Origin of the sequence: Candidatus Villigracilis proximus (assembly GCF_016717045.1) — a bacterium.
Classification (GTDB): Bacteria; Chloroflexota; Anaerolineae; order Anaerolineales; family Villigracilaceae; genus Villigracilis; species Villigracilis proximus.
In genome coordinates this window covers 1-230,686 of the sequence record NZ_JADJUO010000004.1, presented here as the reverse complement: position 1 = coordinate 230,686, position 230,686 = coordinate 1, and the positions used below count along the sequence as shown (strand labels likewise).

Below are 230,686 nucleotides of genomic sequence, written 5' to 3'. Positions count from 1 at the left end.
CTCACCCTTTTTGAGGCTTGGGCAATTCGCTTTCTTCCACAACCCGCAGAACATCGGGGCCGCCATACTTTGTGATCACCACTTTTTTGTAATTCATAAGACATCATCCCTCCCGGGAATCCACTCTTAACTCAATGCCACCAACAACAGGGACAAAAGTACAAGAAGTGCCGCAACGTATCCCCAGGTTTTCCATCGGTTCGCAAGTTGAAAATATTCTGCCGGAAGTTCCTTGCCAGCACTCAGATCGGAGCAGAGTTTCAACTGTTTTTTCTGAGTCGGTATCAGGAAAAGACTCCACACAATGCCTGAAAGGATAAAGGAACTCATCGCAATGCTTAACATGGGCGTGGAATAGATCTGCAACCCAATACGCGGCGCAAGCAGATTACCGCTAATGGCTATCAACATGGCGGCAGGCCCGAGAAGAATATTATCTGTCGTCATGACTGTCTTGTTGGCAAACAAAAGAACGTTGCGGTCTCTTGTGCGCTCTGCACCAAGTTTCCAAAACAACATCAAAACGATGTCACCAACAAAGAGAGTGACGGCAAAGATAAACAGTACTTTTAGCAGAATTAACATGGAATCTCCTTTTATACTTTTTTCTTCAAACTATCAAAGGTAGAGTGAGGTGTTATTGCTTTCAGGTACGGCTGCTTTCTTAATTGATTATTCACTCCGTATTGTTTGGCTTGCTGTTTCCAACCAAACCCGCCAAAAAGTTTATACATCCAATTGGGGATGATGGGTCTGGAAAGAATATCGCGTGCCTCCTGCGGAATTGACATTCCAAGCGCAAGTGAAACGGCAGACAGTTCAAGACTCTTTTTGAGCGGCATGGCGCGTCCATCCATTTCGTTGAGCGGAACGCCGTGAACAAGGCCTTCACCGCCGCCGAGCGCTAAAGAACCAAGCCATGTCATACCAGTCTCGATTGCAAATTGTTCACAGATGGCAAGCGCCGTGTCGTTATGTTTGGCTTCGGAAAACCACAATTCGCGATCGCTGCAAAACTTTGTGCAACCTTCACACTTGTGCGATGGGCAGCAATTTTTCCAGCGCGGCAATGACCGGCGCGGGCAGGCTATCAACATACAAAGGAAATGCCAAAACGATGAGGTCGGCCTGGTCCAGTTTTTCCAGTGTGAGGCGAGTCCGTTCTACGGAATTGAACGAGGTGTAGATCTGAATGGTTTCGGTCTCAACACCGCGCACATTTAACTGCTCCATCAGGTAGCCGCCGAGCGAAGCAGATGTGCTTTTTTTCGCGCGCGGACTTCCTACAAGCAATGCAGCACGGCGAATGGGAGTGGCAGCAGCGGAGGAAATCTCTGCTTTGGAAAGAGCAGGCACGGGTGAGGATGAGGCGCTCTTTATTTCAGCCAGCCAGCCTCGAATCTGATCATCCAAATTTGCTTCGCTATTCACCAATCCAGTGACAGAAGTGGATGCGTACATGTTGATAGCGTTGCGCTGAACAAGTTGACGAAAGACCGCTTCAGACTGCGCGTTTGGCTGATCCATCCACCCGATCGTGAGGACATCGGGATAGTTTTGGTAGCGCGGCTGATGATGGATCTCGCCATTGATGGTGGTGAAGAAGGGTGAAATATTTTGGATCTGATGATCGACCATGCGCTTGAGCGCGGAGGAATATCCGCCGAATGTGATTGGCGTGAGATAAATGACAAAATCGCTTTGCATGATCTTTTCAGCAATGATACGCTTGTCATCGTTAGTATTGCACATGCCAGGGCTGCGTACCCAACAGAAGAAATCACCTGCACAGTTGCCAATTTTTTGTTCGCACAAAACAAGAGTTTCTACATTTGAAAGTTGGGCCTGCAATGACGTTTTGATCTTTGCAGATGTCGGGTCGTTCGGTTGAGAGCCATCGAGAATTAGTGTTTTCATTTTTCGCCTTATTTTTGGCAGCAATTGACCACCAGATGTGATGTGCCATATCACCTGGGTTGAACAAGTTGGTTAATGATTTTGAGATTACAGGTATTGAATTAAGATGTTTTCAATTTCACGGCAGAAGAGTTCGCCGGGATCGGTAATGACCGGAGGGACATGATGCCCGATTTCGAGCATGACCAATCCATGCACACGGCTCCAGATGACAGCGGTTAGATACAGCGCTTCGACATCGGCATTGCCTCCGTAATTTTTCCACGCTTCGAGCATGGACTCAAGTTCGGGTGTGAGTGGAGACAGGCGTTCTATCTTCAATTTCTTCTTTGAATACAAGGCTTGCAACGTATTTCTCAACGGGACAATAGCGCAGGCAGCGGCTGGCATAGTGATGTTTGCAGGAGCGACATAGTTTGGGATGGGCGTGCCAAAAATCAAAAGATAGCGTTGGGGATAGGTAATCGCCCATTCGCGGTAGGCCAACCCAAGCGCATGTAGACGCGCCTTATTATCGTCTGCAGGCAAAACATCAATTGCGGCTTGTTGAGATTCCCCCAGCGAGGTGTACGCGTCCACGATCAGGGCTGTGACGAGCGCGTCACGGTCAGGATGGTAGTTATAGATGGCGGGTGCTGTAATGCCCAATTCACGGGCAATGGAACGCAGGGAGAGGGTTGCGGCACCTGTCTCGGCGATCTGTTTCCATGCCGTTTCTGTGATGGCTTCCTGCAAATTGGGTATCTGTTTTTTGAGTGTTGGTCTGACCATTTTCGCTCCTGATTTACTTTACGCTGTAAATATACAGCGTGTATTTATTTTTGTCAAGGGATACAAAAAGTCGGGCTGTCAGCCCGACTTACAAGATATCTTTGATCGTCAGCCACTCCCCGTCTAGTTTGGGATGCTCGGCCCTTGTCAACTTTTCACTTTCCACTAATTTCGCAATAGTCTTCTTTGTCACATCATTGCCCCAGCCGAATAGCTTATTGACATCGCGCAGATCAGCGGCGCCGAGCATGGAGAAATATAATTCCAGTAATTTTGCACGAGCTTGCGATTCTTTGATCGTCCGTGCTTGTTCGGAAAGGTCGGGATAATGGCGGGTGACGATCTCGTAAATATGCGAATACTTCCATGCGCCGGCTTGGGCTACACCAACGGGCAGAATCTTGAAATCTCTCTGTAACTGCTCAAGGGCTTTGTTAAACTCAGAATCTTTTGCATTTGATAACTTCGCCATCTTGCGCAGATCAAGCGTATTCAATGCGCCGTTATCAAGCAATGTTTCGTAGACTTGTTTTGAGGCTTGTGTTAATCGTCCCTCGTGATAGGCGATGAGATAATCCTCTTCGGGTGAGCCATAATTTTCCGAGAGTGCGTAAAAATACGGGGCTATTTCAAGCGAGATGATGGTGGCTTTGCCGCGCAGAATTTTCCCGTAGTACCAGATTTTTTTATCAAGCGCGTCGTCCTTCCAGCCCCAGGTGATGTGACCGGGGTCGTCGTGTTTATCAGCGACAGGACGGTCACCGGTAACAGCAGTCCATAACGACGGCAGAGAAATGCCTTTGATGGGCCAGAAATATGTGAAGCCGCACGCGTTGACGAAGGTCAATGCCTGGGAGGGAGAGGAAAGCCTTTTAGCGGGAGGCAGGTGAAAGGTCCGCGTGTGATACGTTTGTAATTTCTTCAAGTTGATTTGGGGCATGGGTCCAATTGTAATCCGTCATTTGTCAGCGCGGACAGAAATCCGCGATCTGTGCAACCAAACTCAAAGTAGCTCGTAAATAAACCAGAAAACAAACCCTGATCTAAAAATTATTAAAAGGAAAATCAAGATGAAATACATTAAATTAATCACATTATCCCTTCTTGCCTTGATGATCGCGGCTTGCGGCACAGCCACAGCCACCCCTGAAGCAACTCCGATCCCGACCGTGATCGCTGATACGACCATTATTTCCGAAGGCCGGCTGGAACCTGTCCATTACACAGAACTGGCACTGAATGCCAACGGCTTGATCAGCGAAGTGTTGAAAGTGGAAGGTGACACGGTTGCCGCCGGTGACGTGATCGCGCGTTTGAAATCCAATGAAGCGCAAACCCTTGAAGCCGCGCAAGCCAAAGCCGCGCAGGAACTGACCACCGCTTATCAAGAAGTGCGCGACGCGCAATTCAAGCTCGATAATTTCGATGTCCCTACTGATTTTGCGGGCATGACTCCGCCCGAATCTGTGGCGGCCATGCTTGTAAATTTGGATAAGGCCCGCGCCGATTTTGAACCCTATAAAGATATCAACGATAGAAACCTGCAATTAACCGATGCCCAAAAACGCGGACAGGAAGTTGTGACCGGCACCGCCAAGATCTTCAAAAAAGCATTGGATGACGCCTGGACTCGTTACCGCAAAGCCATTCAATGGATGGAATTGGAATCCGCGGCTCAGAACGCAAACTCGAGGCTGGTTCTTGCTCAACGAGATTATGACGCCCTTCAAGATCCCACCTTCGCTGAAGATACAGCTGGCACACGCGCCGCGCTCGCCAATGCCGAAGTCCGCGCACCGTTTCCGGGTGTGATCACAGATCTGCAGCTTAAAGTTGGTGAGTTCGAGGCTTCCGGTCAGCCGGTGGTGACGATCGCCGATACCACGCAATGGGTTGTGAAGACCAAGGACTTAACTGAAATTGACGTGGTCAATATCAAAGAAGGCCAGTCGGTGACTGTCAAATTTGATGCGCTGCCCGGTGTGGAATTCAAAGGTAACGTGCTTTCGGTCAGCGATAATTTCTCTGAAAACCAGGGTGATGTGGTTTACGAAGTGACCATCCTGCTAACAGATGTTGATCCTGCCATGCGCTGGGGTATGACCGCTGTTGTCACATTTGAGCAGTAAATTTTACAGAAGATAAATTTTTACCAGAGATGAACAGAGATAAACAAAGATATTTTTTCAAATCTCTGTTCACTCTGTGAGATGTTGGCAAGTTAAGAGGTACTCATGGCAATTTCATTTTTCAAATCAAAGACCGAAGATGGGTCGATCGAAAACCGTCCCATCATTGATTTGCGCGAGGTCAATAAATATTACAAGACCGCCGTCGGTGATTATCACGCACTCGAAGGCGTGGATTTGCAGATCAACGCCGGCGAGTTCGTCAGCATTATCGGTAAATCGGGCAGCGGCAAAACCACCCTGCTTAATATGATCACCGGCATTGACCGTCCCACCACCGGCGAAGTATGGGTCAACGGCACGGGCGTTCACAAATTAAACGAAAACCAGATGGCACGCTGGCGTGGAAAAAATCTCGGCATCGTCTTTCAATTTTTTCAATTGCTGCCGATGATCTCTGTCATCGAAAATATTATGCTGCCAATGGATTTCTGCCGCACCTATCCAATGAACGAGCGCCGCAAACGCGCGATGGATCTATTGGAACTGGTTGAACTCGCAGACCACGCGCATAAACTCCCCACCGCGCTTTCGGGCGGTCAGCAGCAGCGTGTGGCGATTGCGCGCGCGCTGGCAAATGATCCGCCAGTAATTATTGCGGATGAACCAACCGGTAACCTTGATTCAAAAACAGCCGAGTCTGTCTTTGCCTTGTTCAACGATCTGATCTCCAAAGGCAAGACCATCATCATCGTCACCCACGACAGCGGACTTGCGAAACGCACGCATCGCACAGCCTTGATCGCAGACGGTGAAATTGTCAACGAGTATGTTGCCAAAGCCATGCCCACGTTGACCGCTACACAATTATTGCAAGCCACAAAAAATGCAAAAGTACAAACTTACGAAGCCGGTTCGATGATCCTTTCTGAAGGCACCAATGCAGATACGTTTTACGTTGTCGCAAAAGGAACGGTGGAAGTGATCCTGCCGCGTCCGAATCAATCGGATGTGATCGCGCTTCAACTCGGACCGGGAAAATGTTTCGGCGAAATGGAATTTTTCCACGAGAAGAAACATCTGGCGTCCATTCGCGCTTCGGAAGCGGGGCCGGTTGAGGTGTTGGCGATCGGGTATGACCAACTGTCAGAATTGCTGAAACAGTCAGACGTTACGCGCGAAGCGCTGCATCAGATGGCAGATAAACACGAAGGTGAGAATTTATCCAAACGTGGAGTTGCGTCATGATGAGCAGTCGTTGGAAAAAAGTCTGGGCTGATTTTTGGAGCAATCGCGGACGGACTTTCCTGACCATCATCACCATTGCAGTCGGTACATTTGCGGTTGGATTCAACAGCAACATGGGACTGTACATGAACGAAAGCATGGACGGCGATTATCTTTCTGCGAATCCATCTGAAGGCGAAGTGTATGCCTATCCGTTGAATGATGACATGGTGAAGATGGCGCGCGCTGTGCCCGGCGTGGATACAGTGGAAGGATTTTCTTCCGTCGGTGCGCGCATTGTCCACACAGATGGAACATTTGTGGATATTAGTTTCACTTCCGTGGAAGACCCGAGCCTGTTGACGTTGAACACACTCAAACCTGCAAAGGGTGAAACTGTAGTTCCAAAATATGGCGAAAAAGAAACCATCCTTGATGCCAGCGCCCTTTCGCTTGGATATAAACCCGGCGATAAGATCCTTTTGGAATTGGGCGACGGCAAAAAACGCGAACTCACACTCGCTGGCTACACTCACGCGGTGACGGGCTTTCCATATAATCTGGCGCGACAGGTTAATGCATATGTCACACCTGATACGCTGGAATGGCTGGGTGGTAATACATCCAACTATGACAGATTATCGATCAGCGTTTTGGAAAAGCAGACCGATCAGGAGCATGTGACCGAAGTGGCACAGGCTGTGGCAGACCGCATGGAACGCGCGGGTGCGACTGTGTATTTTGTCAGTGTGTATCAGCCGGGTCATCACTTTGCATATAGTATTACGCAGGGCGTCTTCTTTGTCTTGAACGTACTCGGTTATCTGACCGTTTTTCTAAGCGGATTTTTGATCGTCAACACAATCACAGCCTTGATGACTCAGCACACCAGACAGATCGGCATCATGAAAGCCATCGGCGGCGGGACGATGCAAATATTCAGCATGTATTTTGTGTTGATCTTAAGTTTTGGAATTGGTTCGCTGTTGATCGCGGTTCCGTTGGCGAATGCAGTTTCAGAAAACATCGGCGGCGGCATGGCAGAGTGGTTGAATTTTTACACCCTGCCGTATAAAGGATACACGTCCACTTTAATACAGCAGATAGTGGTGGCGATCGTCGTGCCTTTGGTGGCGGCCATCTTCCCGATCTATAACAGCGTGAAAGTCACTGTGCGTGAGGCGTTGAGTGACTACGGTCTCGGCGGCAACGCGAAACCCAAAGATGACTCAGTCAACCGTAACTCGGTTTTGATTCCGCGCCCGATCCGCATTTCACTGCGCAATACATTTAGACGCAAGACAAGACTCAGTATTACATTGTTCACTTTGGTATTGGGCGGTGCGGTATTTATCGCTGTCTATAATCTGTGGGCTTCCTTTGATAAAGTGATGGTGGATATTCAAGGATATTTTCTGGCGGATATTAACGTGGCCTTTGATCACGGCTACCGCTTTGATAAAGTAGCCGGCATCGCAGAAAGCATCCCCGGTGTCGAAAGCGCCGAAGGCTGGCTGGAATATCCCGGCACGCTCAAGATGGGAGATGACGAGACCGGCACGCAAATTTTGTTTGTCGCGCCGCCTTCCACATCCACTTTGATCGACCCGATCATTTCATCGGGACGCTGGCTGCAACCCGGTGACGAAAACGCGATCGTGATCGGCAACCATCTGCTGCAAATCTTCCCGGACCTGAAACCCGGTGACTGGTTAACGATCGAAGCGAACGGCAAGGAAACAGACTGGCAGATCGTGGGCACGTATAGCATTACCGGAAATATCAGTCCGCCGTTGTTGTATGTTAATTATGAATATTTGAGCGTACTGGTTGGCGAGCCTGAGATGGCGTATTCCCTGCGCATCATCACCTCACAACATGACTCGGCTACACAAAAAAGAATCAACGATCAGATCCAGTCCGCTTTTGAAGCGCGCGGAATTAATATCAGTTCCACACAACTCGGCGCGGACTTTATCACCGATCAGAAAGCACAGACGGATATCCTCGTTTATTTCATGCTAGTCATGGCGAGTTTGATCGCGGTTGTCGGCGGACTGGGATTGATGGGTACGATGAGCATCAACGTGTTGGAGCGCACGCGTGAGATCGGTGTGATGCGCGCCATCGGCGCCAGCAATGGCGATATTCAAGCGATCGTGATTACCGAAGGCATGGTGATCGGCATCCTCAGTTGGGCGATCAGTATCTTGGTGGCGATCCCGATTACGAACGTGCTTTGTTACGGGGTTGGTGTGGCGATCTTGACCGCTCCGATGCCTGCTGTCTACGGTGCAAGCGGAATCATCGCCTGGTTGATCTTTACACTGGTGCTTGGTACGCTGGCGAGTGCATTACCTGCACGAAGGGCCTCAAGGTTGACAGTGAAGGATACGTTGGCTTATGAGTAGGAAGGGGAAAACGGGTAAACAAGTAAATAGGTAGATTGGTAATTGGTAATTGGTGGACACGTAGACTTGGGTCTGCGTGTCTACTTTTTTGTTTGCTTTGCTTGTTTTTTTGCACACAAATTTCACACAATTTCTCCACTGCCGTGTAATTCTGTAATGAGAAACTAGAGTCAATAAAGCACACGCTTTAGGCCCTTGTTCTTACAGACAAGCGGAACTTCAAAATTCTTTACCGGAGATAAAAAAATGAAAAATAATAAATGGTTGAACTATACACTGGGCATCCTGTTGACTCTCGTTGTGCTTGTAGTTGTAGCAGGTGCGGGATTCCGTACCGGAATGATGCAAAATGCATCCTTTGCACGTCCTGCCTTCGCTCACAATTTTGACGGCGGGCCGCAGGCGATGCGTGGAAATCAGCCGGGCAATTTCCAGAATAACGATGGACCACAGTCCATGCAGGGAAATTTCCACGACAATGGCGGGCCGCAATCCATGCAAGGCAATTCCCGCAACAAAGGATTTGGGAATGATCGCGGCGGCATGAACTTCCGCTCCCCTCTTTTCGGGTTGATCCATGTCGCTTTGCTGGGACTTCTCGGCTGGTTTGGATATACGCTGGTGAAGAAGAGCGGCTGGAGAATTACCCGCGTGGCGGCTACTGCTCCAGTGGTAGAGGAAACTCCGAGTGTGGAGGTTGAGGAGAAAAAAGAATCAGAGTAGAGAAATCTAATTGAACAGAATCAGGCGTCCGCTTCGAAAGAGGCGGGCGTTTTTTAATCCGCATGATTTCCACATGATTCCATGACAGCTTCTCCATAGCCTTTTTATATACTGAGGTATCAAAAAGAATTTCACAAAGAGGTTGCAAATGGAAACACTGTCAAAATTCAATGTCCGTTTTACAAAAGGTGTGGGGAAAATTGAAGGCTCAAGGTTGTTCTCGAAATTCGGGAAAAAGACCTGGTGGATGATCGCAGTTGTTGCACTGCTGGTGATCGGCGGCAGCGTTGCGTATTATCAAATGACTGCCGTGGATACGGAAACGGCAACGACCGACACGCTGCAAACAACTGTCGCTCGAAAGAGTGATTTGATCCTGTATGCAAGCGGCACCGGAACTTTGATCGCGGTGGATGAAGTGGATCTGGGATTCACCACCAGCGGACAAGTGAACAAGATCAATGTGAAAGTTGGCGATACGGTGAAAGCCGGCGATGTGCTTGCGACGATCAATGACTCGAGTACACAAATTAAATACATTCAAGCCAAACGTACGTTGCTTGAGTTGACTTCTGTTGCATCTGTTGCCGCCGCGGAAGAAGCAGTAGCCGCCGCGCAAACGGAAGTTGTAACTGCGGTGAATCAGGTTTCGTATTTGATCAGTCCGGCTGTGTATTACTGGGAAACAGAAGTGGAATCGGCAACGCTGAAACTTGAAGAAGCGAAGGCTGCCGCAGCAAGTGCGCCCAATGATGCAGAGTTGCAAGCCGCGCAGAAAAAGCGGAAGAGTATCTGGATTATGTGGAAGATAAACTCAGCGGCGTTTGGTATTACTACGATCATCAATACATCAAAAATACTTTCACTGTCTTTGATAAGGCCAGCGGACTTAAATCTGTTTCTGCGCCGTCGGATGCAGAGATCGCAGAAGCACGCGCCGCGTTGACGCAGGCTGAGGCCACACTTCAAGAAGCGGAATATTTGTACGCGGCATTGACCGGCGGAGAAGTCCCCGAGAATGCGACGGGTTCCGGCCTGACTGAATTGGAACAGGCTCAACTTGACCTTGAAGCTGCTGAAGTAGATTTGGCAGGCACTACGCTGGTTTCACCGATCAACGGGACAGTGATGTCTCTTGATATGAGCATCGGCGACACAGTCGGCACCACTTCGGTCATGACTGTTGCAGATTTGAGCCAGCAGTATCTCGAAGTCTTTTTAGATGAGTCTGATTGGGCAAATGTCAGCGCGGGGTACCCGACAGAAGTGATCTTCGATATTTTGCCTGACTCTACATTTACAGGCATCGTGACTCAGATTGACCCCGGCCTGTATACCGAATCTGGTTCTTCAGCAGTGCGTGCCATTGTGCAATTGACCGCCGTGGACGATGACACTTTCAACCTGCCGCTCGGCACCAGCGCGGCAGTGGATGTGATCGGCGGTGAAGCAATTGACGCGATTCTCATTCCGGTGGAAGCCTTGCATGATGCGGGTGATGGTAAATACGCGGTCTTTGTTTTGGAGAACGGAGTTCCGCGCTTGCAAATGGTGGAGATCGGTATCAAAGATCTAACTTCTGTTGAGATCACATCGGGATTAAACCCCGGCGATGTTGTCACAACCGGTATCGCGGAGACACAATGAACGGGAAGCGCAAGATCATCGAAACAATGGACATTACCAAGGTCTATGGCATGGGCGACATCAGCGTGGCCGCGCTCAACGGCGTGAGCATCACCATTGAATCGGGTGAGTTCGTAGCTATCATGGGTCAATCGGGATCGGGCAAAAGCACACTGATGCATATTTTGGGTTGCCTCTCGCGTCCCACATCCGGCCAGTATTTTTTAGATGGTGAAGATGTCAGTCAATTAGATAAGGTTCAATTGGCGGGAGTCCGCAACCGTAAGATCGGATTTATTTTTCAATCCTACAATTTGCTGGCACGCACGTCCGCTTTGCGAAATGTGACCTTGCCTTTGCTGTATGACCATGCAAATCCAAAGTCACAGGAAGAAGCGGATGCAAAAGCCGAAAAATTATTAGATATGGTCGGACTATCTGGACGCATCAATCATCAGCCGCACGAACTCTCCGGCGGACAGCAGCAGCGCGTGGCCGTTGCGCGTGCGTTGATCAACGATCCGGTGCTGGTCATCGGCGATGAGCCAACCGGTAATCTCGACAGCCGCTCGGGTGAAGAGATCATGAATTTACTACACACTTTACACGCACAGGGAACCACCATCGTGATGGTGACTCATGACCCAAAGATCGCGGCGCATACCCAGCGCACGATCAGCTTATTGGATGGCGTAGTAGATACTGTGATTCATAACGGCACAACGGAGTGAAAAATAAGAAGGTGCAATATGAAACTGTCTGAAGCCGCGCATATCGCCTGGGAAGCGATCCTCAAGAATAAGATCCGCTCGTTTCTGACGATGCTGGGAATCATCATCGGCGTGGCGGCGGTCATCATCATGGTCGCCATCAGCGCAGGGACAGAAGCCACCATTCAGGAACAGATCACCTCACTCGGTTCCAATCTGATCTTTGTGCAGGGTTCCATGTCTCGCGGCGGACCCGGTCAGCCGCCCACCGGCGGACTGGTCTTCGACGATGCCGCCGCCATCGAAGATGGAGTCAGCGGTGTGACTTCGGTGGTGGTTGAACAGAGCTCAAGTGAAACTGTCAAATTCGGCGATGTATCTTTTGACGATGTTTCCATTCTCGGCACCACTTCGGGCTTTCCTTCTGTGCGTGATATGGAACTCGCCGATGGACGTTACTTCACCGACAAGGAAATAGACCGCAAACAAAAAATGGTCGTGCTGGGCTCCGCCATTGCCGAAGAATTATTCGGCGAAGACGATCCCATCGGACAGGTCATCACAGTTGGCACGACAAAATTAACTGTGATCGGTGTCATGGAAGAAAAAGGCATCGTCGGCACTACTGATTACGACTCGTACGTCTTCATGCCCATCACCGTTGTCTTTCAAAAATTCACGCCTTCCATGTTCGCCCGCATCATGGGCGACAGCATCCGCATGATCTATGTGGAAGTAGACCCCGATGAAAACATTGACGACATTATCACGCAAGTGGAACTGCTGCTTGTCAAACGCCATGAGTTAACACTCGACACCGCAGATTTCACCGTCACCACACAGCAGGATATTATTTCCACGCAAGAGTCAACCACGTCCGCGTTTCGTTCTTTGCTGGCCTGGGTCGCGGGCGTTTCGTTGATCGTCGGTGGTATCGGCATCATGAACATCATGCTGGTCAGCGTCACCGAGCGCACACGCGAGATCGGCATTCGTCAATCTGTCGGCGCCACGCCTGATGATATCCGCCTGCAATTCTTAACCGAAGCGCTGATGCTCAGTATCGTCGGCGGGCTGATCGGCATCCTGGTTGGTGTGGGCGGCGCGTATATTTTTGGCGCACTGAGCGATATGCGCACCGTGGTGCAACTTAGCTCGATCGCGCTCGCCTTTAGTTCCGCTGCCATTGTCGGCGCTTTCTTTGGCTATTATCCCGCCAATCAAGCCGCACTGCTCGATCCTATTGAAGCGTTGAGATATGAATAAGATGGTTTTTTATGGAGTGGAACAGCAAGCTGTTCCACATACACCAGCGGCAAGCCGCTGGACTCCATAGCTAAAATAAAAGGAAACTTATCATGAACAAAAAATTCTTCTGGACCTCAATCACCCTCCTCGCGTTGACATTAACCGCCTGCGCATCTTCCACAGGGACACCTGCCTCTGCTCCGAGCAGCGGACCCGACGCTGCGGAATTGCCCGTGCAAACCAAACTTGTCCTCGGCACCATCAACCTCGAAGAGACAGACTATCCGGTCCCTTCTGAGCAAGCCGCAGAACTGCTGCCCATGTTTTATGTTTTACAGGACTTAAACGACAGCGACACCGCCGCACAGGAAGAGATCGACGGACTCGTTGCGCAAATTCAAGAGACACTGACCGCAGAGCAGACTCAAGCCATAGACGGCATGAGCCTGTCCATGCGCGATGTGTTCGCCATCAGCCAAGGCAGCAGCGGAAACACAAGCTCTTCGGATGCTGAATCAGCTACCAGCGCGGGAGGTCCGCCGGATATGGGAGCGGGGGACCGCCTGACATGGGCGGAATGCCCGGCGGTGGGATGCAATCCACAGGCACGACATCCACAAGCAGTGACACCAGCGCCGCGCCCGTCATGGATACCAGCACCCCGTCTGCGTTGTTTGATGCCGTGATCGCATTATTGCAAAAGAAAATTGACGCGTAAATTTCCACACAATTTCTTCACACGCCAACCAGCCTTCCTTATGGCATAATGCAATTACAAAATTAAACATCACCCCGAAGGTTTCAAAAATAGTTTACAAAATCTTCGGGGTGTTCACCTGAAAATAAAAGAAAGAATAAACCCATGCCTCAAACCATTCTGATCGTTGACGATGAAAAACGCCTTGTCTCCCTTGTTGAGAGTTATCTTATACAGGAAGGCTATCGTGTTGCCACGGCCTATAACGGCAGGGAAGCGCTGACCGTTGCAGACAGAGAAAACCCAGACCTGATCATTCTCGATATTATGATGCCTGAGATGAACGGTTATGACTTCATGCGCATTCATCGTGCCGAACACGATACACCGATCATCATGCTGACCGCCAAAGTGGAAGATGACGATAAGGTCATCGGCCTCGAACTTGGCGCGGATGATTATGTAGTTAAGCCGTTCAAGCCGCGTGAGTTGATGGCGCGTGTGCGCAATGTCTTGCGCCGCATGGGCAAATCTGAACCGACTGGCAAAACGCTCAAAGTGGCCGATATTGTTTTAGACCGCGACAGCCGTGAAGTGCTGGTCGGCGAACGCAGCATTGATCTGACCCCTCCGAGTTTGATTTGCTCGCCGCCCTCATGGGCGCCCGGGCCGCGTCTTCTCGCGCCTCGATCTGCTCGATGTAATTCAAGGTGTGCGCTATGAAGGCTACGAACGCACCATTGATACGCACATCAAAAATCTGCGCGCCAAAGTGGAAGAAGATCCGCGCAAACCGCATCGCATTGAAACTGTCTACGGCGTGGGCTATCGCTTGAGCAAGGCTTAATCCATGCGTTCCATCACCACCAAACTCATCCTCGCATTTCTTGCAGTCAGCCTGATCAGCATCGGCGTGATCGTGGCGTCCATCCGCTTTTCCACGAACCGCGAATTTGATAAATTTATTTCCAATCAATACGAAACAGAACTGGCTGAGGAACTTGTCAAATATTACGAAACCAACAACACCTGGGATAACGTCAACACCGCGCGCCTCGGGCGCACCGCCACCCAGTTTGGTCCGCAGGGTGATAAGCCCTCCAATTTTTGCGTCACCGATATTCAAGGCGTCGTCGTTATGGAAAGTTTCGCGCACAAAATTGGCGATACCGTCAGCCTGGATGTGCTCAATCAATCGATCGTCCTCAAAGCCAACGACATCACGGTTGGGCATCTGCTGATTGAAAGGCCGCCCGATAAACGCGACCCCATGGAAGACGAATTTATCAAAAGGCTTGATCTTTCTCTTTTTCTCACCGCCATTGGCACGATCATCCTCGCATTTATTTTTGGCGCCATTCTTTCGCGCACCATCACCCGTCCCATTCGCGAGTTAACCAAAGCCACACATGAAATGGCCGGCGGAAATTTCGGCCAGCAAGTGCCTGTCCGCTCGCGTGATGAAATTGGCGAGCTCGCAGCCTCCTTCAACAAAATGAACGGCGATCTCAATCGCTCTTTCAATCTGCGCAAACAAATGACCGCCGATATCGCCCACGAACTGCGCACACCGCTCAGCCTGATCATCGGTCATGCCGAAGCCGTGCATGATGGCGTCCTGCCGCCCTCGAAGGAAAATTTCGAGATCATCCGCGAAGAAGCCGAAAGACTCGAACAACTCGTCAAAGACCTGCGCACTTTATCCCTTGCCGATGCGGGCGAACTCTCAGTGGAATTCCAACCCGTGGACATTAACAAACTACTGGGCGACATCCAATCCCATTACATGATCCAGTTCAATCAAAAGCGCATCGCCCTTAATCTGGAACCTGCTCCTGTTATTCTGCAAGTGAATCTTGATCCGATCCGCTTCTCGCAAGTGCTGACGAATATCCTCGATAACGCTCTGCGCTACACCCCCGAAGAAGGTAGCGTCGCCATCACCATAAACAAAAATGACAAACAGGCAGAGATCAGCATTCAAGACAGCGGCAACGGAGTCACCCCCGAAGACGCCGCCCATCTCTTCGACCGCTTCTACCGCGCCGACGAAGCGCGCAACCGCAATGACGGCGGATCAGGTCTCGGTCTCGCGATTGCCAAGTCCATTGTGGAAATGCACAAAGGCAGTATCTGGGCCGAAATCGAAAAAGGCAAAGGATTAAAAGTCATTATCCACTTGCCGCTTATACAACAATAGACCTCTTGCCTAACTAATGCATAATAAACCACTAAGTCACTAAGTTTTTTTCTTCGAGTCTTTGAGACTTTGTGCCTTTGTGGTAAAAAAAACAGACTTTTGTAAGAGATCAAATAAATCAAATCACAGGTAAAAAGAGGCGTTCCGCTTGGAACGCCTCTTTTGTCACTTATCACTCGCTTTTGATGGTTCTACTTCCTGAATTCTTCTTTTTCTTCTTCGCCACACTCTTCGGCCAGACAATGATCGTCACCAGCACCGCCATCACACCCACATTCTTGATCAGCCCAAACAGCCAGCGCGGACCATTCAAACCACCCTCGCCGCGTTCACGCCGGTTCTCACCGCCTTCAGGTCTGAAACCATCCCCATCGCCGTCGGGGCGGAACTGGGGAGTGCCGTCAAAATCAGGCAGATTTGCCCCGCTCGCGTTGACCGCAGTTACCATCAAACCTGAGAAAATAGCGAAGACCGCAAGAATGACAAAGTTCGTCCAAGGATTTTCATCATAATGAAACATCCTTCTTTTGTTTGGCAGAAAACAACCGCACAACAGGCTGGATCAGATATTTATTGAATGTGTTCACGATCCAGTTCCAATGCAAAGCCGTGTGAATTCCCAGCAGCAGCAAAGCGATATTGGCAGACATATCATGCAGTCTGCGCCAGGCAAATCCCAACGGAAGTTCAAAGCCCATTAATGGCATGGCCACTTCCGAGATCATAATGCCGGAAATCATGATGAGCGTTCCATCGATGAACAATAGCCAGTTCAAAATGTAGTTGATGCGATTTTGTCCGCCCAGTTTTCCCAGAAACCGGCGCGTGATCTCTGCGATCCAATCCCAGTTTAATAACAAATGGACAACCATCGCCCCGATCATGGACAGACTCAACCATTCGTGAATGGCGAGTCCGCTGGTGTGCGGGTCCATGGTGATCAAAAATCCGATAAAGATCAAAACATCCACCCACCACTTACTTTTTGTCTGGCTTACAGCGCCTTTTGATACCTCATTAGTCATATTATCTCCTTGTGTAGTTTCACTATTTTATGGGGTTTCAAATTTTCATGGTAGGGAAATTACGGATAAATTGTGAAGATGTTGTAAAAAATCCCTTCTGAATTTTCGCTTCAGAAGGGATGGAAGATGGAGGCGGTGGATATTAAGCTTGTCAGGAGGAAATTACAGGGTTTTCTGTTGAAACCGAACCAGCTTTTTTAATCCACCGGGAGATATTCACATAAAGTGTCGCGATGACTGTGATAATCAGCAGGTTTTTTACTGCGTCAGCGGGGAATTGAATTCCGCCAGATTCACCGCCTTCATGACGTTCAAAACCTCCTTCAGAGTGTGGCCGCTCAGACATGGCTGTCTGGTCTGTGCCAGAGGAACTGGCGGTCACTGCTCCGTAGAATAATCCGCCGACCAGAATTGCGACAACAAGAATTACCAGTACTTTGAAGATCATTTTCATGATTATGCATCCTTTCTGTGCATGGACAATACAGGGGCGGAGATGACAGGAGCGGCAGCGCGGGGAACAAGCATCCGCTTAAGCATGTTCGTGATCCAACTCCAATGAGTGGCAATGTGCAGGCCCATTAAGATCATGGTGATATTGGTGGAAAGTTCATGCAGTTGTTTCCAGGACATGTTCTCGGGCAGGGAAATTCCAAAGAATGGCACCACAGTCTTGGAGATCATCAGCCCTGAGAGCATGATCATGATGCCACTGGCGAACAGGCCCCAGTTAAGAATGTAGTTGAAACGTTGACCCTTCGCAACTTTCGCAAACAGACGAGCCGTGATCTGCACGATCCAGTTCCAGTTCAATAGCAGGTGGACGATGATTGCGCCGCCCAGTGCGAGTGAAAGCCACTCGTGAATGGCATCTCCGGTGAAGTGGGGTGCGCTTGCGATCAATAGGGCAACGAAGGTGCCGAGATCAAGAAAGAGTTTGGTTAAGTTTTGTTTTGACATGTTGTTCTCCTTTATTTATGTAACTAACTTTTAATATTCTATGATCCGGGGGGACGAAACAGGTGGAAGGAATGCGAAAGAAATATGAAGAACTTGTAAAAATAAATGTCACAATTTGACAACCATTTACAGGAAATGAATAAGGTAAAATCATTCAATAAAAGCAGCCAGACCAAGGAATTCCGATGCAACTTCAATTTTTTATCTATTTGATCCCACTTCTATTATCTCCGGTCATTTCCATTTTGATCGGCATTCAAGTATGGAAACATCGGCGTCAATCTGCACCGGGCGCGATGTGGCTTGGCCTGCTGATATTTTCCACGGTCTGGTGGGGAATTTGTTACCTGCTTCAAATTACCGCCGGCACGAACATGGATGCCCAGATATTCTGGAACACGGCAAGACAAATAGGATCAAATTTTGTAACGCCTTATCTGTTTCTTTTTGCCCTTGAATACACCGGCCACAAGAAATGGGTGACCCGCTCTTTGTTGTGGGGGCTCTTTGGCTTATCCATCATCATTACCCTGTTCACATTTACAAACGAATTACATCATCTATACTGGCCCACCTACGAACTTGTCCAAAGCGGACCATTTTTGGTGTTGGTCTTTACACGCAGTGTGATCAATCTGATCTATGTTTCCTTTAGCTATCTCCTGATTCTGGCAGCCACAGTTCTGCTGCTTCAGTGGACATACGCCAACTATCAAAACATGTATCGCAGGCAAATTGCAGCATTCGTTATCGCCATCTTCGCGCCGCTGATAAGTAATATTCTGTTCTTTACAGGAAGCGTGCTGATCGATCTGACTCCCTTTGCCTTTACTGTCACCACCCTTGGCTTTTCTTTTGCCCTGTTCCAATATCGTATGCTGGATATCAGTCCCGTTGCGCGCGAGTTGATCGTTGAAGAAATGAGCGACGGCGTGATCGTGCTGAACGAACAGAATCACGTTGTAGATATCAATCCGACAGCCCGGAAGCTGACCGGGATAAACGCAAAAGAAGCGATCGGCCGGGATATCAGAGAGAACTTCAAGTCCTGGCCCGATATTTTTAATCACCAGAAAACAGTTCACGACGAGGTTATATTTGGGGAAGGCAGCCAAAAAAAATGGATCGAGCTGGGGGTATCTCCGCTATACAACAAGCGAAAAAATTTCATCGGACGTCTGCTCCTGCTGCGTGATATTACAAAGACCAAGGTACAGGAACTGGCCCTGCGGGAAAGTGAAGAAAAATACCGCCGCATCTATGAAAACCTTGAAGATGTACTTTACGAGACCGATTATCACGGCACGCTTACCAGCGTAAGCCCATCCATTGAAAAACAAACCGGATATACACAAAAGGAAATCATTGGGCTTAACGTTGTTGAGTTCTATGCCTTCCCTGAGGATTATGAAGCCCTGGTAACTGCGATCGTCGAAAAAGGTTTTGTCAACGACTTCGAAGTACGCCTGAAAAAGAAGGATGGAAGCAACCTCTTTGTCTCGGTCACAGCCGGCGCATTTTTCGATGCGAGCGGACGTCCGGTCGGCACGGAAGGCAGTATGCGTAACATCACCGAACGCAAACTGGCCGAAAAGAAATTACGTGAAAGCCAGTCACGCTATCGCGACATATTCGACGGCGTGCAGGAAGCCATTTTCGTGGAAAGTGAATCAGGAGAAGTACTGGATGTTAATCAGGCTGCCTGTGAAATGTATGGCTACACCTATGATGAATTCTTAACCAAAACCGTACGAGATCTGGTCCCGGCAGATATGGCTCTCATATTACCGGGCACAGGAACACTAAGCAGTTCCATACGGGAAACCATCGAAACGCTAAATCAGCGCGCCAACGGGGAAGTCTTTCAAGTTGAGGTCAGCGGACAAACCCAGAGCATAGGTGAAAAAGTGGTGAGATTGGTCATCGTACGCGATCTCTCCAGAAGCAAACAGGCCGAAGAGCAGCTCCACATGCAACGCGTGGCGCTGGAATCCGCAGACAACGCGATCGTGATCTCGGACTTTAATGGCCGGATCGAATGGACAAACCCCGCCTTCACCCGTCTTACTGGGTACACACTACAGGAAGCAGTCGGTCAAACTACCAATCTATTAAAATCAGGAAAACACGACAAAGCCTTTTATCAAAATCTATGGCATACCGTTAATAGCGGACAAGTATGGCAGGGCGAGATCACCAACCGCCGCAAAGATGGGAGTCTGTATATCGAAGAGCAGACCATTGCCCCGGTCACAGATGAAGCGGGGAAAATACTGCGCTTTATCGCGATCAAGCAGGATGTCACTGAACAGCGCATTGCACGTGAGCAACTCGAAAAACAAAATGACTATCTTTCTGTTTTGCATCAGATCACACTCGACCTATTAAATCGCCGCAATCCTGCCGACCTGTTTCAAGCCATCGTGGACCGTGCCGCAGACCTGCTTGATGCACCCTACGCAGAGTTTGACCTGATCGAAGGCGAAGAATTGGTCGTATCCTCCACCACACAGAATCAATCCAATCTGATCGGTGAACGCTCCACCCGTGAGCAATCAAAGCTTTCATGGCAGGCACATGATACAGGTGAGCCTGTTGTCTTGGATGACTATGGAGCATGGTCAGGGCGGCGTACTGAAGTGGCTTCGTACACTGGTTTATCCGCCACAGCCGATTTCCCTGTGCTGGTAAACAACCAATGCGTTGCCATTCTGGCCGTAGGCAGAACCAAACCAGATCACACATTTACCGCCGAAGAGATCCAAACCGGAATTCTTTTCTCGCGCATGTTGGGACTGGTGCTTGATAATGTCAACCTGTACGATTCTGCTTTAACTGAAATTTCCGAACGTAAACGCACCGAGGAAAAACTTAATTTCAATCTTCAGCAGCAAAAAAGCCTTAGCTCCCTGTTGGAACTTGGATTGAAAGATATCTCACTTGATAATTTATTGCCGTCCATTCTGGATGAAATCCTATCCCTTTCCTGGATGACACTCACCCCCAAAGGCGGAATCTTCCTGGTGGAAGATCAACCCAATGTGTTGGTATTAAAAGCACATAAAAACCTTGCTTCTCCTCTGCATACCCTGTGCGCGAACGTTAAATTTGGACAGTGTCTGTGCGGGCAGGCTGCCGCCACACACCAGATCCAATTTTCAGATTGTGTCGACGAAAAACACGAGATCACATATCAAGGCATGGAAGACCACGGCCACTATAATATTCCGATCATGTCGGGCAATAAAGTGTTAGGCGTCATCGTGCTTTATCTGCCTCACGGACATCAAAAATCAGAAGATGAAGAATTATTCCTGCACACAGTGGCAGATGTGATCGCAGGAATTATCGGACGCAAACACGCCGAAACACTCCTGCTGGAAAGCGAAGTCCGCTTTAGACAGATCGTGGAAAGCGCCAGCGATCTTATCTACCGCGCCGATATGGAAGGCCGGTTCACATACTTCAACCCAACCGCCATGAAACTCTTCGGCTTCACTGAAGAGTCGCAGGTCATTGGCAGACATTTTCTCGAATTGGCCGCACCCGCTTCACATGACGAATTAATCCGTGTGTATAAAGAACAGGTTGCTGAACACAAGCAAACCACCTATCATGAGTTTATCGCCAAGACCGCCAGCGGACAGGAAATCTGGCTCGGTCAAAACGTGCAGCTCATCATAGAGAACGGTCAACCCCTCGGCGTTCAAGCCGTGGCGCGTGATATTACAAAACTAAAACAGGCATACGAAGCGCTCTTCATCGCCAGAGATCAGGCTTTGGAAGCCAGTCAATTAAAAAGCCAGCTGCTTGCAAGAGTCAGTCACGAACTTCGCACTCCATTGGGCGGTGTGATCGGCTACGCTGAATTATTACATCACGATACATTCGGCAAACTCACAGACGAACAAAAAAATGCGACCCAACAGATCATGGCCAGCACACAATATCTGACCAGCATCATTAACGACCTGCTGGATGAAGCCCAGATCGAAACCAGGTCTGTTGTATTGAAGCGCGAAAAATTTTCCCCGCAGAAATATTAAAAAAGGTTGAGACCACCATGTCCGTCCTCGCGAAGAACAAGGGACTAATATTAACTACCACTCTCTTCCCTGACATGCCCGAAACACTCACCGGAGACATGCAGCGCCTGCAACAGATCATGATCAATCTTGTCGGCAACGCCATTAAATTCACAGCCAAAGGTGAAATACATCTTAGCCTTCGCCGCCCCATCCCCGAACAATGGGTGATCCAGGTCTCAGATACCGGAGTGGGCATTCCAGCAGAAGCACAATCCTACATCTTTGACGCCTTCCGCCAGATCGATAACTCCATCACACGCGAGAATCGCGGCTCGGGGCTCGGGCTTTCCATCACCAAACAACTGGTAGAATTAATGGGCGGCGAAATCAACCTACAGAGCGAAGTGGGGAAGGGAAGCACCTTTGCCATCACTCTGCCCATCCAACACAATACGGAGAATAAAAAATGAGCAAACCCACTGCGTTGATCGTGGAAGATGATCCTCAACTTAACAACATCTTCTCTCTTTCATTAAAAAACACTTTCGAGATCACAACCTGCATGGATGGCAGCGAAGCTCTGCGTCAGCTTGAAAACCATGGTGCCCGCCATCGTCATCCTCGACCTCAACCTGCCCGGCGCATCAGGCACAGAAATTCTCAATTACATCCGCGCCAACTCACAATTTGAAAAGACCCGCGTCATCCTCGCCACCGCCGATGAACGCAGCGCCAATGAACTCGAACACAAAGCTGATCTCGTTTTACTAAAACCCATCAGCCCGATCCAACTCGGAACGCTCGCATCACGCTTTGTTTCTTAATCGAAATTCCAACGCTCAAACATTTCCCCCGCCTCAACACGCCGCACCCTTAACTGATAACGGGTGCGGCGATATTTATATTTTCTCCCCGAAAAATATCACACCGCAACTGGCACGATCATCTCTTTCGTCTCAATGATCTCCGCCTGAATCTTCCCCGCAGACAGTTCCCTTAAATCCGACTGGAACAGATCAAACACATCCACAGGGAAGCGGACGGTCAGCGTAATATCGCCGGCGAAATCTTCACCTAATATCCCGCCGTTTCTGCGTGCCGTTATCAAACGTACCCGCTCCAACAAATTATAGGGGATCGCCAACAGCGCCACATGCACAGAGACTCGCTCTCCGCGCCCCACAGCATGGACCACCAACTGCGCCGACTCTGTATAGGCTTTCACCAATCCCCCCGTTCCCAGCAATGTACCGCCAAAATAACGCGTGATGACCAGCACCGCATCGCCCAATCCGCTGCCGCGCAAAACCGCCAGCGCCGGCTTGCCCGAAGTGCCTGAAGGCTCACCATCATCAGAGAAATATTCTGTTACCGTATTTCCGCCGCCGATGATATACACCGGCACGTTGTGCGAAGCATCTGCAAATTCCTTGCGAATCCGCGCCATAAATGCGCGCGCCTCATCAATATTAAATGCCGGTGCAAGCGTGGCAATAAAACGCGAGTTCATCACCATCAACTCGCGCCGAATCTCTTCAAGGGGAACTACATAAGGTCTGGTCATAAACGAATTGTAACAAGAAGTTAATTAACTGATGTTACCCAGTAAACAATCCCGTAGGGATGGCACGATATAAATTGTGGCGCAGAATCCCCAAACCCGAAGGGCCACCCCTTCGGGTCTGAGGATAAACTGACCTTACGCAAAAAAATTTGGATTTCATCAAATCTTTATGTTACACTTTTTGAATGGAACCGAAAATACAAATTTACAAAGACCTTCCGGCGTTAAGCATCGCCGCCGCGCAATTATTTATCGACTCAGCCGCGCAAGCCATCGCCGCCCGTGGACGTTTCCTCACGGCTCTTTCAGGCGGAGGCACACCGAAGCCTTTGTATGAACTACTTGCCAGCCCGCCCTATCGCGACCAGATCGAGTGGAGCAAGGTCCATGCTTTTTGGGGAGATGAACGCTGCGTGCCAAAAGATGACCCGGGCAATAATTATTTTCAGGCCAAACAGGCACTGTTCGATCATGTGCCGCTGCCGCTGGAAAATATTCATCGTGTGGCATCAGAATTGGAACCGGAAGATGCGGCGAATGATTATGCAGGCGTATTAAATACTTTTGCTGAAGCGCCCTTCGCATGGCCGCGCTTTGACTTTGTATTACTCGGCATGGGCGATGACGGACATACCGCTTCATTATTCCCCGGCTCCCCAGTGGACGAGACAGTGCCAGTGATCGCTGTCACCGCAAATTATCAAGACCGCCCCGCGCGGCGCGTTTCGTTAACTCCGCTTGTACTCAACGCAGCGAGACGTACAGCCTTTATGTTAATCGGACAAAGTAAGTCTGAGACACTTGCCAACATCATAAATGGGGTATATCATCCCCAACGGTTGCCAGCACAACGCATTCGCCCGACAGATGGAGAAATTTTCTGGCTGGTAGATGAAGCAGCAGCAAGTAAATTGTAAATTCACGCTACACATTGAAATCAGATGTAAATAAGCGGAGGAAACTCCGCTATCAACTTAAAGGAGCAATAGAGAATGGAACTCGCAATCATCGGTTTGGGAAAAATGGGATTAAACATGGCTACACGCTTGGTGCGCGGCGGTCATCGCGTGGTTGGTTTTGCGCGCAGTGTTGAAACAGTAAAGGAAGCGGTCGCGCTCGGCGCAGAAGGCGCAAGCTCATTGGAAGATGCCGTCAGCAAGTTAAATGCGCCGCGCATCGTGTGGGTCATGGTTCCATCAGGACAGGCCACAGACGACACGATCAACAAACTGGAAGGGTTATTACAAAAAGGCGACATTGTGATTGACGGCGGCAATTCAATTACAAGGATTCTGTCCGCCATGCGGCGCAGCTTGAAGCCCAGGGAATTGACTTTGTAGATTGCGGCACCAGCGGCGGCATCTGGGGTCTCAGCGAAGGATACAGCCTGATGATCGGCGGACAGGTTGAGGCGGTGGAAAAGATGCGTCCCATTTTTGAGACGCTTGCCCCTGCGGCAGATAAAGGCTGGGGACGAGTCGGTCCGCATGGCGCAGGCCATTTCACAAAAATGATCCACAACGGAATCGAATACGGCATGATGCAGGCTTTTGCCGAAGGCTTCAGCATTTTGAAGGCCAAGGAAGAATTTGGTCTTGATCTCGCGCAGATCTCCGAGGTCTGGCAGCACGGCAGCGTGGTACGTTCATGGCTGCTTGATCTGGCGGCCAATGCGTTGAAGGAAGATGCCAAACTCGAAGACATCAAACCCTGGGTCGCGGATTCCGGCGAAGGCCGCTGGACCGTGTTTGAATCAATTGACCTGGACGTTCCCGCCCCGATCATCACACTCGCTTTGCAAATGCGCTTTGCCAGCCGCGACGAAGAGAATTTCTCGGCGCGCATGCTTTCAGCGCTGCGCAATCAATTTGGCGGGCACGCGATCAAGAAGGCGGAGTAATCAGCAGGCGACATGAATAAAGACCTCCCCGTTTCAGTTCTCATCTTCGGCGCATCAGGTGACCTTACCCAGCGTAAGCTCATTCCATCTTTGTTGAATTTATCGCGTAAGGGCCGTTTGCCCAAAGCCTTTTCAATTGTGGGCTTTGGCGCCACCGCGTTTACAGATGAACAATTCAGAAATCACTTGCAGGATGGAGCCAAACAATTCGCCGGATTCAAATTCACGCCGGAGGAATGGGCGACATTCGCGCCTCATCTTTTCTATCAGCAGGGACGTTACGACCAGACAGCGGATTTTCAAAAGCTGGCGGATCGTCTCTCTGAACTGGAAGCGGGTACGGCCAACCGGTTATATTACATGGCCATTCCGCCGACTCTCTTTCCGAACATCATCGAACAGCTTGGTGCAACAGAACAGATCCACGAGAACGGCGGATGGCGGCGCGTGGTGTTGGAGAAACCCTTCGGCACAGATCTGGCTTCGGCACAGAAATTAAATCATCAAGTTCACAAGGGACTGAACGAAGATCAGATCTATCGCATCGATCATTATCTTGGCAAAGAAACCGTGCAGAATATTTTGTTCACACGTTTTGCCAATACCATCTTTGAACCGCTCTGGAACCGCAACTACATTGACCATGTGCAGATCACCGTGGCCGAAAAAGTTGGCCTTGAGCATCGCGCCGGATATTACGACAGCGTAGGCGTACTGCGTGACATGTTCCAGAATCACCTGTTGCAATTGTTGATGCTGGTCGCCATGGAACCGCCCGCCTCTTTCAAAGCCTCTTCATTGCGCAATGAAAAAGTAAAAGTATTAAGCGCCATCCAACCGATCACCGGTTCGGCTGTGGCAGAGCACACAGTCCGCGCGCAATACAAAGGCTATCTTAACGAAGCCGAGGTCAAGCCGGATTCGATCACACCTACGTACGCGGCGCTGCGGCTGTATGTCAATAACTGGCGCTGGCAGGGTGTGCCCTTCTATTTGCGCTCCGGTAAAAATTTAGCCGAGAAACATTCGCAGATCATTATCAGTTTCAAGGAACCACCGCTGGCAATGTTCCCGATGGCGCCGGGACATAAAACCGCATCCAATATGCTGGTGCTGTATCTACAGCCCGATGAAGGATTCATCTGCGCTTCGAGGCCAAGGCGCCTGACACGGTTTCAGACACCCGCTCAGTGGACATGGAATTTAATTACGCTGAAGCCTTTGGTCAGACCGCGATTCCTGAATCCTATGAACGCCTGCTGCTTGATGCCTTACAAGGTGACGCATCACTCTTCACCCGCGCCGACGAAGTGGAAACCGCCTGGGGATTAATCGATCCGATCCTGCAAGCCTGGGAAGCCAACCTCGCTCCGCCTTTGGCCTATTACAAACCCGGCACCTGGGGACCGGCCGAAGCCAACACCATGCTGGCCCGTGATGGCCGCAAGTGGATGCACGAAGAAGCCCGTCACATGTTGGAGAGTTAAACAAACAAATCGAATTGGTGGATAATATAGCCAGTAAACATCCTTGCCGTGTCATAGGTAAAGGTGCCTACTGGCTATATTTTTTCGGCCTAATATGTTTATCAGAAGTGCATCAATCTAAATTTGCGGATAAAGAAAAATCGTGAAGTTCGCGTTAAAATTGTTCAACCCTGGAACTGCCTTATTTTTTCCACAGCGCCAGATTGACGCTTCACAACTTAATATGCTACACTGAAAGTGCTTTCACCCAAAACCATGCCTCCCAAAAAAAAATCCCCTACCATTTACGATGTAGCCCAGTTATCCGGGGTTAGTATTTCAACGATTTCGCGCGTTTTGAATGCGCCCGATAAAGTAAACTCCGAAACGCAAAAACGCGTCATGGATGCCATTGACCAACTTGGATTTATTCCAAGAGCAGAAGCCCGCGCCCGCGCCATGCAGAACACAGGCCGCATCGGTGTTCTCACCCCCTTCTTCACGGCACCTTCCTTTGTGCAAAGACTTAGAGGAGTTGCTTCTGCTTTATCAAAAGAAAATTATGAACTGCTGATCTATCCGGTCAGATCATTGGACCAATTGCAAGGGTATATTTCCTCCATCCCCTTAATGAGAAACATCGACGGATTGATCATTATGTCGTTGTCGATTGGAGATCAGGATGCGCAGCGTTTGTCCATCAACGGCATGGAAACAGTCCTGATCGAATACTCACACCCGCAGTTAAACAGCATCACAATTGACGATCAACACGGCGGCAAACTGGCCGCAGAGCATCTGATCAACAAAGGACATAAGTCCTTTGGATTTTTGGGTGACATTGAACCTCCGGAAAGACTTGCGATCCACCCTGTTCAATCACGCTTAACAGGGTTTACGCAAACACTGCAAGAAGCAGGATTATCTTTATCCAAAACGTATATCCGTTCGGCTCCTTATACCCAAAAAGAATCAAGACAAGCGGCGCTTGAATTGCTCAGTCTGCCCAAACCGCCAACTGCCATCTTTGCCGCCTCAGATACTCAGGCGTTAAGTATTATGAAAGTTGCGCGTCAATTAAATATTAAAGTCCCCGATGACCTCGCTGTTGTCGGCTTTGATGATATTGATGTGGCAGAACACGTTGACCTGACAACCATCCGCCAGCATTTGGATGAGTCTGGAAAACTTGCCACCGAGATATTGCTCGCACGCGTCGAAGACCCATCGCGTCCGCCGCAACATATCAATCTTCCGCTTAATCTGATCGAACGACAAACCACATAAAAGGAAAATCCCATGCCCATTCATTCATCACCCACTGGCTGGGTTCTTGAAACGCGCAACACCGCCTACGCCATCGGCATCAACGAAGTCGGTCTGCTCACGCATCGTTACTGGGGAGCGCGCCTGCCTTTTGTGGATGATTATCCCGCGCCGTTCAAGACCACGAATTTTGCCTCCACCGATGGGCCTCATCATTTTGTCCCCGAAGAATATCCCGGCTATGCGGGCACCAAATATATTGACCCATGTCTGAAGGTCATTTTTGCGGATGAAGTTCGGGATGTGGTTTTAGTCTACGAAGATTTCAAAGTCACCGCCTCTTCCTCACCGACGCTTGATCTGCGGTTAAAGGACAGTTTCTACCCGTTACATGTCACACTCCACTATCGCATTCACGAAGAATATGATCTGATCGAACGCTGGGTCACACTCGAAAACCTTGGCGATGATCCCATCCTCGTGGAGCGGGTCTTCTCTGCAAAATTAACTCTGCCCCCCGGCGCAGATTATTCCCTGACTCACATGTACGGCAGTTGGAGCAACGAATTCCAAATGCAGCGTGAAGCGCTCACGCCGGGCTTGAAGGTCATCGAAAGCCGAAGCATCATCTCAAGCCACCGCGCCAACCCGTGGTTTGCGGTTGACCGCAACGCCAGCGAAGAGAACGGCGAAGTCTGGTTCGGCACATTGGCATGGAGCGGCAATCACAAGATCACCGCCGAAGTGACCGAGTTCGCATCCACCCGCATCAGCATCGGACTCAACGATTGGGACTTCGCCTGGAAGTTAATGCCGAAGCAGCCTTTCGTCACGCCTGCTTCCATTTCTGGCTATACCCAAAGTGGATTCGGTGCCGCAAGCCGCATCTTCCATGATTATGTGCGTGATGAGATCATCCCGCATGGAAAAGTTCTGCACAAGATTCTCTACAACTCATGGGAAGCAACTCTCTTCAGCGTGGATGAAGCCTCGCAATCGAAGCTGGCAGAGATCGCCGCTCAAATGGGCGTGGAATTATTCGTCATGGACGATGGCTGGTTTCATGGCCGCAACTGGGATAACGCCGGTCTTGGTGATTGGTGGCCCGATGAAATTAAATTCCCCAACGGACTCACTGGACTGATTCAAAACGTCAACGCCCTCGGCATGGACTTTGGTTTGTGGGTCGAACCTGAAATGGTCAACCCTGATAGCGATCTCTATCGCGCGCATCCTGATTGGGTCATCCACTTCCCCACCCGTGTGCGCACCGAAAGCCGCAATCAACTTATCCTCAACATGGCGCGGACGGATGTACAGGAATACATCCTCAGCGTGTTGGATAAATTACTTGCCGATCACAATATCGCCTTTATCAAATGGGATATGAATCGCGGAGTCAGCGAGCCAGGTTGGGCAGATGCGCCCGGTGACCAGCGTGAACTTTGGGTGCGTTATGTGCAAGGTGTGTATCACGTGTGGGGAACATTGCGAGAGCGTCATCCCAATGTCATTTGGCAAAGCTGTGCCAGCGGCGGCGGACGCGCCGATTTTGGCATCCTCCAATTTGCAGATCAAATTTGGACGAGTGACAATACCGAAGCCACTTCACGCTTACGCATTCAGGAAGGCTATTCTCAATTTTTGCCAGCCAACACAATGGAAGCCTGGGTCACAGATTGGGGCAAGGATACTGTTCCATTGGAATTCCGTTTTCACGTCAGTATGTGCGGATCACTTGGAGTGGGAGGAAATCTCCTTGAGTGGGATCAGGCCGATCGCGAGTCTGCGGCGAATTGCATCCGCTTGTATAAAGACATTCGGCAGGTCATCCAATTTGGCGACCAGTTCCGCTTGATCTCATCCCAAAAGAATAATTTTTCAGCGGTGCAATATCTTAGCAAGGATAAGGCCGAAGGTGTGTTGTTCGTTTTCCGCACGCATATCCCTGAGCGGTTTAATATCCCAACGATCTATCTGCGCGGATTGGAACCTGATGCGCTTTACACAGTGGAAGGATTCGATCAACCGCGCTCCGGCAAGGCATGGATGGAAGCCGGGCTGACCGTGGAGTTGAAAAACCTGCAAAGCAAGGTACTGCGGATTTCGCACACATAACTTGATGATGGGACTCCGTTATAAGTTGGGGGTGGAATTTTTTAGATAGATAAAAGAGACATAATGGATTTTAAGAATCGTATTGACTCTTGGCGGAGTTATGCTATACTAATTATGAAAGTGCTTTCATAAAAATGCTTTCAATTTTCAAATCAATCAAAGCAGACTTCTTTTTTTCAGGAGGTACCTTCCAAAAATTGACAATCCCCAACCACAACATTTCCAATAACGTCTATTTAATTCTTTAATATATTCTCAAGGAGAGAAGAATGAAAAAAGTACTCTGGCAAACATTTGCCTTGTTGATTGTCGCTTCCATGATGTTGACTGCTTGCGGAACTTCCGCCCCTGTTGCTACTGAAGCACCCGCCGCCACCGAAGCTCCTGCAATGACCGAAGCACCGGCCGCAACTGACGCACCTGCCGCGACCGGCACTTTCCTCGAACGTGCTTATGCTGGTGAATTCTCCGGGACTGTTGTAACAGCTACCGGTCCGTTCGTTGATGCGGATGCCCAGAAATTCGATGCCACCATGGCCTCCTTTGAAGAAGCCACCGGTATCGACATCCAATATCAGGGCTCCAAGGAATTTGAAGCTTCCATCAAGGCATCCATTGATGCCGGCAACGCCGCTGACGTGATCGACTTCCCCCAGCCTGGTTTGCTTGGCACATTTGCCGCACAAGGCAAGATCGTTGACATCAGCCAGTATCTCGATATGGAAGCTGTTGCTGCCAACTACAACCAATCCTGGTTGGATATGGCCACCATGGAAGGCCCCGAAGGCCCGATCATGGCCGGCGTTTGGGAACGTGTGAACGGCAAGTCCCTCGTTTGGTATCCCAAGAAAGCATGGGACGAAGCTGGTTATGCGATCCCCACCACTTGGGAAGAAATGATCACTCTCATGGACCAGATGGTTGCTGATGGTTCCACCCCGTGGTGTGTCGGTATCGAATCCGGCGCCGCCACTGGCTGGGCTGCCACCGACTGGATGGAAGAGATCATGCTCCGCACCACCTCTCTCGAAAATTACGATGCCTGGGTTAAGGGTGAACTTCCCTTCAGCTCACCTGAAGTAAAGAACGCCGCTGAAGTTATGGCCACAATCTGGGACGACCAATATGTATACGGCGGACGCGCCAGCATTGTTGAAACAAGCTTCGGTGATGCCCCATTGCCCATGTTCGATGCTGACGGCCCCAAATGCTGGATGCACAAACAGGGTAACTTCATCACCTCCTTCTTCCCTGAAGGTACTGTTGGCGGTGAAGATTACAGCTTCTTCTACTTCCCTGGAAAAGACGAAGCCTATGGCAAACCTGTTCTCGTCGCTGGTGACATCTGGGCTGCAACAAATGACCGCCCCGAAGTTATGGCAGTCATGGAATACTTCACCAAGGGTGAACACCTCAAGGTGTGGATGGAACAAGGCGGCGCGATCGCTCCTCACAAGGATGCTGACTTCTCCTGGTATGGCAACGACATCGAACGTGGTGTTGCTGAGATCATTCAGAACGCCACCTCCGTCCGCTTCGATGGTTCCGACCTCATGCCGGGCGCCGTTGGCTCTGGCTCCTTCTGGTCCGAAATGACCAACTATATTTCAGGCGCTACAGACCTCGATACTGCACTCTCAAACATCGACGCCTCCTGGCCCAAATAAGACCATAAAGTAATAAACGGGTCGGCTTGCAAACGTGAGCCGACCCGTACTTAAATAACCACTCATTGATACAATAGCAATTATTCACTCCCCATACTCGCCGCACAAATTATAGTAATGAAAGGATCGGTGACAAATCCCATGGCTTCAACTACACCCAACAGTACACAGCCTGGTTCGTCAAGCAGCAGATTCACCGCAAGCATACTGGCTATCATCCCCCTGGCCATATCACTTGCTGCTTTGGTATGGGGTTTTTCTTTTTACGTGATATTCAACTGGCAAAAGATTCCAATATTCCCCAGGTTGTTACAGTGCTCCTGGCAATTGTTTGGGGCGTAGGCGGTGTCGTTCTTCTTTTTACCACAGCCAATTTTTTCATCGAACAACTTTCAGACAAATGGATCCGCCGCCTCCAACCCGTACTTTTTGTTGGTCCTGCGATCCTGATGCTGATCTGGGCCCTGGTTTTGCCTACCATCCGCACACTGATTCTGAGTTTCTATGACGAAGCCAGTGTCAATTTTGTGTGGTTTGAAAATTTTAAATATGTCTTCACCAATGACGGAATGTTGATCGTCTTCCGCAATAATCTAATGTGGATGATCTTCGGCACACTGTTTACGGTCACCACCGGTCTGTTGATCGCCGTACTTGCAGACAGAAGTAAATTCGAATCGGTTGCCAAGGCATTGATCTTCATGCCGATGGCAATTTCATTCGTAGGCGCAGGTGTGATCTGGAATTTTGTATATTCCGTCAAACCCGTGGATGCGTCACAGATCGGCCTGCTCAATTCCCTGGTTGTGTTCTTTGGCGGCCAGCCACAAGCGTGGACAGCCTTCTTCCAACCCTGGAATAACTTCTTCCTGATCATCATTGTCATCTGGCTGCAAACGGGTTACGCCATGGTGCTATTCTCTGCGGCTATCAAAGGCGTTTCATCCGAAATCCTTGAAGCCGCCCGCGTAGACGGCGCGACTGAACTCCAGGTGTTCTTCCGTATTATGATCCCGCAAATTATGGGGACGATCATCACAGTCTCCACCACCATCATTATCTTTACCTTGAAAATATTTGACGTGGTCATCGTCATGACCGGCGGCCAATACGGCACCAGCGTCATCGCGACCGAGTTCTACCGTCAGTACTTTACCTATAACAATAACGGTGTTGGTTCCGCAATCGCCATTGTGCTATTGATCGCGGTTACCCCCGTCATGGCCTACAATTTGCGTCAGTTCGCGCAAAGGGAGGTGTTCTAATGAAAACAAATAAAATGATCAACAGTTTCATCATTAATGGTGTGCTGGCAATCATCTGCCTATGTTGGACAGTCCCTACCATCGGCCTGCTCATCTCGTCCTTCCGCGACCGCATCGACATCAACCGCACAGGCTGGTGGACGGTTTTCCCGCACAAGGATTGGGTCTCCGTTGAAAAGATCAAGCCGGGTCCCGAAGTGGACCGTAATCAGCCCATGACCTTCGAAGGCATTACCGCCACATTTGAAGAACTCAGCAAAGGCATTGAAACCAACGACCTGCGTATCAAGTGGATCGGCAATCGCCGCGTTGGGTATCTGGATGTCCAGAAATATGGCTGGACAACAGCCACGAATTTCTCGTTGGAAAATTACAAACAGGTACTCGCTGGCGATGACTACACCGCCACACTCGCAGATGGCTCCACCGTCACCGAGCGCGGCGACAACATGACCAGCGCCTTCCTGAATAGTCTTGCTGTGGCAATTCCTGCCACGGTCATCCCGATCTCATTGGCAGCCTTCGCCGCCTACGGCTTCGCATGGATGAAATTCCCGGCGCGCAAAATGCTCTTTGCATTGGTAGTAGCTTTACTCGTTGTACCGTTACAGATCGCGTTGGTTCCGATTCTGCGTGATTATGTCCGCCTTGACCTGAACGGAACATTTCTCGCGGTCTGGTTGGCGCATACGGGTTTTGGTCTGCCATTGGCAACCTACCTGCTCTTCAACTACATGAGCGAATTACCACGTGATATTTTGGAAGCCGCATTTGTAGATGGCGCTTCACACTTCACGATCTTCACAAAGTTAATTCTGCCGTTATCCGTCCCTGCGCTGGCTTCCTTCGCGATCTTCCAATTCCTTTGGGTCTGGAATGATTACCTTGTGGCATTGATCTTCATCGGCGCATCGCCCACAAATCAATTGCTCACCCAAAGGCTGGCAGAGATCGTCGGTTCACGCGGACAGGACTGGCACTTGCTCACCGCAGGCGCATTCATCACCATGCTTCTGCCGCTCGCTGTATTCTTCGGTCTGCAACGCTTCTTTGTAAGAGGGTTACTAGCAGGCTCAGTCAAAGGTTAAAGGAGACAAGTGGACTGGGCAGCCAGTCCACTTTTTATTTACAACACAATGAACAATCAACTCTGGTACAAAGACGCAGTCTTCTATCAAATATCGGTGCGCGCCTTCAAAGACAGCAACGGTGATGGTCACGGCGACCTGCGCGGATTAACTGAAAAGATCGATTACATAAAAAACCTCGGCGTGGATTGTATTTGGATCATGCCCATCTACCCCTCCCCTTTACGTGACGACGGCTATGACATCGCGGATTATTACAACGTGTCGGATGAGTACGGCAAGCTGGATGATCTCAAAGGCTTGATCGCCGCCGCCCACGAGCGCGGAATCCGCATCATCATGGACCTGGTCCTGAATCACACATCTGACGCACATCCCTGGTTCCAGGCATCCCGCTCCGACAAAAACTCGCCGTATCGTGATTACTACGTATGGAGTGACACAGACAAAAAATACGAAGGGGTACGCATCATCTTTGGCGATATTGAAAAATCAAACTGGGCCTGGGACGAAAAGACACAGCAATATTACTGGCATCGTTTTTTCTCTTCGCAACCAGACCTGAATTTTGACAACCCCGCCGTGCAGGATGAAATGCTGAATGTCGTGCGCTTTTGGCTCACACTCGGCATCGACGGCTTCCGCGTTGACGCGCCCACCTATCTCTTCGAAAGAGACGGCACCAACTGCGAAAGTCTGCCTGAAACCCATGCCTACCTGAAACGTATCCGCCACTTGATCGATGGTGAATTTCCAGAAGCCATCATGCTTGCAGAAAGCAATCAGTGGCCGAAGGAGCTTAGTCAATACTTCAGCAGCGGCGATGAATTTCATATGGCGTTTCACTTTCCGCTCATGCCGCGTATCTTTCTTTCCATTGCACAAAACAACGCCACACCCATTATTGAGATATTAAAAGATACGCCCTCCATTCCCGATAATTGTCAGTGGGCCACCTTCCTGCGCAACCATGATGAACTCAGCCTCGAAATGGTAACAGACGAAGAACGCAAATTAATGTGGCGTGAATTTGCACCCGAGCCGCACATGATCCACAATCTCGGCATCCGCCGCAGACTGGCGCCCATCCTCAACAATGACCGCAGCAAGATCGAGTTAGTCAACTCATTATTGTTCACATTGCCTGGCTCCCCCATCATTTATTACGGCGACGAGATCGGTATGGGAGATAATCTCAACCTGTCAGATCGAAATGGAGTCCGCACCCCCATGCAATGGAATTCTTCACCCAGTGCAGGCTTTACAAAGGCGAACCATTTACCGAATTGATTCAGGGCCAGTACGGTTTTCAGCATGTCAACACAGAGTCACAGCTTGCAGATCCTGATTCGCTTTATCGTGCCATTCGCCGTATGATTCACATCCGCAAGGAACATCATGCTTTCGGGCGCGGTTCGATTCAATTTATTGAATCAAACGACCCGGGAGTTCTTGCCTATCTGCGCGAGCATGGTGAAGAAAAGATACTTCTGATTCATAATCTTGCTAATTCCAGCAGATCTTTTACCCTTCCAGCAGAATATCAAGGCGGGTATATTAATTTATTAACCAACGAAATGCAGCACATTCAAAGCATAACATTGAACCCATACTCGTATCACTGGATGAAAAAACATGCCCACTAACTCACACCCCTTGTTCGGCGGAATCGAAGGCGGCGGCACAAAATTTGTGTGCGCTGTCGGCACAGGCCCAAACGACATCCGCGCTGAAGTACGTTTCCCGACCACAACCCCGGAAGAGACAATGTCTCAGGCCGTGGAATTTTTCAAGCAGCAGGAAGAAAATTTTGGCAAACTCGCCTCGATCGGATTCGCCTGCTTCGGCCCACTCGACCCGCATCCTGATTCGCCCACCTATGGGTATATCCTCCCGACCCCAAAACCCGGCTGGACAAATGCAAATGTAGTCGGCATGGTGCGTTCCGCATTTGACATTCCCATCGCGTTCGATACAGATGTCAACGGCGCAGCGTTGGGTGAATGGAAATGGGGTAAAGGACAGGGGCTGAATACTTTCATTTACCTCACCATTGGCACCGGCATCGGCGGCGGCGTATTCGTGGAAGGAAAACTACTGCATGGTTTATTACACCCCGAATTGGGACACATTCCTCTGCCGCACGACAGAACAAAAGACCCATTCGATGGCGTCTGCCCGTTTCATGGTGATTGCTTCGAAGGCCTCGCCACAGGTGTATCCATTGAAAAACGCTGGGGACAACGCAGCGCAACACTTCCACCTGAACACCCCGCCTGGGATTTGGAAGTTGAATATATTTCACACGCCCTCACAGCGTATTCATACACCCTCTCCCCGCAACGCATCATCCTTGGCGGCGGCGTCGGGCAGTTACCGCACATGTTGCCGCGCATTCAACAGCGCACACAGCAGCTCATTAATGGCTACATTAAATCTCCAGCCATTCTTGAAAATATCGAAACCTACATCGTCAACCCCGGGCTCGGGAATCTCTCCGGTGTACTGGGTGCAATCGCATTAGGCAGACAAGCCCTGTCTAAAAATTAAACATTATGCCTGAACGTGAATCGCAAAAAACACTCAAACGTCTTCTTCCGCGTCTGGAGGAAAAACTAAAAGAACAAATTTCAAAAGACCCGCAAGGCTGGCAGACCTTTTCAACGCGCCTGCAAAGCAACTTCCCGCAACTCTTCAAGTTGTATTTCAATATTTATCATGAACAATATGATTTCTTTTTTCATCTTGAAGATTTGCTCATCAGCCTCGCGTCGGCCTGGTTTGCAAGAGCCAGTGACCTGCGTCAGCTTGATCTGCACCGCGAAACAAATCCGCATTGGTTTCAATCGAACCAAATGCTGGGCGGAGTCTGCTATGTGGATCTCTTTGCCGAAAATCTCGAAGGCGTGAAATCCAAAATTCCATATTTCAAGGAACTCGGCCTCACCTATCTGCATCTCATGCCGCTCTTCAAAGCGCCCGCAGGCGAGAACGATGGAGGCTACGCAGTCAGCAGCTATCGTGAAGTCCACCCGCCGCTTGGCACGATGGATCAACTCGCCTCGCTTGCGCATGAATTTCGTCAGGCAGGAATCAGCCTGGTCGTCGATCTGGTTTTCAATCACACGGCGGATGAACATCTCTGGGCCGAACAGGCGAAAGCCGGCGACGAAGATTTCATGGACTTCTACCGCATCTTCCCTAACCGACAATTGCCCGACCAATACGAGCAGAATCTCAGGGAGATATTCCCTGAAGAACACACTGGAGCATTCACCTACTTTCCAAACCTGTTCAAAGAAGGCGGCTGGGTTTGGACAACCTTTCACTCCTATCAATGGGATTTAAACTACGCCAATCCCGCTGTCTTCAACCGCATGGCTGAAGAAATGCTCTTTCTCGCCAATCAAGGCGTGGAAGTATTACGCCTCGATGCAGTTGCATTTATCTGGAAACAACTCGGCACAGACTGCGAAAACCTTCCAGAAGCGCATACTTTAATACAAGCCTTTAATGCGGTTGCCCGCATCGCAGCACCCGCATTGATATTTAAATCAGAAGCCATCGTACACCCGGATGATGTGGTGAAATATATTTCACCTGCCGAATGTCAGGTATCCTATAATCCCCTGCTGATGGCATTGCTCTGGAATTCCCTCGCCACCCGCAAAACGAATCTATTATCACAGGCACTCGCCACACGTTTCAAAATTCATCCTGACACAGCCTGGGTCAATTATGTGCGCGTTCACGATGATATTGGCTGGACCTTCTCCGATGAAGATGCCGCCCTGCTTGGCGTGAATGGCAACGATCACCGCCGCTTCCTGAATGAATTCTATCGCGGCAGATTTAATGGCAGCTTTTCACGCGGACTTCCCTTTCAGGAAAATCCATTGACTGGTGATTGCCGTATCAGCGGCACCTGTGCCTCACTGGCAGGTTTGGAAAAAGCCTTGCACGAAGAAGGCCCAAATGAAGTGGAACTTGCCATTCGCCGCATTCTATTGATTTATGGCATCGCCTTAACCGTCGGTGGGATTCCGCTGATCTACCTTGGCGATGAAGTAGGCACACTGAATGACTACACTTATCGTGACGACCCCGCACATGAAAGAGACAGCCGCTGGGTACATCGTCCACGGGCTGATTGGGAGAAGTATGCAAAACGAAATGACGCGAACACCATTGAAGGCAGAGTCTTTCAAGGGTTGAAACTGCTGATCGAATTGCGAAAACAGCATTCGGCTTTTGCGGGAAGCGAGTTGGAAATCATCCCAACTGAGAATGAACACGTCCTCGGCTTCGTGCGGATTCACGCCGGCAAACGCGCGGTGATCTTTGCTAACTTTTCAGAGCAGACTCAAACCATCCCAGCGCGAATAATGGAACAATATTCCATTCACAGCAAAAAACATCTGCACGGAAACACCAGGGTTTCACCTCGAACCAACGCAGTGATTGACGCACTTGATTTTCTCGTATTTGGATAGAAATTAAAAAGTATCGTTTCCAAAACATCGGAAACGATACTTTTATTATTTTCCATTACCTTAAAACGCACACCTTTCACAATCTAGGAATCTGCCTCGGTTTCCATTTGATCAAGGCGTGTATAGTAATCTTTTATTTCTTTAAGATGTGCCCAGGCAATCTTGCCTGTGAGCAAAGGATCATCTCCTGTAACATTGGTTTCAGGATCAATCGCGCCATGCTCAAGTTCTATTTCCAGCCCGCGCCGAAACTGCTCAAGATCAATTTGTGACCAATCCACTTTAATCTGTGTTCCGATCAAACGGGCTTCTTCAGTTGAGAATTTTCGTTTTTTATTCATTTATACCTCGCGTTTATTTAAACCAGAAAATGTTCCTGAACCTTTGCTGAAATTTGGCGGTCGGTCATCTTATCCGCAGTTTCAACGGCAAGGATGTGAATATTGAGACCTTCATGTTCCATGCGTTTTTGCAATTCACCTTTTGCCTCACCCGGCCCAAAAATATGGATCGCATCTGCATCACGCACGGCGGCGATGATTTCATCATAGTATACATTGAGATGATTCTCAAACTGACGATCCCGCACATCTTCTGTCGAACCGATCTCTGATGCATCACCGCTCGAAAAACGGACATGTTTCTCCATCCCTGATGCGATCTTTTTTATTTTTTCACCTTCATCGGTAATAAAAACGATAATAGCTTTCCGATGATCGATCCACAAGCCGATTTTTCTTTTCATAGGAATCTCCATATCCATAATTGGAAAAATTATCTTGAACTCAATATATCTTTGTTAACAAGCAGCGCAGTTTGAATCACTTCCGTGATCCGCTGCTCATTATTTGCAGGAACCACAGAGATCAACGGATTGCGGCTAGGCTGCCTTGACAATTCATCAGCCAGACGCCCCGTATGACTCAAAGCAATAACCTGGCGGTTATGCTTCAAGCTTAATTCAATATCTTTACGGGAAACTTCACCGCCATTGATCAAAATTGTCACAGACCGATGCCCTTCAGATAAAATGGTTGCCGCATCCACGATCCAGGGAGACTCATCTCCAAACTGGCTGCCAGGCACAAGGATAAAATGAGAATAATGTGACTCTAATTGCCAGCGCTGTTTGCCCCACCATAGAAATTTTGCACTTTGCGGTCCGCCGGGCCACGTAACCAAATCTTCTGGGGCCACGCCAATTAAAGGGAATGTGTAAAGATTTTGCCAGCGTATCTGACCGATCTCATCCATAACCCCCATATCTGTTCCTCCGCAAATAATAACAGCATTCAAAGCCTGTACAACCCGGGCAATGGTCTGGATCGCCCGCCGCGTCATGGCAGCCTGTTGTTTATCAATCTCACCTCCGATCAATACGAGAACGGGGCGGCCGTTTTCCAATTGCAATTCAGAGATGGCTTGCGGTAGATCTATAGGTTTTTCAGGAAAAACGCAGAATGCCTGCTGGTTTGGGAAGAGAATCTTTTGAATACGCATCATTACCTTTCTTTCCTATTTTATATTTTTCCGATCGACCATCAACCCGGCAACACTGAGCTGGCAGACAATAAACTTGGCGGGAGATTATCTTCTTTTGATTTTGAAAATTGACGCAGCTTACCATGCACAAAGACAACCGGATACACCAGCAGCGTGAGCAAATCCATCACGATAAAGATCAAATTCAGCTTCATTCGTTATTCTCCTTATTAATACTTTAAACGATAAATATCATCGGGGTATCCACATCTCAGTTCTGCTTTTTATCAAACTAGTGGAAATATGTGTGCGGTCTCTGCGTCAAAAAAATATGCCCGCTGTTCACAAACAGCTGTATCAACCCAGTGTCATCTCCAAAAACTATCCATCTGTTTTATCAAGCAGCCTTTCGACACGCTTTACCCTCTGACGGTTGGCTTCATGCTCTGCTACCCGTTTGTTGAATTCAACTTCGTCTATCACGACAACATCAGGCAGGTTTTGAGCCGAGAGCTGCAGAACCGCCTCGTCCTTAAGTTTGATATCGTCAAATACTTTCAAAAAAGCTCCCGCAACCTGACGCGCAAACGAACGATCATCAAGCACTGCAACGTCCACGGGCAGAGCTGGCACAGACTGTGGAGTATCGCCATACACAACTCTGACAGACAGTTTGCCATTATCAATATAGGGAAAATCTATATGGGTTGGCAGTTTATCAAGCTGACCACGGTCAAGAATAAAGGCATAGCGCAGACCATCACTATTACACGACACCACCTGCACCTGTAATTCATTTGCGAGATCATGCAATAAACGCGGATCGAAATAGTCACTGAAGGGAATCGAAGTATGGGCGGCAATATATTTGTTATTGAGTATGCCAAACAGCACGACCATTCCAGTACCCGGGTCTTGCGTTAATCGCCAGCGCTTAAACCTTGGCAGCAATCCCCATTTTGTCAGGATGGCAGATACTTGAGCCCTGATACGCCGGGTAATCAGATTAAAATGATTTGGGTCAACTGTCTGTATTGTCATCTTTATCCTTCTCTTCGCTGTTTCGCAGTTTATCCTTCACTTCATTCATCCAATCACCCACCTGATCATCTGGATCTGTGAGTTGATAACCATCCTCGACAATATCACTATCGAGATAAGGTAAAGAGTTGTCATGGTGATGATGCGGCACTTCATCTATTGGAGGAGGCAGTCTTCTATCTACCGGGTTTTCGAGAACGCGCTGGTTGGACTGTTGAATCTTTAGCCAGCGCCAGAATCCCCAAAGCATCAAAATAGCCAGCAATACAATAAACATTGGCAGACACCACATCCACAAAAAGGCAATGGGAATCTGCCTCTGTTCTTCACGCTGTCTTTCCTGATCGTCATACCATTGTGAAGTTGCAACTGCAACCTGGGTTTGAGTGGCGATATTGTTGGCAATGGCTGTCTGTGTGCTCGCGGCAAGATCATCCTTGTTTAGCTGGGTAATAACGGCTTGCGCGTTCTGTGTTCCAACCGCCATGGTTACTTGCAGGTTGTATTGTGACTGGGTCAGCGCCGCCATCTGTGTTGATCCGGCTGAATTAACAGTCGCCTGCGCATTGGCACGGACAATTTCGGCAGTGGCCGCGAACTGCGCTGCTATAACATTTGCATTGTTTTGCTCCTGAGTTAAAGCAGCGCCCAATGTCGCATTGGCCGAATCAACAGTTGCCTGTGCATTGGCACGGACAATTTCAGCGGTTCCTGCCGCCTGACTATCGGCACTATACATTCCCTGATTCAAAACAGCAACGAGTGTGGCTTGGGCACAGGCTTCACACGGTGTGACAATAACGAGTACCGGCGTGCCTAACAGCACAGCCGCTCCGGGTGTAGACGGGGTGACCGTCATTCCTGTACACGCAGACAGAAGCAACACACACAGCTCCATAAATCACGATAGCGCAAAAATTGCGGCCTACAACATTCATATTAATGATCCACTCCAACAAAATGAGAAGCTGCCAGGGCTGGGATTGGCTTGCTTCTTACAGATCGGCTTTTTTATTTTCCGTTCGCTTGTGAAATTTCCTTCACCATTGCAGCTGTCTTTTTCGGATAATCCACACGCGTCGCAACATCTGCCTGGGCAATAATCCCCAATATTTTGCTGTCATCATCCACAATCGGGATGCGGCGTAATTGATTCTCAGACATCACGTCCAACGCCTTCTGTAAATCATCATCGGTATGACAGGTAACCACCTTACGTGTCATGACCGTCTCCACTTTCGTGGACTTGGCATCAAGCCCTTCGGCGATAATTCTCAAAGTCAGATCACGATCGGTTACGATGCCGATCAATTTTTTTGTCTCTTTGTTTTCAACAACTGGTATCGAACCAACGTGCTCGCTTTTCATCAGTTCCGCCGCTTTTGTCACCAGATCATCCGGCAAACAACAAACAGGGTTCTTCGTCATTACTTCACTGCATCTTTTCATAGAAATTCTCCTTTAAAACAGTACGATTGACATTGAGCAATCTATCGCAAATAGCCGATCAAAAACAATACAATTAAAACGACAACAACTGTGTACAACATGGGATTCTCCTTTCTTTTAATTTCACTGACCGAGCAGGCATGCCTGCCCGGTCAGCATTCAATGGAATACGTAGTTACGCGATCCCTAACAATCTCAAAATAACGAGAATAACCACAATGACCAGCAAAACGTGAAGGACGTTACCGCTGCGCGGGATCCCGGAAAAAACACTCGGACCAAAATATCCGAGCAGCCACAGGATGAGTAAAATTACAATAATTGTGTATAGCATTGGAAATCTCCTTTTTTAGATCGGCTTGTCGTGCAATTCATCCTACAATAAAACATCCCCGGTCACATCCATCTGCCGGGGAGTGTTATTCTCCGCCACTTGGGGGAGAATATTCAAGTAGATCATTGCACAAGTCAAAAATAGAAAATCCCGCCGCACGATGAGCGGCAAAATAGTAGACGTTATCGGCAATAAGCCAGGAACACTTTTTGGATGCACACGATCAGCGCCCGATTTTAATTTTCCGATAACGTTTGGCTTGTATATCTGCCTAGATCTGCTTGCTTTCATTATGCAAGAGAGTTGTAGATAAATTAACGGAAACCTTCTTTTTCGAATTGATCCAGAGCCAGCAATGCTTCTGAACCGTATATTGTCGAAGGGCCGCCACCCATCATCACGGCAACCCCGATAGACTCAACGATCTCAGGTCTGGTAGCGCCGGCATGAAGGGCATTATGAACATGATAGGCAATACATCCATCACAGCGGACCGTAATCGCGATTGCCAGAGCAATCAACTCCTTAACCTTCGCGCTTAATACACCGTCCATCATGGATTGCTTATGAAGCTCGCCAAATCCGGCCATTGTGTTGGGGATTTCTTTTCCTACAGAGCCCATCAATCCGGTAAGTTGTTTGTAATATGCTGGGTATTGCTTGTCCATTTGTAACTCCTTTTGGGGCATTAAATTTCTGAAGCAGTAAAAAACTGCTGACGATACACATTAAGTTCTTCTTCCACTAATTACGCGCAATAAGATAATGAATACTGCGCAAAAGAATGCGATCAAAATTGATTGTAGATCAACCGCTGAAACCGGCCCGCCCATCTTAAAAAAACAGGACGCAGCACACGACTAGAAAAGCGATTCACTAAACAACCACAGGGAATGGTATATTTTTTTTCATGCCAGACTGGGCAGATTCCTGCGCCATAACGTCGTTTGTTATGATTACTTTCAATGCTTCCTTTTTCATTGCATCGCCAAAAGTATCATAGGCTTGCATCACTTGATCCAACGTAAAATGGTGGGTAATTAAATCCTTCGGTTGCAGTTTTCCTGAGACCACTGTTTTTATCAGCATTGGTGTTGTGACGGTATCAACCAAGCGCGTTGTGATCGTAATATTTTGCGACCAGAGTTTATCCAGATTTAGCTTAACTGGTTTCCCGTGTACACCCACATTGGCGATAAAACCACCTGCTGTAACAATCGCCTGGCAAATCTCAAAGCCTGCCGGAATCCCAATCGCCTCCACTGCCACATCCACGCCCCGGTTATTCGTCAACACCATGATTTTTTCGGCAGCATTCCCAAGGTCATTGCGGATGACTTGCGTCGCTCCAAATTTCTTCGCCACTTCAAGACGATTATTGTCATTATCCACCATGATGACTGCCGCTGCCGAATAGAACTGCGCCGTAAGGAGGACAGCCAGCCCGATCGGGCCTGCGCCGATAATTGCCACAACATCTCCGGGCTTTATCTGCCCATTGAGAACGCCGCACTCAAATCCCGTCGGCAGGATATCACTCAACATAACGAGCGCCTCTTCATCGGCTTCAGCAGGAATCGGATGCAGGCTGTTATCTGCAAAGGGAATGCGGACATATTCGGCCTGCGTCCCATCGATCAGATTCCCCAAAATCCAACCGCCGCCGTTCTCACAGTGTGAATACATCCCCTTTTTACAATTGGCACATCTTCCGCATGAACTGATGCATGAAATCAAAACATGCTCGCCAACGCTAAAATTCAAAACATTACCGCCGATCTCTTCGATGATGCCAACACCTTCATGACCGAGAATGCGTCCATCGGTTACAGAGGGCACATCGCCTTTCATAATATGCAGATCTGTACCACAAATGGTCGTCCTGGTCATCCTAATGATGGCATCTGTTGACTCCTTAATGACCGGCATGGGTTTTTCTTCATAGGAACGGATTCCTGGAGCATGGTATACAAGCGCTTTCATTAAATCATCTCCTTCACTTATCAGCCGGCTCATCATTCGATAAACCAGCTTTAATTATCACAGGCCAAAACTATCAGTTGCAAAAAATTGTTCCCTGATCGAGGCATCTTCAAGTATTTCCCCAAACGGGAACGGATCAGATTCGTCTGCAAGTTTAAGATCTGCATTCCGGTATTCGATCGGAATTAACACATCCTCAGGGCAATAAGGATATGGTGGAATCCAACTCAGGTTTGCGGCGAAAAAAAGAAGCGGGGTCAAAATCCACATATCGATTTCTTTCATTACTGCGAATATACAAAAACCCTGACACCCGGGTCAGATAACGAACCAGAGTCATGGATACTGTTATCAGTTGCTCTGGAACTGGCGTTTTACCATCAACCAGTGAATTGAGTTCATACTGCTGATTGGTAAATTTCCCCTGCATCGTCACAGCAATCACCCGCCGGTGATTCGGATTGATAATGACCTGTTTTACAATTCCAAACGCACCATCAAGAAAATAAATGGTCTCTCCAATGATGGGCTGTAAGAACAATTGATTATGTGATTTCAACGCAGACCCTGCCACGCGCACGTTATTGATCACCCCGCGGACATTTGGAATCCCCGCCGCGCACTTCTCTGCCAGCCATACAGTATTTTGACGATCAACAACGCCATTGATGGAAACGACTCCATGCGAAACACCTGTAAAGAACTTACAGCTATAAGTATGTTCCAACTTTCCCAACGCTGCAGCAACTTCCAGCGTGAGTCCATCATCTAACACAAGGTTATTTTTAATTTCCAAAATATCAGGAACAGATAGCACAGCATTTTCAACTCTGCTCTGGCTGGCCGTGCTCATCACATGACCACTCAAATAAACAATTCCATGTTTGACAGAAACATCAATTTCATTAAAATCCGTCATGCGCAGAACATCATCCCGTGATAAAGCCTGAGAAACAGCCTCTTCAATAGCCATATCTGCTTTTCGGATCAAATCGGAATCTTCGCCGGCGTCTTTCATTTGTTTTCGTTCTTCACACCTCGAAAATTTAGCATAATTTATCCTTGGTATTTGGTCTGGAAACATACTCACTCCTCTGTTCAATGATCCGGATTTTATATCCGGCTTCCCGTACGTCGAAATTTGCGATACAAGAAGCAGCGACAAGTCGTCAAGACATTATGTTTTTTCTGGAAATAGAGACGGCCATCGGAAGATTAAAAATGCGGATGCAAACTACGACAGAAATTTCATAATAATCAGGATAACAATAAGGACAGCCAGCATATAGATAAAACTGCCTGTGTGTGGAATACCTGGAAAAATTAATTGGCCAAAAAAACTGAACAACCATTGAGTGGTCAATGCCAGGATAATGAACTCAGACACGGGAGCCTCTTTTACAAAAGTACAGTCTCACCCAGTTGGGTTCCCCGAGTGAGACTGTACTTCTAGCGGCCGATCAAAATGAAAATGCCAGCCACGATGGCAAGCAGAGACAAAATCAATCCCGGACCGCCCATCGCAACAAACGCAGATAAGCCTGTGAGAATAAGCCAGATGGCCAATAACAGGAAACCTATATTTTTAGTAATGTTCATAAAAATTTCCTTTCACTAAGAAAGTACAAGCGTAAATCCTATGAATTTTGAATTGCTTTTTTACCGGCTTGTGCGGCATCAGAAACACGATCCAATTGCTCAACCACCAAGGCCTGGCCTTGATCCAACAATTCCTTGGCTTTCCGGCGTCCGCTGATCGTGAATTTATTTCGATCCAAACGTACCTGCGCCATCGCATCTTCCACCATGCCTGTGGTTCGATCACGCAGCTCGATTCCTTTTTCCTGAATTTGCAATCTGGTATCTTCACCAGATTGCGGCGCCAGCAACAACATTGTCACCGCTCCAGCCAGCCCACCCACCAGCAAACTGACAAAAATACTAAAAACATTGTTCTTGCGAGATACAGATTCTTGATTTTCGTTAATCATGGTATTTCTCCTTCTCTTTTAAATATCATAAATATTTATTACAACGGTTTTTAAGCGGATACTATTTACAGGGTTGGTAATCTAAATAAATACCCGCATCCTCTTGTTCATCTTCAGTCAACTGAATAAGACCAGTCAGCCAGCGCAGGATGCGATTTAAAATATGCGGGCGGATAAAAAGCCGCGGATCTGACTCTTGCTGACAATCGGGATTATTCACAACAGCCTCTTTTGTTTACCGGATATTATGATTCTCGCTGGTCGTCGTTTCTGTAACTGCCACCACCGCTCCACGCGGACGATAAAACACCAGCCAGATCACTCGTTCCATGGCCCACGCAACCAAACCATAGACCAGCATTGCAAACAGGGAGGAAATTTCAAGCACCATATTGCCGGCTGCTGGCGAACTGACCAGATCGGTGAATGGAAATAGAAACAGGTAGGTAAAGCCATAGATCAAGGCGACGATCGGGCTGTTTGGATTTGCGCCGATCAACATCAAGCCAATGCGAAGGGCGATCAGTACTTCAAGTATTCCAAATAACAACCAGATTAATTGAGAAGCCTTAAAAGTAAAAATGCGCTGCTCCCGTTCCGGTTCACTCTGTGACGTTCTAACTTCTGACACTCTATTATTATTTGACATTTTGATCTTTCTTTCCGGTATATGCTTTGACATTAATAATTTGTACGAACAGGGGTATGTACATACCCCTGTTCGTTTACTTCATAAATTTGAAAGGGATGCGGTTCCGCGTTAGCGGCGAATCGCCTTGACGATCCACAGCAAAATGACGGCGCCGATCAGTGTGACCAGCATGGTTGGAATGGTGATGGCGTCATTGATCGTCCCAACACCCAACAATGGGCTGATAAAGTAACCGGCAACAAACGCGCCTATAACGCCTACTACAATATCAAGCAGCGTGCCTTGCTGCGAATTTGTGTGCATGATCCTGCTGGCAATATAACCAACGATCGCACCGGCAATAAGATAGATGATAAGGTTCATTTTTACTCTCCTAATTAATTTTTTAAAAACGCACGGCGGTTCGGATAAAAATTATCGAACTGAGCCCATTTTCAAGCGAGAATGAGCATTCCATATTCCGGCTATTTAACAGGAGCCGGAACGGTTTTCTTTTTCATGGCAGCTTCGTAATCGGTTACACGCTTGTCAATTTCGTTTGCAGCGGCCTCACGGGTATAGCCATATTTTTCCTGAAGCATGCCGGCCAAAACATCGAACTTTCCGGCAGCGCGATCAAGGTCATCATCGGTGAGTTTGCCCCACCAGGCTTTGGCCTCGCCCCGAATTTGCTTCCATTTTCCTTCAAAAATATCCTTGTTCATGATTTGATCCTCCAGATCATTTATACAAACTTGCACGGTTGGAATGACACTACCTTCTCCTGGCTTGAGACTGAGCGATTTCTGCTTTCAGTTTTTCAGCCGGGTGAAACACTGTCCTAATTTACGCCGGTGCGCAAGACAGCGCAGTTGCACCGGATAACAAATATCCCTTTCAGCCAGATGGTGTCATTTTCTTGATGACACTTGCAGCAACAGCTCGCAAACGTTCAGATACACGTTCTGGTGTTTCACCTTTACTGATAAACGCATCAGCACCGGCAGAGAGTGCAGCTTGTTGACGAGCATCCAAATGGCTGATGAGAACAATGACCAGCGCAGCCGGGCAAACCATACGAAGTTCGCCAATCGCAGCACCAGGTTCAATCGGGAGTAAATCCCAATCAACCAGCAAAATATCTGCGCGGCTGAGTGGCACTTGAGTTAACGTGGTATACCAATCCGCCGCTTCGCCAACTACTTCCATATTCAGGTCAATCAGCAGCAGGCGCAGAGCCGAACGTTCTTCAGATTTGGCATCAGCTATATATATACGGGTCATACATTCATCCTACAAGAAACACTCCCCAGGCACATCATGCGTCTGGGGAGTGTTTTTCTCCGCCACTTGGGGGAGAGAAAAGCGAACGGGGTTTATTGCAGGAATGGCAATGCTCTGATACTGCCGCAAAACATGGAAGCTGACGACAAAGACCAACAGCTAACATAGATATAGATCAGGAATGCAATGAGCAGCATTAACAAAAATCCGGCAATATTACGAAACAGCTTTGAAATTGCCAGCAGGATAACGGCCCCGCCCAGCGACACCAACATGGCAGGAATGCTAAAGTTGCCCTCATTGATCGTACTGACATTAAACAGAGGGGTTAAAAAATAGCCGCCCACAAACGCACCGACGATGCCGACAAGAATATCACCGATCAGGCCTTGGCGATCATTCGTGCGCATGATGAGACTGGCAGCCCAGCCGATCAAGGCTCCAACAACGATCCATATCATAAAATTGATCATGTACTTCTCCTAAACAAATAGCAAATCAGACTGTGCGATGTCTGCGCAGTTATGAAGAGTGAATATGCGTTATTCGTTCCCAACCCTGCCGCCGCCAACTCTCCAAATATTTGGGGTCGGGCCAGCATTCAGATGAGATAAAATCCAAAAACTCAACCGGATAAATAAGTCCACGGCGATCCGGTTCTGACCAGCCAAATTCAACTTCCCGGTCGCAGTTTCCGCAATTGACAAAAAACTCATCGCCTTCGCGGCTGGTTTGTATATCATGCACTTCATAGTCTTCCGGTTCAGAAGTTGAATCGTCCTCCGCGAACTCACCGAAGTCACCCCGTTGAACTTCATTATCCGCATTTTCCTCAACCTTTTCCTTAAAAGCATATTGCCAATGGTGATTCTCTTTGAGCGGTCCCCATTCACGCCAACTTTCGCTGTCGTTCCCTGCCTCAACGTTCCAGGTGTGGGTAACGATCAATTCATGGCCGCCGCATGTTTTACAGGTAAATACCTGGAATTGGTTATCTTTCATGACCATACTCCTTCTGATAATTCATCAGCATCTTCCAGTAAAAAGACGCTGCTGTTTTCAAGACCAAAGCCTGTGGATCGGGAAGGTCGGCAATGATTCAACCTGAGCCTTATCTATTTTTAAAAATACAGTTTGTGTATCGGCGTGAGATTCACCCAGTGCAGAGAGAGGGATGATTACATCCTTTTGTCCCCAGAGATGCCCTTCCCGCATCACTAAATAAGTGATGTGACCATTTTTTGCATTAATCACCAACTCATCCACTTTACCGACATAGCCATCGGTTGCCTCGATGCGAGTCCCCCGCCGCACAGCCAATTCTCCTGGCGGAATCTGTAAAACTTCATTCGGCACCTGCACAGTTATTTCAGGAGACACATAAGGCATGTAGTAATAAGATCCCATACCATACATTCCGCCTGCGAGCATGAAATCTCTGTCGGGGATCGTCTCTTCAATGTATTCAGTTTTAACAAACCGCTGCATCTTCTCCAGATCAGCCTTGCTGCAACGCAGTTGAATCGTCTTGGCAATGGTTGCAGAGATAACATCAACCGGCACAATATACTCGACATCAGATGCCGTCTCTTTTATAACCAGATTTGTTACCCGATCGAGCAATGGGTCTATCAAGACATATTCAGATTGACCACAAACGCCGTCTGTACATTCAACCTGGGCCTGTAAAGGGATTTCCATTTTATACCTCCAAAAAACATAAAAAAATAAACATTCTGACACGGACTGACTGAAGCCGGAATACCGACCATAATTCATCATACAATGAACACTCCCCAGCCGCATCCATCGGTTGAGGAGTGTTCATCTCCCCCACTTGGGGGAGGTCTGCTTACGACTGACAGATATGTGTTGTGCTTCTACCCCGCGATCATCACCCTTCCACGTCCTTCACTCTTGGCACGATAAAGCGCAGTATCAGCCGCTTTCAAAATTTCGGAGCTTGTACAGCCATCCTGTGGAAATGCCGCCACACCAAAAGAAAGAGTAATCGGTTCAAGAGTCTGACCTTCAAATTCAAGACTGAAATCGCTGGCTCGACTGCCTAAAAATTCAGCGCGCTGACGTGAAACCTCTCGCGACGTATCCGGCAGAATGATCATGAATTCATCACCTCCAAAACGGGAGGGAATATCCTCACCACGGACATGCGTCAACAGCAATCTTCCCAACTCACGCAGGATCGCATCGCCTGCGGCATGTCCACGGGTATCGTTGTAACCTTTGAAACCATCCACATCCAACATAATCAAGCCCAGTGTGAGCTGTTTACGGGCAGCTCTAAGCAACTCGCGTTCCAGTGTTTCCTCTAAATAGCGCCGGTTAAATAAACCGGTTAGAAAATCCCGCACCGATTGTTCACGCAAAAGCGCCTCGCTTTTTAGCAGAGCATCCTCGGCATGTTTACGTTCTGTTATATCTCGAATATTACACTGGATCACTTTTTTATGATTCACCAAATAAACGTTGCTCACGAATTCAACCTGAATCAACCGTCCATTTTTCATTTTTAGCGGCAGATCTTCATAGCGAATATATTCATTTTCCTGCAGTGCTTCGAAGGCGCTTTGGCTGGCTTCCACATCCTTAAACGCGCCAACTTCCCACAGCTTTTTTTTCACAAACTCTTCGCGCGAGTACCCAAGCAAATTAACAAGGAAAGGGTTAACATCTGCGATCGCCCCTGTCTCTGCATCCAAAATTAAAATCCCATCCTGGGCTGCTTCAAACAGACGGCGATAACGAAGTTCTGATTCTTTCAGTTTTTTCACGATTACCAACTCCACTTTTCTGTCATACCCTTTATGGTATATCGGGCGCCATTCATATTTAACCTCTTGCAAAAGTCCGTTTTTTTACCACAACACTTGTACCGAACGCTAGCGCTGGTGAGACACAAAGTCTTAAAACTTGCACTGTGCTGCAGTAAGGAAAAAAGCTTAGTGACTTAGTGCCCTGGTGACTTTGTGTTTTACAGCGCGGTACTTACTACAAGAGGTCTATTATTGATCTATGCAATCTGTTCTGGCGTCTTGAACCGGCTGAAAATCAAACCGGCAAGAGCTGAGTTAATTCAAGCAGGGATTTGCATAAATATATCCACCACCTGCGGATCAAAATGTGTACCCGAGGAAGAAAGAATGTGATCGCGCACCTTTTCTTTCGTCCAGGCAGAACGATAGGGACGGTCTGAGGTTAGCGCATCCCATACATCTACAACTGCAAAAATACGTGCAACCAATGGAATCTGCGCGCCCTTCAGTCCATGCGGATATCCGCTGCCATCCCATTTTTCGTGGTGACTATAGGGAATGTCCAATGCCAGCCGCAGATAACGAATGGGAGAGAGCATCTCATACGCGAAAGTTGGATGCATCTTCATCGCCGGCCATTCTTCGCCGGTCAGCGGGCTGGGCTTGTGCAGGATACTATCCGGCACACCCATCTTACCGATGTCGTGCAGCAACGCGCCCCAACGAACCTGTACCAGTTCCTCTTCATTCAAACCAAAAGCCCGTGCAAGTTTCACGGCCATTTCCGTCACGCGTTGCGTGTGTCCCTCCGTTTCTTTATCACGTAAATCAAGCGCACGCGACCAGCCTTCGATGGTGGCATCATACGCCATGGCAAGCTCTGAATTAGACCGCTGTAAACTCGCAAATAAAGTGACGATCTCAATCGCAATCGCCGCCTGCCCTGCCAGAGAATTAAGAAAGTCGAACCATTCTTCATCCGGCTCAAGCGCATCACGATGAAAAACTTCCAGCACGCCTTTTACCTGTCCCTTGATAATTAATGGCACACCAAAGTAGCAGATAAAATCCTCACCCTCTAAAAGCGCGGTCAGGAATTGATTATCAGGCGCATCCCTTAGATTTGGGATGCGTATCAGTTGACGATCCAAAGCGGCACGGCCAGCGTACCCCTCGCCCAAATATACCTGTCTATTTCTAATGGTTTTCGTACGGAAGCCGCGCTCCGCGCCGTATTCCAGCATTTGCGAATTTGTATTTAAGATCAGAATATCAGCCGCATCAATGCCAAGTTCCACGGCAACATGGATCAGAATTTCTGAAAGGCTGAGCTCCAGATCAAAATTAGCCGCAATGATCCGATCAATACCGCTCAAGGCGGTCAGATGCTCAAGCTGCCGGCGTATCTGCTCCTCCGAGTGTTTGCGCGCAGTGATGTCACGAGCGATGCCTTGAAAATCGATGATGTCCTTTCCGTTGTAATGGGGCGCTGATAGAACTTCAACATAATGTATCTTTCCATCCTTTCCGCACACCGCGTATTCAGCAGCTCCCTCCAAAATTTTACCCTCCAAAATTTTCGACAGGCTCTTTCGATATTGCCCCAAATAGTCCTGCGGAATAATATCCCAAATACTCATTGATAAAAGCTCTTCTTCATTAAATGCAAGTTCTCGGCACATCGCTTTATTAACGGTTAATATCTTCCCTGATATTTCAATAATAAATACACCTTCAGGGCTTTGATTCACCAGATCGTAATATCTTTTTTCATTCTCCTGCAATGCGACGATGATGCGCTTATGCTCCGTGATATCGCGGATATTGCACTGAATGACCTTTTCATCCCCCACCAGGTAAACATTGCTGACAAATTCCACCTGGATCAACTGCCCGTCTTTTGCCCGAAGCGGCAGGTCTTCATAACGAATAAATTTATGTTCCTGTAAGGCTTCAAAGGCATCCTGACTGGCTTCAATATCCTTGAACGCGCCCACTTCCCAAAGTTTCTTTTCCACAAACTCTTCGCGCGAATAGCCCAGCATCTTTATCAGGTATGGATTAACATCCCCAATCCTGCCTGTTTTGGCGTCCAGTATTAATATGCCATCTTCGGCGGCCTCAAACAGACGGCGGTATCTCGCCTCAGACCCCTGCATGGCATCCTCTGCATGTTTGCGTGCGGTGATGTCGCGGATATTGCATTGGATTACTTTTTCATCCTCCACCAGATAGACATTGCTCACAAATTCAACTTGAATCAAATACCCATCCTTCGTTTTCAGCGGCAGGTCTTCATAGCGAATATATTCACTGATCTGTAAGGCTTCAAAAGCATTCTGGCTGGCTTCAATATCTTTAAATGCGCCCACTTCCCAAAGTTTTTTCTCCACGAATTCTTCGCGCGAATAGCCCAGCATATTGATCAGGAAAGGATTAACATCCTCGATCATCCCGGTCTCGGCGTCCAATATTAATATGCCATCCTCGGCTGCCTCAAACAGGCGTCGGTAACGAAGTTCGGAATCTTTCAATTTTTGCAAAGTAAAACCTCAACTTTCCTGGCTGTACCCTACGTCAACGCGGCAGAATGTCTTGCTTATACAACTGGTACAGGCGCTTAAACGCGCAAAAATATGCTGATACTGCTATTTTATAACGAGCGTTCACCGAGCACATCCATCTGTTGACCAGAGTTCACCTCCGCCACTTGGGGGATATGGACACTCAAACGTCAGCGAGAATCTGTAGAAACAAATCCACCACTTGCGGGTCGAAGTGTGTACCGGAAGAGGTGCGGATATGCTCACGGACTTCTTCCACTCTCCAGGCCGGGCGGTATGGACGGTCTGAGCTCAATGCATCCCACACATCAACCACCGCGAAAATACGCGCAACCAGTGGAATGTGTATCCCCGCGAGTCCATGTGGATATCCTCCGCCATCCCATTTTTCATGATGATAGTAGGGAATATCCAATGCCTGCCGTAAATAGCGAATGGGAGAAAGCATCTCATAGGCGAAGACCGGATGCTTCTTCATGGCAACCCATTCTTCGGGCGTCAAAGGACCGGATTTAAATAAAATTCCATCTGGTACGCCCATCTTGCCAATATCATGCAGCAACGCGCCCCAGCGGACCTGCACCAATTCCTCTTCGCTCAAACCAAAGGCACGCGCCAGTTTCACAGTCATTCTGGTCACACGCTGGGTATGCCCTTCGGTTTCCTTGTCGCGTAGATCAAGTGCGCGCGACCAACCTTCTATCGTGGCGTCATACGCCATGGCTAGCTCCGAATTGGATTGCTGTAAACTCTCAAACAGCAGAACATTTTCAATCGCAATCGCGGCCTGCCCTGCCAGCGCATTGAGAAAATCAAGCCACTCTGCATCGGGGGCAAGAACAGAGCGATGGAATATCTCCAACACGCCCTTCACCTGGCCTTTGGTAATTAACGGTACACCGTAGTAACAAATAAAATCATCACCGGTCAAAAAAGATTCGCGGAACAGAGTATCGGGTTCGTCCTTTAGGTTGGGAATTTGGATCATTTTTCGTCCCAATGCGGCGCGGCCGGCATAACTTTCGCCCAAACGAATTTGTGCATTTCTGATGGCTTTGTTGCGGAAACCGCGCTCGGCACCATACTCTAACACTTGTGAAATCGGATTTAAGATCAGAATATCAGCCGCATCAATTTCAAGTTCGGCGGTGACATGCATCAAAATTTCTGAAAGGCTGAGTTTCAGATCAAAATTAGCCGCAATAATCTGATCGATGGCGCTTAATGCGGTCAGGTGTTCAAATTGTCGTTGTATTCTTTCCTCGGCCTGTTTGCGTTCGGTGATATTTTCATGCGCCACCACAATCCACCTCTGACCGTTATTTTCAAATTTTGTAATTCGCGCCACATACCATTGCTGTTGACCCGGAACATAACAGGGATACTCCACCCTGATCTCCCCCGTTCCCCTATTGCGGATTTCTCGAATCGCGTTTGCAACCAAAGCCGCTTCCTCGGCATACTGACCTGTCGCCGAATCGCAAATATCGAGATAGTTCAACCCAATACAATGGTTGGGATGTTTCAATCCATTCAACCTGCCAAAATTGCGCCAGGCTGAATTAACATGCACAACATTGCCTTCATCATCCAGGATGGTGATATTTGAAGAGAGGGCATCCTGAACGCTTTGTAAAAATTCACGCGCGTTTATTAACTTCTCTTCGGCCTGTTTGCGCTCTGTAATATCGATGATCATCCCGCTCAAAATATCCTTTTCAATGATTGCGCTCAACAGAATATTCCGCGTTTCTCCGCTTTTGGTTAACACATCAAGTTCGTGATTATTGATCCGGCCTTCTTCTTTCAGAATATCCAAAACCTTTGTCCGGTCTAACGGATCAACATAGTGCAGAATCACCCCCACCTGTTTCATATCCAGCATCAGGTTATAACCAAAGATGCGCGCCAGCGCGTCATTCAAAAACAGCAGATCGCCCTTGATCGTTGTGCGAAAGACGCCGACCAGCGCATTCTCGGCCAGATTACGAAATTCCTTTTCGGAACGGGCAAGTGCCTCTTCGGCCTGTTTGCGTTCAGTAATATTAACCATAATGCCCTGCCGGAATTGGGGCGGACCTTTCACAGAAGTGACCGAAACCAGTTGATCATGCACCCAAACCAAATGTCCATCACGGGCGATCATTCGATATTCCATATCAAAAGGTTCATTGTTCTGATCGGCAGTGAAGGCGTTCTCCAGCACACGCGAACGGTCATCAGGATGCAGCGCTCCCAGCCACGATTTCGGATCATCCAGCCATTCCTGCGGGGTGTACCCCAAAAGAGCCTCGATCTGCGGGCTGACATAAATACTGGTGTTTGCATCGCCTACCGCATTCATATAAACCACTGTGGGGAGATGCTCAACCAACATGCGAAACTTCGCCTCAGATTCCTGCAAGGAATCTTCCGCTAGTTTACGATCTGTAATATTACGAATATTGCACTGGATTACCTTTTCCCCTCCAACCAGATACACATTGCTGACAAACTCCACTTCAATAAACCGGCCATCCTTCGTTTTGAGCGGCAGGTCTTCATAGCGGATATATTCATTTGCCTGCAAAGCCTCAAAGGCCTCCTTGCTGGATTCAATATCGCGGAACGCGCCCACTTCCCAGAGTTTTTTTTGGATGAACTCCTCGCGCGAATAACCCAGCATATTAACCAGATACGGATTCACATCCTCGATCATGCCTGTTTCGGCATCCAGGATCAGAATCCCATCCTGAGCTGATTCAAACAGGCGGCGGTATCTTATTTCAGATTCCTGTAAGGAATCCTCCACCAACTTGCGTTCGGTAATATCACGGATATTGCATTGGATCACTTTTTCATTTCCCGCCTGATATACATTACTGACAAACTCCACCTGAATCAAACGACCACCCTTCGTTTTGAGCGGCAAGTCTTCATAGCGGATATATTCATTCGCCTGCAATGCCTCAAAGGCTTCCTTGCTGGATTCGATATCGCGAAACGCGCCCACCTCCCACAATTTCTTTTTAATAAACTCCTCGCGCGAATAACCCAGCATATTAATCAAATACGGGTTAACATCCACGATCATGCCTGTTACGGCATCCAGAATCAAAACTCCATCCTGGGCTGATTCAAACAGGCGGCGGTAACGAAACTCAGATTCTTTCAATGACAGTTCAATTAACATTTTTTTCGATTGCAGGTTTCATATCGTATGAATGCCCTTCTCATTCAAATTTCAAATTTGGCAAATAACGCCAACGCACGAATACACTCCGGCACTTAAGTTTATAAGAAAACACTCCCCAGGCGCATCATGCGTCTGGGGAGTGTTTCTCTCCGCCACTTGGGGGAGATGTAAAAATTCAGGAAATAATGCGGCTGCGCAAGGCCAAAGTCACTGCTTCGGTGCGGCTGGCGACTCCTAATTTTGAGAGTACATTACTGACATGCGATTTGATCGTGGATGGACTGACGGTTAACCTTCCGGCGATCTGTGTATTGTTCAACCCCTCCACCATCAAAGCCAGCACCTCGCGCTCCCGCTCTGTCAAATCAAGGCCGGGCACGGGCGGTTGGCTGGCTACCTGCACCAAAGCCTGCGCCGCTTCTGGAGAAAGAGTTGAACGGCCGGCATACGCGGCGCGAATGGCCCGCGACAGATCATCGGCAGAGACATCCTTGAGTAAATAAGCGATCGCTCCGGATTCCAATGCTTTCTTGATCAGCTCTCCCTCTTTGAAACTAGTCAGCGCAATTACCTGCACCTGCGGATACATTTGACGGATGATGCGTGTTGCAGCAGCTCCATCCACATCAGGCATAACCATATCCATCAAGACCACATCCGGCAAAACTTCACCGCATAATTTGATGGCTGCCTGCCCGCCATCGGCTTCACCGGCCAATTCCAGATCATCGAAAACCTTCAGAAAGGTCGCCAATCCCTTACGCACCATTGTATGATCGTCCGCCAACATGACTCGAATCGGTTGGGATGAAATTGTCATATAGACTCCTTATTTGAGGAAATTGCACAGCGGATCGTGAGTTTAGTCCCCTGACCCGGTTGACTCACAATGGATAACTGCGCCCCTGCGCCTTCTGCGCGCTCCTGCATCATCCCCAGCCCGTAATGACCTGAGAAAGTTTGCTGCGTATCAAATCCCTGACCGTTATCCTGGATGCACATCTCAATCACATCCTCCACCTGTATCAGACACACCTCCACCTGAGTAGCTTTGGCGTGTTTGGCAATATTACTCAAAGCCTCCTGGCAGACACGATAAAAAGCGATCTGTACTTCAGCTGGCAGGGAAAACTCTCCGTCAATGGTCACCGTCAAAGGGACGTTGGTTCGGCCAGAGAACGCATTTCCCAACAGCCGCAACAGATCATTCAAACTTGAATCAGTCAACGTCGAAGGCCGCAGTTCCGCCAGCAGGGCGCGCATCTCAGCCATCGCACCGCGTGTCAGACGGCGCAAGTCTTCAAGCGAATGCCTCGCCTCCAACTGATCACGATCCCACAAACGCGGCAACACTTCCGCGATCAATCCGGCAGAAAACAATGATTGATTAACAGCATCATGCAGATTGCGGGCCAAACGCTGCCGCTCTTCCAATACTGCGAGTTCCTGTGCATGCCCGTACAGTTCAGCATTGATCATCGTGATCGCCGCCTGATTGGCAACACTCAAAGCCAGATCCGCATGGTGGACAGTGAAATAATTGCGCATCTCGTGCGCCACGCCCACACCGCCGATGATACGTCCCTTCACAGCCAACGGCACCCACATCCACGATTGCATTCCATCCAACAGCACGGCAGCTTCATCAGATAGAAGCGAACGTAAAAATTGCGCCGGTGGGACATCGCTCCATACATCCGCGATACGTATCGGTTGATGTTTATTAAATAACGCAACCAGAGTCTCAGAGTCTTTCAAATGTATATGGACCGACCCCAACTGTTCCAGGTATTGTGTTCCGCGCATTGCCAATGTCACCAGTGAAGAACCTTCCAAAGCAAAGAGACCACCGTGTGTAAACTCAATGATCTTCCGCAACTGGTCAAGGATTAACTCCGGCTGAAGTTCCAAAGTGGATGCCAGTGTATGCGAAATCTCCAGCAAGGTAGCCTGCTCATGTGTGCGGACTTCGACACGCCGCCCGAGCAATTGTTCTATTTGCATCCGTTTACTGACATCACGCACAACGTTCAGCAAACAGGGCCGGCCTTGATAGGTGTACGCAGTTCCGCGCCAGACAGCATAAAATGTTGAACCATCACGGCAGACATCCAGCGTCTGGATATCAAACACCCCATCCGGCTGAAACACCTGAATGGATTCACTAAATACAAACTGACTGTCAGAATGAATACAAGCTATCAACGCCAAACCGATAAATTCTGCATGTGTATAACCATGCATGGCACAAGCCGCAGGATTCGCCATCACCACAAGGCCGCTTTCAAGATCATTGACGATCAGCCCATCGGCAGCGACATCAAAAATATCCTTGTACAGTCCTGCTTGTTCTTCACCTTCTTTATATATTCGACTCTGTTGCATGTTAAGCTCCGATCTGATTGTACAGCAGCTATACATTGTTAGTTTAAGACAGCCGCCCGGTTATTGATGAGCGGTCAGCCGTCAAAACAACGCTACCCAGCATCACCCGCACCTCATGCGGTTGACCATCATCCGCCAGCGGAATCAGATTGCCGATCAACGGAATTCCATCCAGAGTAATATTCAAAACGCCGCGCTCCACACCATTTGGATTCTCCACGCTGATCTTGTAATGTGTATGTCTTAAAACGATAATCCACTTTATATCCCAGCCAATGAGCGGGAATACACGGATTGATCGTTAATGTATCTGCAACCCGGGCAATGCCCAAAATGGCCTCGATCCCCAGCCGATACATCCAACCGGAGGAACCTGTATACCAGGTCCAGCCGCCGTGACCGATATGCGGGGGCACGCTGTAAATATCGGCGGCAATCACATAAGGCTCCACTTGATAACGTACCGCCTTCTCAAATGTATCTGCATGACGAATCGGATTCAACAAGTGGAACAATTCAACGGCACGGCTGCCCTGCCCGAGTCTGGCAAAAGCCCAGGCGGTCCAGATCGCGGCGTGTGTATATTGTCCGCCGTTTTCGCGCACACCCGGCAGATAGCCTTTGATATATCCCGGGTCACGCTCCGATTTGTCAAAAGGCGGCGTGAACAATAGAATCATTTGATCCGCAGATTTCACCAAACGCCGATCAACAGACTCCATTGCCTGCGCCGCGCGCGATGAATCCGCTGCACCTGATAAGACCGCCCATGATTGCGCGATCGAATCGATCTGACATTCAATATTCTCATGCGAACCCAAACGCGAACCATCATCATAAAAGGCACGCAGATACCAGTCCCCATCCCAGGCGTGGGCTTCAAGTGCCTGTGCCAATTTCTCTGCTTGTTCAAGATACAGCGCAGAGTCGTCGTTCATGAACTGCATCAGCGGGGCAAACTGTTTGAGCGTGGCATACAGGAACCAGCCGAGCCAGATGCTCTCCCCGCGTCCATACATCCCGACTCGATTCATCCCATCATTCCAATCGCCGCCACCCATCAACGGCAGTCCGTGCGCACCAGATGTACTTCCCTTTTCAATTGCGCGGCGGCAATGCTCATACAAAGTATGCAGATCAGTTGACGTTTCGTATTTTGTATAGCGTTCCATTTCACCCGGCCTGAGCGCTTCGCCTTTTAGAAAAGGAATGCTTTCGGACAAAATAAATTCATCACCGGTTGCAGAAACATATTCAGCAGTGACATACGGCAGCCAGAGCAGATCATCCGAGAAGCGCGTCCGCACACCGCGCCCGGCAGGTGGATTCCACCAGTGCAACACATCGCCCGCTTCAAATTGATGCCGCGCCGCTTCCAAAATTTGCGCGCGCACAATATCAGGCCGGGTATGCAGCAAAGCCAGCACATCTTGAAGTTGATCGCGGAAGCCAAACGCGCCGCTTGATTGATACAACGCAGTGCGCCCCCATAAACGGCAGGCGATCGTTTGATATAACATCCAGCGATTAAGAATCAGATCCAGCGCGGGATCGGGCGTCTCAACCGTGATGACGTTTAGAAGTTCATCCCATTGACTTTGGACAGCCTGCCAGATCGTTTCAACCTCCGCCCGTGCCTGAATCTGTCCAATCAGCGCCAGACTCTCAGCCCGATCTTTTCCCTCCCCAATTAAGAAAAAGACTTCCTGCACAGCACCCGGCGCGAGATCAACATGAAGTTGGATGACTGCACACGGATCAAGCCCGGCATTGACCGCGCTTTCCAGTCCGATCCGCTCAAGCGCCGCCGGAGCCCGCAGACTTCCCATGCGCCCTAAAAATTCTGTGCGGTCAGTGGTCACACCGTGCGGTTTGTGACTGGATGCTAAAAACGCAACACGTTGACCGAACTCGCTATTGAAATGATTGGAAGCAAGCAGCGCATTTTTTTCAGGATCAAACTCGGGCATGATGTGCGCCTGATGAATATCGCGTGTTGTGCCAAGCACCCATTCTGCATAGTATGTGACCGTAACCCGGCGCGGACGGTCCCATAGATTTTGTAAACGCAAATGTACGATCTTAACCGGCGCATCAGGCACAGCGAACAAACGCAGTTTTTGATTTAAGCCATGACTCTGACTCTCAAAGATCGAATACCCTGCGCCATGCCGGATGATATGAGTCACATCCGCGCCGGCTGGCATAAGAGTCGGAGACCAGACCAGGCCGGTCTCTTCATCACGCAAATACAATGCTTCGCCCGGCATATCCGTCACCGGATCGTTGCGCCAGGGGGTTAATCGATTCTCGCCGCTATTCTCGGACCAGGTACAGCCGGAGCCTGATTCTGAAACTAGAAATCCAAATTGCGGATTGGCAATAATATTGACCCACGGATGCGGCGTGTGCTGTCCGGGTTGAAGATGGATGACATATTCCCTGCCATCACGAGTAAAGCCGCCGAGGCTGTTGTCCATTAGCAGGTCATCTGGCAGCGCAAGCAATGGCGTCGGTTCAGGATCAAGTTTCGGCGAGAGTGAAGCGGTGAATTGCGGTAGAAGAGTCGGTTGGGCGGTTAATCTCAAAGCGTGATCCGCCAACGTCCCGCCTTTCTCATCCAAAATAACACCTGCCACGGTTTCAAATAAAATCTGATCAGCCTGCTGCAATTGATCGGTGCGCAGTATGAAAATTCCATCGCGTTGATTTAACGAAGCGTCCACGCCCATACGATGAATGCGACGTTGAATGGCGTTATGCAGATCGAGTGCATAGCCTGTATCCTGATCGTTAAGGATGACAAGATTAACCGTCGCATGATGAGTGCGCCAATAGGTGAAAGCCAGCAAGGCCTCGCGCAGCAAAGGCGACTCGCCATCACGAACACGTACCAACAGGATCGGATAATCGCCCGAAATACCGAAGGCCCACAAGTCTGATTGTCCCTTTTCGTTTTGCGCCAGAATATGCGGCTCAGCGCGCAGCACGCCTGTGGGGTGGATCAAGGCGGAATACAGGCGTTGAATATTTTCAATGGCATACGCATTCAATCCAAGTTTGAGCAGTTCACGCTCACTATAAGCACGCGATTCGTTGAAGGCGCGATGAATGGATTGCCCGGTTTGATAAGCGGATAATTTTTCCAGCGCTTCTTCCCGTGTTGATGCGGCTACTGTTAAGAAAGTAATTCTGGTCTTTGCATGAGGTTTCAAATCAATATTCTGCGCGAGTGAAAAGATCGGGTCAAGTGTGCCGCCGGTGGAACCGGGCAGATGACGATTTCCGCTTTTTAATGCAGCGGGATTATGCATGGTACGCGACCTGCCCAAAAATTTAGCACGGTCACTTTCATGTTCTCCGGTCACTTTGCGGCCGGCTTCGATCACCATCGCGTGGATCAGCACCACAGGCTTTTCATCTGCAGAGCGCGGACGCCGTTCAAATATAAGTGCGTTCTCTCTGGGAAGATATTCGCTCTCGATAAAAAGTTTATTGAAGGCAGGGTGTCTGCGGTCGGCTGACTGCGCCGCCAGTACCACTTCACCATAACTAGCCACCTTCAAACGACGAGGACGGTCACTATCGTTCAGAATATTCACCCGCCGGATCTCAACGCCATCTGTGCTGATCGTGACTCCGGTGCGCAGGGAGATCCCATTATCAGAACGCTGGAACTCAACTTTGTGCGGATAGAACGATACATCCTGATAATCAGGCGAACATCCGATCGGCTGACAAGTGGCAGACCAAAGCGCTCCGCTCTCGCGGTCTTGCAAATAGATCCACGTGCCCCACTGGTCGAGGGTTGTGTCGGCATGCCAGCGAGTTAATGCAAACTCGCGCCACTGACTAAATCCGCCGCCGGCATTGGTGACGAGCAAACTTGTATCACCCTGTGAAAGTACATGCACCTGCGGAATGGGACTATCCACCGGCACGCGCCACGGCAAACTGTTTACAACACGAACCGCTCCCTTAACCGTATCTGCGGGTTCATCGGGATGCGGGAATTCAATCGGCGGGCTTTGCGGGATCTTTTCCTGAAGCAGCAGTTCCACGCTCTTAATATGTTCATTGGCATGGAAGCGTTTCACCATCACATCATCCAAAAGATAATTGGATGCCGCCATCAGGATCATGCCCTGATGATGCGCCATATACGATTGCACAATTGCGGAGGTCTGTCCGGCAGGCAGGCGCGACTTGGTGTAATCCAACGCTTCGTAAAAGCCAAAGCGTCCAAGCATATTCAATTGCTCCAACTGCGCCATATTCTCCAGCACTGCCTGCGGTTGAAGAGAGAGTCCCATTAATGATGCATAGGGAGTTACCACCAGATCATTGCGCAATTCACGTTTGTAACCGAGATCCGGCACGCCAAATGCCCGGTATTGATAATTTAAATTAAGATCGAACGCGTAATATCCGGATTCTGAAATTCCCCAGGGTACTTCCTCTTCCTTTCCATAACTCACCTGTGCCTCAAGCGCAGCATAACAGCTATCTGAAAGGAATGTCCCGGCATAATTTTTTAATGAAGAGAGTCGGCATGAGATATTCGAACATGGTTCCACTCCATGAGAGCAGAACCTGCTTGCCGTTGGCCTCTGTCACCGGCCGTCCCAAATGCTGCCAGTGACTCTGCGGCACATCTCCCTTTGCAATGGCGACCAAACTGGCGATGCGTGCTTCAGATGCCAGAAGATCGTAATAACTCGGATCAAGTTGTTCGGTGCTGGCGTTATATCCAATGTGAAAAACCTGCCGGCGTTCATGGAATAAAAAGCGGAAATCCATATTGGTCACGGCGGCATCTGCCTGCTCGGCCATATCGCGAAAGCCGATCAGCAGCGGCTGAACGGTCATGTGGGCTGTTGAAAGATCATCACTCAAACTTTTACACCATGCGAGTGTCGCCTCATCCGATTGATGCATCTTAAACTCGTTCAATGCTTTTTGAACATGCTCATACACGGCGGATGCCTGCTCAAGTACGGGCAGTTCAACGGGCAGACGGTTACGGAAATCCTGCCAGGCGGGAGTCAACATAAACGGCGCGGGAGATGCATCCAGGCGGCTGATCCAGGGTGCAAATAAATCCAGACTGCGCTGCATATCTTTTAAGTGGTGCTGCATTAGGTCAAGATAGAGTTGCAGATCGATCAGGGATTCAGGCTGTAGATTGGGATGACTCTCAAGCAGATCCATCAAACGATGCGAGACTCTTTCCCAGCCTTCGCCTGAGAGCCAGTCGAGAGTCATCTTCCACGCTGCGGGCTGGGTTTGCATGGCATTGATGCGTTCGTAAATACTGGTCAACTCAACTTCAAAAGATTCAATGGAAGCGTGTGGATTATTTTTTTCAAGCGCCTGTAATGCTTCTGCCAGAATATCCAGAATGGTCAATAAACCCTTCCATTGTTTTTCACCCAGGACAGGCGCTTGTGTCATGGCAAGACAACCCTGTCGCAGGGTAATTAAACAGGCGGCCAGATTACCGCTGTCTACAGTGGAAATGTAACGGGGCGGGAGTGCTATTAGTGTTTGTGAGTCGTACCAGTTAAGAAGATGTCCGCGGTAATGTTCCAGATCGTTCATGGTCTCAAGTGTTGAGCGCAAGCGGACGGCCAGTTCAATTAATCCCATATATCCCAGATCATAAGCTGAAAGTGTAGACACCAAAAATAAACCGATATTGGTCGGTGTGGTGTAATGTGCCACACTTCCGCGCGGTGACTCTTGAAAATGATCGGGCGGCAGCCAATGGTCATTCGGGCCGGCGAATTGTTCAAAAAATGCCCAGGTGCGCCGCGCCAAACGATGAACCTGTCTGCGTTGAGGCAGCGAGAGCGGAGTAACCGTATGCATAACGGGCTTGCTGATCGTATAAGCGATCTGCGGCGAAACAAGCCAGACAAGGAGCAAGAGCAGCGCAATCCATAACGCACTGGGATTAAGAATGAAAATCGTTATTCCCAATAGAGCGGTAAAGACCAAAGACGCCACCATTTCATTCAGTGTTTCGTAATGCGCGTTCAATCCAAAAGCACGCGCCACATTAGCCGCTGTTGTCCATTGCAGCAGGTTTCTGCGCGCGATCAACAGACGCGCCAATGTAGTACGAATTGCGCCCAGCATCAGCAGCGCTTCATACGGCAGAAAAACAATGGAAAGCGCCCAGCGGGTAAGCGGCAGTTGAGTTGGTTTGATAAGTTGTTTAAGAGTTAATCCGCTCTTAAAATTGTATCGAACGTGTTGAACAGTTTGCGCCATGATCGGCAGAATGGAAGGCAGCAATACCAGCAAAGTCCAGACCAGAGGCGAGCCGGGCAAATACAACCAGCCCGCAATTAGCAGCGCCAACAAAGTGGGCGGCAGAAGACTGCGGCGCATATTATCAAAGATCTTCCAAACATTGATAATGGATAATCGATTACGCGCGAGTCCGTTTTCATTTTGGACAATGGGAAATAACCACGGCAATAACTGCCAGTCGCCGCGAATCCAGCGCCGCAAACGATGAGCATAGACTACATAACGCCACGGATACTCCTCGTAGAGCACGATATCTGTAACCAATGCCGCGCGGCCATAAATCCCTTCAAACAGATCATGACTGAGCAGTGTGTTCTGACGCACCTGTCCCGCCAGACTGCGTTCAAAAGCGGCGACATCATAAATCCCCTTGCCCACGTAACTGCCTTCGCCAAATAGATCCTGATACACATCTGAAACGGCGAAGGAATACAGGTCAAAGCCGGAGTTTCCGGCAAAGATTTGCGAAAAGATGGAACGATTCGCGCTGGTCGGCTTGATCGCTACACGCGGCTGCAAAACTGTATACCCGGCAACAACTGTCCGTCCGTCTGCGGAAAATTGAGCATGGTTAAGGGGATGTGCCAGAGTCGCGATTAATTGATTGGCACTACCCTGCGGCAGGGATGTATCTGCATCAAGCGTGATCACATATTTGATGCCAGATAAAATACTTGCATCCCCCACCTGGGTCGTATAGTGTGCCTGAGGCGCCCGCCTCTCCCGCTCTCCTGATCGATGCCGAAGATTTTCATCTTCAAGTTGTGCATCTCCCAGGTTGAGCAGCAGCCGATTAAAATCGGCCAGTTTTCCGCGCTTACGTTCCCAGCCCATCCACACACCCTCTGATCGATTCCACTGACGATGTCGATGGAATAAATAAAAGGGCGCGGCTTTCGCGTACTTCTTATTTAAGTTTTCAATACCGAGGCTTGCCAGATCAAGCATTTTTTCATCCTTTGGCATATCCTCTGACGGCGCATCACTAAAGTCGGTCAGCAATGCATAGGTCAACTGCGGATCTGGATTAGACAGGTAATAAAGCTCCAACTCTTGCAGGAGATGATTAAGTTCAGTTTCACTTTCCAATAAAGTTGGGACAACCACCATGGTACGGTTTCCAGCTGGAATGCCTTCAGAAAAATCCATACGCGGCAGGCTTTGCGGCTTGATGCGATGGGTCACATTCCAATGCACAAGGTTGATGGCGGCTTCCAATGCCAAACCAAACCCAAGCACCCCCACCGTGATAAGTTGAGCAAGCGACCCGCCTGAATCCATTGCATATAAGATCAGTCCAAAAGCAAAGAGCAGGGAAAGGAAGGCAATACTTCCAAGGTAAATAAACGTGGGAACTGTGAGCAAGGCGCGGCGCAGTTGAACTCTGAATTCCAACTGATAATTGATATTTTTTTCGAGTTTGGCACGGCCTTTATCGATCAGATAAAAACCAATGTGCGCTTCCCGGCGGGATGCATTATCACTGACAGTGCGAGCAAGTTCAACCGTGGAGAGTGCGATCTCCTCTTCACTAAAATTTGAATGACGTGATAATTCCTCGATCACGCTGCGATAACTATTGCGTGTTTTAAAATCCATGCCGGCGTAGATATTCGCCGGGTCATTACGTAAAATCTTTTCCACACGGCTTGTCTGCTCAAAGAAATCCTTCCAGTCTGTGGAGGCAAGCAAGCGCAGACTAAGAAAACAATTGGCGACAATCGTTTCATTTGCCGGCGCAAAGAAAACAAACTCGTTCGCGGCCTGCCTCGGAGCCTTCGTCACCTCCATTCCAGTCAATTCAGCAGCGGCGTAGACGAGCTGTTCCAGAATTCCAATGCGCAGCATGATCGGAAACGCCCACAGTTCCCCAATCGTCAACGGCGTGACCTGCTGATAGTACTGGATAAAGGCCGCAGATTGAGTCAGATCGAGCTGACTCTGACTGTATAAAATCCATTCGTGCGCGAGGGCAAATATCCGCGTGTGGTCTTGAAGGGATGTCTCATCCAATTTGGGTAACTGGCTGAGGAAACTTTCAGGCAGGTCCTCTTTGATCTGGCGAAAGGTCTGTTTGACAATGTAGAAATTATCCAGCATCCATTCACCGGCATGGGAAACCGGCAGGTCATCTGACGGCGCAATTTTAAATAATGCGTTGGCGTTACTTAAAGCCTGCTCCCAGGTTTTCAAATGTTTCAATAAGTCAGTTTTTTTTGAGCGCGATGCTTCAATGTTATCCACGCCCACAACCGTGACTGCGGCATGTGTTTGCGCCAGTTGACGCGCGAATTCTCCCAGCCGACTATCGGTATCTGAGCTGGCTGGTTCTGATGAAATAACCTGCGGGGCAATTTGCATGGGTTAACGCTCTACGCGTTCAGTTGCAGGCAGTTCCGGCGGAATTGTCTCCAGCTTCGGAGGCAGATCCTGCACAATGAGAAGCGGCACTTTTCCATACAGGATGAAATTATTAACGAGACTTCCATAAGGCCATTGATGATTCCCCGAGTACCCATGCGCGCTTAACACAACCATATCGAATTGCTCCTGCTCCTCCAGTTGATGCAGCGCGACGGCGGCATTGTCACTGGTGATGAGATGCGTATTAACGTTAATGCCTTCCAGATATGAACGCGCCTTGATCTGTTCGAGATAGCGCTCGGCTTCTTCATGATTACGCTCAACCATGCGGTTGGAAAGATCAATGTCTTCGGGCGCAGGCGGCATTTGACGCGCCATCTCCGGCGTTTTCACAACATGCACGAGATGTACCTGGGATTTATGAAAATGTGCCAGCTGCGTGATGACCGGTAAAACATTCTCCGCCCGCTGGGATCCATCCAGTGGAACCAGAATACGCCGATAAAGCGGAGCCGCTGACAATTCATCAGAGTAGACTCCGTATTGATGCGCCCGAACGATCAATAGCGAAGTCTGTGCGCTGAGGATGATCTTTTGTGTAACGCTGCTGAGTCCCCATTGCGTCAGGCCATTCCGCCCATGCGTGCTCAATACGATCAATTTCATTCCCTGATTTTGAGCATATTCAATAATCCCTTCGGCCACCAGCCCTTCCACGACTGTCGTGCGAGACCGAACACTTAATCCCTGGAAACAGGACTTTATCTTTTCCAAATAAAGCGCTGACTTTGTCTTATTGATCTGCCAGTTAAGTAGATCAAACATTTGCGCCGATGTGCCCGCCTGATTTTTCTCCAACATACGCAACAGGGTGACTTCCGCATCAAATGAGCGGGATATGGCAACGATATGCGGCAAAACACAATCCGCCAGTTGCGAGCCGTCCAATGGGGCGAGAATAGTATCGAACATGGGGTCATCCCTTCGATTCTTGCATAATGCCAAAATCAATTGACCAAGTAGTAAGAACCTTAATCAACTGCATTGTGGCAGTATTCATAATGTGATTGGGCTTGGGATTCATCTCGCGTATGCGAGTGGTATTAAGAAGCGCCGCGGAATGTTACGATAATCAGACTTGTAACGCACCTGGCAGAAATGAGTCTCAACCGTAAGCGGTTTAACTTACTAAAATCAGTATACTCCACTTTACGCGGATTAAAAGCATGACCTTCCATGTCCTGATCAATTATTCATTTTTCCAACACATAACTTCTCTGGCAATTCCCGCTATATCATTCAGAAGTACTTCCAAACAGGGAACAAAAAAACAAGCCGGATCAAAAAGCCGCAAACTTTCAATCGGGTTTACACAAAGTGCATACAACTTTATTTTTGATTTAGATACGATTGCACTTCGCCCGGCAGAGAATCCAACCCATCAAACAAGTCCCACGTCTCCACATGGTCAACCGATTCGCCAGGATTTAACATTTTTAGCGGAGCGAGGCTTTCGAGTTCCACAAATTGATCGCCGCAATATATTTCCGAATTGCAATTATTATCAGGGTGAAGCGAGTCAACATGAGCATCAAACGTCTTGCGGAACAAAATACCATCCAGCCAATAAGCCATCCAGCCATGAGGATTGAAATAACCCATCTTGAAAGGCGGCAGAATCGCATCTGCATTGAAGAATGTAAATTCATCCCCCAATTTCAGCCGCGTATCGTTGATACGCGCGTATGGCCAGAATGAAAATTGACGATTGGCAAGCAAACCTGCCGCATCTACATTCCCAACAGGCATGGGCAAAATTGCTGCTCCGCCCAAACGAAACTGGGTAATTGTCCACGGTGCCAACTCCACCGGCCATAAGCCATCATTGACGAGTGTATGAATCAATTTCACAGATGGCTTATCAGCCGCCAGATGAATTTCGATCCGTTTACGAATCCCTGAGCCGGGTTCTGTTTGCGTTTCAAGAATCACCCCATTGGGTAATTCCGTAATTATCATTTCACCGATGTCTGGAATATAAGTCCGCGGCAAGGCTTCGGGAGAATGCCACAGACGATGCCCGCCGCGAAAATAAAAATTCCCATAGGGCGTCGGGATCGGCGGCAGATTACTCAAATCTGCCAGCATGTTGGGCTTGCCCGCAGGGATAAGCCCCGAAATACGCTGTGATTCAGTTAGATATTCAATTTGCAAAAAGTCATTTTTCAAAACACATTTGTTCATGATTGTTTCTACCAGTACTGGTGTACCAAAGTGCGGATTTTTGAATCGTAGATCGTGCAGACTTTATCCATCGTATCAGAACTTAACGCAGGCATGTCAGCCGATCTGACATTGTCCTCAGCCTGAGCAGGGTTTTTTGCTCCGGGGATGGCACATGTCACAGCGTCAAACATCAGTATCCAGCGCAGAGCGAACTGCGGCATTGTCCAGCCAGCGGGGACGAGCGCACGCAATTCCTCAACGGCCTTCAAGCCAGTTTCATAATCCACGCCTGAGAAGGTTTCACCGCGATCAAAAGATTCACCGTGACGATTAAAGGCGCGGTGATCGTCCGCTTCAAAATTAGACTTGGCAGTTAATTTGCCGGTCAACATGCCGCTGGCAAGCGGCACACGCGCCAAAATCCCCACCTTGCGGCGCATGGCTTCAACAAAAAATAACTCGGCAGGCCGCTGGCGAAAAATATTGAAAATAATCTGCACGGTCTGCACATTGGGATACTCAATGGCCTTGAGCGCCTCTTCCACTTTTTCAACGCTCACGCCGTAATGACGCAGCTTGCCCGCGTGGACAAGATCATCCAGCACGCCGAAAGTTTCAGGCATGTAATAAACTTCTGTCGGCGGGCAGTGCAATTGCAAAAGATCGATCGCTTCTGTATTTAGATTTTTGAGACTGCGCTCGACGAAAGCAGTCAGGTTTGCGCGACTATACCCACCCGCCAGATGCGGATCAAGTCTGCGCCCGGCTTTGGTTGCCACATAGATGGTCTCGCTGCGCTCTTTGCGAAGCTGCGCCACCAAACGCTCCGAGCGTCCATCGCCATAAACATCGGCGGTATCAATGAAGTTGACTCCCAGATCAATGGAACGATGTAATGCTGCCAGTGAATCTTTATCATCCACTTTGCCCCATGTGCCGCCAATTGCCCATGCCCCAAAAGAAACCGTTGAAACTTTCCAACCCGTACGTCCAAGTTCGCGATATTGCATGAGGTCATTCCTTTAGTTCAAAGAAACCCTAAAGGTCCTCTTCTTAGACCTTTAGAGACTGTTTATTATTTCTTCCTTTTTACCCCCCCCAACCCCCCCACCCCCCCAGAAAAAAGTCCTCTTTTTTTTTTTTTTTTTGGTGGGGGGGTCAAATTATTAACCACCCCCCTAGGTTTTAAGTTTACAGACCTTTGTTCAAATGATAGTACAGATCATTCCAACGTAACTTTTCACGGAATTCCTGCACACGGGTATTTTCATCAATAACCACAAATTCAATGCCAGCCATATCAGCAAAATCCTGTAAGTGTTCTACGTTGACTGAATAGCTGAAACTTGTGTGATGCGCTCCGCCAGCATAGATCCATGCAGCGGCAGCTACAGATAAGTTAGGACGTGGCAGCCACAGCGCACGCGCCACCGGCAATTTGGGAAGCGGAGCATCGTTCGGAACGACATCCACGACGTTGGCGATCATGCGGAAGCGGTCACCCATGTGGATGATGGACGCGCCGACGGCAGCTCCCAACTGTGAGTCAAATACCAATCGGACGGGATCAGCCTTCCCCCCGATCCCGAGCGGATGAACTTCCAATTTCGGTTTGCCCGCCGAAATCGATTCACAAATCTCAAGCATGTGTGCGCCGAGATTCTTGTCACCGCTGGCACTGAAATGGTAGGTATAATCTTCCATGAAACTGACGCCGCCTTCCAACCCTGCATTCATAACCTTCATCGCACGCACAAGCGCGGACGTTTTCCAATCACCTTCTGCACCGAAGCCGTAGCCATCACGCATCAAGCGCTGAACAGCGCGGCCGGGCAATTGGGTCAGACCGTGCAGATCCTGGAATGTAGTGGTGAAGGCTTTGAAGTCGCCGTCTTTCAAAAAGTTGCGCATTCCAATTTCAATGCGCGCACCATCCCGCAGAGACGAGTTTCGAGCGCCGCCAGGCTTGAGCTCGGCAGAGACTTCGTATTCATCGAGATAAGTTTTGACTAGTGAGTCAATTTCAGCATCTGTTGCATCGTTGACATATTTCACCAGATCGCCAACGCCATAGCCGTTGACGGAATATCCAAGTTTAATTTCCGCTTCAACCTTATCGCCTTCGGTCACAGCGACTTCGCGCATGTTATCGCCAAAGCGGGCCAGCTTGCCGCCCTGCCAATCAGCCCATGCGGATGCGGCGCGCGCCCATACGCCCAACTGCCTTTGCACTTCCTCGTCCTGCCAGTGACCAACGACAACCTTGCGTTCGATGCGCAAACGGGTCCCGATGAAACCAAATTCACGGTCACCATGCGCGGACTGATTAAGGTTCATAAAGTCCATATCAATTGTTGCCCATGGGATTTCGCGATTATATTGAGTGTGCAGATGCGCGAACGGCTTCTTGAGCAAGGTCAGGCCGGAGATCCACATTTTTGCAGGCGAGAAGGTATGCATCCATGTGATGAGACCGATGCATTTCTTCGACGAATTTGCCTCAAGGCACAATTCACGAATCGCATCAGGCGTGGTGAGGACAGGTTTGAAAACAACTTTTACAGGCAGATGATTTGAAGCATCAAATGCAGCCGCGATCTCGCGCGAGTGTTCTGCGACCTGTTCCAATGTCTTGGGACCATACAAATGCTGACTGCCTGTTACAAACCAAACTTCATTTTGTTTTAGATCGATCATGATTGAATCTCCTTGTTTTTTCTGATGATAGACCGTAGACGATAGACCATTGACAATCTTTCATCGTCCATGGTCTATCGTCTATTGTCCGTAGTAAGCGTTTGCGCCGTGCTTTCTCAAGTAGTGCTTATCCAACAGCTCCTGCTGCATGGGTTGAATCCCAGGGTTGAGCATCATAGTCTGGATGTTCATGAATGCAACTTCTTCCATCACTACTGCGTTGTGAACAGCATCCATCGCATCCTTGCCCCATGCAAACGGACCGTGGCTGTAGACCACCACGCCAGGGACAGCATCGGGATTTTTATCCTGGAAGGTTTCTATGATGACCGTGCCCGTTTCTTTCTCGTACTCGCCCTGAATCTCCTCAACAGTCATTTTTCTTGTGCAGGGAATCTCACCGTAGAAATAATCGCCATGCGTTGTACCGAGCGCCGCAATGCCGCGCCCCGCCTGCGCAAAACTCGTCGCCCAACGGCTGTGCGTGTGGACGATGCCGCCGATGTTGGGAAAGGCTTTGTAGAGTTCAAGATGTGTCGGCGTATCGGATGAAGGTTTAAGTTCGCCGTCTATAACTTTGCCTGATGACAATTCAACCACCACCATGTCTTTGGCTTTCATCGTTTCATACGCAACACCTGAGGGCTTGATCACAACCAATCCCTTCTCCCGATCAACACCAGAGACGTTGCCCCATGTAAATGTGACCAGTCCATGTTTGGGCAGCAACAGATTTGCCTGAAATACTTGTTCTTTAAGTTTTTTGAGCATGATTCCTCTTTTTTGAAGTGGATAAGTGAGTAAGTAAACAAGTAGATAAGTAAACAGGTTCTGTATATGTCTACTTGTTTTCCTGTTTACCTATTTCACTTCAATCCTTCCACTGCGGCTCGCTCAATACCAAGCCCAGATTTGTATCTTTCCATGAATGCAGCAAAACCATCCACATCTTTTTGGTCGGGTGCAATAGTCGAGCCTTTTTCACCTGCAAAGACTTTTTCCGAGAGATACGCTTCCAGAGGTTGACTCCCTGTCTTATGAAGCATGTAGGATGCCAGCAATGCAATACCCCATGCACCACCTTCACCTGCGGTCTCCATCACAGAAACAGGGACATTCATCGCCGCTGCCATCATCTTTTGACCGACATCCTTTGTTTTGAAAAAACCACCATGACCCAAAAGCTGATCGATCTTCACTTTTTCCTGCTCAAAGAGGATGTCCATGCCGAGCTTCAACGTACCCAATGCTGAGAACAAGTGAACGCGCATGAAATTTGCAAGTGTGAAGCGGCTTTCAGGTGTGCGGACAAATAAGGGGCGACCCTCTTCAAAGTTCGTAATGGACTCGCCTGAAAAATAATTATATGCGAGCAATCCACCGCCATCTATATCGCCTGCGAGAGCTTTTTTAAACAGCATTTCAAACAGTTTGGATTCACTTATCTCTAAACCAAGCGCATCAGTAAATTCCTTAAACAGGTCAACCCATGCATTGAGATCGGAAGTGCAATTATTAGCATGTACCATCGCTACAGGTTTGCCCGTGGGAGTCGTCACCATATCGATCTCTGGATAAAGTTTCGACAACGCCTTTTCGAGAACGATCATGGCGAAGACAGATGTCCCAGCGGATACATTACCGGTTCGCTCTGCCACACTGTTAGTTGCTACCATACCCGTACCTGCATCTCCCTCAGGCGGACAGAGTGGAACGCCCGCTTGTAGTTGTCCGCTGGGATCGAGTAGTTTTGCGCCTTCTTCAGTAAGAACACCTGCGGCATCTCCAGCGACCAGAACCTTGGGCAAAATATCTTCAAGCTTCCACGGAAGGTTTTCGGCTTTGAGTTGTTCGTTGAAGAGCGCGATCATGCGCGCATCATAATTATTGATCTTGCTGTCAATGGGAAACATTCCTGATGCTTCGCCAATGCCCAACACTTTTTGCCCCGTCAACTTCCAATGGACATAGCCAGCGAGTGTAGTCTGGTGGCTGATGTCTTTTACATGGGATTCCTTGTTCAAGAGTGCTTGATACAGGTGGGCAATGCTCCAACGTTGGGGAATATTAAATTGGAACAGGTCTGTGAGTTTTTCTGCGGCTTGCCCTGTCATGGTATTGCGCCATGTACGGAAACGGGACGAGCAGTTTCCCATCTTTGTCAAAAGCCATATAGCCGTGCATCATGGCGCTAAAGCCGATGGACCCGACAGTCTTGAGCGTGACTCCATATTTTTCAGAGACATCTCTATTAAGATTTTGATAGCTTTCCTGCAAACCTTTCCATACAGCATCAAGGCTGTATGTCCAGACGCCGTTTTCGTATTGATTCTCCCATTCATGGCTGCCTGAAGCAAGCGGCATATGATCTTCGCCAATCAGCACAGCCTTGATGCGAGTCGAACCGAGCTCGATGCCAAGAACGGTCTTTCCGCTCTCAATTGCTTTTTGGATATCTTTTGATTCATATTCATCTCCTGTATTTAGACGATGGACCATTGACCATAGACCATGTCTACCGTTCACCGTCGGTGGTCTGTTCTATCCGGGATACCAAACTTTGCGCGAGTCATTCTCTGCGCGTACATAATCAAAGGCGGCGTCAATCAATTTGTGTAAGTTGTACTCGGGGCGCCAACCGAGTAAAAATTTTGCCTTGGTGTTATCGAGCCACGTTGAGTGGAAGTCAGTTTTGATCTCCACTGTTGGAAAACCGCGAGTTGAGTTTAAACACTTACCCATCTCACCGTAATCGACGGGCTCGTCCATGCAAATGTTGAATAATTGCTGACGTGCTTTAGGGTGATCGATCGCAGCCAGGATCGCGCCGACCAAATCGTCAACGTGGACAAAGTTTCTTTTAACAGGAGCAGCTTCCAGATTAAGCATGACCGGGATGGTCTGCGTCCGCACATATTCATCCGCAGTTTTCTCATCCACAAAATCACGCCAGCGCGGACCGCCGAACACATCCTCACCGAAAGAAAGTTGATATTTGAAATCATCCTTCTCCATGATCCACGGCGCGCGCAAACAGCATCCATTCAAGTTGTACTGGATGTAATACTGCTCAAGCATGACTTCTTCGAGAACTTTGGAGAGTGCGTAACAGCCAGGATAGGCAGAATGTTTTTGAGTTTCAGTAACAGGAACCGGATGCGGATAAACAAAATGCCCCACACCCGCATCGCCGCCGACCATAATGAATTGCTTGAAGGTCTTGCTGGTACGGCAGGCTTCGAGCAGCCAGAACAAACCTTTGACAGCTACATCCATAATTTGCTCGGGCGTTTCTTTAACAGTTGCGAGATGCAGAACGTGAGTCACACCGTCCATCGCCTTTTCAACAACTTCACGATGTTCGATGGAGCCATGTATATTTTGAATTCTTTCGTGTGGTGCAAGTTCGCGCTGATGACACAACGCACGAATCGTGAACGAGTTAAATTTCGGGTCTGCCAGCAATTGCCGAACAAAGACTTGTCCCACCTTGCCTGTTGCACCAGTGACTAAAATGGTATTGGTCATGGTTGCCTGCTTTTGAATTCAGACAATGGACCGTAGACGGTGGACGATAGACCACGGACAACCGTCCACCGTCTACAGTCGGTCTTCATCAACATTTCGTCCATTGTCCGTTGGCTTTACTAGATGCGATGGCGCTAAAGACAAACTTCAAAGTCATCAAACCGTCGAATGAATTTGGGAAATAAAGCGCCAATGGATTGGGCGTCTTCCCCGACCTTCTTGCTGCAATCGCTTCTGCTGCATCTGAATAGATATTTGCAAAGCCTTCGTGAAATCCTTCGGGATGTCCGGCCACAATGCGAGATGAATGTTTTGATAGTGGAAGTGTGCCAGGTCCGTTGGGTGTTCTATTTTGTGATGGCGCGCCCAACGGCTTGAAAGTCAGTGCCTGTGGGAATTCCTGCATCCATTCGAGCGAGCCTTTTGTGCCGCTCACGCGAATGCGCAAACAATTCTCCACGCCCGCCGCAGCTTGCGTCACCCAGTAACTTCCGCGCGCACCGTTCTCAAAGCGCAGCAACGCGCCGCCATAATCATGCACGACGCGGTTAGGAACAATGTTGCCGATCTCAGCGGCAACTTCTGCAATTTCAAGACCCGTGATAAAGCGGATTAAATTATGCGCGTGCGAACCAATATCACCATCACCAGAGATGGACCGCCGCGAACCGGATCGAATCGCCACGATGAAGACGGATCAGGCTTACTTTCATCTGCTTTGCCGCCTGAACATATTCCACCTGGAATCAGTCTGACCGTGCCGGGCTGCCCATCCGCGACCATTGCTTTTGCCTGACGCACCATCGGGTAGCCGTGTAATTATGAGTGAGGCAGAAGATCAGGCCTGTCTCCTGCACTTTTTTGTACAAGGTTTCGGCTTCTTCGAGTGTATTGGTCATTGGTTTGTCGCAGATCACATCAAATCCGCGTTCCAATGCCCACATGGCGTAATCAAAATGACTGTCGTTCGGAGTCATGATGGCGATCACATCTGCGCCATCTTTGCGAGCGGCTTCACCATCCAGCATTTCTTTGACGCTTGCATAAAGACGATTGGGGTCGAGTCCTAATTCCAATGCATCTTTTTTTGATTTTTCAAGATTTGAGGAGAAAATACCTGTCACGATTTCAAAACGGTCATCAAGGCGGGCTGCCTGCCTGTGCATTGCACCGATAAATGATCCCGACCCTCCGCCGATCACAGCCAGCCGGAGTCTGCGTCCCAACATGTTTATTACCGGATTCAATCCCATGCTATTTCTCCTGAGTTATAAAATCTCTAATGGCTTGAACTACCAACTTATGGTCTTCTTCCTGCGGAAGTCCGGAGACTGTGATGGTACCTACCATACCTGTGCCTTTCACAATGACCGGAAAACAGCCACCATGCGGGGCATATTCTTTTTCAGACAGCAAATATGCATCCTCTATGTTTTTCCCTTTACTTTTAAGCAGCTGTCCCATATAAAACGAGCTATGTCCAAATCTATATACAAGGCGGACTTTTCGTTTAATCCATTCGTCATTATCGGCTGATGTGCCGGGCAGACTCGCGTGAAAAAGTTGATGGTCTCCGCGAGTGATATCAATGGTCACAGTAAGCCCGCCATTCAAAGCCTTTTCAACAAGTTGACTGCCGATCTTCCATGCTGTCGTTTCGTTGAAATTTTCAAACTGAAGTTCCTGTTCTTCCTGAAGTAATTGCCTCAACATCTCATCCATGTCAACATCCCTTAATATGATCGAATGTCCGATATTTCATAGAAACCAGAACCAGCGGACAGTCAGAACAGCGTGCGTGATGTCTGTCACCTACCAACAAAATACAGACGAAAACTTAATTCGCTTGAGAACTATCTCGACACTCTTCTGTTTCCAATTTTAAGAAAAGTTACTGAATATTTTTCGCAGTGGACTCAGGCGTAACACACTTGATATACCTGAAATAATTACACATTCTTGTTTTTGTTATATACATCAAAGAAAACCGCGAGCAATAACACAAAACCTTTGATCGCCTGTTGCCAGTCAATACCGATGCCGAGAAGTGACATTCCGTTGTTCATCACGCCGATGAGAAACGCGCCGACGACCGCTCCGATCACTTTACCAATACCGCCTGTAGCCGATGCGCCTCCAATAAAACAGGCCGCGATCACATCCAACTCAAAGCCAACACCTGCTTTTGGCGTGGCCGTATTCAAACGAGCCGTAACGATCATCCCAGCCAAAGCGGCCAGAACGCCCATGTTAACAAATGTATAAAACAACAAACGCGGCGTATTCACACCGGAGAGTCTGGCAGCCTTTTCATTACCACCCATGGCATAAATACGGCGGCCAAGGACTGTCTGACTGGTGATAAAGGCATAAAATGTAATGAGCAGAAAAAGGATAACCAATACAGTGGGAAGACCTTTATAGGAAGCCATCAAATAACACAGCCCCATGACCGCCAAAATTAATGAAAATATTTTTTACGGCAAAAAGTAAAGAGGCGTTACTTCAAATCCATATTTTGTTGATTTTTTCTTGCCCGTATATCAATAACTATTAATAAAACCGAAAGTAATACCCCGATCAGGATGGTGGTAACGTGAAAGCCTTCGTAGTTAAAAAAGTCGGGGATAAACCCGGAGCTTAATTTCTGAAACTGGGTCGGAAAAGGTCCAACTGCCTCCCCTTGAAGCATAACCAGCGTTAAGCCACGAAAGATCAACATGCCTGCCAAGGTAACAATGAAGGCGGGAATTTTTACATACGCCACCCAATATCCCTGGAATGCTCCGATCAGCGCACCGACCAACAAGGAAATTACAATGGTCACGCCCCAATTGAAATCATACTTGACCATCAAAACGGCGGCGATTGCGCCAACAAAAGCGGCGACCGAGCCAACAGAAAGGTCAATCCAGCCTGCGACAATGATCAACAACATTCCCAGTGCCATAATAATAATATAGCTATTCTGCAGGACAAGATTTGTAATGTTCACCGGCTTCATCAGAATGCCATCTGTTTGATATTGAAAAAATATCATGATCACGATAAGCGCGATCAACATGCCATATTCACGGACATTGCTTTTGAAAAGAGTTGTCAGAGTCTTCATATTTACACTACCTCTTGTTGTGTCATAATATATTTCATTACTATTTCCTGGGATGCCTCACTCGCCGGAAGTTCACCTACAATCCTGCCTTCACGCATGATGTAAATACGATCACAAACCCCCAAAATTTCCGGCAATTCTGATGAAATCGAAATGATGCCCTTCCCTTCACTGGCCAGACGATTAATAATGGTGTAAATCTCATACTTCGCACCAACGTCAATGCCGCGTGTAGGCTCATCCAATATCAAAATCTCAGGGCCTGCAAACAGCCATTTACTAAGCACAACTTTTTGTTGATTACCACCGGAAAGATTTACCGCCAGCTGTAAAATGCTGGAGCATTTAATATTTAACTTATCACGATACTCACTGGTGACGGTCATTTCCTTTGGCTCATTTACGATACCGCCATCTGAAATTTCCTTTAAATTTGTCAGGGTAATATTGTTTTTAATTTCTTCGATCAGGATCAGACCATATGCTTTACGGTCTTCAGTTGCATAGGCGATGCCATTGGCAATGGCTTTATCAATGGTGCTAATGTCAACTTCCTCTCCATGCTTATAAGCTGTTCCGCTAATACGCGTACCATAAGCGTGTCCAAAAATACTCATCGCCAGTTCAGTTCTTCCCGCACCCATTAACCCCGCGATCCCAACAACTTCACCTTTACGAACAGAGATATTTACGTTGGTACTAACCTTACGGTCTTCATGAAGAGGATGATATACGTTCCAATCACGCACCTCAAAGATAGTTTCCCCAATTTTTGTATCACGCGGAGGAAAACGGTGGGTCAAATCACGCCCTACCATGCCGCGAATGATACGGTCTTCTGTAATATTATCTTTCTGACAATCCAAAGTTTCGATTGTGGCACCATCGCGAAGTATCGTAATCGAATCTGCCACCTTGGAAACTTCACTTAATTTATGTGAATTAAGATGGATGAAATCCCATGTTCCTTAAATTGCAGCAACAATTGAAGTAGTTTCTCGCTATCACTTTCATTTAGTGAGGCTGTCGGCTCATCTAAAATAAGAAGCTTGACCTTTTTAGCCAACGCCTTGGCAATTTCAACCAACTGCTGTTTGCCGACACCCATACTCGTAATTAATGTATTCGGCGACTCATGCAACCCAACTCGATCCAACAACTCCTTGGTCTTTGAGATGGACTCATTCCAATCAATGATGCTGTTTTTGGCGCGCTCATTGCCGAGAAACAGGTTTTCAGCAATGGAAAGAAATGGGATAAGTGCAAGTTCTTGATGAATAATGACAAGCCCAACTTCTTCAGATTCGGTGATATCCCGAAACCGGCATTCCTGGCCTTGAAAATAAATATCCCCGCTGTATGAGCCATGTGGATACACCCCGCTTAAAACTTTCATCAGGGTCGATTTTCCCGCGCCGTTTTCGCCCACCAACGCATGAATCTCTCCCTGCCGCACACTAAAACTTACATTATCAAGCGCTTTCACGCCTGGAAAAGTCTTTGTTATGTTGCGCATTTCCAAAATGACATCAGACATTTTTTCTCGTCCTTATTGTATATGGGGTAATAAATGGCAAACTTAATAGTGCTATTTTAATTCAAATTCTTCAAGTTTCAAAATAAATGTTAAATGGTAAATAATCGAAAATAATAAGATGGTGTGTGAGGGCATGATTGCCCTCACACACCAGACGTAAATACTAATTACTTAAGTTGGTCGGCTGTGATATAGCCGCTGCCGATCAAGAGTTCTTCGTAGTTGGTAATGTCAACGCTGAAAGGAATTAACAAGTAGGAAGGAACAATTTTGACGCCGTTATCATAAGTCTTGGTGTCATTGATCGGAACTTCCTGGCCTTTCAAAGCCGCATCAACCATCGCAGCGGTCTGCTTGGCAAGTTCGCGGGTGTCCTTGAACACGGTGTAGGATTGTTCGCCGGCAATGATCGACTTGACAGAGGCAACTTCTGCATCCTGACCAGTAACAACAGGCATGGGCTGAGCGGCTGTGCCGTAACCAACACCTTTCAGGGAGGAGAGAATACCAATGCTAAGACCATCATAAGGAGAAAGAACTGCATCCACACGTTTATCGGTGTAATAGGCGCTCAAAAGATTGTCCATACGAGCCTGGGCAACGATACCATCCCAGCGCAATGTACCAACTTTATCCATGCCCATTTGTCCGCTCTGGACAACCAGTTTGCCGCTGTCAATATAGGGCTGCAACACAGACATGGCGCCATCATAGAAATAGAAAGCATTGGTGTCGTCTGGGGAGCCGCCGAACAGTTCGATATTGAAGGGGCCAGCAGCATTTTTCAGGTCAAGACCGGTTTCGATCTGTGTTCCCATAATAACGCCCACGCCGAAATTATCGAAGGTGGCGTAATAGTCAACATTGGCTGTTTTGGAGATAAGGCGGTCATAAGCGATCACGAGAACGCCGGCATCCTTGGCTTGTTGGAGAACGTCAGAGAGGGTTGTTCCATCAATGGCTGCGATCACGAGAACATCAGCACCCTTGGTGATCATGTTTTCGATCTGAGCGAGTTGATTGGGGATGTCATCATCAGCAAATTGCAGATCGGTTGCATAGCCCATATCTTCAAAAACTTTGACCATGCTTTCGCCGTCAGAGATCCAGCGGGTGGAGGTCTTGGTAGGCATGGAGATGCCGACCAGTTTGGCATCTCCAGCAGGAGCATCTGTGGCAGCAGGAGCGCCACAAGCCGTAAGTACAAGACTGGCCAACATCAAAACAGCCAGAAGGTTGTAAAACAATTTCTTAGACATTTCTTCTCCTTGATTAGTAAATATAGAATTTTATGTTGGCGTATCAATTAGGCAAAACAAAATAACACCAGCAACATCGTCCTGCCTGGAAGCTTGCACTTCAGACGCCAATCTACCGAAGCACGCTCCCTGTTTACCAATTTTCTCCCCTTTCGCCTCACCTCCTTCTAAGTCCATTTCCATTTTTAGAATGCGCAATAGCACAGAATGGATACATTAATTAAGCCAGCCTTGAACTTTCACGAACTACAAGAGACGGCTGTATAAATACTGCTTGTGGAACAACAGATTGACTTCCCTGTCGAGCCTGGATCATCTCCACAATGTTTTGTACTGCCTGCTCACCCAGCAACTGAAGATCCTGTGAAATTGTTGTTAAGGAGGGATGGAAATAAGCCGACTCTGGGATATTGTCAAAGCCAATGACTGCTAATTGCTCAGGCACACAGATTCCTCGACGGGAAGCTTCACGCAACACACTCAGGGACATCTGGTCATTGGCAACAAAAACCGCATCCATGTCTGGAAATAACTCTAGCAACTGAATAAACGCCTGCTCTCCACTGGCGGATGACCAATTCCCCTCAGTGCAGTGCTGCTCTGAAGCATCAAAACCTGCTGATTGAAGTGTCTCTCGCCAGCCGCGTTTACGCTCGTCTGCCTCCCACCAATTTAACGGACCTGAGATATGGCCAATTTTTTTTCGTCCGCAATCCAATAAATGTTGAATTGCCATCACTGCCCCCTTAAAATTATCTGTTGCAACACTGGGAATACCGTCACGTGGCCGCATGGCAAGAAACAATACGGGGACGGGGGTTTTTTCCATACGTTCCTCAACCCAACTGTGATTGTCGCCAATCTCCGGCGCCACCCACAATATCCCGTCTACCTGTCGGGCAAGCAACGAATCAATGACATCATCAATTCTGTTTGAATGAAATTGTCCAATTCCTTCATCAAAAGCATATACCCAAGTTCATCTGCCTTATCAGCTACACCATTCAAAGTGCGAGATGGCCCAATATACTTCAAACCAAAGGTAACTACACCTAAAGTATAACTGCGCTGCTGTATAAGACTACGCGCAAGGGCGCTTGGACGATAACCTAAATTCTCCACCACCGTCTCCACCCGCAGGCGAGTCCCCTCGGAAACGTAAGAAACTTTATTCATCACGCGTGAAACTGTTGCGTTGACCTCCCACCCAAAGCCTGCGCCACATCTTTTATAGTGATACGTTTCCTTCTGTCTGGCTGAATCAACTGATTATCCTAAATAAGAATATTATGTTATCGATAACATGTTATCGATAACACAATATCAAAAATGTTAGCTGTAGTCAAGAGGATTTTTCAAGAAAAATTAAATCGAAATTTTGGGGAGAGTTTTTATTTTGTACTGACAGAAAAGATCCAATTGAATATGCCGAGCAACAAATTATGTTTTGAGAACATCTAGTAGCCCGATAGTTTTAAAATGGGACGCAGATGAACGCTGAAAACGCTGATAAAAAACCATTTTGCTCATGTTTTTCAGACTTTATCAATTTGTATTCTTTAGATCGTTCGATCGCCTAAAGGGCCTGTTCGTTCAAAAAATATATCCAAAATAACCTGGGCCAGTTTTTGTGAGTCATGCCGCCAGGGATGTCCATCATCTACAAGGTCTGTACAGTATGAACGCGAGTCTGATAGAGTTTTTTCATCCGCGCGTACCCAGGTAGACGCCTTGTCTATAACGCCTTCGTAATTATCGTTGCACAAAATAACATCAAACAGGTCTTCACCTACGTGGCCTTCCAAAGCGCGGACATGGTCATAACAGGTAAATGCGTCTGTTTCGCCTGATTGTGTGGCAATATTACAGACATAGATCTTAATCGCACGGCTGGCGTGCATGGCGGAGAGCAGATCGTGTACCAGCAAATTAGGTAACAGACTTGTGTACAAACTTCCCGGCCCGACCACGATCACATCTGCGTTCAGAATGGCTTTTATCACAGGTGGAAACGCGGATGCATTATCCGGTTCAAGCCAAACGCGGCGGACACGACCAGCCATTTCGGGAATCTTGCTCTCCCCTTCCACGCGGACTTCATTATTTGAGTGCGGCAATTCCATGCTGGCAACCAACTTAACATCATGCAATGTGGAAGGCAGTACACGTCCGTTCACTGAAAGCACACGACCCGATTCGACGACTGCTGCTTCAAAACTTCCGGTGATGTCTGCCAAGGCAGTGATGAATAAATTTCCAAACGAATGACCGTCAAGGTCGGGAGAACCGCTAAAGCGATATTGAAAGAGTTGCGTGAGCATGGCTTCATCATTGGATAAAGCCGCAAGACAATTGCGAATATCACCCGGAGGAAGAATACCAAAACTTTCACGCAATCGCCCGGATGAGCCGCCGTCATCGGCAACAGTGACAACTGCTGTGAGATTGCCGGTGTGCGTTTTTAATCCGCGCAAAAGGGTGGAGAGTCCATGCCCGCCGCCGATGGCAACGATGCGAGGTCCACGCTCACGGCGGCGAAACTCTGCAAGCTGATCAAATACATCAGAGCCGGGGCGGATAAACGGTTTAAGCAATGAACGGTTTAGCTGCAAGATACCATAGATGATGATGCCAATACCTAATCCGCCAAAGAGGAGGGCGCGCCAGACGCGAGGGATAAACCTTAAAGATGCATACGAAAGGAGGATAAGCAAAACAGGGTTGGACGAATCTGTACGATATAAGTCAATAAGAATAACGGCAAAGCCAAGCCCCAATAATGTAACGCCGAACATCACGAAGAAAAACCAGCGCCTGATCCCCAAGCCCGGACGAAACCAGCGTGGGATATCGCGCAGGGTTTGCCAGATACGCATAAGAAAATTACTCTGCATAAAAAAGATGATAGCAGGGTTGAGAGGATGAGTCAAATAAAATTTCCACTCCATGTTTGAAAATGCTTATGTCGCTCGGTTTCAAGAGAACGGCATGGCTTTTCCAAGGTCGCTGATTCTTATTGCGGGTGCTTGAACTTTTCGAAGAGAAGTTTGCGAATTTAGATTTTTTCTGAATTTGCGTTAAGATTTTTCTGACCTTGGAAAGACATGGAGAGGACGGCCTTGGCGAGGTGAAATGGCATACGGTATAATTGTGCTCATGCGTACAATCGTTTCAATTGACATAGGCGGAACGCAACTACGGGCCGCTGCTTATATTCAGGACCAGCGTGAGGCCATTGCTCATAAACGTGTCAAAACCAAGGCAAGTGAACCGGACACGTTCGGCCGTTTGGTCAAATTAATCGAAGATATTTGGCCGAAAACAGGCAAAGTGGACGCGATCGGGGTTTCCATTCCGGGGCCGGTTGATCCACATTCGGGCATTATTATGCTCACTCCAAACATCAAAGAATGGCGTGATTTCCCGATTACTGCAAAATTAACCGGGCATTTTGGCGTTCCCGCCTTTTTGGATAACGATGCAAATCTGGCCGGGCTTGCCGAGTGGAAATTTGGCGCGGGACGCGGACATCATGATGTTTTGTATCTAACCGTCAGTACTGGTGTGGGCGGTGGCGTAATCATCAAAGACCGTCTTTTGCAGGGATATCATGGCCTGGCCGCTGAACTTGGTCACACCACTATACAGGCGGAGAATGGTCCGCTTTGCGGGTGTGGTCAATACGGGCATCTCGAGTCGTACTCCTCAGGAACTGGGATCGAGCGTTTCGTGGCTGAGCAGCTTCGGGCGGGGCGTGAATCGGTTCTTAATCCAGAAAAGAAGAATTCGGCGCACGATATATCTGAAGCAGCGAAACAAGGTGATGCGTTATCCATTGAAGCGTATCAGGTTGCGGGAAAATATTTGGGGATTGGCGTGGCAAATTTCCTGCATGTGTTCGATCCATCCATTGTTATTTTTGGCGGCGGCGTTTCGCAAAGCGGGCCGTTGTTATTTGATACTTTCAATGAAAGTTTAAAGGAACGTGTTATTCATCCGCGTTATTTGGAAGGGTTGGTAATCACGAGAGCGGAATTGGGAGATGATTCAGGATTACTTGGCGCGCGCGCGCTGGCCGAGTTGAAATTGGACTCATAAGTTAATACCTAAGTAAGGACACGAGGAACGAGGGAAGAGATCGTTGATCTTTCCTCGTTGATTCGTTAAAGATTAAATGTTTTACTACAAGGAGCAGATATGATAATACCTAATTTACCAGGACCAAAAGCCAAGGCAATGATCGAGCGGGATGGAAAGGTGATCTCGCCTTCATACCCGCGCGGCTATCCATTTGTGATGGATCATGGAAAGGCAGCGAAGTATGGGATGTGGATGGCAACCGCTTTTTGGATTTTATGGGCGGCATTGCTGTGGTCTCAACCGGATATTCACACCCGAAAGTTGTGAAAGCGATTCAGGAACAGGCTGAAAAGTTCATTCATATTTCTTCAGATTTTTATCCATGAGAACTGGATCAAGCTGGGCGAAAAACTGGATGAGATCGCGCCGTTCAAGGAAGATGCATTAACCTTCATGACCAACTCCGGGACAGAGGCGGTTGAGACGGCGATCAAACTTGCGCGCTATCACACCAAGCGCACGAACTTCATTGGCTTCACGGGAGCGTTCCACGGACGCACCATGGGTGCTGTGACCTTTACCGCCAGCAAAGCCAAATATCACGGCGGATTTTATCCGCTGATGAACGGTGTGACTCACGCACCGTTCCCGAATCCATACCGACCAGTGTTGGAACGCCGCAAAGGTGAAGATTACGGTGAAGCAGTTGTACGTTATATCGAAGATGAGATTTTGCACCAGATCCTGCCGCCTAAAGATGTGGCTGGTATTTTGGTTGAAACGATCCAGGGCGAAGGCGGATATATTGTCCCGCCGGATGGGTTTTATCCTGCACTGCGCAAGTTGTGCGACAAGCATGGCATTTTGATGATTTTGGATGAAGTGCAATGCGGTATGGGACGCACCGGTAAATGGTGGGCCATTGAACATTTCGGCGTTGAACCCGATATGATCACATCTGCGAAGGGTATTGCTTCAGGTATGCCGCTCGGTGCGTGCATTGCGCGTAAATCCGTTATGGATTGGGAGATCGGCACGCATGGTAATACTTATGGCGGGAATCCCATTTCGTGCGCTGCTTCATTGGCAACGATAGACTTAATTGAAAATGGATATATGCAGAACGCGGCGGAAGTCGGCGCGTATGCGATGGAAGCACTGGAAGAGATGAAGTCTCGCCACCCAAGCATTGGAGATGTACGCGGTAAGGGATTAATGATCGGCGTGGAATTCGTACGCGATCAGGAGACAAAAGACCCTGCGCATCATCTCACCGAACGTGTCGTGGACCTTGGATATGAGCGCGGTTTGCTGATGCTTTCCTGCGGGAAGAGTGTGATCCGCATTGCTCCTCCCCTTTCGATGAGCAAATCTGAGATGGATGAAGGCTTGAGAATTTTTGAGGAAGCCTTGACAGTGGCAGAGAAGGAAGGAAAGAAATAATAGGAATGTGTAAATAAGTAATAAGTGAAAGGCCGCTGGGATTTTTAATCCCAGCGGCCTTTTGTTTTAGTGATTGTCTACATCATTGTCGTTGCCGACTATGATGTTGGAGCCGTTCATATCACCATGGATATGGATCGTGGTGTTGGAAGCTGGTTTCTTTTTAGGCGCCGCTGGTTTCTTCGGGGCGGCGGTTTTTTGAATGGCAGGGGCAGAGCCATCCACAGAAATCGGCTGGGCATTGACCTGACCTGCGCGCAGATTAAGGCTTTGCATTAATTTTTTCATGCCGTCAGCAGTGAAGGCGTCAACCCATTGATAGGTTCGTATTCTGTAGGGCATTTCGCATTCTTCAAGGCGGACGGGGATCAGGAAAATGCGTCCCTCGGGCATCTCAAGCGCCCGGTCAAGCGCGAGACGGATTTCCTTTTGGACATATCCTCCCTTGTCCACTGATTTCTTTGAGAGACAGAGCAGGATGATATCTGAAGTATCCAGGGCTTTGTTGATCTCAAAGTTCCAATCCTGACCGGGGAGGATCTTTTCGGCATCGAGCCAGGGGTCTGCTCCGCGTTCAACAAGGAGGTTGTATATATTCTTTACTTCCGCTTTATCGCCTGAGGAGTGACAGAGAAAAATTTTGAGTGGTTTCATGGCTGGGTCTCCCAATCGGCAAATTATACAACAAAAGAAAAAGCCTCAATTCTCTAAACCGGCCATTTCTATTGAGGTGCTGCAAGGTTGGGGATTTTATCCAAGTCCCACAGCCTCAGATTGTCGATTGACGCTGCGGCAATGTGTCCTGGGTCTGCAAGTATGTGAAATGTTACAGCCCAGGGCGATGAGCGGACCGTTGCGTCGGTTCTACAATTATCCAAATAAGTAAGAGGATCATCATTGAGGTACACAGCGCATTGCTCCCCATGCATAACAATCAGAATGGTTATACGTTCGGGAGCTAAATAGTCAAATGTTCCTGTTTGAGATTGCCAATTATCACGAGATCCCCAATGCAAAGCCCAGGTTTGATTCTTGGATAGGTCAAGAGCCACACTCCGATCAATAGTCTGGTCAAATTGAACGCGCACAGTGTCTTCGGGCTGGGTTTCTTCAAATTGAAAATCAAAGTTCAAGACAAAATTTTTGCGGATCAATTTTGGGTTATACACCCAATAATCTTTATTTTCGTTTTCCGCAGGAAGCTGCATAATTAAAGTCCCCTCTTGTAGATGTGCATAAAAAGGTCCTCTGCGGCTGCCCGGAATAAAATAAAACCAACCTCGATTTAGACCTCGTGAATTCGTCATGAAAATCAGGGCGGCGCCCATCCAATGCGCTAAGGGTTGGGTCGGAAAATCCGTGACCCAGGCCGGGAAGGGCAATGCCTCGGGAGTGGAAAATAAAACAGCAGGAGTCGGAGTTGGCGTGTGTGTTGACAGCAGTGTATCATCTGGAAAATCAGTCATTTTTGCAGTTGGCGTACCGATGAAATAACCGGTAGAAAGGTCTCCCATCGCACAGGCAAAAGTCAAGGTGATTGCTATCAAAAAGTATAAAAGTTTTCCTGATTTCATTTCGTATATCGTAACATATCATAAGGTGTTAGAGAAATCATTCAGCAGGCATGTGCATAATTAATCTAAGCTGCCACCATATCAAGAAATCCCAAACCCTTGCCCACTAATTTGTCAGACTTTTTCCAATTCGGAAAATCTGTGCAATTCGCGCAAAAAGGTTTTTCAGAGCAATTGATCTCAAGGCAACTTACGTTAATTAACGCAGTGCAACCTCCAAATTTTCCAGTAGGAAAAATCCAGGACAGGCCGCCAAAAAGCCGGGACTTAATGTTCCGGCTCTTTTATGCTTAATCAACTATATCTAAAAAGACTACCCGCTATTCGTGGACGGAACATCCTTAGACTTGCGCGGGCTGCGTGACTTTGATTCAGATGGTTTGGGCTGTAGAAACAGCATATATCCATACACCAGGGAAAAAAGACCAAAGATCACAAGTAACACCCATCCATTTGCACGAAACATATTGACCGAGGTCATGCCAATAATGCTCATGACAAATCCGCCAATCGAAGAAGCCAGTAAAACAAATGCTGTATTCTTCTGGATCTTTGCGGGGTTATCCCTCAAAAACCAAAGCAGTAAACCGCCCATAAGCAAGGCTCCGCCCACAAATCGTGTCACAAAGGTGGTTGAGACATACACCTCAGACCCAAATTGATTGAGGACAAAGACGGGCATTAAGATTAGCAACGCACCAAATATCGCGAGGGCAACAGCATTGATAGTAAACATCAAACGGTAGTTCATTTTATTCTCCTGTATATTTGTTTTATCAAGATTGAATTGATAAAACAAATATACAATACCGGCGGATGAAGAGGCAAGGAATATCGTTTATTTAACCTTGCATTTACTTTGCAGGACGCGTCTATTAACATCCCACATTTGTCCTATTCAAATAACACATTCGCAATTGTTCTCTGTTGTATGCCGCACATCCAAAAAATGATTATGCGACAAATGACATCTTCTTTGTTTAAGAATTCAAAACAATTATGAAAGTGCAACTTGTATAAGGCATTCCAAACCTCTACAATATATATGAAATATTGTCATATTTTATGAGGCAAAATACCATGAACGCAAGTTTGTCCTTTAAAAGAAATACCCGTATATTGCTGACAGCCATTGTCATCACAATACTGCTAACCGCGACAAGCGCACTCGCCGCATCCGGAACACTGGATTCAACCTTCGGCACAAACGGCATTGTCACCACCCAATTCAATAATCTGCCCAGTTCTACCAATGAAGTTCTCCTGCAAACTGACGGCAAGATCATAATATTGGGGACTATTAAATTAAGTGATGGTCAATTTAAGAAGATCATTGCGCGTTATAACAGCAACGGCACATTGGATACGCTCTTTAGCGACAACGGAAAAATCCTAATTGAAATCGCATCATTTTCAGGATCAAAGATAGCGCTCCTGCCGGATGGAAAACTGATCGTCGGCGGATTAAGCGGGGGAAAATTTGCGGTTGTCCGTTACAACAGTAACGGCACACAAGATACGACATTTGGCACGAACGGAATGGGAAATGTTCGCTTTTTCAGTGAGGCACGTCAATCCCTCGCTGATATGATGATCCAATTCGACGGCAAAATCGTGATGGTTGGGGATCATACACTTGGACAATCCAATTTCACCGATCTATTTATTGCCCGATTTAATAGCAACGGCACACCAGACGAAACCTTTGTGGCAAACGGGTTTAATATCATCGACGATACCTACTTCCCCAATAATCGGTACAACTACGGTAAGGCAGGCTTCATCCAGTCTGACGGAAAAATTATCATATTGGGGAATATGATGGATAACGATGGAAAGAACCAACTTTCCATGGCACGTATTAATCAAGATGGCTCGCTCGACACATCCACTTTTGGGACAAATGGAAAAGGAACTGCCACCTTTGCCTTTACTAATTTTCAAAGCTACAACATGACAGTACAGACAGATGGCAAAATCATCGTGCTGGCAGCCAAAGATGGAAATGTGGCGCTTGTCCGCTGTAACTCAAACGGCACACTGGATACTTCCTTCGGCGGGACAGGAATCATGACCACGGATTTTGGCGGCGAGGAGCAGGCTGACGATTTGGTCATTCAATCAGATGGAAAAATTATTATCGAGGGAAAGACTTCCGGTCTATATTCAAGCGACTTCCTGCTCGTCCGTTATAACCGTGACGGCTCGCTGGACACCACATTTGGCGCGAATGGAAAAGTGATCACTGATTTTGGCAGCAGCGACGATACAGCAACGGGAATTGCACTGCAACCCGATAACAAGGTGATTATTGTGGGAACCAGCGGTGAGAATGCCATTATGGCGCGTTATGAAGCAGGCACATCCAGTGTTACACAAACCTCAGATACATTCAAATCTGCTGATGCTTACGACGGCTGGATCCTCGAATCTGGCGAGAAAACCAATAAAGGCGGCATTCTGGATAAAACAGCCAGCATCATCAATTTGGGAGATGATAGTAAAGACCGGCAGTATCGCGGAATCCTTTCCTTTAATACGATTTCTATTCCAGACGATGCACTCATCACTTCAGCGCAGGTAAAAATTAAAAGGCAGGGGTTTGTCGGAACCAGCGCCTTCAAAACACATGGCAATCTATTAATGGATATCCGCACCGGCACTTTCAGTAATAACGTTATCTTAAAAGTGGAGGATTTTTCTGCAATCGCCAACATCGGATCAAGCCAGGAAAAATTCTCTGAATCTCCGCTCAACTGGTACACAGCCAGCTTAAGCAATACGAATCTGGCATTTATCAACAAGTATGGCATCACTCAGATACGTTTGCTATTCAGCAAAGATGACAATGATGATATGGGAGCCGATTACATTAAATTCTTCTCCGGCAGTGCCGCATCATCCGACCAGCCGCAGTTGATCGTCACCTATTCCAGCAATTCCGACGGGACAAATTCCGGCAATCAGCCGCCGGTCATCATTTCCAATGGCGGGCAAGCGGCAGCCGGTATTAATATCGCAGAAAATTCAACAGCAGTTACAACTGTAATTGCAACCGACGCAGAAGCAGTCACCTATTCAATTTTAGGCGGACAAGACTCGGCATTATTTTCCATCACCACTGATACTGGATTATTAACCCTTGTTACCGCGCCTGATTACGAAGCGCTATCTTTGGGCACGATCTATCATGTGACCGTGCAGGCATCTGATGGAAGCCTTATGGCATCACAGGATATTGCCGTGACAGTAACGAACGTCAACGAGTATGCGCCTGAAATCACATCAAATGCAAATATCAGTCTGCCTGAAAAATCGACAGAAGTAACCGTTATCACCGCAAGCGATGCCGACCTGCAAACACTCACCTACTCAATCATCGGTGGAACAAATGCGGCACTGTTCAGCCAAATCCCTTAGATGGGAAACTGTCTTTCGTGACTGCGCCAAGTTACATCTTCGATGATGCGAGCGTGGATAATACGTACCATGTCACTGTTCAGGCATCCGATGGCGCGCTAAACGATCAACAGGAAATCAGCGTCAGGATCTTAAATCCCAATAATACAAGCGGAATTACATTCCTGCATGAATTTGGCGGTCAGCAGAATAATGGACGCATCCCGTACGGCACGCTCTTGCTATACAATGATTTTCTATATGGCACAACAACTTACGGCGGGCCACCCTACAATGTGCCGCCGACCAACCCAGCCAACAAAGGGAATGTATTTCGCGTAAAAAGGGACGGTACAGACTTCACAGTTTTACACGAATTCACTGGCGGCACAAATGATGGCTGGAAACCCTGGAGTGGACTTGCAATTGCCAACGATATGATCTTTGGCAGCACGGTCTATGGCGGTCCGCGCGGCGAAGGCGGCGGCGTGATCTATGAAATGAACATCAATGGAAGTGGATTCCGTGTACTGCACGCTTTTGGTGAACCAGGCGATGGATTTGGCGGATCAACCTCGCCGATACTTGTTGACGACACCCTATACGGACTCACCCGCTGGGGCGGAAACGGCACAGGTACTGTGTATAGTTACAACACCTCAACAGAAGTATACACACAACTGTATCGTTTTGCAGCGAACAGCAGCGACGGTAACGCTCCACTTGGAACATTGACGGCGGCCAATGACGGCTACCTATATGGGCTGACCTGGCTGGGCGGGAAAAATAACATGGGTACATTGTTCCGTATTAAACCCGATGGCTCGGCATTTGAAACCCTGCATCATTTTGCTGGTGGCACACAGGGAAAATATCCCTACGACACACTTGTATTCGACGGAAACCATACACTCTATGGCACAACGTTGGGAGAGTATGGAAACAATCCATCTGATCTCGGTACAGTATTTAAATATGACCTTGCAAGCAAAACACACACCGTTCTGCATAAATTCGCGGGTGGAATTAACGACAGCGGCAAACCAAATGGAGGCGTGGTGCTGTCACTGGATGGATGGACACTTTACGGCACAACTCATGGCGATGATGCCTGGGGCGGAAAAGAGTATGGAATTCTCTATCAAATGTATATTGATGGAGCAGGGTTCCAGAAATTATATGAATTCAGCGGCGGGATCGCCGGAGCAACTCCCATGCGAACACCGCTTCTACTGGACGGCGTTCTGTATGGTATGACAGCCTATGGCGGCATGGAAAATTACGGCATCATATGGACTTTTCACATACCAGACTTAAGAACAGCCAATCCTGTTGCGCCGGCAGTAAATCTTCATAGCCCGGTCATTACATCAAACAATGCGATTTCAGTCCCGGAGAATAACAGCGCAGCGGTAATAATCACCGCCACAGATGAAGATTTACCGGCTCAAACGCTAACCTACTCGATCACAGGCGGCGCAGATTCTCAGCTCTTCACGATCAATCCATTTACAGGCGATTTGATTTTTATCACTGCGCCGAATTATGAAACCCCAACAGATGCCGGTTTGGATAATACATACAATGTAACGGTACAAGCTTCCGATGGCGGCTATGCAGTAACACAAGAAGTCATGCTCACGATCACTCCCGTTAACGACAATCCTCCGATTATCACATCAAACAGCGCTGTCTCAATTTCGGAAAATTCCACTTGTCATTACCACCATCACTGCTGCCGATGCAGATATTCCAACACAACCTTTGATCTACTCAATATCGGGCGGTGCGGATTCTTCACTCTTCAATGTCAATTCTTCCACCGGTGAATTAACATTCACAACACTGCCAGACTTTGAAATTCCGACCGATGCGGGAATTGACAATATTTACAATGTCACAGTGCAGGCTTCAGATGGAGAACTGGTCAGTACGCAGGATGTTATCGTCACCGTCAACGGCGTAAATGACAACAACCCCGTGATGACATCCGTTGGGAATTTCTCAATTCCAGAAAATAATCTGGTCGTAACCACGGTTACAGCAACAGATGCAGATTTTCCAAATCAGTCTCTGACCTATTCAATTGTCGGCGGTTCAGATTCGGCGCTCTTCAACGTCAACTCACTCACAGGCGAGTTGACGTTCATCACCGCGCCTGATTACGAAATCCCCGCCGATGCCGGCATGGACAATATCTACAATCTGATCATGCAAGTATCGGATGGAACACTGACCGTAACTCAAGATATCACCGTAACGATCACGGCGGTCAATGACAATTCCCCAACCATGTTTTCCACAGGAAATTTCTCAATACCTGAAAACACATCCACCGTTACCACGGTCACTGCCCGAGACGCTGACCTGCCCGCTCAAACGCTGACATATTCCATCGTCGGCGGAACGGATCCGGCTCTCTTTACTCTCAATACATCCACAGGTGTTTTAGCTTTTATCACAGCCAAAGATTATGAAACACCAAATGACAGCGGAGCCGACAATACGTACAACATCACAATTCAGGCATCCGATGGATTGCTGCACGTCACACAAAATATTATCATTAGCATGATCCCGGTCAATGACAATAACCCTGTGATCACATCACCAAATATTTTTTCAATCCCTGAAAATATCAACGCAATCGCCGCAATCACAGCGGTCGACTCTGACCGTCCTGCCCAGCCTTTGACCTACTCAATCATCGGCGGCGCGGACTCGGCTAAGTTTTCCATTGTCAGCGCCACGGGTGCGTTTTCCTTCATAACCGCGCTAGATTTTGAAGTCCCGGCTGATTTCAATCTGGATAATACCTACGAGGTTGTAATTCAGGTCTCAGATGGAATATTCAACCAAACGCAAAACATCACCGTCAAAGTTCTCAACGCAGACTAAATCAAATAACTCTGTGCTATAATCCGCGCCACGATGTACAACCGCATCCAATTTGCCAATAGCAATAATAATAACGATAATGACGATCCCTGTATCGTTGGGCGAAGCTTTGCTGGTTGACAGATAACTCAAGTCAAAACCAATCGCCCGACGCAAACGCGAAGGGCGATTTATTTTATCTAAACACAAAGGGCACAAAGTACACGAAGAAATTCTCAAAAGATATTCTCGTTGTGCTTTGCTTAAAACCTTTGAGTCCTTGGTGTACTTTGTGTTTTAAAATTTCGGAGGCGCATTATGTATAGAACTCATACTTGTGGAGAATTACGGGCCAGCCATGCAGGGCAGACCATCACCCTTTCCGGCTGGGTACACCGACGCCGCGACCATGGCGGGGTGGCATTTTTCGATCTGCGTGATCGCACGGGATTGGTGCAGGTCACCATTAACCCAGACCTTCCAAAAGAATCACTTGACCTCGTTACCAATGTCCGCATGGAGTGGGTTTTACAGATCGAAGGCGTTGTGCAATTGCGCCCCGATGGGATGAAGAATCCAAAAATGGAAACGGGCGAGATCGAGATCATTGCACGTGAAGTGAAGATCCTCAACCCTGCAAAGACTCTGCCTTTCCTCGTCAGCACGGATACCGATCTGGCGGACGAAAATACACGCCTCAAATATCGCTATCTCGATCTGCGCCGCGAACGTATGACTCGCAACATGGTTTTGCGCCATAAGGTGATCAAGTTTATGCGTGATTATCTTGATGAGCAGGGATTCATCGAAGTGGAAACACCGATCATGTTCAAGGCCACGCCTGAAGGCGCGCGCGATTATCTTGTGCCTTCCCGTGTGTACCCTGGTCAGTTTTATGCATTGCCCCAGTCGCCTCAACAATTAAAGCAATTGCTGATGGTGGCTGGCATGGACAAGTATTTCCAGATCGCACGCTGTTTCCGCGATGAAGATCTGCGCGGTGACCGTCAACCTGAGTTTACTCAACTCGATCTCGAAATGTCATTTGTGCATCGTGATGATGTGCTCGCGTTGGTGGAAGGCTTGTTCACAAAAATGCTTCCAGCCGTTACACCGCACAAGAAATTACTTTCTTCTCCGTGGCCGAAATTCTCGTATCGTGAAGTGCTGGAAAAATATGGATCGGATAAACCCGACCTGCGCTTCGGAATGGAATTGATCGAACTGAATGACGTTTTCGCGAAGAGTGAATTCCGCGTCTTTCAATCTACACTGGAAGCTGGCGGCGTGATCAAATGCATTGTCGCCCCTAAATCAGCAGACATGTCCCGCAAGGAAGTGGATGCGCTGACAGAAGTGGCGAAAACTTTCGGAGCAAAGGGAATGCCCACGTTGGCGATCACAGCCGAAGGTGTGAAAGGAAGCGCGTCTAAATTCGTCAACCCTGAAGAAGTGGAAGCGCTCAAAGCCAAGACTGGCGCGGGTGTCGGCGATCTGATCGTCTTCGCAACCGACGAGCGCAAAGTGGTTAACAAAGTACTCGGCGGACTTCGCTTATGGTTCCGCGATAAATTAGATCTTGCTGACAAAAACATGATGGCCTTCGCCTGGGTCGTGGACTTTCCGTTCTTTGCATACAACGAAGAAACAAAAGCCTGGGAATCAGAACATCATCCGTTCACCATGCCCAAGATGGAAGACCTCGATAAATTTGACACCGACCCTGGCGCAGTCGCATCTGACGCGTATGACATGGTCTGCAACGGTTATGAGACCGCCTCCGGCTCGATCCGCATTCATCGCCGTGACATTCAAATGAAGATGTTCCAAATGCTCGGGTTGAGCGACGAAGATATTCAAGCCAAGTTTGGTCACATGCTCGAAGCCTTTGAATACGGCGCTCCCCCACACGGCGGAATGGCCCCCGGCATTGACCGTCTCGTGATGCTCCTCGCGGACGAACCAAACATCCGCGAAGTGATTGCATTCCCCAAGAATCAAGCCGGCCGCGATGTAATGGCGGATGCGCCCTCCGAAGTGGAGCCGAAGCAGTTGAAAGAGTTGCATATTAAGTTTGAGTAGTTTGTTTGAGGTTTCCGAAGTTTGTGAAGTTTGTGATGTCTGGGTTTTAGAGGTTTTAGATCCCTCAGATCATCATGCGCATCAGCACCTTAGTGCACCTCAAACAAAAGAGGTTTTATGACAAACAAAATAGATACCGAAATGGTCAAGCACGTTGCAAACCTCGTGCGGCTTGGAATCTCGGAAGAGGAAGCGCAGAAGTTCAGTCCGCAGTTCTCTTCGATCATTGATTACTTCAACATGCTCAACGAAGTGGACACGGAAAATGTCCCGCCTGCATCAGACATCACCAACAATACGAATGTCCTGCGCGAAGATGTAGCCAAGCCCTCCATGAGCCGCGAAGAATTTCTGAAGAACGCTCCAAATTCCGAACGCGGATATGTCAAAGTGCCGACTGTTTTAGGTGACGAATAAATTTTCACCACAAAGGAGACAAAGGTTCACAAAGGTTTAAAAGCTTTTCCTTCGTGAACCTTTGTGACCCTTCGTGGTTAAAGGTTTTTATGCAACTAACAAACTTCACCATTCGCGAAGCATCTGAAATGCTCGCTACAAAAAAAATCTCCAGCGTCGAATTGACTCAGTCCACGCTTCAACGCGCCCATGAAGTGGATTCAAAGATTCAATCCTATGTCACCATCACCGATGACCTTGCGCTCGAACAAGCCAAACAAGCCGATGAACGCATCGCCAAAGGCGAAAACGTCACCCCGCTGACAGGCATTCCCTTCGCGATGAAAGACTGCATCTCCACACGTGGAGTCCGCACTACATGCTCATCGAAAATTCTCGAAGATTACGTACCGCAATACGATGCCACCGTCACCAACAAACTCGCGGATTCAGGCGCAGTGTTGATCGGCAAAACCAACATGGACGAATTCGGCATGGGCTCCTCCTGCGAAAATTCCGCGCTCTTCAAAACGCACAACCCGTGGGATCTCGAACGCGTCCCCGGCGGATCAAGCGGCGGGGCAGCGGCATCGATGTCTGCGGGGCTGTGCAACTTTTCCATCGGCGAAGACACAGGCGGATCAGTGCGCATGCCTGCCGGCTTTTGTAACGTCACCGGCATCAAGCCCACCTATGGCCGCGTTTCCCGTTATGGACTCATCTCGCTTGTTTCTTCATTCGATTGCATCGGCCCGATGACTCGCGACGTTTATGATTGCGCCACCGTGCTTGAAGCCATCGCCGGTCACGACGAACGCGACAGCACGACCTTCAACGCGCCTGTTCCGCAATATCATCAAAGCATCGAAAAATCTGTCAAAGGCATGACCATTGGCATCCCAAAAGAATATTTTGTATCAGGCATGGAAGCCGGCGTGGAAAGCTCGATTCAGGAAGCCATCCGCACTTATGAAAAACTTGGCATGAAGATTCAAGAAGTCTCATTGCCCAACACCCAATACGCGCTGCCTGTTTATTATCTTTTTGCTTTTCGCCGAAGCCAGTTCAAATCTTGCGCGCATCGACGGCACACGCTTCGGCCTCTCTGTTTCAGAAAACGCAAAAGATGTGATCGACATCTACTTGCAGACTCGTCACGAGGGTTTTGGCGATGAAGTCAAGCGCAGGATCATGCTTGGGGCGTATGCGCTATCCGCAGGATATTATGACGCGTACTATCTCAAAGCCCAAAAAGTACGCACGCTTCTTCGTCGTGACTTTGAAACTGCTCTCGCCTCCGTTGACATTCTCCTCGCCCCCACCTGCCCCACCACCGCCTTCAAACTTGGCGAAAAAACAAACGATCCACTCGAAATGTATCTCTCTGATATTTATGTTGTCGCCACAAATCCAGCCGGCGTCCCTGCCCTAGCACTCCCCGCCGGTTTCTCAAATAACATGCCCGTCGGAATGCAATTGATTGGCAAGCACTTGGATGAACAAACATTATTTCAAGTCGGTCACGCCTATCAACAAGTGACAGATTGGCACAAGCAACTTCCAAACTTATGATTGTGTAAGCCGCCTCACAACTTAGTCTTACACATGAGAAGATATTTACGGGTTTTCATATACATAGAAAATATAATCTTGAGATTTCGTATCGACGCCCAGATCATATAAGACCCTGAGAAGTTGAGCGCGATGATCGGTGGCGTGATTCGCCACGTGGAGAAGTACCTGCCAGGCAAAGAGGACTTGATCTTCTTCCGGCTCCTTGATCGGCTTGGTAAACAACATATCATCCTTTAACTCGGCAAGGTACGCGCGAATATTTTGCTCCAACTTGTCCCAGTGTGCGCGAATGACATCTCGGTCATCAACTTCGGTGGTGGAAGGAAGCGGTTCTAAAGCGTTGGTACCACGCAGTTCACTGAACCACATATCTTCCGCGTCGAGAAGGTGAACGATCTGATCCCGAACGGACCCGTGGGAATAACCCACGGCTTGCAGGAACTGTTCGAAGGACAGTGAAGCAACATGTTCCCATGTCTTGCGGTTTTCGGCGAAGTGATAGTTGTAAAAATGACGAAAGGCATCAGCATTCATATTAGAGTTTGCTCCTTTGGATAAGTTTGAAATATTATAGTGCAGGCATTCTAATAAAATCAACCACGAGACTACCAAACTATGACACAAAAATACGAACCAGTAATCGGACTTGAAATCCACGCTGAGTTGCAGACTAACTCAAAAATGTTCTGCTCCTGCTCAGCGGATTATTCCAACGCGCCAGAACCAAACACATTTATTTGTCCTGTTTGCACAGGACTGCCCGGCGCCATGCCTGTCCTCAACAAAAAAGCAATTGAACAAGCCACGCTGGTGGGTCTGGCTTTAAATTGTTCGATCAATGAATTTAATACCTTTGCGCGCAAAAATTATTTTTACCCCGACCTGCCCAAGGGTTATCAAATTTCACAATATGATTTACCCATCGCATCCAAAGGTCATCTTGATATTTTAGATGACACGGATACTCCGATGCGTGTTGTTGTCCGCCGTGTACATATTGAAGAGGACACCGCCAAGTTAGCACACGAAAAAAATTACGCACTCGTAGATTTCAACCGCGCAGGCGTGCCATTATTAGAAATCGTCTCCGAGCCAGACATGCGTACCGTGGAAGCGGCGCTTTCGTACGCGACAAAGATTCGCGCCATCCTGCGCTATCTCGGCGTCAACGCTGGCGATATGGAAAAGGGTATCCTGCGCTTCGAGGCTAATATCTCCGTCAGACCGAGTGGCAGCTCTGAGTTAAGAACAAGAACCGAGATCAAAAATCTCAACAGTTTCCGCGCGCTGACTCGCGCATCCGCGTATGAGATCGAACGTCAAATTAAAGTCTATGAAGCGGGCGGCGAAGTGGTGCAGGAAACTCTGGGCTGGGACGAAGCGCGCGGCGTGACCGTTTCACAGCGCGGCAAGGAAGATGCGCACGACTATCGCTACTTCCCCGACCCCGACCTGCCCCCCCTTCAACTTGACCGCGCATGGATCGACTCGGTGCGAAATCAACTGCCCGAATTGCCTGACGATAAAAAACGCCGCTTCATTTCAGACTTCAAACTGACTCCGTCCGAAGCGCAGCTGCTTACCTCCGAGCAGACTCTCGCCAACTACTTCGAGAGCATTGTCGCAAAATCAAAGAGTCCCGCAAAGACAATTCACTCATGGATGGCAGGCGAGTTCATGCGTTACATGAATGACTCGGGGTTTGCTTTAGAAGATATCAATTTATCCGCCGAACAATTTGCACAGCTGATTGACATGGTCACAGATAAAACCATCAGCGGAAATTCCGGCAAGGTCGTGCTCAACGAAATGTTAAAGAACGGCGGCGACCCCGCGCAGATCGTCAAAGAAAAATCTCGCACAGGTTTCAGATACGGGCTTTATTCAGGAAGCCATCGAAAAAATCCTGAGCGATAACCCCAAAGAAGTGGAACAATTCCTCGCCGGCAAAGAGACCATCGTCCAATGGTTGATGGGACAAGTCGCCCGCGCCACCAAAGGCAAGGCGACCCGAATGTGGCGAAGGAGTTGTTGGTCAAGGCGAAGAGAAAAAAGAAACCGCAAAATTAACAACGCGAAAAACCCATGAGGCCCACCAAAAACGAAGAAACAATTTCTTTTATCATTTCCACCCTAACAAAACTTGAAGATTTCACATCACTGCAGCCCGCTGTTTGGTCAGGAAGAAGTACCAAAAGACCTGCTTACGCTAGACTCGCGCGCAAACCCCGAAAATAGACTTTGCCATACCACAGATTTTCAAGAGTTTTGGATGCACATTATTCGCAGCGAAGCCCAAGCGTAAAAATTTCGTGCTGATACAAACAAGTTGAGAAGGAATAAACGACGAAGCAATGTTTTGAATGACAGCGCGACTGCTCAAAGAGAGCCACCCCGCCAGGACGAAGACCGACGGCGCGACCTCCAAAAGAAAAAAGATCACCAGACAGAAAGAAACACCGCCATTAAGTGACGCTTATTTTTAAGCCCAGAACCGGCTTTGATAGAAGGCTTCAAAGCTGAACATATTTTGATGAATTGAATAATTTTACAAGGCAGTATTGGCGCCGCGTCCTAATTGAAAATGGAGTTTTCGACTTACAGCTGAAAACCGCCGTATAACTGCGGTGCGCGTTTACGAACGTTGGACAAAGAGAAGCGTGGAACCCGAAGTGCGGCGGGCGGCGTGTATGTAAAACCCCGCGGCCGCCCCGCCGGCCGCAGTTGATCAACAGATTATTTCGCCCAAAGAAAACGCGACCGCAATCATTTCTAATTGGAAGAAGCTGGTTTAATGCCAACTCAAACGACAATCTAGATACTGAAGCGGAGGAGCGGGGCGGGGGGGGACGCCGCCCGCGGGGGGGGGGGGGGGGAGAAGAAAGAAACGCGAACGCTTTGAAATCTTATTCAAAGTGACGATGGACAAGGCGGTTTGATGCCATTATGGAAACCCCCTTATATTGGATAAACGATGGGAGGGCGCGGGGAGTAGAACCAACCGGGAGGTAGGTGGGGGGCCCGTTTTGAACACTAATTTTGTTTGGCAAAACAGGCGGATTTTACTCAGGTGTACAGATTTTCGCGGCACAACCAGGCTTCAGCCTGGGCTTGGCGAGGAGGGCCCGCGAAAGAGGGAACAAGAAAAAAAAATTTCAGAAAAACTGCTGAATTCTATCGAGCAGATTTGCACTGGTAGGTAAAATTACTTTTTCCTGCGCTTAGCGAAGGAAAAATCTCTCGACCAGAGGTAATTGAGAATCTTCCCTGACTTAGCAACTTACTAAAAAAACATACCTTGAGAACCGAGAAGAGACTCAAAGTATGATATTTACCTCAAATTATGAGTGCCCAAAATTACCCTCTCCTGATTGGGGTGTAGGGAGGGCGATTTAGCCAGAACTAACGAAAATATATTTTGGATTATTGAACAGTCAAACGGACATTTGGTGGCGGGCACCTGATCACGTTTTCCCACTTGGCTCCGCGCCAGCCTTCCAATCCCATGAAACGGACTAGAAGGCTTGGTTTCCGTGGAAAACCCGTCGAAAAAGCGAAACAATATTGATAAACCTGGAGAGAGCTAGAACACATACCGTACCTAGGTCAGAAAGGGCCAACCGCCGCAAAAATATCCTACTTTGCCCGGAAACTGGCTACACCGTAATTGACCAAATCAACTAACAAAAGGAATCATCACATGGCTGAATACATCAGCGTTTCAAAAATTTCAAATTACGTCGAAAAAGAAGTGACCATCAAGGGCTGGGTCTACAACCGCACCGACAAGGGCAAGTTATCGTTTTTGCTCGTGCGCGATGGGACAGCCTTTATCCAGTGTGTCGCCTTCAAAGGTGACCTGACTCCCGAGCTCTTTGAGCAGATCTCCCATCTGCCGCAGGAATCCTCGGTCATTATTACAGGCGTGGTACGTGAAGACAAACGCGCGCCCGGCATCCCGGCGGATACGAACTGGGCATCAAGGAATTACAGGTGGTTCAGTCCGCTGACCTCGATTACCCGATGTCGCTCAAAGACCACGGCGTAGACTTCGCGCTCGATAACCGTCACCTGTGGATTCGTATGCAGAGTCAGTGGGCGGTTCTGCGCATCCGCGCCACGGTCATGGCGGCCACCCGCGAATGGCTCGATACCAACGGCTTCACCGAAATGAGCACGCCCATCCTCACGCCCGCCGCTGCCGAAGGCACCACCACCCTCTTTGAAACCGAATACTTCGACGAAGGCAAAGCCTACCTCGCGCAAACCGGTCAGCTTTATAACGAAGCCAATATTTTCGCGTTTGGAAAAGTCTACTGTTTCGGTCCCACCTTCCGCGCTGAGAAATCAAAAACGCGCCGCCACTTAACTGAATTCTGGATGCTTGAACCTGAGATCGCTTTTTGTGACCTCGATGGGCTGATGGAAATCGAAGAGCAGATGTTGACTCATATCGTGCAGCGCGTCATGCGTGACCGGATGCCTGAGTTGAAATCCCTCGGGCGTGACATCTCCAAGTTGGAGAAGATCGTCGGTCCCTTCCCACGTATCTCCTACGACGACGCGGCCAAGATGATTGTGGAATTACGCGAGAAAGAAACCGACCCCGAAAAGAAAGCCCTGCTCGATTTCGAATGGGGCATGGACTTTGGCGCTCCGCACGAAACCGCCATCACCAACCAATTTGAAACACCGGTCTTTGTCTACGGCTATCCGAGCGCGGTCAAAGCCTTTTACATGGAACCGTGGCCGGGACGCCCTGAAGTCTGCAAGTCAGTCGATCTGCTCGCGCCCGAAGGCTACGGCGAGATCTGCGGCGGCTCTGAACGCATGAGCGACCACGATGCATTGCTGGCGCGCATCCGCAAAGAGAAACTGCCCGAGGATGCCTTCAAATGGTATCTGGAACTTCGTAAGTATGGTTCAGTCCCCCACTCAGGCTTCGGCATGGGCACGGAACGTGTCACCTCCTGGATCTGCGGCATTGAGCACATCCGCGAGGCGATTGCCTTCCCACGCACGATCAAGAGAGTGTATCCATAAATCAGGTAAATAAGTAGACAGGTAAATATGTACCAGCCACCCGACAGTTTTAAAATAGGACACAGACCGCTTCACGAACGTCCCAAAAACAAAGTGTCGGGCGGCTGGTGATCGACCATGTAAAGTCACCATATTTCATAACCCAATCTTATGACCCTGAAAGGGTCAAATGATTATAGGAAATAGATAACGCGGCATTCAACCCCGAAGGGGTGTCAGAGATCGAAAAAATCCATGACACCCCTTCGGGGTTTGGTTTTCAATATGCTTTTTTGCTACAATCATTTCATCCCTTCGGGATTGATAGAGAATAGACATCCACCCATATCCTATAAAACCATACCTATAATCGACCTAGCTACCCGACAGTTTTAAAACAAGACGCAGATCGCTTCGCAAACGTCCAAAAAAACAAAGAGTCAGGTGGCTAGAATATGTAGACATATAAAAATACTCTGCGCTTCTGGCACAGAGTATTTTTTACGTTTTACGTTTTACGTTCGCACTACGGAATTACCAACACCTGCCCCACCTTGATACTATTGATATTCTTAATATCATTCGCAGAAGCGATCGCGGCAACAGTAACACTGTGTTTCACGGCGATGACTGAAAGTGTATCGCCTGCTTTCACGGTATAAGTCCGCTTGGGGGTGGAGGATGTGTCAGAATCGCCCGGCCCAGCTACCGGCGTGGAGGTTGATGCGCTTTCCTGAGGGATGGCAACTGCAACAGGCACGGTCAATTTGTCGCCGGTGACGAGTAATTGGGGATTAGCCATCACCAATTCACGCACTGTAACACCGTAGGCATTCGCAATGGATTCGAAGCTGTCACCTTTTGTAATGGTGTGGATCTTCGGCTTTTGATCGGGAATGCTTGCGCCTGCAAATTTATATAATTCTTCCAGTGTGCCGTTGAAAATATTCATATCCGCAGAGGCATTGATGCCGTTGACCTTGCCCTTATCGCTGTATTGCCAGATGATCCAATTGAACCAGCCGCGCGGCAGATAGGGTTTCATGCCATCCTGATATTGATTGGGATATTGCGCCAGCCAGAGCGGATAATCCTTGGCCCAGGCGGGAGGTCCGCCGCCAGCTACGACAAGATAATCCTGTAAAAAGTATTGACCCGAATAAATGATCGGCTTTTTTCCAAACGCAGATTCAACCCGGTCAAGCCAGATCTTAACCGCAGGCACGATCTTCTCCTTCCTCATTCCGTCATGCGTTTCAAGATCAAGCACAGGCGGAAGTTCGCCATTGTCTTTCACTGTTTTTACATAATCAATAAAATAATCGGCTTGTTTTCTGGCATCCACATTACAGCGGAAAAAATGATACGCACCGCGCAGGAGTCCGGCTGATTTCGCGCCAAACCAGTTATCGTCAAATGTGGGGTCTTTATAGGTGATGCCTTCGGTGGCTTTGGCCACCATAAAACGCTGCCCTGTTGCGCGCACCTTGGGCCAGTCTATGCCTGCATCCCAATAGGAAACATCAATACCTGGAACTGTCGCCATGTAATCCTCCGTTGAAATAAAGTTTGGTTATGAGAAATTAAGCGTAGCACAAATGATTTATAAAAGCAATCAGTTTTGTAAACCCTGTCATACGGGAGAATTAATTTTTATCTACCCTTGCACCGCTGAGTATGGTATAAGAATCACAGCCCTTCTGTGTTCGTGATATCGCCTTCACGTTTTGAGCCAATACATATTAAAAGGGTCCTTAACTTAACAGAAATAACGCGATAGGCCTGAGCCAAGGCGGCGTTTCTCGGTAGGGACCCACCTGCTTTTGCAGGTTCAAAACCTGGTGGTACACGGCATAAGCGGGGTTTTTTTGTTGATACTTATACACAACTTAAAACCTTCCTTGACGAGTTCACAGGGTACATATACAATACCTTTCGTTGTACCCAAAATAAAATACGGAGATACAAGCGGCTGGGTCTTGCAAGTTCTGATACGCAAATATCAGCAAGATCACGAGGTGGAGGTTCTCCCGTGCGAACGGGACGCTAATCGCGAAAGCGAGAAAATCGGATAGATCAGCGGATGCCTCTGAAGTTAATCACAAACTTCCTTCTCCCTTCCAAAGCAAGCGTTTTGAGCATGGAAATTAAAAATGCTCATCATTGAAAGCCATACAGTGATGCATGGGATAAAATGAACGCAGTGATACAGGCATGATCCGCCTGTTGCTTTTGGAAGGGCGTTTCTTTTTAATACCCGCGTGTATTGAAACAGGTATGCCCGTGCATATCTGTTTTTTTGTATCATCTCCAGAACAATTGCGCAAGAAACGGGTCGCCCGCAAGACGGCTGTCAAATACAATCTCCATCATCAAAAAGGAGATCAACCATGGAAAATAACCCCAGCCTCGAACTTTCACAACATTATCAATTGATCGAACAGGCCATTCAATACATTGAAGCCAATGTGCAGCGCCAGCCCGAACTCGATGAGATCGCATCTGCCGTTGGATTAAGCGAATATCATTTTCAGCGTTTATTTACCCTCTGGGCAGGCATCAGCCCGAAACGCTTCATGCAATTCCTTACAAAAGAACACGCCAAGGAATTACTTGCCCGCTCTGAAAACCTGCTCGACACCACGCATCAAGTTGGTCTTTCCAGTTTGGGGCGCTTGCATGATCTTTTCGTCAACACAGAAGCAGTGACACCCGGTGAATACAAATCACGCGGCGCAGGACTCACCATTCATTACGGCCTACATCCCACTCCATTTGGAAAATGCCTGATCGCCGCCACCGAACGCGGCATCTGTCACCTGGGATTTATCCAAACCAGCGACAGCGAAGGCGGCGCAATTGACAGCCTGGCCGCGGATTGGAAGCAGGCAAAGATGGTCGAGGATTACCACACCACCGCCCCATTGATCGCCCGCATCTTTCATAATCCGAAACCTGATTCGGCTTTCGATCAAGCGGATCAGCCCCTCAAGCTTCATCTGCGTGGCACAAATTTTCAAATTAAAGTTTGGGAGGCATTGTTAAATATTCCAGTCGGCTCATTGACCACCTATGAGCATATCGCAGCGCAGATCGGCAGCCGAAGCGCGGTTCGCGCAGTTGGCACCGCCGTGGGACATAACCCGATTGCTGTTTTGGTTCCATGTCATCGTGTGATACGCAAAAGCGGCGAATTTGGAAATTATCGTTATGGCAATGCAAGAAAAAAAGCATTGCTGGCGCATGAATTTATGCAAACTGCATAGAACAAAAAATCAAGATCATTAACTTCACCCTTTGGCTCCGCTTAGGGCGAATCTATCAAGGAAAAAAATGAGATCAAAAATCTGGCTGGCTTTACTGGCACTCTATATCGTTTGGGGTTCAACCTATCTGGGAATCAAGATCGCGATTGAAACCATCCCTCCATTTTTTCACGGAGGAATTCGGTTTCTCATCTCAGGTTTGATTCTTATCATCTGGCAGCGCGCTGCGGGACAATCCATGCCAACAGGCAAACAGTGGATATCCACCGCGATTATCGGTTCGCTTTTATTGCTGGGCGGCAACGGACTGGTAGCCTGGGCGGAACAATTCATCCCCTCTGGAATCGCCGCGTTGATCATTGCATCCGTGCCCATGTTTCTGGTAATTGGAGAAGCGATCCGCCCAAACGGCGTGAAGCCAAACTGGCAGGGTATCGTTGGCCTGTTGATCGGCTTCGTAGGCATCTTTATTCTTGTCGGCCCTGCTGAATTTTCCGGGGGAGGTACAAAGCTGAATCCTCTCGGTGTGGCAGCTTTGCTCGCTGCCTGTTTATTTTGGGCAACCGGCTCCATTTATAGTAAATCAGCAGACCTGCCCAAATCATCATTGATGAATACAGGCGCGCAAATGTTGACGGGAAGTATTAGTTTGTTTATCATTTCGTTTGTCACTGGCGAATTGAATGGATGGGAGATCAGCGCCGTTTCAGCGCGCTCGTTGTATGGATTATCGTATCTTATTTTTGTAGGTTCACTGGTCGGGTTTGTTTCCTATGGTTGGTTGTTGCAGAATGCGCCCATCTCGCTGGTCTCAACTTATGCCTATGTTAACCCGGTTGTTGCTGTCTTGCTTGGGGTTTGGTTTGGGAATGAAACGCTGGAGCCGCGTATGTGGATCGCGACTGCAATCATTATCGGGTCGGTAATTTTCATAAACAGCACCAGGCCAAAAGTTAAGTATGAAGCGAAGGAGGTTGTTGAAGGCGCATCGTAAACAGAAAATATCCGAGGGTCGTCAGTAATCATCTGAAAAATTGGAGAAAAACCAGCAGCGAGCTGCCGGACTCCAAAAAATAAAAAGGAGAAATTAAAAATGGACGGAAAAGATTTAGTCAAAAAAGTAAAGGAAGATAAGGTCAAGTTCATCTCGCTGCAATTCACAGATGTAATGGGCGCGGTGAAAAGCCTTGATATGCCGATACGTCATCTCGAAGATGTGGCAAAAGACGGCGCATGGTTCGATGGCTCCTCAGTGGAAGGTTTCGCGCGTATTCAGGAAAGTGATATGCGTTTGAAGATCGACCCGGATACCTATGCTGTTTTACCCTGGTCATCTGACGACTCAAAACGCGCGCGCGTGTTCTGCGATATTTACACACCCGATGGCGAACCGTTCGAGGGCGACCCGCGCGGTGCATTGAAGCGCATTCTTAAGAAGATCGCTGATCGCGGCTGGATGCTCAACATCGGGCCTGAGCCTGAGTTCTTCCTCTTCAAAGGCTTCTGATGGAAATGGCGTTCACCCTGTGCCGCATGATACCGGCGGTTATTTTGATTTCTCTTCCTTCGATGAAGCTGTGGTTGTACGCACCGCATTGATGGAAGCGCTCGACGCGATGGGACTCGATGTGGAAGTGGGTCATCATGAAGTTGCATTGGGCCAGCACGAAATTGACTTCCGTTTTGCCGATGCACTCAAAGCTGCCGATAATGTGCTGACTTTGAAATACACTGTGAAGGCGATCGCAGCCCAGCACGGACTGACCGCATCTTTCATGCCCAAGCCTGTGTATGGCATTAATGGCTCTGGTATGCACTGCCATCAATCCCTCTTCGATATCAAGACCGGCAACAATCTGTTCTTCGATAAGACAGACTCCGCTCACCTTTCACCTTTGGCTTATTCATTCATCGCGGGTCAATTGGAACATGCCCGCGCACTGGCGGGTGTGGTTGCTCCGACTGTGAATTCTTACAAACGTTTGGTTCCCGGTTATGAAGCCCCTGTATATATTGGCTGGGCACAGCAGAACCGTTCGGCTTTGATCCGCATTCCACGTTACACCGAAGGCCGCGACAAGGCTGTCCGCGCTGAATTGCGTTTCCCTGATCCTTCTTCGAATCCATATTTGGCGTTCACAGTGATGTTGGCCGCCGCCCTCGATGGCATTGACCGCAACCTCAAAGCCCCCAAGCCGTTGAACAACATCAATCTCTATCACCTCGACAAGGCAGAGCGCACCAAGCTGGGTGTGACCGAACTTCCCGGCTCATTGGCTGAATCGTTGACCGAGTTGGAAAAGAACGAAGTGTTGAAATCTGCACTCGGCACAACCCTGTTTGAAGCCTACATGCGCGCCAAGTGGGAAGAGTGGGACGAGTTCCGCTTGAGTGTTACCGATTACGAGATCAAGAAGTATATGGAAACAGCGTAAAGTAAGTGAGAAGTAATAAGACCCGGTGGTTTTCATGGAAATCACCGGGTCTTTTATTATCCACCTATACAACGAAAAAGATACTTTATAATAAATGAATACCATTCGAAATATTTAGGGAGAGATAATAATGAAAACCCAAATCCATATTCAATCTTTTGACACTCTTTGCCTTGTTGATTTCCCTGCTCGGCAGTGCAGCGGCTTTCAGCCCTGCTCATGCAGCACTCCCTGCCAATCTTCCCACAGGGCTTACCGCCGCCGACTGGTCACAGATCGAAGCCTTGCTTCCCCCGACTCAACAAACCTACATCAAAGCCTCCAATACAGAGGCGAATGATTCGTTCGGCATCTCTATGGCCCTCTCTGGGGATACCCTCGTGGTGGGGGCAATTTTTGAAGACAGTAATGCCACTGGCGTGAATGGAAATCAGGCGAATAATTCCGCAACAGACTCCGGCGCGGCCTATGTCTTCACCCGCAATGGAACGACCTGGAGCCAGCAGGCATACCTCAAAGCCTCCAACACCAATCCTAATGACTGGTTTGGCGCTTCAGTCGCCATCTCTGGAGATACCCTCGTGGTGGGAGCGTTTTTTGAAGACAGTAATGCTACTGGCATAAACGGAAATCAGGCAGACAATTCCGCATCCGAATCAGGCGCGGCCTATGTCTTCACCCGCAACGGAACGACTTGGAGTCAGCAGGCATACCTCAAAGCTTCCAATACCGATCCCAATGACTGGTTTGGATACTCAGCCGCCATTTCTGGAGACACCCTCGTGGTGGGAGTTTTTAAGGAAGATAGTAATGTCATTGGCGTAAACGGAAATCAATTGGATAATTCCGCAACCGACTCTGGCGCGGCCTATGTCTTCACCCGCAACGGAACGAACTGGAGTCAGCAGGCATACCTCAAAGCCTCCAATACCGAGGCAATTGATGATTTTGGCAACTCCGTTGCTATCTCTGGAGACACCCTCGTGGTAGGAGCTTTGAATGAAAGTAGTAATGCCACTGGCGTGAACGGCAATCAGGCGGATAATTCCGCATCCTACTCCGGCGCGGCCTATGTCTTCACCCGCAACGGAACAACCTGGAGCCAGCAGGCCTACCTCAAAGCTTCCAATACCGATCCTAATGACTGGTTTGGCTACTCCGTCGCCATCTCCGGAGACACCCTCGTGGTAGGATCACGTTTGAAGACAGCAATGCCACTGGCGTGAATGGGAATGAAACAGATAATTCCGCAAACGCTTCCGGCGCGGCCTATGTCTTCACCCGCAACGGGACGACCTGGAGTCAGCAGGCATACCTCAAAGCCTCCAATGCCGAGGCAGGGGATTTGCTTGGCAACTCCGTTGCCATCTCTGGGGACACCCTGATAGTGAGCGCTTATTACGAAGACAGCAATGCCACTGGCGTGAACGGAAATCAGGCAGATAATTCCGCAACCGAATCAGGCGCGGCCTATGTCTTCACCCGCAGCGGGACGACCTGGAGTCAGCAGGCATACCTAAAAGCCTCCAATACTGGGTCAAGTGATAATTTTGGCTGGTTGGTCGCCATCTCCGGAGACACCCTTGTGGTGGGAGCACATTTGGAAGACAGCAATGCCACCGGTATGAACGGGAATCAGGCGGATAATTCCGCAGCGGGTTCCGGCGCGGGGTATGTCTATCTGATGGACACCATTGCGCCCACAGCCACCTCCATCACGCGCGCCTCGGCTACCCCAACCTCTGCATCCAGTGTGGATTTCACCGTCACCTTCTCGGAATCTGTGATCGGAGTAGACCCGGGCGATTTCACTCTGACAACAACCGGCGTATCTTCCGCCGCCGTTAGCGGAATCAGCGGCTCAGGCAGTGTCTACACTGTTACAGTCAACACCGGCGTTGGCAGCGGCACCCTCCGTCTGGACGTATTGGATAACGACGGCATCACAGACCTAAGTCTTAATCCACTCGCTGTCGGCTTGACAACAGGTGAGTTCTATACGATCAGCAAGACACCGATCTTTACCGATGTTCCATATAGTTATTGGGCAAATAGTTACATTGAGCGTTTATATACAGCGAGCATCACCGGCGGTTGTGTGCTCAGTCCTGCAATACCGCCCCGATAGCACTGTCACCCGCGCGCAGATGGCGATCTTCTTATTGAAAGGGGATTCACGGTTCGAGTTATACGCCGCCTGCCGTGAATGGCAACACCGGCTTCAGCGATGTCGCTGCGGATTACTGGGCCGCCGCGTGGATCAAGCAACTGGCCGCCGAAGGCATCACCAGCGGATGCGGCGCTGGAATCTACTGTCCCGACAGCACAGTTACCCGCGCGCAAATGGCAATCTTCCTTTTGAAAGCCAAAAACGGCTCCAGTTATGCTCCGCCCGCGGTGGGTGGCAGCACCGGCTTCAACGATGTGGCAGTCAATTATTGGGCAGCTCCGTTCATCAAGCAATTGGTCACCGATGGCATCACCAGTGGCTGCGGCGCGGCAACTACTGCCCCGATGACTCCAGTCACCCGCGCGCAGATGGCGATCTTTTTGGTGAGGACATTTAATCTGCCATAATCAATAAGGTCTTAAATAAGTAGAAGCAAAAGTTCCCAGTGATTTTATAAAATCACTGGGAACTTTTTTTATCCACTCACATAACCCTATACAACAAACCTACATCAAAGCCCTCAACTCCAGCGCGACCTATGTCTTTACCTGCTGAATTGATCTGATTAAAATACATAAAGAAGCAGTGTGTTGATAAAAAACATGATAATATGGGTGAAAATCGTTAAATATCATTACGGCAGATCGTAAATGTTTGAATAGCTCACTAAACGAAATAAAATAATCGATTTGGTATTTTACTTTTTAAAAAACATACTCTGCTCAAGATTACCGCCTGTCTTTGGAGGTTTATATGTTTACATGCCGTAATTTTCTTAAAATCTAAAATCCCTATACACTCACATACTATTCGAAATCATGGTTTGGATCTTGGCGAGCTGAACGCTCCAATTTCCAATCGCGGGCTAGCTCAATCTGCAAACGCAACAATCTATGCTTCACCTGCAAATCTGGTAAATATAAATCCGGCAAAAGGTGATACGCCGCACAATAATACGATGCCATACCTAACCTTTTATTTTTGAATTACCTTACAAGGAATTTACCCGCTACGAACATATACTTTACTTAAAATCTAGCGGTCTGACAGTCTTAAAAAGGCAGGACATACGCAAACAGGTGGTTAGCTTAATTTTTATTTTTTAAACAGTGCCCAGGAAGGAGATTTCATGTCATACTTAAATTTTCTTATTCAAGAATTTACTTTAAACATTCCTGTATTTATCAAAGCACGTGTTTCGCGGGTTATCACTTTCTTTTTCGCAGTCATCTTGAGCACCTTCTTAACCATTGGAGCAGTGACGGTCGCCCGTGCAGCGGCAGATGTAATGCCCAATCTGCTGCCAACGATCACGGCTACAAAAGCTGATACATTTATCGGTGGCGACGGTGATGGAAAAGCCGACCCTGGTGAGACCATCCGATACACCACGGTCATCTCGAATAGCGGCACAGATGCCACAGGGGTCACCTTCAACGATATTATTGATGCCAATACCACACTGGTGGCCGGCACAGTAAATGTCTCTCCTTTGGCGATCAACGACAGTTACGACACGGTTGGCAATACACTGCTAGACGTCAGTAGTGTTGTCCCCGCCAGTCCGACCGTACATGTGGCTGGAAGTCTATTTACAAACGACGTTGAGTTTCTGGTTGACACATTCGACGTTACGCATACACACATCACATCTCATAGTAACCCTGCCAACGGCACACTTACGCTAGATAACAATACCGGTACCTTTACGTATCTACCGAGTGCCAATTTCACTGGTATCGACAGCTTTACCTATACCCTGACAGACTCAGCAGGGCTAACAGACACAGCCACCGTTACGATTAATGTCCTTGGTCGGGTTTGGTATGTCAAGAATGATGCAGCAGCAGGCGGTCTGGGCCGTTCCGTCTGATCCATTTGATACCTTGCTTGAAGCACAAACCGCCTCATCTGCCAGCGACACGATTTATATTTTTCAGGGCAACGGTACAAATAGCGGACAGAACACAGGCATCATCCTCAAAGATGGGCAGCGCCTATTGGGCGAAGGCGTTGCTTTAACTGTGCCCGTTAGCATTAATAGCGAATCAAATCCTACTACTTTGCGCACAGCAGGCACATTGCCGATCATCGGCAATGGCGCAGGCGATGGTGTCTCACTTAGCACAGTTTCCATCGGCGCAAGTTTTACAGGTGTTGAAATTAGAGGATTAGACATCTCAGGCACTGGCAACGCTATTGATGTCACCACGAACAGCACATTTGGCGGCAGTTTTGAACTGGCCAACAATGTAATAAATGCCACAACCGCTGAAGGTATTGATATTAACGGTGGAGGCAGCAGCGCACTGACCATAAGTCTTCACGACAATACGATTACCTCAAACGGAAATGGAATCGATATTCAACGCACGGCTGGCAGCATCACAGTCACAACTTTTGACGATAACGTGGTATCAGGCAACACGGGTGGATCCGGCATTAACATTGTCGGCACAGGCGCGAGCATCCTCTTTGATGCCATACCCGGCACGGCCGCCTTTGATGTCGTCTCAGGCGGTACAACAGCGATTGGGCAATCAGGTAATAGCGTAGGAGCAGCGGGGTTAACATTAAGCAATATTAGAGGCGATATCAGTTTTACTGACCTCGACATCTACGCAAATAGTGGAGCCGCATTGTTTGTTAACGGCACAAGCCCGAACTACACAGGAACTTCAGGAACAAGAGTCACTGTTAATACCGCTGCCCCCACGCTAGCAGCAAGCGCCGGAGCAGCGGCAGATATTACAGACGCTAACATTACCCTTGTCCTTAATACCATGTCAAGTTCAAATAGCGCCACTACCGGCGTTTCATTAACAAGAGTAGGCGGAACATTCACTGCACCTTCAGGAAGCTCAATTACCAATGCCACTGGAGCTGATTTCTCCATCAATGGCGGAAACAATGCCAACGCAAATGTTACGGTCACCTATCCAGGTACGATCACCGATGACATAGGTACTCTCATCCAAATTCAAAACGTGACAGCCACCAGTACACATGCATTCTCCGGTGCAATTACTGATGGTAATGATGGCGATGGCAGTGGCATATCCCTCACCAGTAATACCGGCGCGACGATCAACTTTACCGGAGCATTAACCCTTTCAACTGGGGCAAACACAGCCTTCAATGCTGCTGGCGGCGGCACAATAAGCGCAACGAATACAACCAGCACGGTGACAACGACAAATGCAACCGCCGTGAATGTTGTTAATACCACCATTGGCGCAAGTAACCTGACCTTCCGCTCAATTTCATCCAGCGGCGGCAGTGCAACCGGTATCATCCTGACCAACACTGGGTCCACTGGATCGCTGGTGGTTGCGGGGGATGGCACCACTACAAAGGGTGGGAACGGCTCCGGTGGAACAATTACGAACAAAACCGGCGGCGCGGATGGCAGTGGATCAATATCGTCGGGCGTCTATATTAATAATGGTTCTGCCATTTTGCGGAATATGACCCTGACACGCTTTGATAATTACGGCGTTTATGGACTTGGCATTAATAACGTAACGGTGCAATACAGCACTGTTGGTGCGATCTCTGGCACAGCCTGTGCCGATACAGATGGTGACATCGGAACAGACTCTGGTTCTGGTGATGCAGCACTGGTCTTTGGAATCACCAACCCCAGCGGCTCGAATGGTTTTTCGAGTGGCGGTTCTCTGTTGCTGGATAATCTGAGAGTCTTTTGTTCGATTGAGCATCAGGTTGAAATTTATCAGCAGAGCGGTATTTTCACAGCAACAATCTCCAATAGCGATATTAAAGACGCAAGCCCATCGTTGGGTGGTGATGGTGTTCAAGTTGAAATGCAAGGTACGGCCAACGGCACCGTGATAGTGGACACTGTCAGCTTTGACGATAACAAATCTCAGGCTGTGCAGGGCGCTGCCAACGATAGCTCAACATTAGATATGACAGTTAAGAACTCCACCCTTGTGCGTAGTTCCCAGGGCAATGAAGGTATTTTGTTTTCAAATGGCAGCAATGGTGATTTGATTGCCCATGTTACCGGAAATAATATCAGCGGTATTCCCGGCGCAAATATTTTTGTTGGCCAAACACCTGGCAATGCTTCTGCATCATCCAGCCTGACGGCATATATTGCCAATAACATCATTAACCACCCAACCTCAGCCGTAAACAGCGCCATCCTCGTATGGACGACCAGCACGATTGGCGCAGGTGCTCCGGCCAATGTGATGGTCACAAACAATGTCATTACTCAAAATTCTACAGGCGGCGCCTCACGCGGTATTTTTGTAGACACGCCGGATGCCAACACAAACCCGAATTTTTCTGTAACGGTGTCTGGAAATACTGTAAATGTGATGGACGGTAATTTAGGCATGAATGGGATTGCTGTTCAGGGTCGTCAGGTTTCCAGTGCCTGTTTTGATGTACGCAACAATACCGTAAATTTCCCCTTAGGCAACGTTGCTGGCATATTAGGTATCCGCATTCGTCAAGCTGACACCGCAGTTGTTAACCTTGAGCAGGGCAGTTCAGCAGGCGCGGCAGCAGCGGTGCTTGCAGCCAATAATATAGCCACAACCGAGTCGTTTGGTACGGTAAACGTGGTTGGCAATAGTACCTGTGCCAATCCGCCGGTTTCTTTTTCCCCAAATCGGACAGGGGCGATTGCTCAAGCACAGCTCAAAGCCAGCATAGATACTCAGACCATGATTAGCTTGGCTCCCGTTTCAATCGAAAAAACGGTTTCAAATGGCACCCCTGGCTCAGTGATGAAGTATGATTTTCCGGCACGATCAACTACAGCGAATGTCTCTGCGAATCCAGACGGAGGCAAGCCGCTCTTTGCGCTGATGCAGCCCGCTCTGGCCTTTTCTGGTGAAACGATTGGGCCTATCTCCATTGGCACATTGCCGGCCGGCAAGAGTATCACGATCACATACAATGTCACTGTTGATAGCCCGCAGCCAGATGGCAAAACTCAAATACTGAATCAGAGCACGATCTTAGGCTCGAATTTTAGCAATGTCCTTACAACTGACGCCGGCCCGGCAGACTGCGTGAACGGCACAAAGACCTGTACGCCGGTTGACCGACCCGATACAACCGCATCTTCGATCAATCGTCAATCACCTTCAACGACACCAACGAATGCAACCTCAGTTGTTTGGCGTGTGACCTTTGCCAACGCTGTTTCTGGTCTTACCGGCAGCAACTTTACTCTGACGAACACGGGCCTCACCGCTCCTTCTATTACCACTGTCTCCGCAGTCACTGCATCACCTGATACGCAATGGGACGTGACAGTCAATACCAGCACAGGCAATGGCACACTGGGCTTGAATATGACCAGCGATGTCGGGCTGTCTCACGATTTCACCAACCTGACATCCACCGGCCAGACCTACACCATCGACAAGACTGCGCCAACCGTAACCAACGTTACCAGCAGTACAGCGGACGGCGCTTACAATGCTTCTGATGCGATCAGCATCCAGATCACCTTCAGCGAAATTGTGACTATCACTGGCACGCCTCAACTCACCCTGGAAACTGGTGCGACCGATCAGGCTGTGGATTACACCAGCGGCAGTGGAACGAACACCCTGACATTTACATATACCGTTCAAACTGGAGATACCTCCTCTGACCTCGATTACTTCAGCACGACTGCTTTGACCCTCAACGCTGGGACGATTCAGGATGCATCTACAAACAACGCCAATCTAACCCTAGCCTCACCAAGTACAGCTGGTTCATTGGGCAACAATAAAGCCATCGTCATTGACACCAATGCGCCAACAACAACTTCCTTCACACGCTTCAATCCCGCCACCAGTCCAACCAGCGCCGACACCCTCATCTTCCGCGCTACCTTTAGTGAGAGCTTAAGCGGAGTAGATACAACCGACTTCTCCGTAAACGGAACCACCACAGCAACAGTAACGGGCATCTCGCCCATTAGCGCCAGCCTTTATGAAGTCACCGTCTCAGGCGGCGATCTGGCTGCCTTCAATGACACAGTTGGGCTAAACTTTAGCGGTGTTATGAACATTACAGACCTGGCAGGCAATGCGCTTGCCAATACCGAACCTTCCACTGACGAGATATACACTGTCGACAACAATGGTCCCACCATCACAAATGTTACCTCGACAGCATCGAATGGAGCTTATACCACCGGCGCAGTCATCCCGGTCACAATTACCTTCAGTGAATCTGTAACCGTCACTGGAATTCCACAGTTGACGCTCGAAACCGGCGCGGCCGATGCGGTAGTGAATTACACAAGTGGCAACGGAACAGCCACTCTGACCTTTAACTACACCGTCACTGCTGGGCATACAGCAGCCGATCTCGATTACGTTGGCACCGGCTCTCTAGCCCTCAACAGCGGCACAATTAAAGATGGAGTCAGCACCGATGCCAACCTAACTCTGCCTGCTCCAGGTACTCCTGGCTCTTTGAGCGTGAACAAGAATATTGTGATTGATACAACCGCCCCATCTGCACCAGTAGTTCAAGCCCCAGCCAATAGCAGCAACACGAACGACAGCACACCCACTGTGACCGGCACCGCTGAAGCCAATAGTACAGTCAACGTGATCGTTGACGGCTCGCCCGCTGGAACAACATCCGCGAATGGAACTGGAGACTGGTCGTTCATTCTTGGATCAATCTTAATCGAAGGGTCTCATACCGTTCGAGCCACAACCACCGATGCGGCGGGCAACACCAGCGTAGACTCCAACACCAATACGTTCACAGTGGACACGACTGCGCCCGATACAAACATCACCGCCAATCCCACCAACCCCACCCATAGCACTAGTGCAAGTTTCAGCTTCACAGGGAATGATGGCAGTGGTTCGGGCATTACCGGTTTCCAATGCAAACTTGACGGCGGGTCATTCACAGCCTGTACCACCCCGCAAAACTATACGGGGTTATCAGATGGCAGCCATACCTTCCAAGTACGTGCCAGTGACGCCACCGGAAATATGGATGCAACCCCTGCCAGCTATACCTGGATAGTGGATACGACAAGCCCAACGGTTGTTGTAAGTTCGGCGGCCACCAGTTCCACCAATGTTTCGCCCATCATCGTCACCATCACCTTTAGTGAAGCGGTCACCGGCTTCACTCCATCTGTCGCAGCTGGCGATATTGTCATTGGCGGCGTAGGCGGAGTCGACAGCAACCCACAAACAGTCAGCGGCGCAGTCTACACCTTTGAACTGACCCCCAGCGCTCAAGGCACAATAACGATCCAAGTTCCAAGCGGCAGCACATCCGATGCGGCCACCAACAGCAACTCGATCTCAAACATCTTCAACATTACGTATGATACCGTTGCACCCACTGTAACCATCAACCAGAAATTAAGCGCACCAGCTCAATCTGACCCGGCCAACTCCAGCCCAATCAACTTCACAGTGGACTTTAGCGAAAGCGTCACCGGCTTTACCGAAACGGATGTAACCCTAAGCGGCTCCGCCAATCCGACAACTGCTATTGTTACCGGCAGCGGCACCACCTACAATGTCGCAGTCAGCGGAATGACCGCCTCAGGCACTGTGATCGCATCCATCCCATCTACTGTTGCACAAGATGCTGCTGCAAACAATAACAACACATCCACCAGCACAGATAACACAGTCTCCTTTATCTTCGACAGCACACTGCCAACAGTTATTTCCAGTGTGCGCGCTGATCCAAACCCCGCCTCCACTGCCAGCGTAGACTTCACCGTCACCTTCTCAGAACCCGTGACAGGCGTAGACACGAGCGACTTTACGTTGACATACAGCGGCGTAGCAACCGCAACCGTCAGCGGGATCAGCGGCGCAGGCAGCGTCTACACTGTAAGTGTCAACACCGGCACTGGCAATGGAAGCATCCGTTTGGATGTATTGGATGACAACACCATCGTCGATGCAGCTCTCAATCCATTAAGCGCAGGCTTTACCGGCGGCGAATCCTATACCATTATCAACAGATCAGCCATCTTTGTTGACGTACCCCATAACTACTGGGCAAATGGACATATTGAGCGTTTATACAATGCCGGCATCACCAGCGGATGCTCCGCCAATCCGCTCAACTACTGCCCCGATGTCGAAGTTACCCGGGCTCAAATGGCGGTCTTCATCTTGAAAGGCATTCATGGCTCATCTTATACGCCGCCCAATGCAACTGGAACTGTATTCAATGATATCCCCGTCAACTACTGGGCAGCCGCCTGGATCGAGCAAATCGCAGCCGAAGGAATCACCAGTGGATGTGCAAATGGAAATTACTGTCCTGACCAAACTCTCGCCACCCGGGCCCAAATGGCGATCTTCCTCTTGAAAGCCAGGTATGGCGCGTCATACACACCTCCCCCGGCAAGCGGTAACTTCAACGATGTGCCTGCCAATTACTGGGCCGCCGCATGGATCGAGCAGCTCGCCGCAGAAGGCATCACCAACGGCTGCGGAAACGGCAGCTACTGCCCTGAGAGTCCGCTCACTCGCGCGCAGATAGCGGTCTTTTTAGTAAGAACTTTCAACCTGCCATAAGACAACACCACAAAAAGAAAACAATCAGCCCTAAAAGGTGAAACCCTTTCGGGGCTGATTGTTTTCAATCAGTACTTGCATAATCAATCAATAAGCAAAAAATAACTTGTTTAGAACTTACGAAAAATATTTCGTCTATTTTTTTTCAAAGTTCCGTTCATCATGCTGAACTTTGCGTAAGCCCCACCACTCATACTTTCACACATGAAACATATATATCAAATATTCTCCCCACTCATCTTAATTCTCCTGCTCGGCACATCCTGCCAGAGCACACCGCACACAGCTCAAAAAATTGAACTGGCAAATGTTTTGGAAAATAAAGTACAGGTCAGCATAACACTCGAAAAAGATCAAAGCGGACAACCCATCTTATCCGCAACCTTCACCCCGCAAGACCCCAACCTGCACCTCTACAGCAAAGACATCCCTAAAAGAAAGCGTATCACCGCAAATCCCAAACACACCGCCGCTCGAACTACTTACCTATCCCGCCGGCGCAATCACACTCAGCCTCCCCATCCTTCTGCCCGGCGGAAACAACTGGATCCAAGACGAAGTCATCGTCAGCTACATGGCCTGTGACGAAAATGGCTGCCGCCCGCCCGTACAGAAAAAATCAATCGCCATAAACATCCCCGGCAATGAACTTTTTCAATAACAAGGAACCCCATGCGCAAAAAAATTCTACTTGCAATTATCCCGCTTTTTTTCTCGCCTGCAACTTTCTCATCCCAACTTCTCAACAGGATGAAAACCCGCTTCCCATTCCGCCCGAACCTGCCACCGTCCAAGCCGCATTATCCACGCCTCAAATCGATTCCCCCACATCCTTCACCATTCTCAGAATCCACACCCAGAATGGAGACCTGCTGACACAGTTATCTGCAGAAACACAAAAAGCAAAAGAGCTTAATCAAATACCATTCATTGAATTTGACGCAACCTGGTGCCCGCCCTGCCAGTCGATCGAAGCCAGCCTCAAAGCTGAAGACCCACTCACCCTCAAAGCCTTCGCAGGCATCTACCTCATCCGCGCTGACGTAGACGAATGGGGTTGGGGAGATGGACAAACCTTCAACGTGGAGGCAATTCCGGTCTACTACCAATTAGACGACAGCGGGAATCCCACAGGCGCATCCATCGACGGCAGCGCCTGGAACGAAGATATTCCCGAAAATTTCGCCCCCGTCCTGGACAATTTTTTTCACACCCATTAAACAAAAAATGACCGGCCATCTATATTCCAATAGATGCCGGTCATTTTTATTTTTATCTTTTCCAAACTTCTCTTTAATGTTTCGTCCCCATTGCAAGTTCCATAATATCTTCTTTTGAATCATAGATATTTACCAATTTTCCGTCCTGCATTTGCAGCACGCGATCCACATACTGACACATGCGCAGATCATGCGTTACCATAATTCCGGCGCGGCCATTCTCATGAATAAGATGCGCGAAAGTCTCCACAACTTGATATGCGCGCTCGGTATCCAGCGAAGCAGTAGGTTCATCCGCCAGCACGACAGCGGGGTTATGAATCAACGCGCGCGCAATCGCCACACGCTGCTGCTGACCACCTGACATTTGAGCAGGTAAATTATGCAAACGGTCAGATAATCCAAGGCGCGCCAGCAGTTCATCTGAGCGCACACGGCCTGCACGGTCAAGCTTATTGTTCAAGCGCAGCATAAATTCCACATTCTCACGCGCAGTCAAATATGGGATCAGGTTATTAGACTGAAAAGTAAATCCAATTTTTTCACGGCGCAATTTCACGCGCTTTTTTTCATTCATTTGCGCCAGATCCTGACCGTCAATTAAAACCTGTCCGGCAGTGGGGGTAAGCAGGGCAGCCAGAATGGAAAGCATGGTTGTCTTCCCGGAACCACTGGGACCCACCAGGGCAACAAATTCACCCGAATGCACTTGAAATGAAACTTTATCCACCGCGTTGATGGTTGCGCCATCAAGCGAAAATGATTTAACCAGATCACGAACTTCCAAAGCAACAGAACTCATATTCTTATCCTAATCTCAAAGCCTTCAAAGGCTCAATGCGTGCGGCGTAAATAATTGAAACCATCCCGCCCAGAGGGCCGATGAACAAAAGCAACAGAATCGCGATCAATGAGCGCGTCCCATTGAAGGCCAATGGGATGGTAGGCGGCAGACCTAGTGAAAAGAGATAATTTAAAGTTGCGCCAATTCCAACACCCATGGCAGTGACCACAATGATCTGGATCACAGCCGAAAGCCCAACTACAAAATTGGATGAGCCGATCGCCTTCAAGACGCCGATCTGTGGCACTTTTTGTAATATCTGAATTTGGAAAAACCCGCCAATAACCAGAATACCGATCAACAATGTGAACACACCTTGTGTTTGAACCGTTCCCTGCTGCGCGGTGTAACCCGGAATATTGTTGATCGTGGTTTCAATATCCGCTACTTCAATATTGGAGACCTCATCTTGCAGGCGAAGTCTAATCACTTCCGCCTGTGCCGGGTCGGTCAACTTGACTGCCATAATATTCGGGTAGGGGGTGTCACTATTTAAATCTGATTCAGACTGAGGGCGAACCAATTCCCAGGTTGCGGCGGGAATAAAGATCGTTGGCTGAAAGAAATACGCCTGCTTGCTGACAAGACCCACGATCTTTAAAGTATAGAACTCATCCTGTGTCCCCTGAGTTGAGCGGATCTCAATTTCATCTCCGATCTTCAGGTTGGTACGCTGCGCCACACTGCTATCCATCACTGCTTCACGCGCTTCTCCACCGCGGAAATAACGACCTTCCAAAAGCGGAGGCATCCCGGGGCGTCCGGCTTCCACGCCAAGCATGGATATTTTTAGCGGCTCAGGCAGAGATACGATCTCCGATGCCGATGTGTAGATCGGGCCTGCATCTGCCACGCCATCTACCCGGCGGACAGCTTTCACTGTGTTTGTTTCCAACCGGCTGGCGGTAATGCTATAGTCTGACTTTTCCAGGAACACAACCAATTGCGCATCGAGATTGGCTACATATTGGCGATTGGCATCTGAGAGTCCTTCACCAAGCGCGGCGATAAAAAGTACGAGTACTGTGATAAGCGCAATGACCAGCGCCACCAGCAAAAAACGTCCTTTGTTACGCACCACTTCTTTTACAGCTAGATAAGTTGCGAGAAAAAAATTGTTCATTATGCTCTTTCCATTTATTTGGTATCTAAACAACCGGTCTGGAATCAAACGGTCTGTTCCAGTCTGTGCCCATGATGCCGTGCAGGATCAAATCCACGGGCGGGTGATCGGCAATATCTTCGTAGTAATAGGGCAGGCGAATGCGTCCATCCATACCGATGATGAACGTACCAGACATTTGATATGCGTCCTGTCCTGCGGGGGGCAATTCTGGTTTATAGCCTTTCGTGCGGGCGATCTTGCGATTTGAAAGCCAGATGCGCGGCGAGAGAATGGTTTGCCATAATGTGCCGCGATACAAACCATAAGCATGATAGGCAGCACGATCAGGGTCCGCGAGACAGACCGCGCTAGGAGCACGCTGATCGCAGAACTGTTTGGCCGATTCTGCTGAAGCGTGAGAAATAATTGCGAGGCGCAGCCCTTTTTCGGTCAACGCTTGATGCGCATCGATCAGTTGGTCCACCATCTCTTTACATTGCGGACATCCAAAATGGCGGGTGAATGCGACTACCAGAATCTTATCCTTCCAAAGCGAGGAAAGTTGGATGGGTTTGCCATCTGAAGCAAGCAAGCGGGCATCTGGTGCAAGGTCATTAAACTTAAGTTGAAGTTGATTAGCCATGTTTCCTTAAATACTTTCAATATTTTCAAAATAAAATCCGTGCCTTGGCAGACACGGATTTTCCCAGAATCTGACTTTAAAATTCTACCAGATTGCACAGGTTTTGCACAGGTTTTATAGCTGTCGAGTTTTTGTAAATTTTTGAGTAAGATCCTATGCAATATGCAGAACAGATCTTTCGATCTTTCTGCCTACCATAGCCACCCGCCGCCAACTGCTGTTATCGTTGAGCGATATCCAACGGCGTTCCTCGGTACGATAGAACCAATCTTTATCCTGTTGATAATAGGCCAGCACATCTGTGGATTCCCAAATATTAAGAATTTCATTTCCGTGCGCGTGGGTATCATCAAAATCAGTTGTGGCGCGTTGACCCATTTCACTATAAAGTTCGTTAAGTTCAAGCAGCAACGAGTTGATCTCATGGGGAAGACGATTGACTTTAAGGCCGATGCGTTTGGCTTCTTCAAACAAAATGGGATACCCGTGTGATGGGTATTTTTCATTCAGTGCGCTGGCAATGTTTTCCTGAGTCTCATCATCTTTGATGTGATACGCAAGCAGTTCCTTGCACAACATGATGGATAATGACTCGGCACGATCCACTGCTCCGATCACCAGTGGATGCACATGCTGAAATAGTTCCTGATATGGGTTCTCGCTTGAATCAGATTTTTGAGACTGCCACAATCTAACAACACGAGTCAACTCATCGAGAGAAACACTGACGCGGTCATTGTCGCGGTCGATCGGCGAGAGGGCGTGCGTGAGGGAGGTATCCACCGGGGTCAAATATGCCATCGGCCCCATTAGGATTTCATTCGCGCCCAATGTGATCATGGTCGCAGCGGACGCACATTCCAATGGAATGACTGCCACGAGTTCATTACAATACTGACGCAGCAGATTTACAATGCGCAGGGAAGCCTGTCCATTACCACCGCTGGATTTAAGAAAGAGATATATCTTTTCCTGCTTGCCGATCTTTTCAAGTAGTTTGAATAACGCCAAAACATCGTCGTGGCAAACACTGCCGCGCGGATTGTTGAAGTAGGTCACCATTGTGCCGCCAAGCATTTTATTCACCTGCTTGATGATCGTTTGTGTTTTATTAAACAGGATCGGTGGTTGTTTTTCTTTGTTGGGTTTTGTCTGTGCCTGCATGGTTTTTTTAATCTCCTGTCTTAAAGGTATAAATAAACATCATAACATTCTTTACACAAACATAAATGGATACAAATGTACTGGCGATCCCCCGTAAACATTTTAACGAAGATTATGGCCGCCGTGACCAGACCCAGCCAGCCGCAAATCCGATCAGTTCGCCGGCAAATATAAATAAGATCAAACCTGTTATGCCGCTGGCAATAAGCCAGACCGTTGAGCCAAATAAACCAAAGGCAAGCAGGTTATATGCAATGAGTCCGCCCAATGCAATACCCAATGCCCAGCGGATCGCAGAACGATTTTCTGTGATTCGTGATCCGATTCCGTAACCAAGCCAGACGCTGAATGCAACGAAAAGCATGGTCACAAACCAGGCCGAGAAACGCGGATACCCCTGATTTGAAATGTAACTATCTTCCACCACCACAACAGGCGCTTCGGGCGTGGGTTCAGTAGACTGAGTCAATTCGGGGACGACCACCGTCACCGCAACTGCGCCAGATTGCGAGACATCCAATTGCAAAACTTCAGAGATCACAGCCGGTTCACTGACCACACGGATCTCAAGCAAGCCGGGTTTATCCAAACCAAAAGCTGCACGTGCCACGCCTTGCGTTGTCACAGCGTCTACCTGCTGTAAAATGCCGCCACCTTCACCTGTAAGCATCATTGAAAATTGAACCACAGTGCCATCCGGTACAGAGCGTCCATTATGATCTTTGATCGGGCCGGTGCGAATTGCAATGGTATCGCCGATCTGAAAAAGCGGAATCGGAGTCGGCTCGGGGGTGAAGTCTTCGTCTGTTGAAACAGGGGCAGGTTCAAGGTCAAGAAAGAGCGGGATGATCTGCGTTGGGTCTGGAGTCATGATAGAGATCAAGTCACATCCAATACCTTGAATCGAAACCGGGGATGCGCCGGTAGGGGTCAACTCTTGAAAAAGCAGACGCGCAGCAACATCCACAAATTGTGACTGCTTGCTATACAGCGCAAAATACGCGGTGAATTTGGATGTGGTGGTGGTATCAAAATAATAGGGCGCGCCAAATGAAAAAAGAATGACATTCTTTTCGCGCAGCAGGTCAGGACGTTCACGCAGGAAACGACTGATGACGGCCGGTTGACCTTGCGTGGCATCCCGCAATGAAATAATAACCCAGTCTGCGCGGACAATGTCATCTTCTATAAATTCAGGATTAAGCTCGTCAAGCAGGTCCTGCAAATTTTGAAACGAGTATGATGTGAGACGGAAGTTTGCCGTCTGGTTTCCGCTTTGCGGACCATACAGCTGAAGGACTGCCTGTTGTAACGAGTCGATTGCGAGCAGGGGTTGTTCAAGACAGGTGGTGCATTGTTTTATGCTTTGCGTATCGGTAATAAAGACCATGCGTTCATTGGCTTGCGGCGGAAGCGGAATCACACTCGCGAGGTCTTGCTGGTCGGGGCTGATCAGTGTGGCGGAATATTTTTATATACGCCAACCTTTGCGGCAAGAATGCGTTTCACAGATGCATCCACCCGTTGGGCGAAAGCCGGATCTTCACGATATTTCTGCACAAAAAATTCAATGACTCGTTTTGTGGTTGAGTATGAGTCGGGAGAATCAAGAGACTGGATATTTCCCAGATAAAGCATGTCGTTCCCCGCGAGGAAGGCATCACGCGCAGCGGTACGCGCCGAGAACTGCCCGCCGCCAATGGCATAAAATTCACTGACAGCGCGCGTACCCAGATCATCGCTAATTACAAGTCCGCCTTCAGCATACCAGGCGGCAAATTGCGGCAGAGCCAAAATCTGATTCAACGCCTGCGGATCAAAACTGATCGGCCGGGTAGTAGCACGGATATTTCCCTGAAACCCTTGATAACGAATATGGGAAACCAACAAACCGTCCACGGCGGATTCTGGAGAAGGCGCATTTCCGGTCACAGAAAAAAACGGGAAGAGTTCGATCTGTTTTAGCTGCTCAAGGGATTTACGAACTGTTGAAACTTCCTCTTCGGGCAAACGGTCTGAGCCGCCCACGCCGGGGAAATGCTTCGCGATCACCAACAATTGATTTTCACTGCCGGTATGCAAACCTGTCACATAGGCCCGCCCCATCTCACCCACCCAAAATGGATCACCGCCAAAAACGCGTGTGCCCAAATCTCCACCTGAAACCGAAGGAACTTCTAACACGTCCAACGACGGGCCGAGGTAAATATTAAATCCCAGAGCAGAGAGTTCACGTCCGCGCACTTCACCCACACGCGCGGCAAATTCTGTATTCCAGGTAGCGCCAATTGCCATTTCACTCGGCAGCGCGGTCAGCCCGCTTAAAATTTGATCGGTGGGATAACCATTTCCCTCCTGAGCAATCCCCATAAAAAGCGGCACATATACCGAGTTCATTTCCAACCCGGTCGTCACATCAATAACCGGATTGATGGACGTTTCCCACTCCACACGTTGAATACTATTGATTAGCGCCTGCGTTTGCGCCACCGTATCAGGCGCAGACACAAAATTATCGTTTTGAGCAAGCAGCACCACGCCGCCTACATGATTTTGGGTGATCAAATCGTATACTTGCGAAACTTCGCTCGTATCTGTTCCATTAAATGTAACCAGAAATAACTGCCCCACACGCTCTTCGGGGGTCATGGAATTTAAGACAGCCTCAACACTTGGAGGCGTGGCAGTTTGCGCCTGCACAACAGATTGAACAGGCAACAGCAGCACAAGAAAAACAAGCAAAAGAATAATGCGGATTAATTTCATCGCATCCCGTTATAACACAACTTAACAAGGCGCACATCTGCGCAGTCTCTTAATAGATAAAACAGACGCCGCTCGATGAACGACGCCCCCTGCTTCTGATATTCTGACAAATTCACCCGCTCCTCTCCAATGCGCGCACAGCCGTTTGCGGATCGTCAGTGAAGATTCCATCAACACCCCATCCTTTGAGGCGGACGATCTCTTCGGGCGTGTTCGCCGTCCAAACATGCACACGGCGCTTGAGGCGATGTGCGCGCTGCACCTGTTCCCTGCTCGCGTTGGAAATATGCGGATGTAAAGCCTGATAATCGCCAAACATAAATCCGAAAGAACGCGCCCACAAGCCAACCAACCCCGGCATGGCAAGCAAGCCGCGCGGAACCGCAGGCAATGTCTGCGCGGCAATTTTTAAATTGGAAGGAAACAAGGAGGAGAACAGAATTTGACTTTGATTGTTATGGCGCTTGATCAACTCGCTTACTTTTAAGACCAGACCATCACGCGGTGAAGCGTAATTGGTCAACTCGATGTTAATCATTTTATCCCTGCCGACAGTTTCAAACACTTCTTCAAGCAGGGGCACTTTCGTGCCTGCAAATTTTTCATTAAACCATGTGCCGGCATCCAATTTGCGAATGACCTCAAGCGTGGATGCGGCAACACGTCCTTTGCCGTCTGTGGTGCGGTCGAGGGTGGGGTCGTGAATGACGATCACATGACCATCGGCGGTGAGTTTGGCGTCCAGTTCCACGCCGTCGGCGCCTTTTTGCAGGGCTTGTTGAAAGGATGGCAGGGTGTTTTCAGGCGCATGGGCAAGGTCGCCGCGATGCGCGAAAATGACAAGGTTGGGAAAATGTTCAAACATCGGTAGCAGGCTCAAGTAAGTGCGGAAGCGGGTTATATATCCACAAAATAGGCTTTGCCGGCGTTGTCGATCATTTCACGCGACATGGTGGGTGGAACAGAAAGATAGGATGAAATATCGAGGATCTGATCGCATAAATCACGCGGATGCGATGCGCGCATTTTTCGATTGCGTTTGATATACCATTCCTGTAATAGATAAGCCAGACCCTGATCGCTGTATTCAACACGTTTGTCCTGCGCAACACGTTTGAATATTTCGCGATATTCTTCAAAAGTTGGGTCGCCGATTTCGATCTTGTGCCGCAGACGGCGCAGGAAGGCTTCGTCAACGAGGTCTTTCGGGGGCAGATTGGTGGAAAAGACAATTAACACATCGAACGGCACTTCCACTTTGCGGCCTGTGTGCAAACGCAAATAGTCAACACGGTTTTCAAGCGGAACGATCCAACGATTAAGCAAATCGCGCGGACGTACCTGCTGACGGCCAAAGTCGTCGATCAATAAAATACCGCCGTTGGCCTTGACTTGAAATGGCGCTTCGTAAAATTTAGTGGTGTCGTCAAATACGAGATCGAGACCTTCGAGCGTTAATTCACCGCCGACCACAATGAAGGGTCTGCGAATTTTTACCCAGCGTGGATCGCGGCGGGTGTTGGTTCGCAAGTTACTGGTTGTGCCGCCCGCGTTCACATTTTCATTATCAGGCGCAAGGCTGTGACTAACCGCATCGTATACTTTAATAACCTGTCCATCCAGATACAACGCATACGGGATGTACATATTCTGGCTTAATACTAAATTTCCAAAGGCACGGGCGATACTGGTCTTGCCGTTTCCAGGCGGACCATACATAAAAATGGACGAGCCTGAGTTCAGCGCGGGGCCAAGTCTTTGAAATGTGGATTCGGAAATAATAAGCTGGGAAAGAATCTGGCGCATGGTGCGCGTGGTGACAGAGAGTCGTCCGCTTTTTTGGCGGCGAATGGCTTCGTTGTAGACCGCAAATGGCACAGGCGCGGGGCCGGCGTATTGACTGCGTTCCATGGCTTCACGGGCGCGGAGAATTCCGGCACTTGTGATGCCATAGGTGTAGGCGCTTTCACCCAGACCGCCCTGAGATGATTTCACCTCGATAAATTTTTCCTGCTTTAATGTTGTTAAAAGTTGATCGGTTACACCTGCAAGCGGCAGGGCGATCTCTTCGGAAATCTTGAAACCTGTCAGATAGCCGCGAAAATATAAGACTTTGAGAACCAGATCTTGCAGCCAAAGCGGCGAAAGACCGGTATCTTCAAGGCTGTTGATCTGTGGAGGCGAAAAACCGCCCACGGCTGTGGAGTTTTGTATGGGTTGTCTCGTCATAGGTTGGTTACCATTCAAGTTTTGGTGAAGAATTTATTATTTCCAGTGGATTATACTTCTTTTCGTTTATAATCGACTCAATATGAAACTATCTGTCATAATCCCTGTTTACAATGAAGTTGAAAGCATCCAGGTCATTTTACAGCGTGTGCAAGCCACCAAACTCGTGCATGAGATCGTCGTTGTCGATGACGGCTCAAAAGACGGTACGCGTGATGTCTTGAAAGAATTAGACGGCAAGAACGGCGTACGAGTCATTCTGCATGAAAAAAATAAGGGTAAAGGCGCCGCAGTACGGACTGGAATGGCGGCGGCCATCGGTGATGTTCTGCTGATTCAAGATGCCGACCTTGAGTATGATCCACGCGATTACGGTCAATTGCTGGAGCCGATCCATGAAGGTTTGGCAGATGTTGTGTATGGCTCGCGCTTTTTGGGCCGCGCCCACCGTGTGACCATGTTCTGGCATTTGGTTGCCAATCAAATGCTGACCCTGATGACCAATATTCTTTACAACACCATCCTGACTGACATGGAAACAGGCTATAAAGTGTTTCGCCGTGAAGTTTTGGATGGGATGGTCTTACATGCCAACAGTTTTGATTTTGAACCTGAGTTCACGGCTAAGATATTGAAACGCAAATTTCGTATTTTGAAGTGCCGATCACATTCAACCCTCGTGACTATACGCAAGGAAAGAAAATCAAACTGCATGATGCCTTTGAAGCTGTATGGACCTTGATCAAATATAGATTTGTAGAATAATCAAACAGACGGGCAAAACGCCCGTCTGTTTATTTAAACAATCTGACGAATAAAGAATCCAGGCCGTCGAGCGAATTCCGCACCGCTTCAGACAACCCTTTGCCTGGGGATGTGGACCCGGGCTGGATCGCCACGAGGAGAGTTTCGGGGCGTTTATCTTTTGGGATAACCTTAAGTAAAAGGGATAAATTCGCCGAGTGCGTTGAAGCGCCGATCTTCTTGAGATCACTCAATTCGATCAACGCAATTTCGCCGGGACTCGCGCCAAAATCTGCAGCATCCACGATCAATACAAAATTTGCGCCCGAGGCTTCGATCTGACCGATGTAATTTTCCGGCACATCGCCCCCGTCAAGGAGAGGTATCTTTATTTTTTTCTGAAGACGCTTAAGAAGATATGACCCCACCCCATCATCTCCGCGTTGACGGTTGCCTACGCCAAAAAGAAGTACGTTTTTATCTGCGATGCGAGCTTGAAGTTCTTCATACATAGTGCATATATTTTAAGTTGATTTGTGGGATTTCAGGCTTACAAATTTCATAGGTCTAGGTTCAAACCTGTTGACGCTCCCTTAAAGTACACACCTGCTCGAAATACGAACTCGGGCAGGTGTGTGTATTTATTCGTATTACTGGTGGATAAAGAATTTTCACCGCAGTCCACAGAATAGCAAGTCGTGGAGTTCTTAACTGGTTTTCTCGGTGTTCTTTGAAACTCTGCGGTTAAAAAACAATTACAGACCAGTTTGGGCTTATCCAGTGTTCACATTAGTTTATATGCGGGACCAGCATGGCAAAGTTTGTCATGCTGAAATCCTCTTATGGTTTTACGAATACGGTGTACTTCAAAATGTAATCACCGGGCTCGTAATCAGCGGTGCCATCATTAATTTTGTCTGTAAACACGGCAGTGGTTACGAGATGATGTTCGCCGGCGGGCCATTCGCTTAAAGATGTGTAGATCAGGCGGCAGATTTGTCCGCCGGATTCAACTTCAAGTGTGCTGAATGATTCAGTCGGCACTTGATCTTCATCCAGTACAAATTTTAATTGGATGTTCTCAAAGTTTGAGTCGACTGTGGCTTTATCTGCGGCGCACCAGACATAGCCCCAGATCATGGGTTCGGCATCTGCAAGCGGGACGGTATAAGTAACTTCACCGGGTTTTGCAAGTGTGGCAGCGTCATAGGTTTCGCGTGCGATATCTTCAAGAAACGCAGCGCCTGCATTCAATGCGGCTTCGGCTTCTGCGGCAGACGCGAGGGTCGGCGCACCGGAGGGAGTCACATCTGCGCCGAGGGGTTTTAGAACTACGTCAATGCCTGCCAGTAGGACAATGTCTTCGGTAACAGTAGCTGTTTCCTCGTCCAGAGGGACACGGAGCGTGGGAGGAACCCCCTGCCCTTCGAGGAAGATACTTCCATCGGGCAGGGTAAAGCGCCCAGTGGGGACAGTCAAACTAAATCCTTCTGGCAGACTAAAACTTCCACGCGCAGTTTCAGCTTCTACGCCGCCAGTTGGGGTTTGGCCTGCCACGATCATGCCGGGCACCTGACTAAAGCCATAGGCTTCAATTTCACAGGCGCTAAAACAAGCCTGACCCACAAGCAAAACCATTTTTTCAAAACGATATTGATTTTGATTCGGGAGTACTTTTTCGCGCAGACCTTCGGGTTCAAATGTGCCGGTCTTATCGCTGAAATATTCCAATTGTCCCATTTGAATTTCCTGATCGGTCAGAAAACCCGCCAGGCCGAGTGGCGCACCACCATTGTTATAGCGCATATCGATCACGATGCCTGCCACTTCATTGGCTTCAAATCTTTGAAGTGCGCGTTCAAAAAGACGAATGGTTAATGCAAGGTCATCAGAGTTGCTATTAATGCGGATATAGCCAACGCCGTCGTTACCGACGGTGATAATTTTTGCATCCACCGGGTTAAAGGATGAACGATCAACACCATAATACAAGGATGTGCGTCCAAAACTCTGACGTTCGGCAATCGCCGTCAAGGTGACGGTTTGCGGCGCACCGCCGGGGTTCACAAATGTGACCGCGGCTTCTGCGCCTATTTGTGCAGCGAGTAGATAACGGGCCTGTTGATATCTGATCGAAAAATCAGAAGATTGAAGCGAGTAGGATTGCGCGGCGCTGATCGCATCAGAGATCGGTTGACCGTTGAATTCCAGAATTTCAGCGCCGACCAGCATTCCTGCGGCTTGCGCAGGACCCGACTCTAAAATAAATATGGCAAGCACACGGCCATCGTCCAATTCACGAATCGCAAACCCGTACCCGCCGGAAGTTGCATTTGTAAAATCTTCGTTGGCATAATCGCCGCCGCCCAAGCCCACGTGACCATCACGGAAGGCCCGGGTGAAATCACGCAAGGCCAGATAAAACGCATTCGGATCTTTTTCCGTTTCAGCCTGCGCCACCCGTGGACGAAGCTCAGCATACAAGGCATCCCAATCTGGCGCTTTGCCTTCAATGTCGGTGAACGCATATTCCTTACGGACCGCTTCAAACATGGCATCAAAGGATTGTGTATATGTCATCGCAGAAAAGTCTTTGATGGCAACATCTGCTGGTTCATAGAGCGCAAGTTCCAAAGTCGGTTCCTGCACAAACGCAAACGGACTTGTGTCGAGATCAACAACGGTGTAACCAGTTGGAAGCGCGGCAACAGGATCATCTGCGGTAAAGAGCAGACCATCTGCTCCAAATCCACTGGGGAATTGCTGGTTTGCATCCGCCGCCCAAACAACCAATTTACCGCCGATCACTTCATCATTGTTCTCAGTATCGGTCTTGATCGAAGCCAGATACGAAGGCCAGCCGCGTGAACGATCATCCCCTTCAGAGAAAGGTCCGCCGTATAAATTGGGAGAATATCCCACGGCAAAAATCTGCACGCCCTGTTCTTCAACATCATCGTTATCCACATCGCTAAATTCGCCGCGCGGCAAAGCCGGCAGATTAAGCTCGTACGTGCCTGAAAGTGATTCAGGGTCAAAGGTCATAAATCCCAGCACCTGCGACTCAACAGGGATCTCCCACTCTTCATCACGAATCACAAAGGCGTGCATATCAGTCAACGCCACCGCATTTTCCACATAATAGCCTGTCAGTACAAAATCATTCGTTACCTGAAATGTGCCCTGCAGCAAAGCGGGTTGATTCTCATTGTTCACAATAACCGGTTCATCATTTTTTGGTGCACAACCCGCAAGCACAAGGCTGACCAAAATCAAATAACTTAATAAACGAAATATCTTTATTTTCATCACGCGTCTCCTTTATGAAGTCCCACGATTATAACGTGCGGTTATAATGTCCGGCATGAATGACTGGAAAACACAACTACAAAAAGAATTTGAAAAGGCCCAACAAGCCCGTGTGAATAGAAACGAAGGACAGGCGCGTGTCTGCGCGCGCCGCGCTGCCGGCATTGCAATTCGGGAATATCTAACCCGCAAGGAGATGCAAGTCCCAAACATGAGCGCCTACGATCTGCTGAATCTCCTTAAAGAAAATGCGGATCTTCCCTCTGACCTGCAGCTGATCGTTGACCATTTGACAGTGCGCGTCACTGAAGAATTCCAACTCCCCTTCGACGCAGACCTGATCGCTGAGTCACGTATTTTATGTGACTGGCTCTTAAACGAATAACCCCTAAAAGTTTTAAAACCTTTAGGGGTTATCTTTTGTTTAAAGAACTACATCATGTCTTTACGGCCGGTCAGGTAATAGAAAGCCCGCGCGAGTGTAATCAACAAAAGCATTCCAGAGACGACACCGCCAAACACAATAAACAACCTGCGCCAGTCTGTGAGACGTAAAGTGATCTCCTCGCGATTGGGCATTTGAATGCGTCCGCGCAGGCGTTGAATAACCTCTCTCGAAGGCGTAACCGGCTTCAAGGTCCCGGCCAGATGCGCTTCGAGGGATTGGATATCTTCTTCAGGAGTGTGAGTCTTCTTGCGTTTGGTCATGCGTACCTATTCAGCGGGAAATAGCACCAATCCAACTGTGCCGGGCCCAAAATTGATGGCGAGTGAAATTGAGAGATCGGTCATCACCTCACTCTTGAAATTAAAATGCTTCTTTGCTTCTTCCAGCAAAGCTCTGGCTGATTCTATGTCGCGTGCATGGACGACGCCAAGGTGAACAGGTTTATCGCCAACCGTTTCCTTGCCAAGAGAAAGAACACGCTCCAATGCGGTTTTGCGCGTGCGGACTTTCTCCACCATATTGACAAGCCCATTTTGCAGGAGAGCGATCGGCTTCACGTTTAGTATGGAAGCCATCGCTGCAGAAAGCGTGCCCACACGTCCACTGCGGCGTGCATATTCAAGGGTGTCGAGGGTCAAAATAACATGCACCTGATCGCGAATGGATTCAAGATAGCGGATAATCTCATCCACGCTTTTTCCTTCACGCTCCAGTATGCGTGCAGCGCGGCACATAAAACCGGTTCCCAGCGAGCCGCCCAGCGAATCAAATGTAACAATGTTATACGTGCCTTTCAATTCTTCCGCGGCAGACACCGCAGAGGCGTATGTTCCAGAAAGCTTGCTGGTAATATGGATCGAAAGAATGGTATCGCCAGTTTCAAAGTTATTCTTGTAAAATTCCACAAATTGATGCGGGGAAGGCTGTGATGTCTTTGGGAACGGGTTTGATTTTTCGTCCACCATTTTATAAAATTGATCAAAATTCAGTTCAACATTTTGAATATATGTCTTCTCGCCAAAATGTACGTTGATGGGAATAACGTGAATATCAAATTCTTTTTCCCAGGCAGGAAGAATATCGGCTGCGCCATCTGTCACAATTCTTAACATGTTTTACTCTCCTTCAAGATTAAGGTTTTGATCTTCCAATTGATCGCGAAGAGCCAAAAGAGTGCGATGATAAAGACTCTTCACAGCACCCTCGCTTCTACCCATAATTGAACCAATCTCTGCATTGGACATGTTTTCCACAAATTTCAGAATCAGCAGATTCTGACGTTCTGAAGGCAATTTGCGGATCATCCGTAACAACGCATCCTGCTCCTGCGAACGAACGAGATTTTTCTCGGGATGGTCACCCCTGGCTGGCAAAATGGGCAGATCATCCAGTGGAATTTCCTGCTTGCGGCTGCGGTCACGATGCCAGTTGGCAACGAGATTATGCGCGATGCGATACAGCCAGGCCGAGAACGGTACGCCACGATCTGTATAGTTCTTAATGTGATTCATTGCCCGTTGAAAAACGCGAGCCGTGAGATCTTCAGCATCGTGAGTATTGCCTGTCCTGTAGTACACATAATTAAATATGCGTTCCACATAACGTTCATAGAGTTGACCGAAAGAATCACGGTCACCCTGTGAAGCGCGTGCAAGAATTTCCTCTTCGTTGTATTCCAGTTCCGGCAAGATTAAAACCTTACCGGCGGAGTTTGATTAAATAACACCGCCGGATTTGAGAAGTTGCACTCAGTATAACATGCGCAGACATTCACCATCTCCGGGATTAGAGTAGGGAAAAATGGTAGGGTTATCCCTACCGACAAATGCGACTGAACATGTGAGAATAAGGAACTTAAATAGTCAAGGAGATTCATAATGAAAAAAATATCTTTATTCATGTTCATAGCATTTTTCCTCGCTGGTGCATTGATCTCAATTCCACAAATATCCGTCCATGCACAAGACCCTATCTGCACCGATGCCGCCGGCGGAGTTATCCCATGCCCGCCCACTGCGGAAATCCCCTGCGGACAAGCTGGCGGTCCAGACTGCCCGCCTCCATCAGGTGAAGAAAATAATGATAATGGAAACAAAAAGCCAACCTCCATACCCCCGGCCACTGCAACCGCTACAAACACCCCTCTTCCGCTTATGGCCTTCCCCACAAGTACAGCAACAAACCAACCTCCCGGGCTTACGCCAGAAGTCACACCTTTAGCTACACTTCCACCCACATCTACACCTGAAGCAGACTCCTCGATTCTCATCAGTCCACAAGATAATGGATCAACCAGCGGCAACGATGACTGGGACGAATCATGCTCATGGGCTTCCTGTTTTGCATACGATATTATGTGTTGGGCTGATGGCGGCTCAGGATATGGACAAGATGACGGAGCAGGCGGTACTGTTTACCACTGTGATATGCCCGCAGATGCCGGCAACACCAAGCCCCCTTCTACCTGGCTGCCCTGGCTCGGACTTACAACCGGCGTGATTTTAATCGGCCTGCTCCTGCCTGCTGTCCAAAAAGTACGAGAAGCGGCAGCCAGGACTAGAAGCAACAGTTCAGCGCGCATGCCCAACATTAAAAATCCTGATTTGACAAAAAATCAAGAGGATGGCGATGACGACGAAGCTTTTACTCGTTATCAGAGAAGATCCAAACGTAGTGAGTAAAAAGAATGCCCTAATAGCAATATACAAAATATAGGTGTAAAAAATAAAGGTTCCATTCATTTCAGAATGGAACCTTTATTTTTCCAACCCATTCTCAATTGCCCACGCCGCCGCTTCTGTGCGATTCTTTACGCCCAGCTTCCGCAAAATATTCGCGACATGTTTCTCAACGGTCTTTTGCACAACAACCAGTTCGTGTGAAATTTCTTCATTACTTTTCCCGTGCGCCAGCAGACGTAACGTCTCAAGTTCACGTATTGTCAACATAGACAGAGCCTGACCTTGCGGCTGCCTTCCATCATCGACCAAAAACAAATTTTGAGCAAAGATATACAGCTCTTCATAACGCATACGCTTACCGGTTTGCCAGGCACGCTCAAAGGACTCATTTCCCATAGCCCGCCGGGTTATATCTACTGCATTCTTAAGTCCAATACACACAGGCAAAAGGCGTTGAACTTCCACCAATGAAGTGTGCCCCTCCATAGCCCCCAGAACAATTGACAATTTCTCATACCACTTCTGAATCAAACACAGGCTTGCCATACCCTCCATTAACTCGTAAAGCAAATCAGGAAATCCAATGGTATGGCTAATTTCAAACGCTTCTAAAACAAGATGGAAGCAGCTGAAAAATCTTTTCGTTCCACTGCCACCATCGCCTGTAAGCCGCAAGTCGCCGCCAACATTTGCGGAAATTGATGATCGCGCGCAATTTGTATCGCATCTGTCAATATTGGCGTTGTACGCTCAAAATCACCAGCGGAGTAAAACAAACATGCCATATTAAATCGAATCGTTGCAGATTCAAAATAGCCATGCAGGCTTTCGGCAATAGCAAGGGCAGATTGCCAACAAGCGAGAGCACGATCCGGGTCCTTAAGTGAATGATGATAATGGGAGCCCATATTGTTTTTGACACGCAATTCACTCCAAAGATCGCCTTCCTGCTGCGCCAGCGCCAGACCTTTTTCATAATAAATTCCCGCCTGGGCAAAATCTCCAATGGAATCCAAATTTACGCCAAGGTTGACCATCCTCCGCCCGGAGCGGATTTTATTCCCTGCCTGTTCAAAAAGTGAAAGGCAAATCTTATGTGAATCAACGGCGCCTGCAAAGTCAGACCGCATCCATTGCAGTGTGCCCTTTAGCTCATACACAATAGACAGAATCTGAACATCTTTCTGCGTATGGGTATATTCAAGTTTCAATGCAAGGTTAATATATTTTTCTGCTTCGCTAAAATAACAGCGTTGAAACCAATATTGATCCATTCCGCCCATTAAATAAATCCCCATTAAAAAAATATCCATATCCTGTGAAGCGAGCGCCCCGTCCAGTGCGACAAGCAGGTTATCGTGCTCCAGGTCTATCTCCCGCATGGCAGATAGAGAATTACCATTTTCGATCTCAAAAGCAGCGCGCTGAATTAAATCGCGATAGTAAATAATGAACACACGAAACAAAGCATCCCATTGGTTTGTTTGCTGTGCCTGCTCACGTGCAAACTCGCGGATCGACTCCAGCATCATGAAATGCGGATTGTCACTCTGAATCGATTGGATAAGATGTTTATCCACCAGCGAAGCAAGCGACTCCAACGCTTCGTTCTCAGGGACCCCTGCCACTGTTGCGATGGGCATCATCCCAACCCCTGAGCGAAAGAGCGCCGCGGCCAGCAGCACTTTCTTTTCCGAATCATTTAATAAGCCGTAACTCCACGCAATGGTGTTGCGCAATGTTTGCTGGCGCTGCGGCAGATCGCGCGCGCCCAAAGTGAGAGTCGCTAAAAGTGGAGAACCAGTTCCCAGGTCCGATTGGAGGCGGGTTAGCAAAGTCTGCGGGGAAAACATCTTCGTCCGCATGGCGGCCAGTTCAATCGCCAGTGGAAGTCCATCCAATTTCCCACACAATTCTGAAATCACGGATGCATTCTCTTCTGTCAATTGAAAATCAGGATTCAAAGATTGGGCGCGTTTAACGAACAACTGCATGGCTTGTTCACGCGGCAATGGTGAGATAGGCAAAACCTGTTCAGTGCGCAATCTTAATGCTTCGCGGCTGGTAATGATGACCTTGATATTCGGGTTCATATCCAAAAATTCCGCGATAACGAATGCGCCGCTGATCAACTGCTCAAAATTATCCAGCACAAAAAGAATGGATCGATTTGCAAGGAAATCTTTAAGCGTATCTTTAATATCACGCTGCGGTTCTTCCTGCACATGTAAAGTTTTGGCAATGGTTGAAAAAATAAGAGCAGGTTCGGTAATCACCGAAAGGTCAATAAAAAACAGACCGCCTGTAAATGTTTCAAACATGGAATAAGCAACCTGCAAAGCAAGCGTGGTTTTCCCGGCGCCGCCAAATCCTGTAAGCGTAACCAATGAGACATCTTCACTCTTTAGCAATTGTTGAAGATGCTGTAATTCCTTTTCACGCCCAACACACTGTCCGCGCAGGGCAGGCAATTTTACAGGAATGGATGAAGTTAATACATTCATCTCATTACGGGAGAAATTGCCCGTGATCGGCTCAAGTGGTGAATTACGGGAAGATGCCATAAGTAAAAAAATTATAACATTCACTAAAGTAAATGAAATGGCCCATTGGGTATAATCAAGAATTGTCTTCAATTGCAAAAGTATCAAAAGATCGGACTAAAAACTTTTACCACAAAGCAGTTGTATGGAGTCTTTTGGCAACCCCGGTCAATAAGAAAGTCGCCACTCAAAAAGCGCACACATTACCAGAACGCATGTGCTATAATTATTTCACTTTTCCATCCAACAAAGAAGGCTAATCTATGTCCAAGAATGTCATTCGTGTCGTGGGCGCGCGCGTCCATAATTTGAAAAATATCACCGTCGAGATCCCGCGTGATAAGTTCGTGGTTATCACGGGCTTATCCGGCTCGGGCAAGTCATCGCTTGCGTTCGATACCATATTCGCTGAAGGTCAGCGCCGCTACGTTGAGTCGCTCTCTGCGTATGCGCGTCAGTTCATCGGCCAGATGGACAAGCCCGACGTGGACTACATTGACGGCCTCTCCCCCGCTGTGTCGATTGACCAGAAATCCACGAGTCACAATCCACGTTCCACGGTTGGGACTGTGACCGAAATTTACGATTACATGCGTTTGCTTTTTGCGCGTGCAGGCATTCCGCATTGTCCCGTCTGCGGACGTGAAGTGGTCAAGCAGTCGGCGCAGGAGATCGTGGATAAGGTTGCAAAACTTCCCGAAGGCTCGCGCACATTAATCCTTGCTCCATTGGTGCGTGCGCGCAAAGGGACGTATCAAACAGTCTTTGAGGAAATTCGCAAGGCGGGCTTTACCCGCGTCCGCGTGGATGGAACTGTCTCATCGCTAGATGATGAAATCGAATTGGATCGCTACAAACAACACACTATCGAAGCCGTTGTAGATCGTCTCGTCATTTCACATGAAGGCGAAAAGGAAGAAAAGAAATCTGCACTGACCCGCTTGACGGATTCAATTGAAACTGCGCTGAAATTTGGCGAGGGCTATCTCACGATCAATCTGGTTGATAAAAAAGAAGACCTGAATTTTTCTGAACATCTCGCCTGCCCCGAGCACGGCGTCAGCATTGCAGAAATTGAACCGCGCACGTTTTCCTTTAACACTCCCCAGGGCGCCTGTCAGGATTGTCAGGGACTCGGCTCCAAATTGGAAATTGACCCCGAACGCATCATTCCTGACGATAGCCTGTCTCTGAACGATGGAGCGATCGTCAGCATGGAGTGGAACGGTCCGAAGGTCGAAGGCGGTTACTACTGGCAGAGTCTCATTAATGCAGCAAAAGCCTACAAGATCGATTTGGACAAACCCGTTAAAGAATTATCTAAAGAAGCGATGAAGATCGTCCTATACGGCACAGGCGATAAACAGATCGCAATGACTTATCAGGGTTCAAATGGCAACGAGTTCAAATTCACACGCGCTTTTGAAGGCGTGATCACGAACATGGAACGGCGCTATCGTGAAACAAACTCCGAATACATCCGCGAGAAGATTTCGGAATTCATGTCTGACCGTCCCTGCCCAAGCTGCGGCGGCAAGAGACTCAATCCCGCCGCGTTGGCTGTGACCGTGGACAACGTCAACATTGTGGAGGCGAATTCCTGGCCGGTATCCACAACGCTGGAATGGGTTAAGAAGATCGCTGGCAAGAATTCTCCGCTGACCTCAAAACAGAAAGCCATTGCAGAAAGAGTCATCAAAGAAATTCACGAACGGCTTAATTTTCTGGTCAATGTTGGTTTGAATTATTTGACATTGAATCGCTCGGCCACCACCTTATCAGGCGGTGAGGCGCAGCGTATTCGTTTGGCTACGCAAGTGGGTTCGCGTTTGGTTGGCGTGTTATATGTGCTGGACGAACCTTCCATTGGCTTACATCCACGTGATAATGCGCGGCTGCTGGAAACACTCAAAGGTCTGCGCGATCTGGGCAATACTGTGCTGGTCGTTGAGCATGATGATGAAACCATCCGCGAGGCAGATTGGGTGATTGACATGGGGCCTGCGGCTGGCGAGCATGGCGGCGAGGTGGTGGCGGAAGGCACACCGAAACAGATTTTGGCGCACCCAAAGTCATTGACTGGACAATATCTCTCGGGACGGAAGCAGGTTGCAGTCCCGAAAAAGAGGCGAGAAGGAAACGGCAAATCGCTGCGAATCGTGAATGCGACGGCGAACAACTTGAAGAACGTCACTGTCTCGATTCCATTAGGAAAAATGGTTTGTATTACGGGCGTTTCAGGTTCGGGCAAGTCTACGTTGATGAGCGACATTTTGTACAATGCTTTGGCTGCAAAGTTGATGTTTGCGCGCACGTCTGCGGGGGAACACGAAAAGATCGAAGGGATTGAGCATCTCGATAAGATCATCAACATTGACCAGTCACCGATCGGGCGCACGCCGCGCTCCAACCCGGGGACGTATACCGGCCTGTTCGATGAGATCTGCAAACTGTTCGCAGAATTGCCGGAAAGCAAGGTGCGCGGTTACAAGCCGGGAAGATTCTCTTTCAACGTCCACGGCGGACGCTGCGAGGCCTGCCAGGGACAGGGTGAGCTGCGAATTGAAATGCAGTTTTTGCCGGATGTATATGTGCCTTGCGATGTATGCCACGGCAAACGCTTTAATCGTGAGACCCTGCAGGTGATGTTCCGCGACCAATATTCGATCTCGGATATTTTAGATATGACCGTTGACCACGCATTGAACGAGTTTCAGAATTTCCCGCAAATGCAAAATAAATTAAAACTTCTTCAAGAAGTTGGGCTTGGTTATGTGCGAATTGGACAAGCCGCCACCACTCTTTCTGGCGGTGAAGCGCAGCGCGTGAAACTCTCTAAGGAATTATCACGCCGTGCAACCGGACGCACGCTGTACGTTTTGGACGAACCATCTGTAGGGCTGCACGCGGCAGATGTACACAAATTAATTGAAGTATTGCAAAGATTGGTGGATACGGGCAATTCGGTACTCATCATTGAGCACAATCTCGACATCATCAAAATCGCGGACTGGTTGATCGACCTCGGCCCCGAAGGTGGAAATGGCGGCGGTGAATTGATCGCGGAAGGCACGCCGGAACAGGTGATGAAAGTAAAAGAATCTTATACGGGGAAATATTTAAAGGCGCACATGAGGTAGGAAGGTGCGGGCAGGTAGATAGGTAGATAGGTAGACAAGGACTCAAAACTTGTCTACCTTTTTTCTTGTCCACTTGTTCTCCTGTTTTCTTATATACGTGTTTTCCTTTTTTCAGGTAGAATTATTTTACATTGCGCGGGATGGGAAACCGCCTTAACAAAAGCGCCATGTACAAAGGAAAAAATATGAATAACAGACCTCCTATTTCATCTTCACCTTCAAGCAGCATTTCCTCGTATCGCAAACGCAAACAGCGCGGCGGCCCTAATATTATTTATATTATCGCCGGCGTGCTTATTTTGGGCGGTGTTATTTTACTGATCTGGTGGCTCACCGGACCAACCAAGCCGATCAGTAATTTTTTCGCCACTGAAACCCCAACCCCAACCATGACCTTTACGCCCACCAATACATCCACTCCCACGGCGACAGCAACCGTTACAGAAACCCCAACCATTACTGTGACGCCCACCTTCTCCACATCCTTTAATTACACGGTTCAGGATGGTGATTATCTGGCGCTCATTGTAGAAAAATATAATCTGGGTGATGACGGTGTAGCATGGATATTATTACTCAATCCATTCGGCGGAATCACAGACGCCGGCTGCCCGATCGGTGTGGATCCGGCTACACAAAATATCAACACCTGCCAAACTCTCCTACTCCCCGCTCCGGGAGCACCACTGCCCACTGCCACCCTCATCCCGGCTGACGTGCGGCGCGGCACCAAACTTGAATACACTGTGCAGTCCGGCGACACATTGGCTGGTATTGCGGCCTTGTTCAACAGCACCGAAGAGGAAATCATTAAAGAAAACGTGATCACCGACCCGAGCAAGATATTTGTCGGGCAATTATTGGTCGTCCCTGCCAATCTTGTCACAGCCACACCAACACGTCCGCCCACAAGCACACCGGTCACACCCGGCCCCGGCACTCAACTCCCCACAGTCACACTGACTCCGGTCAATTAGTTTTGCATTGCAATAAAGACACCCCGCAAATGCGGGGTGTCTTTATTGCCCAACTTATGGAAAACAACCTAATTTACTGGACAAATACCCGCCCCTCATGTAAAATAGAGCGCTGTCATAAAGAAAAGCAAGTCACTTTTGGAGAAAAACCTTGGCTAACATTAATTCACAAATCAAACGCAATCGTCAGAACGAAAAACGTCGCATTCGTAATCGCAATCTTCGCGGTGCCGCACGCACTGCTATTTATGCCGCTCGCAATGCTTTCGAAGAGAACGAACCCAACACAAAGGAAGCAGTATTGAAGGCGATCAGCACATTGGACAAGGCTGCTGAAAAAGGCGTGATCCACAAGAACAACGCATCACGTCGTAAGGGTCGTTTGATGAAGCGCCTCGCTGCATTCATTGCCAACCCGCCCGTGGCTGAAGACCCCGCTTCAAAAAAGAAAAAGAAAGCCGCTAAATAAGCGACTAACTTGTAATTTGCTTTTCAGCAGATCATTAAACGGGAACGCCATTGGCGCTCCCGTTTTTGTTCACCTCTCATTCCAACCCTCGGCTATAATAAAAATATGTTTACAAAAGAACAACAACTCATCGAAGCAAAAATAAAAGAATTCTGCGCCGCGAATGATATTCCGCTGGCTGAACTTAAATGGCAGCCCATCCCCTTCTCGGGCGAATGGGGTTTTGCCACTTCCTTCTTTCAAACCGCCGCAAATGAAGCGCGCGCGGGCAAAGGCGGAAAACCCGTCCCGCAGAGAGCGCAAGAGATGGCCGAGCAGGTCAAAGGTCAGATCGGAAGCGTGGATGGGATCAGCCGCATTGATGCAGTGAAGGGCTATCTCAATTTATATTTCTCAACCGCCGCGTATGCGAGTCGGGTTGTGGATGAAGTACTCGCTTCGGGACTTAACTTTGGGCGGGGTGCAAAAAAGAATGAGAGAGTCATGGTTGAATATGCTCAACCCAATACGAATCATTCGTTTCACATCGGACATGCGCGCAATACAATTTTAGGTGAAGTGCTTGCGCGGCTGGTGGAGTTCGCGGGCTATGAAACGATCCGCGCCTCGTACCCCGGTGACCTGGGACTCGGCGTCATCACTGTGATGTGGATCTATGAAAAGCTGTACAAAGGTCAGGAACCTGAGGGTGTGCATGAGCGCGGTCAATGGCTGGCGAAACTTTATGTGGAAGCCACGGCCTTGCTCGAAAAGAAGGATAACGAAACTCCTGAAGAAACCGCACAGCGCGAAGCCTACGATGCCGAACGGCGCGAGATGTATCGCAAATGGGATGCCGGCGATGAATACGTGCGGAAATTATGGCATGAAACCCGCGAGTGGAGTTTGGAAGAATTACGCGAAGTGTTGAAGATGCTCGATGTAAAAATGGATGTGTGGTTCTACGAAAGCGAAGTGGACGAGCCATCCAAAGTGATCGTTGATGAATTAATTGCAAGAGATATTGCCACCGATGAACGCCCGACCGGCGGCGCGGTGATCGTGAAGATCGATGAGAAACTCGGGCTGACAAAGGAAAAATATCGAACGAACGTTATTCTGCGAAAAGACGGCACAACTTTGTATTTAACAAAGGACCTTGCTCTGGCAAAGGTTAAGTTTGAAAAATATCAGGTTGACCGCTCGATCTATGTGGTGGATTCACGTCAGGCGCTGCACTTGCAGCAGGCGTTTGCAATTCTTAAATTATGGGGGTTCCCACAATCAGAGAAATGCTATCACCTCGGATATGGCTTCGTAAGCCTGCCTGAAGGCGCCATGTCTGCGCGGCGCGGACGGGTTGTGCTGTTCAAAGATGTAGCCGATGAAGCGGTGAAACGTGTGCTGGCAGTTGAATCTGAGAAGAGCGGCGATGTCCCTGCTGATGAGCGCGAGAAGATCGCCTACCAGATCGGCATGGGCGCGTTGACTTATTCCATGCTTTCGGTGGATAACAACAAGGATATTGTCTTTGATATTAATGAAGCATTATCTTTTGATGGACGAACTGGACCGTATATTCAGAATGCTTATGTGCGGGCAAACTCTATTCTAAAGAAGTCAAAGGTCGAAGGTCAAAAGTCAGACCGTGGACTTTCAACTTTTGACTATGAACTCACCAAGCATGAGATCGAGTTGATCGAGCAGATTTCGCGCTTCCCGCAGACTGTGGAACAGGCGGCGAATGAGTATCGTCCGCTGGTGATGGCGGCGTATGCGTATGATCTGGCAAATGCATTCCATTCGTTCTATCATGCGGTCAATGTGATGCAGACGGAAGACGAAAAGACCCGAAATGCACGTTTACAATTGGTAATGGCGGCAAAGCAGACAATCGAGAATGCTTTGAGGCTTTTAGATATTCAGTCACCAGACGTGATGTAGAAAACCAAGTAAGAAAAGAGTTGGGAGATAAACTGCCCTCCAACTCTTTTTCTTGTGGGATAATTACATAATGGCTACAAAATCCAAAATTATAAACTTTGTGGTCAATATCAGTTTCTTTTTGCTTCCAATACTGACAATTCGCTATATTTTTTGGGTTGAAAATCCTCAGTTTTATATTTTCCTTAATAACTACAGAGCCATTTTATACGGTTGCAACCTTGCTTTATGGACTGGCCTTTTTCTTGCCTTATTCCATCTTATAACAAAAAAGCATCTTACACTTGGGATACTATTATTCATAACGACCATGCCATTCTTGTTTATGAGTAGTTTTCTTTCATTTGACGATGGCACAACATTATCCAATAATATAGCGTCAAAATTAGATACGATTCAGATTGGAACAGATACTTATTACCTCACATTAGAAAATGGCGAATGGGGGCATTACAGCGAATATCTTTACAAATGCAAAGGTAACAATTTATTTTGTGAGCAATTACCTTTTAGGAGCAATAATTATGGCGGGGTTCATTTTATTAGGGACATCTCAGGCAATGAAATCAATATTGTTAATAAGACGGGCCTGACATACACATACGGAGATCATCCCCGCTATTACAATTCGGATTCTCGTACACAACTCAAAAGCCATCTCTACTATTTGTCTAAGAAGTGCAGTGAAATTGAAGGTCATGACTGCAATATGTTTGCTTATACACTATACGAGTGCAGCTTAAGTAATACCTTATGCAAACAACTCTCTTTCGAATTTAAAATCAACCATGAGGTTGATTTGTATTTAGAGGCAAACGAGACGATGAATGAAATCAACGTCTACAATGATTATGATGCTAACAAAACATTAATTTATATATATGGTTTACACCCCGCTTGCTATATCAATGGATGTGAAATTTTACGCGGAAACAACCATGAATAAAAGGCTCTTTACTTTTTTACAGAAATTCGTATGCATCTGTGGCTGGACCCTCGGGGACAAAGCAGCGGGTAATCGAAGACGTTTTGAGGTCATTGAAGTCAACCACCGATGGTCCACTGTCTACCGTCCATAGTCTGTGCTCAAATATATATCTGTCATACAAAAAACAGGCTGAAAGGTATCTATGCTTTCAGCCTGTTTTCTTGTTTAATACTATTATAGAGACCGTATTGGGTAAAAACGATGTGACTCAAAACCAAAGCCGGGTTGCATTGGACACTGTCCTCAGTACGGCTGTACGATAGGAGATTCCTATGCCAATCAAAACCATCATCATGGGTGCGGCGGGACGTGACTTCCACAATTTCAACACGTTCTTCCGTGGAAATAAGGATTATGAGGTCGTGGCGTTCACGGCCACCCAGATCCCAGATATCGAAGGCCGCTTGTATCCAAAAGAACTCGCGGGCGATCTATACCCGAAAGGGATTCCGATCCATGCCGAAGAGGAGTTGCTTGATCTGATCAAGAAACATGGCGCAGAGCAGGTTGTCTTTTCATACAGTGATGTGCCGCACGAATATGTGATGCACAAAGCCAGCATGGTCAATGCCGCAGGCGCGGACTTCCGCATTATGGGTACGCATCACACGCAGATCAAATCGACCAAGCCTGTCGTGTCGATCAGTGCCGTTCGGACGGGATCAGGCAAAAGTCAGACCACGAGGCGTGTGGCTTTAATCCTCAAGGAAATGGGATACAAAGTCGCGGCCATTCGTCATCCGATGCCTTATGGAAATCTTGTGGCGCAGGAAGTTCAACGGTACGCAAGCTATGACGATCTCGATGAGTATCAATGCACGATCGAAGAACGCGAAGAATACGAACCTCATATCGATAGCGGTGTGATCATCTACGCCGGTGTGGATTACGAAAAGATCATTCGCAAAGCCGAAGCAGAAGCCGATATTATTTTGTGGGACGGCGGCAATAATGATTTTCCGTTCTATGTGCCTGACTTGCAAATCGTGGTCGCTGACCCGCACCGCACAGGACACGAGTCAACTTATTATCCCGGCGAAACAAATGTCCGCATGGCGGATGTATTCGTCATCAATAAAGTAGATACAGCGGATGCAGAGAACGTGATCAAACTGCGCGAGAATCTGCGCAAACTGAATCCGAATGCGACTCAGATCGAAGCGGCTTCTCCCCTCTTTGTGGATGACCCGGATGCGATTCAAGGCAAACGTGTTTTGGTAATTGAAGACGGCCCGACTCTGACTCACGGTGAGATGGCCTATGGTGCTGGATATATCGCCGCCCGACGGTTTGGTGCAAAAGAGATCGTTGACCCGCGTCCGTTTGCTGTGAGATCAATTGCAGCGACCTATGTCAAGTATCCGAAGACTGGGCCAATTTTGCCGGCCATGGGCTATGGTGATGCGCAGACAAAAGACCTCGAAGAGACGATCAATGCCTCAGATGTAGATCTGGTCATCATCGGCACGCCGATCGATCTTTCGCGCGTGATGAAGATCACGAAGCCGCATCAGCGAGTAAGATATGAATTGCAGGAAATCGGTCAGCCGACCTTGCTGGACGTGCTGATGAAAAAATTCGGCAGAAAATAGATTACTTACTAACAGAGGATGAAAAAAGAAGGGAGCCAGGTAACGAACAAAAGTGTTACCTGACTCCCTTGCTCAAAATCGAATGAGTTAAAAAGGGGCTGGCTAGGGTCACACTGATTTAATTTTCCACCAAGTAACAGAAAAATAAAATATCCTAACGTGTTGTTTTCAGGCAAGATTGGCATGAACAAAACCACAAAAGCAGAAAATCAACATCCATACAATTTAGAAGTTTTGCGTCAACGCATTGAAGACCTGGAGAGCATCATCCAAGGTTATCAAAATGTGATCGCAAAGCATGTTGAAAATGAAAAAAATAAAATTCATTCTTCAACACCATTGAGCACATGTTATTCGTGCTGGATATGGGGAAATATCCTGCAAGGAACGATACGGTCACACAAAGCTGGGATATTCACAGGATGAATTGAGCGGACAGAGTGTATTGATCGTCCATCCGCCGGAACAACGCGAAGAAGCGGGGAAGATCGTAGCCGAGATTCTGGCCGGCAGAGCCGAATACTGCCCAGTGCCAGTCATGACCCGAGGTGGAGTACAAATTCCTGTTGAGACTCGAGTCGCCCTCGGTAAATGGAGCGGACAGGACGTGATCTTTGGCATCACGAAGGATATTTCAGAGATAAAAGCCTCCGAAGAAAAATTCTCAAAGGCTTTTCATGCGAGTCCGGCCAGCATGGCTATTAGTGATATTCAAACCGGGGTGTATTACGACATCAATGACACATTCCTAAACACAATGGGATACTCACGGGAAGAGATCATTGGAAAAGTTCTTTTCGCTGAATATTATCGAGCCCGAGAGGCGCGACGTGATGCTGGAAATGCTGAATCAAAAGCAGACCGTACGCAACTACGAAGGAGATGTGCGGACCAAGTCAGGCGAAATACGCAATGGGTTATTCTCCATTGACTACATACAATTACAGGATAAAAATTGCTACTCAGTGTAATGAGCGATATTACCGAGCATAAACGGGCGGAAGAAGCATTGCGAGAAACCCTTGAGCATTTCCGCGATATGTTCGAGAGACACGATGCGATTATGCTTTTGGTGGAGCCTGAGTCCGGCTTGATTCTGGAGGCCAATCACGCCGCAGTGAGTTTTTACGGATACCCAAAATCCAAACTATGCTCCATGCTGATCAGCGAGATCAATACAATGCCGCCGGACAAGATTGCAGGGGAACGGCAAAAGGCGCTCAACGAGGAAAAAAATTATTTTATTTTTACCCATCAACTCGCCAGCGGAGAAACACGGGTCGGAGGTTCATTCCTCACCCATTACGCTACAGAATAAGACCATGCTCTTTTTCCATCATCCATGATGTTACCGAACGCAAAGAATGGAAAACGAACTTGTCACGAAAGAAGAAGGCTTGCAAATATCCTAAAGGGATCATACGCCGGCACCTGGGAGGGAATGTCCAAACCGGGGAAACTGTATTTAACGAACGATGGGCAGAAATCATCGGATATACACTCAAAGAGTTGGAACCCTTTCCGTGGATACCTGGCGCAGACTTACCCATCCGGATGATGGCAGCTGGCAGAACACGCACTAAAAAGTCATTTTCAGTGAAGTAGATTACTACGAATTGAACTTCGTATGCGCCACAAACGCGGACATTGGGCTGGATCATGGATCGGGGAAAAGTAGCCACCTGACAGATGACAAAAACCACTCCTGATGTATGGAACGCATCAGGATATCAGCGAGCGCAAAGCCTCAGAAGATGCGCTGCGTGAAAGTAGTCTCACTTCCGGTCTTTATTCAACCAGACACATGATCCGTGTTCCTTCTGGTCTAAATGGCTGGCACATATTGGTAAACCAACGTCCAAATATGCTTGGGTATAATGGATGAAATTACCGCGTTGTCTATAAATGACACCTCAGCAGAAAAAGAAAAAGTGAAATGGTCAAAACGTCTGCTCGCAGAGAATATTCCTCTTTACGAGAGGCTATTTGTAAAAGACGGCCAGATCATCCCGGCTGAAATTAATTTGGAATTGATCAACGACAAGAATGGCGCCCCGGTGTATATTCAAAGTATTGTACGGGATATCAGTGAGCGCAAACGCGCAGAAAAGAAATGATAGCAACGAACTATTAAATTCCCGTTTGATTGAAATCGAACAACTCCAAAAGAGCTGCACGAACAAAACCCCGCGTGGACCGACAACCGCTTACAACCGCCGCTACCTGAATGAGACATGAACGCGAGATTCGCGCAAACGGGGAAAACATTTGAGCATCATTATTTCTGATATTGACCATTTTAAAAAATTAACGATACTGGGGCATCAAGTTGGAGATAAATTCAATAGAGGTCGCGGCAATCCTGAAAACATGCGCGAGCCCGATATTGTCGTCGATATGGAGGTGAAGAATTTTTACTGGTGTTACCCGATGTCACAAAAACATCGGCCTTGAAACGGGCGGAGGAACTCAGGAAAATTTGTGCCGATATTTGCATTCACACGAGGGAAAAGCTCAAAAAACCTTATCCTTCGGCGTCGCCACCCACCCTATCCATGGAAAAGATGCCGATGAACTTGCGTCAAAGCCGATAAAGCCATGTATAAATCCAAACGCGCCGGACGAAATCAAGAGTATAGAAAGAAGATGCTGAATAACAACAAGCTGCCACTACGAAACCCGTCCGCCGAGACGCAAAACCGCTGAGTTTCAATAGTTCTTTCTCTGCACCTCAACAGTTCAAAAGATTTCAATATCTTTTCCAAAGGCAGCACTGAGTTATTTATTCGGGTTTGTTGATCCGCTCCCTCGCGTCTCAACAACCCGCTATCTTCGCCATAACGTAAAATAAAATAATTTGAAAGCAGAGCCAGACCGGCAACCATATAACTAGCGGGTAGGCAATCAACGCGATAAAATTCAACGTATCCTGCGCCCAAACAGGGATAAGATCATATCCACCAAGCCAGTCAAAGGTGTCAACACCATCTGCCAACGCGAAGAGGATCAATCCCCACCACGGGCGGCTCCATTGTCCACGGCCAAAAAGGAAGGAAAGCCAAATGGCAGTCGCACCCTCTGCCAGGTCAAAAACATAGGATAGAAGAGTGACAAATAAAATGATCCAGACTGAGCCTTCCCCCAGACCTGCTCGTTCAGCGAGGAGGTTAATCCAGCAGTGACCAACAAAGCAGCAACCACAACCCCAGATACAGGCGGCGACGAGTCTTATTTTCGGAGCCAAGCACCGCTCTCAATTGTAAATAAAGGGAAAGTCCAAGAAAGAAATATCCCAACAACCAAAACACATCTACAAATCCAAAGTCAGGGTAGGTTGCATCCCAGTACAAATAATCATAGACCATACCGCCGATCTCACCCGCCACCCAGAACCACAGCCCGACGGCAAAAAGCCTGCCAATCTGGTGGGGGGTCTCACCTTTTCAAATTGACAGGTAAGCAAGGTCCCGGCAATTGCGGCGCCAATGGCAGGTATTATCATCACGAGGACATCAAAAAGTACATCGTTCACATACGGCGAAATTTTTTCAGTAAGGGGTTCGGCATAAAGGACTAGGCGATGAGACACGCAGGATCGCATACACCACAAAACTTATGAAAGATACGTACCGGGGAAAGTTTTAATATTTTTGGATTGTGCATCGCTTCTATTCCGAAAATGCCGCGGGAATCAAACGCTGAGACTGTAGAAGAGCACGTTCGTCAGGGTTGATCTGTTCAAAGGTTTCATTCAACAGTCTTTGAGTTAGGTTATTTCCGATCACAATATTCATTTGCGCACCCATCGCCATGAATAATGCGCGGTACGCATGTGCGGCCTCAGTAATATATGGGAAAAAATGTCTGTCCACCATATCATTTTCATCAAGCGCAATGTTCCAATGCCAGGGCTGAATTTGACGATTGAGTTCCCGATCCATCATTTGCAGGAGCTTGACGCCGACCATCTCTTTGTAGCGGCTCAAGATTTTACGACTCCAATGCATGGCTCCGTGCCGTAACACAGCACATTGATAAGCCTGCGTCGAAGTAGGCAGGAATATGTGACGATGTCCCAGGGGATTCATTGATCATGCCCATATCAGGCAGACTGGTGACAAATCCCTCAGTCGTGGAAAAAATCATATCCGATTGTTGAGGTTCGCCCTGTAAAAGAGCGCAAACCCATGTGATTTTGGAGCGGTAATTTCCATAACCCATTCCACTGTTCCTGCCGCCATTGAGCAACTTGTTTTTCCCAGGACTCGGTACTTATGCGACTACATAATTATGTTTCACCTGAGATTCCAAAGCCAGCAGTGCCAACCTTCCGGCAACATCAGGGATTTGAATGGCACGGACTTGAATACCATTTTCATTTAAAGACGAGAACTCTGTCAGCAAAAGCGGTTTGCTTTGACCGTCTTCGATCATATATGCCATGCACGGCGTTCCCCCAATCAAGAGCAAAACAGCTGACTGATCGCCACTGATGCGTTTCTCCACCAGACCCGTTGCACCTGCACTACGAAAATAACCCTCCACGCTTTTGGAGGAGGTATTAATTGGAATATCTTCAACCTGAGGGAAAAAGTATCTCATATCGTGGTGTGTAATATAACGGAATAGAGGAATTCTACTAGACTTTCAAAGTTTATGGCGTTTCATTTTTGTTATTCAACTTTGACAACAACAAGAAGAACATTGAGGCGGGATTCCCAGCATCTTTGCTATAATGAACATATAATTTCTATTAAATTAAAAAAGGACATTAACATGGAATACTGGAACGAAGGCGACCGTACATTTGCATTTTGGGATGATGATGAATATTTTTACCCCGCTACGATCCTCTCGATCGAAGGCGATGATATTTCCATCCGCTTTGATACGGGGAAGAGGAATGGACAGACGCTGACTATCTTGAGGAATACAAGGTGGAAGTGGACGAAGAGATCGAATGTAAATCCGCGAAAGACGATCAGTATTATGATGTGATCGTCATCAACACCGATGGTGATCGCGTGGAAGTGGAATATGAGGATGGCACCACAGAATGGACCACCCTGAACCGTCTGCGCTTTTTTGTGGAAGAAATATAGATAAAAAAATTTTAAATAAATAAAGGAAATATAAACATGACTACATTGGCTCCAACTATTTCTCTACGTCTCTTTCCCCGCTCTGCAAGCTGGCTGCGCGACCTGACACTTATCATCCTTGGATCTTTGTTTGTCGCCGCATTGGCTCAAGTTGAGATTCCCCTGCCTTTCACCCCTGTACCGATCACGGGTCAAACCTTTGGCGTGCTGCTGGTCGGCGCGGCATTGGGATCAAAACGCGGCGCAGCCTCGTTGACCTTGTATCTCGCAGAAGGCGCACTCGGCCTGCCATTTTTTGCAGGCGGCGCGCATGGCTTATCCGTGCTGACTGGGGCAACCGCCGGCTATCTGCTGGGATTTATCGGCGCAGCGTATGTTATAGGTCGGCTGGCAGAAAAGGGCTTGGAAAGAAGCGTCAGCACTTCATTCATCCCATTTTTGGTTGGCACAGTCCTCATTTATGCCTGTGGTGTGACATGGCTGGCGGTGATGTTGGGCAGTTGGAGCAAAGCAGTCACATTTGGGTTGATTCCATTCCTTATTGGTGATATTATCAAATTGCTCGCGGCTTCCCTGGCTTTGCCCGCCGCGTGGAAATTGGTCAACAAATAGCTTTAGCCTGTTCGTTAGATTGCCCAGGCTTCGGAGATCAAAAATGGTCTCCGAAGCCTTCATATTTAACAAACAACGAAATGACCATGAAACGGCTATAATTGAAAAAATCGCAAGGCCCACAATAAAGAGATAATGAGACCAACATGTTTATAGATCAGGTAAATATTCACGTACGATCAGGCAAAGGCGGCGACGGAATGGTACATTTCCGCCGTGAAAAATTCGTTCCCCTCGGCGGACCCGATGGCGGCGATGGCGGCAGAGGCGGAAACCTCATCTTTGAAGTTAAAGCCACACTCAATACACTTTCCGCGTTTCGACAAAACGAAAAATTTGCAGCAGATGACGGTAAAAAATGGCGGCGGCTCCCAAAGACCGGACGCGGTGGAAAAGACCGCATTATCCCAGTGCCGCCCGGAACTGTTATTTATGATGCTGAAACTGGCGTGCTGCTCGGTGACCTCACCACACCCGGCCAGCAGCTTTTGGTTTGCAAAGGCGGCCGCGGCGGACTGGGCAATCAGCACTACGCCACTTCACGTAATCAAGCGCCACGCACGGCGGAACGCGGTGAACCGCATGAAGAAAAAATGATCCGGCTTGAGCTAAAACTCATCGCCGATATTGGCATTATCGGTTTGCCCAATGCGGGCAAATCCACATTGCTCGGCGCACTGACAAATGCCAAACCAAAGATCGGTGACTATCCCTTCACCACCCTTGAACCAAACCTCGGCGTGGCAAATATTGACGATGACACAACCGTCGTCATGGCGGATATTCCGGGCTTGATCGAAGGCGCGGCAGAAGGCGCAGGACTCGGGCCATGATTTCCTGCGTCACATTCAACGCACCGTGTACTGATCCATATGGTGGATGGTTTGTCTGAAGATCCGCTCGCGGACTATAGTCAGATCAACAGCGAATTGGCGCTCTTTGATCCCAAACTTGCGACCAAACCGCAGATCGTAGCGATCAATAAAATCGATCAGCCCGATGTGCAGGAACGCCTCAAGGAAATCAAGGCCAGTTTCAAAAAGAAAAAAGTAGACATCATCACGATCTCTGCCATGACCCGCACCAACACCCGCGACATCTTAATCGCCGCGTATCAAAAACTGGCAGACATTCCCGTGGAAGATGTGGAAGAAACCCTGCCCGTATACAGACCCGATGTGGACCCGAACATTTTCGAGATCACACGCGAAGAAGACGGCAATTGGCGCGTCTCTGGCGTGGCAATCGAACGCTCTGCCAAGATGACCTACTTCGAGCACGATGGTTCCCTGCGTCGATTCCAAAACTATTGGAAAAACTCGGTGTAGACAAAGCCTTGCGTGAAGCAGGTGTTCAGGAAGGCGATACCGTTTACATTGGCAACTTCGAATTGGAATGGCAGGATTAATTTCAAGAGGGAGTCATGTCTTCTAAGGTAAATCCCAAACAGCGCGCGTTGATCATTGCGCTCATCATATTTGGATTTCTATTCACAGTTTTTTTTGGAATGCGCGCTCTGCGTGCCTTCAGAAAGTTTGACGGACATCGTCCGCCCCCGCCCGGTGAGGTCGAAACCGATGTCGAATTGGTGCGCGATTGGATGACCGTATCCTTTATTTCAAGAACATACTATGTGCCTGAAAAGTTCATTTACGAAGCGTTGAAAATTTCGCCGCTGGGCAATCACGATAAAAGTTTGGAAGCCCTCAACGAAGAATATTATCCAGACGCAGATGGATTCGTGCTCCAAACAGTCAAGGCGACACTGCTCGCGCATCAACCCAAGCCGACGCCCGACTCTGCTCCCGATACAGCTCCCCCGCCGACGGCTCCTCCCGCGCCGTAGCAAGTAAGTTTACATGTCTGATTTTCTTCTTACACAAGTCATTAATTACGGCACACCACTGATCGGGTTGATACTATTCCTCGGAGCGCTTGGGTTACCCATTGGCGCTTCAGTGGTTGTTATTGCGGCGGGAGCATTTGGTCAACAAGGCATTTTGGATATTCCCAGTGCAGCCATCCTCGGGTTGGTCGGCGCATTGCTTGGAGACTCACTTAGTTTCAGCATGGGATATTATGCAAAAGACTCTGTCCAAAAGCGTTTTGGACAATCTCCCGCATGGCGAAGCGCACGCGCATCTTTTCAAAAACGCGCAGGTCTGGCAGTTTTTCTCACCCGTTGGTTGATCACCGCCATGGCCATTCCAACAAATTTGATCGCAGGCAGCAGCGGATATAAATACACCCGCTTCATAGCCTACGATGCCGCAGGCGAAATCCTATGGATCGGCCTATACGGCGGACTTGGATATTTATTCGGCGCTCAATGGGAATTGGTTTACGATTTCATGAGTAACTTCGGCGGTTTGATCCTGGGGCTGATGGTATTCGGCTTTGGCATCAGACAAGCCTGGAGCTGGCAGGAAAAGAAAAAATCGCTCTCGAAATAATCGGGAGCGATTTTTATATCCTAGTGGTGATGTCCTTCTTCGTGGACGTCACCGTGATCGAGTTCCTCTTCGGTCGGGTCGCGCAGCGCAACCACTTTCACACTGAAATGTAATTCAGCGCCAGCAAGTGGATGATTGAAGTCGAGACGCACGGTTTCCTTGGTGATACTATCAACACGCGCATACTGATTCTGACCGTCTTCATCAGTGACGTTCAACTCAACGCCTTCTTCAATTTCCATATCCGCCGGGAATTCATTGCGCGGCACATCCATAAAAGCATCGTCGTCGAATTCGCCGTAGCCGTCTTCAGGTTTAACAACAACGTCCTTGCTTTCACCGACCTTCATCCCGATCATTTCACTCTCAAGCCCGGGGACAATATTTCCGTATCCGGCCAGAAATTGCAAAGGACCGGCATCGTCAGAGGAGTCAAGCACCTCACCGTCCACCGTTAATTTGTAATCCATTGAAACAACCAACCCGTCCTGTACTGTATCTTTGCTCATTTTTTTATCCTTTTGAAAAATTTATGCGTCCATTTTACCAGCGATTAAGAGAGTCAAAGGTCGAAGGTCAAAAGTCGAATCACTCCTAATCTCTAACCCCTAATCACCTAATTCCTAATTTATAATCTCCCCCGATGCGATACGACTTATGCCTGCCCTGGTACTGGGAATATGACGAAGCCTTTGTCGGGATGGTGGAACGCGCCTGTATTGAGCAGGGCATTTCCCTCTGGCAGATTAAACCCGATAATCTGCTAGAATCGATAACCGCGCTCTACAAAGGGGTGCTTACCTTCAAAACTCTGCTGCACCGTGGACAGGGCGAGCCGGCCTTCGACCCCATTCCACGCTGGGCGCTGGAATATGGCGCAAAACGCATTAATCCCGCCGAGGTTTCAGCCTGGTCTGAAGACAAAGCCACCATGCATCTTGAATTGATCAATGCCGGCCTACACACCCCGCATACCATTTTGCTTGCGCCCTTTCTTGAGCAGCCGGTCGTCGCACCCATTGACCTGACCCCGCTTGGCGAGAGTTTTGTCATCAAGCCATCGAACGGCGGCGGCGGTGAAGGGGTGATCCTCGGAGCATCGTCCATTGAGGAAATCTTGCAGGCGCGCATGGAATTCCCTGAACAAAAATATTTACTTCAGGCGCATGTCACACCGCGCATGATCGAAGATACGCCTGCCTGGTTCCGCGTTTTTTATGCCAACGGTGAAACGCATCCGTGCTGGTGGGATACATCCACGCACATCTATGCCAATGTCACAGCGGAGGAAGAGTCTCAGTATCGCCTGGGCAGGCTGCGGGATGTCACGAAGCGGATTGCGTCCATTTGCAAACTGGACTGGTTTTCCACTGAGATCGCATTGGCCGATGAATTCGTCGTCGTGGATTATGTCAACGATGAAATTGATACCCGAGTCCAATCACAGGCGCTGGATGGCGTACCTGATGAAATTATGGAAAGTATTGCAAAACAACTTGTAAAAATCACAAAGGAAAATTTATGACAAAACCACGCGCACGAGACCTGGGGATTCCATTTGAAGGCAGCACAGGAACACACAATGCGATCACAGACGTATCAGGCGTGACCGTTGGGTATGCCACCGTTATCGAAGGCAACTCAGCCCGGACGGGTGTGACGATCATTCATCCGCATGGCAATAAAGATCACACGCCAGTCTATGCCGGACTACATTCATTTAATGGTAACGGCGAAATGACAGGTGCAGCATGGATTGAGGAAGGCGGTCTGCTTGAAGGTCCAATTGGGATCACAAATACACATAGCGTGGGCATTGTGCGCGACACGATCATTGCTTGGCAGATAAAGAACAATGCGCTTTTTCAAAATGGTCATGCCCTGTAGTTGGCGAAACCGCGGACGGTTGGTTGAATGACATGAACGGTTTTCATGTGAATGAACAGCATGTAATGCAAGCTCTGGATTCAGCAAAAGATGGCGCGATCGCGGAAGGTAACGTCGGCGGCGGGACCGGGATGCTGTGCTATGAATTTAAAGGCGGCACGGGAACTTCATCACGCAAACTTCCAACCAAGCTCGGCGGCTGGACGGTGGGCGTGCTGGCGCAGTGCAATTTTGGCAGAAGATATCAGCTGACGATTGCAGGCGCACCCGTGGGACAACATTTACAGGAAGGCGCACCTTTTACAAATGGAGAAAATCCATTCAGACAGGATGACGGTTCGTTGATCGTTATTGTGGCAACCGATGCGCCTTTGCTTCCTCATCAACTAAAACGGTTGGCAAAACGCGTAGCCATTGGCATGGCTCGCACAGGCAGCCTGGGCGGCAATGGCTCTGGTGACATTTTCCTTGCGTTCTCCACAGCGAACTCCAATGCAGTCCATGGTAATGAAATGGGACTTTCAAATATTCAAACCTTAACCAATGATCACATTGATCCGTTACTTGGAGCGACAGCCTATGCAACCGAAGAAGCCATTATCAATGCCATGGTCGCTGCGGAAGATATGAAGGGGCACAACGATGTGGAGGCGAAAGCTTTGCCGCATGAGGATGTGCGAAGTATTTTGAAAAGGTATGGCCGGCTGAAGGAAGAGCTGTAAGCGGAAGGCGGAACAACGGAAGGCAGAAGGCGGAAAGCCGCGGTGTTTTTTTGTTATCAGGAGGCTGGGATGTCAAGTTACCAAGAGTTGAAAGGTCACCGGGATTTGAAGGTGTATCAATTGGCATATAAACTGGCGATGGAAATATTTGAGGCGAGCAAATCATTTCCGAAAGAAGAAAAATATTCGCTTACAGATCAGATACGCCGTTCTTCTAGAAGTGTCGCGGCAAATATTGCAGAAGGTTTTCGGAAACGCCAATACCCAAAAATGTTTCTGAGCAAACTTGCAGATGCAGACGGTGAAGCCACCGAAACCCAAGTCTGGTTGGATTTTGCCAGAGACTGCGAATATCTCGAAGCCAAACATCAAGCCGAGCTCCAAAAGAGGTGAAGTGCCGCATGCTTGGCAAAATGATGTCTATGCCCGCAAATTATCCCAACCAATCAGCGACAAGCAGAATAAAATCGCTTTCCGCCTTCCGTCCTCGGCTTTCCTGCAACACTATCCCCAACCCTGCGTACATACTGTAGTTTATTCCACAAGGAGCGCTCATGTCCTCAATTCTAGAAGTTCAAAACCTCGTAAAAGCTACGGTGACTTTCAAGCTGTGAAAGGGATTTCCCTTCAACATCGAAGAAGGAGAAATCTTCAGCTTGCTGGGACCAAACGGCGCGGGTAAGACCACGACCATATCCATGCTGTCCACACTATATACGCCCACATCTGGTGACGCGGTCATTGGCGGACATTCGGTTACTAAAAATCCGATGGGCGTGCGAAATGTGATCGGCGTCGTACCGCAAGATTTAGCGCTTTACGAAGATCTGACCGCACGCGAGAACTTGATCTTCTGGGGGCAGATGTATAACTTAAGCGGCAAATCCCTCAACCTGCGCGTGGATGAAGTGCTTGAGCAAATTGGATTAACAGACAAAGCAAAAGACAGAGTCAAAACCTATTCAGGCGGAATGAAGCGCCGCGTTAATATTGGCGTGGGCTTGCTCCATAAACCCAGAGTGCTCTTCATGGATGAACCCACTGTTGGCATTGACCCGCAATCACGCCGCGCAATTTTAGACACGGTCAAAGACCTCAACAAACAAGGCATGACCCTGCTCTACACTACGCATTACATGGAAGAAGCCGAAGAACTTTCCACTCGTGTCGGCATTATCGACCACGGTGAGTTGATCGCCATCGGAACACAAAAAGAACTAACCCAACAAGTTGGTCAATCTGAAACGTTGATATTACACATCAACGAAAATGATGATCCACAGGCGCTGCTCCCCTCTTTCAAAGGGCTGCCTGATGTGCTCGAAGCCAATGTGGTCGGCACTGAAATCTCAATCATTACACCCTCAGCCAAAGATGTGCTGGCTTCAGTCGTCAGCAAAGCCAACGATCGCGGAATTAAGATTCGCTCAATTGATATCCGCGAGCCAAATCTTGAAGCTGTATTTTTGCATCTTACGGGCAGAGCGTTGCGTGACTGACGATAGACCACTGACCGTGGACCGTGCAAAACGGTCAACCGTCTATTGTCTATCGTCCTTACGGGAGTATTCATGCTAAAAACATTCCTGATCGGTATCAAAGATTTACGTCTCGCATTTCGCGACCGCGCCGCGCTGATTCTTATGCTGGCCGCACCCTTTGTGTTAACTCTTGGCCTCGGACTTGTCACCGGCCGTTTTAGTGGAAATAACAACAGCGGGCTTTCCGACATTCCCGTCATCATTGTCAATTTGGATAATGAACAACTGGGCAACGCTCTGACAGATACATTCAACTCGACAGAACTTGCCGATTTGCTGGAACCAACCGCCTCGTCCGACCCCGAAGCGGCCCGCCAATTAATTGACGACGACCAGGCTGCGGCAGTTGTCATCATCCCCGCGGGCTTCACCCGTTCCATTATTCCGCAGCAGGGTGATTTTGATAATCCAGATGCCGTGCATGAAACTATAAAAATCGAAGTGTATGCAAACCCGTCACGGCCCACAGGCGCAGGCGTTATCAAAGCCATCGTAGATGAATTCCTCAGCCGCGTGAACGAAGGCAGCCTAAGCGGCGGTGTTTCCATTTTACAACTCATGACCAGCGGACGAATCACACCCGAGCAAGCCGAAGCTGCTGGCATCGCCATGAACAGTCAACTGCAATCCAATGCAACAGATAACACACTCGCAATCAAAATAAATTCATCCACTGCCAATGGTGAAGCAGTGAAGTTTGACATCCTCGCTTATCTCGCCCCGGCATGGCGTTGATGTTCTTAATGTACACACGTCAGTTACGGCGGACGCTCGATCCTCGCAGAAAAACACAGGGCACACTGCCGCGTCTGCTTGTTTCTCCCACGACCTCAACTCAAATTTTAGGCGGCAAAGTTTTTGGCATTTTCTTAACCGGTGCGGCGCAAATGTTAATTCTCATCGGCGCATCGTCTTTATTATTTCAACTCAAATGGGGCGACCCGATCGGTGTAGTTCTCCTCGTGCTTGCAGCGGTCTTTGGCGCAACAGGCTGGGGCATGTTCATCACCGCGCTGGCACGCACGTCCGCACAGGTTGCCAATATCGGGATGTCCATCACACTGATCTCGGCGTCCTCGGTGGATTTCGTCAACCTCGACCAAATGCCGCCCGCGATTCAAGCCTTTAGTAAAATTACTCCCAACGCCTGGGCATTGGATGGATTTACCCACTCTCGGTCTCGGCGGGACATTAACGGATCTTTCCACGCCGATACTTGCTCTGCTTTCAATGGGCATGATCTTATTTTTAGTTTCTGTTGTGTTATTCGGCAAAAAAAATCTGGTGCAAAAATGAAAAAAATATTTGCCATCGCGTGGAAAGACGCCATCGTCCGCTTTGCGAGTTCGTCAGAATTAATATTCTTTATTATCCTTCCTCTCATCTTCACCTTCCTGCTGGCAGGCGGGACACCATCCAACGATGACGATAACCGCGTGTCTCGTTGTTGTAGATCAGGCCAAGACCACCGTCTCACAGAATATCATTACCGAATTAAACAATTCAACAGCAGTGAGACCTGATGTATTAACACTTGAAGAAGCCGAGAGTCAATTTGATGCGCGCCGTGCCACGGTAATCTTAATTATCCCGAGGGCTGGACCTGCAAGCCATTCAAGATGGCACCGCACAAATAGACTTCCGTCAGCAGCCCAACAACTTAAATGCCACTGTCGCCGAGCGCGCCGTACAGACCGCAATCCGCAGTGTAAGCAGCGCGATCAACGCCGCGAATCAAGCAGTCAAAACAGCCGAAGAAAATGGGACGTTCGAATCTGAAACAGATCGTCAGGCGTATTTCGATGAAGCCTTAAAATTAGCCCAAACCATGCAAGCGGACTCTCCCGAGCGTGTAACGGTCATCGAAGGCTCAACACCAGACCGCATTGAATATGATCCGCGCGCCAGCACATCCGCCGGGCAGCTTATTACCTGGGTCTTTATTCCGCTCTTTGGCATCTCCGCCTTATTTGCCTATGAACGTCAACAGGGGACGCTGCGCCGCATCCTCACCACACCGACAAGCAAAGCCACCTACCTGCTCGGTACGATCGCAGGTCAGGTCGTGATGGCGCTGGTGCAAATGTCCTTGCTGATCTTTTTCGGCATCTTCGCAATGAAACTCAACTGGGGACGCGAACCTCTGGCTTTGTTCGTCATTCTCACCGCAGCCGCATTGGCCGCAGGTGCGATCGGCACCACCATGGGAACCTTCATCAAGACCGAAGGCCAGGCCAGCGGATTAAGTATCATGATGGGCATGGTGATGGCGCTCATGGGCGGATGCTGGTATCCGATGGAATTATTCCCCGCTGTTGTACAGAACATCGTAAAAATATTACCGACCACCTGGGCCATGCAGGGACTTTTAGACCTCATCCTGCGCGGCGGCGGATTGATGGACATCCTGCCCGAAGCGGGAGTCCTGATTGGGTTTGCAGTGATCTTTTTCAGCGTAGGCGTTTGGAGATTCCGCTACGAGTGAAGAAAAAAAATATCGGACGGCAGCAAGCAAAAGCCCCGCATGAAGCGGGGCTTTTGTCTATCCTAATCTTCTTTCCTACTTCACCACCCCAACCTTGACACTCACATTTTAATTTATCGCCGATCTCTTCCAATGCATTGCTCCACATATTGAAATTCAATTGCGGCGGCACAACAATGATGCCCTGCATGGTAAATAACGGAGTTCCACTCATGGGCGCGGGCGCAGAACTCGTATCCATGTTTTCGATATTAATGCCCTGCGAAGCAAGGTGATGGGAAATTTCATGGATGATGCCTTCATGGTCCGCACCTGTTACTTCAATTTCATAAGGCAGCCAGCCGGCATATTTTTTCGAATCATCTTCGGTTTGCAAAGGGTGATCTGGTAGCCATCCGAACGCATGGATTGAAAATCCTGGTCGAGACCGCCGAATTCCTGATCAGGAAGGGCGATCAACATGAGCATGGCAAATTCACCGCCAAGGCGTGTCATACGGCTGGCGTTTACATTGCCATTCCGTTTGACGATCACACTCGTTACGCTGTCAACGATCCCAATTTTGTCGCGGCCGGTTAAGGTCAACACAATATTTTTTGGCATAGCAGACTCCCTTGTTGCAAGTTTGTGAAATATATAACCAAGTATAGCATACGGCAAAATTATGAAAAGAGAAAAAATATGATCGCCTGCTTGATTTTTGTGCTATTATCCGTCCAATTAAAATATGAGAACCCTCATCGAACTCTCCCGATCGATAGACAACATCACCGAATATTTCGGCAAGGCATCCGCCTTGTGCGTTCTGCTGACCATCGCTGTCGGCTTCTACAACGTTGTAGCGCGTTACCTCGGCAGATTTATCGGCACTAAACTTACATCAAACATGCTGATCGAACTGCAATGGTATTTATTTTCGCTGACATTCCTGCTGGGCTTTGCCTACATTCTCAAACACGGTGAAAACGTCCGCGTGGATTTTCTCTACACAAACTGGTCTCCAAAAACAAAAGCATGGGTGGATCTGATCGGCCACACATTCTTTCTCATTACATTCTGTGTCATCGGGTTATACGTCACTACACATCCAGTTCTACAATCATGGGGGCGTCTGCCTGATGGCACATTTAGCACCTGGGAACTCTCCCCCGACCCCGACGGTCTGCCGCGTGCGCCGATCAAAAGTATGATCCTTGTCGGTTTTGGAATGCTGCTCCTGCAAACCTTTTCAGAGATCATAAAAAACATCAGCATCGTTCAAGAAAAATAATTACCAATCTCTAATTATCTTATGACTCACTTTGAATGGCTTGCCATCGTCATGTTCGTCGGATTTTTTATTTTCATCATGAGCGGATACCCCGTCGGCTATTCGTTTGCCGCAACGGCGATCCTCTTCGGCGGCATCGGCTACGCTCTCGGCGCGTTTGACCTTAATCTGCTCAAACTTTTGCCAAGCCGCTGGTTTGGCACGATGTCTGATTTCACGTTGCTCGCGATCCCATTTTTTATTTTTATGGGTTCGGTCTTTGAAAGGTCAGGGCTGGCGGAAGAGCTGCTCGAAACAGTCGGCAGGCTCATGGGTAGGATCAGAGGCGGGCTGGCGTTGGCGGTCATCCTCGTTGGCACACTCCTCTCCGCTACAACGGGCGTCGTCGCCGCAACCATCATCATGATGGGCATGCTTGCCCTCCCCACCATGCTGCGTCACGGCTACGATAAACAACTTGCCACAGGCGTCATCACCGCATCAGGCACACTCGCGCAAATGCTGCCACCGAGCCTTGTGCTTGTTGTACTAAGTGATCAGATCGGCGTGCCAGTTGGGGATTTATTTATGGGCGCATTGATTCCTGGACTTTATTATCCACGCTTTATGCTTTATACGTTATCATCATCACCCGCATCAAACCGGACCTTGCGCCTGTTCTGCCGCCTGAAGCATTTTCCGTCACTGGAGCAGACTTGCTCCGCCAGTCGATTCGAGTCATTATTCCACCTGGGTTGATGGTGTTCTCCGTTTTAGGAAGCATCTTCTTTGGGCTGGCCTCACCCACCGAAGCAGGCAGTGTGGGAGCAGTGGGCGCATGCCTGCTGGCGTTGATGAACAAACGTCTGACCATGAAAATGATAAAAGAAGCCGCCATATCCACAGCACGACTGACAGCTTTGGTCATCACAATTTTGTTTTGCTCATCTTTCTTTAGTCTGGTCTTCGACGGTCTCGGCGGACAACGCCTCATCACTGATCTGCTGGTCAACCTACCCGGTGGATATTGGGGATTCATCATCGTCGCAAATATTGCCATCTTTTTGTTGGGAGTCTTTCTTGAGTTCGTGGAGATCTGTTTCATCGCCATGCCGCTCTTTATCCCTGCCGCACATGCGCTCGGCATTGATATGGTCTGGCTGGCGGTCGTCTTTGCCATCAACCTGCAAACTGCATTCATCTCTCCGCCCGTTGGGTTTTCACTTTTTATTTACAAACTACTGCGCCAAAAGAAGTCCCTACATCTGATATTCATAAAGGTGCGCTGCCCTTCATGGCCCTGCAAGTTCTCGCATTAATTATCGTGATTGTTTTTCCACAGACCGTCACCTGGCTCATCGACCTCTCGGCAAAAAGCCTGCCAGACTTGGCATCGTAGAGTTCAAAGGCCTTTCCTGCGCGGCCTGCATGATCTCATCGCTATACGCCTGCAATTTCACCCCGCCCGCCAGCAGACGTTCCAACGCCTCGCCATTGACCGCATCATAATGCGCCGCCATGGCAACATTTGCCTCATAACTTGCGGCTTTGATCGCCTCCTGATATTGCGCCGGAAGTTTACTCCACTCATCCAAATTAATTTGCAACTCAAGTGATGGGCCCCGGCTCCCACCAACCCGGAAAATAGTAAAAGCCAGTGGCTTTATGTAAACCGAGTTTTTCATCATCATACGGGCCCACCCATTCCGCTGCATCAATTGCGCCTGTCTCCAGCGCCTGAAAAATTTCACCGCCGGGAATATTCTGCACCTGCACACCCAACGCAGACATGACCTGTCCACCCAACCAGGGATAGCGCATTTTCAAACCCTGTAAATCAGCCACCGTGCTAATCTCCTTGCGAAACCAGCCGCCCATTTGTGCGCTTGTATTACCGGCAGGAAATTGAATAACGTTAAATTTCCTGGCATAAAATTCTTGCAGTAGTTCAAGTCCACCGCCGTTGTAGAGCCACGCATTTTGCTGTGACGCGGTCAAACCAAACGGCAGACTGGTGCCAAATGCCATGACCCAACTCTTGCCGATGTAATAATAAGAAGCTGTGTGACCGATCGGTACCGCGCCCGAGGACACGACATCCAGCACTTCGGTGGCTTTTGCCAGTTCACCGCCAGCACGCGGCGTGATGGTGAACTTTCCACCAGTCAACGCTTTGACTCGGTCTGCAAATTTCTGTGTCGCGCCGAACAATATATCCAAACCGGCAGACCAACTGGTCGCCATTTGCCAATCGAGCACAGGCAGGTCATTTGTTTCAGCAGTACCTTCGGCTGGCGCGGGTTCTGCGCAGGCCGCAAGGGCCGAGGCGGCAACCCCCAATCCGGCTACTTTTAAAAAGTCTCTTCTATTCATCTCGTTCTCCTTTGGTTGATTCCTTGAATCCATCTATATTTATGTTGTTCTTTTTGGGCAATTCGGGCTTTAAGATTTCAAAGACTTTACTTATCCTTCTTCTCAAGGTATTCACTGTAACCGCCTTGATATTCAACCAGCTGACCATCTTCGATGACCAGCAGTCTTTCAACTGTACGGTCAAGGAAATAACGGTCATGCGAGATGACGAGCACCGTGCCTTCAAAATCTTCAAGTGCCTGTTCCAAGACTTCGGCAGAAGCGATATCAAGATTATTGGTGGGCTCATCCAGTAACAAGAAATTTGCACCAGATAAAACCACAAGCGCCAATTGCAAGCGGCTGCGTTCACCGCCTGAGAGTTCGCTGATCTTTTGTGAGACCTGTTTGTATGTAAACAGATAATGCAACAGAAAAGCAGTGGCTCTGCCCTCGCTCATCTCACCGGCATAGCGGACAGCATCCACAACCGTTTGATTGAAATCGAGCGTCTCGTGTTCCTGTGCATAATGTCCAATGGCGATGCTGGGGCCGATCTTGATCTCACCTGCATCAGGCTGCTCCTGACCGAGAACCATGCGCAGCAACACAGACTTTCCAGCACCGTTCGCGCCGATCAACCCCACCCGTTCACCATGCCAGATGGTTTCATTGAGTTTTGAAAACACCTGTTTGGAGCCAAACGATTTTGAAACATCAGCCAGTTCCAAAACTTTATTCGAACCGCGCCAGCCGCTCAGGCGCATCTCCATGCGTTTGCGATTTAGTGTTGGTCTGTCAATTTTGTCCACACGCTCCATGCGTGCCTCCATGGCATGGATGCGGGTTGCAAATTTATCATTGAATTGCACCCAGACTTTATAGCGTTTGATCGCCATTTCCATGCGCGCCAGGCTGCGCTGCTGCACTTGATATAACTCTTCCTGCCGCGCCAGGCGTTCTTCCTTATCAAGCACAAACTCTGTGTAGTTGCCGCCAAATAAAGTTAATTTACCATCTTCCAATTCGGCAATATGTGTAACGGCGGCATCAAGCAAATAACGGTCATGCGAGATGAGCACCACTGTCCCTTCGTATTCGCGGATCAGTTTTTCAAGGAACATTTTTCCGGGTAGATCAAGATGATTATCCGGCTCATCCAACAATAAAATATCAGGGCGGATTAAAAGCAGACGCGCCAACCCGACCAGTTTTTTCTGCCCGCCGCTTAATACAGACAGGGGCTTGGTCATTTCACTTTGAGCGAGTCCCAGCCCGAGCAGTAGTTCACGAACGCGCCCGGGGTACGAGTCACCGCCGAGGGCATGATATTCTTCGATAAGTTTATGCTGCACTTCAAGCGCCTGCTGAAGTCTGCGTTCATTGCCATAAACGTTTGGATCACCCAAACTATTTTCCACGTGTTCCAATTCCGCGTGGATCTCGGCCACACGCGGATTGCCCGCGAGCGCGGCGTCAAAAGCCGTCAGCGTAAGATCAAGCTCGGGTTGTTGTGACAGGTATCCCGTTGTAATGAGGCGAGCGCGGGTGATCGATCCGCCTAGTTCGGGGAATATTCCCCTTCGATCATCTTGAAGAGCGAGGACTTCCCCGCGCCGTTTGCGCCAACGAGGCCGATCTTTTGTCCGTCCTGAATTTCCCAATTCAGGTTTTCAAAGATGCGCTTTGCGCCGAGGATCAGAGTAATGTTTGCGAGTTGAATTTGTACCATTTTATTTTCCGTTCGTTGTATGGGTAAGTTGACAATGTTGGGCCGCCCACACGTTATAAATAAAAACACCGCAGGGCAACCTGCGGCGTGAGAAAGTTAAAGGGATGCTTTCAGTGTGCAGGCGCGATTCAAGGAAGCCCTGCGAAGATAAAGCCACGCACACCAATGATGAGGGGAGATTTGCCTGAACTGAAATCGTAAATCATGTCCGCGATTATAACTGAAATTTATGAAATTATATACATCCTGAGCGGAGTGACGAGCTGTTTTCGAGGAACGCAGCCGAAGGATGTATATATGTTTTTTATTCCATTGTGATCAAACTTGCGATGTGATCCAAGACCTTCGGGTTGCGCACACTGCCATAAAGCAAACGAGCCGCGACTTCCTTATCGAGCTTATCGGGCGAGCCGAGGTCAGCGATCAACAACTGCAAAATCTTGCTGTCACACAGATCAAGCAGGTCTGCCGCACTGTGTATAGTTTCAGGCAGCCACATCTTGCGATTCCAGATGCGTTCGGTTGTGTCGCTGTCAAACACGAAGCAGAATGTGTGAAAGAGTTGGTGCGCGGTATCAAGTACAAGCTGCGCATCCACTTTGGGACTCGCTGTTTCAAAATAAGCTTCGGTGGTTTCCTTTAATTGATTAAAGGAAATTTCGGGATTATTTTTAACAACCTCATACATTTTATAAATGACCAACGGACGTTGAACCGCCGGAGACATGCGTATCTTGTGCGTGTTGAGTAAATTAAGATATTGTTCAAGCTTGCCTTCAGGCGTGGTTGCCATCGGCAAACTCGGGCGCGCGGAATTATTATTCTGCTGTTTTGGCGCAGGCGGATTTTGGTTTTGATTCTTTTTTACCTTGCTTACACCCGGCAATTTATCGTAATAAATAAATTTATCGCAGGCATTGACCAGATATTCCGCGCTCGTGCCGCTGACGCCCATGCCGATCACATTTTTTCCGTGCGAACGCAGACGATGAACCAATTCAGTAAAATCACCATCGCCCGAAACAAGCAGAACATGGGTAAATGAATTTTGTTCGTTGTAAAGCAATTCGAGCGCATCGATCACAATGCGAATATCGGCGGCATTCTTTCCGCGCCGGCTATTGACATGGATCAACTCCACGCCGAGGCCGAGCAGCAAACGCTGTTTGCTGGCGGCTTCAGCCCAATCTGCATAGGCGCGGCGCAAAACCACGCGCCCCAGTTGCGTGGCATTTTGCAGCACCTTCGACCAATCCACATCCGCGCCTTTACCAAGCGCATCTTCCACGCTCATTTCAATATTGTCATAATCTATGAAAACTGCTACTTGAGTATCCTGTCCCATACGGGTCTCCCAATTTTTCAAAAGTATAGCATAGGCAAATCATTCTGTGGCAAAATAGGAACATGCCTGAACAATTGACCTCTCTCAGCCAATCTTCTTTACAAGACTATCACGACTGTCCGCGCCGCTTTGAATTGCGCTACCTGCAACGCGCATCTTAATCACGGTCAACCTTTTGCACCGGAGCAGATCGAAATGATCTACTGGTTCGCAGACTTCCCCACCGAGCCCGCGCGATTTATTTATACGGCAGATCAATTCAAACGGGATTGGGATGCACTCACAAAGATCGCGGAGGAAATAAAAACCGCATCACACTTCCCGCTCACTGATGAAGTCTCGAAATGCAATTACTGCCCTTATAGATCCTACTGCAACCGCGGCATCCGCGCCGGAGACGCCGCCGATGCCGAACTTGAAACCGAAGCTGAAGAATTATTCGACATCAACTTTGAACAGATCGGCGAGATCGCGTTTTAGTAAAACACCTTACGTAGCACAACTCCGAAGGAGTGAAATGATCCTGAATCAACGCAAAATTCATCCAACCCCGAAGGGTGTCATCATCCTCGGGATTTGGGACCTGCGCCACATTCTATAATCGTGCCATCCCTTGGGATTGTTTACTGCGTAACATCAGTAGTAAAGGCAGTCACTATAAAAATAAGTGACTGCCTTTTTATTTTTCCTAAACGCACAATTCCATTACCAGGCAAGCGCACCCGATCTTCGGTAGTTGCGTGCGAGAATTTCAAGGTCAAGCACATTGATCACACCGTCAGCATTCAAATCAGCTGAAGCAGGAAGCGCGGTGTTGTAACTCATCCCAACGGTCAGCGCATCATACTGATCGATCACTCCATTCCCATCAATGTCACCGGCGATCAAGCTGACAACCGGCATGGTGACAACATTCCCCACCGTCAGTGTTGCAGAACCTGATTGAGAAATCCATCTGCAGTGGCAATGACCGTGTATGTTCCAGCGGAAGTAACCAGGTTGAACGTACCATCCGGGTTGACTGCAACTGAAGCAGCGAGTGAATTATCCGCATTATACAGGTTGACAGTCGCGGGCTTACTCGCAAGAACCTGTCCTGCAATCGTTGGCGGCGGTATCGGATTTGGATCACGCGTCGAAATCGGGTAGGTGTTACAGGAATCAGCGTCGGTTGCCGTGGACATGTTTCCCACAACGATCAAACTGTCGCCAATGTACAAAATATCAGAAAGCAACTTGTCACCTTTGGAAACACGCGCTTTACATTCAATTGCAGTTTGGCCTTCCTGCAAACCTGTCATACTAAATGTAAACGCCGTCCCGCTGACTGTTGCCCGATTACCGTTACTTCCCGCAACCGCGACAATGAAAGTCCCATTCTGCGGACCATTGATCGCAGCCACCGGATCTGTGCCAAAGAGGCCCGCAACAACAATATTGCTCACCCCAACCAGGACAGGGTTATAAGTACAGGTAAATTCAGTGCTGGTGACTGTGGACACAAAGGTTCAGTTGGCAAAGGCGTTGGGGTTGGCCCTGAAATATCTTCCTTATGTAACAGAAAATTATAGAAACCATTCCCGCCTCAGGCTGGATCTGAAACAAAATAGTTTCCGGCGGGTTGGGTGCTTGTCAAAGCACCGGAAGCGCGAGAAATTTCATTTCCATTTGCATCCAACAAAACAACTACAGGGGATAGTCCACTTGTGGTTGCCGTGGCGGTTACAGTAAATTTAGTCGGCTCACTTAATTGAAACGGCCAGCGCTCATAACGATACGCATCCACACTGCCTTTATAAACTACATCCCAGGTAATTGGATCACGCAAAACAATTTGAAGATTTGGCACATTCAAAATGGGAACGTAGGAACCGAGAGTTTGTCCGGCCTTTGTAAAAGTTGTTTTGTTCGTGACTACATTGTAATTAATGATCCAGCCTGAAAAAATTGTTTCCTTCATTTTTGGGCGCATCACAAAATGCAAATGCGGACCCGGAAATTCATTCCCCGTGCATACTTTTTGATACTTGCTATCAGCGATCACACCCAAACGTTGATTTCGATAAACAGCAGCGCCAAATGCCACCTGAAGATTATCCAGATGCCAATATTCTGTGATCCAACCATTGCCATGATCTATTTTTACGTGGCAGGTTGATTTTTCAATGATCGTTCCAGCCGCGGCAGCAGTCACCCAGAAATTAGATGTATCCTCTCCGATCTTCATATTAACATGCGGGGCAAAATCCACTGCGCCGCCAATTTTATAATTATGCGGTCTGGAGGGAAGCCGCCGCGTGCCATTGTCGACATCAAAAAGACAAACCTGATAAGGCGCAACATATCACTTGTTTTTGCCTGAGGCGGGTCTAAAAAAATTTAACCAGCGACAATAATGGCGCCCCCGATCCCAATCCCGCTGGTAAGGCAAATTGTCCGGCTGGGAATTATCGGGGTCAGTGGAGGTTACTCCTGGCTCAGGAGCAAGCAAAGCGGTGTACTGATACGGGCTGGGAGTCGAAGTCCCCTGCGCCTTGTCAATATTCAAAGCGACATTTTTTTCACCTATGGTCACACCTGCAAGCGGAGCGGCGAATCTGATTCATTGCGGATGGCAAGCGCGGCGCTCTCTAACGTGAGATTGGTCTGGCATCCTGACAGAGTAACGAATCTCACTTCAGCCAATACACCATTTGCAGTTTGAGGGGTTGTGCTCGCGAAAGAAGCATCCACCAACCCAACCGTTTGAGGAAGGGACAATCCATTCATGCCGATAATGGGGGTGGTGGCATTTACAGGCTGCAAAACAGGCCGGGTCATAACGGATCTGAAAAGTAAATCCCTGCACCGGCGTGGCGGAAAAGAGTTCACCGTCACAATCACCGTTTCTCCAGTTTTGAATGCGGTCGTGCTGGCGGTCAGCCAGATCGTCTCTGCGGTTTGCGCATTGACCTTCAAAACAAAAAAAAGTAAAAAAATTGCGAGTACAAAGGAAGTTATGGATTTCATGGATGCTCCCGAAGAAGGGCGCACTGGATTCCAGTGCGCCCCAAAGGTTATGATGAGATATTACTGCCAGGCGAGCGCGCCAGACATACGATAGTTGCCGGCGACGATTTCCAGATCAAGTACGTTGATGGTGCCATCATTATTCAAATCTGCGGCAGCAGGGCTGACTGCGCGTTATAGCTCATGCCGATGGTCATGGCGTCATATTGGTCAATGACATCATTATTATCAATGTCACCAGCGATCAATGTGACAACGGGCATGATGGTTATATTTCCAGCAGTGAGGACAGCGGCGCCTTGTGCATCAAAAAGCCGTCGGCGCTTGCGATGACGGTATACGTTCCTGCCGGAAGCAGTGAGACTAAAAGTACCGTCGGCATTGGCGACTACGGGGGCTGGTGTGACGCCTTCCGCGAACATGCTAACGGTTACCGACTTGCTGGCGAAAACCTGCCCAGTAAGTGTGCCATCGGTAGGGGAGGCACGCTTACAATTAATAGCGAGGCTGGCCGGACCGTGGAGGCAACACTGTGAGAACACTGCTCACCTTCAGAAACACGGCAGTACAGTCAACAGTTGTGTTACCATCCGCCAACCCTTTGCACTGAAGGTGAAAGCAGACCCGCTGGTGGCCGCTTTATTGCCATTACTTCCTGCCAAGCGCAACAATGAAACTTCCGTTTTGAGGGCCGTTTACGGCCATACCGCATCGGCACCGAAAAGACCTGAATCCGGCGATGTTGCTTACCTGCACCAGAGTGGAATCGTAAGTACATATAAATTCAGCTCCTGGTATCCGGAAGCGGGCACATTATTCAAACTGACAGTGGCTGTTGCGGTCTCATCAATATTAATGCTGACCGGGAGAACAGTTGTGGTGACTGAGGGTCGTGTCTACTACAATTTCGCGAATGGTCAGGGTATAGTAGCCGCTTCCTGCTTCGGGTTGAACTTGAACATAATAATTTCCAAGCGGCTGATTGCTGTTCAATGTGCCGACAGCGCTGGCGATTTCATTATTGGCTTCATCTAGGAGGATGAGCAGGGGGGTTAAGTCGCCATTGGTTGTGGTGACGGTCACCGCAAAATTGTGAGACTCGGCAAAGCTAAGCGGCCATTTTTCATAGCGGTTCGAGTTTACATTGCCGCTATAAACTGCATCCAATAGGTCAGGCTGCGCATGACAATTTCAACAGACCGTACATTTTGAGACTCAGCTTTGGCCTGTGCCTGCTGACTGGTGCCCATCGTGCTAAACAACATGGCAAGCAGGACAAATGCTTGAAACAGATATTTGGACTTCATGGTTATATTCTCCTTTTTTAGAAACATAAATTTACAAAACAAAAATACAAATGATCAAAACCTTTTTACTATTCCTTCATTACACCTCCGAATATGATTTGTTTTCCTCCTGAGTGTCCCGGAGGCGGATCATGCGATTAAGGCAGGCCAGCCATCTTTGTCTTAAACAAACAATCTTCAAGATAACAACATTCCCGCCAGCTATAAACAAACATGGAATATTTGTTTTTTCTATTGTATGACTGTGCTTCTGTTTATTGCGTTACAGCAAAGTTACGGCGATATTGCAACATAATTGCTAAAGAAAAAAATAGACAACGCTCGTCCAGTATGGGCATATTCTTAAAAAATTCCAAGCTGCCACCTTGCAGAATTTACATAAACTTTTAACGCAAAGGCGCAGAGTCGCAAAGAAAAAACATTACACCCTGGTGACTTTGCGTTAAGAAACCCAAATTAAAAACAGGTCAGGAACCACGAGTAGCAACTTGAGTTAAAAAGTAAAAGAGTCGTCTTTAAATAGACTATCCTTTAAAAACACCTTCTTTGTTTTTGATGAAATAAGACCGGATTAAAGAAAGAGACAGGCGATGCCTGTCTCTTTTCTTTAAATCTTTTTGTCTTACGCGATTTCCTGCTCTGCCTTGCGCATGGACTGGAAATGATGCAATCGCAACTTCCAGCATGGTCAGATCGGGGGTGCGGGTGGTGAGATGCTGCATGGCAAGGTTATGCATCAACATTTGAACAAATGGATTTTTCAAATGATTCGCCGTCCAGCGGATGTATTCGATGGAGATGCCGGCCAGAATGGGGATAAATAAAATGCGGGTTGCAAGCCGCCATCCAATGACATGGGCCCAATGCTGTAAATACCAGAATGGAAAGCAAAACCAAAGTTAGCAGGAAGGCTGTGCCGCAGCGGGCGTGTTCGATCGGATAATTTGCCACGACTTCGAGGTCAGCTCTGCGCCGGCTTCAAAGGCGTTGATGGTTTTATGTTCGGCGCCGTGATACATGAAGAGGCGCGTTACATCGGGCATGAAACTGATGCCCCAGATGTAGCCAATGAAGAAGAGCAAACGCAGGACACCTTCAAGCAGGTTGCCGATCCACAGCCCGGAGGATGGGATTTTGCTTTGCAGCAGATGCTCAGCCCACCCACCCAGTGCAGCAGGAAGCAAAAAGAAGAGTCCAATGCCCATGGTGAGAGACAGTCCCAACGTTAAGTAAAGAGCCGGACCTTCCAATTTTTCATCCTCACCGGTTTGGGTGTTCGCAGAAAGTGTGAGGGCGCGCATTCCGAGTCCGAGGGCATCCCATAAAAGAATGGAGCCGCGCAGAAAGGGGATTTTGGTAATGCCTGAACGATAAACGTTGGCAAGTTTTTCTGTATGAATTGCGATCGTGCCATCAGGCGCGCGCATGGCAACCGCATATGCTTTTTGCCCGCGCATCATGACGCCTTCAATAACCGCTTGTCCGCCGTAGGTGATGATTCTATCTTCCATTGATTCCTTTGATTATTTTTTAAAATCCGGGAGCAAGCTCCCGGACTCCATAGAGATCTTATTTCATGTTGAAAAAGAAATGGATAAACGCATCCATGTTCTTGTGCCAGGTTGGCAGGTGCATACGTTCGTTTGGCGAGTGGATATTGTCATCGGGCAGACCGCCGCCGACAAGGCCTGATTCAACGCCGCAGATATTTTGCAGCATGGCAACGACGCCAATTGAGCCGCCTTCACGGCGATAGAAAGGCTTTCTGCCCCAAACAGTTTCCATGGCGGCATCCAGAGCACGCACGCCAGCGGTGTTGGTATCGGTGATGGCCCACGGACTATCGTGCAGGGGTTTCACTTCCCATGTGATGGTCTTCGGCGCGTGTTCTTCAAGATATTGTTTAAGTTGCTTTTCAACGATCGCGGGGTCTTGATCTGGCACGAGGCGGCAGGAAATTTTTGCCATGGCGCGGGCGGGAAGAACGGTCTTTGAACCGGGACCTGTCCAACCGGAGAGCAGGCCGTTGATCTCAAGTGTGGGACGTGCGCCTGTGCGTAACGCGGGCGTGAATTCTTTTTCACCCCACAATGCAGGGACGCCTGTTTGCTGTAAATAACTTTCAGGAGTTGTGGGAAGTTTTGCGGTATCTTCGCGTTCCTGATCGGTGACGATGCGCACAGAATCATAAAAGCCGGGCAGGGTGACTGTGCCATTGGCATCGTGCATACCTGCAATTAATTCGGCCAATGCCTGTGCGGGGTTGTGGACTGTGCCGCCAAACAAACCGGAGTGCAGATCACGCGGCGGGCCGTAGACATGCAATTCAAAATAAGCAAGTCCGCGCAGACCGAAGGTGATGGTCGGTTCGTCGGCTGAGATCGCGCCGGCATCGGGATTTAGACAAAAGTCAGCTTTGAACAAGTCTTTGTGCTGAGGGAGGAAATTTCCCATGTTCATTGAGCCGATTTCTTCTTCGCCTTCGAGCATGAACTTTAAGTTGACGGGGAAATCGCCGGTCTTCATGATGGCTTCCACAGCGTTTATGGTTGCCATCACTTGTCCCTTCATGTCTGAAGAGCCGCGCGCGAAAAGATAGTCACCTTTTACGACTGCGTCAAAAGGCGCGGTTTCCCAGAGTTCGATCGGGTCAACGGGCTGCACATCGTAATGTCCGTAGATCAAGACGGTGGGCGCGCCGGGTTTCTTTAACAAGTCACCATACACAACGGGATGTCCGCCAGTGGGCATGAGCTTTATTTTCGATGCCAATAGTCCGCAGGTGAGCGGCAGCCCATTCAGCGGCCTGTGTGACTTGAGCCTTGTAGGCATCATCAGTGGAGATGGATTCGATCTTGATGAATTCAGATAATTCTTTGGTAAAACGCTCACGGTTTTCGTGGGCATACGCAATGGCCTTTTTTGCATCAGACATGATGATCGCTCCTTGAAATGGTTGTCATTTTTTAACGAGGATATCTTTATTTTCTTCGCTGCACAAAAATTAAGGGACAAGGGTCGGCACAGGGGTTTGTTCCAGAGTGCGGCGCGTGACGAGGAACCACTCTGCAATGAGGGCAAAGCGGTCGCTAACATCATACAACATGGGAGCAACTTGAACGCCCTGCACTTGCACATCCACGCCATAGGAATAGACGGGATAATATAAAGGCAGTGAAGGCATATCCTTGGCAAACAAAACCTGGAAATTGCGGTACAAACGCGCGCGATCTTCAAAGTTCGTTGCGGTACGCGCAGTCTCGAGAAATTCACTGGCTGTACGATTGTCCCATTGGGAATAGTTTTGTCCGCCGGTGGCTTCAGATTGATGCCAGAAGAGATAGGGATCGGGGTCGGGCGTGCGCGCAGTGTTCAAGTCGGCAAGCACGGCTTGATAATTTCGCGTTGTGAGGAAATCATTGATCAAACTATCATAAGGAACCGCTTGCAATTCTATTTGCACACCGATCAAAGCCCAATCTGATTGAATGGCTTGAGCAATTTGAGTGTGGAGCGTGTCATCGGGGTGTATCAGTGTAAAGCTTAAGAATTGACCGTCTTTGGCGCGCACATCCCCCCCGCCAGCGGGGATTGCATATCCATCTTCTTTAAGTAATACTGCAGCGGCATCGGGGTCGTAGTCAAATTTTTCGATCTCATCATAGTAAGCCCATGAGCCCGGCAAAATAGGACCATCAGCGATGATGGCTTGTCCCTGCATGATGTGCGAAACTATATTTTTACGATTGATGCCCAGTAAAAGTGCGCGCCGTACTTTTTCGCTTTGCAGGAATGGCACGCCGGGATTATTAAGGTTTAAGAAGACCAGTCCCATTTGCGGCAAACGGCTGGTATAGACTGAAAACGCCGGCTCGATCAATGCCTGCTGTAAAATATCATTGGTGAGCTGACTCACGCCAAGCACTTCACCCTGCTGATAGGCATCAAAGGCGGCGGCAGAATTGGGGTAAAAGCGGAAAACAACCTGCTCAATGAACGGCGCGGGTAAATAATAATCCTTGTTGACATTAAGCACGACGCCGGAAATCTGGCCGCCGCTGGTTAGGATGCGGTCAAATTTATAGGGACCGGTGCCGATCGGCTGTAAATTAAATTCAGCATTGGCTAGCTGGTCAGCCGGGACTGTCTCAAGCAGATGTTTGGGCAATATGCCAAAGGTGACGTAATCCAAAAACGGAGAAAATGGTTCAGGGAGTTTGAATTGCAGAGTCTTGTCGTTAAATCTTTTTATCTCAATTTGAGACCACAAGTCTTTGATGTCCTGTGGAAAAAGAGAGCCGGAACTCTTGATCAATTCAATGGTGAAGATAACATCATCCGCGGTGACAGGTTCGCCGTCATGCCAGACAGCACCCGGTCTGATCGAGAAATTATAGAGAGTGCCATCGGAGGAGGTTCCCCACGATTCAGCCAGATCGGGCTGGGGCAGGCCATGCGAGTCAAAACGGATCAATCCGCTAAAGATCAGGCGATTGACATCGCGATCTGCAGAGTTGTTCCAATCCAACATGGGATTAAGCCGCCCCATGGAACCGATCAGCGCTTCGGTATAAATACCACCAGACGCGGCTTCGGGCGAGGTAACAATACTTACTGGTTGTTGGCTGAGCAATAGCAAAGCTACGATCACAATTGTGACCGCTACAACCAAAATCTGCCAGCGTAATCTTTTCATAATAGGTTGGGAAATAAAGAAAGGCCGCCGCCGCCCCGCGTTTAGGGCAAAGACCCGGCGGCCTTTACAGGCTTGAGATTCTTATCCGACGAGAATGACAGCGATGACCAGACCAAAAAAGATCACAGCCAATACGATCGTTACCCAAAACAGGATACGCTCAATGCCACGGCGGGCAGTGAACACACCACCCGTGTCCGCGCCGGTCAGGCCGCCCAACCCTGCGCCTTTACTTTGCAGGATAACGCCAGCGATCAAACCCACTGAGGTTATAATCAACGCGATATTCAAAAACATACTCATACGATGTGCCTCCTTGAAATTAGCGGGCAAATTATACCTGTTTCCGAAGCGAATCGTCAACAAGGGGTTCAGGCCAATAAAAAAATTCCCTTTCTTCATTAATTTGGAAAAGGAAAAAACGATAAAGAGGAATTTATGCACGAAGTCGTCGTCAACCTGCACATGCACACCAGATACTCTGATGGAAGCGGCTTACACCGTGACATTGCCAAAGCAGCCTTCACCGCCGGCGTGGACGTGGTGATCGTGACCGACCATAATATATTGGTACAGGGCTTTGAAGGATATTATAAAGAGAAGAACAAAAAATATTGATGCTGATCGGGGAGGAAGTACACGACCAGGCGCGTGACCCGCAGAAAAATCATCTATTGGTATTTTAATGCCGGCCATGAAATGGCGACATTTGCAGAAAGTCCGCAGTTGTTGATCAACAAAGTGCGCGATGCGGGCGGACTTGCCTTTCTGGCGCATCCCGACGACCCGGAAGCTGCCGCATTTCGAGAGACAGATATTTCGTGGGAAGATTGGTCGGTGCAAAATTATACGGGCATTGAATTATGGAATGCGCTGAGCGAACTAAAGACAATCGTGCCGACCAAATTGCATGGCGCGTTCTATGCCCTATTCCGGCGCTTGTGGCACCATCCCATTCCAAACACAATTGCGAAATGGGATGAACTGCTGGGTACGGTCAACGGGTGGTGGCGATCGGCGGCTCCGATGCGCACGCCCTGCACATGAGTCTGGGACAAATCAGCAGGTGATCTTTCCGTATGAATTTCATTTCCGCACCGTAAACACACATGTCATTCTAGCGGACTCTTTAATCGGGGATGTGAATGCCGATAAAAAAGCGATCTATGCCGCGCTGGAAAAGGGTCACTGTTTCGTTGGGTATGATCTCCCCGCTGCCACTCGCGGATTTCACTTCACCGCGCAGGGAATGGACAAAACAGCGATCATGGGCGATGAAATCCCTGCGAAAGGCGGAGTCACATTACAAGCGCGGATTCCATCCGAGGCGGAAATCCGCTTGCTGAAGGATGGAGTGGTCATCAAAACCTGGAAGAAGGGACTCTCCTGTACGCACATCACCACAGAGCCAGGTGTATATCGCATCGAAGTCTATCGCAGGTATCTCGGAAAACTGCGCGGATGGATCTACAGCAACCCGATCTATGTGCGGTAGTGGTAACTCGAACCTATGGAGTCGGACAGCTTGCTGTCCGTTTTATCCGTAAAAGTTCTCCAATTTTTCGCCTACAGAATAATTTTATGGCTAAATTTTATACTTCAATCCATCACAATTGCGAACTACTGGATATGCGTCAAGCCTTTTGAAAGACGGAGGATATTCCCATGAAAAATATATTTTTCATTTTATTGACTGCGCTGCTCGCCGCTTGCGTCGCACAACCCGCTGCGCCGACTGTAACCATTACACCTCCCCCAGCAATGACCATAACCCCAAGCGCCATCCCAATCGCAAGCGTGACGCCTATCCCCACAGAGGCTCCACTTCCAGAAGGGATAAAGGTACTTCAGGAAAAATTAGCAGATACTGGTTATTCAGTTGGCTGGAGCAAGGAAAACAAACATCAAACGGCAATTTTCTTTACTGATAAAGATGGTAAAAAAGTAGAAGTTCCAGAGATTGTTATAAACGCAGACGGTAGCGGCTGGAAAAGAACATATTTATTTGATAATCCTTCAGGCACACCAGAAGAATTTACTGTAAAAGGAACAGCTGCTGAAATCAAAGTGGAAACAATTGATGGAGCAAAAAGATTAGACTTTCCAGGTTGGAAAATTGCGGGTGGAAAATGGGTGAGAGAAATCAGGACACAAGCAGGCAAAGAAATACCATTGAAAGTTTATTCAATGGATGAGGCAATTCAAATTTTGAAGTCAGTTAAAGGAAACAGAGAACAATCAGGAAAGAGGGAACAATTACTCAGAGCAAAATATGGAACAAAGGAACCAGACGTTTTAGAAATTTCAGAAGGTATATTCGTGAGAGTAGAGACAATACATCCAGAATTAGGAAAAGGGACATATACAAACGACAATGAAGTATATACACCTGACAGAGATCCAAAAAATGATATTCCGGTAATTTTTTATGGGTATTGTGCAATATCAATTAATGATGATGGAAATTTTGATACTGGCTTTGTTTATTACAAAGACGAACCAGGTACACAACACGAAATACTAGTTGATTACCCTCACATAAACACAAAGCCTAAAGACCAACACGGTTCTTCATTTGTTATTAAAATTGACATTCGTAGTAATTTGAGTACATAATGATAATGTGAAACAAAAATTATCATTAGCATATTTCTCTTCATTTTAGTTCTATTTTGGACTGTTCTTTATTCATTTTTTTTGGCAAATAATTCAAAAATACTTTCAGTTCGAAATTTATATTTTAGCAAACTTGACGCATTACTTCCTCCAAAAGCACTACTTTATGCAGCACGACCTTTGAAACTAAACGATGATGGAACTTTTATTTATAAATTTCCAGGTATATTTCAAGAATTTGATTTTAAGAATTCTATTATAGTAATGAAAGATTTATATGGCAGGACTTGGAAGTTTAAATACATTCCTAATGAAAAAACAGATAATTATGATAAGTTGATGTTTAATGAAATGGTAATAGCAAAAGATAAAAGTTCTGTGACAGTGAAAGAGTCTCTTAAAAGATTTCCGAAGTCTACTGCTGCCGTTTGAGATGTTCCCTATTTTGTATGCAGGTTACCCCCCATCAGCAAGCTGATGGACTCCACAATGGGAGAAAATATCCTTCGGACGGAGGCAGGTTTCAGTTAAGAGCGAAGCGGGGGTTTCATCCCAAAAAAAGATTCTTGTGGTAAACTCCGTCCGCTCTATAAAATAGTACGTCTTCAAATAACGTGCTTTCCGTTCCCAGCAAGCCTACGGCTTGAATAGGAACAAACCCATGGAAAGGAGGTTTTCCCTATGCGTAAGTATGAATTAATTTGTGTTATCCAGCCCGATCTGGACGAAGCCGCTTTTAACGGCGTGGTTGAGAAGGTGAAAGGTTGGATCAGTGATTCGGGCGGTACAGTAGACAAGGTTGATGTTTGGGGCCGTCGTAAGTTGGCCTACATCATCAAGAAGCAGCGCGAAGGTCAGTTCGTTTTGTTGAATATGACCATGAGCCCTGCCGCTACATCCGAGCTCGAACGCAATCTGCGTTTCCAGGAAACGCTGTTGCGTCACATGCTTTCTGTCGCTGTTGCTGTTTCTGCATAATTGTTGTCGCTTTGCCCGGTAATTTTTATCAAGGAGATCCTCATGAGCCGAGGCCTTAATAAAGTTCAGATCATTGGACATCTGGGGAAAGACCCCGAGATGCGCTACACCCCTTCAGGAAAACCCGTGACCACTTTTTCTGTGGCAGTGAGCCGTACGTGGAATAGCGCGGACGGTGAACGTCACAGCGAAACCGAATGGTTCAATGTGGTGGCCTGGGGAAATCTCGCAGAAATTTGCAAGCAATATCTTGTAAAGGGCCAGCAGGTTTATGTTGAAGGACGCCTGCAAACCCGCCGCTGGGATGATAAAGAAGGTCAAAAGCATACCAGTGTGGAGATCGTTGCCAACGAGATGATGATGCTGGGCGACCGACGCGATTCGAACAACAATCATTCGCAGGAAGTTGACACTGTTTCTTCCGACGGCGGTTCCGCTGCGGAAGATGAGTTCCCGTTCTAATTTGTTTGGAGTAAATCATGAGTGAAGAACGTAATTATTCAGGCGGCGAAGGCGGCGGCGGTGACCGCAAGTTTTTCGCAAAGCCCAAGTTTTGCCAATTTTGTGCAGATAAGACATTGGTCATCGAATACAAGAAGATCGATCTCCTGCGCAAATATATAACTGAAGAAGGCAAGATCCGCCCACGCCGCCAGACCGGCGCGTGCGCGAAGCACCAACGTGTAGTGGCCGCAGCTGTCAAGCAGGCGCGCCATGTAGCGTTCCTGCCTTTTAGCGGCAGATCACTAGACGATAGTCGTTCCTAGTTGCCAAAAGAATTTCGCGGGGCATGGGAAGCATCTTTCCATGCCCCGAATTTATGTTAAGAGACTGTTTCTTAAAGGCTTTTCACTACACGCGCTTTGCGCATGGAATTCACAGAGTTAATGGTCTCCTGCTCTGTGGATGTTCGTCCATTCCCATTGTGGTGAAAAATTTTTGAGAATGAAGGAGTACGAAAATGGATAATGAATCGGGCAAGAAGCCCGTTACACACAAGAAACACGTTGCCCGCCTTGAACGCGAGCGCCAGCAAAGCCGCATGATTCTGTATGTGTTCATTGGCATTCTTAGCGCCGTTGTACTTTTGCTGGTCTACGGATATTTGGATATTAACTATTTCCAACTTCAGAAACCTGTGGCAAAGGTTGGAGAAACTGAGATCCTCGCAAAAGATTTTCAAGCGCGCGTGCGCCTGCAACGCCAGCAATTGTTAATGCAATACAGCCAGTACTCACAATACGCGCAGGTATTCGGCATGGATGTAACCGCCCAGTTACAACAAATTCAAAGTTCACTTGATTCCTCTGAAGCCACCGGTCAGACAGTGCTCGACCAGTTGATCAATGAGGAACTGATTCGCCAGGAAGCGGCGAAACGCGGCATAGTTGTCAGCGAAGCAGAACTGGACGAAGTAATGCGGAGCGCCTTCGGGTATTTCCATGATGGCACCCCCACCACCTCCGTCACCCCCAAAAATGTCGCCCTGCCAGATGTGCCGGAAGAAGCATTCACAATCGTGACCAAGACTCCAGTTCCCAGCGCAACACCAGAATTCACTGCGACCGTGGAAACCATCGCATCAGACTCAGCGACAACGGGTACGCCTGCCGCAACAGCAACCGTTGTGCCTTCAGCGACCCCACAGCCACACTTGTTCCCACCAGCGAAGTCACCTTCACCCCTGAACCAACCGCCACACCGTACACTCTCGAAGGCTACCAAACTGAAGTGGATAGCGCCGCCGAAAGAATGGAAAAACTTGGTTTCAAGGTAGAAGATTACAAATCTCTCTTCGAAGCGCAACTGTTACAGGAAAAACTTCAAGAATCCATCACCGCTGACATATCCAATACCCAACAACAGGTTTGGGCCCGTCACATTTTGGTTCAAGACGGGGCTCTGGCTGTCACTATCATCGAAAAATTAAAGAGCGGCGGAGATTTTGCGGCTCTTGCGCAGGAATTCTCCGAAGACGGTTCCGCTGCAACTGGCGGTGACCTGGGCTGGTTCGGCACTGGCGCAATGGTGCCGGAGTTTGAAACCGCCGCATTTGCTTTGGAAAAACCGGGTGACTTCACACTTACCCCTGTTCAAAGTCAGTTCGGTCTTCACATCATTCGATTGATCGCGAAGCAGGATCGTCCACTCAGCGCAGAACAATATGACACCGCGAAAAACACTGCCTTCCAGGAATGGCTAACCGCCGCCCGCGAAGAATACAGCGTTGAGACTTTCGACTTTTGGAAACAACTCGTCCCCACCGAACCCAACTTCATCACCATCGCGACAGATTCAGCAATTGAACAACTTACCGCGATTGCGAAGGAACCAACCGCCACACCGAAGTAAAACAAGGATGAAGGCTGAAGGATAAATGAAAGACAAAAAAATCCTGAAGTCACTTCCGAAACATTCATTTACAAAAAAGCCCGACTCAAATTTGAGTCGGGCTTTTTACTTCTCACTTTTTACTTTTCACGCTCTTCTTCTCATCCCCTCTTCAACAGATCATCTGTCACTTGATCCAATCGCAGGCTAATGATCTGACTGGCAGAGTCGCGGCCTTTCGTGATGCCGTAGATCACATCCGCGGCCTGCACTGTATTGCGGTTGTGAGTAATGATGATGAACTGTGTATCCTTGCTCAAGTCCACGAGCAGATCGCGGAAGCGGCCCACGTTGGCTTCATCGAGCATCGCATCCACTTCATCCATCACGCAGACGGGGGTGGGCGAAACTTTGAGCAGCGCAAACACCAATGCGATCGCGGTCAAACTTCTTTCACCACCAGAGAGCAAAGCCAGTCCCTGCTCACGGCGCCCCGGTAGGCGCGCTTCAATTTCAATACCGGTATCCACCAGATTTTCCGGGTCGGTCAACGCGAGGCGGGCGGAACCGCCGCCAAACAAACGCACAAACGTCTCGCGGAATTGCTTGTCCACGGCATCAAAGGTGCGGATAAATTCCTTCTTTGTAATTTCATCCAACTCGGCCACAACCTGCTTCAAGTCCACTTCGGCTTTACGCAGATCTTCCACCTGAGTCTTCATAAATGTATAACGTTCGCTTTCCTGATCGTATTCAACTTTTGCATCGGGGTTGATCGGACCCATACGGCGGATCTGTGCGCGATGATGATTTAACTGTTCTTCAATTTCCGGCGCAAGTTCGGTCACGATCGGCAGTTGTTCCACCATGCCATCCAAAGGCAACGGCACAGGGCCGGAAACATCGGCGGCATAGTCAAACATCACCAATCCAAAATCGTCTGTGATCTTTTGGTGTAAATTATCCAGCGCTTCCTGCTTGCGAGTCTGCTCCAGTTGCACCTGTCCCTGAGAACGTTCTGCATTGGCAAAGATACGCTGTGCATTGGCTTCTGATTCTTGTAAACGTTTTTCTTCCTGCTCGGCGGTTTCCAAGTCTTTTTCAGCAGGCTCGATCAAGATACGCATCTCTTCGATGCGACCATGTAAACCTGATTCGTTTTCACGCAGACGGGCTTTTTCCTGATCCAGACCATTCAAAGAATTATCTGCTTCCTGTAAGCGGGCGATCAATTCCACGCGGCGCGAATCAAGGCGTGTAATTTCCCTGGTGCGTTCATCTTTCTTTGCAATTGCACCCGCCACACTTTGTTCTGCCACAGCCACGCGCGTGCTCCAATACGAAGCCTGTTCCTGTAATTCATCCGCGGCGATCTCGGCTAATTTATTTGCGATATCCTTCGATTGCGACTGCGCTTCCAAAGAATGATTTTCAACTTCAGATTGAGACTCGATCAATTTCTGCTGGATCGAAGCAGACTCCTGCGCTTCGGCTTCCAACTGTGTCAACTGGTTTTTCTGCCACTCAAGCTGACGCTGTGTCGACTCTGACTCAAGACCGGCCTGTTGCTCGGTCTCCTGGCATTCGCCTAATCTGACGCGTGCTTCGCGCGCATCGGTATCGGCCTGTGACAGTTCACGCTGCGCCCCCGCCAGTTGATTTGACAACTGCTCAACGAGCGAATTTGATTCAGCAAGGCGCGAGATGAGTCCACTCAAAGCGGATTCAAATTCCCGTTTCTGGCGAGGCCGGCTCAGGGCGGAGGAAGAAGCGGTCTTCCCGGCAATGACGAGTCCATCGCCGCGGAATACTTCCCCGCGCAGAGTTACCACGCGGGCGTGAGTCGGTAAATCCTTAATTAATCTGCGGGCGGTATTTCTATCACGCGCGATCAGGGTTTGTCCCAACATCAAACGCACAGCGGCACGTAATTCATCAGGCGCATTGACCAGATCAGATGCGACGCCAATGCAATCAATATCATTCGGGTTATTCAGTGAAAGATTTTCGCGTTCATCAAGCGGAAGTAAAACTGCGCGGCCAGCTTCATTTGATTCGAGCAAACTCAACGCATCTTCAAGTTGGCCGGCATCAAGCAGAACCGCATCGAGGGTATCGCCCAGCGCGGCGGCAATCGCAGTTTCAAGGTCAGCGGGCACATCAAGTGCAGCACTAAGCGCGCCACGCGCGCCGCTAAGCTTGGACTGACGCGCGGCATCAAGTAGATAACGAGCGCCTTCGGCGTAACCCGCCAAAGACTGCTCAGATTGTTCAAGTACTTCAAGCTGAGCCTTCAAACGTGAATGATCTGATTCTTCCTTTGTGCGCTGCTCAAGAGCCGCGCGGCGTTCACGTTCGATACGATCCACTTCATTCTTTTTGTTGATTACTTTTTCTTCGGCTTCCTGCAAGGCAATATTGGCCTGTTCACGCGCATTGCGGGCGGCATCATACTGAGCCCTGGCCTTCGCGGAAAGAGTTTCGCCATTCGCGATGGAAGTTTTGGTTTGTTCAATTTTTTGGGTTTGAGATTCGATACGTGACTTTAATTCATCCAAACGCGCGTTGTTTTCGGCGCGTTGTTGACTTAAGTTTTCGATCTGATTGCGTGTGACAGCAAGCTGTTCTTCCAAAGCTGCACGTTCAGACTGACGGGTTTGCAAAGAGTTTTGAGCATTCGCAAGCTGAGTCTTGGCCTCTTCGTATTCGCCTTGAATGCGGACCACATCCTGCTCGGCTTCGCCATAACGATCATTGGCGAGATGCAATTCATCCATTGCATGTTCCTGATCTGAAAGCACAGCGGCCTGGGTATTGGTCAATGCGCGGCGGCGTTCTTCGAGCACAGCCAGTTCACGGCTGATGGCTTCACGCTGATTATGCAGTTCCGCCGATTGACGATGCCACCCATTTAATTGAGCACGCAACCCTGAGAGCCGCTCACGGAAAGCCGAGTATTCTTCCTGAGTCTTTTCGTGAACCAGACGCGAATCACGCACGCGAGTTTCCTGTCCGCGGACAGTTTCGCGCACATCGGTCAGATCGCGCTGGGCGCGGTGCCAGTGAAAACCGTACCATTCACGCAGAATCATTTTCATATCTGCCTGCGCACGCGCAAAATCAATTGCGCGTTTGGCCTGACGTTCCAAACTCTTAATGCGCGGCTCAAGCTCTGCCATAATATCAAGCACACGTTCGAGATTACGTTCTGTATTTTCAAGGCGCTTTAATGCATCGTCACGACGTGCGCGATATAAACCCACACCCGCAGCTTCTTCAAATAAGCGGCGGCGATCATCTGCTTTCAAGGCAAGAGACGCATCCACCAGCCCTTGACCGAGGATGGTATATGTCCGCTCGCTGAGGCCGGCTTGCGCGAGCAGTTCATTCATCTCACGCAAACGCACATGCTGACCGTTAATTAAATAATCATTGTGGCCATCACGATGTGCAACACGCGTCATCGCCACTTCGGAAAAGTCCACGGGCAGCCATTGCTCGGTATTGTCAAAGGTGATCGTGGCTTGCGCCATGCCTGCACGCGCACGATGCTCTGAACCGGAGAAGATCATGTCCTCTGTTTTCTTGCCGCGCAAAAGCGTGTACGACTGCTCGCCCAACACCCAGCGCAGCGAGTCGGCAATGTTCGATTTGCCGGAACCATTCGGCCCGACAATTGCGGTAATTCCACTCGCGAACTCAAACACGGTGCGCGAAGCGAAAGTTTTATATCCTTGTAACTCAAGTGATTTTAGACGAAGAGGCATGTTCTCATTTTCGATTTACAGTTTTGGATTTACGTGACTACCTGTTTACTTGTTTTTCCCCTATTTATTAAAACACTTCCAAATTATTCAGCGCATCCTGCGCCGCTGCGTGCTCGGCGTGACTTTTACTTGTGCCAGTGCCGCGCCCTCTTTCAACGCCAGCCACTTCCACGATCATTTCAAAAACAACTGCATGGTCTGGTCCGCTGGTGCTAACCACGTGATAACGCGGAGCGTCAAGCTTATGAGATTGAGTCCATTCCTGTAGTTGACTCTTTGGATCGTGAATTTCATTTAAGATGGACTCACGTGATTCTTCCAAGATTGGAATCACAAACGCATCCACCGCGCCGAGGCCTGAGTCTAAATACAAGGCACCGATCAGCGCTTCGAAAGCCGAACCCAGCAAATTGTCACGGTTGTGACCGCCAGAGGATGCTTCGCCGCGCCCGAGCCGAAGCGCGCGTCCCAGATCCAGTCTGCGTGAAAATTTTGCAAGCTGTTCATTGCGAACCAGTGCCGAGCGCATCTTGGTCAAGTCACCTTCGGGTAATTCGGGGAAACGATTGTATACCCATGCTCCGACGGTGAAATCCAACACGGCATCGCCGAGGAATTCCAAGCGTTCGTTATCTTCCACAGCCTGCGGATACTCGTTGACGTAGGAACGGTGGGTCAGAGCACGTACCAGCAAAGATAAACTGGAAAAGGACAGACCCAGCCGTCGGCTTAGGTCGGAGGCGGGTTCTACATCCCGCGCATTTAAATGTGCCATTTCAGGGAACCTCCCGGAACTCAGGGAGCGCCAAACCCCTCAGGGAAGAGTCTCGCGTTCCATCAGTTCCAAATATTGAGCGGGCTGAATTGTAACCTGATTTTTTTGGGAAAGCCGTTTTTTAAGATAAAATCGGAAAGTTCCTTTAGGAGGCACTGTGACCGAAGTCAGCAACGAAACAAGATTTTTGCACGCGATAGAGATGGGGCTGGGCGCATGGCAATGGGGTGACCGTGTAGTTTGGGGATATGGACAAACGCACACCGACAAGGAAATCCGCGAATCATTTGACGCGTCATTAAATCTCGGTGTTCGATTTGTAGACACGGCGGAGATATATGGCTCGGGATATTCAGAACGATTGTTGGGTCAGTTCTTAAAAGAGACCGAGCAACCGGTGCTGGTGGCAACCAAATTCTTTCCGTGGCCGTGGCGGTTAACCAAAGGATTTATTCCACGCGCATTGAAAGCAAGTTTGGAGCGCATGGGGTTAGAGTCGGTGGATCTATATCAAATCCACTGGTCATCGCCGTTGATGAGCCCTGAGACGATGATGGAAGGCATGGTGGAATGTGTAAAGCGCGGACTAACGCGCACTGTGGGTGTTTCCAACTTCGGGCAGACGAAAATGCTGCGGGCCTATTCAACCCTGGCCCAGCATGGGATTCCGCTCGCATCCAATCAGGTGCATTACAGCCTGCTCAGTCGTGAAGTGGAAAAGAACGGAACCCTCGCGCGCTGTAAGGAACTTGGCATTCGCTTAATTGCATACTCCCCACTCGAAAAAGGTTTGTTAACCGGTAAATACACATCAGAGAATCCGCCGCCCGGTGTGCGCGGTTCACAATATGTGGAGTTATTAAAGAAACTTCCACCCGTGACAAAACTGCTGCGCGAGATCGGGCTTAATCATGGAGATAAAACCGTTTCGCAGGTTGCACTTAACTGGCTGATCTGCAAAGGCGCGCTGCCGATTCCGGGCGCAAAAAATGTAAGGCAGGCAGAGCTCAACGCTGGCGGAGCAGGCTGGAGATTAACCGAAGAAGAAGTGGACAAGCTGGATAAAGCAACAGACAATATCCGCGAATACACCAAGGCCGAAAAACCTGCATAACAAAAATGATTGAGAATCAAAAAGGACACAGCATAATCACTGTGTCCTTTTTTCTATGCGTGTGTATCGTGTTCTGCGTCAAAGACATGCGAATGCATATTCGCGATCCATTGTTTGCCGTCTTCGCTCAAACGTAAATACATCAGCGCATCCTGAATATATGGGCTGACACTATTCCAATAAAATGTAGCATAATTTTTTCGCAGATCATTCGGCGCTTTATACCCAAATTTTTCATTAACGCCCAATTCCTGGAATTCATAAAACAAAGCTGGGGATTTTCGCAAATAGTCGGGGTCACCCAACTGACCGATAAAATCAGCCGCGCGTACCAGGCCGCCAAGTCCTTTTGTATCTTTATACATCTCACCCGGCGGAGAAGGAAAGCGCGTCATTTCAATATATGAAGCGATCAACTCCGCATCCAAAAATTTTGCCATATCCTGCAACAAACTGCTTCCGAAGCGCTCCATCACAAATAACTTGCTGCGATTAACATGATACGGCGTCAACGCAACATCGGTGCCATCGGGCGAAACAAAAACCATTTCGTCCCCAACTCCCGTTGCAAACATATCCTTCGTATCGTTCTTGCACACCCCTTTTACATATCCAATATCGTGGCACAGGACCGCGATCATATAATGCATCCAATCACGCGGCGTTACGCCGCCCTCACGCAAATGCTTCCCTTCAACGATGGCCTGCCCCGCAAGCGACACCATAATGGTATGGTCAATGTCGTGATACAACGCATCTGAGTTTGCAATATTCTCCAACGCCAAACGTCCGCACCAGGTTACAATGCGCCCGAAGTCACTGTCAATATCGCCATACGTCCTTCTATATACAGTTCGCAATTGCTCAACGAACATATCGATTGTTAATGCCTGCAAGTTGATCATAATTGCTCACATCGGTGTTAAAATAAACGAATATTTTTAAGAGTTTACCAGAAAGATGACAAAATCATAAAACAGGAATTTATTTTGACATGACCCTCTCCCGCACATTTCTCAAAGGATTTTCGATCGGACTCTTGAGCTTCTTCCTCATCAACGTCATTGCCGCGCATCTTTTATCCGACTGTGGCCTGCCAGCCCTGCTGGGAGTTGATTTCTGCGCTGACGATATTGCGCGTGCCGGCTTCCCGCTGGTTTTCTTCGAACAAGGTGGATTTATTCCTCACAATTATTTTAATCTTCCAAATCTATTTCTCGATCTATTTATTAGCATCGTTTTCGCGGCTGCATGCGGATTTGCTGGAAAAGAGAAAAACAAATCCGTAGGACTTACACAAACTCATCCTGATGAACGAGGATAAACAGAGCCTTTGAAAAAACTTTGTTTACCACTGTTCATCTCTGGCAAAAAAAATAGTCTTGTGTAAGTATTAATCTTAATATTTTAATAGTAAAAAGGAGAGCACCATGGATAATCTTAATTGGATCATTACAGGTATTGGCGTGTTTGCAGGCATTGCAGGTGTAGTGTGCAGTATCATCATACCCATTTTGGTCATTGGCGGAATAGGTTTCTTTTTTTACAAACGAAACCATAAAAGCACAGCCTATCGTCAGACAGCACAAACCTGGCCGGCAGTAACAGGCACAGTCCTTATGTCTACAATACAATCAAAACGCATCGGGCAAAGCCATAAGACCTATCCCGTGGTCATCTATCAATATGTTGTTAATGGGCAAGGCTTTCAAGGCCAGACCATTAGGGCCGGTGAACAATTTTTAAGTGCGCGTGTTGCAGGCCAGCCGCAGGCAACCGTGGCACGTTATCCTGTTGGAGCCAGCGTACCTGTCTATTACAACCCCGCGAATCCCGCAGAATCAGTTCTGGAAAGATAATGGCAAGCAGCCAAAAGAATGCAGCATAAACTTCCTCTTATCCTCATCATCGGTCCGACCGCAGTCGGTAAAACAGAACTCGCCATTCAACTTGCCGAAAGAATGAACGGCGAGATCATTTCTGCCGATTCACGCCTCTTCTATCGCGGCATGGACATTGGCACAGCCAAGCCTTCAAAAGAGGAAATGGCGCGTGCGCCTCATTATTTAATTGATATCGTTAATCCCGATGAAACATTAAGTCTGGCCATCTTTCAGGAAAAGGCGAAGGAACTCATCGCAGATATTCACGCACGCGGAAAACTCCCCTTTCTAGTGGGCGGCACGGGACAATACGTCCGCGCGGTGACACAGGGTTGGACGCCGCCTGAGGTTATTGCAGATGAACGATTACGGGTTGAGTTGGAAAGAATGAAAGAAGAAAGAGGTCTTGAGTGGCTACACGCTAAACTCGAAACTCTTGACCCAGAAGCAGCTTCCAAAATAGATGCTCGTAATGTAAGGCGAACGATCCGCGCTTTGGAAGTTATCTTAACGACAGGCAGAAAATTCTCCGATCAGCGCGGAAAGGTCGAATCGCCTTATCGTTTAATCGCCATCGGCTTGAATCGTCCGCGGGAAGAGTTGTATCAGCGCGTGGATGAACGCATTGACTTGATGTTTGCAAATGGATTTCTGGACGAAGTGAAAGGTCTGCTTGAGAAAGGGTATCCATCCACTCTGCCAAGCATGTCGGCCATCGGGTATCGGGAATGCGTCAGAGTAATAAAAGGTGAATTGACACTGGAGCAGGCAAAAGTTGAGATGAGACGCGTGACTCGAATCTTCGTCAGGCGTCAGGCAAACTGGTTCAAAGAGTCCGATCCAGATATTAATTGGTTCAGGGTTAAAAAAGGTGTTGATAAAGAGATCGAAAAAAACATCCGCCAATTGATTGACTTTTGATTCTTGATTGTATATACTTCGCATATTCCTTAAAGGAGGAGCAACTATGAACAACAGTCCGTGGCTTGCAAATTACGACAAGGGTGTACCGCAAACAATTAATTATCCAAAAGCGCCGCTGTTTTATTTTTTGAGGAAGCTGCGCGAAATTATCCTGACCGTGCCTGTACGATTTTTAAGGGCGCGGTCATTTCATACCGCGAGATGAATGCGCTCACTGACCACATGGCAGCCGCGCTCGTTGAGATGGGTGTGAAAAAAGGGGATCGGGTGGGAATTTTCATGCCGAATACGCCGCAATTTGTGATTGCCTATTATGGCATTCTCAAAGCAGGTGCGGCAGTGGTGGCAGTGAACCCCACCTACCCAGTGGATGAGATCATCATGCCTGTGAACGATGCGAACATTGAAGTAATGTTCACACTCAGCCGTTTTTACGACAAAGTAAAGAAGGCGCAGGAGAGATCCAAACTTAAAAAGATCATTGTCGCCAATATTAAAGAGACACTACCGCCCATATTGCGATTGTTGTTCACACTTGCAAAAGAAAAGAAGGAAGGTGACCGTATAGGTTCACTTGCAGACGGTGATGTATGGATGAAAGACCTGCTCGCGAAACATGCCAACTCTGCGAAGCCAAATGTTGAAGTATCTCCTGACGATACGGCGCTCTTTCAATATTCCGGCGGAACAACGGGCGTGCCCAAGGGTGCAGTTGCCATGCACCGCAATGTAGTTGCAAATACGCTCCAGATCAAATCATGGATGCCCGCACTGGAACCCGGCAAGGAAGTTGTATTAATGGGAATTCCATTGTTCCATGTCTACGGTATGGTCGCGGGAATGAATTTCGCGATGGCGAATGGCGCAAGTATGGTGATGGTGCCAAACGCACGTGACTTGAAAGATGTGCTGGATAACATCAGCAAATTCAAGGCGACCATTTTCCCCGGTGTTCCGCTTCTTTACAATGGCATCAATAATCATCCTGATGTAAAAGCCGGCAAATATAATCTTTCATCAATCAAGGCTTGTATCTCTGGATCGGCTCCGTTGATGCGCGAAACAAAGGAACAATTTGAAAAACTGACGGGCGGTAAAGTGTTTGAAGGCTATGGCCTTTCTGAAGCGCCAACCGCCACACACTGCAATCCACTTGCAGGCGAGAACAAAATTGGCTCAATCGGTATGCCATTACCCGATGTGGAAGTAAAGCTTATCAGTCTGGACGATGGCGAAACCGAACTCGCACAAGGCGAGATCGGTGAGATCATTATCCACGGGCCGCAAGTGATGAAGGGATATCACAATATGCCCACTGAAACAGCCAATAGTCTGCGTGAGATGAAAGACGGCAAAGTTTGGCTTTTCACTGGCGACATCGCCCGCATGGATGAAGACGGCTATTTCTACATCGTGGATCGCAAGAAGGAACTCATCAAGCCCGGCGGATTCCAAGTTTGGCCGCGCGAAGTGGAAGAGGCCATCATGGATCATCCCAAAGTGTTGGAAGTCGGTGTGGGCGGTATTCCAGACCCGCAGCGCGGTGAAACGGTCAAAGCATGGATCGTGGTCAAGCCCGGCGAAACTTTAACAGAAGCGGAACTCAAAGCATTCTGTAAGGAACATCTTGCTCCGTATAAAGTCCCCACTCATTATGAATTCCGCAGTGAACTACCCAAGACAACAGTCGGAAAGATCCTGCGCCGTGAATTGGTAAGACAACACAAAGAAGGCGGAACGTAGTTTGGAATAAAAAAAAATAGGCTTCCATTTCGGAAGCCTATTTTTTTATTTTTTATGGGATCTGCGGTGTACCGCTCTTGCGAGCATGAGGTGGAGGGAAGATCGCTTCAAATTCAGCACGATTGACAGACTCAACTTCGAGAAGTCGTTTGGCAAGCGTATCCAATTCCTTGCGGTATTTTGTCAAAATCTTCTTCGTAACCTTGTACGCATCATCTACGAGCTTGCGGACTTCGGCATCAATCTTCTGGGCTACCAATTCTGAATAGTCACGTTGTTCAGAAATTTCACGACCCAGGAAGATCATTTCCTCTTTTTTACCGTAGGTCATCAAACCCAGCTCACTGGACATACCAAGACGGGTCACCATGGTGCGCGCCATTTGTGTTACACGCTCAAGATCATTGGATGCGCCAGAGGTGACATCATCAAATACAAGTTCTTCAGCAACACGTCCGCCAAGCAGACCCACGAGCGCAGCCGTCATCTTCTTGCGTGAGGTCAGGATGCGGTCTTCTTCAGGTCGATACCAGGTAAGTCCGCCGGCTTGACCACGACCCACGATGGTGATCTTTTGAACCGGATCTGACTCAGCGATGGCATTCATTGCCACAGCATGACCCGCTTCATGATAAGCAATGATGCGCTTCTCTTCTTCCGAGATCAAACGAGATTTGCGCTCAGGTCCCATCACAACACGCTCAATCGCTTCTTCCATTTCAGATTGACCAATAGACTTCTTATTACGACGAGCGGCAAGAATTGCAGCCTCAGTAACAAGGTTCTCAAGGTCGGCACCCACAAAACCGGGTGTACCGCGCGCCACAGTACCGAGATCAACTTCGGGTTCCAATGGCTTGCCTTTGGAATGGACTTTTAAGATCGCCTCGCGGCCTTTCATATCCGGGCGGTCAAGCGTCACGCGGCGATCAAAACGGCCGGGGCGCAAAAGTGCAGGATCCAAAATATCAGGGCGATTGGTGGCGGCGATGATAATAACATTGGTGTCAGTATCGAAACCGTCCATTTCAACGAGCATTTGATTCAAAGTCTGCTCGCGTTCATCGTGTGAACCGCCGAGTCCCGCTCCACGCTGGCGGCCAACGGCGTCAATTTCATCTACGAAAATAATACAGGGTGAATGTCTCTTGGCCTGATCAAAAAGATCGCGCACACGGCTTGCGCCCACACCCACAAACATCTCAACGAACTCAGAACCAGAAATGGAGAAGAAAGGCACACCCGCTTCACCAGAAACAGCTTTTGCCAACAGGGTCTTGCCTGTTCCAGGAGGACCAACCAATAAAACGCCCTTCGGAATGCGCGCACCCAGTTGAATAAATTTCTGCGGTTCTTTCAGGAATTCAACGATTTCCGCCAGTTCCTGTTTCGACTCTTCCGCGCCCGCCACATCAGCAAATGTGACGGTTGGATGTTCACCGCTAAACATACGCGCGCGGCTCTTACCGAAGGACATGGCCGCATTATTACTGCCCTGCGCCTGACGGAAAATAAACCAGAGCACACCACCCATAAACAAAACAGGCAGCAGATATAACGCACCGCTTAAGACACCTCCCCAAGCGGAAGGCGCACGAACTTCAACAGTAACGATTTCAGGGGGCTAGTTGTTCTTGCGTAACGCCAAGGCTGCTAAGCTGATCTACCAATGTAGCATTTGGCTCCTTACGAGATTCAACGCCTTCTTCTTCTGTGCCATTGGTATACACCACGGTAAAAGTATCATCGCTCTTAATAATGATCTGGGCGACCTTACCATCTTTCACGGCTTGAGCCACTTGATTAATAGTCAATGGTTCTGTTACATTGGTATTCTCTCGAAAACCCATGTAAAACATGGCGCCGATGGCGACGATCAGAAGGAAATACACAAAAAATGATTGGGTACGGGAATTCACAGAATCCTCCAAATTTGACTTGCGACTCGATTATACCAAGCCATGCCCTTAGACGACGCGTATATGAGAAATTTTATATGATTCTCTAATACGCCTCTTTTTTAGCCGAAAACTGCCCGCAAAAACAATCGGGCTTGATTCTACCTTTGAGAATCAACTGTAAACAACTCATCTTCCGGCAGATTGGAACGAATGTCACTGCCATTGCTTGCACTTTTGCTTATAATGGAAAACTAAACTATGACATCTGAACATACAGACCGCCTATTTCTTACACGCTTTGCATGGCTTTCCATTGGAGCAGCCGTTCTGACGATTGCACTCAAAACCACTGCCTACCTTTTGACTGGCTCAGTCGGCTTGCTTTCTGACGCATTAGAATCCCTGGTGAACCTTGTCGGCGCGCTCATGGCACTGGCCATGTTAACCATTGCCGCCCGTCCCGCCGATGAAGACCATGCTTACGGGCATAGCAAAGCAGAATACTTCTCAAGCGGCGTCGAAGGGACTTTAATTCTCATTGCGGCTGTCAGTATCGTCATCACAGCAATTCCACGCTTGATCACACCGAAACCACTGGAACAGGTCGGGCTGGGCTTGGGCGTATCAGTTGCTGCCTCTCTCATCAACCTGGTCGTCGCGCTTATATTACTGCGCGCCAGCAAACAATATAACTCCATCACGCTTGAAGCCAACGCCCATCATCTAATGACCGATGTCTGGACTTCCGTCGGTGTACTGGCAGGCGTGGGAGCAGTGGCAATTACCGGCTGGGAAAGACTCGATCCCATCGTCGCCTTTCTTGTGGCCGCGAATATTATCTGGTCAGGTGTTCGCATCGTCCGCATGTCTGCATTGGGATTGATGGATACCGCTTTATCTGCCAGTGATCAAAATCTTGTGCGCGACGCATTGATGCCCTACATGCAAGACGGCGTGCAGTATCACGCGCTGCGCACCCGTGAATCAGGATCACGGAAATTTGTATCACTGCACATCATCGTCCCCGGCAAATGGACGGTACAACGCGGGCATCGGCTGTTGGAAAGCATCGAAGCGGATATTCGCAATGTGTTGAAGAGTGTAACTGTATTCACTCATTTGGAATCACTCAACGATCCTGCTTCATGGGATGATACCGATTTGGATCGTATGGAAACCACTCCGGCACAACCCGTTAAAAAGCTTGCTACAAAAAAATAAAAACTGATGTTACGCAGTAAACAATCCCATAGGGATGGCACGATTATAGAATTGCGGCGTAGAATCCCCAAATCCTGAAGGGATGACATGACACCCCTTCGGGGTTGGGCGAATTTTTGCGTTGATTCTAGAATCATTTCACTCCTTCGGAGTTATGCTGCATAAGGTGAGTTAAAAAGCGAAACCGGGTCGTTTTTTACGCCCCCCTGTTTATTATTGATTTGGCTTAAAATGTGTATCAGATTAATCCATAAAAATTAGGAACGCTCCATCAAAATCGGGGTTATTATAGAAACAGCCATGTCCAGCATGGTTTGATGAATTTTAATTTTAATAAAATGGAGCGACAATGCAACTACCAAAATTAATACAAGGCGGCATGGGGGTCGCCATTTCAGATTGGCGGCTGGCAAAAGCAGTTTCACAATTAGGGCAATTGGGCGTTGTATCAGGAACAGGCATCAGCCGCGTACTGGCAAGCCGCTTAATGGATGGCGATCTTAGCGGGCATGTCCGCCGCGCGTTGGAAAATTTTGCATTGCCGGAACCCGTGCAAGCCATCATCAACCGCTATTACACTCCCGGCGGAAAAACCCCCGAGACACCCTACAAAACACCCGGCGCATACAGCATTCGTCCAGCCAAGTTTCTGGATCAAATCACTGCAATTGCCAATTACGTTGAAGTTTATCTTGCCAAAGAAGGACATTCCGGTGTGGTTGGCATCAATCTGTTGGAAAAAGTGCAAATGCCGAATCTGGCATCACTCTATGGCGCCATGCTGGCTGGCGTGGACGTGGTGCTGATGGGCGCGGGTAGCCCAAGTCAGGTAGCTGGCATCCTCGATAAAGTAAGCAATCACGAACCTGTCTCCTATCGTGTGGATGTGCATGGTGCAGATAAGGAAGACGATCACCGCATCCACTTTGATCCTGAAAGTGTCTTCCCTGGAATCTCCAAACTTGTCGGAAAACTTAAACGACCCAAATTCCTGCCCATTATCTCTTCTGTTGTATTGGCGCAGGCGCTGATAAAAAGAAGTGAAGGCCCTGTAGACGGCTTCGTGATCGAAGGGCCAACTGCTGGCGGTCATAATGCCCCGCCGCGCGGCACTGTAAACTTCAATGAAAAAGGCGAACCGATCTATGGCGATAAAGATGTCGTGGATTTGGAAAAGATGAAGTTATTAGGTCTGCCCTTCTGGCTGGCTGGCGGATATGGCAACCCCAAGCAGGTGCAAGCCGCATTGGACGCAGGCGCTGCCGGGGTGCAAGTGGGCACAGCCTTTTCGCTATGCGATGAATCGGGAATGCGGGATGATCTAAAAAAACGTATGCTCCAAAAAGTAAGAGCTGAAGAAGCCGAGGTATTCACGAGTCCGCTTGCATCTCCGACTGGTTTCCCGTTCAAGGTTGCTAAATTGGAAGGCACACTCTCCGACCCGAAAGCTTATGGCGAGCGTCCCAGAGTTTGTGACCTTGGCTTTCTGCGTATTCTATACAAAAAAGAAAATGGCACGGTTGGTTATCGCTGTGCATCTGAACCTGTGGATGATTTTGTCAAAAAAGGCGGCGCCATCGAAGACACAGTCAACCGTTCCTGCTTGTGTAATAATTTGACGGCTACAGCCGGCTTCCCTCAAATCCGCAAGGATGGGTATGTGGAACAACCGATCATCACCTCAGGCGATGATCTGGTATCTGCCGCACAATTTATTAAAGAAGGCAAGACCAGTTATTCGGCAGAAGATGTGATTCGATATCTGCTTGGTCCGCTTTTTCAACAAGGCACTGTCTCCACCATGTAATTCAGCCAATATAAAAATATCCCGCAGATGAAACTCTGCGGGATATTTTTATATTCTCTATTCCAACACCAACTCAACCGGACAGTGATCTGACCCCATCACATCTTCGTGAATGATCACATCTTTAATGCGCGGCATGAGATTCTCTGAAATCAGGAAATAATCAATCCGCCAGCCAATGCCGCGTTGGCGCGCATTCAGGCGATACGTCCACCATGTGTATTGCACTTTCTCAGGATACAGCCTGCGATAAACATCCACAAAACCATGATCTAAAAATTTCTGCACCCATTCACGCTCTTCTGGCAAAAAGCCCGAAGTCTTTTCGTTTTGTTTTGGATTCTTTAGATCAATCGGCATGTGTGCTGTATTAAAATCGCCGGTAATGATAATGCTTTCTCCACGCCGGTGAAGTTCATCACACAACTCCAACAAATGAGCGTAGAACGCCAATTTATATTCCACGCGCTCAAAGCTTCTCTGCCCATTCGGGAAGTAAATGTTGAATAGACGGCAACCAGCTTGAACGGTCTGAACGACCCGGCCTTCCACGTCAAACAGATCGTTGCCCATCCCCACCACTATTTCATCCGGCTGTTGTTTATAAAATGAAGTCACACCACTGTACCCAGGGCGCTGTGCCGGATTCCAGAAATGAGGCAGTTTCAACTGTGCGCGTTGCTCTTCATTCAATTGCTCGGGGCGGGCTTTCACTTCCTGCAAACACAACACATTCGGCTGTTGTGCAAATGCCCACTCCAACGCGTCTTTACCAAGCGCCGCACGAATGCCATTTATATTCCATGTGATAATTTTCATCGTTTAAACCCGTAATTACTTTTATGGTAAACTTGCAAATAGAGACAGGAGGAACATGAATAACACAACTGTCAAACATATTGTTTGCATTGAAGACGAACCGGAAATGATCGACCTGATACAACTCATCCTTAATCGGCGTGGGTTTAATGTGCATGGCGCACCCGGCGGAAAAGAAGGTCTTGTTTTGGTACGCGAGATACATCCTGATCTTGTATTGCTTGATCTGATGATGCCTGATATGGACGGCTGGGAAGTATACCAACAAATGAAAGCCGATGAATCGACACGCGATATTCCTGTCATCGTTGTCACAGCCAAGGCTCAAAATATTGACAAAGTACTCGGGCTGCATATCGCCAAAGTTGATGATTACATCGCCAAGCCTTTCAGTCCGCAGGAATTAATGGACAGCGTCGAAAAAATTCTCGGCCAAAAATCAACCTGATATTTTACAGGGCGGCGAAACAGCCGCCCTGTTTTACGATTACATTATGCCTGACCCCATTTTCATTTACAACTTAAACAAGGCGATCACATCCCCGGCGCGTGTGGGATATTGCGATTCATTCCTCTGCAAACTGCGGGGACTTATGTTCCGGTCACGCCTCGAACTTAACGAAGGCCTGCTTCTGGTCGAGAAGCGGGATTCACGCCTCGACACATCCATCCACATGTTCTTCGTCCCATTTGATCTCGCTGTCTTTTGGATCAACTCTGAAATGACAATCGTGGACAAGGTAATTGCGAAATCATGGCATCCGGCTTATTTCCCAAAAGCAGATGCAAAATATACACTGGAGATACACCCTGATCGCTGGGGGGATTATGAAATTGGCGACAAGGTTGAATTCAAGAATGCATAAACGTATCCTGCTCATTGCTCTTTTTCTATTGTCATTCATCGTCACAACGCATCCTGTACAAGCACAGGATGGTACAGGGCCGGTTTACATTGTGCAGCCTGGTGATAGTCTTTCTTCCATTGCAGAGTTTTTCAGCGTAAACTTGACTGAACTCATGGGCGCAAACGGTATCACAGACGCCAATCAGCTTTCGGCTGGTCAGCAGCTTGTCATCCCGGGTCTGGATGGAATTACAGGCACGTTGAACATTGAGATCATCAACTTTGGAGATTCGTTCCGCAGTCTTACACGGCGTACACAAGTTTCGCAAAGTATCTTTAAGAAGCTCAACCATGTCGTCAGTCCGAGCCAGTTCTATGTCGGTGTAGGCATGATTGTGCCTACATCAGGAACTCAAAGCCTGACCACCCGTGTTTCAACCAATGCAGGTGAGTCTCTGCTTGAATTAGCTGTAAAACAAAATTCTGATGTTTGGAGTCTGTCGCACTACAACAGTTTGCAAGGCTCATGGGATGCGATTCCCGGGGATACGCTTTTTGCGTCAGGAGAAAACGGCGAACAAAACACCAGCGGACTACCCTCCACTATTATCAGCGCAGAAATTCGCGGCCTGCCTTTGAAACAAGGGGGCACGGGCGTAATCAAAGTACAAACGCTGCCCAATGTCACACTCAGTGGAATTCTGGTTGACCATCAACTACGTTTCTTTCCAATGGAAGATGGAACCCAGGTGGCACTTCAAGGCGTACATGCTTTACTTCCACCGGGTGTTTATCCTTTGCGCGTGGATGCCACACTTCCTGACGGAAGCAGGCAATATTATGAACAATCCATTTTGATCATCTCGGGCAATTACCCTGACGATCCAATTCTTTATGTTGACCCGGTCACCATTGACCCCGCCGAAACAGAGCCGGAACTTAATCAACTTATCACGATCACCACTCCAGCCAACACTGAAAAATTTTGGGCGGGCGATTTCTACTCCCCCGCATCTCTATACGCAGAGGCGACCTACTTTACGTCACGCTACGGAAACCGCCGCACCTACATTGGCACCGGCACAGAAGTATCCATTCAAGGATTTCACACAGGTCTCGACTTTGGCGGCGGGACGGGTCTGCCCATCACTGCACCTGCACGCGGAAAAGTTGTATTCGCTGGCCCATGGATCGTGCGAGGCAACACCACCATTATTGACCACGGCTGGGGTGTATACAGCGGATTCTGGCATCAGTCCAAGTTTTATGTACAGGTTGGTGATATCGTGGAGCAAGGCCAGGTGATCGGAGAAGTGGGAGGTACAGGCAGAGTCACGGGGCCGCATTTGCATTGGGAATTATGGGTAAACGGCATACAGGTGGATCCGTACGATTGGCTGATTCAGGCATACCCGTAGTCTGAGTCGTTGCACTTCATCCACGGGTATGCTACACTCTTGAAAAGGATTTCAATTGATGAACAACCTTGTTAATTTTTTAAAACAAAGTGATATTTTCTATCAATTTACGCCAACTCAATTGGAGTTGGTGGCAAATTTATGTCAGGAAGTTGTATTTAATGTGGGGGAAGTTGTCTTTCAGGAAAACAGCGGAAGCAAGGAATTATATGTCATCGCGCAAGGCGAAGTGGATATTTTGATCCATCGCAATGCAAGTGGTGATAATGATAAAAAAAGAAACTGCGGTAGCCCGACTTCGCCGGGGTCAATCTTTTGGTGAAGTTGCTTTGGTGGATGAAGGCTTGCGCTCGGCATCAGCTCATGCCGCTCAAAAAGACACCCGCTTACTCGTTATACAACGCGATAAACTGATCATGCTGTGCGAAACTTATCCACAATTAGGGTATCCCTTAATGTACAACCTTGCGGCTGACCTGGCGATGAAGATCCGAAATACCGATTTGCGTATCCGCGAGCAATTGCTATATAAACCAGCCGAAAAAACCAACTAAAAATTCAAAAAAGTCTAGACACAAACACTTGACCTGAGACAAAAAAAGCCGTATCATTCGCTTTTAATAAAAATGGGCCGTAATTAGTGGTTTAGAGTCGAGCTTCGAAAATCCATCAAATCGAAAGGGTTTTCCGGGCTTTCTTTTTATACTGAAATATTCTAAAACCCAAAGGAGGTGAGGCTGACATTGTGAGTATTGTCTGCTGCTTGTTGTCCCCACATCGTGTGTGAATCGATTTCACCTAAAATAATTTTGGAGGAGTAAGAAAAATGTCTAAGCGTTTGTTCGCTTTACTTTCGATCCTAATTATCGCCAGCATGGCCCTCGCCGCCTGCGGTGCTGGTGGCGGCGAAGCTGCTACCTTGAAGATTGTCTCCAGCCTTCCCATGACTGGTGCTTCCCTGACCCAAACCCAAACCATCGTGAATGCCATGACACTGCGCCTCGAACAAGCCGGTGGTAAGGCTTGCAATGGCAAATACACCGTCACCTACGAAGCCTGGGACGATGCCTCTGCGGCTCTCGGCAAGTGGGATCCTGCTGTCGAAACTGAAAACGCCAATAAGGCAGCTGCTGATCCTTCAATCATTGCCTATCTCGGCACTTTCAACTCCGGCGCTGCCAAGCTCTCCATTCCGATTTTGAATGCCGCTGGCCCGCTGGTTATGATCTCCCCTGCCAACACCTATCCTGGCTTGACACACGCCGCGACCGGTTTGACCGAAGCCAATGAACCTGATGTCTACTATCCTCGGGCACCCGCAACTACGCTCGCGTAGCCGCGACTGATGATCTTCAGGGACCTGTCGCCGTCAACTTCATGGTTTCTCAGGGCGTAAAGACAGTTTACATCCTCGACGATCAGGAAGTATACGGTAAGGGCGTTGCTGATTCTGTGAATCAGGCCGCTGTTGCCGCCGGCATTACCGTCATCGCTCAGGAAGGTTTCGATCCTAAAGCTGCTGACTACAAAGCTTTGATGACCAAGATCTCCACCAGCAATGATGGCGCAGCTCCTGATGCAGTTTACCTTGGCGCAATCGTTGATAACAACGCCGCTCAGATCTTGAAGGACAAGGTTGCCATCATGGGTGACAATCAAACCGTCAAGTTCATGGGCCCCGATGGTATCTTCACCGCTGCCTTGATCGAAGGCGCTGGCGCTGATGTTGCCGAAGGTGTATTCGCCACAACCCCCGGTTTGGCCCTGAAAGATTTGGGTGATGCCGGTAAGAAATTCTACGCTGACTATGCAGCCAAGTACGAAGAGACCAAGGAACCTTACGCGATCTTGGGCTACGACACAATGAGCGCTGCTTTGAAGGCGATTGAAGATGTTTGCGCCGCCGGTGGCGATCCTACCGACCGCGCTGCTGTTAACGCCGCAGTCTTCGCAATCAAAGATTTCGAAGGCGCCCTGGGCACCTGGTCATTCAATGCTGACGGCGATGTAACCCTGCCGTACTTCGTTGTTGGTCAAGTACAAGGTGGTGCGTACGCTGACTACGGCACTTTCACGCCTTAATCCGCGTACTATGTAAGTAAAGACAGGAGGGCAGATTACTGCCCTCCTGTCTCTTCTATCTTACTTAATCGCGAAGAAACCGGTTTTTAAAGCTGATCTTTGCGAAGCCTGGAGAGTAATCGAAATGAAATCCACACTTCAAAAATTTGCACGGCCAGTCATTGCAATTATTACGATTTACCTTGTTCTTCTCTTGGGCCCGATCGCCGCACTTGATATTCCAGTTATTGCCGCGAGTATCGCCAAAAATCCAAGTCAATTATTACAATTTTTGATCATCGGGCTGGCAAATGGCGCGATTATCGCGATTATTGCGTTGGGATACACGATGGTGTACGGCATCATTGAGTTGATCAACTTTGCTCATGGCGATGTTTACATGATCGGTGTTTTCACAGCTCTTACAACGCTCTCTTTGACCGGGACACTTACCTCACAAGATCCCGCCCGTATCGGCTTAGGCATTTTTATCGCACTCATTGTTTCCATTGCTGTATCGGCAACACTTAATGCAAGCATTGAACGCCTTGCGTATAAACGATTACGCAACGCTCCACGCCTTGCTCCGTTGATCTCGGCGATCGGTATGTCGTTCATTGTTGAAAATATTGGCTTGATCTGGGCAGGTCAATCCTGGCTTGTGCCCAGTTTTGGCACAACAGGCGGCGGCTCACAAAAGGAATTTCCAGATCTATTGAGCAGAATGTTCGTGAATATGAACATGGATCCAAATTTACTTGCCAATACGGGATGGGGATTACGTTTCACCATTAAAGATTTGCTCGTAATCGTACTTGCAGGCGTATTAATGATTGGCTTGCGTTTATTTGTGCAACGCACCAAGCTTGGAAAAGCCATGCGCGCCACTGCGCAAAATCGCGATGCCGCGAAAATGCTTGGCATCGATATTGACTGGGTCATTACAGCCACATTCCTGATCGGCGGCGGACTTGCCGGCGCAGCCGGGTTAATGGCTGGTTTATACAATAATACAGCCTGGTGGTTCATGGGATTCCGCGCAGGTTTGCAATCCTTCACGGCGGCAGTACTTGGCGGCATCGGCAACATCACTGGAGCCATGCTTGGAGGATTTTTGATCGGCTTATTGGCTGCTTTCAGCGACGGCTATCTTAATGCGCGCTGGACCAATGCCTGGGTGTTCGCTACTCTGGTACTCATCCTCTTATTCCGTCCCACCGGTCTGCTCGGTGAACAAACTGGGCAAAAGGTTTAAGGAGAACATCCATGCGACATATTCGAACAGGTGTCTTATTTGGTGTTATCGCCGGCTTACTTACCTTCCTGTTTAGTGGTTGGTCTGTAGCGGTTATGGGACTCTTTGCCGGCGTAGGCCTTGGCCTTGCCCTGGAAAGCAGACTGGACCGTGGCTCTCCGTCCAATCTTGCAAAACAGGTACTTCCCGCAGCTCTTACTGCTGGCGCGATTTTGCTGGTCTTAAGTTTGTTTCAAAATTTTGTAGTGCAACCAGCAATCGGTAAACCTTCTTCCTATGGCAATGTTTTTGTTCCTGCAAACATTATTGGCGTGATTGCCATTATTGCCCTCACCATGATAACGGCTTCTTTCCGTGGTCTCGAAGAAAAATGGGAAAAAGAGCAAAGATGATCCTGCTTGCAGTGGTCGCAATTGCCTTCCCTTTTATTGATACATTTACAGGTTTGCGCTGGACTTCAAATGTAATCTTCGCGCTCATCTTCGTGATCCTCGGTCTAGGCTTGAATATCGTGGTCGGCTACGCAGGTTTGCTTGATCTGGGCTACGCGGCTTTCTTCGCGATTGGCGCATACACCACAGGCATTCTTTCCTCGCCGCAGCATAATATCTACATGAACTTCTGGCTTGTGATCTGGATCGCCGCCGGCATGGCAGCCATTTGGGGGCTGATGCTAGGCGCGCCCACATTGCCACTACGAGGCGATTATCTTGCCATCGTGACCCTGGGTTTCGGCGAGATCATTCCGGTACTCTTCAGAAATCTGATCGACGTCACCATCAATGAGCCTCTCACCTGCTGGATCATTCCAGGTATCCAAAAAATGTTTGGGGCCACAAGCACAGTTACCTGTATCAACCTTGTTAATCATATGGATATTACCGCAGGCGAAAGAGGAATCAACCCCATTGGACGGCCGTCATTTTTCGGTTATGAATTCCAATCGAACAACCCAACCCCCTGGTATTTCCTGATCATGGCGATCATTTTGCTTTCGGTGTTTATCATCCAACGCCTGCACAAGAGCCGTATGGGACGCGCCTGGATGGCAATCCGTGAAGATGAACTTGCTGCGGCTCAGATGGGCATTGACCCGATCCGCACAAAACTTGCCGCGTTCGCCATGGGTGCCGCGTTCTCAGGTTTTGCCGGCGCTTTTTACGCAGCCTATATCCGCGGTATCTTCCCAAGCGTGTTTGACTTCAGCGCATCCATCATTATTCTGTGCGTGGTCATTCTGGGCGGTATCGGCAATATCAATGGCGTGATCGTTGGTGGTCTTGTCATCATGACAGCGGATCGTCTCTTCCTGCCGGCCTTAAAGGACTTCCTCAAAGGCTTGATGGACTTTACCGTTTTACCCTCTCTCGCTTCAAACCCCACCCTGCAATCGATCGTGGCGCAAAATGCGAATCCCATCCTTTACCGCTTCCTGCTATTCGGGCTGACGTTGGTCATTATGATGGCCGTGCGACCTGAAGGCTTAATCCCCAGTGCCCAAATGCGTGCTGAACTGCACAAAGACGAAGAAGTGGTAATTGATGTTGAAGACAACCAAAAATCAAAGGCCAAGAAAGGTTAGGAAACTGCCATGAGACTATTTGATGCAAAAGCAGTAACAATGACCTTTGGTGGTTTGACCGCGGTCAATAAAGTTGACTTTACCATTGACAAAGGTATGATCGCCAGCTTGATCGGCCCGAACGGCGCAGGCAAGACCACATTCTTCAATACGATTACCCGCATCTACACTCCCACCAGCGGAGAAATGACATTTGATGGTGTCAACCTGCATGGACTCAAGCCCTTTAATATCACCACGCTTGGGATCGCACGCACCTTTCAAAATATTCGTTTATTCGCGAATATGACCGCCCTGGAAAATGTTTTGGTTGGACAGCATTCCCGCCTTAAATCAAACTTGATCGGACAGATCCTGCACCTCCCCTCAACCATGAAGGAAGAAGCAGAAGCCCGCGAACGCGGACTGGACATGCTGGAATTCGTCGGTTTGCGCCGCTCGGATGCAAATGTAACTGCCAAGAATTTATCCTATGGCCTCCAACGCCGTCTTGAGATCGCCCGCGCATTGGCTTCCAATCCGAAATTGTTATTATTGGATGAACCCACTGCGGGCATGAATCCCAACGAGACCATTGACCTGACTAATTTCATCCAGCGTTTGCGCAAGGAACTCGATCTCACCATTCTGTTGATCGAACATCACATGCGCGTGGTTATGTCCATTTCAGATCGTGTGACCGTGCTGGATTATGGCGAAAAGATCGCAGAAGGTTCGCCTTCAGAAGTACAAAAGAACCCGCGCGTGATCGAAGCGTATCTGGGCAAAGGCACTTCGACCAAATAACCAAAGGCGAGGAACAACATGCTTGAATTAAAAGATGTACATACTTACTACGGCAACATCCACGCCTTAAAAGGGATTTCCATCACGGTCAATGATGGTGAAATTGTTACACTAATTGGCTCCAATGGCGCTGGCAAGAGCACCACACTACGCACCATTCAAGGTCTGAATAAACCCCGTACCGGTACGATCGTTTTGGATGGCGTGGAACTTGAAAAACTCCCCGCGCATGAGATCGCCGGTCTTGGCGTGGCACAAAGCCCCGAAGGCCGCATGATCTTTCCGCGCATGACCGTGCTTGAAAATCTTGAAATGGGTGCCTATGCCCGCAAAGATCTGACCACCTACAAAGCGGATATGGAACACGTCTTCGATCTCTTTCCGCGTTTGAAGGAGCGTATTGGCCAAAAAGGCGGAACGCTTTCAGGCGGCGAACAGCAAATGCTCGCCATGGGACGTGCCCTCATGGCAAAGCCCAAGATTCTGTTATTGGATGAACCGTCCATGGGTCTGGCTCCCCTGTTGGTTGAGTTGATCTTCGATATCATCAAGAAACTCAACGAGGAAGGCACAACCATTCTTCTGGTTGAGCAGAATGCGCTCATGGCGCTTTCAATTGCCAGCCGCGGTTATGTTTTACAAACGGGCGAGATCATTCTGAGTGATACCGCAGAGAATCTCAAGAACAACGAAATGGTGCAAAAATCATACCTCGGCGTTGAATAGAAAGATAATCGAACAACCTATCAGAAACCCGTTTTCCGCGAAGGCGTGAAGGCGGGTTTCTTCTAAATATTATGAACCTACCAAATACAGCAGAAATTGTCATTATCGGGGGCGGCGTGATGGGAGCCAGTGCGGCTTACCATCTTGCACAGCGCGGACTTATCAAGGCGCAAAATATCGTGTTGCTTGAAAAGGAAAATTTCTTCGGACAGGGAGCAACCGGCCGATGCGCAGGCGGAGTACGCTATCAGTTCTCAACCGAGATCAATGTCAAACTCTCGCTTGCAAGTTTGCCGATGATCGAAAGATTCAAAGATGAGATCGGACAGGACGTAAGCTATAAGCAATGCGGCTATCTTCTGGTTGCAACAAACGAAAAAGAAGTAAATGTTTTCAAGCATAACGTCTCCATGCAAAATGGACTTGGCGTGCCAACACAACTATTAAGCGGAGACGAAGTCCGCGCGCGATTGCCGCTGATGAAATTTGATGATGCACTCGCGGGCACTTTCAATCAAAAAGATGGGACAGTCGACCCGAACAGCGTGGTGGCCGGATATATCAGTGCGGCACAAAAAATGGGCGTGCAAGTCTTCTCAGGCGTGGAAGTGATTGGAATCAGCCTGAAGGGAGATCATGTTGAAGAGGTGCAAACAAGTATCGGTGCGATCAAGACGCGCATGATATTGAACGCGGCGGGACCGTGGGCCGGGCGCATCGGAGACATGGCAGGCATCAAACTTCCGATCACCCCCCTCCGCAGACAGATGTTTACTACAAGTCCGCTTAAGGAAGTGCCTGATGATTTTCCGTTCGTGATCGATTTTGCACGCTCATTATATTTTCACCGTGAAGGCGAAGGTTTGCTGATCGGCATGAGCAATCAAAACGAAAAACCGGGCTTCGATCAAAGTGTGGATGAGGATTTTGAGTTGGTAAATTTGGACGCCGCCATTGAGCGCATGCCGCTGGTGGAGAAGGCACAACGCGCTTCACATTGGGCGGGGCTGTATGAAGTGACGCCCGATGCGCACCCGATCTACGGTGAAACTGGTGTGAACGGTTTTTATGTGTGCGCCGGTTTTTCAGGGCATGGATTCATGCACTGGCCGATATCAGGAAAATTAATGGCAGAGAAAATTTTGGATGGAAAGTTTTCAAGCGTGGACGTATCCATGCTCGACCTGAAACGCTTCAAAGAAGGCCGTTTGATTCAAGAGTACAATGTAGTTTGAATTACAGGAGACTTCGGAAGTCTTTTTTAAGACTCTATAATTAAGATGCATTAACCAACTTCTCAGTCTTGGTTTACAAAAGAAGTCTGCTTACAAGGACAAAAAATGACATCAGCAGAGATCATCACAATTGGAACGGAAATCTTACTCGGTGAGATCGTGGACACCAACACACGCTATCTTGCACGCAATTTACGCGGCCTCGGCGTGGACTTATACCGCACGATCACCATCGGCGATAATGAAGAACGCATCGCGAGCGCGATCCGCGAATCGATGGAGCGCGCAGATATCGTCATCACCACCGGCGGCCTCGGCCCGACAATAGATGCCCCAACGCGTGAAGCGGTGGCAAAAGCCGCAGGCGTTGAAACTGAATTCCGCGAAGACCTGTGGGAACAGGTTGTCGAGACCATCGCGCGTTATGGACGCAAGCCGTCTGAGAATCAAAAACGGCAGGCGTATGTTCCAAAGAGCGCGCTTGGGATTCGGAATCCCGTCGGCACAGCGCCATGCTTCATCGTTGAAACAGAACGTAACGCGGTCGTTTCTTTACCCGGTGTGCCAAATGAAATGGAACATGTTCTGCATGAGTCCATCATTCCCTATCTTCAAAAGAGATTTAATCTTAACGAAGTCATCAAAGTCCGCGTGCTGCATTGCGCCGGTCTCGGCGAAGGCATGATCGACGAAAAAATTGCCGATCTTGAAATGCTCAGCAATCCCACCGTGGGTCTCGCCGCGCATACCGGCGTTGTGGATGTGCGCATCGCCGCGAAGGCGAAAAGCGAAAGCGAAGCGAATGCCATGATTGCCGAGATCGAGTCACAGGTCCGCGAAAGACTCGGGGCTGTCGTCTTCGGTGCAGATGAAGATAAACTTGAAGAAGTTGTGCTGGATCTGATCGCCCGCCGCGGCTGGACTCTGACCGCAATCGAATCAGGACTCGATGGACTTTTGGCACGCACGCTTCGCAATCCGCACACCGCATCTTTCCCTAATCTGACATCTGATACACTCATGCAGGCATTACGCGCCGCCCAGGCAGACTCGCAAACTGATATTGCATTGGGCATTTCTGTATACCCGGATGAACGCGCCGCCGAAATGGCAATGATCTCACCGCGCGGAGAAAAGACTCACCGCATTACATATGGCGGCCCGCCGCGCAGTCTGCCGCGCTGGGCGATGAATTTGGCATTGAACTGGCTGCGCATGACTGCCGAGGAAATAAACTAATGCCAGCACCACGCCGCCGTAACGATGCAAACTGGGTAACTTTTGCATGGGTGCTAAACATCGTTGGGTTGGGCAGTATTGCGCTGGTACTGGTGGCATATTGGGCCTTGCAGCCTGTGCTCGCTGCGCCGCAAAACGCACAAACGATCTCTACAGCCGGGTTGCCAGCAACCTACACACCTGACCCCAATGCATTATATTTACCCACTGTAACGCCAAATCCGCTTTCGACAATGATCGTGGTGCAATCAGCAACACCTTTTGTACTTGAAGGCGGGTCAATGCGCCCGATCTTGATCGGCTATTCAGTTTCGGGGCGGCCCATCGAAGTGTATTCTTTTGGCAATGGCGAGAAACAACGCATGATCGTGGCCGGCATTCATGGCGGTTACGAATGGAACACCATCGCTCTCGCGGACGAATTGATTCAATACTTTTACGAGAACCCTGAAATTGTTCCCAGCGATGTGACCCTTTACATTTTGCGCAACCTCAACCCCGATGGCGATGCACGCGATCACGGCATTGATGGCCGTGTCAACGATCACGGCGTGGACTTAAATCGCAACTTCCCCACCAATTGGGCCGCCAACTGGGATCGTGATGGATGCTGGAACTACGGTCCCACCACGGGTGGAACGGGTCCCGGCTCCGAGCCAGAGACAAAGGCGCTGATGGGATTCCTGCAAACTCATAAAGTGGAAGCATTGATCAGTTATCACAGCGCCGCTCTGGGCGTTTTTCCCGGCGGAGAACCGTGGGAGAAAAAATCAATTGAATTTGCAAAAGCACTTGGCAAAGCCACCAAATATCCCTTCCCGCCGTTGGATACAGGCTGTATCTTTACCGGTACCCTCGCCGATTATGCCGTGGAACTTGGCGCAATCTCGGTAGATATGGAACTATCCACGCACAAATATACAGACTTCAAAAAGAATTTAGAAGCACTGAAAATTCTATTAACCTGGGAAAAATAATTCTGTGCAGATATTAGACTTAGCCACGAAGTCTCAAAGACTCAAAGCCACAAAGTTTTTTCTCTCTTGGTGTCTTCGTGACTTGGTGACTTCGTGGTAAAGAAAAGAGATTTTCAGACACTTTCTTAGGAATTTTATACAACTCACTCTTTGGCTCTGCTCAGAGTGAAAATAAAAAAGGAGATTGAATGACTCAAAAAGTAACCACCCTTCTCAAAAATGCCATTGTCCTGACCATGGACGGCAAAATGAATCAATATGACCCCGGGGCGGTGGCCGTAAAAGATGATGTGATCGTCGCCGCTGGACCCGAAGCCGAAATCCTCAAAGAATATACAGCAGATGAAACCATCGATTGCGGCGGAAAAGTATTGATGCCGGGACTAGTCAACGCGCACACGCATGTCCCGATGACTCTGCTGCGCGGCCTCGAAGATGACCTGCGGCTTGATGTTTGGTTAATGGGCTACATGCTGCCCGTGGAACGTGAATTTGTCACCCCGGAATTTGTCCGCCTTGGGACACTACTTGCCTGCGCCGAACAGATCCGCAGCGGCGTGACCACTTTCAACGATATGTATTTCTTTGAAGACGACATCGCTCAAGCCACAGCCGATGCGGGTATGCGTGCCGTCTGCGGGCAAAGTGTGATGAAATATCCCGCACCCGATGCGGCTTCATTTGAAGTCTCGCTGGCCTACGCCCGCGAATTCATCAAGAAATGGAAAGGCCACCCGCTCATTGTCCCGGCGGTTGCGCCACATGCGCCTTATTCCACCACGCCTGAAATTTTGCGCTCGTGCGCAGAACTCGCCAGGGAATTTGACGTGCCTTTGCACATCCACATTTCTGAAACTGCTTTTGAAGTGGAAACCATGCGCAACGAACAGGGCATGCCGGTTGTGCCGTATATCAAAAAGCAGGGCGTACTCGAAGCAAAAGTGATCGCTGCACATTGTGTGCATGTTGATACGGGTGAAATGAAAACACTGCTGCATGTGAATGCAGGCATCGCGCACAACCCGTCCTCAAATCTCAAACTCGCTTCAGGTTTTGCCCCCGTGCAAAAAATGCTTGAGACCGGGCTCAATGTGGGCATCGGCACAGACGGCCCAGCCTCGAACAATGATCTCGATATGTTCGAAGAAGTGCGCCTCGCCTCTTTTGTTGCGAAAGCATCCAGCAATGACCCGACGGTCGTCCCCGCGGCGACTGCTCTGCTGATGGCGACTCGCATGGGCGCACAAGCGCTTCATATCGGACATTTGACAGGGTCGCTCGAACCGGGCAAACGCGCCGATCTGATATTGGTGGACACCTCCCCCATTCATAACTCTCCGCGCTTCCGCCGCAACCCGAACAATGCGTATGCACAATTGGTCTTCGCTTCCAAATCTACAGATGTGACCGATGTAATGGTCAACGGGAAGTGGTTAATGCGCGATCATCAGTTACTGACATTGAACGAAGCGGACCTGCTTGAACAGGCCCGTAAATTAGCATTGAAAATCGACGACTTCCTAACCGAACGCGAGCAATCTGTTCTCTCAAAATTGATCGCACTCGGCGGCTCAATGGAACAGGAATCATTCGAGGTGCAGGTCAAGGTCAAGGTGACAGAACCAGCTTCACTTGTCCAGAATATGAAGCGGCCTGAGATCGAAGTCAACGCTTATAAACATTATCATCAATACGATGAGTATTACATGTTCGAAGATCCATCGCAGGGACGCTTGCGTTTCCGTGAAGATAATCTCATCAATGAAAAAGGTGAGGTGGAAAATGTGCGCTCGCGTTTGACTTTGCTCGGTCAGCAGCGCGAAGACGAGATCGGCCACGATGTGCTGCTTTCCCGCAGCCGCTTCCTTGCGCCTGCTGTGCATACGTCACGCTTCTATCGTGAATACTTCAAGCCCGCGCAGGAAATTTCAATTGAGAAAGACCGCTCGCGCTGGCATATCAAATACAAGGAAACTGAATTCTTTGTCAATCTCGATGAGATGAAACAACCCGATATGGGAACCTTCCTTGAGATCAAGAGCCGCACCTGGAGCCGCAAGGATGCAGACCTCAAAGCGGAGCTGGTGAAAGAGTTATTAAACCTGCTCGGTCTGGGCAGCGCAGAAGTGGTGACACAGGATTACATTGAAATATTAACCGCATAAAAAGAAAGAACGTCCCGAAGGTTTGGTGGATATATTGTATTAAGCCAATCAAACCTTCGGGACGATTTGTAGTAACAGGTATTGAGACACAATGGATTCACTAAAAAAAATATCCGGAATACTCTTCGCGGCTTTATTCGTAATCACAGCAGTCCCCGCGTTGATCTTCTTCAACTTTGACCGCCGCGCTTTTAGCGCAGAGACTTATCAAACAGCCTTTGCCAATACTGATTTTTATAACCAATTGCCAGCTGTCATGGCTCAAGCCATGCTTTCTACAAACACAGACCAAAGCCAGCTTCCAGTTGTGATGCGCGGTATGGGACAGCCGGCGTGGGAGGCCTTCTTTCGTACGCTGCTGCCAGAAGAGACTCTCAAGCTGATGGGAGATGATATTCTAAATTCAACGTTTTCCTATCTCAACCTGCGAGCGGATTCTGTTCAATTTTCGCTGATGCCGCTCAAGGTAAACATGGTCAGTGGAACCGGTGTGCAAGCGGTTTACGAACTTTTAAATACGCAGCCAGATTGCACGTTGGAGCAAGTTTTCCAAATGACATTGGATTTGCTCTCAAAGGGTGAAATGCAATTCTGCAAACCGCCGTCGGAGTTGTATCCATTACTAACACCCGCCATCCAGAGACAAATGGAATTCGCTACATTGGCAATCCCCGATCAATTCACATTAATCAGCGCGCCAGCGGAAAATTATCCGCGTGAAAAATTGCAGACTGCGCGGCTGTTGATGCGATTAAGCCCGCTCCTTCCGCTGGGATTTTTAATAATGCTGACCCTCGCCGCCGTCAACTCGCTGACAAATTGGCTGCGCTGGTGGGGAATTCCATTGGCGGTTACAGGTCTGCTTGCATGCTTAATGAGTTTAAGCGGCGCACCTATATTTGGCGCAATATTCAAAGGGATACTTATCAGCAAAATGCCGATCTATCTTCCAGCCATTCTGTTGGACTATGCCGGTGATCTGGCATCGCCATGCTGCAAGCCTTGTTTAATCCTACTCTGGCAGGGATTAATATTATATTTGCTTGATTTTGGAACGGCGGGCTTCTTGTCGGTTTCCGTTGATCCGGGCTGTTATGGTTTTTTTCTCGTGTTTTGCTTCGCCCGTTTTGATAACCTTTAAAGGCAGAAAGATTGGGAAATTCAAGAAACCCACAGTGGACACTTTTGAAAGATCCTGTGAAAACTTCAGGTTTTTTCTCTTACGGGCACAAATTCGCAAGATGGTCTTCAAAAGTGACAGAGAAGGTGTGATAGCCTGAGCCGTCACAGGTAGCCTGGAAAAAATAATATGGGGATGTTTCAGGAAAGGCAACTGCTTGTAACGCTTCAATACTGGGGTTTGCAATCGGGCCGGGCGGCAGGCCAGCATAAAGGTACGTGTTATACGGCGAATCAAATTGCAGATTTTCATAACTAAGCGGATTTGTCCACCAGGTTTGGTTGATGCGAGTCATAGCCGAGAGCATATTGAATAGTGGGGTCACTGCCGAGGGTCATGCCGATCCTTAAGCGATTGATGAAGACAGAAGCGATCAAAGACATCTCTTCATCATAAACAGACTCACGTTCTACAAGGGAAGCAAGCGTGGCCGCTTGATAAACATCCAAGTCCCTGTGCGGTATATCCGGCACGCATGTCATCGCTGATGTGCTGGGAGAAGTTGCGCGCCATGCTTTCGAGGAGTTGGTCCACGGTTGTGGTACGCGGCAAAATGTAAATGTCCGGAAGGAAGAAACCTTCCATCGAAGCAGAAGCAGGCAAAAAGTTAAGAGATTGAGGCGGGGTCTGGGCGGCATCCAAAAATGATTCGGGAGAAATATCCAGCCCTGAGGTTGGGAGCGAAGCGGCGATCTCTTCCATCCTCCAGCCTGAGAGGACGACAAAATTAATGTCGGTGGGAGTTGAATCTTGTAATTTGCGGGTGATGTCGATGGTCGAAAGCGCGGGGCTGAGGGTGTAATCGCCTGATTGAATGGTGAGATCAAGACCGGTGTACACCACGTAATCATAAAAGGCCTGCGCGTCCGTGATGATGTAAGACTCTTCAAGTCGGTTTGCCACCGAATAGATCGACTCGCCCGGCTCAATGCGGAAGGATTGCTCCATGCCGTTCGGGTCAAGCGGTGTGGTGAGAATCGCGCCATGTGACAACAGCCGCGTGGAATATTCTATGCGATCAGAAACAGAAAGCGTGCGCGCCGGCGGACCATACAGCAAAGACGCGCGCGCAGGGACGTAGCCCAGTGTAAGGTAAATACAAGCCAGGGCAAAGAGGACGATAAATGCAAGGATGAAGTGATATTGATAACGGCGCATGGGAGGAATGAGGAATGAGGAATGAGGAATGAGGAATGAGGAATGAGGAATGAGGAATGAGGAATGAGGAATGAAAAGATGCGGACGAACAACTCACATCTTACTTATAGTTAACTTCTCTAATTGATCTCTTATTTTACTTCTCACTTTTTACCTTTTACTCATCAACTTATTTCTCATCAACTTATCACTCATCAACTTATTTCTCATCACTTACTTTCTCTGCGTGCCTCAAGATAGGATTGCAAAATAACAACGGCGGCGAAGACATCTTGATGGCCGGCACGTTTTTTTCTTGAGACACCGAGTTCGATACGTGCGGCGCGGGCATCTTGTGTGCTGAAAGATTCGTCCCATAGTTCGATGGGAATGTTTGTCTGGTTCTTGAGTTCATCAGCGAAACGCCCGGCGCGGCGGCCTGCGGGATTCGGGTTGCCGTCATCGTCAAAGGATTGACCAACAACGATCAAGCTGACATTGTTCTGCAAAGCGAGGTCTGCCACTTGCGCGGCGTCAATGGCGCGTGAGACATGTTCAACCACTTTAAGCGGAGTGGCAATGGTGGCGGTCTCGTCACTGAGTGCTGTGCCGATTCTTTTTTCGCCATGATCTACTGCAAGGATTCTCATAGGGGCTCCAAAAATATGAAAGACTTCGGAAGTCTTTTTAGGTTCATGATGGCCAAAAGGCCTCTAAGAAGACTTCCGAAGTCTAGTAATCAGTTTATTTCACTTCCACCGAAATATTAAACGGGATCAATGGCAGCCACGGCCACCAGGCGGGGGTGATGGTCATTTCAGGCTGCTGGCGTAACGCCAAACTTGAAACCAGTTGACTTTGAACAGCCTGCGGTTCCTGTCCGCGCACGATGGAGAAAACTTGCATTTCATCCACTTGACGGAGCAGGGTGCGGGTCACTTGCAATTCAAAATGACTGATGCCTGAATTATCGGTTGAGGGGTCGGTGATGACTTTATATACAGGCACAGCCGTCGACTCGAATCCGCTTTCGGCTGTTGCATTTAAAGTGGAAAGCGAAAGCTGGCGCAGATCATCATCGGCAACATAGCGGGCTGAAAAATCAATTTGCATCTTCAAAGGTGAATTTCCGGGCTGGCCTGCCGCTGGTGAAAATGTCTCTTCGCCGATCTGCACGATCTCAAAAGTATCCATCAACAAAAGGTCAGCGGGAGCGATCTGTGCGCGCAGTTTTGTCTCAGCATCACGGCGCAAATTATCCATGACCACATCACGCAGTTCGGCGCGGTCTTCTTCGCTGGCACCGATCAACTGCGTGTTCGTGCCGCCTTTCAGCGGATTGGGATTCGTAACCGAAATGGAAAGTCCGAGTCCACCTTCGATGAGGGTGATCTTGTCTGCGGGCACATTGCCTGGCGCGCCCGCTTCCACTGCTTCGATCTGCACATCTACAAACTGGTCGATCTTCGCCGGCAGGAGCGCGTGTCATTCAAGGTGATAAATCTGGTGGAGGTTTCCGTTGCGATCAAAGTGCCTGCGGGAATTTCCACTTCCTTTTGACTCAGATTCGTAAAACGCGCAATTCCTTTGGCCTTTGATTTCGGCACAGAAATTTCGTTGGTGATGGCAAGCGACTGTTCCGCTTCAACCGTGACCGATATGCTCTGCGCCGGGATCACACCAGTGACCGATACAGACTCAGTCGACTCACTGGCTGCGACCGGGATGATGATGCTTTGAGTCCGCGCTTCGGGATGTAAAGTCAGCGCAGCACGCGGGACGAAGATGCCTGCTACTGCTAAAACGGCAATTACCCCCGCTGTGAAAGTCAGCACCCGGCCGAGCAACGAAGTGCGCCAGCGAGCTTCCTTGGGGTACACATCATCACGGATCTGCCGCAGGTCACGGCGGGGCACTTTCGGGATGCGCCTGCTTCTCGGAGCAGAATCAGGCCACAGTTCGCGTTGAGCCGCTGTGGTCGAGATGAAGACCGGCAGGCCAAGCGATTCTGCGTCACGTCTTACATTGGCGCGGCGAGTGACGAGTCCCAGTTGGGCGCCGAGTGAATCCGCATGACGCTGTAAAACTTTTAGATCCAACACGCGCAAAGTGACCTTCTCATACTTCGGCCAAACCAGCAAAATGCGCGGCGTCTTCGCCCACGATAATTTATCGCGGACTGAGATGAGGTCATCGTGAGATTCGAGGGTGATGATTTGGGTTTTCAAAAATTAACCACAGATGAACACAGATGAAAGGGATGGACTTGATGAAAACAATTCAGAGTTTTTTCTCTTTCCAGTCGGTGTATGGATAAAGTCGGAATTTTATTTCAACTTGGTTCTTCCCAAAATTAATGAGCAAACAAATTTCAAAGCCAGTTGCCCGTAAATAATTTAAAGCTTGAGCGGTGTGATCGTTTGTCAACATTGAAACCGCTTTTAATTCGACCAATACTCTTCCGTCCACCAATAAGTCAGCAAAAAACTCACCGACAATAATCTCATCATAAACCACTTTAATCGGGTGTTGTTGTGCCACTGACAGACCGGTCGATTTACGAATACGGTGAACAAGCGCATTCTCATAAACCTTCTCAACAAAGCCTGCACCAAGTGCATTGCTTACATCATAAGCACAACCAATAATTTTTTGAGTAATTAAATTCACATCAGGCGAAGGCATCTTCCCCATCCTTTCATCAAAACATCAGTGTTTATCCGTGTTTATCTCTGGTTCAAATTTCTCACTTTTTCCACCAACTCAGGCAGAGCTGTCAAAAATTGATCCACATGCTCAGGCGTGGATTCAGCACCTAAAGTAATTCGCAAAGAGCCCAATGCCCACTCACGAGAGTATCCCAGCGAAGTGATCACCTCGCTCGGTTCAGGGTTGCCTGTTTTGCAGGCAGACCCTGAAGAGCAGGCGAAGCCCGCGGAATCAAGCATCTGCAAAAGCAGATTGCCATCCACATCCTTGAATACAAATGATGCGTGGTTTGGCAGGCGGTTTTCAGGATGCCCTGTGAGTTGGGAATCGGAAATCTCTTCGAGCACACGTCCGATGATTTGATCGCGCATCGGCTTGACATGTGCCGTGCGCGCCTCGCGTTCTTCGGCAGCGAGCCGCAGCGCCTCGGCAAAGCCCACAATATAAGGCACGTTCTGAGTCCCGGCCCGCAGACCAAACTCCTGCCCGCCGCCTGTCAGATGCGGCACAAGCCCCGTCCCCTTGCGGACGTACAACGCCCCCACCCCTTTTGGCCCGTAGAATTTATGCCCGCCAAGCGACATCAAGTCTACGCCCAGCGTTTCAACATCCACATCCAAATACGCCGCAGCCTGAACTGCATCAGTATGGAAAACAACATCGTTGCTACGCGCAACTTTGGCGAGTTCCTGAATGGGGTTGATCGTGCCGATCTCGTTATTTGCATACATCACAGATGCAAGCACCGTATCGCTGCAAACCGCCTTGCTGAGCGCGGCAGGCGTCACCGCGCCGCGTTCGTCCAGATCCAACCATTCGAGCAGAAAGCCATATTCTTTTTCAAGCTGCATGGCTGTTTTGCTAACCGCGTGGTGCTCGTTTCTAGCCGTAAGGATCCACTTTTCTCCCGGGTTTTTGCGTTGGGTACGTGCAGCTTGTGCTGCCCCGCGAAGTGCGAGGTTATCTGATTCAGAACCACAGGATGTAAAGAGGATTTCCTCTGGTCTGCAATGAAGCACTGCTGCAACTTTCTCGCGCGCATCATCCACCGCATTTTCGGCTTTCTGTCCGTAACGGTGGATTGAGGATGGGTTCCCAAAGAATTCACGAAAATATGGGAACATCGCGTCGAGAACACGGCTGTCCACGGGAGTAGTGGCGGCGTAATCCAAGTAAATCATGGGCGCATTATACATTACCACGCAGGGAAAAAACTGCTTTTCCTTTGTGGCACTTGCTTTTCCCTGAATGATAAAATAAACCCAATGAAGAAAAACTGGCTCTCCATCACAGGCATCACACTCGGACTCGGCATCGCGGCAGCCATGATTTTTGCCAACCAACTCGGCGTGGATAATAACGCTGTTTGGGGCACGAAAAGATACGCCCTCTTCCTTCTCGGAATTTTCATTCTTACCGCTTCCCTGCTGTATCGCGAGGATAATTTTCTCGGTCAACTCATCCACACCAAAACGGGACAGCTTTATTTGGCTTCCATCATCACCTTGGGTCTCGTTATTCTTGCCTACGTTTGGTGGGTCAGCCTCGGCCTGTGGACAGTGTGGCCCAAGACCACAAACTACTACGATCTGATGGCATCCGCATTTCGTCACGGTCAGCTCGAACTCGAAGTAAAACCAGACCCCGCCCTGCTGGCGCTCGAAGATCCATACGAACCCACCAACCGTGAAGGCATTCCCGTATTATGGGACGCAACTCTTTATGAAGGCAAATATTATTTATATTGGGGGCCGGTCCCAGCGCTCCTGCTCAGCATCATTAAATTCTTTTATGTAAATGAAATCGGTGACAATATCCTCACCTTCTTTTTTATCGCCGGCACATTTATCTTTCTTACACTGATCATTCTCGCACTTTGGAAAAATTATTTTCAAGAACTCCCGCGCCGAATCATTTTATTAAGCATCGCGCTCGTCGGTCTTATCAATCCGCTGCCCTTCGTGTTGATTGACCCACGCATCTACGAAGCCGCAGTCGCTGCCGGTCAATTCTTTTTTATCGGCGGGTTATATTTTCTCTTCAACACCTTCAACAAACCAAGCATCACAAGCCTCACATTGACTGGTTTATTCTTTACATTTGCAATCGGTTCACGCACCATCCTACTCATTCCGATTGCATTCACCTCGCTGATCGTGCTGATCTGGGCTTTCCAATCGCGTCGCGCACAAACAGTTGCTTTTGTCATCGCGTTGGCTTTTCCGCTCGCGTTCGGCGGCATCAGCTACGCCTGGTACAACTACGCGCGCTTCGGCTCGATCACCGATTTCGGTTATCAATATCAACTGACAGGTTTCAACATTCATGAGACCATCGGGCAAACTTTTTCGCCCGCCTATGTCGCACCCAATTTATACAAAACACTTCTCAATCCCTACGAAATAAAAGACGCCTTCCCGTTGATCAAATCCACGCTCTGGTCACCGCCCAATGGATTCAACGAATCAGAACGCAGCATTTATTATTACTTCGCAGAAAGTATCACCGGCATTTTGATCGGCACGCCATTTTTGATCCTCGCGATTCTTCGCAAAAAAAAGACTCTATTCTGGATTTCCAGCTCGTTGACCGGTTCCTCGCTTTTGATATTTCTCACCACCCAATTATTTTTCTACACCACCATGCGCTACCTGCTGGACCTAATTCCTGCTCTGGCGCTTCTATCTTTGATCGGCCTCTGGAGCGGATTCGACCTACTGAAAACCAAACCTGCGGCAAAATTTTCTTTTACCATTCTAGGCTTCAGTCTTTGGGCGTATACTATTGCCGTGAGTGTTTTGTTGACATTCTCAAGCAATTTACCAAGGTTCAAAACATACAACCCTGAGTTGATTCAACAACTGATACAGACGTTCAATAACTTTCTGAAATAAAAGGCGGCATCATGACAGATTTCCTTAACTTCCTCAACACAGCAGACTTTGACACACTGACCAAAATCCCGGGCATTACCCGCAACATTGCAGGCAACCTCGTCTCAGCCCGCCCATTTGACTCAGTGGAAGATTGCCTGAAAGTGAAAGGCATGGGAAAAACCTTGCTCGCGCGGGTGCAGTCCTTTGCTGAAACGGGGGAAAATGCTCCAGAAAACAGTGCCATGATTCCGGTTGAGGAAGAGGCGCCGCCTGCTTATATTGAGAAGAGCAAGCCTGCACAGGAATCTGTCGAAGAGCAGCCATCCTTCTTTTCGCGTTTGGGGCAGGCGCTTCTCAATTTTATAAGAGCCTTGTTCAGATTGATCGCAATCGCAATCGTCATCGGCGGGATCGGCGCGGGGTTGTATTATGGCCTGCCGTTCTTGAACGACAAATTGATCGTGCCTGTCGAACGAAACACAGCGCGCATCTCGGAGCTTTCGCAGCAGGTTGAATCTTTGCAAACGCAGCTTGATGAAATGACCACCCGTGTGGACGCATTGGACAAGACCATCGCATCACATACAGCGATGATCGCACAATTGGGCGAAATGCAAACGAGTCTCGAAAGCCAGTTTAATAACGGCAACGAAAAACTCGTGCAGGAATTACAGCGTGAAATAAAAATTACCCGCGCCGTTGAATTTTTATCGCGCGCACGATTGTATCTTTCACAAAGTAATTTTGGCCTCGCAAAAGTTGACGTGCAATCGGCACGCGATCTATTAGCCGAAGTGCAAATTGAGAACCCAGAATACAAAACGGATGGACTAAATCAAGTAATGACCCGCCTTGACCTTGCACTCGGCAACCTACCCGCTTTCCCGGTCATCGCCGTGGGTGATGTGGACATTGCTCTGCAATTGCTAATGGACAGCCTGCCCGAAGGCGCAGCCGAATTAACAGCAACGCCCACACCAACTGTGACATCCACATCCCTTGCGACCTTTACCCCTGAAGCGCTGGCGACATTTACCCCCACACCGTTTGACATGCCCACAGCCACGGCAACTCCGTAAACGCAGGAGTGAAGTCCAACGGGATACTTTCCCATAATACATAGTTAGAGGCTGTTCTTTGCATGAAAAATGTCAAGATCAGCATCCCAAAAACACATGGGACTCATACTAGGAATCAGAAACAGATCAAGGACAAAGACCGCAACCTATTCATATTCAGATTTTGCAACATCAACTCTTAACATTTGGACATCCTGATATGCCACGGCTCACAAGATTTGCATGAGCAATTTCCAGTGTTAAATCTCCATTCGCTTACAGGAGATAAGGTTGTTGGCTTAGAAGACGGCTTTCTTGACCAATTCATTGCTCGAGACCCTGATGATAAGGACAAGGGCAAAATTCTGGCATGAAGAACAGGAAAGACCTTGAAACAGCATGGCAATCTCCACATACAAGTTATAAATACAATAAAACCTCTTATAACAATCCTGGACTCCAACCCACAATTTATTTCAGATATGTTAACCGTTAAAGAAATTTGATCGTATTTTAAAAAGGGAGTTATTTTCGTAAAGACTTGGAAGAATTGATGAAGGCATTAGAATGGTGTACAGGCAATAATATAAAGAAAATTCGTCTTGTCTTAAGATAAGTTAGAATTCTTGTTTGAAAAACAGCCCAACAAAGCGGGCACCTGACGCTGGGATTCTGCGGCACGCTCCGCGTCAGGCAAAGTTTCACTGCGCTTGTTTTCCCAGTTGGCCATTTTCGCCGCATTTTTCTGGCTTCAAGTTTTCTCTGCTCCCATGCAGAGTCCACGTCCATCCCACGCAAACCGTTATGCACTCCCTTGCACAAAGAGAAAAGTGTTAATGTCAAATCATCCAACAAACACACCAAAGAGGTAAGGGCAATGGGTAAGAGAAATTATCTTATTGAGGGAGTCTCCGGCACGGGCAAAACCTCGGTGGCTGAAGAATTGCAGCGGCGCGGTTATCACGTCCTCCACGGTGATCGTGAGTTGAGGTATTGGGGCAATCCAAAGACAGGAGAACCGGTAAATGAACCTGTCCATGAGAACGAAAGGGACAAGGCCATATGGCAACAGGAACATCACCTTTGGGATATAGACAAAGTTAAATCCGTGATCGCTGATCACAGCAAAGCAATCTCTTTCTTCTGCGGTGGTTCGAGGAATTTTTCAAAATTCATAGATTTATTGGACGAGGTTTTTGTTCTTGAGGTCGACGACCTTGACACATTGTATCGGCGGATTGATGAGCGCGTGGCACGAGACCCAACTGACTGGGGCGGAAAACCAGAGGAAAAAGAACTCATTGCGCGATTGCATCGAACAAAAGAAGACATACCCAGTGGCGGCATCGTCATAGATGCAACACAGCCGCTTGTCAGCGTCGTGGACGAAATCCTTCGCCATGTTCGAGCTTAGGGAGTCTTATGCAACTTAAAAACGCCTAACAAAGCATTCTCAGAAACCAAGTCATCATGAGCACCCTGAACCAGTAATCAGACTCCTCGTTTCGTACAGAATCATGCTAGATTTCAAACGCGATATTAAAAATTCAGCGAAATTCCTGCATACAATTAAACGCAAACAAGGCGCCTTCACATGAGGGCGCCTTCATTTTTCCACACGCTCAAGCGCGCTCAATTTTTGGATGATATTTTTACCCGTGACGGGTATAATCTCATCAGTCATCATTTTTCAGGAGAATATTCAATGGCACAAAAAATAAAATTTGGCACAGATGGTTGGCGCGGAGTCATCGCAGAAGATTACACATTTGACAACGTGCGTCGTTGCGCGCAAGGCTTTGCAAATTACATGCTGGCCCAGGGCAAAAAGGGACAGTTCGTTGTCGTCGGCCATGATATGCGTTTCAGCAGTGAACATTTCGCCGCGGCGACTGCGGAAGTGTTGGCTGGCAACGGCTTGAAGGTTTACCTAACTCAGGAAGCCACGCCCACACCTGTCATTGCCTATGCAGTTGTAGATAAGAAAGCTGCCGGCGCGATCAACATCACAGCCAGTCACAACCCACCCACCGACAATGGATTCAAAGTCCGCAATGATACGGGCGGCGCGATCGACCCCGAAGGATTACAGCAGATCGAAGGCGGATCCCTGATGACATCAAAGATGTAAAACGCAAAGACTACAAGGAAGCCGTCGCCGCTGGCGAGATCGTCAAATTTGACGCGGCCACTCCTTATATTGAACATTTAACCCGCGATGGCTTGATCGACTTGCAGCCCATCAAAGACGCCGGCCTGACCGTGATGGTGGATACCATGTGGGGCAACGGCATGGGCTGGTTCCCACGTTTGCTGGCGGGCGGAAAGACACGCGTGATCGAAATTCACAATACACGCAATCCATCCTTCCCTGAGATGAAACGTCCAGAGCCGATTCAACCCAATATTGATGTGGGCTTGAAAGCGACAGTTGATAACAAAGCTGACGTATTGCTCATCACCGATGGAGACGCAGACCGCTGCGGTATCGGAGACGAGAATGGCGAATTCATTAATCAATTGCGCGTGTTTGGTTTGCTCGCTTATTACATGCTCGAAGTGCGCGGCGAACGCGGTGATATCGTAAAGACACTTTCCACCACCAACATGCTCAACAAACTTGGCGAACTCTATAACGTCCCGGTGCATGAGACAGGCGTGGGATTCAAATTTGTGGCACCCAAGATGACCGAGACCAACGCCCTGATCGGCGGCGAAGAATCCGGCGGATATGCTTTCCGTGGCAATGTGCCTGAACGCGATGGAATTCTGGCTGGTTTGTATATGCTTGATTTCATGGTCAAGACCGGCAAGAAACCCACTGAATTACTGAAAGACCTATTCGAGAAAGTCGGCGGTGAATATTTCTACGACCGTATCGATAGCCCCTTCAGCGGAGATCATGAATCGCGCAAGAAGATCATCCGCGATAACTATCCGGCCACCCTCGGCGGACTGAAGGTAACCGAAGTGGTCACCGTGGATGGTTTCCAGTTCAAGATGGAAGACGGCGGCTGGATGTTGATCCGCTTTTCTGGAACGGAACCCATCTTGCGCGTGTATACCGAGACCCGTCATAAGGATAAGGTCAAGGCGATTTTGGAAGATGGTTTAAAGGTTGCGGGATTAAATAGAAGTTTCTGAGGCGGCTAAAGTCTCTGAAGTTTCTAAAGTTTTTGAGGTTTATAATGTGTTTGAGGTGTCGGGTGTCAAAATGTTATTTGATACCCGACACTATTAAGAGTAATAAGTTTTTGCCGCCCAAAATTAGGCGGCTTTTTCATCCTTTATCTTTCTTCTTTCATCTTTCTTATGAATCTCACAGACACCCACTGCCACCTCGACTATAACAAATTCGACTCTGATCGCGCAGAGGTGATCCAACGCGCAATTGATTCAGGGCTGATTCGGCTGCTCGTACCGGGACTCCATCACAGGTCCAGTAGAGATGCGGTTTTGTTGGCAGAGTCAAATCCCAGTGTGTATGCTGCGGTTGGGTTCCATCCCACTGATCTGGAGGAATTCTCCGAAGGCACTTTTCAGCAAGTGAAGGAACTTGCCATTCATCCAAAAGTGGTTGCAATTGGCGAGATCGGCATTGATTATTATTGGGTCAAGGAAAATGACAAACGTGCCTTTCAACGCGAGGCGCTGAAAGTGCAATTGCAATTTGCAAAGGAAATTAATAAGCCGGTCATCATTCACATGCGTGAAGAAAATGATGCGTGGGTCGGCGATGCGTCTGTTGATTTGCTGAAAATTTTGGAAGAATGGCAAGGCAGTTTGCAAAATCCGCTCGCTGAAAGACCCGGCGTACTCCATTCCTTTAACGGGAATCTTGAAACCGCGCAAAAAGCGTTAAATCTTAATTTTTATCTCGGAATTACCGGCCCTGTGACCTATAAAAACGCGGACGAAAAGCGCGAAATTATCAGACAACTGCCACTTGACAAAATTCTGATCGAAACCGATTCGCCTTTTCTCGCTCCCGTGCCGGTTCGTGGCAAAAGGAACGAACCTGCCTATGTTGGTCACATTGCTGATAAAATTGCAGAAATCCATTTAAAAAGCCCTGCAGAGATCGCCGCCATAACTGCCGCCAATGCGGCGCGGCTCTTTGCATGGGGAGACTGATTTGAGCACGGTAACTTTTCTCTCACCTGTACAAGAAGAAATAAAACTCGTTGAAGAACGAATGCGGATTCAGGCGGATGATACACATTCCGACCTGCGTGCCGCCCTTGAGCATTTACTCGCCGCTGGAGGCAAGCGCATCCGCCCTACCCTCGGCCTGCTCGTTGGAAACATGCTGGGTGCGCCCCTTGAGAAGCTCGTCACCCTCGGCGCAGCCGTGGAGCTTTTGCACACCGCCACCCTCGTGCATGACGACCTGATCGACGGCTCCCTGCTTCGGCGCGGCATGGCCACGTTGAACGCACGCTGGTCGCCGCCTGCCACCGTTTTGACCGGAGATTTTCTGTTCGCGCGTGCAGCCAAACTTGCCGCCGAAACAGACAATCTGGCATTGATGAAATTGTTCTCTGAAACACTTGCTACCATCGTCAACGGCGAATTGACTCAAATGTTCACCTCGCGCGGGTTGATCAATCGCGATAATTACTACAAACGGATTTACGCGAAGACCGCCTCCCTGTTCGAGATGACCTCACGCGCCGCGTCCATGGTCAGCCCGGCGAACGAAGCAACCATTGAAGCCATGCGTGATTTTGGATATCAGATCGGTATGGCCTTTCAGATCGTGGATGATATTCTGGACT

General features: G+C 48.6%; 214 protein-coding genes, 1 other RNA gene and 18 pseudogenes. 123 read left to right on the top strand and 110 right to left on the bottom strand.

Annotated features, from left to right (window positions below; translation table 11 throughout):
- Positions 1–126 precede the first annotated feature (126 nt).
- The 5 genes from IPL71_RS05390 to IPL71_RS05370 form a co-directional block, all read right to left on the bottom strand.
- Complete coding sequence (locus IPL71_RS05390; RefSeq protein WP_345319572.1) at positions 127–585, bottom strand: DUF2269 family protein; 459 nt, start codon at positions 583–585, stop codon at positions 127–129.
- A gap of 11 nt (positions 586–596) precedes the next feature.
- Positions 597–998: a hypothetical protein gene (locus IPL71_RS05385; protein ID WP_345319570.1), complete on the bottom strand. Its 402-nt coding sequence runs from the start codon at positions 996–998 to the stop codon at positions 597–599.
- A gap of 31 nt (positions 999–1,029) precedes the next feature.
- Complete coding sequence (locus IPL71_RS05380; RefSeq protein ID WP_345319568.1) at positions 1,030–1,917, bottom strand: NAD(P)H-dependent oxidoreductase; 888 nt, start codon at positions 1,915–1,917, stop codon at positions 1,030–1,032.
- Between the two features lie 87 nt (positions 1,918–2,004).
- The gene (locus IPL71_RS05375; RefSeq protein ID WP_345319566.1) at positions 2,005–2,688 is read right to left on the bottom strand and encodes a TetR/AcrR family transcriptional regulator; all 684 of its coding nucleotides are present in this window, start codon (positions 2,686–2,688) and stop codon (positions 2,005–2,007) included.
- Positions 2,689–2,776: 88 nt separating this feature from the next.
- Positions 2,777–3,628: an AlkZ-related protein gene (locus tag IPL71_RS05370; RefSeq protein WP_345319564.1), complete on the bottom strand. Its 852-nt coding sequence runs from the start codon at positions 3,626–3,628 to the stop codon at positions 2,777–2,779.
- A 130-nt stretch (positions 3,629–3,758) separates the two neighbouring features.
- Between IPL71_RS05370 and IPL71_RS05365 the strand changes: the two genes are divergently transcribed.
- The 12 genes from IPL71_RS05365 to IPL71_RS05310 all read left to right on the top strand — a co-directional run bounded on the left by IPL71_RS05365 (position 3,759) and on the right by IPL71_RS05310 (position 15,659).
- Positions 3,759–4,817 carry an HlyD family secretion protein gene (locus IPL71_RS05365; protein ID WP_345319562.1) on the top strand — a complete coding sequence of 353 codons (1,059 nt, stop codon included), beginning with the start codon at positions 3,759–3,761 and terminating at the stop codon, positions 4,815–4,817.
- A gap of 105 nt (positions 4,818–4,922) precedes the next feature.
- The gene (locus tag IPL71_RS05360) at positions 4,923–6,065 is read left to right on the top strand and encodes an ATP-binding cassette domain-containing protein (protein ID WP_345319560.1); all 1,143 of its coding nucleotides are present in this window, start codon (positions 4,923–4,925) and stop codon (positions 6,063–6,065) included.
- A complete protein-coding gene (locus IPL71_RS05355; RefSeq protein WP_345319558.1) occupies positions 6,062–8,455 on the top strand; it encodes an ABC transporter permease in 2,394 nt (797 codons plus the stop codon). The genes IPL71_RS05360 and IPL71_RS05355 overlap by 4 nt, the downstream gene beginning before the upstream one ends.
- A gap of 246 nt (positions 8,456–8,701) precedes the next feature.
- Positions 8,702–9,178 carry a hypothetical protein gene (locus IPL71_RS05350; protein WP_345319556.1) on the top strand — a complete coding sequence of 159 codons (477 nt, stop codon included), beginning with the start codon at positions 8,702–8,704 and terminating at the stop codon, positions 9,176–9,178.
- A 148-nt stretch (positions 9,179–9,326) separates the two neighbouring features.
- Positions 9,327–10,124 carry an efflux RND transporter periplasmic adaptor subunit gene (locus IPL71_RS05345; RefSeq protein WP_345319554.1) on the top strand — a complete coding sequence of 266 codons (798 nt, stop codon included), beginning with the start codon at positions 9,327–9,329 and terminating at the stop codon, positions 10,122–10,124.
- A gap of 182 nt (positions 10,125–10,306) precedes the next feature.
- Complete coding sequence (locus tag IPL71_RS05340) at positions 10,307–10,825, top strand: efflux RND transporter periplasmic adaptor subunit (protein WP_514130744.1); 519 nt, start codon at positions 10,307–10,309, stop codon at positions 10,823–10,825.
- Positions 10,822–11,535: an ABC transporter ATP-binding protein gene (locus IPL71_RS05335; protein WP_345319553.1), complete on the top strand. Its 714-nt coding sequence runs from the start codon at positions 10,822–10,824 to the stop codon at positions 11,533–11,535. The genes IPL71_RS05340 and IPL71_RS05335 overlap by 4 nt, the downstream gene beginning before the upstream one ends.
- A gap of 18 nt (positions 11,536–11,553) precedes the next feature.
- Positions 11,554–12,780: an ABC transporter permease gene (locus tag IPL71_RS05330; protein WP_345319551.1), complete on the top strand. Its 1,227-nt coding sequence runs from the start codon at positions 11,554–11,556 to the stop codon at positions 12,778–12,780.
- Positions 12,781–12,872: 92 nt separating this feature from the next.
- Entirely contained in the window at positions 12,873–13,448 is a 576-nt protein-coding gene (locus tag IPL71_RS05325; RefSeq protein WP_345319550.1) for a hypothetical protein, read from the top strand.
- Between the two features lie 176 nt (positions 13,449–13,624).
- Positions 13,625–14,182, top strand: coding sequence for a response regulator transcription factor (locus IPL71_RS05320; protein WP_345319549.1), 558 nt, complete (start codon positions 13,625–13,627; stop codon positions 14,180–14,182).
- A complete protein-coding gene (locus IPL71_RS05315; protein ID WP_345319548.1) occupies positions 14,172–14,306 on the top strand; it encodes a winged helix-turn-helix domain-containing protein in 135 nt (44 codons plus the stop codon). Before IPL71_RS05320 ends, IPL71_RS05315 begins: the two co-directional genes overlap by 11 nt.
- 3 nt (positions 14,307–14,309) lie before the next feature.
- Positions 14,310–15,659 carry a sensor histidine kinase gene (locus IPL71_RS05310; protein ID WP_345319546.1) on the top strand — a complete coding sequence of 450 codons (1,350 nt, stop codon included), beginning with the start codon at positions 14,310–14,312 and terminating at the stop codon, positions 15,657–15,659.
- 172 nt (positions 15,660–15,831) lie between these two features.
- Here the strand turns inward: IPL71_RS05310 and IPL71_RS05305 are convergent, their stop codons facing one another.
- The 4 genes from IPL71_RS05305 to IPL71_RS05290 form a co-directional block, all read right to left on the bottom strand.
- Positions 15,832–16,179 (bottom strand): hypothetical protein, encoded by a 348-nt coding sequence (locus IPL71_RS05305; protein WP_345319544.1) that lies wholly within the window; start codon positions 16,177–16,179, stop codon positions 15,832–15,834.
- Positions 16,166–16,684 carry a DUF4405 domain-containing protein gene (locus IPL71_RS05300; protein ID WP_345319541.1) on the bottom strand — a complete coding sequence of 173 codons (519 nt, stop codon included), beginning with the start codon at positions 16,682–16,684 and terminating at the stop codon, positions 16,166–16,168. Before IPL71_RS05300 ends, IPL71_RS05305 begins: the two co-directional genes overlap by 14 nt.
- A gap of 151 nt (positions 16,685–16,835) precedes the next feature.
- On the bottom strand, positions 16,836–17,138 hold the full coding sequence (locus IPL71_RS05295) for a hypothetical protein (RefSeq protein ID WP_345319539.1): 303 nt from the start codon (positions 17,136–17,138) through the stop codon (positions 16,836–16,838).
- A 2-nt stretch (positions 17,139–17,140) separates the two neighbouring features.
- Positions 17,141–17,644, bottom strand: a complete 504-nt coding sequence (locus IPL71_RS05290; protein ID WP_345319537.1) for a DUF4405 domain-containing protein — start codon at positions 17,642–17,644, stop codon at positions 17,141–17,143.
- Between the two features lie 185 nt (positions 17,645–17,829).
- Between IPL71_RS05290 and IPL71_RS05285 the strand changes: the two genes are divergently transcribed.
- The 3 genes from IPL71_RS05285 to IPL71_RS05275 all read left to right on the top strand — a co-directional run bounded on the left by IPL71_RS05285 (position 17,830) and on the right by IPL71_RS05275 (position 22,496).
- A complete protein-coding gene (locus IPL71_RS05285; protein ID WP_345319535.1) occupies positions 17,830–21,690 on the top strand; it encodes a PAS domain S-box protein in 3,861 nt (1,286 codons plus the stop codon).
- Between the two features lie 17 nt (positions 21,691–21,707).
- Positions 21,708–22,142 carry an ATP-binding protein gene (locus IPL71_RS05280; RefSeq protein WP_345319533.1) on the top strand — a complete coding sequence of 145 codons (435 nt, stop codon included), beginning with the start codon at positions 21,708–21,710 and terminating at the stop codon, positions 22,140–22,142.
- Positions 22,143–22,238: 96 nt separating this feature from the next.
- Positions 22,239–22,496 (top strand): response regulator, encoded by a 258-nt coding sequence (locus IPL71_RS05275; RefSeq protein WP_345319531.1) that lies wholly within the window; start codon positions 22,239–22,241, stop codon positions 22,494–22,496.
- Between the two features lie 98 nt (positions 22,497–22,594).
- On the opposite strand, the gene IPL71_RS05270 is transcribed toward IPL71_RS05275, so the two are convergent.
- A complete protein-coding gene (locus IPL71_RS05270; RefSeq protein ID WP_345319529.1) occupies positions 22,595–23,236 on the bottom strand; it encodes an IMPACT family protein in 642 nt (213 codons plus the stop codon).
- 185 nt (positions 23,237–23,421) lie between these two features.
- Between IPL71_RS05270 and pgl the strand changes: the two genes are divergently transcribed.
- The 12 genes and pseudogenes from pgl to IPL71_RS05205 all read left to right on the top strand — a co-directional run bounded on the left by pgl (position 23,422) and on the right by IPL71_RS05205 (position 38,499).
- On the top strand, positions 23,422–24,153 hold the full coding sequence (gene pgl / locus IPL71_RS05265) for a 6-phosphogluconolactonase (protein WP_345319527.1): 732 nt from the start codon (positions 23,422–23,424) through the stop codon (positions 24,151–24,153).
- A 138-nt stretch (positions 24,154–24,291) separates the two neighbouring features.
- Positions 24,292–25,136 (top strand): annotated as a pseudogene (locus tag IPL71_RS05260) (NADP(+)-dependent, decarboxylating phosphogluconate dehydrogenase); the annotation flags it as partial.
- A gap of 12 nt (positions 25,137–25,148) precedes the next feature.
- Positions 25,149–26,623 (top strand): annotated as a pseudogene (gene zwf, locus IPL71_RS05255) (glucose-6-phosphate dehydrogenase).
- Between the two features lie 255 nt (positions 26,624–26,878).
- Entirely contained in the window at positions 26,879–27,889 is a 1,011-nt protein-coding gene (locus tag IPL71_RS05245; RefSeq protein ID WP_345319524.1) for a LacI family DNA-binding transcriptional regulator, read from the top strand.
- Between the two features lie 12 nt (positions 27,890–27,901).
- A complete protein-coding gene (locus IPL71_RS05240) occupies positions 27,902–29,986 on the top strand; it encodes an alpha-galactosidase (RefSeq protein WP_345319523.1) in 2,085 nt (694 codons plus the stop codon).
- 269 nt (positions 29,987–30,255) lie between these two features.
- Entirely contained in the window at positions 30,256–31,653 is a 1,398-nt protein-coding gene (locus IPL71_RS05235) for an ABC transporter substrate-binding protein (RefSeq protein ID WP_345319522.1), read from the top strand.
- A gap of 248 nt (positions 31,654–31,901) precedes the next feature.
- A complete protein-coding gene (locus IPL71_RS05230) occupies positions 31,902–32,918 on the top strand; it encodes a carbohydrate ABC transporter permease (RefSeq protein ID WP_345319520.1) in 1,017 nt (338 codons plus the stop codon).
- The gene (locus IPL71_RS05225) at positions 32,918–34,006 is read left to right on the top strand and encodes a carbohydrate ABC transporter permease (RefSeq protein WP_345319518.1); all 1,089 of its coding nucleotides are present in this window, start codon (positions 32,918–32,920) and stop codon (positions 34,004–34,006) included. The genes IPL71_RS05230 and IPL71_RS05225 overlap by 1 nt, the downstream gene beginning before the upstream one ends.
- 9 nt (positions 34,007–34,015) lie before the next feature.
- Entirely contained in the window at positions 34,016–35,296 is a 1,281-nt protein-coding gene (gene treS, locus IPL71_RS05220; RefSeq protein WP_345319516.1) for a maltose alpha-D-glucosyltransferase, read from the top strand.
- Positions 35,293–35,652 carry an alpha-glucosidase C-terminal domain-containing protein gene (locus IPL71_RS05215; RefSeq protein ID WP_345319514.1) on the top strand — a complete coding sequence of 120 codons (360 nt, stop codon included), beginning with the start codon at positions 35,293–35,295 and terminating at the stop codon, positions 35,650–35,652. Before treS ends, IPL71_RS05215 begins: the two co-directional genes overlap by 4 nt.
- Positions 35,642–36,556, top strand: coding sequence for an ROK family protein (locus tag IPL71_RS05210; RefSeq protein ID WP_345319512.1), 915 nt, complete (start codon positions 35,642–35,644; stop codon positions 36,554–36,556). The genes IPL71_RS05215 and IPL71_RS05210 overlap by 11 nt, the downstream gene beginning before the upstream one ends.
- A gap of 5 nt (positions 36,557–36,561) precedes the next feature.
- Positions 36,562–38,499, top strand: coding sequence for an amylosucrase (locus IPL71_RS05205; protein ID WP_345319510.1), 1,938 nt, complete (start codon positions 36,562–36,564; stop codon positions 38,497–38,499).
- Between the two features lie 83 nt (positions 38,500–38,582).
- On the opposite strand, the gene IPL71_RS05200 is transcribed toward IPL71_RS05205, so the two are convergent.
- The 44 genes and pseudogenes from IPL71_RS05200 to IPL71_RS04985 form a co-directional block, all read right to left on the bottom strand.
- Entirely contained in the window at positions 38,583–38,840 is a 258-nt protein-coding gene (locus IPL71_RS05200) for a DUF5661 family protein (protein WP_345319508.1), read from the bottom strand.
- 17 nt (positions 38,841–38,857) lie between these two features.
- On the bottom strand, positions 38,858–39,244 hold the full coding sequence (locus tag IPL71_RS05195) for a hypothetical protein (RefSeq protein ID WP_345319506.1): 387 nt from the start codon (positions 39,242–39,244) through the stop codon (positions 38,858–38,860).
- A gap of 29 nt (positions 39,245–39,273) precedes the next feature.
- Positions 39,274–40,002, bottom strand: coding sequence for a hypothetical protein (locus tag IPL71_RS05190; protein ID WP_345319504.1), 729 nt, complete (start codon positions 40,000–40,002; stop codon positions 39,274–39,276).
- Positions 40,003–40,040: 38 nt separating this feature from the next.
- Complete coding sequence (locus IPL71_RS05185; protein ID WP_345319502.1) at positions 40,041–40,196, bottom strand: hypothetical protein; 156 nt, start codon at positions 40,194–40,196, stop codon at positions 40,041–40,043.
- Positions 40,197–40,362: 166 nt separating this feature from the next.
- Positions 40,363–41,022, bottom strand: coding sequence for a hypothetical protein (locus IPL71_RS05180; protein ID WP_345319500.1), 660 nt, complete (start codon positions 41,020–41,022; stop codon positions 40,363–40,365).
- A complete protein-coding gene (locus IPL71_RS05175) occupies positions 41,003–41,908 on the bottom strand; it encodes a hypothetical protein (RefSeq protein ID WP_345319498.1) in 906 nt (301 codons plus the stop codon). Before IPL71_RS05175 ends, IPL71_RS05180 begins: the two co-directional genes overlap by 20 nt.
- A 125-nt stretch (positions 41,909–42,033) precedes the next feature.
- A complete protein-coding gene (locus IPL71_RS05170) occupies positions 42,034–42,471 on the bottom strand; it encodes a CBS domain-containing protein (RefSeq protein ID WP_345319496.1) in 438 nt (145 codons plus the stop codon).
- Between the two features lie 175 nt (positions 42,472–42,646).
- A complete protein-coding gene (locus IPL71_RS05165; protein WP_345319494.1) occupies positions 42,647–42,805 on the bottom strand; it encodes a lmo0937 family membrane protein in 159 nt (52 codons plus the stop codon).
- Positions 42,806–43,119: 314 nt separating this feature from the next.
- Positions 43,120–43,473, bottom strand: a complete 354-nt coding sequence (locus IPL71_RS05160) for a carboxymuconolactone decarboxylase family protein (RefSeq protein ID WP_345319492.1) — start codon at positions 43,471–43,473, stop codon at positions 43,120–43,122.
- A 208-nt stretch (positions 43,474–43,681) separates the two neighbouring features.
- Positions 43,682–44,788: a zinc-dependent alcohol dehydrogenase family protein gene (locus tag IPL71_RS05155; RefSeq protein ID WP_345319490.1), complete on the bottom strand. Its 1,107-nt coding sequence runs from the start codon at positions 44,786–44,788 to the stop codon at positions 43,682–43,684.
- Positions 44,789–44,984: 196 nt separating this feature from the next.
- Positions 44,985–45,872, bottom strand: coding sequence for a BON domain-containing protein (locus tag IPL71_RS05150; protein WP_345319488.1), 888 nt, complete (start codon positions 45,870–45,872; stop codon positions 44,985–44,987).
- A gap of 365 nt (positions 45,873–46,237) precedes the next feature.
- Positions 46,238–46,387 (bottom strand): hypothetical protein, encoded by a 150-nt coding sequence (locus IPL71_RS05145; RefSeq protein ID WP_345319486.1) that lies wholly within the window; start codon positions 46,385–46,387, stop codon positions 46,238–46,240.
- Positions 46,388–46,425: 38 nt separating this feature from the next.
- Positions 46,426–46,779 (bottom strand): YtxH domain-containing protein, encoded by a 354-nt coding sequence (locus tag IPL71_RS05140; protein ID WP_345319484.1) that lies wholly within the window; start codon positions 46,777–46,779, stop codon positions 46,426–46,428.
- Positions 46,780–46,840: 61 nt separating this feature from the next.
- Complete coding sequence (locus IPL71_RS05135) at positions 46,841–46,999, bottom strand: hypothetical protein (protein WP_345319482.1); 159 nt, start codon at positions 46,997–46,999, stop codon at positions 46,841–46,843.
- A 15-nt stretch (positions 47,000–47,014) separates the two neighbouring features.
- Positions 47,015–47,428: a hypothetical protein gene (locus IPL71_RS05130; RefSeq protein ID WP_345319480.1), complete on the bottom strand. Its 414-nt coding sequence runs from the start codon at positions 47,426–47,428 to the stop codon at positions 47,015–47,017.
- Between the two features lie 111 nt (positions 47,429–47,539).
- Positions 47,540–47,794 (bottom strand): GlsB/YeaQ/YmgE family stress response membrane protein, encoded by a 255-nt coding sequence (locus tag IPL71_RS05125; RefSeq protein WP_345319478.1) that lies wholly within the window; start codon positions 47,792–47,794, stop codon positions 47,540–47,542.
- A gap of 101 nt (positions 47,795–47,895) precedes the next feature.
- Positions 47,896–48,135, bottom strand: a complete 240-nt coding sequence (locus IPL71_RS05120; protein WP_345319476.1) for a CsbD family protein — start codon at positions 48,133–48,135, stop codon at positions 47,896–47,898.
- Between the two features lie 172 nt (positions 48,136–48,307).
- Entirely contained in the window at positions 48,308–48,694 is a 387-nt protein-coding gene (locus IPL71_RS05115; protein ID WP_345319474.1) for a response regulator, read from the bottom strand.
- 92 nt (positions 48,695–48,786) lie between these two features.
- Positions 48,787–49,167 (bottom strand): GlsB/YeaQ/YmgE family stress response membrane protein, encoded by a 381-nt coding sequence (locus IPL71_RS05110; protein WP_345319473.1) that lies wholly within the window; start codon positions 49,165–49,167, stop codon positions 48,787–48,789.
- A 49-nt stretch (positions 49,168–49,216) separates the two neighbouring features.
- A complete protein-coding gene (locus IPL71_RS05105; RefSeq protein ID WP_345319471.1) occupies positions 49,217–49,696 on the bottom strand; it encodes a hypothetical protein in 480 nt (159 codons plus the stop codon).
- 57 nt (positions 49,697–49,753) lie between these two features.
- Positions 49,754–50,395 carry a PRC-barrel domain-containing protein gene (locus tag IPL71_RS05100; protein WP_345319469.1) on the bottom strand — a complete coding sequence of 214 codons (642 nt, stop codon included), beginning with the start codon at positions 50,393–50,395 and terminating at the stop codon, positions 49,754–49,756.
- Between the two features lie 179 nt (positions 50,396–50,574).
- Positions 50,575–51,486: a sensor domain-containing diguanylate cyclase gene (locus tag IPL71_RS05095; RefSeq protein ID WP_345319467.1), complete on the bottom strand. Its 912-nt coding sequence runs from the start codon at positions 51,484–51,486 to the stop codon at positions 50,575–50,577.
- Between the two features lie 302 nt (positions 51,487–51,788).
- The gene (locus tag IPL71_RS05090) at positions 51,789–54,011 is read right to left on the bottom strand and encodes a PAS domain S-box protein (protein ID WP_345319466.1); all 2,223 of its coding nucleotides are present in this window, start codon (positions 54,009–54,011) and stop codon (positions 51,789–51,791) included.
- Between the two features lie 184 nt (positions 54,012–54,195).
- Positions 54,196–57,204: a PAS domain S-box protein gene (locus IPL71_RS05085; RefSeq protein WP_345319464.1), complete on the bottom strand. Its 3,009-nt coding sequence runs from the start codon at positions 57,202–57,204 to the stop codon at positions 54,196–54,198.
- A 178-nt stretch (positions 57,205–57,382) separates the two neighbouring features.
- Complete coding sequence (locus IPL71_RS05080; RefSeq protein WP_345319462.1) at positions 57,383–58,027, bottom strand: response regulator; 645 nt, start codon at positions 58,025–58,027, stop codon at positions 57,383–57,385.
- Positions 58,024–59,592 (bottom strand): histidine kinase, encoded by a 1,569-nt coding sequence (locus IPL71_RS05075; RefSeq protein ID WP_345319460.1) that lies wholly within the window; start codon positions 59,590–59,592, stop codon positions 58,024–58,026. The genes IPL71_RS05080 and IPL71_RS05075 overlap by 4 nt, the downstream gene beginning before the upstream one ends.
- Positions 59,593–59,720: 128 nt before the next feature.
- Positions 59,721–64,070, bottom strand: coding sequence for a glycoside hydrolase family 94 protein (locus IPL71_RS05070; RefSeq protein WP_345319458.1), 4,350 nt, complete (start codon positions 64,068–64,070; stop codon positions 59,721–59,723).
- Between the two features lie 25 nt (positions 64,071–64,095).
- Complete coding sequence (locus IPL71_RS05065; protein ID WP_345319456.1) at positions 64,096–68,271, bottom strand: hypothetical protein; 4,176 nt, start codon at positions 68,269–68,271, stop codon at positions 64,096–64,098.
- A gap of 3 nt (positions 68,272–68,274) precedes the next feature.
- Entirely contained in the window at positions 68,275–69,246 is a 972-nt protein-coding gene (locus IPL71_RS05060) for a universal stress protein (protein WP_345319454.1), read from the bottom strand.
- Between the two features lie 417 nt (positions 69,247–69,663).
- The gene (locus tag IPL71_RS05055; protein ID WP_345319452.1) at positions 69,664–70,518 is read right to left on the bottom strand and encodes a hypothetical protein; all 855 of its coding nucleotides are present in this window, start codon (positions 70,516–70,518) and stop codon (positions 69,664–69,666) included.
- Between the two features lie 8 nt (positions 70,519–70,526).
- A complete protein-coding gene (locus IPL71_RS05050) occupies positions 70,527–71,510 on the bottom strand; it encodes an aldo/keto reductase (protein ID WP_345319450.1) in 984 nt (327 codons plus the stop codon).
- A 181-nt stretch (positions 71,511–71,691) separates the two neighbouring features.
- Complete coding sequence (gene araA, locus IPL71_RS05045) at positions 71,692–73,197, bottom strand: L-arabinose isomerase (protein WP_345319448.1); 1,506 nt, start codon at positions 73,195–73,197, stop codon at positions 71,692–71,694.
- A gap of 81 nt (positions 73,198–73,278) precedes the next feature.
- On the bottom strand, positions 73,279–73,968 hold the full coding sequence (gene araD, locus IPL71_RS05040) for an L-ribulose-5-phosphate 4-epimerase (protein WP_345319446.1): 690 nt from the start codon (positions 73,966–73,968) through the stop codon (positions 73,279–73,281).
- A 95-nt stretch (positions 73,969–74,063) separates the two neighbouring features.
- Positions 74,064–75,696, bottom strand: a pseudogene (locus IPL71_RS05035) (xylulokinase).
- Positions 75,697–75,738: 42 nt separating this feature from the next.
- Positions 75,739–76,725 (bottom strand): NAD-dependent epimerase/dehydratase family protein, encoded by a 987-nt coding sequence (locus IPL71_RS05030; protein ID WP_345319444.1) that lies wholly within the window; start codon positions 76,723–76,725, stop codon positions 75,739–75,741.
- A gap of 88 nt (positions 76,726–76,813) precedes the next feature.
- Positions 76,814–77,410 (bottom strand): Gfo/Idh/MocA family protein, encoded by a 597-nt coding sequence (locus tag IPL71_RS05025; RefSeq protein WP_345319442.1) that lies wholly within the window; start codon positions 77,408–77,410, stop codon positions 76,814–76,816.
- A 61-nt stretch (positions 77,411–77,471) separates the two neighbouring features.
- Positions 77,472–77,978: a Gfo/Idh/MocA family protein gene (locus IPL71_RS05020; protein ID WP_345319440.1), complete on the bottom strand. Its 507-nt coding sequence runs from the start codon at positions 77,976–77,978 to the stop codon at positions 77,472–77,474.
- Between the two features lies 1 nt (position 77,979).
- Positions 77,980–78,447, bottom strand: a complete 468-nt coding sequence (locus IPL71_RS05015) for a heme-degrading domain-containing protein (protein ID WP_345319438.1) — start codon at positions 78,445–78,447, stop codon at positions 77,980–77,982.
- A gap of 227 nt (positions 78,448–78,674) precedes the next feature.
- A pseudogene (mmsB, locus tag IPL71_RS05010) lies at positions 78,675–79,837 on the bottom strand (multiple monosaccharide ABC transporter permease).
- Between the two features lie 2 nt (positions 79,838–79,839).
- Positions 79,840–81,374: pseudogene (gene mmsA / locus IPL71_RS05005) on the bottom strand (multiple monosaccharide ABC transporter ATP-binding protein).
- A gap of 167 nt (positions 81,375–81,541) precedes the next feature.
- Positions 81,542–82,594, bottom strand: coding sequence for a multiple monosaccharide ABC transporter substrate-binding protein (chvE, locus tag IPL71_RS05000; protein WP_514130743.1), 1,053 nt, complete (start codon positions 82,592–82,594; stop codon positions 81,542–81,544).
- A gap of 259 nt (positions 82,595–82,853) precedes the next feature.
- The gene (locus IPL71_RS04995) at positions 82,854–83,507 is read right to left on the bottom strand and encodes a substrate-binding domain-containing protein (RefSeq protein WP_345319435.1); all 654 of its coding nucleotides are present in this window, start codon (positions 83,505–83,507) and stop codon (positions 82,854–82,856) included.
- A gap of 14 nt (positions 83,508–83,521) precedes the next feature.
- Positions 83,522–83,815 (bottom strand): annotated as a pseudogene (locus tag IPL71_RS04990) (LacI family DNA-binding transcriptional regulator); the annotation flags it as partial.
- A 377-nt stretch (positions 83,816–84,192) separates the two neighbouring features.
- A complete protein-coding gene (locus IPL71_RS04985) occupies positions 84,193–85,563 on the bottom strand; it encodes a gluconeogenesis factor YvcK family protein (RefSeq protein WP_345319434.1) in 1,371 nt (456 codons plus the stop codon).
- Between the two features lie 202 nt (positions 85,564–85,765).
- On the opposite strand from IPL71_RS04985, the gene IPL71_RS04980 reads away from it, so the two are divergent.
- From IPL71_RS04980 to IPL71_RS04965, 3 genes and pseudogenes are all read left to right on the top strand, one after another.
- Positions 85,766–86,731: an ROK family protein gene (locus IPL71_RS04980; RefSeq protein ID WP_345319432.1), complete on the top strand. Its 966-nt coding sequence runs from the start codon at positions 85,766–85,768 to the stop codon at positions 86,729–86,731.
- A 99-nt stretch (positions 86,732–86,830) separates the two neighbouring features.
- Positions 86,831–87,040: a hypothetical protein gene (locus IPL71_RS04975; protein ID WP_345319941.1), complete on the top strand. Its 210-nt coding sequence runs from the start codon at positions 86,831–86,833 to the stop codon at positions 87,038–87,040.
- A pseudogene (locus IPL71_RS04965) lies at positions 86,989–88,156 on the top strand (aminotransferase class III-fold pyridoxal phosphate-dependent enzyme). Before IPL71_RS04975 ends, IPL71_RS04965 begins: the two are co-directional and overlap by 52 nt.
- A gap of 66 nt (positions 88,157–88,222) precedes the next feature.
- On the opposite strand, the gene IPL71_RS04960 reads toward IPL71_RS04965, so the two are convergent.
- The 3 genes from IPL71_RS04960 to IPL71_RS04950 form a co-directional block, all read right to left on the bottom strand.
- Positions 88,223–88,810 carry a toll/interleukin-1 receptor domain-containing protein gene (locus IPL71_RS04960; RefSeq protein ID WP_345319430.1) on the bottom strand — a complete coding sequence of 196 codons (588 nt, stop codon included), beginning with the start codon at positions 88,808–88,810 and terminating at the stop codon, positions 88,223–88,225.
- A 68-nt stretch (positions 88,811–88,878) separates the two neighbouring features.
- A complete protein-coding gene (locus tag IPL71_RS04955) occupies positions 88,879–89,730 on the bottom strand; it encodes a hypothetical protein (RefSeq protein WP_345319428.1) in 852 nt (283 codons plus the stop codon).
- Positions 89,731–90,043: 313 nt separating this feature from the next.
- Positions 90,044–90,481 carry a hypothetical protein gene (locus tag IPL71_RS04950; protein ID WP_345319427.1) on the bottom strand — a complete coding sequence of 146 codons (438 nt, stop codon included), beginning with the start codon at positions 90,479–90,481 and terminating at the stop codon, positions 90,044–90,046.
- A 329-nt stretch (positions 90,482–90,810) separates the two neighbouring features.
- On the opposite strand from IPL71_RS04950, the gene IPL71_RS04945 reads away from it, so the two are divergent.
- The 6 genes and pseudogenes from IPL71_RS04945 (at position 90,811) to gatA (ending at position 100,056) form a co-directional block, all read left to right on the top strand.
- Positions 90,811–93,150, top strand: a complete 2,340-nt coding sequence (locus IPL71_RS04945; protein WP_345319426.1) for a cadherin domain-containing protein — start codon at positions 90,811–90,813, stop codon at positions 93,148–93,150.
- Between the two features lie 17 nt (positions 93,151–93,167).
- Positions 93,168–94,958 (top strand): choice-of-anchor tandem repeat GloVer-containing protein, encoded by a 1,791-nt coding sequence (locus IPL71_RS04940; RefSeq protein ID WP_345319424.1) that lies wholly within the window; start codon positions 93,168–93,170, stop codon positions 94,956–94,958.
- Positions 94,894–96,027, top strand: coding sequence for a cadherin repeat domain-containing protein (locus IPL71_RS04935; RefSeq protein WP_345319422.1), 1,134 nt, complete (start codon positions 94,894–94,896; stop codon positions 96,025–96,027). Before IPL71_RS04940 ends, IPL71_RS04935 begins: the two co-directional genes overlap by 65 nt.
- A gap of 297 nt (positions 96,028–96,324) precedes the next feature.
- Positions 96,325–98,088: an aspartate--tRNA ligase gene (aspS, locus tag IPL71_RS04930; RefSeq protein WP_345319421.1), complete on the top strand. Its 1,764-nt coding sequence runs from the start codon at positions 96,325–96,327 to the stop codon at positions 98,086–98,088.
- A 117-nt stretch (positions 98,089–98,205) separates the two neighbouring features.
- Positions 98,206–98,505: an Asp-tRNA(Asn)/Glu-tRNA(Gln) amidotransferase subunit GatC gene (gene gatC, locus IPL71_RS04925; RefSeq protein WP_345319420.1), complete on the top strand. Its 300-nt coding sequence runs from the start codon at positions 98,206–98,208 to the stop codon at positions 98,503–98,505.
- Positions 98,506–98,594: 89 nt separating this feature from the next.
- Positions 98,595–100,056: pseudogene (gene gatA, locus IPL71_RS04920) on the top strand (Asp-tRNA(Asn)/Glu-tRNA(Gln) amidotransferase subunit GatA).
- Positions 100,057–100,101: 45 nt separating this feature from the next.
- Here gatA and IPL71_RS04915 read toward each other — a convergent pair.
- Positions 100,102–100,593 (bottom strand): DinB family protein, encoded by a 492-nt coding sequence (locus IPL71_RS04915; protein ID WP_345319418.1) that lies wholly within the window; start codon positions 100,591–100,593, stop codon positions 100,102–100,104.
- A gap of 81 nt (positions 100,594–100,674) precedes the next feature.
- Here IPL71_RS04915 and gatB point away from each other — a divergent pair.
- Positions 100,675–102,148: pseudogene (gatB, locus tag IPL71_RS04910) on the top strand (Asp-tRNA(Asn)/Glu-tRNA(Gln) amidotransferase subunit GatB).
- A gap of 1,611 nt (positions 102,149–103,759) precedes the next feature.
- A pseudogene (asnS, locus tag IPL71_RS04900) lies at positions 103,760–105,102 on the top strand (asparagine--tRNA ligase).
- Between the two features lie 505 nt (positions 105,103–105,607).
- Here the strand turns inward: asnS and IPL71_RS04895 are convergent.
- On the bottom strand, positions 105,608–106,627 hold the full coding sequence (locus tag IPL71_RS04895) for a GH25 family lysozyme (protein ID WP_345319414.1): 1,020 nt from the start codon (positions 106,625–106,627) through the stop codon (positions 105,608–105,610).
- 145 nt (positions 106,628–106,772) lie between these two features.
- Here IPL71_RS04895 and ssrS point away from each other — a divergent pair.
- From ssrS to IPL71_RS04840, 11 genes and pseudogenes are all read left to right on the top strand, one after another.
- Positions 106,773–106,949, top strand: a non-coding RNA gene (gene ssrS / locus IPL71_RS04890) — 6S RNA.
- 522 nt (positions 106,950–107,471) lie between these two features.
- On the top strand, positions 107,472–108,347 hold the full coding sequence (locus tag IPL71_RS04885; RefSeq protein ID WP_345319412.1) for a methylated-DNA--[protein]-cysteine S-methyltransferase: 876 nt from the start codon (positions 107,472–107,474) through the stop codon (positions 108,345–108,347).
- 67 nt (positions 108,348–108,414) lie between these two features.
- A complete protein-coding gene (locus tag IPL71_RS04880; RefSeq protein WP_345319410.1) occupies positions 108,415–109,341 on the top strand; it encodes an EamA family transporter in 927 nt (308 codons plus the stop codon).
- Positions 109,342–109,440: 99 nt separating this feature from the next.
- Positions 109,441–110,782 (top strand): annotated as a pseudogene (locus tag IPL71_RS04875) (glutamine synthetase family protein).
- 158 nt (positions 110,783–110,940) lie between these two features.
- The gene (locus tag IPL71_RS04870; protein WP_345319408.1) at positions 110,941–112,008 is read left to right on the top strand and encodes an FG-GAP repeat protein; all 1,068 of its coding nucleotides are present in this window, start codon (positions 110,941–110,943) and stop codon (positions 112,006–112,008) included.
- The gene (locus IPL71_RS04865; RefSeq protein ID WP_345319406.1) at positions 112,005–112,910 is read left to right on the top strand and encodes an FG-GAP repeat protein; all 906 of its coding nucleotides are present in this window, start codon (positions 112,005–112,007) and stop codon (positions 112,908–112,910) included. The genes IPL71_RS04870 and IPL71_RS04865 overlap by 4 nt, the downstream gene beginning before the upstream one ends.
- Before the next feature lie 74 nt (positions 112,911–112,984).
- On the top strand, positions 112,985–113,359 hold the full coding sequence (locus tag IPL71_RS04860; RefSeq protein ID WP_345319404.1) for an S-layer homology domain-containing protein: 375 nt from the start codon (positions 112,985–112,987) through the stop codon (positions 113,357–113,359).
- 722 nt (positions 113,360–114,081) lie between these two features.
- Positions 114,082–114,825, top strand: coding sequence for a cadherin-like domain-containing protein (locus tag IPL71_RS04855; RefSeq protein WP_345319402.1), 744 nt, complete (start codon positions 114,082–114,084; stop codon positions 114,823–114,825).
- On the top strand, positions 114,788–121,501 hold the full coding sequence (locus IPL71_RS04850; protein ID WP_345319400.1) for an Ig-like domain-containing protein: 6,714 nt from the start codon (positions 114,788–114,790) through the stop codon (positions 121,499–121,501). The genes IPL71_RS04855 and IPL71_RS04850 overlap by 38 nt, the downstream gene beginning before the upstream one ends.
- A 204-nt stretch (positions 121,502–121,705) precedes the next feature.
- Positions 121,706–122,086, top strand: a complete 381-nt coding sequence (locus tag IPL71_RS04845; RefSeq protein WP_345319398.1) for a hypothetical protein — start codon at positions 121,706–121,708, stop codon at positions 122,084–122,086.
- 59 nt (positions 122,087–122,145) lie between these two features.
- Complete coding sequence (locus tag IPL71_RS04840; protein ID WP_345319396.1) at positions 122,146–122,721, top strand: thioredoxin domain-containing protein; 576 nt, start codon at positions 122,146–122,148, stop codon at positions 122,719–122,721.
- A 73-nt stretch (positions 122,722–122,794) separates the two neighbouring features.
- Here IPL71_RS04840 and IPL71_RS04835 read toward each other — a convergent pair whose 3' ends face one another.
- From IPL71_RS04835 to IPL71_RS04800, 8 genes are all read right to left on the bottom strand, one after another.
- Complete coding sequence (locus IPL71_RS04835; protein ID WP_345319394.1) at positions 122,795–123,523, bottom strand: ABC transporter ATP-binding protein; 729 nt, start codon at positions 123,521–123,523, stop codon at positions 122,795–122,797.
- Positions 123,524–123,527: 4 nt separating this feature from the next.
- Positions 123,528–124,688 carry an ABC transporter permease gene (locus IPL71_RS04830; protein ID WP_345319392.1) on the bottom strand — a complete coding sequence of 387 codons (1,161 nt, stop codon included), beginning with the start codon at positions 124,686–124,688 and terminating at the stop codon, positions 123,528–123,530.
- 25 nt (positions 124,689–124,713) lie between these two features.
- Complete coding sequence (locus IPL71_RS04825; protein ID WP_345319390.1) at positions 124,714–125,313, bottom strand: SelL-related redox protein; 600 nt, start codon at positions 125,311–125,313, stop codon at positions 124,714–124,716.
- A 153-nt stretch (positions 125,314–125,466) separates the two neighbouring features.
- The gene (locus IPL71_RS04820) at positions 125,467–126,477 is read right to left on the bottom strand and encodes an ATP-dependent Clp protease proteolytic subunit (RefSeq protein ID WP_345319388.1); all 1,011 of its coding nucleotides are present in this window, start codon (positions 126,475–126,477) and stop codon (positions 125,467–125,469) included.
- A 112-nt stretch (positions 126,478–126,589) separates the two neighbouring features.
- A complete protein-coding gene (locus tag IPL71_RS04815; protein ID WP_345319386.1) occupies positions 126,590–127,900 on the bottom strand; it encodes a hypothetical protein in 1,311 nt (436 codons plus the stop codon).
- A gap of 29 nt (positions 127,901–127,929) precedes the next feature.
- Entirely contained in the window at positions 127,930–129,243 is a 1,314-nt protein-coding gene (locus tag IPL71_RS04810; protein ID WP_345319384.1) for a glycoside hydrolase family 3 N-terminal domain-containing protein, read from the bottom strand.
- A 112-nt stretch (positions 129,244–129,355) separates the two neighbouring features.
- Positions 129,356–130,108 (bottom strand): glycerophosphodiester phosphodiesterase, encoded by a 753-nt coding sequence (locus tag IPL71_RS04805; protein ID WP_345319382.1) that lies wholly within the window; start codon positions 130,106–130,108, stop codon positions 129,356–129,358.
- A gap of 32 nt (positions 130,109–130,140) precedes the next feature.
- Positions 130,141–131,472, bottom strand: a complete 1,332-nt coding sequence (locus tag IPL71_RS04800) for a DUF8689 domain-containing protein (RefSeq protein ID WP_345319380.1) — start codon at positions 131,470–131,472, stop codon at positions 130,141–130,143.
- An 82-nt stretch (positions 131,473–131,554) separates the two neighbouring features.
- Here IPL71_RS04800 and IPL71_RS04795 point away from each other — a divergent pair, with 82 nt between their 5' ends.
- The gene (locus IPL71_RS04795; RefSeq protein ID WP_345319378.1) at positions 131,555–132,214 is read left to right on the top strand and encodes a glycosyltransferase family 2 protein; all 660 of its coding nucleotides are present in this window, start codon (positions 131,555–131,557) and stop codon (positions 132,212–132,214) included.
- 52 nt (positions 132,215–132,266) lie between these two features.
- Here the strand turns inward: IPL71_RS04795 and IPL71_RS04790 are convergent, their stop codons facing one another.
- Entirely contained in the window at positions 132,267–132,728 is a 462-nt protein-coding gene (locus IPL71_RS04790) for a hydrogenase maturation protease (protein WP_345319376.1), read from the bottom strand.
- A gap of 328 nt (positions 132,729–133,056) precedes the next feature.
- Positions 133,057–135,525, bottom strand: a complete 2,469-nt coding sequence (locus IPL71_RS04785; RefSeq protein ID WP_345319373.1) for a S41 family peptidase — start codon at positions 135,523–135,525, stop codon at positions 133,057–133,059.
- Positions 135,526–135,580: 55 nt separating this feature from the next.
- On the opposite strand from IPL71_RS04785, the gene IPL71_RS04780 reads away from it, so the two are divergent.
- Complete coding sequence (locus IPL71_RS04780) at positions 135,581–135,910, top strand: hypothetical protein (protein ID WP_345319371.1); 330 nt, start codon at positions 135,581–135,583, stop codon at positions 135,908–135,910.
- Between the two features lie 47 nt (positions 135,911–135,957).
- Here IPL71_RS04780 and IPL71_RS04775 read toward each other — a convergent pair whose 3' ends face one another.
- The 3 genes from IPL71_RS04775 to IPL71_RS04765 are packed head-to-tail and all read right to left on the bottom strand — an operon-like array spanning position 135,958 to position 137,661.
- On the bottom strand, positions 135,958–136,233 hold the full coding sequence (locus IPL71_RS04775; RefSeq protein WP_345319369.1) for a hypothetical protein: 276 nt from the start codon (positions 136,231–136,233) through the stop codon (positions 135,958–135,960).
- Between the two features lie 6 nt (positions 136,234–136,239).
- Positions 136,240–137,085, bottom strand: a complete 846-nt coding sequence (locus IPL71_RS04770; protein WP_345319367.1) for a DegV family protein — start codon at positions 137,083–137,085, stop codon at positions 136,240–136,242.
- 3 nt (positions 137,086–137,088) lie between these two features.
- A complete protein-coding gene (locus IPL71_RS04765; protein ID WP_345319365.1) occupies positions 137,089–137,661 on the bottom strand; it encodes an RNA polymerase sigma factor in 573 nt (190 codons plus the stop codon).
- A gap of 189 nt (positions 137,662–137,850) precedes the next feature.
- On the opposite strand from IPL71_RS04765, the gene IPL71_RS04760 reads away from it, so the two are divergent.
- Positions 137,851–138,654 carry a hypothetical protein gene (locus IPL71_RS04760; protein WP_345319363.1) on the top strand — a complete coding sequence of 268 codons (804 nt, stop codon included), beginning with the start codon at positions 137,851–137,853 and terminating at the stop codon, positions 138,652–138,654.
- A gap of 75 nt (positions 138,655–138,729) precedes the next feature.
- Here IPL71_RS04760 and IPL71_RS04755 read toward each other — a convergent pair whose 3' ends face one another.
- Together IPL71_RS04755 and IPL71_RS04750 are read right to left on the bottom strand one after the other, a co-directional pair.
- On the bottom strand, positions 138,730–139,329 hold the full coding sequence (locus IPL71_RS04755; protein WP_345319361.1) for a response regulator transcription factor: 600 nt from the start codon (positions 139,327–139,329) through the stop codon (positions 138,730–138,732).
- Entirely contained in the window at positions 139,263–141,218 is a 1,956-nt protein-coding gene (locus IPL71_RS04750; protein ID WP_345319359.1) for an ATP-binding protein, read from the bottom strand. Before IPL71_RS04750 ends, IPL71_RS04755 begins: the two co-directional genes overlap by 67 nt.
- A 242-nt stretch (positions 141,219–141,460) precedes the next feature.
- Here IPL71_RS04750 and uvrA point away from each other — a divergent pair, with 242 nt between their 5' ends.
- The 12 genes from uvrA (at position 141,461) to IPL71_RS04690 (ending at position 152,880) form a co-directional block, all read left to right on the top strand.
- Entirely contained in the window at positions 141,461–144,337 is a 2,877-nt protein-coding gene (uvrA, locus tag IPL71_RS04745) for an excinuclease ABC subunit UvrA (RefSeq protein ID WP_345319357.1), read from the top strand.
- A gap of 185 nt (positions 144,338–144,522) precedes the next feature.
- A complete protein-coding gene (locus tag IPL71_RS04740) occupies positions 144,523–145,314 on the top strand; it encodes a muramidase family protein (RefSeq protein ID WP_345319355.1) in 792 nt (263 codons plus the stop codon).
- A gap of 151 nt (positions 145,315–145,465) precedes the next feature.
- A complete protein-coding gene (gene rpsT, locus IPL71_RS04735; RefSeq protein ID WP_345319353.1) occupies positions 145,466–145,783 on the top strand; it encodes a 30S ribosomal protein S20 in 318 nt (105 codons plus the stop codon).
- 105 nt (positions 145,784–145,888) lie between these two features.
- The gene (gene argS, locus IPL71_RS04730; protein WP_345319351.1) at positions 145,889–147,706 is read left to right on the top strand and encodes an arginine--tRNA ligase; all 1,818 of its coding nucleotides are present in this window, start codon (positions 145,889–145,891) and stop codon (positions 147,704–147,706) included.
- Between the two features lie 70 nt (positions 147,707–147,776).
- The gene (locus tag IPL71_RS04725; protein ID WP_345319349.1) at positions 147,777–148,652 is read left to right on the top strand and encodes a hypothetical protein; all 876 of its coding nucleotides are present in this window, start codon (positions 147,777–147,779) and stop codon (positions 148,650–148,652) included.
- A 314-nt stretch (positions 148,653–148,966) separates the two neighbouring features.
- Positions 148,967–150,286: a cyclic 2,3-diphosphoglycerate synthase gene (locus IPL71_RS04720; protein WP_345319347.1), complete on the top strand. Its 1,320-nt coding sequence runs from the start codon at positions 148,967–148,969 to the stop codon at positions 150,284–150,286.
- Positions 150,287–150,469: 183 nt separating this feature from the next.
- Positions 150,470–150,712, top strand: a complete 243-nt coding sequence (locus IPL71_RS04715; protein WP_345319346.1) for a hypothetical protein — start codon at positions 150,470–150,472, stop codon at positions 150,710–150,712.
- A gap of 1 nt (position 150,713) precedes the next feature.
- Entirely contained in the window at positions 150,714–151,217 is a 504-nt protein-coding gene (locus tag IPL71_RS04710) for a PAS domain S-box protein (RefSeq protein ID WP_345319344.1), read from the top strand.
- Positions 151,218–151,241: 24 nt separating this feature from the next.
- Positions 151,242–151,604, top strand: coding sequence for a PAS domain S-box protein (locus IPL71_RS04705; RefSeq protein WP_345319342.1), 363 nt, complete (start codon positions 151,242–151,244; stop codon positions 151,602–151,604).
- A gap of 559 nt (positions 151,605–152,163) precedes the next feature.
- Complete coding sequence (locus IPL71_RS04700; protein ID WP_345319341.1) at positions 152,164–152,403, top strand: PAS domain S-box protein; 240 nt, start codon at positions 152,164–152,166, stop codon at positions 152,401–152,403.
- 151 nt (positions 152,404–152,554) lie between these two features.
- Positions 152,555–152,740, top strand: coding sequence for a nucleotidyl cyclase domain-containing protein (locus IPL71_RS04695; protein ID WP_345319938.1), 186 nt, complete (start codon positions 152,555–152,557; stop codon positions 152,738–152,740).
- On the top strand, positions 152,707–152,880 hold the full coding sequence (locus IPL71_RS04690; RefSeq protein ID WP_345319340.1) for a hypothetical protein: 174 nt from the start codon (positions 152,707–152,709) through the stop codon (positions 152,878–152,880). Before IPL71_RS04695 ends, IPL71_RS04690 begins: the two co-directional genes overlap by 34 nt.
- Positions 152,881–153,101: 221 nt before the next feature.
- Here the strand turns inward: IPL71_RS04690 and IPL71_RS04685 are convergent, their stop codons facing one another.
- The 3 genes from IPL71_RS04685 to IPL71_RS04675 form a co-directional block, all read right to left on the bottom strand.
- Positions 153,102–153,530: a hypothetical protein gene (locus IPL71_RS04685; protein ID WP_345319338.1), complete on the bottom strand. Its 429-nt coding sequence runs from the start codon at positions 153,528–153,530 to the stop codon at positions 153,102–153,104.
- A 424-nt stretch (positions 153,531–153,954) separates the two neighbouring features.
- Entirely contained in the window at positions 153,955–154,374 is a 420-nt protein-coding gene (locus IPL71_RS04680) for a hypothetical protein (protein WP_345319337.1), read from the bottom strand.
- 184 nt (positions 154,375–154,558) lie between these two features.
- Positions 154,559–154,888 (bottom strand): hypothetical protein, encoded by a 330-nt coding sequence (locus IPL71_RS04675; protein WP_345319336.1) that lies wholly within the window; start codon positions 154,886–154,888, stop codon positions 154,559–154,561.
- Between the two features lie 174 nt (positions 154,889–155,062).
- Here IPL71_RS04675 and IPL71_RS04670 point away from each other — a divergent pair, with 174 nt between their 5' ends.
- The 7 genes and pseudogenes from IPL71_RS04670 (at position 155,063) to IPL71_RS04640 (ending at position 158,453) form a co-directional block, all read left to right on the top strand.
- Positions 155,063–155,284 (top strand): tudor domain-containing protein, encoded by a 222-nt coding sequence (locus tag IPL71_RS04670; RefSeq protein WP_345319335.1) that lies wholly within the window; start codon positions 155,063–155,065, stop codon positions 155,282–155,284.
- A 140-nt stretch (positions 155,285–155,424) separates the two neighbouring features.
- Positions 155,425–156,000 carry a biotin transporter BioY gene (locus tag IPL71_RS04665; protein WP_345319333.1) on the top strand — a complete coding sequence of 192 codons (576 nt, stop codon included), beginning with the start codon at positions 155,425–155,427 and terminating at the stop codon, positions 155,998–156,000.
- A 146-nt stretch (positions 156,001–156,146) separates the two neighbouring features.
- Positions 156,147–156,833 (top strand): GTPase ObgE, encoded by a 687-nt coding sequence (obgE, locus tag IPL71_RS04660; protein WP_345319331.1) that lies wholly within the window; start codon positions 156,147–156,149, stop codon positions 156,831–156,833.
- A gap of 39 nt (positions 156,834–156,872) precedes the next feature.
- Positions 156,873–157,339: pseudogene (gene cgtA, locus IPL71_RS04655) on the top strand (Obg family GTPase CgtA); the annotation flags it as partial.
- Positions 157,337–157,408, top strand: a complete 72-nt coding sequence (locus IPL71_RS04650) for a DUF1967 domain-containing protein (protein WP_514130742.1) — start codon at positions 157,337–157,339, stop codon at positions 157,406–157,408. The pseudogene cgtA and the gene IPL71_RS04650, both read left to right, overlap by 3 nt.
- Before the next feature lie 15 nt (positions 157,409–157,423).
- Complete coding sequence (locus IPL71_RS04645) at positions 157,424–157,846, top strand: hypothetical protein (RefSeq protein ID WP_345319325.1); 423 nt, start codon at positions 157,424–157,426, stop codon at positions 157,844–157,846.
- A gap of 13 nt (positions 157,847–157,859) precedes the next feature.
- On the top strand, positions 157,860–158,453 hold the full coding sequence (locus tag IPL71_RS04640) for a DedA family protein (RefSeq protein WP_345319323.1): 594 nt from the start codon (positions 157,860–157,862) through the stop codon (positions 158,451–158,453).
- Positions 158,454–158,473: 20 nt separating this feature from the next.
- Here the strand turns inward: IPL71_RS04640 and IPL71_RS04635 are convergent, their stop codons facing one another.
- Complete coding sequence (locus tag IPL71_RS04635; protein WP_345319321.1) at positions 158,474–158,962, bottom strand: FKBP-type peptidyl-prolyl cis-trans isomerase; 489 nt, start codon at positions 158,960–158,962, stop codon at positions 158,474–158,476.
- A 134-nt stretch (positions 158,963–159,096) separates the two neighbouring features.
- Here IPL71_RS04635 and IPL71_RS04630 point away from each other — a divergent pair, with 134 nt between their 5' ends.
- The 7 genes and pseudogenes from IPL71_RS04630 (at position 159,097) to IPL71_RS04595 (ending at position 165,088) form a co-directional block, all read left to right on the top strand.
- Complete coding sequence (locus tag IPL71_RS04630; protein ID WP_345319319.1) at positions 159,097–159,978, top strand: ATP-grasp domain-containing protein; 882 nt, start codon at positions 159,097–159,099, stop codon at positions 159,976–159,978.
- A pseudogene (locus IPL71_RS04620) lies at positions 159,975–161,062 on the top strand (DmpA family aminopeptidase). Before IPL71_RS04630 ends, IPL71_RS04620 begins: the two are co-directional and overlap by 4 nt.
- Before the next feature lie 69 nt (positions 161,063–161,131).
- Entirely contained in the window at positions 161,132–161,455 is a 324-nt protein-coding gene (locus IPL71_RS04615; protein WP_345319313.1) for a four helix bundle protein, read from the top strand.
- A gap of 263 nt (positions 161,456–161,718) precedes the next feature.
- Positions 161,719–162,561, top strand: a complete 843-nt coding sequence (locus IPL71_RS04610) for an ATP-binding cassette domain-containing protein (RefSeq protein WP_345319311.1) — start codon at positions 161,719–161,721, stop codon at positions 162,559–162,561.
- A gap of 72 nt (positions 162,562–162,633) precedes the next feature.
- Positions 162,634–163,338: an ABC transporter permease gene (locus IPL71_RS04605; RefSeq protein ID WP_345319309.1), complete on the top strand. Its 705-nt coding sequence runs from the start codon at positions 162,634–162,636 to the stop codon at positions 163,336–163,338.
- 8 nt (positions 163,339–163,346) lie between these two features.
- A complete protein-coding gene (locus tag IPL71_RS04600) occupies positions 163,347–164,126 on the top strand; it encodes an ABC transporter permease (protein ID WP_345319308.1) in 780 nt (259 codons plus the stop codon).
- A 74-nt stretch (positions 164,127–164,200) separates the two neighbouring features.
- Positions 164,201–165,088 carry an ABC transporter permease gene (locus tag IPL71_RS04595; RefSeq protein WP_345319919.1) on the top strand — a complete coding sequence of 296 codons (888 nt, stop codon included), beginning with the start codon at positions 164,201–164,203 and terminating at the stop codon, positions 165,086–165,088.
- Here IPL71_RS04595 and IPL71_RS04590 read toward each other — a convergent pair.
- Both IPL71_RS04590 and IPL71_RS04585 read right to left on the bottom strand, forming a co-directional pair.
- Entirely contained in the window at positions 165,054–165,464 is a 411-nt protein-coding gene (locus tag IPL71_RS04590; RefSeq protein WP_345319307.1) for a glycine cleavage system transcriptional repressor, read from the bottom strand. The two genes, IPL71_RS04595 and IPL71_RS04590, sit on opposite strands and share 35 nt — an antisense overlap.
- Positions 165,404–165,691, bottom strand: a complete 288-nt coding sequence (locus IPL71_RS04585; RefSeq protein WP_345319305.1) for an ACT domain-containing protein — start codon at positions 165,689–165,691, stop codon at positions 165,404–165,406. The genes IPL71_RS04590 and IPL71_RS04585 overlap by 61 nt, the downstream gene beginning before the upstream one ends.
- 124 nt (positions 165,692–165,815) lie before the next feature.
- Here IPL71_RS04585 and IPL71_RS04580 point away from each other — a divergent pair, with 124 nt between their 5' ends.
- Both IPL71_RS04580 and IPL71_RS04575 read left to right on the top strand, forming a co-directional pair.
- Positions 165,816–166,358 carry a TRAP transporter small permease subunit gene (locus IPL71_RS04580; protein ID WP_345319303.1) on the top strand — a complete coding sequence of 181 codons (543 nt, stop codon included), beginning with the start codon at positions 165,816–165,818 and terminating at the stop codon, positions 166,356–166,358.
- A 21-nt stretch (positions 166,359–166,379) separates the two neighbouring features.
- Positions 166,380–167,736: pseudogene (locus tag IPL71_RS04575) on the top strand (TRAP transporter large permease).
- Between the two features lie 13 nt (positions 167,737–167,749).
- Here IPL71_RS04575 and IPL71_RS04570 read toward each other — a convergent pair.
- The 4 genes and pseudogenes from IPL71_RS04570 to IPL71_RS04555 all read right to left on the bottom strand — a co-directional run.
- Positions 167,750–168,710, bottom strand: a pseudogene (locus tag IPL71_RS04570) (TRAP transporter substrate-binding protein); the annotation flags it as partial.
- 86 nt (positions 168,711–168,796) lie between these two features.
- Positions 168,797–170,209, bottom strand: coding sequence for an ABC-F family ATP-binding cassette domain-containing protein (locus IPL71_RS04565; protein ID WP_345319917.1), 1,413 nt, complete (start codon positions 170,207–170,209; stop codon positions 168,797–168,799).
- Between the two features lie 41 nt (positions 170,210–170,250).
- A complete protein-coding gene (locus tag IPL71_RS04560; RefSeq protein WP_345319300.1) occupies positions 170,251–170,421 on the bottom strand; it encodes an ATP-binding cassette domain-containing protein in 171 nt (56 codons plus the stop codon).
- Positions 170,422–170,725: 304 nt separating this feature from the next.
- The gene (locus IPL71_RS04555; protein WP_345319298.1) at positions 170,726–171,766 is read right to left on the bottom strand and encodes an NYN domain-containing protein; all 1,041 of its coding nucleotides are present in this window, start codon (positions 171,764–171,766) and stop codon (positions 170,726–170,728) included.
- Between the two features lie 62 nt (positions 171,767–171,828).
- On the opposite strand from IPL71_RS04555, the gene IPL71_RS04550 reads away from it, so the two are divergent.
- Together IPL71_RS04550 and IPL71_RS04545 are read left to right on the top strand one after the other, a co-directional pair.
- A complete protein-coding gene (locus tag IPL71_RS04550; RefSeq protein ID WP_345319296.1) occupies positions 171,829–171,927 on the top strand; it encodes a PD-(D/E)XK nuclease family protein in 99 nt (32 codons plus the stop codon).
- Positions 171,896–172,246 carry a PD-(D/E)XK nuclease family protein gene (locus tag IPL71_RS04545; protein WP_345319295.1) on the top strand — a complete coding sequence of 117 codons (351 nt, stop codon included), beginning with the start codon at positions 171,896–171,898 and terminating at the stop codon, positions 172,244–172,246. The genes IPL71_RS04550 and IPL71_RS04545 overlap by 32 nt, the downstream gene beginning before the upstream one ends.
- 225 nt (positions 172,247–172,471) lie before the next feature.
- Here the strand turns inward: IPL71_RS04545 and IPL71_RS04540 are convergent, their stop codons facing one another.
- The 13 genes and pseudogenes from IPL71_RS04540 to secG form a co-directional block, all read right to left on the bottom strand.
- Positions 172,472–172,669: a dockerin type I domain-containing protein gene (locus tag IPL71_RS04540; RefSeq protein WP_345319293.1), complete on the bottom strand. Its 198-nt coding sequence runs from the start codon at positions 172,667–172,669 to the stop codon at positions 172,472–172,474.
- Between the two features lie 20 nt (positions 172,670–172,689).
- Positions 172,690–173,268: a carboxypeptidase-like regulatory domain-containing protein gene (locus IPL71_RS04535; protein ID WP_345319291.1), complete on the bottom strand. Its 579-nt coding sequence runs from the start codon at positions 173,266–173,268 to the stop codon at positions 172,690–172,692.
- Positions 173,269–173,351: 83 nt separating this feature from the next.
- Positions 173,352–174,017 carry a M23 family metallopeptidase gene (locus IPL71_RS04530; RefSeq protein WP_345319289.1) on the bottom strand — a complete coding sequence of 222 codons (666 nt, stop codon included), beginning with the start codon at positions 174,015–174,017 and terminating at the stop codon, positions 173,352–173,354.
- Positions 174,018–174,337: 320 nt separating this feature from the next.
- Positions 174,338–174,775: a hypothetical protein gene (locus IPL71_RS04525; RefSeq protein ID WP_345319287.1), complete on the bottom strand. Its 438-nt coding sequence runs from the start codon at positions 174,773–174,775 to the stop codon at positions 174,338–174,340.
- 60 nt (positions 174,776–174,835) lie between these two features.
- Positions 174,836–174,922 (bottom strand): hypothetical protein, encoded by an 87-nt coding sequence (locus IPL71_RS25780; RefSeq protein WP_514130741.1) that lies wholly within the window; start codon positions 174,920–174,922, stop codon positions 174,836–174,838.
- Positions 174,919–175,197 (bottom strand): hypothetical protein, encoded by a 279-nt coding sequence (locus IPL71_RS04520; RefSeq protein WP_345319285.1) that lies wholly within the window; start codon positions 175,195–175,197, stop codon positions 174,919–174,921. Before IPL71_RS04520 ends, IPL71_RS25780 begins: the two co-directional genes overlap by 4 nt.
- Before the next feature lie 430 nt (positions 175,198–175,627).
- Positions 175,628–175,942, bottom strand: coding sequence for a hypothetical protein (locus IPL71_RS04515; RefSeq protein ID WP_345319283.1), 315 nt, complete (start codon positions 175,940–175,942; stop codon positions 175,628–175,630).
- On the bottom strand, positions 175,915–176,082 hold the full coding sequence (locus IPL71_RS04510) for a hypothetical protein (RefSeq protein WP_345319281.1): 168 nt from the start codon (positions 176,080–176,082) through the stop codon (positions 175,915–175,917). The genes IPL71_RS04515 and IPL71_RS04510 overlap by 28 nt, the downstream gene beginning before the upstream one ends.
- 524 nt (positions 176,083–176,606) lie before the next feature.
- A pseudogene (locus IPL71_RS04505) lies at positions 176,607–177,509 on the bottom strand (DUF1385 domain-containing protein).
- A 142-nt stretch (positions 177,510–177,651) separates the two neighbouring features.
- Positions 177,652–178,833 carry a M20/M25/M40 family metallo-hydrolase gene (locus IPL71_RS04500; RefSeq protein WP_345319279.1) on the bottom strand — a complete coding sequence of 394 codons (1,182 nt, stop codon included), beginning with the start codon at positions 178,831–178,833 and terminating at the stop codon, positions 177,652–177,654.
- Positions 178,799–179,017, bottom strand: a complete 219-nt coding sequence (locus IPL71_RS04495; RefSeq protein ID WP_345319277.1) for a hypothetical protein — start codon at positions 179,015–179,017, stop codon at positions 178,799–178,801. The genes IPL71_RS04500 and IPL71_RS04495 overlap by 35 nt, the downstream gene beginning before the upstream one ends.
- 69 nt (positions 179,018–179,086) lie before the next feature.
- Positions 179,087–180,778, bottom strand: coding sequence for a peptide ABC transporter substrate-binding protein (locus IPL71_RS04490; RefSeq protein ID WP_345319275.1), 1,692 nt, complete (start codon positions 180,776–180,778; stop codon positions 179,087–179,089).
- An 81-nt stretch (positions 180,779–180,859) separates the two neighbouring features.
- A complete protein-coding gene (secG, locus tag IPL71_RS04485; RefSeq protein ID WP_345319273.1) occupies positions 180,860–181,075 on the bottom strand; it encodes a preprotein translocase subunit SecG in 216 nt (71 codons plus the stop codon).
- Between the two features lie 141 nt (positions 181,076–181,216).
- On the opposite strand from secG, the gene IPL71_RS04480 reads away from it, so the two are divergent.
- From IPL71_RS04480 to IPL71_RS04435, 10 genes are all read left to right on the top strand, one after another.
- Complete coding sequence (locus IPL71_RS04480; RefSeq protein ID WP_345319271.1) at positions 181,217–181,396, top strand: PHP domain-containing protein; 180 nt, start codon at positions 181,217–181,219, stop codon at positions 181,394–181,396.
- Between the two features lie 33 nt (positions 181,397–181,429).
- The gene (locus IPL71_RS04475; RefSeq protein ID WP_345319269.1) at positions 181,430–181,825 is read left to right on the top strand and encodes a hypothetical protein; all 396 of its coding nucleotides are present in this window, start codon (positions 181,430–181,432) and stop codon (positions 181,823–181,825) included.
- Positions 181,826–181,844: 19 nt separating this feature from the next.
- The gene (locus IPL71_RS04470) at positions 181,845–182,273 is read left to right on the top strand and encodes a CehA/McbA family metallohydrolase domain-containing protein (RefSeq protein WP_345319267.1); all 429 of its coding nucleotides are present in this window, start codon (positions 181,845–181,847) and stop codon (positions 182,271–182,273) included.
- Positions 182,274–182,443: 170 nt separating this feature from the next.
- The gene (locus IPL71_RS04465) at positions 182,444–183,394 is read left to right on the top strand and encodes a YajG family lipoprotein (RefSeq protein WP_345319265.1); all 951 of its coding nucleotides are present in this window, start codon (positions 182,444–182,446) and stop codon (positions 183,392–183,394) included.
- 81 nt (positions 183,395–183,475) lie between these two features.
- Entirely contained in the window at positions 183,476–183,826 is a 351-nt protein-coding gene (locus IPL71_RS04460; protein WP_345319263.1) for a hypothetical protein, read from the top strand.
- A gap of 249 nt (positions 183,827–184,075) precedes the next feature.
- A complete protein-coding gene (rpsF, locus tag IPL71_RS04455; protein WP_345319261.1) occupies positions 184,076–184,372 on the top strand; it encodes a 30S ribosomal protein S6 in 297 nt (98 codons plus the stop codon).
- Positions 184,373–184,414: 42 nt separating this feature from the next.
- Positions 184,415–184,834 carry a single-stranded DNA-binding protein gene (locus IPL71_RS04450; RefSeq protein WP_345319260.1) on the top strand — a complete coding sequence of 140 codons (420 nt, stop codon included), beginning with the start codon at positions 184,415–184,417 and terminating at the stop codon, positions 184,832–184,834.
- Positions 184,835–184,851: 17 nt separating this feature from the next.
- Positions 184,852–185,139 carry a 30S ribosomal protein S18 gene (rpsR, locus tag IPL71_RS04445; RefSeq protein ID WP_345319259.1) on the top strand — a complete coding sequence of 96 codons (288 nt, stop codon included), beginning with the start codon at positions 184,852–184,854 and terminating at the stop codon, positions 185,137–185,139.
- A gap of 194 nt (positions 185,140–185,333) precedes the next feature.
- Positions 185,334–186,149: a SurA N-terminal domain-containing protein gene (locus IPL71_RS04440; protein WP_345319257.1), complete on the top strand. Its 816-nt coding sequence runs from the start codon at positions 185,334–185,336 to the stop codon at positions 186,147–186,149.
- Positions 186,125–186,724, top strand: a complete 600-nt coding sequence (locus IPL71_RS04435) for a peptidylprolyl isomerase (protein ID WP_345319255.1) — start codon at positions 186,125–186,127, stop codon at positions 186,722–186,724. The genes IPL71_RS04440 and IPL71_RS04435 overlap by 25 nt, the downstream gene beginning before the upstream one ends.
- Before the next feature lie 140 nt (positions 186,725–186,864).
- Here IPL71_RS04435 and smc read toward each other — a convergent pair whose 3' ends face one another.
- Positions 186,865–190,470, bottom strand: a complete 3,606-nt coding sequence (gene smc / locus IPL71_RS04430; protein ID WP_345319253.1) for a chromosome segregation protein SMC — start codon at positions 190,468–190,470, stop codon at positions 186,865–186,867.
- A 67-nt stretch (positions 190,471–190,537) separates the two neighbouring features.
- Positions 190,538–191,245 carry a ribonuclease III gene (gene rnc, locus IPL71_RS04425; RefSeq protein ID WP_345319251.1) on the bottom strand — a complete coding sequence of 236 codons (708 nt, stop codon included), beginning with the start codon at positions 191,243–191,245 and terminating at the stop codon, positions 190,538–190,540.
- Between the two features lie 157 nt (positions 191,246–191,402).
- Here rnc and IPL71_RS04420 point away from each other — a divergent pair, with 157 nt between their 5' ends.
- Positions 191,403–192,359, top strand: a complete 957-nt coding sequence (locus tag IPL71_RS04420; RefSeq protein WP_345319249.1) for an aldo/keto reductase — start codon at positions 191,403–191,405, stop codon at positions 192,357–192,359.
- Positions 192,360–192,412: 53 nt separating this feature from the next.
- Here the strand turns inward: IPL71_RS04420 and IPL71_RS04415 are convergent, their stop codons facing one another.
- A complete protein-coding gene (locus IPL71_RS04415) occupies positions 192,413–193,264 on the bottom strand; it encodes a metal-dependent phosphohydrolase (RefSeq protein WP_345319248.1) in 852 nt (283 codons plus the stop codon).
- An 89-nt stretch (positions 193,265–193,353) separates the two neighbouring features.
- Between IPL71_RS04415 and IPL71_RS04410 the strand changes: the two genes are divergently transcribed.
- The 4 genes from IPL71_RS04410 to IPL71_RS04395 all read left to right on the top strand — a co-directional run bounded on the left by IPL71_RS04410 (position 193,354) and on the right by IPL71_RS04395 (position 196,909).
- Entirely contained in the window at positions 193,354–193,683 is a 330-nt protein-coding gene (locus IPL71_RS04410) for a hypothetical protein (RefSeq protein ID WP_345319246.1), read from the top strand.
- A gap of 106 nt (positions 193,684–193,789) precedes the next feature.
- Entirely contained in the window at positions 193,790–194,218 is a 429-nt protein-coding gene (locus tag IPL71_RS04405; RefSeq protein ID WP_345319244.1) for a DUF3592 domain-containing protein, read from the top strand.
- 18 nt (positions 194,219–194,236) lie between these two features.
- Complete coding sequence (gene miaA, locus IPL71_RS04400; RefSeq protein ID WP_345319242.1) at positions 194,237–195,163, top strand: tRNA (adenosine(37)-N6)-dimethylallyltransferase MiaA; 927 nt, start codon at positions 194,237–194,239, stop codon at positions 195,161–195,163.
- Positions 195,164–195,334: 171 nt separating this feature from the next.
- Entirely contained in the window at positions 195,335–196,909 is a 1,575-nt protein-coding gene (locus IPL71_RS04395) for a long-chain-fatty-acid--CoA ligase (protein ID WP_345319915.1), read from the top strand.
- A 52-nt stretch (positions 196,910–196,961) separates the two neighbouring features.
- Here IPL71_RS04395 and ftsH read toward each other — a convergent pair.
- Positions 196,962–198,768, bottom strand: a pseudogene (ftsH, locus tag IPL71_RS04390) (ATP-dependent zinc metalloprotease FtsH).
- Between the two features lie 300 nt (positions 198,769–199,068).
- On the opposite strand from ftsH, the gene IPL71_RS04385 reads away from it, so the two are divergent.
- The gene (locus tag IPL71_RS04385) at positions 199,069–200,031 is read left to right on the top strand and encodes a cation diffusion facilitator family transporter (protein ID WP_345319240.1); all 963 of its coding nucleotides are present in this window, start codon (positions 199,069–199,071) and stop codon (positions 200,029–200,031) included.
- 349 nt (positions 200,032–200,380) lie between these two features.
- A complete protein-coding gene (locus tag IPL71_RS04380) occupies positions 200,381–201,838 on the top strand; it encodes a nitronate monooxygenase (protein WP_345319238.1) in 1,458 nt (485 codons plus the stop codon).
- 57 nt (positions 201,839–201,895) lie between these two features.
- On the opposite strand, the gene IPL71_RS04375 is transcribed toward IPL71_RS04380, so the two are convergent.
- A complete protein-coding gene (locus IPL71_RS04375; RefSeq protein ID WP_345319236.1) occupies positions 201,896–202,657 on the bottom strand; it encodes an exodeoxyribonuclease III in 762 nt (253 codons plus the stop codon).
- A 55-nt stretch (positions 202,658–202,712) separates the two neighbouring features.
- Here IPL71_RS04375 and IPL71_RS04370 point away from each other — a divergent pair, with 55 nt between their 5' ends.
- The 17 genes and pseudogenes from IPL71_RS04370 to IPL71_RS04290 all read left to right on the top strand — a co-directional run bounded on the left by IPL71_RS04370 (position 202,713) and on the right by IPL71_RS04290 (position 218,089).
- Positions 202,713–203,105: a response regulator transcription factor gene (locus IPL71_RS04370; RefSeq protein ID WP_345319234.1), complete on the top strand. Its 393-nt coding sequence runs from the start codon at positions 202,713–202,715 to the stop codon at positions 203,103–203,105.
- Positions 203,106–203,151: 46 nt separating this feature from the next.
- Positions 203,152–203,523, top strand: a complete 372-nt coding sequence (locus IPL71_RS04365) for a DUF192 domain-containing protein (protein WP_345319233.1) — start codon at positions 203,152–203,154, stop codon at positions 203,521–203,523.
- Entirely contained in the window at positions 203,516–204,922 is a 1,407-nt protein-coding gene (locus tag IPL71_RS04360; RefSeq protein ID WP_345319232.1) for a LysM peptidoglycan-binding domain-containing M23 family metallopeptidase, read from the top strand. Before IPL71_RS04365 ends, IPL71_RS04360 begins: the two co-directional genes overlap by 8 nt.
- A 58-nt stretch (positions 204,923–204,980) precedes the next feature.
- Positions 204,981–205,244: a cyclic nucleotide-binding domain-containing protein gene (locus IPL71_RS04355; RefSeq protein ID WP_345319230.1), complete on the top strand. Its 264-nt coding sequence runs from the start codon at positions 204,981–204,983 to the stop codon at positions 205,242–205,244.
- Positions 205,189–205,476, top strand: coding sequence for a cyclic nucleotide-binding domain-containing protein (locus IPL71_RS04350; RefSeq protein WP_345319228.1), 288 nt, complete (start codon positions 205,189–205,191; stop codon positions 205,474–205,476). The genes IPL71_RS04355 and IPL71_RS04350 overlap by 56 nt, the downstream gene beginning before the upstream one ends.
- Before the next feature lie 272 nt (positions 205,477–205,748).
- Complete coding sequence (locus tag IPL71_RS04345; RefSeq protein WP_345319226.1) at positions 205,749–206,258, top strand: type 1 periplasmic-binding domain-containing protein; 510 nt, start codon at positions 205,749–205,751, stop codon at positions 206,256–206,258.
- A 35-nt stretch (positions 206,259–206,293) separates the two neighbouring features.
- Positions 206,294–207,004, top strand: a pseudogene (locus tag IPL71_RS04340) (branched-chain amino acid ABC transporter substrate-binding protein); the annotation flags it as partial.
- Between the two features lie 124 nt (positions 207,005–207,128).
- Positions 207,129–208,238 carry a branched-chain amino acid ABC transporter permease gene (locus IPL71_RS04335; RefSeq protein ID WP_345319224.1) on the top strand — a complete coding sequence of 370 codons (1,110 nt, stop codon included), beginning with the start codon at positions 207,129–207,131 and terminating at the stop codon, positions 208,236–208,238.
- A gap of 11 nt (positions 208,239–208,249) precedes the next feature.
- Positions 208,250–208,630 (top strand): hypothetical protein, encoded by a 381-nt coding sequence (locus tag IPL71_RS04330; protein WP_345319222.1) that lies wholly within the window; start codon positions 208,250–208,252, stop codon positions 208,628–208,630.
- Positions 208,609–209,820 carry a branched-chain amino acid ABC transporter permease gene (locus tag IPL71_RS04325; protein WP_345319220.1) on the top strand — a complete coding sequence of 404 codons (1,212 nt, stop codon included), beginning with the start codon at positions 208,609–208,611 and terminating at the stop codon, positions 209,818–209,820. Before IPL71_RS04330 ends, IPL71_RS04325 begins: the two co-directional genes overlap by 22 nt.
- 9 nt (positions 209,821–209,829) lie before the next feature.
- Positions 209,830–210,606, top strand: coding sequence for an ABC transporter ATP-binding protein (locus IPL71_RS04320; RefSeq protein ID WP_345319218.1), 777 nt, complete (start codon positions 209,830–209,832; stop codon positions 210,604–210,606).
- A gap of 18 nt (positions 210,607–210,624) precedes the next feature.
- Positions 210,625–211,332, top strand: coding sequence for an ABC transporter ATP-binding protein (locus tag IPL71_RS04315; protein WP_345319217.1), 708 nt, complete (start codon positions 210,625–210,627; stop codon positions 211,330–211,332).
- A 71-nt stretch (positions 211,333–211,403) separates the two neighbouring features.
- Positions 211,404–212,567 carry an NAD(P)/FAD-dependent oxidoreductase gene (locus IPL71_RS04310; RefSeq protein ID WP_345319215.1) on the top strand — a complete coding sequence of 388 codons (1,164 nt, stop codon included), beginning with the start codon at positions 211,404–211,406 and terminating at the stop codon, positions 212,565–212,567.
- A gap of 105 nt (positions 212,568–212,672) precedes the next feature.
- Entirely contained in the window at positions 212,673–213,806 is a 1,134-nt protein-coding gene (locus tag IPL71_RS04305; protein ID WP_345319213.1) for a competence/damage-inducible protein A, read from the top strand.
- Positions 213,806–214,783, top strand: coding sequence for a M14 family metallopeptidase (locus IPL71_RS04300; RefSeq protein ID WP_345319211.1), 978 nt, complete (start codon positions 213,806–213,808; stop codon positions 214,781–214,783). Before IPL71_RS04305 ends, IPL71_RS04300 begins: the two co-directional genes overlap by 1 nt.
- Before the next feature lie 188 nt (positions 214,784–214,971).
- Positions 214,972–216,948 (top strand): amidohydrolase family protein, encoded by a 1,977-nt coding sequence (locus IPL71_RS04295; RefSeq protein WP_345319210.1) that lies wholly within the window; start codon positions 214,972–214,974, stop codon positions 216,946–216,948.
- A 91-nt stretch (positions 216,949–217,039) separates the two neighbouring features.
- Complete coding sequence (locus tag IPL71_RS04290; RefSeq protein WP_345319208.1) at positions 217,040–218,089, top strand: hypothetical protein; 1,050 nt, start codon at positions 217,040–217,042, stop codon at positions 218,087–218,089.
- A 79-nt stretch (positions 218,090–218,168) separates the two neighbouring features.
- Here IPL71_RS04290 and IPL71_RS04285 read toward each other — a convergent pair whose 3' ends face one another.
- The 8 genes from IPL71_RS04285 to IPL71_RS04250 form a co-directional block, all read right to left on the bottom strand.
- The gene (locus IPL71_RS04285) at positions 218,169–218,423 is read right to left on the bottom strand and encodes an endolytic transglycosylase MltG (protein WP_345319206.1); all 255 of its coding nucleotides are present in this window, start codon (positions 218,421–218,423) and stop codon (positions 218,169–218,171) included.
- Entirely contained in the window at positions 218,383–218,577 is a 195-nt protein-coding gene (locus tag IPL71_RS04280; protein ID WP_345319204.1) for an endolytic transglycosylase MltG, read from the bottom strand. Before IPL71_RS04280 ends, IPL71_RS04285 begins: the two co-directional genes overlap by 41 nt.
- Positions 218,531–219,286 carry an endolytic transglycosylase MltG gene (locus tag IPL71_RS04275; RefSeq protein ID WP_345319202.1) on the bottom strand — a complete coding sequence of 252 codons (756 nt, stop codon included), beginning with the start codon at positions 219,284–219,286 and terminating at the stop codon, positions 218,531–218,533. Before IPL71_RS04275 ends, IPL71_RS04280 begins: the two co-directional genes overlap by 47 nt.
- A gap of 209 nt (positions 219,287–219,495) precedes the next feature.
- Positions 219,496–219,915, bottom strand: coding sequence for a Holliday junction resolvase RuvX (gene ruvX / locus IPL71_RS04270; protein ID WP_345319201.1), 420 nt, complete (start codon positions 219,913–219,915; stop codon positions 219,496–219,498).
- Positions 219,916–220,009: 94 nt separating this feature from the next.
- Entirely contained in the window at positions 220,010–220,711 is a 702-nt protein-coding gene (locus IPL71_RS04265; RefSeq protein ID WP_345319199.1) for a hypothetical protein, read from the bottom strand.
- A 2-nt stretch (positions 220,712–220,713) separates the two neighbouring features.
- On the bottom strand, positions 220,714–221,493 hold the full coding sequence (locus IPL71_RS04260; protein WP_345319197.1) for a hypothetical protein: 780 nt from the start codon (positions 221,491–221,493) through the stop codon (positions 220,714–220,716).
- 52 nt (positions 221,494–221,545) lie between these two features.
- Positions 221,546–221,950 carry a GxxExxY protein gene (locus IPL71_RS04255; RefSeq protein ID WP_345319195.1) on the bottom strand — a complete coding sequence of 135 codons (405 nt, stop codon included), beginning with the start codon at positions 221,948–221,950 and terminating at the stop codon, positions 221,546–221,548.
- Positions 221,951–221,991: 41 nt separating this feature from the next.
- Entirely contained in the window at positions 221,992–223,155 is a 1,164-nt protein-coding gene (locus IPL71_RS04250; RefSeq protein WP_345319194.1) for a cysteine desulfurase family protein, read from the bottom strand.
- Positions 223,156–223,239: 84 nt separating this feature from the next.
- On the opposite strand from IPL71_RS04250, the gene IPL71_RS04245 reads away from it, so the two are divergent.
- The 7 genes from IPL71_RS04245 to IPL71_RS04215 all read left to right on the top strand — a co-directional run.
- The gene (locus IPL71_RS04245) at positions 223,240–224,868 is read left to right on the top strand and encodes a hypothetical protein (RefSeq protein ID WP_345319192.1); all 1,629 of its coding nucleotides are present in this window, start codon (positions 223,240–223,242) and stop codon (positions 224,866–224,868) included.
- An 11-nt stretch (positions 224,869–224,879) separates the two neighbouring features.
- The gene (locus tag IPL71_RS04240) at positions 224,880–225,929 is read left to right on the top strand and encodes a helix-hairpin-helix domain-containing protein (RefSeq protein WP_345319190.1); all 1,050 of its coding nucleotides are present in this window, start codon (positions 224,880–224,882) and stop codon (positions 225,927–225,929) included.
- Positions 225,930–226,785: 856 nt separating this feature from the next.
- Positions 226,786–227,322, top strand: coding sequence for an AAA family ATPase (locus IPL71_RS04235; RefSeq protein ID WP_345319188.1), 537 nt, complete (start codon positions 226,786–226,788; stop codon positions 227,320–227,322).
- Between the two features lie 291 nt (positions 227,323–227,613).
- Complete coding sequence (locus IPL71_RS04230; protein ID WP_345319186.1) at positions 227,614–228,039, top strand: phosphohexomutase domain-containing protein; 426 nt, start codon at positions 227,614–227,616, stop codon at positions 228,037–228,039.
- A 92-nt stretch (positions 228,040–228,131) separates the two neighbouring features.
- On the top strand, positions 228,132–229,052 hold the full coding sequence (locus tag IPL71_RS04225; protein ID WP_345319184.1) for a phosphohexomutase domain-containing protein: 921 nt from the start codon (positions 228,132–228,134) through the stop codon (positions 229,050–229,052).
- A gap of 168 nt (positions 229,053–229,220) precedes the next feature.
- A complete protein-coding gene (locus tag IPL71_RS04220) occupies positions 229,221–230,042 on the top strand; it encodes a TatD family hydrolase (protein ID WP_345319182.1) in 822 nt (273 codons plus the stop codon).
- A 1-nt stretch (position 230,043) separates the two neighbouring features.
- A partial coding sequence (locus IPL71_RS04215) for a polyprenyl synthetase family protein (protein WP_345319180.1) occupies positions 230,044–230,686 on the top strand: 643 nt, incomplete at its 3' end.

What these genes read in the sequence shown, in the direction of transcription:
- rpsR (WP_345319259.1), top strand. Translation starts at nt 184,852, where the DNA reads ATGAGTGAAGAACGTAATTATTCAGGCGGCGAAGGCGGCGGCGGTGAC.
- IPL71_RS04540 (WP_345319293.1), bottom strand. Translation starts at nt 172,669, where the DNA reads ATGCCGGTTGTCAGCTTGATCGCCGGTGACATTGATGGGAATGGAGTG.
- gatC (WP_345319420.1), top strand. Translation starts at nt 98,206, where the DNA reads ATGACAAACAAAATAGATACCGAAATGGTCAAGCACGTTGCAAACCTC.
- IPL71_RS04845 (WP_345319398.1), top strand. Translation starts at nt 121,706, where the DNA reads ATGAAACATATATATCAAATATTCTCCCCACTCATCTTAATTCTCCTG.
- IPL71_RS05065 (WP_345319456.1), bottom strand. Translation starts at nt 68,271, where the DNA reads ATGCAAATTGCCCCGCAGGTTATTTCATCAGAACCAGCCAGCTCAGAT.
- IPL71_RS04955 (WP_345319428.1), bottom strand. Translation starts at nt 89,730, where the DNA reads ATGAAATCAGGAAAACTTTTATACTTTTTGATAGCAATCACCTTGACT.
- IPL71_RS04355 (WP_345319230.1), top strand. Translation starts at nt 204,981, where the DNA reads ATGAACAACCTTGTTAATTTTTTAAAACAAAGTGATATTTTCTATCAA.
- IPL71_RS05300 (WP_345319541.1), bottom strand. Translation starts at nt 16,684, where the DNA reads ATGACTAATGAGGTATCAAAAGGCGCTGTAAGCCAGACAAAAAGTAAG.
- IPL71_RS04670 (WP_345319335.1), top strand. Translation starts at nt 155,063, where the DNA reads ATGGAATACTGGAACGAAGGCGACCGTACATTTGCATTTTGGGATGAT.
- IPL71_RS04290 (WP_345319208.1), top strand. Translation starts at nt 217,040, where the DNA reads ATGGATTCACTAAAAAAAATATCCGGAATACTCTTCGCGGCTTTATTC.
- IPL71_RS05340 (WP_514130744.1), top strand. Translation starts at nt 10,307, where the DNA reads ATGTCTCTTGATATGAGCATCGGCGACACAGTCGGCACCACTTCGGTC.
- IPL71_RS04600 (WP_345319308.1), top strand. Translation starts at nt 163,347, where the DNA reads ATGTACACACGTCAGTTACGGCGGACGCTCGATCCTCGCAGAAAAACA.
- IPL71_RS05150 (WP_345319488.1), bottom strand. Translation starts at nt 45,872, where the DNA reads ATGTTTCCAGACCAAATACCAAGGATAAATTATGCTAAATTTTCGAGG.
- IPL71_RS04885 (WP_345319412.1), top strand. Translation starts at nt 107,472, where the DNA reads ATGGAAAATAACCCCAGCCTCGAACTTTCACAACATTATCAATTGATC.
- IPL71_RS04435 (WP_345319255.1), top strand. Translation starts at nt 186,125, where the DNA reads ATGGAAAAACTTGGTTTCAAGGTAGAAGATTACAAATCTCTCTTCGAA.
- IPL71_RS04720 (WP_345319347.1), top strand. Translation starts at nt 148,967, where the DNA reads ATGCCAATCAAAACCATCATCATGGGTGCGGCGGGACGTGACTTCCAC.
- IPL71_RS05235 (WP_345319522.1), top strand. Translation starts at nt 30,256, where the DNA reads ATGAAAAAAGTACTCTGGCAAACATTTGCCTTGTTGATTGTCGCTTCC.
- IPL71_RS05130 (WP_345319480.1), bottom strand. Translation starts at nt 47,428, where the DNA reads ATGTCAAATAATAATAGAGTGTCAGAAGTTAGAACGTCACAGAGTGAA.
- IPL71_RS05375 (WP_345319566.1), bottom strand. Translation starts at nt 2,688, where the DNA reads ATGGTCAGACCAACACTCAAAAAACAGATACCCAATTTGCAGGAAGCC.
- IPL71_RS05050 (WP_345319450.1), bottom strand. Translation starts at nt 71,510, where the DNA reads ATGCAATATCGCGAACTTGGACGTACGGGTTGGAAAGTTTCAACGGTT.
- IPL71_RS04640 (WP_345319323.1), top strand. Translation starts at nt 157,860, where the DNA reads ATGTCTGATTTTCTTCTTACACAAGTCATTAATTACGGCACACCACTG.
- IPL71_RS05180 (WP_345319500.1), bottom strand. Translation starts at nt 41,022, where the DNA reads ATGACAATACAGACAGTTGACCCAAATCATTTTAATCTGATTACCCGG.
- IPL71_RS04560 (WP_345319300.1), bottom strand. Translation starts at nt 170,421, where the DNA reads ATGGTACAAATTCAACTCGCAAACATTACTCTGATCCTCGGCGCAAAG.
- IPL71_RS04230 (WP_345319186.1), top strand. Translation starts at nt 227,614, where the DNA reads ATGGCACAAAAAATAAAATTTGGCACAGATGGTTGGCGCGGAGTCATC.
- IPL71_RS04960 (WP_345319430.1), bottom strand. Translation starts at nt 88,810, where the DNA reads ATGAAACCACTCAAAATTTTTCTCTGTCACTCCTCAGGCGATAAAGCG.
- IPL71_RS04410 (WP_345319246.1), top strand. Translation starts at nt 193,354, where the DNA reads ATGACCCTCTCCCGCACATTTCTCAAAGGATTTTCGATCGGACTCTTG.
- IPL71_RS04335 (WP_345319224.1), top strand. Translation starts at nt 207,129, where the DNA reads ATGAAATCCACACTTCAAAAATTTGCACGGCCAGTCATTGCAATTATT.
- IPL71_RS04805 (WP_345319382.1), bottom strand. Translation starts at nt 130,108, where the DNA reads ATGTTTGAACATTTTCCCAACCTTGTCATTTTCGCGCATCGCGGCGAC.
- IPL71_RS05155 (WP_345319490.1), bottom strand. Translation starts at nt 44,788, where the DNA reads ATGAAAGCGCTTGTATACCATGCTCCAGGAATCCGTTCCTATGAAGAA.
- IPL71_RS04440 (WP_345319257.1), top strand. Translation starts at nt 185,334, where the DNA reads ATGGATAATGAATCGGGCAAGAAGCCCGTTACACACAAGAAACACGTT.
- IPL71_RS04945 (WP_345319426.1), top strand. Translation starts at nt 90,811, where the DNA reads ATGAACGCAAGTTTGTCCTTTAAAAGAAATACCCGTATATTGCTGACA.
- IPL71_RS04370 (WP_345319234.1), top strand. Translation starts at nt 202,713, where the DNA reads ATGAATAACACAACTGTCAAACATATTGTTTGCATTGAAGACGAACCG.
- IPL71_RS04810 (WP_345319384.1), bottom strand. Translation starts at nt 129,243, where the DNA reads ATGAAATTAATCCGCATTATTCTTTTGCTTGTTTTTCTTGTGCTGCTG.
- IPL71_RS04880 (WP_345319410.1), top strand. Translation starts at nt 108,415, where the DNA reads ATGAGATCAAAAATCTGGCTGGCTTTACTGGCACTCTATATCGTTTGG.
- IPL71_RS05290 (WP_345319537.1), bottom strand. Translation starts at nt 17,644, where the DNA reads ATGTCAAAACAAAACTTAACCAAACTCTTTCTTGATCTCGGCACCTTC.
- IPL71_RS04775 (WP_345319369.1), bottom strand. Translation starts at nt 136,233, where the DNA reads ATGACCAAACGCAAGAAGACTCACACTCCTGAAGAAGATATCCAATCC.
- IPL71_RS04325 (WP_345319220.1), top strand. Translation starts at nt 208,609, where the DNA reads ATGGGAAAAAGAGCAAAGATGATCCTGCTTGCAGTGGTCGCAATTGCC.
- IPL71_RS04785 (WP_345319373.1), bottom strand. Translation starts at nt 135,525, where the DNA reads ATGAAAATAAAGATATTTCGTTTATTAAGTTATTTGATTTTGGTCAGC.
- IPL71_RS05350 (WP_345319556.1), top strand. Translation starts at nt 8,702, where the DNA reads ATGAAAAATAATAAATGGTTGAACTATACACTGGGCATCCTGTTGACT.
- IPL71_RS04915 (WP_345319418.1), bottom strand. Translation starts at nt 100,593, where the DNA reads ATGAATGCTGATGCCTTTCGTCATTTTTACAACTATCACTTCGCCGAA.
- IPL71_RS05365 (WP_345319562.1), top strand. Translation starts at nt 3,759, where the DNA reads ATGAAATACATTAAATTAATCACATTATCCCTTCTTGCCTTGATGATC.
- IPL71_RS04510 (WP_345319281.1), bottom strand. Translation starts at nt 176,082, where the DNA reads ATGAAGTCCAAATATCTGTTTCAAGCATTTGTCCTGCTTGCCATGTTG.
- IPL71_RS05085 (WP_345319464.1), bottom strand. Translation starts at nt 57,204, where the DNA reads ATGTTAATTGAACTGTCATTGAAAGAATCTGAGTTTCGTTACCGCCGC.
- IPL71_RS05105 (WP_345319471.1), bottom strand. Translation starts at nt 49,696, where the DNA reads ATGAAAGATAACCAATTCCAGGTATTTACCTGTAAAACATGCGGCGGC.
- IPL71_RS05295 (WP_345319539.1), bottom strand. Translation starts at nt 17,138, where the DNA reads ATGAAAATGATCTTCAAAGTACTGGTAATTCTTGTTGTCGCAATTCTG.
- IPL71_RS04980 (WP_345319432.1), top strand. Translation starts at nt 85,766, where the DNA reads ATGGCATACGGTATAATTGTGCTCATGCGTACAATCGTTTCAATTGAC.
- IPL71_RS05145 (WP_345319486.1), bottom strand. Translation starts at nt 46,387, where the DNA reads ATGAACATTACTAAAAATATAGGTTTCCTGTTATTGGCCATCTGGCTT.
- IPL71_RS04635 (WP_345319321.1), bottom strand. Translation starts at nt 158,962, where the DNA reads ATGAGCAAAGATACAGTACAGGACGGGTTGGTTGTTTCAATGGATTAC.
- IPL71_RS04950 (WP_345319427.1), bottom strand. Translation starts at nt 90,481, where the DNA reads ATGAACTACCGTTTGATGTTTACTATCAATGCTGTTGCCCTCGCGATA.
- IPL71_RS04305 (WP_345319213.1), top strand. Translation starts at nt 212,673, where the DNA reads ATGACATCAGCAGAGATCATCACAATTGGAACGGAAATCTTACTCGGT.
- IPL71_RS04645 (WP_345319325.1), top strand. Translation starts at nt 157,424, where the DNA reads ATGTCTTCTAAGGTAAATCCCAAACAGCGCGCGTTGATCATTGCGCTC.
- IPL71_RS05170 (WP_345319496.1), bottom strand. Translation starts at nt 42,471, where the DNA reads ATGAAAAGATGCAGTGAAGTAATGACGAAGAACCCTGTTTGTTGTTTG.
- IPL71_RS05240 (WP_345319523.1), top strand. Translation starts at nt 27,902, where the DNA reads ATGCCCATTCATTCATCACCCACTGGCTGGGTTCTTGAAACGCGCAAC.
- IPL71_RS05270 (WP_345319529.1), bottom strand. Translation starts at nt 23,236, where the DNA reads ATGACCAGACCTTATGTAGTTCCCCTTGAAGAGATTCGGCGCGAGTTG.
- IPL71_RS05285 (WP_345319535.1), top strand. Translation starts at nt 17,830, where the DNA reads ATGCAACTTCAATTTTTTATCTATTTGATCCCACTTCTATTATCTCCG.
- IPL71_RS05165 (WP_345319494.1), bottom strand. Translation starts at nt 42,805, where the DNA reads ATGCTATACACAATTATTGTAATTTTACTCATCCTGTGGCTGCTCGGA.
- IPL71_RS04415 (WP_345319248.1), bottom strand. Translation starts at nt 193,264, where the DNA reads ATGATCAACTTGCAGGCATTAACAATCGATATGTTCGTTGAGCAATTG.
- IPL71_RS04250 (WP_345319194.1), bottom strand. Translation starts at nt 223,155, where the DNA reads ATGATTTACTTGGATTACGCCGCCACTACTCCCGTGGACAGCCGTGTT.
- IPL71_RS04665 (WP_345319333.1), top strand. Translation starts at nt 155,425, where the DNA reads ATGACTACATTGGCTCCAACTATTTCTCTACGTCTCTTTCCCCGCTCT.
- IPL71_RS04675 (WP_345319336.1), bottom strand. Translation starts at nt 154,888, where the DNA reads ATGAGATACTTTTTCCCTCAGGTTGAAGATATTCCAATTAATACCTCC.
- IPL71_RS04320 (WP_345319218.1), top strand. Translation starts at nt 209,830, where the DNA reads ATGAGACTATTTGATGCAAAAGCAGTAACAATGACCTTTGGTGGTTTG.
- secG (WP_345319273.1), bottom strand. Translation starts at nt 181,075, where the DNA reads ATGTTTTTGAATATCGCGTTGATTATAACCTCAGTGGGTTTGATCGCT.
- rpsF (WP_345319261.1), top strand. Translation starts at nt 184,076, where the DNA reads ATGCGTAAGTATGAATTAATTTGTGTTATCCAGCCCGATCTGGACGAA.
- IPL71_RS05330 (WP_345319551.1), top strand. Translation starts at nt 11,554, where the DNA reads ATGAAACTGTCTGAAGCCGCGCATATCGCCTGGGAAGCGATCCTCAAG.
- IPL71_RS05080 (WP_345319462.1), bottom strand. Translation starts at nt 58,027, where the DNA reads ATGACAATTTCATCCCAACCGATTCGAGTCATGTTGGCGGACGATCAT.
- IPL71_RS05020 (WP_345319440.1), bottom strand. Translation starts at nt 77,978, where the DNA reads ATGGGATTGAATCCGGTAATAAACATGTTGGGACGCAGACTCCGGCTG.
- IPL71_RS04855 (WP_345319402.1), top strand. Translation starts at nt 114,082, where the DNA reads ATGTCATACTTAAATTTTCTTATTCAAGAATTTACTTTAAACATTCCT.
- IPL71_RS05210 (WP_345319512.1), top strand. Translation starts at nt 35,642, where the DNA reads ATGCCCACTAACTCACACCCCTTGTTCGGCGGAATCGAAGGCGGCGGC.
- rnc (WP_345319251.1), bottom strand. Translation starts at nt 191,245, where the DNA reads ATGGCACATTTAAATGCGCGGGATGTAGAACCCGCCTCCGACCTAAGC.
- IPL71_RS04680 (WP_345319337.1), bottom strand. Translation starts at nt 154,374, where the DNA reads ATGAATCCCCTGGGACATCGTCACATATTCCTGCCTACTTCGACGCAG.
- uvrA (WP_345319357.1), top strand. Translation starts at nt 141,461, where the DNA reads ATGTCCAAGAATGTCATTCGTGTCGTGGGCGCGCGCGTCCATAATTTG.
- smc (WP_345319253.1), bottom strand. Translation starts at nt 190,470, where the DNA reads ATGCCTCTTCGTCTAAAATCACTTGAGTTACAAGGATATAAAACTTTC.
- IPL71_RS05355 (WP_345319558.1), top strand. Translation starts at nt 6,062, where the DNA reads ATGATGAGCAGTCGTTGGAAAAAAGTCTGGGCTGATTTTTGGAGCAAT.
- IPL71_RS05245 (WP_345319524.1), top strand. Translation starts at nt 26,879, where the DNA reads ATGCCTCCCAAAAAAAAATCCCCTACCATTTACGATGTAGCCCAGTTA.
- IPL71_RS04300 (WP_345319211.1), top strand. Translation starts at nt 213,806, where the DNA reads ATGCCAGCACCACGCCGCCGTAACGATGCAAACTGGGTAACTTTTGCA.
- IPL71_RS05120 (WP_345319476.1), bottom strand. Translation starts at nt 48,135, where the DNA reads ATGAACAAGGATATTTTTGAAGGAAAATGGAAGCAAATTCGGGGCGAG.
- IPL71_RS04580 (WP_345319303.1), top strand. Translation starts at nt 165,816, where the DNA reads ATGAGAACCCTCATCGAACTCTCCCGATCGATAGACAACATCACCGAA.
- IPL71_RS05320 (WP_345319549.1), top strand. Translation starts at nt 13,625, where the DNA reads ATGCCTCAAACCATTCTGATCGTTGACGATGAAAAACGCCTTGTCTCC.
- araD (WP_345319446.1), bottom strand. Translation starts at nt 73,968, where the DNA reads ATGCTCAAAAAACTTAAAGAACAAGTATTTCAGGCAAATCTGTTGCTG.
- IPL71_RS04520 (WP_345319285.1), bottom strand. Translation starts at nt 175,197, where the DNA reads ATGTTCGCGGAAGGCGTCACACCAGCCCCCGTAGTCGCCAATGCCGAC.
- IPL71_RS04380 (WP_345319238.1), top strand. Translation starts at nt 200,381, where the DNA reads ATGCAACTACCAAAATTAATACAAGGCGGCATGGGGGTCGCCATTTCA.
- IPL71_RS04820 (WP_345319388.1), bottom strand. Translation starts at nt 126,477, where the DNA reads ATGCAGGCACAGACAAAACCCAACAAAGAAAAACAACCACCGATCCTG.
- IPL71_RS04330 (WP_345319222.1), top strand. Translation starts at nt 208,250, where the DNA reads ATGCGACATATTCGAACAGGTGTCTTATTTGGTGTTATCGCCGGCTTA.
- IPL71_RS05185 (WP_345319502.1), bottom strand. Translation starts at nt 40,196, where the DNA reads ATGAAGCTGAATTTGATCTTTATCGTGATGGATTTGCTCACGCTGCTG.
- IPL71_RS04310 (WP_345319215.1), top strand. Translation starts at nt 211,404, where the DNA reads ATGAACCTACCAAATACAGCAGAAATTGTCATTATCGGGGGCGGCGTG.
- IPL71_RS04770 (WP_345319367.1), bottom strand. Translation starts at nt 137,085, where the DNA reads ATGTTAAGAATTGTGACAGATGGCGCAGCCGATATTCTTCCTGCCTGG.
- IPL71_RS04585 (WP_345319305.1), bottom strand. Translation starts at nt 165,691, where the DNA reads ATGCCAAAAAATATTGTGTTGACCTTAACCGGCCGCGACAAAATTGGG.
- IPL71_RS04275 (WP_345319202.1), bottom strand. Translation starts at nt 219,286, where the DNA reads ATGCGCCGTTATCAATATCACTTCATCCTTGCATTTATCGTCCTCTTT.
- IPL71_RS04630 (WP_345319319.1), top strand. Translation starts at nt 159,097, where the DNA reads ATGCGATACGACTTATGCCTGCCCTGGTACTGGGAATATGACGAAGCC.
- chvE (WP_514130743.1), bottom strand. Translation starts at nt 82,594, where the DNA reads ATGTTGGCCAGTCTTGTACTTACGGCTTGTGGCGCTCCTGCTGCCACA.
- IPL71_RS05030 (WP_345319444.1), bottom strand. Translation starts at nt 76,725, where the DNA reads ATGACCAATACCATTTTAGTCACTGGTGCAACAGGCAAGGTGGGACAA.
- IPL71_RS04465 (WP_345319265.1), top strand. Translation starts at nt 182,444, where the DNA reads ATGAAAAATATATTTTTCATTTTATTGACTGCGCTGCTCGCCGCTTGC.
- IPL71_RS04255 (WP_345319195.1), bottom strand. Translation starts at nt 221,950, where the DNA reads ATGCCTTCGCCTGATGTGAATTTAATTACTCAAAAAATTATTGGTTGT.
- IPL71_RS05140 (WP_345319484.1), bottom strand. Translation starts at nt 46,779, where the DNA reads ATGATTAACGAAAATCAAGAATCTGTATCTCGCAAGAACAATGTTTTT.
- IPL71_RS04495 (WP_345319277.1), bottom strand. Translation starts at nt 179,017, where the DNA reads ATGTCTGATGCAAAAAAGGCCATTGCGTATGCCCACGAAAACCGTGAG.
- IPL71_RS04835 (WP_345319394.1), bottom strand. Translation starts at nt 123,523, where the DNA reads ATGAGTTCTGTTGCTTTGGAAGTTCGTGATCTGGTTAAATCATTTTCG.
- IPL71_RS05115 (WP_345319474.1), bottom strand. Translation starts at nt 48,694, where the DNA reads ATGACCCGTATATATATAGCTGATGCCAAATCTGAAGAACGTTCGGCT.
- IPL71_RS04780 (WP_345319371.1), top strand. Translation starts at nt 135,581, where the DNA reads ATGAATGACTGGAAAACACAACTACAAAAAGAATTTGAAAAGGCCCAA.
- IPL71_RS04365 (WP_345319233.1), top strand. Translation starts at nt 203,152, where the DNA reads ATGCCTGACCCCATTTTCATTTACAACTTAAACAAGGCGATCACATCC.
- IPL71_RS04360 (WP_345319232.1), top strand. Translation starts at nt 203,516, where the DNA reads ATGCATAAACGTATCCTGCTCATTGCTCTTTTTCTATTGTCATTCATC.
- IPL71_RS05305 (WP_345319544.1), bottom strand. Translation starts at nt 16,179, where the DNA reads ATGTTTCATTATGATGAAAATCCTTGGACGAACTTTGTCATTCTTGCG.
- IPL71_RS05230 (WP_345319520.1), top strand. Translation starts at nt 31,902, where the DNA reads ATGGGGTTTTTCTTTTTACGTGATATTCAACTGGCAAAAGATTCCAAT.
- IPL71_RS05100 (WP_345319469.1), bottom strand. Translation starts at nt 50,395, where the DNA reads ATGGAAATCCCTTTACAGGCCCAGGTTGAATGTACAGACGGCGTTTGT.
- araA (WP_345319448.1), bottom strand. Translation starts at nt 73,197, where the DNA reads ATGATCGATCTAAAACAAAATGAAGTTTGGTTTGTAACAGGCAGTCAG.
- IPL71_RS04405 (WP_345319244.1), top strand. Translation starts at nt 193,790, where the DNA reads ATGGATAATCTTAATTGGATCATTACAGGTATTGGCGTGTTTGCAGGC.
- IPL71_RS04825 (WP_345319390.1), bottom strand. Translation starts at nt 125,313, where the DNA reads ATGGCTAATCAACTTCAACTTAAGTTTAATGACCTTGCACCAGATGCC.
- IPL71_RS04350 (WP_345319228.1), top strand. Translation starts at nt 205,189, where the DNA reads ATGATAAAAAAAGAAACTGCGGTAGCCCGACTTCGCCGGGGTCAATCT.
- IPL71_RS04795 (WP_345319378.1), top strand. Translation starts at nt 131,555, where the DNA reads ATGAAACTATCTGTCATAATCCCTGTTTACAATGAAGTTGAAAGCATC.
- IPL71_RS04700 (WP_345319341.1), top strand. Translation starts at nt 152,164, where the DNA reads ATGGATGAAATTACCGCGTTGTCTATAAATGACACCTCAGCAGAAAAA.
- IPL71_RS04245 (WP_345319192.1), top strand. Translation starts at nt 223,240, where the DNA reads ATGAAGAAAAACTGGCTCTCCATCACAGGCATCACACTCGGACTCGGC.
- IPL71_RS04490 (WP_345319275.1), bottom strand. Translation starts at nt 180,778, where the DNA reads ATGAAAAGATTACGCTGGCAGATTTTGGTTGTAGCGGTCACAATTGTG.
- IPL71_RS04220 (WP_345319182.1), top strand. Translation starts at nt 229,221, where the DNA reads ATGAATCTCACAGACACCCACTGCCACCTCGACTATAACAAATTCGAC.
- IPL71_RS04235 (WP_345319188.1), top strand. Translation starts at nt 226,786, where the DNA reads ATGGGTAAGAGAAATTATCTTATTGAGGGAGTCTCCGGCACGGGCAAA.
- IPL71_RS05310 (WP_345319546.1), top strand. Translation starts at nt 14,310, where the DNA reads ATGCGTTCCATCACCACCAAACTCATCCTCGCATTTCTTGCAGTCAGC.
- IPL71_RS05275 (WP_345319531.1), top strand. Translation starts at nt 22,239, where the DNA reads ATGGCAGCGAAGCTCTGCGTCAGCTTGAAAACCATGGTGCCCGCCATC.
- IPL71_RS04615 (WP_345319313.1), top strand. Translation starts at nt 161,132, where the DNA reads ATGTCAAGTTACCAAGAGTTGAAAGGTCACCGGGATTTGAAGGTGTAT.
- aspS (WP_345319421.1), top strand. Translation starts at nt 96,325, where the DNA reads ATGTATAGAACTCATACTTGTGGAGAATTACGGGCCAGCCATGCAGGG.
- obgE (WP_345319331.1), top strand. Translation starts at nt 156,147, where the DNA reads ATGTTTATAGATCAGGTAAATATTCACGTACGATCAGGCAAAGGCGGC.
- IPL71_RS05225 (WP_345319518.1), top strand. Translation starts at nt 32,918, where the DNA reads ATGAAAACAAATAAAATGATCAACAGTTTCATCATTAATGGTGTGCTG.
- IPL71_RS05345 (WP_345319554.1), top strand. Translation starts at nt 9,327, where the DNA reads ATGGAAACACTGTCAAAATTCAATGTCCGTTTTACAAAAGGTGTGGGG.
- IPL71_RS05205 (WP_345319510.1), top strand. Translation starts at nt 36,562, where the DNA reads ATGCCTGAACGTGAATCGCAAAAAACACTCAAACGTCTTCTTCCGCGT.
- IPL71_RS04345 (WP_345319226.1), top strand. Translation starts at nt 205,749, where the DNA reads ATGTCTAAGCGTTTGTTCGCTTTACTTTCGATCCTAATTATCGCCAGC.
- IPL71_RS04790 (WP_345319376.1), bottom strand. Translation starts at nt 132,728, where the DNA reads ATGTATGAAGAACTTCAAGCTCGCATCGCAGATAAAAACGTACTTCTT.
- IPL71_RS05110 (WP_345319473.1), bottom strand. Translation starts at nt 49,167, where the DNA reads ATGATCAATTTTATGATATGGATCGTTGTTGGAGCCTTGATCGGCTGG.
- IPL71_RS05390 (WP_345319572.1), bottom strand. Translation starts at nt 585, where the DNA reads ATGTTAATTCTGCTAAAAGTACTGTTTATCTTTGCCGTCACTCTCTTT.
- IPL71_RS04840 (WP_345319396.1), top strand. Translation starts at nt 122,146, where the DNA reads ATGAACTTTTTCAATAACAAGGAACCCCATGCGCAAAAAAATTCTACT.
- IPL71_RS05370 (WP_345319564.1), bottom strand. Translation starts at nt 3,628, where the DNA reads ATGCCCCAAATCAACTTGAAGAAATTACAAACGTATCACACGCGGACC.
- IPL71_RS04295 (WP_345319210.1), top strand. Translation starts at nt 214,972, where the DNA reads ATGACTCAAAAAGTAACCACCCTTCTCAAAAATGCCATTGTCCTGACC.
- IPL71_RS05075 (WP_345319460.1), bottom strand. Translation starts at nt 59,592, where the DNA reads ATGCAACAGAGTCGAATATATAAAGAAGGTGAAGAACAAGCAGGACTG.
- IPL71_RS04975 (WP_345319941.1), top strand. Translation starts at nt 86,831, where the DNA reads ATGATAATACCTAATTTACCAGGACCAAAAGCCAAGGCAATGATCGAG.
- ruvX (WP_345319201.1), bottom strand. Translation starts at nt 219,915, where the DNA reads ATGAGAATCCTTGCAGTAGATCATGGCGAAAAAAGAATCGGCACAGCA.
- IPL71_RS04800 (WP_345319380.1), bottom strand. Translation starts at nt 131,472, where the DNA reads ATGACGAGACAACCCATACAAAACTCCACAGCCGTGGGCGGTTTTTCG.
- IPL71_RS05190 (WP_345319504.1), bottom strand. Translation starts at nt 40,002, where the DNA reads ATGATGCGTATTCAAAAGATTCTCTTCCCAAACCAGCAGGCATTCTGC.
- IPL71_RS05015 (WP_345319438.1), bottom strand. Translation starts at nt 78,447, where the DNA reads ATGGATGAGATGTTGAGGCAATTACTTCAGGAAGAACAGGAACTTCAG.
- IPL71_RS05160 (WP_345319492.1), bottom strand. Translation starts at nt 43,473, where the DNA reads ATGGACAAGCAATACCCAGCATATTACAAACAACTTACCGGATTGATG.
- IPL71_RS04550 (WP_345319296.1), top strand. Translation starts at nt 171,829, where the DNA reads ATGCCTGAACAATTGACCTCTCTCAGCCAATCTTCTTTACAAGACTAT.
- IPL71_RS05335 (WP_345319553.1), top strand. Translation starts at nt 10,822, where the DNA reads ATGAACGGGAAGCGCAAGATCATCGAAACAATGGACATTACCAAGGTC.
- IPL71_RS05195 (WP_345319506.1), bottom strand. Translation starts at nt 39,244, where the DNA reads ATGAAAAGAAAAATCGGCTTGTGGATCGATCATCGGAAAGCTATTATC.
- argS (WP_345319351.1), top strand. Translation starts at nt 145,889, where the DNA reads ATGTTTACAAAAGAACAACAACTCATCGAAGCAAAAATAAAAGAATTC.
- IPL71_RS04895 (WP_345319414.1), bottom strand. Translation starts at nt 106,627, where the DNA reads ATGGCGACAGTTCCAGGTATTGATGTTTCCTATTGGGATGCAGGCATA.
- IPL71_RS04715 (WP_345319346.1), top strand. Translation starts at nt 150,470, where the DNA reads ATGAACAAAACCACAAAAGCAGAAAATCAACATCCATACAATTTAGAA.
- IPL71_RS05055 (WP_345319452.1), bottom strand. Translation starts at nt 70,518, where the DNA reads ATGAACAAATGTGTTTTGAAAAATGACTTTTTGCAAATTGAATATCTA.
- IPL71_RS04480 (WP_345319271.1), top strand. Translation starts at nt 181,217, where the DNA reads ATGCACGAAGTCGTCGTCAACCTGCACATGCACACCAGATACTCTGAT.
- IPL71_RS05380 (WP_345319568.1), bottom strand. Translation starts at nt 1,917, where the DNA reads ATGAAAACACTAATTCTCGATGGCTCTCAACCGAACGACCCGACATCT.
- IPL71_RS04525 (WP_345319287.1), bottom strand. Translation starts at nt 174,775, where the DNA reads ATGAAATCCATAACTTCCTTTGTACTCGCAATTTTTTTACTTTTTTTT.
- IPL71_RS05325 (WP_345319550.1), top strand. Translation starts at nt 12,873, where the DNA reads ATGAACAAAAAATTCTTCTGGACCTCAATCACCCTCCTCGCGTTGACA.
- IPL71_RS05200 (WP_345319508.1), bottom strand. Translation starts at nt 38,840, where the DNA reads ATGAATAAAAAACGAAAATTCTCAACTGAAGAAGCCCGTTTGATCGGA.
- IPL71_RS04760 (WP_345319363.1), top strand. Translation starts at nt 137,851, where the DNA reads ATGAAAAAAATATCTTTATTCATGTTCATAGCATTTTTCCTCGCTGGT.
- IPL71_RS04740 (WP_345319355.1), top strand. Translation starts at nt 144,523, where the DNA reads ATGAATAACAGACCTCCTATTTCATCTTCACCTTCAAGCAGCATTTCC.
- IPL71_RS04605 (WP_345319309.1), top strand. Translation starts at nt 162,634, where the DNA reads ATGCTAAAAACATTCCTGATCGGTATCAAAGATTTACGTCTCGCATTT.
- IPL71_RS04725 (WP_345319349.1), top strand. Translation starts at nt 147,777, where the DNA reads ATGGCTACAAAATCCAAAATTATAAACTTTGTGGTCAATATCAGTTTC.
- IPL71_RS04315 (WP_345319217.1), top strand. Translation starts at nt 210,625, where the DNA reads ATGCTTGAATTAAAAGATGTACATACTTACTACGGCAACATCCACGCC.
- IPL71_RS04850 (WP_345319400.1), top strand. Translation starts at nt 114,788, where the DNA reads ATGATGCAGCAGCAGGCGGTCTGGGCCGTTCCGTCTGATCCATTTGAT.
- IPL71_RS05060 (WP_345319454.1), bottom strand. Translation starts at nt 69,246, where the DNA reads ATGTTCGATACTATTCTCGCCCCATTGGACGGCTCGCAACTGGCGGAT.
- IPL71_RS04285 (WP_345319206.1), bottom strand. Translation starts at nt 218,423, where the DNA reads ATGACTCGCATCAACCAAACCTGGTGGACAAATCCGCTTAGTTATGAA.
- IPL71_RS04375 (WP_345319236.1), bottom strand. Translation starts at nt 202,657, where the DNA reads ATGAAAATTATCACATGGAATATAAATGGCATTCGTGCGGCGCTTGGT.
- IPL71_RS05360 (WP_345319560.1), top strand. Translation starts at nt 4,923, where the DNA reads ATGGCAATTTCATTTTTCAAATCAAAGACCGAAGATGGGTCGATCGAA.
- IPL71_RS04555 (WP_345319298.1), bottom strand. Translation starts at nt 171,766, where the DNA reads ATGGGACAGGATACTCAAGTAGCAGTTTTCATAGATTATGACAATATT.
- IPL71_RS04750 (WP_345319359.1), bottom strand. Translation starts at nt 141,218, where the DNA reads ATGGCATCTTCCCGTAATTCACCACTTGAGCCGATCACGGGCAATTTC.
- IPL71_RS04450 (WP_345319260.1), top strand. Translation starts at nt 184,415, where the DNA reads ATGAGCCGAGGCCTTAATAAAGTTCAGATCATTGGACATCTGGGGAAA.
- IPL71_RS05280 (WP_345319533.1), top strand. Translation starts at nt 21,708, where the DNA reads ATGTCCGTCCTCGCGAAGAACAAGGGACTAATATTAACTACCACTCTC.
- IPL71_RS04500 (WP_345319279.1), bottom strand. Translation starts at nt 178,833, where the DNA reads ATGCCCACTGGCGGACATCCCGTTGTGTATGGTGACTTGTTAAAGAAA.
- IPL71_RS04240 (WP_345319190.1), top strand. Translation starts at nt 224,880, where the DNA reads ATGACAGATTTCCTTAACTTCCTCAACACAGCAGACTTTGACACACTG.
- IPL71_RS04830 (WP_345319392.1), bottom strand. Translation starts at nt 124,688, where the DNA reads ATGAACAATTTTTTTCTCGCAACTTATCTAGCTGTAAAAGAAGTGGTG.
- miaA (WP_345319242.1), top strand. Translation starts at nt 194,237, where the DNA reads ATGCAGCATAAACTTCCTCTTATCCTCATCATCGGTCCGACCGCAGTC.
- pgl (WP_345319527.1), top strand. Translation starts at nt 23,422, where the DNA reads ATGGAACCGAAAATACAAATTTACAAAGACCTTCCGGCGTTAAGCATC.
- IPL71_RS04385 (WP_345319240.1), top strand. Translation starts at nt 199,069, where the DNA reads ATGACATCTGAACATACAGACCGCCTATTTCTTACACGCTTTGCATGG.
- IPL71_RS05125 (WP_345319478.1), bottom strand. Translation starts at nt 47,794, where the DNA reads ATGAACCTTATCATCTATCTTATTGCCGGTGCGATCGTTGGTTATATT.